General features: G+C 60.0%; 213 protein-coding genes and 6 tRNA genes (2 of these 219 only partly in view). 147 read left to right on the top strand and 72 right to left on the bottom strand.

The genetic code is table 11. The annotated features are described in order from the left end of the window. Nucleotides 1-609: the 5' portion of a hypothetical protein gene (locus V3W27_RS10790; protein WP_171061878.1), read on the bottom strand. Its footprint begins 150 nt before the window's first position; 609 of the gene's 759 nt are visible here — the first part of the coding sequence; it begins with the start codon at nt 607-609; the stop codon falls past the left edge of the window. A gap of 384 nt (nt 610-993) precedes the next feature. On the opposite strand from V3W27_RS10790, the gene V3W27_RS10785 reads away from it, so the two are divergent. From V3W27_RS10785 to V3W27_RS10760, 6 genes are all read left to right on the top strand, one after another. Next, nucleotides 994-1,069 (top strand) — tRNA-Glu (locus tag V3W27_RS10785). A gap of 2 nt (nt 1,070-1,071) precedes the next feature. Beyond that, nucleotides 1,072-1,147: transfer RNA gene (locus V3W27_RS10780), tRNA-Gly, on the top strand. A 104-nt stretch (nt 1,148-1,251) separates the two neighbouring features. Further along, nucleotides 1,252-1,327: transfer RNA gene (locus tag V3W27_RS10775), tRNA-Glu, on the top strand. A gap of 3 nt (nt 1,328-1,330) precedes the next feature. Then, a tRNA-Gly gene (locus V3W27_RS10770) sits at nt 1,331-1,406 on the top strand. 55 nt (nt 1,407-1,461) lie between these two features. Further along, nucleotides 1,462-1,537: transfer RNA gene (locus V3W27_RS10765), tRNA-Glu, on the top strand. A 2-nt stretch (nt 1,538-1,539) separates the two neighbouring features. Then, nucleotides 1,540-1,615 (top strand) — tRNA-Gly (locus V3W27_RS10760). 131 nt (nt 1,616-1,746) lie between these two features. On the opposite strand, the gene V3W27_RS10755 is transcribed toward V3W27_RS10760, so the two are convergent. From V3W27_RS10755 to V3W27_RS10740, 4 genes are all read right to left on the bottom strand, one after another. Then, on the bottom strand, nt 1,747-3,486 hold the full coding sequence (locus tag V3W27_RS10755; RefSeq protein WP_330206562.1) for a dipeptidase: 1,740 nt from the start codon (nt 3,484-3,486) through the stop codon (nt 1,747-1,749). A gap of 199 nt (nt 3,487-3,685) precedes the next feature. Further along, the gene (locus V3W27_RS10750; RefSeq protein WP_027612328.1) at nt 3,686-4,324 is read right to left on the bottom strand and encodes a LysE family translocator; all 639 of its coding nucleotides are present in this window, start codon (nt 4,322-4,324) and stop codon (nt 3,686-3,688) included. Nucleotide 4,325: 1 nt separating this feature from the next. After that, the gene (locus V3W27_RS10745) at nt 4,326-5,096 is read right to left on the bottom strand and encodes a 2OG-Fe(II) oxygenase (protein ID WP_047600411.1); all 771 of its coding nucleotides are present in this window, start codon (nt 5,094-5,096) and stop codon (nt 4,326-4,328) included. 90 nt (nt 5,097-5,186) lie between these two features. Then, complete coding sequence (locus V3W27_RS10740; protein WP_027612330.1) at nt 5,187-5,813, bottom strand: serine-tRNA(Ala) deacylase AlaX; 627 nt, start codon at nt 5,811-5,813, stop codon at nt 5,187-5,189. A gap of 90 nt (nt 5,814-5,903) precedes the next feature. Between V3W27_RS10740 and V3W27_RS10735 the strand changes: the two genes are divergently transcribed. Continuing rightward, entirely contained in the window at nt 5,904-6,902 is a 999-nt protein-coding gene (locus V3W27_RS10735) for a LysR family transcriptional regulator (protein ID WP_025112989.1), read from the top strand. Between the two features lie 64 nt (nt 6,903-6,966). Here V3W27_RS10735 and V3W27_RS10730 read toward each other — a convergent pair whose 3' ends face one another. Beyond that, nucleotides 6,967-7,374 carry a PA2817 family protein gene (locus V3W27_RS10730; RefSeq protein WP_007967565.1) on the bottom strand — a complete coding sequence of 136 codons (408 nt, stop codon included), beginning with the start codon at nt 7,372-7,374 and terminating at the stop codon, nt 6,967-6,969. 89 nt (nt 7,375-7,463) lie between these two features. Then, nucleotides 7,464-9,911 (bottom strand): acyl-CoA dehydrogenase, encoded by a 2,448-nt coding sequence (locus tag V3W27_RS10725; RefSeq protein ID WP_330206561.1) that lies wholly within the window; start codon nt 9,909-9,911, stop codon nt 7,464-7,466. Between the two features lie 248 nt (nt 9,912-10,159). Between V3W27_RS10725 and V3W27_RS10720 the strand changes: the two genes are divergently transcribed. The 4 genes from V3W27_RS10720 to V3W27_RS10705 all read left to right on the top strand — a co-directional run bounded on the left by V3W27_RS10720 (nt 10,160) and on the right by V3W27_RS10705 (nt 13,328). After that, nucleotides 10,160-10,819 (top strand): transglutaminase-like domain-containing protein, encoded by a 660-nt coding sequence (locus tag V3W27_RS10720; protein WP_330206560.1) that lies wholly within the window; start codon nt 10,160-10,162, stop codon nt 10,817-10,819. A 43-nt stretch (nt 10,820-10,862) separates the two neighbouring features. Next, nucleotides 10,863-11,486, top strand: a complete 624-nt coding sequence (locus tag V3W27_RS10715) for a glutathione S-transferase family protein (protein WP_096794868.1) — start codon at nt 10,863-10,865, stop codon at nt 11,484-11,486. Between the two features lie 133 nt (nt 11,487-11,619). Further along, the gene (locus tag V3W27_RS10710; RefSeq protein ID WP_027612335.1) at nt 11,620-12,552 is read left to right on the top strand and encodes an ABC transporter ATP-binding protein; all 933 of its coding nucleotides are present in this window, start codon (nt 11,620-11,622) and stop codon (nt 12,550-12,552) included. After that, the gene (locus V3W27_RS10705; protein WP_027612336.1) at nt 12,549-13,328 is read left to right on the top strand and encodes an ABC transporter permease; all 780 of its coding nucleotides are present in this window, start codon (nt 12,549-12,551) and stop codon (nt 13,326-13,328) included. The genes V3W27_RS10710 and V3W27_RS10705 overlap by 4 nt, the downstream gene beginning before the upstream one ends. A 139-nt stretch (nt 13,329-13,467) precedes the next feature. Here the strand turns inward: V3W27_RS10705 and V3W27_RS10700 are convergent, their stop codons facing one another. Then, nucleotides 13,468-13,986: a DUF2062 domain-containing protein gene (locus V3W27_RS10700; RefSeq protein ID WP_330206559.1), complete on the bottom strand. Its 519-nt coding sequence runs from the start codon at nt 13,984-13,986 to the stop codon at nt 13,468-13,470. A 136-nt stretch (nt 13,987-14,122) separates the two neighbouring features. Between V3W27_RS10700 and V3W27_RS10695 the strand changes: the two genes are divergently transcribed. From V3W27_RS10695 to V3W27_RS10640, 12 genes are all read left to right on the top strand, one after another. Further along, nucleotides 14,123-16,336, top strand: a complete 2,214-nt coding sequence (locus V3W27_RS10695; RefSeq protein WP_330206558.1) for a DNA internalization-related competence protein ComEC/Rec2 — start codon at nt 14,123-14,125, stop codon at nt 16,334-16,336. Between the two features lie 111 nt (nt 16,337-16,447). Next, nucleotides 16,448-17,083 (top strand): MotA/TolQ/ExbB proton channel family protein, encoded by a 636-nt coding sequence (locus tag V3W27_RS10690; RefSeq protein ID WP_003227083.1) that lies wholly within the window; start codon nt 16,448-16,450, stop codon nt 17,081-17,083. Continuing rightward, a complete protein-coding gene (locus V3W27_RS10685; RefSeq protein WP_027612340.1) occupies nt 17,080-17,508 on the top strand; it encodes an ExbD/TolR family protein in 429 nt (142 codons plus the stop codon). The genes V3W27_RS10690 and V3W27_RS10685 overlap by 4 nt, the downstream gene beginning before the upstream one ends. Then, a complete protein-coding gene (gene lpxK, locus V3W27_RS10680; RefSeq protein WP_330206557.1) occupies nt 17,508-18,518 on the top strand; it encodes a tetraacyldisaccharide 4'-kinase in 1,011 nt (336 codons plus the stop codon). The genes V3W27_RS10685 and lpxK overlap by 1 nt, the downstream gene beginning before the upstream one ends. Nucleotides 18,519-18,539: 21 nt before the next feature. Further along, nucleotides 18,540-18,725 (top strand): Trm112 family protein, encoded by a 186-nt coding sequence (locus V3W27_RS10675; RefSeq protein ID WP_003174668.1) that lies wholly within the window; start codon nt 18,540-18,542, stop codon nt 18,723-18,725. Next, on the top strand, nt 18,722-19,486 hold the full coding sequence (gene kdsB, locus V3W27_RS10670; protein WP_330206556.1) for a 3-deoxy-manno-octulosonate cytidylyltransferase: 765 nt from the start codon (nt 18,722-18,724) through the stop codon (nt 19,484-19,486). Before V3W27_RS10675 ends, kdsB begins: the two co-directional genes overlap by 4 nt. Next, the gene (locus V3W27_RS10665; protein ID WP_007967581.1) at nt 19,486-19,950 is read left to right on the top strand and encodes a low molecular weight protein-tyrosine-phosphatase; all 465 of its coding nucleotides are present in this window, start codon (nt 19,486-19,488) and stop codon (nt 19,948-19,950) included. Before kdsB ends, V3W27_RS10665 begins: the two co-directional genes overlap by 1 nt. Further along, nucleotides 19,947-20,966: a UDP-N-acetylmuramate dehydrogenase gene (gene murB / locus V3W27_RS10660; RefSeq protein WP_330206555.1), complete on the top strand. Its 1,020-nt coding sequence runs from the start codon at nt 19,947-19,949 to the stop codon at nt 20,964-20,966. Before V3W27_RS10665 ends, murB begins: the two co-directional genes overlap by 4 nt. A gap of 395 nt (nt 20,967-21,361) precedes the next feature. After that, entirely contained in the window at nt 21,362-21,832 is a 471-nt protein-coding gene (locus V3W27_RS10655; RefSeq protein ID WP_095137197.1) for a (2Fe-2S)-binding protein, read from the top strand. Continuing rightward, nucleotides 21,829-24,150 carry a xanthine dehydrogenase family protein molybdopterin-binding subunit gene (locus V3W27_RS10650; RefSeq protein ID WP_330206554.1) on the top strand — a complete coding sequence of 774 codons (2,322 nt, stop codon included), beginning with the start codon at nt 21,829-21,831 and terminating at the stop codon, nt 24,148-24,150. Before V3W27_RS10655 ends, V3W27_RS10650 begins: the two co-directional genes overlap by 4 nt. Beyond that, nucleotides 24,150-25,130, top strand: a complete 981-nt coding sequence (locus tag V3W27_RS10645; protein ID WP_330206553.1) for an XdhC family protein — start codon at nt 24,150-24,152, stop codon at nt 25,128-25,130. The genes V3W27_RS10650 and V3W27_RS10645 overlap by 1 nt, the downstream gene beginning before the upstream one ends. After that, nucleotides 25,127-25,723 (top strand): nucleotidyltransferase family protein, encoded by a 597-nt coding sequence (locus V3W27_RS10640; RefSeq protein WP_330206552.1) that lies wholly within the window; start codon nt 25,127-25,129, stop codon nt 25,721-25,723. Before V3W27_RS10645 ends, V3W27_RS10640 begins: the two co-directional genes overlap by 4 nt. Nucleotides 25,724-25,912: 189 nt before the next feature. On the opposite strand, the gene rne is transcribed toward V3W27_RS10640, so the two are convergent. Beyond that, nucleotides 25,913-29,134 (bottom strand): ribonuclease E, encoded by a 3,222-nt coding sequence (rne, locus tag V3W27_RS10635; protein ID WP_330206551.1) that lies wholly within the window; start codon nt 29,132-29,134, stop codon nt 25,913-25,915. Between the two features lie 699 nt (nt 29,135-29,833). On the opposite strand from rne, the gene rluC reads away from it, so the two are divergent. From rluC to sppA, 3 genes are read left to right on the top strand one after another with little or no spacing between them, the layout of a single operon-like run. Next, nucleotides 29,834-30,796, top strand: a complete 963-nt coding sequence (gene rluC / locus V3W27_RS10630) for a 23S rRNA pseudouridine(955/2504/2580) synthase RluC (protein ID WP_007950779.1) — start codon at nt 29,834-29,836, stop codon at nt 30,794-30,796. After that, nucleotides 30,783-31,445 (top strand): HAD-IA family hydrolase, encoded by a 663-nt coding sequence (locus tag V3W27_RS10625; protein ID WP_027612351.1) that lies wholly within the window; start codon nt 30,783-30,785, stop codon nt 31,443-31,445. The genes rluC and V3W27_RS10625 overlap by 14 nt, the downstream gene beginning before the upstream one ends. Before the next feature lie 24 nt (nt 31,446-31,469). Continuing rightward, a complete protein-coding gene (sppA, locus tag V3W27_RS10620; protein WP_027612352.1) occupies nt 31,470-32,459 on the top strand; it encodes a signal peptide peptidase SppA in 990 nt (329 codons plus the stop codon). Nucleotides 32,460-32,512: 53 nt separating this feature from the next. On the opposite strand, the gene V3W27_RS10615 is transcribed toward sppA, so the two are convergent. Continuing rightward, nucleotides 32,513-33,091 (bottom strand): Maf family protein, encoded by a 579-nt coding sequence (locus tag V3W27_RS10615; RefSeq protein WP_330206550.1) that lies wholly within the window; start codon nt 33,089-33,091, stop codon nt 32,513-32,515. Nucleotides 33,092-33,196: 105 nt separating this feature from the next. Here V3W27_RS10615 and V3W27_RS10610 point away from each other — a divergent pair, with 105 nt between their 5' ends. The 27 genes from V3W27_RS10610 to V3W27_RS10480 all read left to right on the top strand — a co-directional run bounded on the left by V3W27_RS10610 (nt 33,197) and on the right by V3W27_RS10480 (nt 58,184). Next, nucleotides 33,197-33,724 (top strand): YceD family protein, encoded by a 528-nt coding sequence (locus tag V3W27_RS10610; RefSeq protein WP_003204262.1) that lies wholly within the window; start codon nt 33,197-33,199, stop codon nt 33,722-33,724. A 13-nt stretch (nt 33,725-33,737) separates the two neighbouring features. Then, on the top strand, nt 33,738-33,920 hold the full coding sequence (rpmF, locus tag V3W27_RS10605; protein ID WP_003179396.1) for a 50S ribosomal protein L32: 183 nt from the start codon (nt 33,738-33,740) through the stop codon (nt 33,918-33,920). Between the two features lie 4 nt (nt 33,921-33,924). Next, nucleotides 33,925-34,935: a phosphate acyltransferase PlsX gene (plsX, locus tag V3W27_RS10600; RefSeq protein ID WP_330206549.1), complete on the top strand. Its 1,011-nt coding sequence runs from the start codon at nt 33,925-33,927 to the stop codon at nt 34,933-34,935. 122 nt (nt 34,936-35,057) lie between these two features. Next, nucleotides 35,058-35,996 carry an ACP S-malonyltransferase gene (gene fabD / locus V3W27_RS10595; protein ID WP_096794881.1) on the top strand — a complete coding sequence of 313 codons (939 nt, stop codon included), beginning with the start codon at nt 35,058-35,060 and terminating at the stop codon, nt 35,994-35,996. 16 nt (nt 35,997-36,012) lie between these two features. Beyond that, a complete protein-coding gene (gene fabG, locus V3W27_RS10590; protein ID WP_027612356.1) occupies nt 36,013-36,753 on the top strand; it encodes a 3-oxoacyl-ACP reductase FabG in 741 nt (246 codons plus the stop codon). Nucleotides 36,754-36,949: 196 nt separating this feature from the next. After that, complete coding sequence (gene acpP / locus V3W27_RS10585; protein ID WP_003175607.1) at nt 36,950-37,186, top strand: acyl carrier protein; 237 nt, start codon at nt 36,950-36,952, stop codon at nt 37,184-37,186. A gap of 108 nt (nt 37,187-37,294) precedes the next feature. Then, on the top strand, nt 37,295-38,539 hold the full coding sequence (gene fabF / locus V3W27_RS10580; RefSeq protein WP_027612357.1) for a beta-ketoacyl-ACP synthase II: 1,245 nt from the start codon (nt 37,295-37,297) through the stop codon (nt 38,537-38,539). Continuing rightward, nucleotides 38,539-39,354, top strand: coding sequence for an aminodeoxychorismate lyase (pabC, locus tag V3W27_RS10575; protein WP_330206548.1), 816 nt, complete (start codon nt 38,539-38,541; stop codon nt 39,352-39,354). Before fabF (V3W27_RS10580) ends, pabC begins: the two co-directional genes overlap by 1 nt. Before the next feature lie 3 nt (nt 39,355-39,357). Further along, nucleotides 39,358-40,554: an endolytic transglycosylase MltG gene (mltG, locus tag V3W27_RS10570; RefSeq protein WP_135296333.1), complete on the top strand. Its 1,197-nt coding sequence runs from the start codon at nt 39,358-39,360 to the stop codon at nt 40,552-40,554. Between the two features lie 19 nt (nt 40,555-40,573). Then, nucleotides 40,574-41,206 carry a dTMP kinase gene (gene tmk / locus V3W27_RS10565; protein ID WP_285373294.1) on the top strand — a complete coding sequence of 211 codons (633 nt, stop codon included), beginning with the start codon at nt 40,574-40,576 and terminating at the stop codon, nt 41,204-41,206. Beyond that, nucleotides 41,199-42,182, top strand: coding sequence for a DNA polymerase III subunit delta' (locus V3W27_RS10560; protein ID WP_027612361.1), 984 nt, complete (start codon nt 41,199-41,201; stop codon nt 42,180-42,182). Before tmk ends, V3W27_RS10560 begins: the two co-directional genes overlap by 8 nt. A 42-nt stretch (nt 42,183-42,224) precedes the next feature. Continuing rightward, complete coding sequence (locus V3W27_RS10555; protein WP_027612362.1) at nt 42,225-42,581, top strand: PilZ domain-containing protein; 357 nt, start codon at nt 42,225-42,227, stop codon at nt 42,579-42,581. Nucleotides 42,582-42,596: 15 nt separating this feature from the next. Continuing rightward, nucleotides 42,597-43,388, top strand: a complete 792-nt coding sequence (locus V3W27_RS10550; RefSeq protein ID WP_330206547.1) for a TatD family hydrolase — start codon at nt 42,597-42,599, stop codon at nt 43,386-43,388. A 352-nt stretch (nt 43,389-43,740) separates the two neighbouring features. After that, nucleotides 43,741-44,379, top strand: a complete 639-nt coding sequence (locus V3W27_RS10545) for a TetR/AcrR family transcriptional regulator (RefSeq protein WP_007950805.1) — start codon at nt 43,741-43,743, stop codon at nt 44,377-44,379. 137 nt (nt 44,380-44,516) lie between these two features. Continuing rightward, complete coding sequence (locus V3W27_RS10540; RefSeq protein WP_098965014.1) at nt 44,517-45,485, top strand: GTP 3',8-cyclase MoaA; 969 nt, start codon at nt 44,517-44,519, stop codon at nt 45,483-45,485. Between the two features lie 169 nt (nt 45,486-45,654). Further along, nucleotides 45,655-46,260, top strand: a complete 606-nt coding sequence (locus V3W27_RS10535; protein ID WP_330206546.1) for a DUF4823 domain-containing protein — start codon at nt 45,655-45,657, stop codon at nt 46,258-46,260. 15 nt (nt 46,261-46,275) lie between these two features. Continuing rightward, a complete protein-coding gene (locus tag V3W27_RS10530) occupies nt 46,276-46,836 on the top strand; it encodes a DUF1285 domain-containing protein (protein WP_330206545.1) in 561 nt (186 codons plus the stop codon). A 193-nt stretch (nt 46,837-47,029) separates the two neighbouring features. Then, nucleotides 47,030-47,746, top strand: coding sequence for a FadR/GntR family transcriptional regulator (locus V3W27_RS10525; RefSeq protein ID WP_047598787.1), 717 nt, complete (start codon nt 47,030-47,032; stop codon nt 47,744-47,746). 132 nt (nt 47,747-47,878) lie between these two features. Then, nucleotides 47,879-48,754, top strand: coding sequence for an SMP-30/gluconolactonase/LRE family protein (locus tag V3W27_RS10520; protein WP_330206544.1), 876 nt, complete (start codon nt 47,879-47,881; stop codon nt 48,752-48,754). A gap of 270 nt (nt 48,755-49,024) precedes the next feature. Beyond that, nucleotides 49,025-49,843 (top strand): SDR family oxidoreductase, encoded by an 819-nt coding sequence (locus V3W27_RS10515; protein WP_027612368.1) that lies wholly within the window; start codon nt 49,025-49,027, stop codon nt 49,841-49,843. Nucleotides 49,844-50,121: 278 nt separating this feature from the next. After that, nucleotides 50,122-51,126, top strand: a complete 1,005-nt coding sequence (locus V3W27_RS10510; protein ID WP_027612369.1) for a substrate-binding domain-containing protein — start codon at nt 50,122-50,124, stop codon at nt 51,124-51,126. A 33-nt stretch (nt 51,127-51,159) separates the two neighbouring features. Next, nucleotides 51,160-52,704, top strand: coding sequence for an L-arabinose ABC transporter ATP-binding protein AraG (araG, locus tag V3W27_RS10505; protein ID WP_027612370.1), 1,545 nt, complete (start codon nt 51,160-51,162; stop codon nt 52,702-52,704). Nucleotides 52,705-52,716: 12 nt separating this feature from the next. Continuing rightward, entirely contained in the window at nt 52,717-53,685 is a 969-nt protein-coding gene (gene araH / locus V3W27_RS10500) for an L-arabinose ABC transporter permease AraH (RefSeq protein WP_027612371.1), read from the top strand. A gap of 186 nt (nt 53,686-53,871) precedes the next feature. Continuing rightward, complete coding sequence (locus V3W27_RS10495) at nt 53,872-54,585, top strand: GntR family transcriptional regulator (protein WP_330206543.1); 714 nt, start codon at nt 53,872-53,874, stop codon at nt 54,583-54,585. Continuing rightward, nucleotides 54,582-55,580: an ADP-ribosylglycohydrolase family protein gene (locus V3W27_RS10490; RefSeq protein WP_247268151.1), complete on the top strand. Its 999-nt coding sequence runs from the start codon at nt 54,582-54,584 to the stop codon at nt 55,578-55,580. The genes V3W27_RS10495 and V3W27_RS10490 overlap by 4 nt, the downstream gene beginning before the upstream one ends. Before the next feature lie 215 nt (nt 55,581-55,795). After that, complete coding sequence (locus V3W27_RS10485; RefSeq protein ID WP_330206542.1) at nt 55,796-57,262, top strand: purine-cytosine permease family protein; 1,467 nt, start codon at nt 55,796-55,798, stop codon at nt 57,260-57,262. Continuing rightward, nucleotides 57,255-58,184: a PfkB family carbohydrate kinase gene (locus tag V3W27_RS10480; protein WP_330206541.1), complete on the top strand. Its 930-nt coding sequence runs from the start codon at nt 57,255-57,257 to the stop codon at nt 58,182-58,184. The genes V3W27_RS10485 and V3W27_RS10480 overlap by 8 nt, the downstream gene beginning before the upstream one ends. Before the next feature lie 116 nt (nt 58,185-58,300). Here the strand turns inward: V3W27_RS10480 and V3W27_RS10475 are convergent, their stop codons facing one another. From V3W27_RS10475 to V3W27_RS10460, 4 genes are all read right to left on the bottom strand, one after another. Beyond that, nucleotides 58,301-58,681, bottom strand: a complete 381-nt coding sequence (locus V3W27_RS10475; protein WP_027612376.1) for a Rho termination factor N-terminal domain-containing protein — start codon at nt 58,679-58,681, stop codon at nt 58,301-58,303. A gap of 63 nt (nt 58,682-58,744) precedes the next feature. Beyond that, complete coding sequence (locus V3W27_RS10470; RefSeq protein WP_096794892.1) at nt 58,745-59,002, bottom strand: hypothetical protein; 258 nt, start codon at nt 59,000-59,002, stop codon at nt 58,745-58,747. 44 nt (nt 59,003-59,046) lie between these two features. Beyond that, nucleotides 59,047-59,391 (bottom strand): hypothetical protein, encoded by a 345-nt coding sequence (locus V3W27_RS10465; RefSeq protein WP_096794893.1) that lies wholly within the window; start codon nt 59,389-59,391, stop codon nt 59,047-59,049. A gap of 97 nt (nt 59,392-59,488) precedes the next feature. Then, nucleotides 59,489-60,142, bottom strand: a complete 654-nt coding sequence (locus tag V3W27_RS10460; protein ID WP_330206540.1) for an HD domain-containing protein — start codon at nt 60,140-60,142, stop codon at nt 59,489-59,491. A 215-nt stretch (nt 60,143-60,357) separates the two neighbouring features. Between V3W27_RS10460 and V3W27_RS10455 the strand changes: the two genes are divergently transcribed. From V3W27_RS10455 to V3W27_RS10445, 3 genes are all read left to right on the top strand, one after another. Next, complete coding sequence (locus V3W27_RS10455; protein WP_007961964.1) at nt 60,358-60,837, top strand: GNAT family N-acetyltransferase; 480 nt, start codon at nt 60,358-60,360, stop codon at nt 60,835-60,837. Nucleotides 60,838-61,498: 661 nt separating this feature from the next. Then, the gene (locus V3W27_RS10450) at nt 61,499-61,789 is read left to right on the top strand and encodes a hypothetical protein (protein WP_027612380.1); all 291 of its coding nucleotides are present in this window, start codon (nt 61,499-61,501) and stop codon (nt 61,787-61,789) included. After that, a complete protein-coding gene (locus tag V3W27_RS10445) occupies nt 61,782-62,276 on the top strand; it encodes a hypothetical protein (RefSeq protein ID WP_330206539.1) in 495 nt (164 codons plus the stop codon). Before V3W27_RS10450 ends, V3W27_RS10445 begins: the two co-directional genes overlap by 8 nt. A gap of 43 nt (nt 62,277-62,319) precedes the next feature. Here V3W27_RS10445 and V3W27_RS10440 read toward each other — a convergent pair whose 3' ends face one another. Then, a complete protein-coding gene (locus V3W27_RS10440; RefSeq protein ID WP_103369245.1) occupies nt 62,320-62,766 on the bottom strand; it encodes a hypothetical protein in 447 nt (148 codons plus the stop codon). Nucleotides 62,767-62,956: 190 nt separating this feature from the next. Between V3W27_RS10440 and V3W27_RS10435 the strand changes: the two genes are divergently transcribed. From V3W27_RS10435 to V3W27_RS10415, 5 genes are all read left to right on the top strand, one after another. After that, complete coding sequence (locus V3W27_RS10435; RefSeq protein ID WP_330206538.1) at nt 62,957-63,946, top strand: 2-dehydro-3-deoxygalactonokinase; 990 nt, start codon at nt 62,957-62,959, stop codon at nt 63,944-63,946. Between the two features lie 19 nt (nt 63,947-63,965). Then, complete coding sequence (locus V3W27_RS10430; protein ID WP_041069252.1) at nt 63,966-64,586, top strand: 2-dehydro-3-deoxy-6-phosphogalactonate aldolase; 621 nt, start codon at nt 63,966-63,968, stop codon at nt 64,584-64,586. Nucleotides 64,587-64,634: 48 nt separating this feature from the next. After that, nucleotides 64,635-65,783, top strand: coding sequence for a galactonate dehydratase (gene dgoD / locus V3W27_RS10425; protein ID WP_007961968.1), 1,149 nt, complete (start codon nt 64,635-64,637; stop codon nt 65,781-65,783). A gap of 180 nt (nt 65,784-65,963) precedes the next feature. Then, nucleotides 65,964-67,268 carry an MFS transporter gene (locus tag V3W27_RS10420; protein ID WP_097088423.1) on the top strand — a complete coding sequence of 435 codons (1,305 nt, stop codon included), beginning with the start codon at nt 65,964-65,966 and terminating at the stop codon, nt 67,266-67,268. Between the two features lie 60 nt (nt 67,269-67,328). Next, nucleotides 67,329-68,132 carry an IclR family transcriptional regulator gene (locus V3W27_RS10415; RefSeq protein WP_247268160.1) on the top strand — a complete coding sequence of 268 codons (804 nt, stop codon included), beginning with the start codon at nt 67,329-67,331 and terminating at the stop codon, nt 68,130-68,132. Here V3W27_RS10415 and V3W27_RS10410 read toward each other — a convergent pair. Further along, entirely contained in the window at nt 68,129-69,181 is a 1,053-nt protein-coding gene (locus V3W27_RS10410) for an NAD(P)-dependent alcohol dehydrogenase (RefSeq protein WP_330206537.1), read from the bottom strand. The two genes, V3W27_RS10415 and V3W27_RS10410, sit on opposite strands and share 4 nt — an antisense overlap. A 190-nt stretch (nt 69,182-69,371) precedes the next feature. Here V3W27_RS10410 and V3W27_RS10405 point away from each other — a divergent pair, with 190 nt between their 5' ends. Further along, nucleotides 69,372-70,262, top strand: coding sequence for an AraC family transcriptional regulator (locus V3W27_RS10405; protein WP_007961974.1), 891 nt, complete (start codon nt 69,372-69,374; stop codon nt 70,260-70,262). A 185-nt stretch (nt 70,263-70,447) separates the two neighbouring features. Here the strand turns inward: V3W27_RS10405 and V3W27_RS10400 are convergent, their stop codons facing one another. Continuing rightward, nucleotides 70,448-72,112 carry an electron transfer flavoprotein-ubiquinone oxidoreductase gene (locus V3W27_RS10400; RefSeq protein WP_047598758.1) on the bottom strand — a complete coding sequence of 555 codons (1,665 nt, stop codon included), beginning with the start codon at nt 72,110-72,112 and terminating at the stop codon, nt 70,448-70,450. Between the two features lie 525 nt (nt 72,113-72,637). Here V3W27_RS10400 and V3W27_RS10395 point away from each other — a divergent pair. The 10 genes from V3W27_RS10395 to V3W27_RS10350 all read left to right on the top strand — a co-directional run bounded on the left by V3W27_RS10395 (nt 72,638) and on the right by V3W27_RS10350 (nt 82,080). Then, on the top strand, nt 72,638-73,387 hold the full coding sequence (locus tag V3W27_RS10395) for an electron transfer flavoprotein subunit beta/FixA family protein (RefSeq protein ID WP_003226982.1): 750 nt from the start codon (nt 72,638-72,640) through the stop codon (nt 73,385-73,387). A gap of 2 nt (nt 73,388-73,389) precedes the next feature. Further along, nucleotides 73,390-74,319: an electron transfer flavoprotein subunit alpha/FixB family protein gene (locus V3W27_RS10390; protein WP_330206536.1), complete on the top strand. Its 930-nt coding sequence runs from the start codon at nt 73,390-73,392 to the stop codon at nt 74,317-74,319. A gap of 80 nt (nt 74,320-74,399) precedes the next feature. After that, entirely contained in the window at nt 74,400-75,221 is an 822-nt protein-coding gene (locus V3W27_RS10385; RefSeq protein ID WP_330206535.1) for a substrate-binding periplasmic protein, read from the top strand. Nucleotides 75,222-75,230: 9 nt separating this feature from the next. Then, nucleotides 75,231-75,587: a DUF4398 domain-containing protein gene (locus V3W27_RS10380; protein ID WP_027612390.1), complete on the top strand. Its 357-nt coding sequence runs from the start codon at nt 75,231-75,233 to the stop codon at nt 75,585-75,587. Then, nucleotides 75,584-76,396, top strand: coding sequence for an OmpA family protein (locus tag V3W27_RS10375; RefSeq protein WP_330206534.1), 813 nt, complete (start codon nt 75,584-75,586; stop codon nt 76,394-76,396). The genes V3W27_RS10380 and V3W27_RS10375 overlap by 4 nt, the downstream gene beginning before the upstream one ends. A 201-nt stretch (nt 76,397-76,597) precedes the next feature. After that, nucleotides 76,598-78,037: an aminotransferase-like domain-containing protein gene (locus V3W27_RS10370; RefSeq protein ID WP_003226969.1), complete on the top strand. Its 1,440-nt coding sequence runs from the start codon at nt 76,598-76,600 to the stop codon at nt 78,035-78,037. 78 nt (nt 78,038-78,115) lie between these two features. Next, entirely contained in the window at nt 78,116-78,607 is a 492-nt protein-coding gene (locus V3W27_RS10365; protein WP_027612392.1) for a hypothetical protein, read from the top strand. A 165-nt stretch (nt 78,608-78,772) separates the two neighbouring features. Beyond that, a complete protein-coding gene (locus tag V3W27_RS10360; RefSeq protein WP_027612393.1) occupies nt 78,773-79,027 on the top strand; it encodes a YkgJ family cysteine cluster protein in 255 nt (84 codons plus the stop codon). A gap of 41 nt (nt 79,028-79,068) precedes the next feature. Next, entirely contained in the window at nt 79,069-79,674 is a 606-nt protein-coding gene (locus V3W27_RS10355) for an START domain-containing protein (protein WP_330206533.1), read from the top strand. A gap of 312 nt (nt 79,675-79,986) precedes the next feature. Beyond that, nucleotides 79,987-82,080, top strand: a complete 2,094-nt coding sequence (locus tag V3W27_RS10350; RefSeq protein WP_330206532.1) for an LTA synthase family protein — start codon at nt 79,987-79,989, stop codon at nt 82,078-82,080. A gap of 55 nt (nt 82,081-82,135) precedes the next feature. Here the strand turns inward: V3W27_RS10350 and V3W27_RS10345 are convergent, their stop codons facing one another. Continuing rightward, on the bottom strand, nt 82,136-82,294 hold the full coding sequence (locus V3W27_RS10345) for a DUF3309 family protein (protein WP_169432680.1): 159 nt from the start codon (nt 82,292-82,294) through the stop codon (nt 82,136-82,138). Nucleotides 82,295-82,617: 323 nt separating this feature from the next. Here V3W27_RS10345 and V3W27_RS10340 point away from each other — a divergent pair, with 323 nt between their 5' ends. The 3 genes from V3W27_RS10340 to csrA all read left to right on the top strand — a co-directional run bounded on the left by V3W27_RS10340 (nt 82,618) and on the right by csrA (nt 84,161). Continuing rightward, a complete protein-coding gene (locus tag V3W27_RS10340) occupies nt 82,618-83,433 on the top strand; it encodes an SDR family oxidoreductase (RefSeq protein WP_027612396.1) in 816 nt (271 codons plus the stop codon). 63 nt (nt 83,434-83,496) lie between these two features. Further along, nucleotides 83,497-83,829 (top strand): YnfA family protein, encoded by a 333-nt coding sequence (locus tag V3W27_RS10335; protein WP_003226957.1) that lies wholly within the window; start codon nt 83,497-83,499, stop codon nt 83,827-83,829. A gap of 146 nt (nt 83,830-83,975) precedes the next feature. Then, nucleotides 83,976-84,161, top strand: a complete 186-nt coding sequence (gene csrA, locus V3W27_RS10330) for a carbon storage regulator CsrA (protein WP_027612397.1) — start codon at nt 83,976-83,978, stop codon at nt 84,159-84,161. Here csrA and V3W27_RS10325 read toward each other — a convergent pair. The 5 genes from V3W27_RS10325 to mnmC all read right to left on the bottom strand — a co-directional run bounded on the left by V3W27_RS10325 (nt 84,158) and on the right by mnmC (nt 91,564). Further along, nucleotides 84,158-84,385 carry a YheU family protein gene (locus V3W27_RS10325; RefSeq protein WP_003192759.1) on the bottom strand — a complete coding sequence of 76 codons (228 nt, stop codon included), beginning with the start codon at nt 84,383-84,385 and terminating at the stop codon, nt 84,158-84,160. The two genes, csrA and V3W27_RS10325, sit on opposite strands and share 4 nt — an antisense overlap. A gap of 170 nt (nt 84,386-84,555) precedes the next feature. Then, nucleotides 84,556-85,746, bottom strand: a complete 1,191-nt coding sequence (locus V3W27_RS10320; RefSeq protein WP_027612398.1) for an osmoprotectant NAGGN system M42 family peptidase — start codon at nt 85,744-85,746, stop codon at nt 84,556-84,558. A gap of 164 nt (nt 85,747-85,910) precedes the next feature. Beyond that, entirely contained in the window at nt 85,911-87,659 is a 1,749-nt protein-coding gene (gene ngg / locus V3W27_RS10315; protein ID WP_330206531.1) for an N-acetylglutaminylglutamine synthetase, read from the bottom strand. A gap of 3 nt (nt 87,660-87,662) precedes the next feature. After that, a complete protein-coding gene (locus V3W27_RS10310; RefSeq protein ID WP_330206530.1) occupies nt 87,663-89,435 on the bottom strand; it encodes an N-acetylglutaminylglutamine amidotransferase in 1,773 nt (590 codons plus the stop codon). Nucleotides 89,436-89,584: 149 nt separating this feature from the next. Further along, complete coding sequence (gene mnmC / locus V3W27_RS10305) at nt 89,585-91,564, bottom strand: bifunctional tRNA (5-methylaminomethyl-2-thiouridine)(34)-methyltransferase MnmD/FAD-dependent 5-carboxymethylaminomethyl-2-thiouridine(34) oxidoreductase MnmC (protein ID WP_330206529.1); 1,980 nt, start codon at nt 91,562-91,564, stop codon at nt 89,585-89,587. Nucleotides 91,565-91,901: 337 nt separating this feature from the next. Between mnmC and pap the strand changes: the two genes are divergently transcribed. Next, nucleotides 91,902-93,416 carry a polyphosphate:AMP phosphotransferase gene (gene pap / locus V3W27_RS10300; RefSeq protein ID WP_247268167.1) on the top strand — a complete coding sequence of 505 codons (1,515 nt, stop codon included), beginning with the start codon at nt 91,902-91,904 and terminating at the stop codon, nt 93,414-93,416. Between the two features lie 103 nt (nt 93,417-93,519). After that, nucleotides 93,520-94,704, top strand: coding sequence for a thiolase family protein (locus V3W27_RS10295; protein WP_330206528.1), 1,185 nt, complete (start codon nt 93,520-93,522; stop codon nt 94,702-94,704). Nucleotides 94,705-94,836: 132 nt separating this feature from the next. Here V3W27_RS10295 and V3W27_RS10290 read toward each other — a convergent pair whose 3' ends face one another. Beyond that, nucleotides 94,837-95,025 (bottom strand): DUF6316 family protein, encoded by a 189-nt coding sequence (locus V3W27_RS10290; RefSeq protein ID WP_330206527.1) that lies wholly within the window; start codon nt 95,023-95,025, stop codon nt 94,837-94,839. Nucleotides 95,026-95,234: 209 nt separating this feature from the next. Between V3W27_RS10290 and V3W27_RS10285 the strand changes: the two genes are divergently transcribed. After that, complete coding sequence (locus tag V3W27_RS10285) at nt 95,235-96,194, top strand: DMT family transporter (protein WP_330206526.1); 960 nt, start codon at nt 95,235-95,237, stop codon at nt 96,192-96,194. A 113-nt stretch (nt 96,195-96,307) separates the two neighbouring features. On the opposite strand, the gene V3W27_RS10280 is transcribed toward V3W27_RS10285, so the two are convergent. Continuing rightward, entirely contained in the window at nt 96,308-97,702 is a 1,395-nt protein-coding gene (locus V3W27_RS10280) for a class II fumarate hydratase (RefSeq protein ID WP_096794913.1), read from the bottom strand. A 193-nt stretch (nt 97,703-97,895) separates the two neighbouring features. Between V3W27_RS10280 and V3W27_RS10275 the strand changes: the two genes are divergently transcribed. The 5 genes from V3W27_RS10275 (at nt 97,896) to V3W27_RS10255 (ending at nt 102,355) form a co-directional block, all read left to right on the top strand. After that, nucleotides 97,896-98,414, top strand: a complete 519-nt coding sequence (locus V3W27_RS10275; RefSeq protein ID WP_003226938.1) for a DUF2059 domain-containing protein — start codon at nt 97,896-97,898, stop codon at nt 98,412-98,414. 12 nt (nt 98,415-98,426) lie between these two features. Further along, the gene (locus V3W27_RS10270) at nt 98,427-98,726 is read left to right on the top strand and encodes a BolA family protein (protein WP_003226935.1); all 300 of its coding nucleotides are present in this window, start codon (nt 98,427-98,429) and stop codon (nt 98,724-98,726) included. Nucleotides 98,727-98,965: 239 nt separating this feature from the next. Further along, the gene (trhO, locus tag V3W27_RS10265; RefSeq protein WP_027612407.1) at nt 98,966-99,907 is read left to right on the top strand and encodes an oxygen-dependent tRNA uridine(34) hydroxylase TrhO; all 942 of its coding nucleotides are present in this window, start codon (nt 98,966-98,968) and stop codon (nt 99,905-99,907) included. Nucleotides 99,908-99,942: 35 nt separating this feature from the next. Next, the gene (locus tag V3W27_RS10260) at nt 99,943-100,545 is read left to right on the top strand and encodes a DsbA family protein (protein WP_171061881.1); all 603 of its coding nucleotides are present in this window, start codon (nt 99,943-99,945) and stop codon (nt 100,543-100,545) included. Further along, nucleotides 100,538-102,355: an ABC transporter ATP-binding protein gene (locus V3W27_RS10255; protein WP_330206525.1), complete on the top strand. Its 1,818-nt coding sequence runs from the start codon at nt 100,538-100,540 to the stop codon at nt 102,353-102,355. The genes V3W27_RS10260 and V3W27_RS10255 overlap by 8 nt, the downstream gene beginning before the upstream one ends. Here V3W27_RS10255 and V3W27_RS10250 read toward each other — a convergent pair whose 3' ends face one another. Next, complete coding sequence (locus V3W27_RS10250; RefSeq protein ID WP_330206524.1) at nt 102,356-106,972, bottom strand: deaminase domain-containing protein; 4,617 nt, start codon at nt 106,970-106,972, stop codon at nt 102,356-102,358. It lies immediately after the preceding gene. Nucleotides 106,973-107,144: 172 nt separating this feature from the next. Between V3W27_RS10250 and V3W27_RS10245 the strand changes: the two genes are divergently transcribed. After that, nucleotides 107,145-109,604, top strand: coding sequence for an EAL domain-containing protein (locus V3W27_RS10245; RefSeq protein ID WP_330206523.1), 2,460 nt, complete (start codon nt 107,145-107,147; stop codon nt 109,602-109,604). A 79-nt stretch (nt 109,605-109,683) separates the two neighbouring features. Continuing rightward, nucleotides 109,684-110,445 carry a TenA family transcriptional regulator gene (locus V3W27_RS10240; RefSeq protein WP_440131030.1) on the top strand — a complete coding sequence of 254 codons (762 nt, stop codon included), beginning with the start codon at nt 109,684-109,686 and terminating at the stop codon, nt 110,443-110,445. Nucleotides 110,446-110,583: 138 nt separating this feature from the next. On the opposite strand, the gene V3W27_RS10235 is transcribed toward V3W27_RS10240, so the two are convergent. The 5 genes from V3W27_RS10235 to V3W27_RS10215 form a co-directional block, all read right to left on the bottom strand. Then, nucleotides 110,584-111,510, bottom strand: coding sequence for a GGDEF domain-containing protein (locus tag V3W27_RS10235; protein WP_027612413.1), 927 nt, complete (start codon nt 111,508-111,510; stop codon nt 110,584-110,586). Between the two features lie 362 nt (nt 111,511-111,872). Continuing rightward, complete coding sequence (locus tag V3W27_RS10230) at nt 111,873-112,613, bottom strand: YciK family oxidoreductase (RefSeq protein ID WP_330206522.1); 741 nt, start codon at nt 112,611-112,613, stop codon at nt 111,873-111,875. Between the two features lie 181 nt (nt 112,614-112,794). Beyond that, a complete protein-coding gene (gene mupP / locus V3W27_RS10225; RefSeq protein WP_097088381.1) occupies nt 112,795-113,466 on the bottom strand; it encodes an N-acetylmuramic acid 6-phosphate phosphatase MupP in 672 nt (223 codons plus the stop codon). Between the two features lie 4 nt (nt 113,467-113,470). Further along, complete coding sequence (gene ubiG / locus V3W27_RS10220) at nt 113,471-114,169, bottom strand: bifunctional 2-polyprenyl-6-hydroxyphenol methylase/3-demethylubiquinol 3-O-methyltransferase UbiG (protein ID WP_330206521.1); 699 nt, start codon at nt 114,167-114,169, stop codon at nt 113,471-113,473. A gap of 58 nt (nt 114,170-114,227) precedes the next feature. After that, nucleotides 114,228-115,562, bottom strand: coding sequence for a TRZ/ATZ family hydrolase (locus tag V3W27_RS10215; RefSeq protein WP_103368359.1), 1,335 nt, complete (start codon nt 115,560-115,562; stop codon nt 114,228-114,230). 108 nt (nt 115,563-115,670) lie between these two features. Here V3W27_RS10215 and mtnA point away from each other — a divergent pair, with 108 nt between their 5' ends. The 18 genes from mtnA to V3W27_RS10125 all read left to right on the top strand — a co-directional run bounded on the left by mtnA (nt 115,671) and on the right by V3W27_RS10125 (nt 138,359). Then, on the top strand, nt 115,671-116,747 hold the full coding sequence (gene mtnA / locus V3W27_RS10210) for an S-methyl-5-thioribose-1-phosphate isomerase (protein WP_096794920.1): 1,077 nt from the start codon (nt 115,671-115,673) through the stop codon (nt 116,745-116,747). A gap of 425 nt (nt 116,748-117,172) precedes the next feature. After that, nucleotides 117,173-119,827, top strand: a complete 2,655-nt coding sequence (gene gyrA / locus V3W27_RS10205) for a DNA gyrase subunit A (RefSeq protein ID WP_027612418.1) — start codon at nt 117,173-117,175, stop codon at nt 119,825-119,827. Nucleotides 119,828-120,059: 232 nt separating this feature from the next. After that, on the top strand, nt 120,060-121,145 hold the full coding sequence (serC, locus tag V3W27_RS10200) for a 3-phosphoserine/phosphohydroxythreonine transaminase (protein WP_183785977.1): 1,086 nt from the start codon (nt 120,060-120,062) through the stop codon (nt 121,143-121,145). Beyond that, nucleotides 121,145-122,239: a prephenate dehydratase gene (gene pheA / locus V3W27_RS10195; protein ID WP_003226907.1), complete on the top strand. Its 1,095-nt coding sequence runs from the start codon at nt 121,145-121,147 to the stop codon at nt 122,237-122,239. Before serC ends, pheA begins: the two co-directional genes overlap by 1 nt. Before the next feature lie 13 nt (nt 122,240-122,252). After that, nucleotides 122,253-123,365: a histidinol-phosphate transaminase gene (gene hisC, locus V3W27_RS10190; protein WP_330206520.1), complete on the top strand. Its 1,113-nt coding sequence runs from the start codon at nt 122,253-122,255 to the stop codon at nt 123,363-123,365. Nucleotides 123,366-123,393: 28 nt separating this feature from the next. After that, the gene (locus V3W27_RS10185; RefSeq protein WP_240795657.1) at nt 123,394-125,601 is read left to right on the top strand and encodes a bifunctional prephenate dehydrogenase/3-phosphoshikimate 1-carboxyvinyltransferase; all 2,208 of its coding nucleotides are present in this window, start codon (nt 123,394-123,396) and stop codon (nt 125,599-125,601) included. After that, nucleotides 125,598-126,287, top strand: coding sequence for a (d)CMP kinase (cmk, locus tag V3W27_RS10180; protein ID WP_015093983.1), 690 nt, complete (start codon nt 125,598-125,600; stop codon nt 126,285-126,287). The genes V3W27_RS10185 and cmk overlap by 4 nt, the downstream gene beginning before the upstream one ends. A gap of 119 nt (nt 126,288-126,406) precedes the next feature. Then, entirely contained in the window at nt 126,407-128,092 is a 1,686-nt protein-coding gene (gene rpsA, locus V3W27_RS10175) for a 30S ribosomal protein S1 (protein WP_027612422.1), read from the top strand. Between the two features lie 205 nt (nt 128,093-128,297). After that, nucleotides 128,298-128,576, top strand: coding sequence for a hypothetical protein (locus tag V3W27_RS10170; protein ID WP_027612423.1), 279 nt, complete (start codon nt 128,298-128,300; stop codon nt 128,574-128,576). A gap of 152 nt (nt 128,577-128,728) precedes the next feature. After that, the gene (ihfB, locus tag V3W27_RS10165) at nt 128,729-129,025 is read left to right on the top strand and encodes an integration host factor subunit beta (RefSeq protein WP_003189779.1); all 297 of its coding nucleotides are present in this window, start codon (nt 128,729-128,731) and stop codon (nt 129,023-129,025) included. A 27-nt stretch (nt 129,026-129,052) separates the two neighbouring features. Next, complete coding sequence (locus V3W27_RS10160; RefSeq protein WP_330206519.1) at nt 129,053-129,292, top strand: LapA family protein; 240 nt, start codon at nt 129,053-129,055, stop codon at nt 129,290-129,292. 224 nt (nt 129,293-129,516) lie between these two features. Beyond that, on the top strand, nt 129,517-130,590 hold the full coding sequence (gene rfbB, locus V3W27_RS10155) for a dTDP-glucose 4,6-dehydratase (RefSeq protein WP_247268179.1): 1,074 nt from the start codon (nt 129,517-129,519) through the stop codon (nt 130,588-130,590). Further along, nucleotides 130,590-131,483, top strand: coding sequence for a dTDP-4-dehydrorhamnose reductase (gene rfbD / locus V3W27_RS10150; RefSeq protein ID WP_247268180.1), 894 nt, complete (start codon nt 130,590-130,592; stop codon nt 131,481-131,483). The genes rfbB and rfbD overlap by 1 nt, the downstream gene beginning before the upstream one ends. After that, entirely contained in the window at nt 131,480-132,370 is an 891-nt protein-coding gene (rfbA, locus tag V3W27_RS10145) for a glucose-1-phosphate thymidylyltransferase RfbA (RefSeq protein ID WP_247268181.1), read from the top strand. The genes rfbD and rfbA overlap by 4 nt, the downstream gene beginning before the upstream one ends. Nucleotides 132,371-132,692: 322 nt before the next feature. Next, on the top strand, nt 132,693-134,135 hold the full coding sequence (locus tag V3W27_RS10140; protein ID WP_247268182.1) for a mannose-1-phosphate guanylyltransferase/mannose-6-phosphate isomerase: 1,443 nt from the start codon (nt 132,693-132,695) through the stop codon (nt 134,133-134,135). Nucleotides 134,136-134,280: 145 nt separating this feature from the next. After that, the gene (locus V3W27_RS10135; protein ID WP_330206518.1) at nt 134,281-135,645 is read left to right on the top strand and encodes a phosphomannomutase; all 1,365 of its coding nucleotides are present in this window, start codon (nt 134,281-134,283) and stop codon (nt 135,643-135,645) included. Between the two features lie 102 nt (nt 135,646-135,747). After that, nucleotides 135,748-136,971, top strand: a complete 1,224-nt coding sequence (locus tag V3W27_RS10130) for a hypothetical protein (protein WP_247268184.1) — start codon at nt 135,748-135,750, stop codon at nt 136,969-136,971. Then, nucleotides 136,968-138,359, top strand: coding sequence for a glycosyltransferase family 4 protein (locus tag V3W27_RS10125; protein WP_330206517.1), 1,392 nt, complete (start codon nt 136,968-136,970; stop codon nt 138,357-138,359). The genes V3W27_RS10130 and V3W27_RS10125 overlap by 4 nt, the downstream gene beginning before the upstream one ends. A gap of 56 nt (nt 138,360-138,415) precedes the next feature. On the opposite strand, the gene V3W27_RS10120 is transcribed toward V3W27_RS10125, so the two are convergent. Genes V3W27_RS10120 through V3W27_RS10085 form a run of 8 tightly spaced genes read right to left on the bottom strand, consistent with a single transcriptional unit; the run spans nt 138,416 to nt 146,484 of the window. Continuing rightward, a complete protein-coding gene (locus V3W27_RS10120; RefSeq protein WP_330206516.1) occupies nt 138,416-139,717 on the bottom strand; it encodes a glycosyltransferase in 1,302 nt (433 codons plus the stop codon). Then, on the bottom strand, nt 139,714-140,751 hold the full coding sequence (locus V3W27_RS10115) for a glycosyltransferase family 4 protein (RefSeq protein ID WP_330206515.1): 1,038 nt from the start codon (nt 140,749-140,751) through the stop codon (nt 139,714-139,716). Before V3W27_RS10115 ends, V3W27_RS10120 begins: the two co-directional genes overlap by 4 nt. Further along, complete coding sequence (locus V3W27_RS10110) at nt 140,748-141,782, bottom strand: glycosyltransferase family 4 protein (RefSeq protein WP_330206514.1); 1,035 nt, start codon at nt 141,780-141,782, stop codon at nt 140,748-140,750. The genes V3W27_RS10115 and V3W27_RS10110 overlap by 4 nt, the downstream gene beginning before the upstream one ends. Next, complete coding sequence (locus V3W27_RS10105) at nt 141,782-142,885, bottom strand: DegT/DnrJ/EryC1/StrS family aminotransferase (protein ID WP_330206513.1); 1,104 nt, start codon at nt 142,883-142,885, stop codon at nt 141,782-141,784. The genes V3W27_RS10110 and V3W27_RS10105 overlap by 1 nt, the downstream gene beginning before the upstream one ends. A gap of 10 nt (nt 142,886-142,895) precedes the next feature. After that, entirely contained in the window at nt 142,896-143,525 is a 630-nt protein-coding gene (locus tag V3W27_RS10100) for an acetyltransferase (protein ID WP_330206512.1), read from the bottom strand. Then, nucleotides 143,522-144,898, bottom strand: a complete 1,377-nt coding sequence (locus V3W27_RS10095; RefSeq protein ID WP_330206511.1) for an FkbM family methyltransferase — start codon at nt 144,896-144,898, stop codon at nt 143,522-143,524. Before V3W27_RS10095 ends, V3W27_RS10100 begins: the two co-directional genes overlap by 4 nt. A 5-nt stretch (nt 144,899-144,903) precedes the next feature. Further along, nucleotides 144,904-145,647, bottom strand: a complete 744-nt coding sequence (locus V3W27_RS10090) for an ABC transporter ATP-binding protein (RefSeq protein ID WP_330206510.1) — start codon at nt 145,645-145,647, stop codon at nt 144,904-144,906. Between the two features lie 12 nt (nt 145,648-145,659). Further along, nucleotides 145,660-146,484: an ABC transporter permease gene (locus V3W27_RS10085; protein ID WP_330206509.1), complete on the bottom strand. Its 825-nt coding sequence runs from the start codon at nt 146,482-146,484 to the stop codon at nt 145,660-145,662. 364 nt (nt 146,485-146,848) lie between these two features. Here V3W27_RS10085 and gmd point away from each other — a divergent pair, with 364 nt between their 5' ends. Genes gmd through V3W27_RS10065 form a run of 4 tightly spaced genes read left to right on the top strand, consistent with a single transcriptional unit; the run spans nt 146,849 to nt 151,034 of the window. Further along, a complete protein-coding gene (gene gmd / locus V3W27_RS10080; protein ID WP_330206508.1) occupies nt 146,849-147,880 on the top strand; it encodes a GDP-mannose 4,6-dehydratase in 1,032 nt (343 codons plus the stop codon). Continuing rightward, nucleotides 147,880-148,776 (top strand): GDP-mannose 4,6-dehydratase, encoded by an 897-nt coding sequence (locus tag V3W27_RS10075; RefSeq protein WP_247268194.1) that lies wholly within the window; start codon nt 147,880-147,882, stop codon nt 148,774-148,776. The genes gmd and V3W27_RS10075 overlap by 1 nt, the downstream gene beginning before the upstream one ends. After that, the gene (locus tag V3W27_RS10070) at nt 148,777-149,922 is read left to right on the top strand and encodes a glycosyltransferase family 4 protein (protein WP_330206507.1); all 1,146 of its coding nucleotides are present in this window, start codon (nt 148,777-148,779) and stop codon (nt 149,920-149,922) included. Next, nucleotides 149,919-151,034: a glycosyltransferase family 4 protein gene (locus V3W27_RS10065; protein WP_330206506.1), complete on the top strand. Its 1,116-nt coding sequence runs from the start codon at nt 149,919-149,921 to the stop codon at nt 151,032-151,034. Before V3W27_RS10070 ends, V3W27_RS10065 begins: the two co-directional genes overlap by 4 nt. Before the next feature lie 89 nt (nt 151,035-151,123). Here the strand turns inward: V3W27_RS10065 and V3W27_RS10060 are convergent, their stop codons facing one another. The 6 genes from V3W27_RS10060 to V3W27_RS10035 all read right to left on the bottom strand — a co-directional run bounded on the left by V3W27_RS10060 (nt 151,124) and on the right by V3W27_RS10035 (nt 157,208). Further along, nucleotides 151,124-152,866: a sugar translocase gene (locus V3W27_RS10060; protein ID WP_330206505.1), complete on the bottom strand. Its 1,743-nt coding sequence runs from the start codon at nt 152,864-152,866 to the stop codon at nt 151,124-151,126. 424 nt (nt 152,867-153,290) lie between these two features. After that, nucleotides 153,291-153,701 (bottom strand): GtrA family protein, encoded by a 411-nt coding sequence (locus V3W27_RS10055; RefSeq protein WP_330206504.1) that lies wholly within the window; start codon nt 153,699-153,701, stop codon nt 153,291-153,293. Further along, nucleotides 153,698-154,654 (bottom strand): WxcM-like domain-containing protein, encoded by a 957-nt coding sequence (locus V3W27_RS10050; RefSeq protein ID WP_330206503.1) that lies wholly within the window; start codon nt 154,652-154,654, stop codon nt 153,698-153,700. The genes V3W27_RS10055 and V3W27_RS10050 overlap by 4 nt, the downstream gene beginning before the upstream one ends. After that, nucleotides 154,647-155,591, bottom strand: a complete 945-nt coding sequence (locus tag V3W27_RS10045) for a glycosyltransferase family 2 protein (protein WP_330206502.1) — start codon at nt 155,589-155,591, stop codon at nt 154,647-154,649. Before V3W27_RS10045 ends, V3W27_RS10050 begins: the two co-directional genes overlap by 8 nt. Further along, nucleotides 155,588-156,685 carry a DegT/DnrJ/EryC1/StrS family aminotransferase gene (locus V3W27_RS10040; RefSeq protein ID WP_330206501.1) on the bottom strand — a complete coding sequence of 366 codons (1,098 nt, stop codon included), beginning with the start codon at nt 156,683-156,685 and terminating at the stop codon, nt 155,588-155,590. Before V3W27_RS10040 ends, V3W27_RS10045 begins: the two co-directional genes overlap by 4 nt. A 346-nt stretch (nt 156,686-157,031) precedes the next feature. Next, on the bottom strand, nt 157,032-157,208 hold the full coding sequence (locus V3W27_RS10035; protein ID WP_247268258.1) for a hypothetical protein: 177 nt from the start codon (nt 157,206-157,208) through the stop codon (nt 157,032-157,034). Between the two features lie 19 nt (nt 157,209-157,227). On the opposite strand from V3W27_RS10035, the gene V3W27_RS10030 reads away from it, so the two are divergent. From V3W27_RS10030 to fabF (V3W27_RS10005), 6 genes are all read left to right on the top strand, one after another. Continuing rightward, the gene (locus V3W27_RS10030; protein ID WP_247268257.1) at nt 157,228-158,199 is read left to right on the top strand and encodes a UDP-glucose 4-epimerase family protein; all 972 of its coding nucleotides are present in this window, start codon (nt 157,228-157,230) and stop codon (nt 158,197-158,199) included. Further along, a complete protein-coding gene (locus tag V3W27_RS10025; RefSeq protein WP_330206500.1) occupies nt 158,196-159,206 on the top strand; it encodes an MraY family glycosyltransferase in 1,011 nt (336 codons plus the stop codon). Before V3W27_RS10030 ends, V3W27_RS10025 begins: the two co-directional genes overlap by 4 nt. A 260-nt stretch (nt 159,207-159,466) precedes the next feature. Further along, nucleotides 159,467-161,329: a polysaccharide biosynthesis protein gene (locus tag V3W27_RS10020; protein ID WP_431061453.1), complete on the top strand. Its 1,863-nt coding sequence runs from the start codon at nt 159,467-159,469 to the stop codon at nt 161,327-161,329. 110 nt (nt 161,330-161,439) lie between these two features. Further along, nucleotides 161,440-161,775, top strand: coding sequence for a ComEA family DNA-binding protein (locus V3W27_RS10015; protein WP_247268204.1), 336 nt, complete (start codon nt 161,440-161,442; stop codon nt 161,773-161,775). A gap of 212 nt (nt 161,776-161,987) precedes the next feature. Then, the gene (locus tag V3W27_RS10010; protein ID WP_330206499.1) at nt 161,988-162,785 is read left to right on the top strand and encodes an SDR family NAD(P)-dependent oxidoreductase; all 798 of its coding nucleotides are present in this window, start codon (nt 161,988-161,990) and stop codon (nt 162,783-162,785) included. A gap of 17 nt (nt 162,786-162,802) precedes the next feature. Further along, the gene (fabF, locus tag V3W27_RS10005) at nt 162,803-164,077 is read left to right on the top strand and encodes a beta-ketoacyl-ACP synthase II (protein WP_330206498.1); all 1,275 of its coding nucleotides are present in this window, start codon (nt 162,803-162,805) and stop codon (nt 164,075-164,077) included. Here fabF (V3W27_RS10005) and V3W27_RS10000 read toward each other — a convergent pair. The 3 genes from V3W27_RS10000 to eat all read right to left on the bottom strand — a co-directional run bounded on the left by V3W27_RS10000 (nt 164,074) and on the right by eat (nt 166,450). Continuing rightward, the gene (locus V3W27_RS10000; RefSeq protein WP_247268207.1) at nt 164,074-164,631 is read right to left on the bottom strand and encodes a TetR/AcrR family transcriptional regulator; all 558 of its coding nucleotides are present in this window, start codon (nt 164,629-164,631) and stop codon (nt 164,074-164,076) included. The two genes, fabF (V3W27_RS10005) and V3W27_RS10000, sit on opposite strands and share 4 nt — an antisense overlap. A gap of 159 nt (nt 164,632-164,790) precedes the next feature. Further along, entirely contained in the window at nt 164,791-164,958 is a 168-nt protein-coding gene (locus V3W27_RS09995; protein WP_003226857.1) for a DUF2897 family protein, read from the bottom strand. 127 nt (nt 164,959-165,085) lie between these two features. Next, nucleotides 165,086-166,450: an ethanolamine permease gene (gene eat, locus V3W27_RS09990; RefSeq protein ID WP_007963671.1), complete on the bottom strand. Its 1,365-nt coding sequence runs from the start codon at nt 166,448-166,450 to the stop codon at nt 165,086-165,088. Nucleotides 166,451-166,858: 408 nt separating this feature from the next. On the opposite strand from eat, the gene kdpF reads away from it, so the two are divergent. From kdpF to V3W27_RS09960, 6 genes are all read left to right on the top strand, one after another. Continuing rightward, nucleotides 166,859-166,948 (top strand): K(+)-transporting ATPase subunit F, encoded by a 90-nt coding sequence (kdpF, locus tag V3W27_RS09985; RefSeq protein WP_007963673.1) that lies wholly within the window; start codon nt 166,859-166,861, stop codon nt 166,946-166,948. 8 nt (nt 166,949-166,956) lie between these two features. Continuing rightward, nucleotides 166,957-168,651 (top strand): potassium-transporting ATPase subunit KdpA, encoded by a 1,695-nt coding sequence (gene kdpA, locus V3W27_RS09980; RefSeq protein ID WP_330206497.1) that lies wholly within the window; start codon nt 166,957-166,959, stop codon nt 168,649-168,651. 10 nt (nt 168,652-168,661) lie between these two features. After that, nucleotides 168,662-170,725, top strand: coding sequence for a potassium-transporting ATPase subunit KdpB (gene kdpB / locus V3W27_RS09975; RefSeq protein WP_330206496.1), 2,064 nt, complete (start codon nt 168,662-168,664; stop codon nt 170,723-170,725). A gap of 131 nt (nt 170,726-170,856) precedes the next feature. Next, nucleotides 170,857-171,402: a potassium-transporting ATPase subunit KdpC gene (kdpC, locus tag V3W27_RS09970; protein WP_330206495.1), complete on the top strand. Its 546-nt coding sequence runs from the start codon at nt 170,857-170,859 to the stop codon at nt 171,400-171,402. 130 nt (nt 171,403-171,532) lie between these two features. Continuing rightward, the gene (locus V3W27_RS09965) at nt 171,533-174,184 is read left to right on the top strand and encodes a sensor histidine kinase KdpD (protein ID WP_330206494.1); all 2,652 of its coding nucleotides are present in this window, start codon (nt 171,533-171,535) and stop codon (nt 174,182-174,184) included. A 48-nt stretch (nt 174,185-174,232) separates the two neighbouring features. Then, nucleotides 174,233-174,931 carry a response regulator gene (locus V3W27_RS09960; protein ID WP_047295501.1) on the top strand — a complete coding sequence of 233 codons (699 nt, stop codon included), beginning with the start codon at nt 174,233-174,235 and terminating at the stop codon, nt 174,929-174,931. Between the two features lie 141 nt (nt 174,932-175,072). Here the strand turns inward: V3W27_RS09960 and V3W27_RS09955 are convergent, their stop codons facing one another. Continuing rightward, nucleotides 175,073-176,110 carry a patatin-like phospholipase family protein gene (locus tag V3W27_RS09955; protein WP_047598663.1) on the bottom strand — a complete coding sequence of 346 codons (1,038 nt, stop codon included), beginning with the start codon at nt 176,108-176,110 and terminating at the stop codon, nt 175,073-175,075. 216 nt (nt 176,111-176,326) lie between these two features. Here V3W27_RS09955 and V3W27_RS09950 point away from each other — a divergent pair, with 216 nt between their 5' ends. The 3 genes from V3W27_RS09950 to V3W27_RS09940 all read left to right on the top strand — a co-directional run bounded on the left by V3W27_RS09950 (nt 176,327) and on the right by V3W27_RS09940 (nt 178,473). Next, nucleotides 176,327-176,605, top strand: a complete 279-nt coding sequence (locus V3W27_RS09950) for a hypothetical protein (RefSeq protein ID WP_007963692.1) — start codon at nt 176,327-176,329, stop codon at nt 176,603-176,605. Nucleotides 176,606-176,684: 79 nt separating this feature from the next. Beyond that, a complete protein-coding gene (locus V3W27_RS09945) occupies nt 176,685-177,452 on the top strand; it encodes a CHAD domain-containing protein (RefSeq protein ID WP_330206493.1) in 768 nt (255 codons plus the stop codon). 226 nt (nt 177,453-177,678) lie between these two features. Next, entirely contained in the window at nt 177,679-178,473 is a 795-nt protein-coding gene (locus V3W27_RS09940) for an acyl-CoA thioesterase (RefSeq protein WP_330206492.1), read from the top strand. 5 nt (nt 178,474-178,478) lie between these two features. Here the strand turns inward: V3W27_RS09940 and V3W27_RS09935 are convergent, their stop codons facing one another. The 3 genes from V3W27_RS09935 to V3W27_RS09925 all read right to left on the bottom strand — a co-directional run bounded on the left by V3W27_RS09935 (nt 178,479) and on the right by V3W27_RS09925 (nt 181,560). Continuing rightward, nucleotides 178,479-178,844, bottom strand: a complete 366-nt coding sequence (locus V3W27_RS09935; RefSeq protein WP_027612458.1) for an Mpo1-like protein — start codon at nt 178,842-178,844, stop codon at nt 178,479-178,481. 213 nt (nt 178,845-179,057) lie between these two features. Continuing rightward, the gene (locus tag V3W27_RS09930; protein ID WP_330206491.1) at nt 179,058-180,539 is read right to left on the bottom strand and encodes a methyl-accepting chemotaxis protein; all 1,482 of its coding nucleotides are present in this window, start codon (nt 180,537-180,539) and stop codon (nt 179,058-179,060) included. 214 nt (nt 180,540-180,753) lie between these two features. Continuing rightward, a complete protein-coding gene (locus V3W27_RS09925; RefSeq protein WP_330206490.1) occupies nt 180,754-181,560 on the bottom strand; it encodes a TatD family hydrolase in 807 nt (268 codons plus the stop codon). A gap of 235 nt (nt 181,561-181,795) precedes the next feature. Between V3W27_RS09925 and V3W27_RS09920 the strand changes: the two genes are divergently transcribed. The 3 genes from V3W27_RS09920 to V3W27_RS09910 all read left to right on the top strand — a co-directional run bounded on the left by V3W27_RS09920 (nt 181,796) and on the right by V3W27_RS09910 (nt 184,317). Next, nucleotides 181,796-183,217: a transglycosylase SLT domain-containing protein gene (locus V3W27_RS09920; RefSeq protein ID WP_027612461.1), complete on the top strand. Its 1,422-nt coding sequence runs from the start codon at nt 181,796-181,798 to the stop codon at nt 183,215-183,217. A gap of 108 nt (nt 183,218-183,325) precedes the next feature. Next, entirely contained in the window at nt 183,326-183,760 is a 435-nt protein-coding gene (locus tag V3W27_RS09915; RefSeq protein WP_007964771.1) for a DoxX family protein, read from the top strand. A 248-nt stretch (nt 183,761-184,008) separates the two neighbouring features. Then, nucleotides 184,009-184,317: a hypothetical protein gene (locus V3W27_RS09910; RefSeq protein ID WP_003226820.1), complete on the top strand. Its 309-nt coding sequence runs from the start codon at nt 184,009-184,011 to the stop codon at nt 184,315-184,317. A gap of 5 nt (nt 184,318-184,322) precedes the next feature. On the opposite strand, the gene greB is transcribed toward V3W27_RS09910, so the two are convergent. The 3 genes from greB to V3W27_RS09895 are packed head-to-tail and all read right to left on the bottom strand — an operon-like array spanning nt 184,323 to nt 188,042. After that, nucleotides 184,323-184,820 (bottom strand): transcription elongation factor GreB, encoded by a 498-nt coding sequence (gene greB, locus V3W27_RS09905; RefSeq protein WP_330206489.1) that lies wholly within the window; start codon nt 184,818-184,820, stop codon nt 184,323-184,325. Between the two features lie 34 nt (nt 184,821-184,854). Further along, the gene (locus V3W27_RS09900) at nt 184,855-187,359 is read right to left on the bottom strand and encodes an ABC transporter permease (protein ID WP_330206488.1); all 2,505 of its coding nucleotides are present in this window, start codon (nt 187,357-187,359) and stop codon (nt 184,855-184,857) included. Further along, complete coding sequence (locus V3W27_RS09895) at nt 187,359-188,042, bottom strand: ABC transporter ATP-binding protein (protein WP_007964778.1); 684 nt, start codon at nt 188,040-188,042, stop codon at nt 187,359-187,361. Before V3W27_RS09895 ends, V3W27_RS09900 begins: the two co-directional genes overlap by 1 nt. A 10-nt stretch (nt 188,043-188,052) precedes the next feature. Here V3W27_RS09895 and V3W27_RS09890 point away from each other — a divergent pair, with 10 nt between their 5' ends. The 3 genes from V3W27_RS09890 to V3W27_RS09880 all read left to right on the top strand — a co-directional run bounded on the left by V3W27_RS09890 (nt 188,053) and on the right by V3W27_RS09880 (nt 190,117). After that, the gene (locus tag V3W27_RS09890) at nt 188,053-188,658 is read left to right on the top strand and encodes an arylesterase (RefSeq protein WP_007964780.1); all 606 of its coding nucleotides are present in this window, start codon (nt 188,053-188,055) and stop codon (nt 188,656-188,658) included. Nucleotides 188,659-188,715: 57 nt separating this feature from the next. Next, nucleotides 188,716-189,009 carry a hypothetical protein gene (locus V3W27_RS09885; RefSeq protein WP_003226812.1) on the top strand — a complete coding sequence of 98 codons (294 nt, stop codon included), beginning with the start codon at nt 188,716-188,718 and terminating at the stop codon, nt 189,007-189,009. Between the two features lie 136 nt (nt 189,010-189,145). Next, nucleotides 189,146-190,117: a L,D-transpeptidase family protein gene (locus V3W27_RS09880; protein ID WP_027613458.1), complete on the top strand. Its 972-nt coding sequence runs from the start codon at nt 189,146-189,148 to the stop codon at nt 190,115-190,117. Nucleotides 190,118-190,239: 122 nt separating this feature from the next. On the opposite strand, the gene oprI is transcribed toward V3W27_RS09880, so the two are convergent. Continuing rightward, nucleotides 190,240-190,491: an outer membrane lipoprotei OprI gene (oprI, locus tag V3W27_RS09875; RefSeq protein WP_025113130.1), complete on the bottom strand. Its 252-nt coding sequence runs from the start codon at nt 190,489-190,491 to the stop codon at nt 190,240-190,242. Between the two features lie 635 nt (nt 190,492-191,126). On the opposite strand from oprI, the gene V3W27_RS09870 reads away from it, so the two are divergent. Continuing rightward, nucleotides 191,127-191,408: a GNAT family N-acetyltransferase gene (locus tag V3W27_RS09870; RefSeq protein WP_003226804.1), complete on the top strand. Its 282-nt coding sequence runs from the start codon at nt 191,127-191,129 to the stop codon at nt 191,406-191,408. 60 nt (nt 191,409-191,468) lie between these two features. Here the strand turns inward: V3W27_RS09870 and V3W27_RS09865 are convergent, their stop codons facing one another. Together V3W27_RS09865 and V3W27_RS09860 are read right to left on the bottom strand one after the other, a co-directional pair. Continuing rightward, on the bottom strand, nt 191,469-192,545 hold the full coding sequence (locus tag V3W27_RS09865; RefSeq protein ID WP_027613457.1) for a 3-deoxy-7-phosphoheptulonate synthase: 1,077 nt from the start codon (nt 192,543-192,545) through the stop codon (nt 191,469-191,471). A gap of 129 nt (nt 192,546-192,674) precedes the next feature. Then, nucleotides 192,675-193,118: a PilZ domain-containing protein gene (locus V3W27_RS09860; RefSeq protein WP_003226800.1), complete on the bottom strand. Its 444-nt coding sequence runs from the start codon at nt 193,116-193,118 to the stop codon at nt 192,675-192,677. Here V3W27_RS09860 and V3W27_RS09855 point away from each other — a divergent pair. The 5 genes from V3W27_RS09855 to cysB all read left to right on the top strand — a co-directional run bounded on the left by V3W27_RS09855 (nt 193,117) and on the right by cysB (nt 197,083). After that, nucleotides 193,117-193,503, top strand: coding sequence for a thioredoxin family protein (locus tag V3W27_RS09855; RefSeq protein WP_027613456.1), 387 nt, complete (start codon nt 193,117-193,119; stop codon nt 193,501-193,503). The genes V3W27_RS09860 and V3W27_RS09855 overlap by 2 nt on opposite strands. Beyond that, complete coding sequence (locus tag V3W27_RS09850; RefSeq protein WP_027613455.1) at nt 193,504-194,460, top strand: putative 2-dehydropantoate 2-reductase; 957 nt, start codon at nt 193,504-193,506, stop codon at nt 194,458-194,460. Between the two features lie 27 nt (nt 194,461-194,487). Next, on the top strand, nt 194,488-195,393 hold the full coding sequence (locus tag V3W27_RS09845) for a 5'-nucleotidase (protein ID WP_027613454.1): 906 nt from the start codon (nt 194,488-194,490) through the stop codon (nt 195,391-195,393). A 98-nt stretch (nt 195,394-195,491) separates the two neighbouring features. After that, nucleotides 195,492-195,995, top strand: coding sequence for a universal stress protein (locus V3W27_RS09840; RefSeq protein WP_123587438.1), 504 nt, complete (start codon nt 195,492-195,494; stop codon nt 195,993-195,995). Nucleotides 195,996-196,108: 113 nt separating this feature from the next. Continuing rightward, nucleotides 196,109-197,083, top strand: a complete 975-nt coding sequence (gene cysB / locus V3W27_RS09835; RefSeq protein ID WP_007908591.1) for an HTH-type transcriptional regulator CysB — start codon at nt 196,109-196,111, stop codon at nt 197,081-197,083. Nucleotides 197,084-197,092: 9 nt separating this feature from the next. On the opposite strand, the gene V3W27_RS09830 is transcribed toward cysB, so the two are convergent. Together V3W27_RS09830 and V3W27_RS09825 are read right to left on the bottom strand one after the other, a co-directional pair. Next, on the bottom strand, nt 197,093-197,575 hold the full coding sequence (locus tag V3W27_RS09830) for a GreA/GreB family elongation factor (RefSeq protein WP_003226791.1): 483 nt from the start codon (nt 197,573-197,575) through the stop codon (nt 197,093-197,095). Between the two features lie 2 nt (nt 197,576-197,577). Beyond that, complete coding sequence (locus V3W27_RS09825; protein ID WP_115984010.1) at nt 197,578-197,988, bottom strand: hypothetical protein; 411 nt, start codon at nt 197,986-197,988, stop codon at nt 197,578-197,580. Between the two features lie 125 nt (nt 197,989-198,113). On the opposite strand from V3W27_RS09825, the gene earP reads away from it, so the two are divergent. Both earP and V3W27_RS09815 read left to right on the top strand, forming a co-directional pair. Then, nucleotides 198,114-199,256, top strand: coding sequence for an elongation factor P maturation arginine rhamnosyltransferase EarP (gene earP / locus V3W27_RS09820; RefSeq protein ID WP_330206487.1), 1,143 nt, complete (start codon nt 198,114-198,116; stop codon nt 199,254-199,256). A 48-nt stretch (nt 199,257-199,304) separates the two neighbouring features. Next, complete coding sequence (locus tag V3W27_RS09815) at nt 199,305-199,874, top strand: elongation factor P (protein ID WP_003226785.1); 570 nt, start codon at nt 199,305-199,307, stop codon at nt 199,872-199,874. 190 nt (nt 199,875-200,064) lie between these two features. Here the strand turns inward: V3W27_RS09815 and V3W27_RS09810 are convergent, their stop codons facing one another. The 3 genes from V3W27_RS09810 to V3W27_RS09800 form a co-directional block, all read right to left on the bottom strand. Continuing rightward, nucleotides 200,065-200,484: an organic hydroperoxide resistance protein gene (locus V3W27_RS09810; protein ID WP_096794957.1), complete on the bottom strand. Its 420-nt coding sequence runs from the start codon at nt 200,482-200,484 to the stop codon at nt 200,065-200,067. Between the two features lie 320 nt (nt 200,485-200,804). Further along, nucleotides 200,805-201,260: a MarR family winged helix-turn-helix transcriptional regulator gene (locus V3W27_RS09805; protein WP_103368328.1), complete on the bottom strand. Its 456-nt coding sequence runs from the start codon at nt 201,258-201,260 to the stop codon at nt 200,805-200,807. Nucleotides 201,261-201,333: 73 nt separating this feature from the next. Next, entirely contained in the window at nt 201,334-202,290 is a 957-nt protein-coding gene (locus V3W27_RS09800; protein WP_330206486.1) for a LysR family transcriptional regulator, read from the bottom strand. A gap of 110 nt (nt 202,291-202,400) precedes the next feature. Between V3W27_RS09800 and V3W27_RS09795 the strand changes: the two genes are divergently transcribed. Continuing rightward, nucleotides 202,401-203,150 (top strand): sulfite exporter TauE/SafE family protein, encoded by a 750-nt coding sequence (locus V3W27_RS09795; RefSeq protein ID WP_178085247.1) that lies wholly within the window; start codon nt 202,401-202,403, stop codon nt 203,148-203,150. Here V3W27_RS09795 and V3W27_RS09790 read toward each other — a convergent pair. Further along, on the bottom strand, nt 203,140-203,994 hold the full coding sequence (locus V3W27_RS09790; RefSeq protein WP_025113145.1) for a LysR substrate-binding domain-containing protein: 855 nt from the start codon (nt 203,992-203,994) through the stop codon (nt 203,140-203,142). The two genes, V3W27_RS09795 and V3W27_RS09790, sit on opposite strands and share 11 nt — an antisense overlap. Nucleotides 203,995-204,090: 96 nt before the next feature. On the opposite strand from V3W27_RS09790, the gene V3W27_RS09785 reads away from it, so the two are divergent. Together V3W27_RS09785 and V3W27_RS09780 are read left to right on the top strand one after the other, a co-directional pair. Beyond that, nucleotides 204,091-204,312, top strand: a complete 222-nt coding sequence (locus V3W27_RS09785; protein ID WP_097088306.1) for a DUF1127 domain-containing protein — start codon at nt 204,091-204,093, stop codon at nt 204,310-204,312. Nucleotides 204,313-204,376: 64 nt separating this feature from the next. Next, entirely contained in the window at nt 204,377-205,603 is a 1,227-nt protein-coding gene (locus V3W27_RS09780) for a winged helix-turn-helix domain-containing protein (protein WP_330206485.1), read from the top strand. 117 nt (nt 205,604-205,720) lie between these two features. Here the strand turns inward: V3W27_RS09780 and V3W27_RS09775 are convergent, their stop codons facing one another. Next, nucleotides 205,721-207,067: a class II 3-deoxy-7-phosphoheptulonate synthase gene (locus tag V3W27_RS09775; RefSeq protein WP_007964815.1), complete on the bottom strand. Its 1,347-nt coding sequence runs from the start codon at nt 207,065-207,067 to the stop codon at nt 205,721-205,723. A gap of 153 nt (nt 207,068-207,220) precedes the next feature. Here V3W27_RS09775 and V3W27_RS09770 point away from each other — a divergent pair, with 153 nt between their 5' ends. Beyond that, entirely contained in the window at nt 207,221-207,976 is a 756-nt protein-coding gene (locus V3W27_RS09770) for a spermidine synthase (RefSeq protein WP_027613441.1), read from the top strand. A 108-nt stretch (nt 207,977-208,084) separates the two neighbouring features. Here V3W27_RS09770 and V3W27_RS09765 read toward each other — a convergent pair whose 3' ends face one another. Beyond that, the gene (locus V3W27_RS09765) at nt 208,085-208,876 is read right to left on the bottom strand and encodes a crotonase/enoyl-CoA hydratase family protein (protein WP_115989236.1); all 792 of its coding nucleotides are present in this window, start codon (nt 208,874-208,876) and stop codon (nt 208,085-208,087) included. A gap of 421 nt (nt 208,877-209,297) precedes the next feature. Between V3W27_RS09765 and V3W27_RS09760 the strand changes: the two genes are divergently transcribed. Next, nucleotides 209,298-210,971, top strand: coding sequence for a DEAD/DEAH box helicase (locus tag V3W27_RS09760; protein ID WP_027613439.1), 1,674 nt, complete (start codon nt 209,298-209,300; stop codon nt 210,969-210,971). 117 nt (nt 210,972-211,088) lie between these two features. Here V3W27_RS09760 and V3W27_RS09755 read toward each other — a convergent pair whose 3' ends face one another. Then, the gene (locus tag V3W27_RS09755; protein ID WP_330206484.1) at nt 211,089-211,856 is read right to left on the bottom strand and encodes a DODA-type extradiol aromatic ring-opening family dioxygenase; all 768 of its coding nucleotides are present in this window, start codon (nt 211,854-211,856) and stop codon (nt 211,089-211,091) included. A 104-nt stretch (nt 211,857-211,960) separates the two neighbouring features. On the opposite strand from V3W27_RS09755, the gene V3W27_RS09750 reads away from it, so the two are divergent. Further along, complete coding sequence (locus V3W27_RS09750; protein ID WP_247268217.1) at nt 211,961-212,617, top strand: thiopurine S-methyltransferase; 657 nt, start codon at nt 211,961-211,963, stop codon at nt 212,615-212,617. Between the two features lie 200 nt (nt 212,618-212,817). Here V3W27_RS09750 and htpX read toward each other — a convergent pair whose 3' ends face one another. Together htpX and V3W27_RS09740 are read right to left on the bottom strand one after the other, a co-directional pair. Next, nucleotides 212,818-213,705: a protease HtpX gene (htpX, locus tag V3W27_RS09745; RefSeq protein ID WP_007964827.1), complete on the bottom strand. Its 888-nt coding sequence runs from the start codon at nt 213,703-213,705 to the stop codon at nt 212,818-212,820. 303 nt (nt 213,706-214,008) lie between these two features. After that, a complete protein-coding gene (locus tag V3W27_RS09740) occupies nt 214,009-215,220 on the bottom strand; it encodes a pyridoxal phosphate-dependent aminotransferase (RefSeq protein WP_003226761.1) in 1,212 nt (403 codons plus the stop codon). 223 nt (nt 215,221-215,443) lie between these two features. On the opposite strand from V3W27_RS09740, the gene msrB reads away from it, so the two are divergent. The 3 genes from msrB (at nt 215,444) to V3W27_RS09725 (ending at nt 216,884) form a co-directional block, all read left to right on the top strand. Beyond that, nucleotides 215,444-215,839, top strand: coding sequence for a peptide-methionine (R)-S-oxide reductase MsrB (msrB, locus tag V3W27_RS09735; RefSeq protein WP_330206483.1), 396 nt, complete (start codon nt 215,444-215,446; stop codon nt 215,837-215,839). 101 nt (nt 215,840-215,940) lie between these two features. Next, nucleotides 215,941-216,426: a glutathione peroxidase gene (locus V3W27_RS09730; RefSeq protein WP_027613435.1), complete on the top strand. Its 486-nt coding sequence runs from the start codon at nt 215,941-215,943 to the stop codon at nt 216,424-216,426. Beyond that, a complete protein-coding gene (locus V3W27_RS09725; RefSeq protein ID WP_027613434.1) occupies nt 216,423-216,884 on the top strand; it encodes a MarR family winged helix-turn-helix transcriptional regulator in 462 nt (153 codons plus the stop codon). Before V3W27_RS09730 ends, V3W27_RS09725 begins: the two co-directional genes overlap by 4 nt. Here the strand turns inward: V3W27_RS09725 and V3W27_RS09720 are convergent. Beyond that, the gene (locus V3W27_RS09720) at nt 216,868-219,189 is read right to left on the bottom strand and encodes a hybrid sensor histidine kinase/response regulator (protein ID WP_330206482.1); all 2,322 of its coding nucleotides are present in this window, start codon (nt 219,187-219,189) and stop codon (nt 216,868-216,870) included. The genes V3W27_RS09725 and V3W27_RS09720 overlap by 17 nt on opposite strands. A 165-nt stretch (nt 219,190-219,354) precedes the next feature. On the opposite strand from V3W27_RS09720, the gene V3W27_RS09715 reads away from it, so the two are divergent. Then, nucleotides 219,355-220,245, top strand: coding sequence for an ATP-binding protein (locus tag V3W27_RS09715; protein ID WP_027613432.1), 891 nt, complete (start codon nt 219,355-219,357; stop codon nt 220,243-220,245). Then, nucleotides 220,242-220,724: a GAF domain-containing protein gene (locus V3W27_RS09710; protein ID WP_027613431.1), complete on the top strand. Its 483-nt coding sequence runs from the start codon at nt 220,242-220,244 to the stop codon at nt 220,722-220,724. Before V3W27_RS09715 ends, V3W27_RS09710 begins: the two co-directional genes overlap by 4 nt. Here V3W27_RS09710 and V3W27_RS09705 read toward each other — a convergent pair whose 3' ends face one another. Next, nucleotides 220,725-223,670, bottom strand: a complete 2,946-nt coding sequence (locus tag V3W27_RS09705; RefSeq protein WP_330206481.1) for an HD domain-containing phosphohydrolase — start codon at nt 223,668-223,670, stop codon at nt 220,725-220,727. A 48-nt stretch (nt 223,671-223,718) separates the two neighbouring features. Beyond that, nucleotides 223,719-227,014, bottom strand: the 3' portion of a protein-coding gene (locus V3W27_RS09700) for a transporter substrate-binding domain-containing protein (protein ID WP_330206480.1). Its footprint extends 346 nt past the window's final position; the window shows 3,296 of its 3,642 coding nt (coding positions 347-3,642); its start codon lies beyond the right edge, outside the window; the stop codon is at nt 223,719-223,721.

Genomic DNA, 227,014 nt, shown 5'->3' with positions numbered 1-227,014 from the left:
TTGTTCCGAGTACATCTGCGGGTCTTGCTGTTTGCGCAGGTATTGCACGCCGCGTTCGAAGGCGAGGCGGGCCTGGCCGGGTTGGTTTTGCTGCAGGGATTGTTGGCCGAGGTTGTTGAAGAATTCGATGTGCAGCAGGACCAGGATGTGGCGGACTTCCTTGATCCAGTGTTTGGCTTCGTTCGGTGGCAGGAAGCCGTCATGGGCGGCGCGGGTGATCTGGCCGTGCAGGGCTTCGAGCAGAAAGCGGACGTCCTTGGCTTTGGCTTCGGTCAGGATCGGTGCCGGCGGGTTGTTGACCGGGATCGATTCGCCTTGGGCCACCAGTGCGCTGAGTTCGGTGATCCGTGCCTTGGTCGTGGCGCTGGTTTTTTCCAGGTTCAGCAGGCGCTGGCAGACGTTCAGCTCCAGACGGGTCAGCAGCAGCTTGAGTGCCGGGGTCATGAACTGGCCGGGGAAGGTTTCGGTCAGCTCACCGCAGCGGCGCAGGCGGTCGTTGAGTTCGACTTTGGTGCGGGCCTTCTCCAGTTTGTTGTTTTCCACCACATGGTTCATGTAGCCAATGGCGATCAGAATTGCGATCCCGGCTATGACTAGCAGGGTGATCATGAGTGGTGTCACCGGTAAGACCTCTTTATAGGGTTCGCATGCGAGTGTAGTGGCTGGACATTCAGGCGCCCAGCGCCGCTCGACGAGTTGATTCAGCAGCTTCTGTCTATATCGGCTGCACACTGCTTATATGAATGCTGGCGCAAGGTGCGCAGATTGCCATCATTGTGTTGCGGACTATAACGCCTTGGCGAGTGGCGGAATATAGGCGTCAATCGTCGGGCGACGGAAAAGCCCGAATGCTCCCGTAAAGCAGGTCGAAGTCATTGATTTAAATAAATTTATATTCGGGGGTTGACGACCTCTCAAACCATCCATAGAATGCGCGCCACTTGCAGCGTAAAGCACACAGCGAAACGCGGCAGGGAGTGAATGTTGTAGCGTGTCCCCTTCGTCTAGTGGCCTAGGACACCGCCCTTTCACGGCGGTAACAGGGGTTCGAGTCCCCTAGGGGACGCCAATGCGGGAATAGCTCAGTTGGTAGAGCACGACCTTGCCAAGGTCGGGGTCGCGAGTTCGAGTCTCGTTTCCCGCTCCAATTTTAAACAGCACTGCTCTAGGGCGGGGCTGAGTGAAACCAGAACCAAGTCTTCGGATGCGGGTCTGGACACCGAAACACACACCATGTGTTCCGGGTAGCGTGTCCCCTTCGTCTAGTGGCCTAGGACACCGCCCTTTCACGGCGGTAACAGGGGTTCGAGTCCCCTAGGGGACGCCATTTGCGGGAATAGCTCAGTTGGTAGAGCACGACCTTGCCAAGGTCGGGGTCGCGAGTTCGAGTCTCGTTTCCCGCTCCAAATTCTAAAAGCGCCGCTCAGTGAGCGGCGTTTTTATTAGTGAAAGTTGTAGCCTGTCCCCTTCGTCTAGTGGCCTAGGACACCGCCCTTTCACGGCGGTAACAGGGGTTCGAGTCCCCTAGGGGACGCCATTGCGGGAATAGCTCAGTTGGTAGAGCACGACCTTGCCAAGGTCGGGGTCGCGAGTTCGAGTCTCGTTTCCCGCTCCAATTTCACAAAAACGCCGATCAGTGATGATCGGCGTTTTTGTTTGTGCAGCGTTTTGTACGCAACAAAAAAGGACCTTCGGGTCCTTTTTTGTTTTCACGTCAGGCCCGCTGAATCACGGGCCCATGCCTTATCAGAGCTTCGGTAACTGGCCGACACGGCCCATCATCTCAGTAACGATCTGCAGATCCAGCAGGAACTGGTCAACCGTCTTGAACTCGCCATCGGTATGCCCGGTGTATTTGACTTCAGGCCGGGCCAGGCCGAATTGCACGCCGTTCGGCAGTTCATGCACTGAGGTCGCGCCGGCAGACGTGCCGAACTCGTGCTTCATGCCAAGGTTTTCAGTGGCCACAGCCAGCAGGGCTTTGACCCATTCGCCTTCCGGATTGCGGTACATCGGCTCGGCGATCGAGTAAGTGAAGTCCACGGCAACGTGGGATTTCTTGCTCCAGGCCGCCAGTTTGTCAGCGATTTGCTTCTTCAGCACTTCTGGCGATTTACCCTTCGGCACGCGCAGGTTGACTGCCAGTTTGAAGGCTTTGTCGTCCACGCCGACGTAGGTCAGCGAGGTGGTCAGCGGACCCATGAACGAATCGGAGAAGTCCACGCCGAGTTTTTTCCCGAGGTAATCCAGGCCCCAGTTGTTGGACGCATAGCGCGCCGCGTCGGTGATCTGGTTGTGCTTGAGCGCCACCTTGCCGTCGAGGCTGTTGATGAAGTCGAGCATCCGCGCGACCGGATTGACGCCGGACTCGGGTTCGGAGGAGTGCGCGGACACACCGGTGACACTCAGCTTGACGTCTTTGCCGTCAACCTTGGCCGCGACTTCGAAGTCACCACCGTGTTTTTTCGCGTATTCGCTGCCGGCTTTCTGCAGACTCGCAGCCAGTTGCTCAGGCTTGTCGGTGACGAGTGTCGCCACCGAGACCGATGGAATCTGGTTGGTTGCCAGGCCGCCGGTCATCGAGATGATTTCTGCGCCGCTGCCTTCAGCCTTGCGCAGCGGGAAGTTGGCCATGACCGTGCCGTAGCCTTTCTCGGCGATAACCACCGGGTAGCCACCGTCCAGCGCCATGTTGTAGTTCGGTGTCGGGTTGTGTTCGAAGTAATACGGGATCGCGTCGCCGGTGGTTTCTTCAGTGGTGTCCACCAGCAGTTTGAAGTTGCGTGCCAGCGGCAGCTTTTCTTCCTTGATCACTTTCATCGCGTACATCGCGACGACGATGCCGTTCTTGTCGTCCTCGGTGCCGCGACCGTACATGCGGTCGCCGATCAGCGTGACTTTGAACGGGTCGAGTTTGGTGCCGTCCTTCAGCACCCAGTTTTCCGGGGTGACCGGCACCACGTCGGCATGCGCGTGAATGCCCACGACTTCGTCGCCGCTGCCGTCGAGGGAGATTTCATAGACGCGGTTGTCGACGTTGCGGAACTTCAGGTTGAACGATTCGGCCAGGTTCTTGATCTTTTCGGCGATCTTGATGAACTCCGGATTGTCGTGCTGGGCCACGCCTTCTTTCTGGAAGGTCGGGATTTCCACCAGTTCGCGCAGGGTTTCCAGGGCGGCTTTGCCGTACTTGGCGCGGGTGTAAATGCCCAGCAGGCGGTAGATCTCGTTCTGCTGTTCCGCGCTCGGGGTCTTGTTGTCGAGAAAGGCGTTGATCGCCGGGCCGAGGTTGTCGGTTTTACCCAGGTCGCTCTTGCCTACGGCACCCAGAAACTGGCGGAAGTCGGTGAGGCTCGCCTCATCGAAACTCTTGAGAATGGCTGCGCTCTGTTGCGGAGTGATGTTGGCCTGCGCGGGCAGGGTGAACGCAGAAAAGCTGGCCAGGATCAGGCTGGTAGCGGCCAGGCGCTTGAGAGAAAAATTCATTGCGGTGGGCATTCCTTTGCAGGCAGTTGAGAGGGAAGTGTCTGAAAGTTGAAACAAATCTTTTCCAAACTAACACCGCGAAGGTGTTGAAGGGGAGCCCCTGAAGTGGGATCCGTCGCACAGAAATGCAAAGCGGCGCACAAACGAAAAAGGCCCGAGCAGTGTGCAACTGACCGGGCCTTGTCTTTGGGTGTCGTTTTTACATCGACAGCACCAGCCTGCCGGCGAACAGAATCAGGATCACGCCCATGCTGCGCTCGAACCAATGGCCCATGCGCATGAACAGGGTGCGTACCCGGCTGCTGGAGAAAAACAGCGCGACGATCACGAACCACAGCGCATTGACGAAGCACATCCACACCCCGTACAGCGCCTGAATATTCAGCGGGGTGCTGGCGCTGATGATCGTGGTGAAGATCGCCAGGAAGAACAGCGTGGCCTTGGGGTTGGTGGCATTGGTCAGAAAACCGGTGCTGAACGCCTTGAACAGCGACTGCTCGACCAGCGGTTCGTCAGCGCTTTTTTCGCCTTCGAGCGTGGTCTTCGGTTTACTGCGGATCAGGCTGATGCCGAGGTAAAAGATGTATGCGCCACCGATCACCTTGGCCACCGTCAGCAACCACGGCGTGGTGTGCATCAGGGCGCCAACGCCGAGCAAGGTGTAGATAACGTGAACGGAAATGCCGGCGCCGATGCCCAGTGCGGTGCAGATGCCCACCAGTCGGCCGAAGCGCACGCTTTGGCGAATGGTCACGGCAAAGTCCGGGCCGGGAGCGACCACGGCCAGAAAGTGAATGGTGGCCAGCGCCAGAAACTCGCCCAGGTAGTTCGATAACATCTCAGCTCCAGAAGGTCAGGGGTGAAGCATTGCCGCGATAGCCGACAAAGAACGAAAGGCTCAGACGCGGATCCGCCACGCCCGGGGTCACCGAGTGCATGCAGCGCGAATTGAACATGATGAAATCGCCGGGCTCCGGCCGCACTTCCAGGGTCGGTGGGCCGAGCAGCGCCGGGTCGATGCCGTAACTGTCGCCACGCATCTGGTCGAACTGATCCGGGGTGATGTCGTCGTCCCACATTTGCAACGCGCCGCCCTCGGTCGGCATGTTCAGGTAGACGTTACAAGCGAATTGCGCCTCCAGGCTGCGGGCCTGAAAGCTGTCCGGGGCGTCCTTGGCGAATATGTCGTGGTGGGCAAGGAAGCACACGCCGGGTTTGACCACCCGCGACAGGCCGACATACATCTTGCGGCCATAGAGGTTTTCCAGATGCGCGCCGGCCGGCCACGACTCGTCGAGCATGCAGCGCAGGGTGTCGACCGGCGAAGAGTAGGGCGCACAGCGCTCGCGCAATTCGGCGATGTTGCGGGTGGCGCGTTCGAAGTAGTCCTCGATCAGCAGCGGCTGGTTTTCCGCCTCGTAAAACGCCATGCCGATCCGGCCGATGCTCGGCGCGTTGATGTAGCCCTCAAAGCCCGGTGCAAGAATCTTGTCGCCAATCTCGATCGCCAGCGGCTCGGGCAAGAAGCCTTTGACGCGGATGGCGAGGACTTCTTCGTTGGCCAGTTTTTTTATGCACGTCTCATCGAGACGCTCGACGTCTAGCATCATTGTTTTTAGGTCCATCTATCGATAGTCAACGGAACCGACGAGTGCGGTTCCCCCGGCGTCGGACGCTGCGCAGAGCAGCGCCCGAGAAGCTTAATCCACGCTGTAGTGGACGGATAACGTGCCTTTCTTCTGCGAAAGCGAGGCGATCGTGACTGTGCCCAAATCCTTCAGGCTGCGTACATGGGTGCCACCGCAGCCATAGGCCGGCAGCTCGCCAAAACCGATTTCCCGCGCGCCTTCGCGCAGTGAGGTCAGGCGCGGCAGATCGTGTTCGATCCACTGACGGATACCGTGTTGAACGGTTGGCGCGTCGACTTCCTGAGCGGCATCGCCCGGCTTGAATTGCACCCGGCCTTCGTCTGGCCAGTGGTGTGCCTTGATCGGCGTCCAGCCCATGGCCTGCACGAAATGCCCGATCAGGTGCCCGGCCGAATGCATGCGGGTGTTGTAGCGGCGACGTTGTTCATCCACATGAATACAGGTCATGCCGGGTTTTACCGGACGATCGACGTAATGCACTATCCGGTCAGGTTCCTGCACCACGCGCAGCACCTGGCTTTCGCCGATCATGCCGGTGTCACAAGGCTGACCACCGCCTTGCGGATGAAACAACGTGGCGCGCAGCACCACGGCAAATTCGTTCTCGTGGGGCGTGCAGTCGAGGACTTCCACATTAGCCTTGAGGTCATCACTATGGAAAAAGAGGCGAAGCGTCATATTCCATGCCCTTATTAAAGTGTCTGTTTTTATTATATGAATCGTGCAATAACGTGATAATCCGTTCAAACATCAAAGGACTTGTGCGCTGTGAGCATCAATCTTCCGCTGCCACTGCTCGGTGAAATGGCGATCTTCGTCAAGGTCGTGGAGACCGGCAGTTTCTCTGAGGCAGCCCGCCAGCTAGGCTCGTCGCCGTCGGCGATCAGTCGCAGCATTTCCCGCCTGGAAAAAGCCCTGGCCACGCGTTTGTTGCAGCGCACTACGCGCAAACTGCGCTTGAGTGACGGTGGCGAGGAAGTGTTCAAGCGCTGTCAGGAGATGGTCAGCGCCGCCAAATCGGTGATGGAGATCAGTGGGCAGTTCACCCACGAGGCGGAAGGGCTGGTGCGGGTCAGTGTGCCGAAAGCGGTCGGGCGTTTCGTGATTCATCCGCACATGCCTGAGTTTCTGCGGCGTTATCCGAAAGTCGATGTCGAGTTGCTGCTGGAAGACCGCCAGGTTGATTTGATTGACGATCATGTCGACCTGGCGATTCGTATCACTGATCGACCGCCGGCCGGGCTGGTCGGACGGCAGTTGCTGACCATCGACCATTTGCTCTGCGCCACCCCGCAATACCTGGCCGAACACGGCACGCCGACCCACCCGCATGACTTGCTCAATCACAGCTGCATCTATCTGGGGGAAACCCCGAGCGATGCACGCTGGAAATTCAAGAAGGGCAGCAAAGCGGTGACCGTCGGCGTACGTGGCCGCTATGCCGCCAACCATACCGGCGTGCGGCTCGGGGCAGTGTTGCAGCACATTGGTATTGGCAGCTTGCCGTACTTCACCGCGCGTTATGCGCTTGAGCAGAAGTTGATCGTGCAGGTGTTGCCGGAGTGGACGTTCCTCGCTTCCTACCACGGTGGTCTGTGGTTGCTGCATTCGCCCACGCGTTATCTGCCGCCGAAGCTACGGGTGTTCATCGACTATCTGGTGGAGTGCCTGGAAAAGGAGCCGACGTTGAGCAAGCCGGGCAAGGCGGGGGCGCCGAATAATCTGGCGATGGCCTACGAGCTGCCCGAAAGCGAAGGATTGTTGTAAACGCCGAACAATAAAAAGGCCCGCATGAATCACCATGCGGGCCTTTTCTCAACCGGGCAGAAAATCAGTGCTTGCTGTCCTGAGCAGACATCGCCAGCAACTGTTTTTCCTGATTCCAGTCGAACGGTTCGTCGTTCTGTTCGGCCTCGTAGCGACGTTCTTCCAGTGCCTGATACAGGTCGATTTCTTCATCGGACAGGTAGTGCAGGCAGTCGCCGGCGAAGAACCACAGCAGATCCCGTGGAATCAGGTGGGCAATTTGCGGATAACGGGTAATCACTTGGGTCAGGATGTCCTGGCCCAGGTACTGGCTTTCGATCGGATCGATCGGCAGGGACGCCAGCAGTTCGTCAAAGCGCTCCAGGAACAAGGCATGGCTTTCTTCGGGAACCTGTTCGGCCTCACCTACGGCGACCAGGATACTGCGCAGATGGTCGAGCAAAACCAGATGATCGGCAACGACGTTGGACACGAGATAAGTCCTCAAGAGCAAAACGGGCGCGGGAGTATAAAGCTCTCGTGCCCGTTTTTCACAAATAAACAGCTACACGGTCGTCGGCATCAGCGGACTTTGCCCTCAGCCTGTTTCAGTTCTTCCTTGTCGAAATCATCGACGTCGATCACCTTGCGCCGCGCCGCTTCGGCATCGCGCAGGGTCTGTGCTTCCTGCGGTTGCAACACCCCGGCCTCCAGTGCGGCGTCGATGGCGTGTTCGCCAGCCACCGGTTTGACCTGACCGCTCTTGAGCGAGGTGTGCAGTTTTTTGTGCAGCGGTTGGGCGGCATTCAGCAAATCGCTGGCGTGTTGCAGGGCACCGACGGCATCGTCGACGGACTGCGGGCGATAGCAGCCGGCGAGCAGTTCTTCGAGGGTCGGATCGCCTTTGGCACGACCGATCACCGCTGCCACTTCGGCGCCGAGCTTGTCCGACGGGCCTTTGTGGCGACGGCCGAACGGGAACACGATCATCCGCAGCAGGCAGCCAAATACTTTGTTCGGGAAGTTGCTCAGCAGCTCATCCAGCGCCCGTTCCGACTGGCCGAGGCTTTCTTCCATGGCCCAGCGGAACAGCGGCTCCATATGCGCCGGCGAATCCAGATCGTGATAACGCTTGAGCGCAGCGGAGGCCAGATACAGGTTGCTCAACACATCGCCAAGACGTGCGGACAGGCGTTCCCGGCGCTTCAGTTCGCCACCCAGCAGCATCATGCTGAAGTCGGCCAGCATGGCAAATGCCGCTGCCTGCCGATTGAGTGCGCGGAAGTAGCCCTGACTGATCCTGTCCCCGGGTGCATGTTCGAAGTGGCCGAAGCCCAGGTTCAGCACCAGGGTGCTGGCGGCGTTGCCGACGGCAAAACCGATGTGCTTGAGCAGCAGGCCATCGAATTCTTTCAGTGCCTGTTCCTTGTCCTCACGGCCGGCGAGGGCCATTTCCTTGAGCACGAACGGATGGCAACGAATGGCGCCCTGACCGAAGATCATCAGGTTGCGCGAGAGGATGTTCGCGCCTTCCACGGTGATGAAGATCGGTGCGCCGTTCCAGCTGCGCCCGAGGTAGTTGTTCGGCCCCATGATGATCGCCTTGCCGCCGTGCACGTCCATGGCGTGGGTGATGCACTCGCGGCCGCGTTCGGTCAGGTGATACTTGAGGATCGCCGACAGCACCGACGGTTTCTCGCCCAGATCCACCGCGTTGGCGGTGAGCATGCGCGCGGCGTCCATCATCCAGGCGTTGCCGCCGATGCGTGCCATGGCTTCCTGAATGCCTTCGAAGGCCGACAGCGGGACGTTGAACTGCTCACGTATCTGCGCGTATTGACCGGTCACCAGACTGGTGAATTTGGCCGCGCCAGTGCCGACTGCCGGCAGCGAAATCGAACGCCCGACCGACAGGCAGTTCATCAGCATCATCCAGCCCTTGCCGAGCATGTCCTGGCCGCCGATGAGGTAGTCCAGCGGGATGAACACGTCTTTGCCCGAGTTCGGGCCGTTCATGAACGCGGCACCCAGTGGCAGGTGACGACGGCCGATTTCCACACCCGGTGTATCGGTGGGAATCAGCGCCAGACTGATGCCGAGATCTTCCTTGTCGCCCAACAGATGCTCCGGGTCATAGGCTTTGAAGGCCAGACCGAGCAGGGTCGCGACCGGGCCGAGGGTGATGTAGCGTTTTTCCCAGTTCAGGCGCAGGCCGATGACTTCCTGGCCTTCCCATTCACCTTTGCAGATGATCCCGGTGTCCGGCATGGCGCCAGCATCGGAGCCGGCCAGCGGACCGGTGAGGGCGAAGCACGGAATGTCGTCGCCACGGGCCAGCCGCGGCAGGTAGTGATTGCGTTGTTCGTCGGTGCCGTAATGCAGCAGCAGTTCGGCCGGGCCGAGGGAGTTGGGCACCATCACGGTGGAGGCGAGGTCGCCGCTGCGGGTCGCGAGTTTCATCGCCACTTGCGAGTGGGCGTAAGCGGAAAAGCCCTTGCCGCCGAACTCCTTGGGAATGATCAGGGCGAAGAAACCGTGCTCCTTGATGTGGCTCCAGGCTTCGGGTGGCAGATCCATCGACTGGCCGATCTGCCAGTCAGTGACCATTGCGCAGAGTTCTTCGGTCGGACCGTCGATGAAGGCTTGTTCCTCTTTGCTCAGTTGCGCTTTTGGATAGGACAGCAGTTTGTCCCAGTCCGGACGCCCGCTGAACAGTTCACCGTCCCACCAGACGGTACCGGCATCGATCGCGTCGCGCTCGGTCTGCGACATCGGCGGCAGGGTTTTCTGGAACCAGTTGAACAGCGGCGCGGTGAAGTGTTTGCGGCGCAGGTCGGGCAGTAGCAAAGGCGCGGCAACCGCTGCGAGCACGACCCAGAACACCAACAGCAACCAGCCCGGGGCATGGCTGAAAATGCCCATCGCCAGCAGGTATACGGCGACGATACCCAACGCGGGCAGGGGGGCGATGCGGCGGTGGGCGAGATACGCCACACCGACGATCAGAACCAGTATCCACAACAACAGCATATGTAATCCTCCGTGAACCAAGGCAAACCGACCCTCCAGAGCTTAGACGGCATCTGTAAAACGGGGTGGTCAGAACATGGTGATTGAACTCGTGGGAAACCCCGGATGGTTTTCGTAGGTTCGGTGGGCAACACCCGTGGGAAATCGTTCGCCGCTCCCGCGTCTTTGCGTGCATGTTTGGCCGAAACGTCGTTATCTCTGTGCTTGAGCTGTCGCTAGACTCGGGGCTCACCCAGGAGAACATCGTCATGCACGAGTATCTGAGCCCCGGCAGCTTCATCGATAGTGACCACCCGGCGGTGGTGGAGTTCGCCGAACAACACCGCGGTGCCAGCCGCGACCCGCTCGCGCAGGCGATCAGTCTCTATTACGCCGTGCGTGAAGCGGTGCGCTACAACCCGTATACCTTCAGCCTCGACCCACAGACCCTGTGCGGCAGTCATGCGCTGGCGGCCGGGGAAAGCTATTGCGTGCCCAAGGCCACGTTGCTGGCCGGGTGTGCGCGACATTGCGGCATTCCCGCACGCATCGGTCTGGCCGACGTCAAGAATCACCTGTCGACCCCGCGTCTGCTGGAACTGCTGCGCAGCGATGTGTTTGCCATGCACGGCTACACCGAGCTGTTCCTCAACGAGCGCTGGGTCAAGGCCACGCCGGCCTTCAACCAGCAACTCTGCGAACTGTTCAACGTCGCACCATTGGACTTTGACGGGATCAATGACAGCGTTTTCCACCCGTACAACCGTGACGGCGCGCTGCTGATGGAATATCTGGTCGATCACGGCCAGTTCGTCGATGTGCCGGAGCGGTTCTTCTTCGAGCACTTGGAAAAGTGCTACCCGCATCTGTTCGGCGAACATCAGGCGAAGGTCTTGGGCGATATGCAGAGTGATTTGAGTCGGGTCTGATCCGGCGTATGCTGCCTGCCCACGCATTGGAAAAGAGGCGGTCATGCTGAAGATCTGGGGACGGAAAAACTCATCGAATGTCAGGAAGCCACTGTGGGCCGCCGAGGAGCTGGGCCTGGCCTACGAGGCGATTGACGCCGGTGGCGCCTTCGGTGTGGTCGACACGCCTGAATACCGGGCGATGAACCCGAACGGCCGGGTACCGGTGATCGAGGATGACGGCTTCGTGCTATGGGAATCGAATGCCATCGTGCGATACCTGCTGGCCAAGCATGCACCGAACAGCGCCTGGTACCCGGCAGACCTGCAAGCCCGGGCCATCGCGGACAAGTGGATGGATTGGACCACCTCGAGTTTTGCCGGGCCGTTCCGCACCGTATTCTGGGGCGTATTGCGTACCCCAGCGGACCAGCAGGACTGGCCGGCGATCAACGCCGCAATCAAGGAATGCACCGCGCTACTGGCCATGGCCGATCAGGCCCTCGCCAGCCAGCCATATCTGTCCGGCAGCGAAATCGGCATGGGCGATATTCCGCTGGGCAGTTTCATTTATGCCTGGTTCGAGATGCCCATCGAACGTGCCGCGCAGCCGCATCTGCAGGCTTGGTACGCACGGCTGAAGCAGCGTCCGGCCTATCAGAAAGCAGTCATGACCGCGTTGACTTGATAATAACTATCGACACTCTTGACTGTACTTGTGTGGCGGCGGCAAGCACCATTGCGCTCATGCGCCGTGGTTGTTTTGTTCGCCGCCCGGCCCAATCTTTCCTTTTCTTCCCTTCTTGGTGCGTAAATCCGATATGAGTTCCGCTCTGTCCATCCGGCAGCTAACCAAAACCTACGGCAACGGGTTCCAGGCCTTGAGTGGTATCGATCTGGACGTCGCCGAAGGTGACTTTTTCGCCTTGCTCGGCCCCAACGGCGCCGGCAAATCCACGACCATCGGCATTCTCTCGACCCTGGTCAACAAGACCAGCGGCACGGTGAATATCTTCGGTCATGACCTGGACAAAAACCCCGCCGCGCTCAAGCGCTCGATCGGTGTGGTGCCCCAGGAATTCAACTTCAACCAGTTCGAAAAGACTTTCGACATCGTCGTGACCCAGGCCGGTTACTACGGCATCCCGGCGAAGATCGCCAAGGAACGCGCCGAGCAGTACCTGACCCAGCTCGGCCTGTGGGACAAGCGCGATGTGCCGTCGCGTTCGCTGTCCGGCGGCATGAAACGCCGACTGATGATTGCCCGCGCCCTGGTGCATGAGCCGCGCCTGCTGATCCTCGATGAGCCGACCGCTGGCGTCGACATCGAACTGCGTCGCTCGATGTGGACGTTCCTCACCGAGCTGAACCAGAAAGGCATCACCATCATCCTCACCACGCACTATCTGGAAGAGGCTGAGCAGCTGTGCCGCAACATCGGCATCATCGACCACGGCACCATTGTCGAGAATACCAGCATGAAACAGCTGCTGGGCCAGCTGCACGTCGAAACCTTCCTGCTCGACCTGAAAAACGACTTGCACGCCGCGCCGCAACTGATCGGCTATCCCGCGCGGTTGCTCGACGGCCATACCCTGGAGGTCCAGGTCGACAAATCCATGGGCATCACCGCGCTGTTCACTCAATTGGCGCAGCAGAATATTGAAGTGCTGAGCCTGCGTAACAAAACCAATCGCCTCGAGGAGCTGTTCGTGTCTCTGGTAGAGAAGAATCTGTCGAAGGTGGCGGTATGAGTTCCGAGTTCCGCCCCAACCTCGTCGCCCTCCAGACCATCGTTTATCGCGAGGTCAAACGCTTCACGCGGATCTGGCCGCAGACCCTGCTGCCGCCGGCGATCACCATGGTTCTGTACTTCGTGATCTTCGGTAACCTGATCGGCAAGCAGATTGGCGGCATGGGTGGCTTCAGTTACATGGAGTACATCGTGCCGGGGCTGATCATGATGTCGGTGATCACCAACTCCTACGGCAACGTGGTCTCGAGCTTCTTCGGCAGCAAGTTCCAGCGTTCCATCGAGGAACTGATGGTCTCGCCGGTGTCGCCGCACACGATTCTGATCGGCTTCACCATTGGCGGCGTGCTGCGTGGCTTGATGGTCGGGGTGATCGTGACCATCCTGTCGTTGTTCTTCACTCATCTGCAGGTGCATCACCTGGGCGTGACCATCCTTGTGGTGGTGCTGACCGCGACGATCTTCTCGCTGCTGGGTTTCATCAACGCGGTGTTTGCGCGCAACTTCGATGACATCTCGATCATCCCGACGTTTGTGCTGACGCCGCTGACTTACCTCGGTGGCGTGTTTTACTCGATCACCTTGCTGCCGCCGTTCTGGCAGACCGTGTCGCTGGCCAACCCGGTGCTGCACATGGTCAACGCCTTCCGTTACGGCATTCTCGGGGTGTCGGATATCCGCATCGGTATCGCGATCACCTTCATGCTGGTGGCGACGGTGGTGTTGTACCTCGGTTGTGCGCGGCTGCTGGTGAGTGGGCGCGGGATGCGGACCTGATCCGAAACCGCGTCGCTGCCATCGCGAGCAGGCTCACTCCTACAGAAGGGCGCGTTCCTATGTAGGAGTGAGCCTGCTCGCGATGGGGCCTATTCAGACGCTACAAAAAACGGCCTCCACTGCGGAGGCCGTTTTGCATTCAGCGCATGCGGCTTTTCTTGCGCCGCGCCCATTGCCGCGCCACCCACCAGCGCCAATACAGCATCACCGTGAAGTAGGCGAGGATGCCAAGTATCAATCCGCACACTACCGACCCGAGCAAAAACGGCTGCCACATGGTCGACAACTCCCCGCTGATCCATTCCCAGGTCAACGAATCGGGCAGGGTGCGGGCGGGCACATTCATTAACCAGGCCCCGGTCTGGTACGTGCAGAAAAACACCGCTGGCATGGTGATCGGGTTGGTCAGCCAGACGAGGCTGACGGCAATCGGCATGTTGCCGCGCACGGTGATCGCCAGTGCCGCCGCCACCAGCATCTGCGCCGGAATCGGCAGGAACGCGGCGAACAGGCCGACGGCCATCGCCCGGGCCACCGAGTGCCGATTGAGGTGCCAGAGGTTCGGGTCATGCAGCAACTTGCCGAGAAAGCGTAAGGATTTGTGTTCCCTGATGCTCGTCGGATCGGGCATGTAACGTTTGAATAAGCGCCGGGGCATAAGGCTTCTCGGTCGGTTAAGGCGGCAAGTATGTCTGGATTCTACGAAGCGCCCATTCAGACTTTGTGACAATTGTTGACGACGAGCAGGCTTCCTACCAGCTACGCCTAATGCAGGAACTCTCAAGGACGGGCTTATGCGCACAGGGATGATGGCGCTGGCAGTCGGTCTGCTGGTTCCGGTTTTTTTGCCGGTTTTACCGCCGGTCGGGTTGATGATGTTGTTGCCGTTGGTGGGACTGATGTTGCTGCCGTTTCGCAGCTATCCCCTGGCGTTTCTGCTATTCGGTTTCACCTGGGCGTGCGTCAGTGCGCAATGGGCGTTGAATGATCGCCTGCCGGAAGCGCTTGACGGCGAAACCCGTTGGGTCGAAGGGCGGGTGGTCGGTTTGCCGCAAACCAGCGAGGGCGTGGTGCGGTTCGAGTTGGCCGATGCCCGCTCGCGACACGAAAAATTGCCGTCGTTGATGCGTCTGGCGTGGTACGCCGGGCCGCCGCTCAACAGCGGTGAGCGCTGGCGCCTGGCGGTGAAGCTCAGGCGCCCCGGTGGTTTGCTCAATCCCGACGCCTTCGATTACGAAGCCTGGCTGTTGGCGCAACGCATCGGCGCGACCGGCACGATCAAGGATGGTCAGCGCCTGGCCGAGGCAAACTGGGCATGGCGCGACAGCATTCGTCAGCGCTTGATGGCAGTCGATGCCCAAGGCCGGGGCGGTGCATTGGCGGCGCTAGTGCTCGGCGACGGCTCCGGGCTCAGTCGCGAGGATTGGCAGATCCTGCAGGACACCGGCACCGTGCATCTGCTGGTGATTTCCGGTCAACACATCGGGATGTTGGCGGCGGTCATCTATCTGTTGGTCGCCGGGCTGGCGCGCTACGGCTGGTGGCCGCTCCGCTGGCCATGGCTGCCATGGGCCTGCGGGCTGGCGTTTGCCGCGGCGCTCGGCTACGGCTTGCTCGCCGGGTTTGATGTACCGGTGCAACGGGCCTGCGTGATGGTCGGGCTGGTGTTGTTGTGGCGTTTGCGCTTTCGCCATCTCGGCGCGTGGTGGCCGCTGTTGCTGGCATTCGATGCATTGCTGTTGCTCGACCCGTTAGCCAGTTTGCGTCCGGGTTTGTGGCTGTCGTTCGCCGCGGTGGGGATTTTGATTTTCACCTTCGGCGGGCGACTCGGTGCGTGGAAATGGTGGCAGACCTGGACCCGCGCGCAATGGCTGATTGCGCTGGGTCTGTGCCCGGTGTTGCTGGCGCTGAACCTGCCGATCAGCCTCAGCGGGCCATTGGCAAATCTGCTCGCGGTGCCGTGGGTCAGTCTGCTGGTGCTGCCACCGGCGCTGCTCGGCACGCTGTTGTTGCCGGTGCCTTACGTCGGTGCAGGCTTGTTGTGGCTGGCCGGTGGTTTGATCGACTGGCTGTTTCGTGGCTTGTCGCTGATCGCCGGGGCCTGGCCGGCGTGGATCTCGCCGTCGCTGCCGTGGTGGGTTTTGCTGCTCGGCAGTCTCGGCGCCTTGCTGTTGCTGTTGCCGCGTGGGGTGCCGTTGCGACCGTTGGGCTGGCCGTTGCTGTTGATTCTGCTGGCGCCGCCGCGCGAGCGAGTGGCCGCTGGACTGGCCGATGTCTGGCAGCTCGATGTCGGTCAGGGCCTGGCGATCCTGATCCGCACCCGCCATCACACGTTGCTCTACGACGCCGGTCCACGCTTCGGCGATTTCGATCTGGGGGAGCGGGTGGTGCTGCCGGCGCTGCACAAACTGGGGGTCAAGCGCATCGACCTGATGCTGCTCAGTCATGCCGACGCCGACCACGCCGGTGGTGCGCTGGCGGTATCGCGGGGCTTGAAAGTGACGCGGGTGATCAGCGGCGATCCGCCGGGGCTGCCCGCCATCCTGCGGGCCGAGTCCTGTGAAAGTGGACGTCAATGGCAGTGGGACGGGGTCCGGTTTCAGCTGTGGCAATGGTCGGCGGCCCATGACAGCAATCAGCGCTCCTGTGTGTTGCAGATCGAGGCCAATGGCGAGCGGCTGCTGCTGACCGGCGATATCGACACGGCTGCCGAACGGGTTTTGCTGGAAAGTCCGTTGGCGCTGCCGACGCACTGGCTGCAAGCGCCGCACCATGGCAGCCGCAGTTCCTCTTCGATGGCTTTGCTGCGGGCATTACGTCCGCATTCGGTGCTGATCTCCCGGGGGCAGGGCAATTCGTTCGGTCATCCGCACCCGCTGGTGCTCGCGCGTTATCGCCAGCAAGGGCTGCGCATCTACGACAGCGCGCAGCACGGCGCCATTCAACTGCGCCTGGGCGGCTTTCAGGCGCCGTGGCTGATGCGTCAACAACGGCGTTTCTGGCGTTGAAACACCATTGATCGCGGGATCGCCGAATGTGGCATCAGGTCGTCGGGGCAGCGGGTCTTAATCGCGAACCGGTATGGTAAAGTGGCGCACTTTTTCGAGGGGACTGTCACTGTGTGGGAATTGGTCAAATCCGGCGGCTGGATGATGTTGCCGATCATTCTGAGTTCCATCGCGGCCATGGCGATTGTCGCCGAGCGCCTGTGGACCCTGCGCGCCAGCCGCGTCACCCCCGAGCATCTGCTGGGTCAGGTCTGGGTCTGGATCAAGGACAAGCAGCTCAATAAAGAAAAACTCAAGGAATTGCGCGCCAATTCGCCGCTGGGTGAAATCCTCGCCGCGGGCCTGGCCAACTCCAAGCATGGTCGCGAGATCATGAAGGAATGCATCGAAGAAGCCGCCGCGCGGGTGATTCACGAGCTTGAACGCTACGTCAACGCGCTGGGCACGATTGCCGCCATGTCACCGTTGCTGGGCCTGCTGGGCACGGTACTGGGCATGATCGACATTTTCAGCGCCTTCACCGGTTCCGGCATGACCACCAACGCCTCGGTCCTGGCCGGCGGTATTTCCAAGGCACTGATCACCACTGCGGCGGGCCTGATGGTCGGTATTCCGTCGGTGTTCTTCCACCGTTTCCTGCAACGCCGCATCGATGAGCTGGTGGTGGGCATGGAGCAGGAAGCGATCAAACTGGTCGAAGTGGTGCAGGGCGACCGTGACGTCGATCTGGCCGGGGACAAAGCGTGAAATTCCGTCGCAAACCCCGGGAAACGATCGACATCAACCTCGCGTCGCTGATCGACGTGGTGTTCATCCTGTTGCTGTTTTTCGTCGTGACCACCACCTTCACCCGCGAGACACAGTTGCGCGTCGATCTGCCGGAATCGGTCAGCGGTTCGCCCGCCGAAGACCAGCAGCTCAAGCAACTGGATGTCGCGATCAGCGCCGAAGGCGTGTTCTCGGTGAACAACAAGATTCTGCCGAAAAACGACCTGGCGACGCTGATGGAAGCCATGCAGAAAGAAGCCAACGGTGACACCAACATGCCGTTGTCGATCAGCGCCGATGGCAAGACCCAACACCAATCGGTGATCACTGCCATGGACGCGGCCGGCAAGCTCGGTTTCAGCCATCTGCGCATGACCACGGTCGAGGCGGCGCCCAAATCCTGATGAGCCTGTCCGATCGTTTGCTCGCCGCGTGGTATCAGGGGCATCCGGCCCTGACGCTGCTGCGGCCGCTGGAAATGCTCTACCGCCGCGTGGTGGTCAACAAGCGTCAGCGCTTTCTCGACGGTGAAGGCCAGATCTATCAGCCACCGGTGCCGTTAATCGTGGTCGGCAACATCACCGTCGGCGGCACCGGCAAGACACCGATGATCCTGTGGCTGATCGAGCATTGCCGACGCGCCGGTCTGCGGGTTGGCGTGGTCAGTCGCGGTTACGGCGCCAAACCGCCGCAACTGCCGTGGCGGGTCACCGCCGAGCAGAGCGCCGACATCGCCGGCGATGAACCGCTGTTGATCGTACAGCGCACCGGCGTGCCGCTGATGATCGACCCTGATCGCAGCGCAGCGGTCAAAGCCTTGCTCGCCAGTGAGCCGCTGGACCTGATCCTCTCCGACGACGGCATGCAGCACTACCGCCTGGCGCGGGATCTGGAGCTGGTGCTGATTGACGCTGCCCGTGGTTTGGGCAACAAGCGCTGCCTGCCGGCCGGTCCGTTGCGCGAGCCGATCGAGCGCCTGCAAAGCGTCGATGGCGTGCTGTTCAACGGTGCCACTGCGGATCGTGAAGACGGTTTTGCCTTTCACCTGCAACCGACCGCACTGGTCAATCTACGCAGCGGCGCGCGCAAGCCGCTGGCGCATTTTGCGCCCGGTCAATCGGTGCACGCGGTGGCCGGGATCGGCAATCCGCAACGTTTCTTCAATACCCTCGAAGCGCTAGACTGGCGAGCAGTCCCCCATGCGTTTGCCGACCACGCCGAATACAGCGTGCAGGCCTTGAATTTCACACCGTCATTGCCGTTGGTGATGACCGAAAAGGACGCGGTGAAGTGCCGTGCCTTCGCAGCAGACGACTGGTGGTATCTGGCGGTCGATGCCGTGCCGTCACCAGCCTTCGTGGCCTGGTTCGACACCCAGCTGATGCGCCTGTTGCCCGATCGTCTTTTGCCTTAACTCTTTATCCAGGGAATGTTCATGGACACCAAATTGCTCGACATCCTCGCGTGCCCGATCTGCAAAGGCCCGCTCAAGCTCAGCGCCGACAAGACCGAACTGATCAGCAAGGGCGCCGGTCTGGCCTATCCGATCCGCGACGGCATCCCGGTGATGCTCGAAAGCGAAGCGCGCACCCTGACCACTGACGAGCGTCTGGATAAATGACCACTGCTTTCACCGTTGTCATCCCGTCGCGTTACGCCTCGACCCGCCTGCCAGGCAAACCGCTGCTGGATATCGCCGGCAAGCCGATGATCCAGCATGTCTGGGAGCAGGCGAGCAAAAGCAGCGCCTGCCGTGTGGTGGTCGCGACCGACGATGCGCGCATCGTCGAGGCCTGCAAAGTGTTCGGCGCGGAAGTGGTGCTGACCCGTGAAGATCACAATTCCGGGACTGACCGCCTGGCGGAAGTCGCGGCGAAGCTGGGTCTTGCGCCGGACGCGATCGTGGTCAACGTGCAGGGTGATGAGCCGCTGATCCCGCCGAGCGTGATCGATCAGGTCGCGGCTAACCTCGCCGCCCACACCGAAGCGCGTATGGCCACCCTGGCCGAGCCGATCGAAGACGTCGAAACCCTGTTCAACCCGAACGTGGTCAAGGTCGTCAGCGACCTCAACGGTCTGGCGCTGACCTTCAGCCGCGCCACCTTGCCGTGGGCCCGCGATGCCTTCGCCAAGAGCCGCGACGTGTTGCCGGAAGGCGTGCCGTACCGTCGCCACATTGGCATTTACGCCTACCGCGCCGGGTTCCTTCAGGACTTCGTGAGCTGGGGCCCGTGCTGGCTGGAAAACACTGAATCCCTCGAACAACTGCGTGCCCTGTGGCATGGCGTGCGGATTCATGTCGCCGACGCGTTGATCGCGCCGCCAACCGGCGTCGACACCGTTGAAGACCTCGAGCGCGTTCGTCGCCTGCTGGAGGCCTGATGCGCGTTCTGTTCGTGTGCCTGGGCAACATCTGCCGTTCGCCCACCGCTGAAGGCGTGTTGCGTCACAAACTGCGCGCAGCGGGGCTGGCGGATCAGGTCGAAGTGGCCTCCGCCGGCACCGGTGACTGGCACGTCGGCAATCCGCCGGACAAGCGCAGCCAGGCTGCAGCCAAAGTGCGTGGTTATGACCTGTCGGCGCAACGCGCGCAGCAGGTCAGTCGTGCCGATTTCGCCAGTTACGACCTGATTCTGGCCATGGACAACAGCAACCTGCGCAACCTCAAGGCGCTGCAACCGTCCACCGGCAAGGCCGAGCTGGACCTGTTCCTGCGCCGTTATGCCGGTGTGGTCGATGAAGTGCCGGATCCGTACTACGACGGCGATCAGGGTTTCGAGCAGGTACTGGATCTGATTGAAGCAGCCTGTGACCAACTGTTGATCGAAGTGAAGGGCCGGTTATGAGTTTGCAGCTTCAATCACAGGTTTCGCTGAAACCGTTCAACAGTTTCGGCGTCGACGTTCGCGCGCAGTTGTTCGCCGAGGCCCACAGCGATGCCGACGTGCGCGAAGCCTTGGCCTATGCAACTGCCCATGACCTGCCGTTGCTGGTGATCGGCGGCGGCAGCAACCTGCTGCTGACTGCTGATATCCCCGCGCTGGTGCTGCGCATGGCCAGCCGTGGCATTCGGCTGATCAGCGATGACGGCAGCCGCGTGGTGATCGAGGCTGAAGCCGGTGAGCCATGGCACCCGTTCGTGCAGCACACGCTGGCGCTGGGTTTTTCCGGTCTGGAAAACCTCAGCCTGATCCCCGGCACCGTGGGCGCGGCGCCGATGCAGAACATCGGCGCCTACGGCGTCGAGATCAAGGATGTGTTCGCCGGGCTGACCGCGCTGGATCGCCAGACCGGCGAGCTGCGTGACTTCAGCCTGGAAGAATGCAACTTCGCCTACCGCGACAGCCTGTTCAAGCAGCAGCCGGGGCGTTGGTTGATCCTGCGCGTGCGCTTCAAGCTTGATCGAGCTGCCCACTTGCATCTGGAATACGGCCCGGTGCGTCAGCGACTGACCGAGCTGGGCATTGAGCAACCGACGCCTACCGACGTCAGTCGCGCGATCTGCAGTATCCGCAGCGAAAAATTGCCGGATCCGGCGGTACTCGGCAATGCCGGCAGCTTTTTCAAGAATCCGCTGGTATCAGCGGCGCTGGTCGAGCAGATCAAGGCGCAGCACCCGGATCTGGTGGCTTATGCGCAAGCGGACGGGCAGATGAAACTGGCCGCAGGCTGGCTGATCGAGCGCGCTGGCTGGAAAGGTTTCCGTGAGGCCGATGCCGGCGTGCATAAATTGCAGGCGCTGGTGCTGGTCAACTACGGCACCGCGACCGGTCTGCAATTGCTGGAGCTGGCGCAACGCATCCAGAAAGATATTGCCGAACGTTTCAATGTCGAACTGGAAATGGAGCCGAACCGCTATTGAGGCTACGCTTCAGGTCGGGATCCAAAGCCCTGCACTGAACAAAAAGTGCAGGGCTTTTTTGTTAACGGTGGGTTAACTTAGCCAGCTAACGATAACCGTCATTTGCTCCACCAAAGGCCCGGTGCAGACGTTCGCGTCGGCACAAGAGAGCCTGTGCCAATCACATATCAGTCAGCGATGATCCTGTGGCGAGGGAGCTTGCTCCCGCTGGGGCGCGTAGCGGCCCCGCTTTCAAGAAGGGCCTGCTCCGCAGTCCAGCGGGAGCAAGCACCCTCGCCACAGGCTCAGTGTTCGGCTTCACTGATGTGTATTGGCCCATTAGCCTGAGTCGATCTGCGTGAACCACCGCCAGTTCTGCTCGACCCCATAACCACCAAGAATATGCGGGCGTGCCCATGATTACCCTGAAACTAAACGGTCAAGACCATTCCCTCGATGTCACGGAAGACATGCCGCTGCTGTGGGCAATCCGTGATGTCGCCGGATACAACGGCACCAAATTCGGCTGCGGCATGGGTCTGTGCGGTGCCTGCACCATTCATATCGACGGCTTGCCGGCGCGCAGTTGCATCACGCCGATCGGCTCGGTGGTCGGGCAGAACGTCAGCACCATCGACAATCTGCACGCCGATCCGGTCGGGCAAGTGGTGCAGCAAGCCTGGCTCGACAGCGCGGTGGCGCAGTGTGGTTTCTGTCAGGGTGGGCAGATCATGTCTGCCACGGCGTTGCTTAAAACCAATCCGAACCCGAGCGACGAACAGATTGAAGAGGCCATGGTCGGCAACATTTGCCGTTGCGGCACCTACAACCGGATCAAGACCGCGATCCGTCAGGCCTCCACTCACCTGAAGGAGGCCAAGGCATGAGCCGCTTGCCGAATGATTTCGCCCTGAGCAATCTCAGCCGTCGCGGTTTTCTCAAAGGCGTTGGCGCGACTGGCGCGTTGGTACTGGCCGCGAGTTGGGGCTGGCAGGATGCACTGGCTGAAGACGCGCCGAAGAAGTTCGGTGCCGACGGCATGCCCAATGGCTGGATCGACGATCCCAAGGTCTACGTCAGCATCGCCGCGGATGGCACGGTCACCGTGGTCTGCAACCGCTCGGAAATGGGCCAGGGCGTGCGCACCAGTTTGAGCATGGTGGTCGCTGATGAACTGGACGCCGATTGGGCCAAGGTCAAAGTCCGGCAAGCGCCGGGTGACGAAGTACGTTTCGGCAACCAGGACACTGACGGTTCGCGCAGCATGCGTCACTGGTATGAACCGATGCGCCGTTGCGGCGCGGCGGCCCGCACGATGCTGGAGCAAGCCGCCGCCGCGCAGTGGCAGGTGCCGGTGGGCGAGTGCCAGGCGCAGTTGCACAAAGTCCTGCATAAACCGTCCGGTCGCGAGCTGGGTTACGGCGAACTTGCCGCTGCCGCCAGTGCGCTGACAGTGCCGGCCCGTGACAGCCTGCGCCTCAAGCAGCCGTCAGAGTTCCGCTACATCGGCAAGGAAGGCACCAAAGCCATCGACGGTGCCGATATCGTCAACGGGCGCGCGGTGTACGGCGCGGACGTGCATTTCGACGGCATGCTCTACGCCACCATCGCCCGTCCGGCGGTGTACGGCGGCAAGGTCAAGTCGCTGGATGACAGCGCTGCGCTGAAGGTTCCGGGTGTGCTGAAGGTCATGCAGATCGAGAGCCGTCCGCTGCCTTCGGAATTCCAGCCGCTGGGCGGCGTAGCGGTGATTGCCAGCAATACCTGGGCGGCGATCAAGGGCCGCGAGGCGCTGAAGATCGAATGGGACGACGGCCCCAATGCCAGTTATGACTCGATCGCTTATCGCAAGGAACTGGAAGCGGCGTCGCGCAAACCCGGCAAAGTGGTGCGCAACACTGGCGATATCGACAAAGCCTTGAGCGGCGCCGCCAGCAGCCTCGAAGCGTCCTATTATCTGCCGCATCTGGCCCAGGCACCGATGGAGCCGATGGTCGCCATCGCGCGCTACGACAAAGGTGTGTGTGAAGCGTGGGCGCCGAGTCAGGCGCCGCAGGTGACTCGCGAACGTATCGCCGAGCGCCTCGGGCTGCCGTTCGACAATGTCACCTTCAACGTCACGCTGCTGGGCGGCGGTTTCGGCCGTAAATCGAAGCCGGATTTCGTCGTCGAAGCAGCGATCCTTGCCAAGGAGTTCGCCGGTAAAGCCGTGCGGGTGCAATGGACCCGCGAGGATGACATCCACAACTCGTATTTCCACACAGTGTCCGCCGAGTACCTGAAGGCCGCTGTCGGCAAGGACGGCATGCCGTCCGGCTGGCTGCATCGCACAGTGGCGCCGAGCATTACGGCGCTGTTCGCCCCGGGCATGAACCATGAAGCGGCGTTCGAACTGGGCATGGGTTTCACCAATATGGCTTACGCGATTCCCAGCGTGCGCCTGGAAAACCCCGAAGCCACGGTGCATACCCGCGTCGGCTGGTATCGCTCGGTGTCGAACATTCCTCACGGTTTTGCGATTCAGAGTTTCGTCGACGAACTGGCGCACAAGGCTGGCGTCGATCCGCTCAAGTACCAGATCAAGTTGCTGGGCCCGGATCGGCAGATCGACCCGCGCACCCTGAGCGAGGAGTGGAATTACGGCGAATCCCCCGAGCGCTACCCGATCGACACCGGACGCATGCGCACCGTGCTGGAAACCGCGGCCAAGGCTGCCGGTTGGGGGCGCCAATTGCCCAAGGGACGAGGCCTCGGTCTGGCGGTGCATTACAGCTTCGTCACCTATGTGTCGGCGGTGATCGAAGTCGAGGTCAAGGACGACGGTACGCTGATCGTGCACAAGGCTGACATCGCTGTTGATTGCGGGCCGCAGATCAACCCTGAACGTATCCGTTCGCAGTTCGAGGGCGCGTGCGTGATGGGCCTGGGCAACGCGGTGCTGGGTGAAATCAGCTTCAAGGATGGCAAGGTCCAGCAGGACAACTTCCATATGTACGAAGTGGCGCGCATGTCGCTGGCGCCGAAGGAAATCGCGGTGCATTTGGTGACGCCGCCGGGCGACGTGCCGTTGGGTGGTGTCGGTGAACCCGGCGTGCCGCCGATTGCGCCGGCACTGTGCAATGCGATCTTCGCCGCCACCGGCCAGCGCATCCGTAACTTGCCGGTGCGTTATCAGTTGCAGGGCTGGCAGAAGGCGCAGGCGTAATGGACAGCGCCGATCTCAACGTCCTGCGCAGCGTGCTCGAATGGCGCCGCGCCGGGCAGCGGGTGGTGCTGTTCAGTGTGGTGCGGACCTGGGGCACCGCGCCCCGGGCACCCGGCGCGATGCTCGCGTTGCGCGAGGACGGCGTGGTGATCGGCTCGGTGTCGGGCGGCTGTGTCGAGGATGACCTGATCGCCCGTCTGCACGACGGGCGCATCGCCAGCGACGGGCCACCGGTGCAACTGATTACCTATGGCGTCACCCGCGAGGAGGCGGCGCGTTTCGGCTTGCCCTGTGGCGGCACGCTGCGCCTGACCGAGGAGCGGGTCGCTGATCCGGCGTGGGTCGCCGAGTTGCTGGCGCGTTGTGAAAACCATGAGATTGTCGCCCGTGAGCTGAACATCGAAACCGGTGAGGTTGTGCTGTCGGCGGCGAGCAAATCCGATGTGCTGGAATTCGATGGCAAGACCCTGCGCGCCATTTATGGTCCGCGCTGGCGTCTGTTGTTGATCGGCGCCGGGCAGCTTTCGCGGTATGTGGCCGATATGGCCCGGCTGTTGGATTTCGAAGTGCTGATCTGCGATCCGCGTACCGAGTTCGTTTATGGCTGGGAAGAGCACCACGGACGGTTCGTCCCGGGTATGCCGGATGACGCGGTGTTGAGCATTCAGACGGACGAGCGCACAGCCATCGTCGCGCTGACTCACGATCCCCGTCTGGATGATATGGCGTTGCTCACCGCGCTCGATTCGCCGGCCTTTTATGTCGGTGCACTGGGGTCGCGGGTCAACAGCCAGAAGCGCCGGGACAATCTGGCTCAGCTAGGCTTGTCAGAAGCCGCCATTGCGCGATTGCACGGGCCGATCGGTCTGCACATCGGCAGTCATTCGCCAGCGGAGATTGCTCTGTCGTTATTGGCGGAGATTGTGGCGATCAAGAACGGCGTCGAGTTGAAACAGAAGAAAGTCGTGGAGGGCGCATGAGTCGATCTATCGCAGTGATTGTGCTGGCGGCGGGCGAGGGCAGTCGCTTTCGCCAGGTTGCCGGTGCCGACAAGGACAAGTTGCTGGCCGATTGCACCGGGCGTGATGGCGCGGTGCGCTCGGTGATCGAGCAAGTGTTGCTGAATCTGCCGGCCAACCTCGACAAGCGGGTGCTGGTGACCACTGACGCGCGGCCGCAGGCGATGCGCATGGCTCAGGCTTATGGCTGTGACGTGGTCTCGATTGAATCGACCGGGATGGGTGACAGTATTGCGGCTGGCGTTGCGGTTTGTCCGGATGCAGAAGGCTGGCTGATCGTGTTGGGGGACATGCCGTTTATCCTGCCGTCGAGTATTGAGCGGGTGGTGGCGGCAATGGCCGATGACGCGGTTAGTGTGCCGGTGCAGGAGGGCGAATTTGGGCATCCGGTGGGGTTCGGACGTTCGTTCGGGCCGGGCTTGCAGGCATTGAGTGGTGATCGCGGCGCCAGGCCTTTGTTCAAGCAGGGCAGGGTGATTGAGGTAGCGGTGGATGATCCCGGGGTGTTGTGGGATATCGATGTGCCCGATTCTCTTGTATTCCCTCAATCCTGAGCCCTGCATAAATCCTCTGTAGGAGTGAGCCTGCTCGCGATAGCGTTGGGTCAGTGTCATTTGTGGTGGCTGATACACCGCTATCGCGAGCAGGCTCACTCCTACAAGGAGTCGGGGCGATGCTTGAACTGGAGGCATGAAAAAGCCCCGCCTGATTGCTCAGGCGGGGCTTTTTATTGGCTTGCGGAATCAGACGAGCGGTTTAGGCTCGTGTTCTTTTTCCTCGGCCGCTTGGTGATGCTCCACCGCGTCCTGAACGGAGCGTGGTGCTTCGGCGATCACCGATTCAACCACCGCTTCTTCAGTCACAGCAGCAACCTCGACCACTTCAGCAGCCGGAGCAGCAGCGGCAGCCAGTTCGGCTTCCTTCTGCAGACGCTCGGCTTCACGCTTGCGGCGACGCACTTCACGTGGGTCGTTTGGCGCACGGCCGTTTGGCGTCAGGGCGCTGACCGGAGCGGCTTCAACCACTGGGGTAGGGGCTTCGGCAACCACTGGCGCTTCGACCACCGGTGTTTCAACCACTGGCGCTGGAGCAGCTTCGGCGGCTTCGACCACTGGCGCGGCAGCCTTGGCTTCTTCAACCACTGGGGCTTCAACGACTGGCGCTGGAGTTTCAGCGACGGCAGGCTCGGCAACCCAGTTGAACGCGGTCTGTTCTTCACGAACTTCACGCACGGTTTCGGTCACGGTTTCAGCGACGGTTTCAGCAACCGGCTCTGCGGCCACAACTGGCGCTTCAGGTTGTGCAACGGATTCAACCTGAGGCAGTGTTTCTTGAACCGGTGCCACTTCGACTTCCGGAGCAGCAACCACTTCCACTGGGGTGGTGGCCTCAACAACCGGCGCTTCCACTGGAGCGGTTTCCTGAACAGCGGCGGTAGCGCGTTCGGCTTGCTCGTGAGCCTGTGCTTCGGCCGGAGCGCTGATCACGCTGCTGGCAACAGCGGCAGTGACGGCCAGGCCGGCAGCGCTTGGTGCTGTTTCAGCGTGTTCGCCGGACTCGGACTCTTCCGAACCTTCGATCACGTTGCCGTTGGCATCACGCTGACGCTCGCGACGGTTGCTGCGACGACGCTGACCACGGGAGCGACGACGTGGACGATCGCCTTCGGCGTTGTCCTGACCGTCTTCCGGCAGTTGCTCTTCGTTGCTGTTCACTTCTTCTTCAGCAACGGCGGCAGCAGCCTGCTCGGCACGCGGTTGACGCTCTTCACGCGGTGGGCGTGGAGCGCGCTCTTCGCGGGGCTGACGGGCCGGACGTTCTTCTGCGACCACAGCGGCAGCGGCAGCCGCTACGGGTGCAGCCGGAGCGGCGTCCAGTGGTTCGCGCAGTTCACGTACACGCTCTTCACGCTCGCCACGTGGCTTGCGGTCTTCGCGCGGCGCACGTGGTGCACGTTCTTCACGCGGAGCGCGGGGTGCGCGTTCTTCGCGAGCGGCCGGTGCTTCGCTGCGGGCTTCACGCGGCTCGCGGACTTCACGGGCTTCACGTGGCTGACGCTCTTCACGCGGCTCGCGTGGGGCGCGCTCTTCACGCGGCGCACGTTCTTCGCGCGGCTTGCGCTCTTCATCGCGGCGACCGTTACGGTTGCGGCTCTGCTGACGACCGTTGCGACGCTCTTCGTTGCGGGCTGGACGCTCGGTGGCCGGTTTTTCAACGACGACCGGAGCGGCTGGCTCTTCTTTGGTCGCGAACAGGCTGACCAGCGATTTCACCAGGCCCTTGAACAGGCTTGGCTCTGGCGCGGCAACCGGAGCCGGTGCAGCAGCGACAGGCGCGGCGACTTCGGTCGGCACCGGCGCATTGGCACGGGCCGGCGCAGTCTTGACCGCGGCTTCCTGGCGAACCAGGGTGCGGGTCGCAGCGGCTGGCTGGACTTCTTCGACTTCGGCAGCGGCAGCAGCGATTTCGTAGCTGGACTGGTTGGTCGCAGCTTCCGGGCTGTCGTCACGCAGACGCTGAACTTCGAAGTGCGGGGTTTCCAGGTGATCGTTCGGCAGAATGACGATACGGGCACGGGTGCGCAGTTCGATCTTGGTGATCGAGTTGCGTTTTTCGTTGAGCAGGAACGCGGCGACCGGGATCGGCACCTGAGCGCGCACTTCGGCAGTGCGGTCTTTCAGGGCTTCTTCTTCGATCAGGCGCAGGATCGCCAGCGACAGCGATTCGACGTCACGGATGATGCCGGTGCCGTTGCAGCGCGGGCAGACGATGCCGCTGCTTTCGCCCAGCGATGGACGCAGGCGCTGACGGGACATTTCCAGCAGGCCGAAGCGCGAGATGCGGCCGATCTGCACGCGAGCGCGGTCGGCTTCCAGGCATTCGCGGACTTTCTCTTCCACGGCGCGCTGGTTCTTGGCCGGGGTCATGTCGATGAAGTCGATGACGATCAGGCCGCCGATGTCGCGCAGGCGCAACTGACGGGCGATTTCTTCGGCGGCTTCAAGGTTGGTCTGCAGCGCGGTTTCTTCGATGTCGCTGCCTTTGGTGGCGCGCGCCGAGTTGATGTCGATGGACACCAGGGCTTCGGTCGGATCGATGACGATGGAGCCGCCGGAAGGCAGTTCGACGACACGCTGGAAAGCGGTCTCGATCTGGCTTTCGATCTGGAAACGGTTGAACAGCGGCACGCTGTCTTCGTACAGCTTGATCTTGCTGGCGTACTGCGGCATCACCTGGCGGATGAAGGTCAGGGCTTCGTCCTGGGCTTCAACGCTGTCGATCAGCACTTCGCCGATGTCCTGGCGCAGGTAATCGCGGATGGCGCGGATGATCACGTTGCTTTCCTGATAGATCAGGAATGGCGCGGAGCGATCCAGCGAGGCTTCTTTGATGGCAGTCCACAGTTGCAGCAGGTAGTCGAGGTCCCACTGCATTTCTTCGCTGCTGCGGCCCAGGCCGGCAGTGCGCACGATCAGACCCATGTCGGCTGGAGCAACCAGACCGTTCAGCGCTTCACGCAGTTCGTTGCGCTCTTCGCCTTCGATGCGACGGGAGATACCGCCGGCACGCGGGTTGTTCGGCATCAGCACGAGGTAACGACCGGCCAGGCTGATGAAGGTGGTCAGGGCGGCGCCCTTGTTGCCACGTTCTTCTTTTTCGACCTGAACGATGACTTCCTGGCCTTCGCTCAGGACGTCCTTGATGTTGACGCGGCCTTCAGGGGCTTTCTTGAAGTATTCGCGGGAGATTTCTTTGAGGGGCAGGAAGCCGTGGCGCTCGGAGCCGAAATCGACAAAGGCAGCCTCAAGGCTTGGTTCGATGCGAGTGATACGGCCTTTGTAGATGTTGGCCTTTTTCTGCTCGCGTGCACCGGATTCGATGTCCAGGTCGTAGAGGCGTTGGCCATCTACCAGTGCAACACGCAACTCTTCGGGTTGAGTTGCGTTAATCAGCATTCTTTTCATGTAGTACCGTCGGTTTCCGGGCTGCCGGAAACGGCGTTCGGCACACACGACTTCTCACGGTCGGTGTCAGGTGCGTCGGGAGTGGTTGGCCATTCCCGTGTCCAGCGATGTCAGGCCAATTGGGCCGATATCGCGACGTACGCGTCCTGCTTGCTGTGGCTACTTAAGCACTCAGTCAGGAGGAGGAATCAACCAGCGGCTGTGGACGAGATGAAGCGTCTTGATAAAGCCTATTGCTACACAGTCCGGCGGTTGTGCATCTCCACCCTACACGTATCCCTGATAATTCGGGTGCTGCCGCGCGCAGAATCCGCAGCGGGTTGGCATTTACCGTGAGCTCCGAAAGGGGAGGTCACGCATCATGGCTAATTCAGGCGATGTTTCCGAAGCCTTCGCTCGGGGTCATCTGCAGCTGACTGCACTTTGTGAACTGGCCTCGAATATTTGCCTGTCAGGCGAGTGAAAACTCTGCTCGACGGTGTAATTCAGGCCTCATGTCACCTGCGCTTGTTACAACTGCAAACTCCACCGTTACGTAGCGAAAGCCCCGTAGGACGGCCTCGCGTCCTGGTGAATTGCGTTGGTCAGGGCCGGTTTTTGACCGTGGTTCCGCTGTCCAGGCCGCTTTTGGCGGCGTTCGCGACTATAGCAGCAATGATTAAGTGCTTCAATTCCATAAAAATTGTTATCATCCGCGGCATGACAACTACTGCCCCTTCGACTCCAGGCGTTCAACTGCTTGAAGTCTCGCCGGAGTATGCCGGCCAACGAATCGACAATTTCCTCCTTGCCCGGCTCAAAGGCGTGCCCAAGACCTTGATTTACCGCATTTTGCGTAAAGGCGAAGTGCGCGTGAACAAGGGGCGGATCAAGCCCGAATACAAGCTGCAGGCCGGCGATATCGTGCGCGTGCCGCCGGTTCGTGTGCCTGAGCGCGACGAACCGGTGCCATTGGCCCAGGGTCTGTTACAGCGCCTGGAAGCCTCGATTGTCTACGAAGACAAAGCCCTGATCGTGATCAACAAGCCCGCCGGCATTGCGGTTCACGGCGGCAGTGGCTTGAATTACGGGGTGATCGAAGCCTTTCGTCAGTTGCGCCCCGATGCCAAGGAACTGGAGCTGGTTCACCGTCTCGACCGTGACACCTCCGGCCTGCTGATGATCGCCAAGAAGCGCAGCATGTTGCGGCACTTGCACGCCGCCTTGCGCGGTGACGGTGTCGACAAGCGTTACATGGCGCTGGTGCGCGGCAATTGGGCGACCTCGATCAAGCAAGTCCGTGCGGCGCTGGGCAAGAGCAATCTGCGCTCCGGCGAGCGCATGGTCGAGGTCGACGAGGAGGAGGGCAAGGAGTCGGTGACCGTGTTCAAGGTCCTGCGTCGTTTCGGCGACTTTGCCACTCTGATCGAAGCCAAGCCGATCACCGGGCGCACCCATCAGATCCGCGTCCACACCTTGCACGCCGGGCACTGCATTGCTGGCGACACCAAGTACGGGGATGACGGTTTCAGCAAGGAAATCCGTGATCTGGGCGGCAAGCGTCTGTTCCTGCACGCCTACATGCTGACCGTGCCGCTGCCCGATGGCGGCGAGCTCAAGTTGCAGGCGCCGGTGGATGAAATGTGGGCCAAGACCGTGGAGCGATTGAGTGCGCCCATCTGATTACAAGCTGCTGATTTTCGATTGGGACGGCACCCTCGCTGATTCCATTGGTCGGATTGTCGAGGCGATGCATTCTGCGTCCGCGCGTTCCGGTTTCGAGTTGCGTGATGATTTTGCCGTCAAGGGCATCATCGGTCTGGGCTTGCCCGAGGCGATCCGCACCTTGTACCCGGACATCAGCGATGCCGAGATGACCCTGTTTCGCGAGTATTACGCCGACCACTACATCGCGGCAGAAGCCGTGCCTTCGCCGTTGTTCGAAGGCGTAGTGGAGTCGATGGCGTCGTTTCGCGAGCAGGGCTACCACCTGGCGGTCGCGACCGGCAAGAATCGTCGTGGACTGGATCGGGTGCTCAAGGCCAATGGCTGGGAAGATTATTTCGATATCACCCGTGCCGCCGACGAGACCGCGAGCAAGCCGCATCCGCTGATGCTCGAGCAGATTCTCGCGCATTGTCGCGTGCGGCCCGAGCAGGCGCTGATGGTCGGGGATTCGTCCTTCGATCTGCTGATGGCACGCAATGCGGGTATGGCGTCGGTGGCGGTCAGCTACGGCGCGCAGTCGATCGAGTCGCTGCAGCAGTTCGAGCCGCGCCTGTCGATCGACCGTTTTAGTGAATTGCACGCCTGGCTGGGGCAGCAGGCTTAATACGTTTTTGCTGGGGTACAGCGCATGACCGACGAATGGAAAGCACCGGCCAAGGCAAGTGCCGACGACGGTGACGAGAAAAGCTGGAAGCTGCTGGAAAAGACTTTGCTGGCCAGTGTGCAGGAGCAGCGTCGCTCGCGGCGTTGGGGGATCTTCTTCAAGCTGCTGACGTTTGTTTATCTGTTTGTTGCGCTGATCCTGTTCACGCCGCTGATGGACATGGAAAAGAGCGCCACCCGTGGCCCGAACTACACCGCGCTGATCGACGTCACCGGCATGATCGCCGACAAGGAGCCTGCGAGCGCTGACAATATTGTCGGCAGCCTGCGTGCAGCCTTCGAGGACAAGAAGGTCAAGGGTGTGATCCTGCGGATCAACAGTCCTGGCGGCAGTCCGGTGCAGTCGGGTTATGTGTATGACGAGATCAAACGTCTGCGCGGTCTGCACCCGGATACCAAGGTGTATGCGGTGATTTCCGATCTCGGTGCGTCCGGTGCCTATTACATCGCCAGTGCTGCGGATCAGATCTATGCCGACAAGGCCAGTCTGGTCGGCTCCATTGGTGTAACGGCGGCCGGTTACGGGTTTGTCGGCACCATGGACAAGCTCGGCGTCGAGCGTCGCACTTATACCTCGGGCGAGCACAAATCGTTTCTGGATCCGTTCCAGCCGCAGAAGCCTGACGAAACCGCATTCTGGCAGACCGTGCTGGATACCACGCACAAGCAGTTCATCAATAGCGTCAAGCAGGGTCGTGGCGATCGCTTGAAGGACAAGGAGCATCCGGAGCTGTTCTCCGGGTTGGTCTGGTCCGGCGAGCAGGCGCTGCCGTTGGGCTTGATCGATGGCCTGGGCAATGCCAGTTCGGTGGCGCGCGACGTAATTGGCGAGAAAGAGCTGGTGGATTTCACTGTGCAGGAATCGCCGTTCGACCGCTTCTCGAAGAAACTTGGCGCCAGTGTGGCTGAGCAGTTGGCGATGTGGATGGGGTTCCACGGGCCTTCGTTGCGTTAAGCCTGGTGCAGTGTTGAAAAGAAACCGGCCTCAATGGCCGGTTTTTTTGTGCGTTAAGGGATTTGCACGCCCTCGGCCAGCAGCATGTCGATCAGGCGAATCAGCGGCAGGCCGATCAGGCTGGTGGCGTCAGGCCCTTTGGTGGATTGGAACAGGCTCACGCCCAAACCTTCGGCCTTGAAGCTGCCGGCGCAGTCGTAGGGCTGCTCCAGGCGCAGGTAGCGTTCAATTCGCGCCTCGTCGAGCTGACGCATGTGCACGGTAAACGGCACGCAGTCGACCTGGCAGTGGCCGGTCTGGCTGTTGAGCAGGGCCAGGCCGGTGAGGAAGGTCACGCTGGCGCCGCTGGCGGCGAGTAGTTGCTCGCGAGCCTTGTCGAAGGTGTGTGGCTTGCCGATGATCTGATCGCCGAGCACTGCGACCTGGTCCGAGCCAATAATCAGATGAGCGGGATGGCTCGCGGCGAGTGCGCGGGCTTTCTGTTCGGCGAGGCGCTTGACCAGTTCGATGGCGGATTCGCCCGGTCGGTGGCTTTCGTCGATATCCGGCGAGCTGCAGACGAACGGCAGGTGCAGGCGGGCGAGCAATTCCCGGCGATAAGTCGAGCTTGAGGCGAGTAATAAAGGCAGCATTGGCGTCTCCTGAGGCAGGTGCGAATTCTAGCGGAGGCACGCAAGTGACGGACAGGGCACAATTTCCTTTGACATGGGTGGGTGCATCCCTATAATGCTGCGCCTATGTTGAATGACCCGATTCCACCTCACGTTGACCCGCGCAAATTGGCTGACCGTGGCACCACCCTTCAAGGTGAACTGCTGCTGGCCGATTTGAAGAGACTCTGCGACCCGCTTTCCGACGATGTCGGTACGGTGCAGGCCAAATTCGTTTTTGAACGAGATGAACGTAAATCTGTGGTGATCCACAGCTTTATCGACACCGAAGTCAAAATGGTTTGCCAGCGTTGTCTTGAGCTGGTCACCCTGCCGATCCACAGCGAATGCAGTTACGCTGTAGTGAAGGAGGGTGCGAATACCCAGTCGTTACCGAAAGGTTATGACGTGCTGGAACTGGGCGAAGATCCATTGGATCTGCAGTCACTGATCGAGGAGGAGCTTCTGCTCGCCTTGCCCATTGTGCCTGCTCATCATCCGGAAGAATGCCAGCAGCCGGCGGGAGCAGATGAACCCGAACCGAGCGAGGACGAGGTAACGCGGTCCAACCCGTTCAGTGTATTGGCGCAGTTAAAGCGTGACCCAAACGTTTAGGAGTTAATCAATTATGGCTGTTCAGCAGAACAAAAAATCCCGCTCTGCCCGTGACATGCGCCGTTCGCACGACGCTCTCGAGGCTAGCACCCTGTCTGTAGAAAAAACCACTGGTGAAGTTCACCTGCGTCACCACGTATCGCCAGAAGGCGTATACCGTGGCCGTAAAGTGATCGACAAGGGCGCTGACGAGTAATCACTTGTCCGCTCAAATCATCGCGATTGACGCAATGGGCGGGGACTTCGGTCCCCGCAGCATTGTTCAGGCCAGCCTTGCTTGCCTTTCTGCTACGCCCTCGCTGCACCTGACCCTCGTCGGTCAACCCTCCCTACTTGAAGAACTGATCAACGGCCAATCGGCTGCCGATCGCGCGCGCCTGACAATTGTCCCGGCGTCTGAAGTCATCACCATGGACGAAAAGCCGACCCAGGCCTTGCGTGGCAAGCCGGACTCGTCGATGCGTGTCGCCCTTGAACTGGTGCGTGACGGCAAGGCTCAGGCCTGTGTCAGTGCTGGCAATACCGGGGCGTTGATGGCGCTGTCGCGATTTGTGCTCAAGACCTTGCCGGGGATTGATCGGCCGGCGATGGTGGCGGCGATTCCGACGCAGAAGGGGTATTGCCAGTTGCTCGACCTGGGCGCCAACGTCGATTGCAGCGCCGAGCATCTATTGCAGTTCGCGGTGATGGGCTCGGTGGCGGCGCAGACGCTGGGCATCGCCCGGCCGCGTGTCGCGTTGCTGAATATCGGCACCGAGGACATCAAGGGCAATCAGCAGGTCAAGCTGGCGGCGACCTTGTTGCAGGCGGCGCGCGGCATTAACTATATCGGTTTTGTCGAGGGCGATGGCCTGTATCGCGGCGAGGCGGATGTGGTGGTCTGTGACGGTTTTGTCGGCAATATCCTGCTCAAGTCCAGCGAAGGCCTGGCGACGATGATCGCCGCGCGCATTGAGGCCTTGTTCAGGAAAAACTTTGCTTCCCGCGTGGTAGGTGCTTTGGCCCTGCCATTGATGAAGCGCCTGCAGGCGGATCTCGCACCAGCGCGACATAACGGCGCAAGCTTCCTCGGCTTGCAGGGTATCGTGGTGAAAAGTCACGGTTCGGCCGGGGTTCAGGGCTTTCAGAGTGCGATTCAGCGCGCGCTGATCGAGATTCAGGAGAACCTGCCCGAGCGCCTCCACGGTCGTCTGGAGGATTTGTTGTCTTAGGCGTTTTCGTCGGACAATGCTTAAATGTGACCGCCCGGTTCAAAGGGCCATCCAACTGTCAGTTTCTTGCGTCCCCCAGTGGGGCGTCATTTTCGACGACAAGATCATTAGGGGCTTGTTACATGTCTGCTTCCCTCGCATTCGTCTTTCCAGGACAGGGTTCGCAGTCCCTCGGCATGCTGGCCGAGCTGGGCGCGGAATATCCGTTGATCCTCGAAACCTTCAAAGAAGCCTCCGCTGCTCTGGGCTATGACCTGTGGGCACTGACCCAGCAGGGCCCGGAAGAGCTGCTCAATCAAACCGACAAAACCCAACCGGCCATTCTGACCGCTTCGATCGCTCTGTGGCGTCTGTGGCTGGCTGAAGGTGGCGCGCGTCCGGCATTTGTTGCCGGTCACAGCCTGGGTGAATACAGCGCGCTGGTTGCTGCCGGCAGCCTGAGCCTGGCTGACGCGGTGAGGCTCGTTGAGCGCCGTGGACAGTTGATGCAGGAAGCCGTTCCGGCCGGGCAGGGCGGCATGGCTGCCATCCTCGGTCTGGAAGATGCCGACGTGCTGGCAGCCTGTGCCGAAGCGGCGCAGGGCGAAGTGGTCAGCGCGGTGAACTTCAACTCGCCGGGTCAGGTAGTGATTGCCGGCGCCAAGGCTGCGGTTGAACGTGCCATCGAGGGCTGCAAGGCCCGTGGCGCCAAGCGTGCCATGCCGTTGCCAGTGAGCGTGCCATCGCACTGCGAACTGATGCGTCCGGCTGCCGAGCGCTTTGCCGAATCCATCGCCGCCATCGACTGGCAGGCGCCGCAGATCCCGGTCGTACAGAACGTCAGCGCGCAAGTGCCGGCCGATCTGGAGACCCTCAAGCGTGATCTGCTCGAACAACTGTACAAGCCCGTTCGCTGGGTTGAATCGGTTCAGACGCTGGCTGCCAAAAGCGCTACCAGTCTGGTCGAGTGCGGCCCGGGCAAAGTGCTGGCCGGTCTGAACAAACGTTGCGCCGAAGGCGTTTCGACTTCCAATCTCAATACCCCAGACGCTTTCGCTGCCGCCCGTGCAGCGCTGGCCTGAATCAGGAGAAACTTGCATGAGTCTGCAAGGTAAAGTTGCACTGGTCACCGGTGCAAGCCGCGGTATCGGCCAGGCTATCGCACTGGAACTGGGTCGTCAGGGCGCCATCGTTGTTGGCACTGCGACCTCCGCCAAGGGTGCCGAGGCGATTGCTGCCACGCTCAAGGAGCACGGCATTCAAGGTACCGGCCTGGAGCTGAACGTCACCAGCGACGAATCCGTTGCCGCCGTGATCGCGAGCATTCAGGAGCAGTTCGGCGCGCCGGCGATTCTGGTCAATAATGCCGGCATCACCCGCGATAACCTGATGATGCGCATGAAAGACGATGAATGGTACGACGTGATCGATACCAACCTGAACAGTCTGTATCGCCTGTCCAAGGGCGTTTTGCGTGGCATGACCAAGGCGCGCTGGGGCCGAATTATCAGTATTGGCTCGGTGGTGGGTGCCATGGGCAACGCAGGCCAAGTAAACTATGCAGCCGCCAAGGCCGGTCTGGAAGGTTTCAGCCGTGCGATGGCGCGTGAAGTCGGTTCGCGTTCGATTACGGTCAACTCGGTAACCCCTGGGTTCATCGACACCGATATGACCCGCGAACTGCCGGAAGCACAGCGTGAAGCCTTGCAGACGCAGATTCCGCTGGGCCGTCTGGGACAAGCTCAAGAGATCGCCTCGGTGGTCGCTTTTCTTGCATCCGACGGTGCGGCATACGTCACTGGGGCTACAATCCCGGTGAACGGTGGGATGTACATGTAAGTAAAATGTGACGGATTGCTTCAAAAAAATGTCATACGAGCTGTCTAAAATCCGTTATAAAGCTGCAATCTATTTATAGGCAGAGGGCCGCAGGGTTTGAGGAGTGAAGCTTTCAGTTGAAAAGCTGAAAAGCCTTTCTATACACTTACCCACTGGCCAGCTGCCTGAATTTGTCCATTAGGAGTGAAAACAAGGTATGAGCACCATCGAAGAGCGCGTCAAGAAAATCGTTGCCGAGCAACTGGGCGTTAAAGAAGAAGAAGTGGTCAACACTGCTTCCTTCGTTGAAGACCTGGGTGCCGACTCCCTTGACACCGTTGAGCTGGTGATGGCTCTGGAAGAGGAATTCGAGACCGAAATCCCTGACGAAGAAGCTGAGAAGATCACTACTGTACAAGCTGCAATCGACTACGTTACTAGCCACCAGGCGTAATAGTTTGTAATCGTTGTCTGCTGTCATGGAAAAACCGCACTGCCATCATGGCGTGCGGTTTTTTCTTTAGGCCTGATGCAAAGTCGTCATTTGAAAAAGGAGAGTGCTGTGTCGCGTAGACGCGTCGTAGTCACCGGTATGGGTATGTTGTCGCCACTGGGCACGGATGTGCCGAGCAGTTGGCAGGGCATTCTGGCTGGCCGCAGTGGCATTGGTCTGATCGAACACACCGACCTTTCTGCCTATTCCACCCGTTTTGGCGGCTCGGTAAAGGGCTTCAATGTCGAGGAATACCTGTCGGTCAAGGAAGCACGCAAGCTCGACCTGTTCATTCAGTACGGTCTGGCCGCGGGTTTTCAGGCTGTTCGCAACGCCGGTCTGGAAGTCACCGACGCCAACCGTGAGCGCATTGGCGTGGCCATGGGCTCGGGCATCGGCGGTCTGACCAACATCGAAGAAACCAGCCGTACCCTGCATGAGACGGGCCCGCGTCGAATTTCGCCATTCTTCGTGCCAGGCTCGATCATCAATATGATTTCCGGTTTTCTGTCCATCCACCTGGGTGCACAGGGGCCGAACTACGCCATTTCCACTGCCTGTACCACCGGTACGCACTGCATTGGCATGGCGGCGCGCAACATCATGTACGACGAGGCCGACGTAATGATCGCCGGCGGTGCCGAGATGGCCGCGTGCGGTCTGGGCATGGGCGGCTTCGGCGCGTCCCGTGCGCTGTCGACCCGCAACGACGAGCCGACTCGCGCCAGTCGTCCATGGGACAAGGGCCGTGATGGCTTCGTGCTGTCTGACGGTGCCGGTGCGCTGGTACTCGAAGAACTCGAGCACGCCAAGGCCCGTGGCGCCACGATCTACGCCGAGCTGATCGGCTTCGGCACCAGTGGCGATGCGTTCCACATGACGTCGCCACCCGCTGATGGCGCTGGTGCAGCGCGCTGCATCACCAATGCGCTGCGCGATGCGAAGATCAACATCGACCAGGTGCAGTACATTAACGCCCACGGTACTTCGACCCCGGCCGGCGACCTTGCCGAAGCCAACGCGATCAAGACCGTGTTCGGTGAGCACGCCTACAACCTGGCGGTCAGCTCCACCAAGTCCATGACCGGTCACCTGTTGGGTGCGGCGGGCGCGGTCGAGGCGATCTTCAGCGTACTGGCGATCAACAGTCAGGTGGCACCGCCGACGATCAACCTCGATGAGCCGGATGAAGGCTGCGATCTCGATTTCGTGCCGCACACTGCGCGCAACATGGACATCGACGTCGTACTGTCCAACTCCTTCGGGTTTGGCGGCACCAACGGCACATTGGCATTCCGTCGGTTCGCCGGGTGATGGACAGCTGGGTCGACGGTCAGCCGGCTGACGCTCTGTCGCTGAAAGATCGCGGCCTGGCTTATGGCGATGGGCTGTTCGAGACCATTGCCGTGCACGGCGGCCAGCCGATATTGCTGGATCGTCACCTGACGCGTTTGGCCGAGGGCTGCTCGCGTCTGGCCATCGCCGCGGATATCGAGCGGGTTCGCAGCGAGCTACTGGCTTATGCCGCGGCAATGGGCGAGGGCGTGCTCAAGCTCATTCTCACTCGTGGTGACGGCTTGCGTGGCTACGCGCCCGATCCTGCGGCGCAGGGCCGACGCATTTTGCAAGGCAACCCGCCTGCGGCTTATCCTGCCGTGCATGGCGAGCAGGGCGTGCGTCTGTTTCCCTGCGTCACACGGTTGTCGAATCAGCCGTTGCTGGCCGGGCTCAAGCATCTGAATCGTCTGGAGCAAGTGCTCGCCCGCGCCGAATGGCACGATGGCGAACATGCCGAAGGCTTGATGCTCGATCAGGCCGGGCGCGTCATCGAAGGCGTGTTCAGCAACCTGTTTCTGGTGCGCGACGGCGTACTGATCACCCCGGATCTGAAGCGCTGTGGCGTGGCCGGTGTGATGCGTGCTGAAATATTGTTTCAGGCCGAGTCATTGGCCATCCCCATCCAAATCACCGACATCAGCCTCGAACAGCTGCAATGGGCTGATGAAGTCTTCATGTGCAACAGCGTGTATGGCGTCTGGCCGGTACGCGCCTACGCTGCACTGAGCTGGCCGGTTGGCCCGCTCACCCGTAAACTGCAAACCATTGCCCGTGCGCTACTGGATGCCTGATTCGTGAGACGTAAACTCTTGCTGCTGCTGGAAACCGGACTGGTTCTGGCAGGGCTGCTGATGGGCGCCAGCGCCTGGAAAATTCATTCGGCGCTGGAACAGCCCCTGAACATCACGCAGGAAGAACTGCTGGATGTGCCGAAAGGCTCGACGCCGACCCGTACCTTTCTTGAACTTGAAACCGATGGGGTCATCAAGGACGCCTTCTGGTTGCGCATCTACTGGCGCTTCAATCTGGCCGGCACACCGATCCATACCGGCGAATACCGCATGCAGCCGGGCATGACTGTCAACGGTCTGATCGACCTGTGGAAGCGCGGCGAAGTGGTGCAGTACAGCCTGACACTGGTCGAGGGCTGGAATTTCCACCAGGTCCGTGCCGCGCTGGCAAAAGACGAAAAGATCGAGCAGACCCTCAAGGGCTTGAGCGACAGCGAAGTGATGGAGAAAATCGGTCATCGCGGGCTGTTCCCGGAAGGGCGATTCTTCCCGGATACCTACCGCTTTGTGCGCGGTGTTTCCGACGTCGAATTGCTGAAGAAAGCCTTCGACCGCCTCGACGAGGTGTTGGCCAAGGAGTGGGAGAACCGCTCCGCTGATGCGCCGTACAGCGAGCCATATCAGGCGCTGATCATGGCCTCGCTGGTAGAGAAGGAAACCGGTGTGCCGCAGGAGCGTGGGCAGATTGCCGGCGTGTTTGTGCGCCGTATGGCGCTGGGCATGCAGTTGCAGACCGACCCGACCGTGATCTACGGCCTGGGCGATCGCTACACCGGCAAGTTGACCCGTGCTCATCTCAAGGAGCCGACGCCCTACAACACCTATGTGATTCCCGGATTACCGCCGACGCCGATTGCCATGGTCGGTCGCGAGGCGATTCATGCCGCGCTCAATCCGGTGGAAGGTAACAGTCTGTATTTTGTCGCCCGTGGCGACGGTAGCCATGTGTTCTCCGATGATCTGGATGCGCACAACAGCGCGGTGCGCGAGTTCCAGCTCAAGCGCCGCGCCGATTACCGCTCCAGCCCGGCCCCGGCAAATACGCCGACCGCTCCGGCTACTGCGACCGAGGAGGCGACTCCTGCGGCATCTCCTGATACCGCGCCTGAAGCGCTGCCACAGGTTCCCGCTCAGGAACCCGCGCCGACGCCGGCTCCTGCTGCCGAACCCGCGACGACCGCACCGCAGAACGCGCAATGACTTTGATTAAGGACTGCCTGTGACTGGCTTGTTTATTACCCTGGAAGGCCCGGAAGGCGCCGGCAAGAGCACCAACCGCGAATACCTCGCCGAGCGCCTGCGCGCCGAAGGTGTCGAAGTAGTGCTGACCCGCGAACCCGGGGGTACGCCACTCGCCGAGCGCATTCGCGATGTGCTGCTGGCCCCGGCCGATGAAGTCATGAACCCCGATACCGAGCTGTTGCTGGTGTTCGCCGCGCGCGCCCAGCATCTGGCCGAAGTGATCCGTCCGGCGCTGGCTCGCGGCGCGGTGGTGCTGTGCGATCGTTTCACTGATTCGACATACGCCTATCAGGGTGGCGGTCGCGGTTTGTCGCTGGAACGCATCGCCGCGCTGGAGACGTTCGTTCAGGGCGACCTGCGTCCGGATCTGACGCTGATTTTCGATCTGCCGGTGGAAATCGGCCTGGCCCGCGCCACTGCCCGTGGCCGTCTGGACCGATTTGAACTGGAAGGCCGGGCGTTTTTCGAAGCGGTACGCAACGCGTTTCTGCAACGCGCCGAGGCTGATCCGGCGCGTTATGTGCGCATCGATGCCGGTCAGTCATTGGTCAAGGTTCAGCAAGCGCTGGATACCTTGATTCCGAACTTGCTGGAGCTGATTCGTGGCTGAGGCCTATCCATGGCAGGACAGCCTCTGGCAGCAACTGGCCGGACGTAGCCAGCACGCCCACGCGTACTTGCTGCACGGCCCGGCCGGGATCGGCAAGCGCGCGTTGGCCGAGCGCCTGATGGCCAGCCTGCTGTGTCAGCGGCCGACGCCCGAGGCGTGCGGCGAGTGCAAGTCCTGCCTGCTGCTCAAGGCCGGCAGCCATCCGGACAATTACATCCTTGAGCCGGAAGAAGCCGACAAGGCGATCAAGGTCGATCAGGTCCGTGATCTGGTCAGTTTCGTGGTGCAGACCGCGCAACTGGGCGGGCGCAAGGTGGTGCTGATCGAGCCGGTGGAGTCGATGAACATCAACGCCGCCAACGCCTTGCTCAAGAGCCTCGAAGAGCCGTCCGGCGATACCGTGTTGTTGCTGGTCAGCCACCAGCCGAGCCGTTTGCTGCCGACAATCAAGAGCCGCTGCGTGCAGCAGGCATGTCCGCTGCCGGGCGAGGCCATGAGCCTGCAGTGGCTGGCGCAAGCGCTGCCGGAGTGTTCCGAAGAGGAACGCGTCGAATTGCTGACGCTAGCGGCTGGTTCGCCGTTGGCGGCAGTCAGCCTGCAGTCCCAGGGCGTGCGTGAACAGCGGGCGCAGGTGGTCGAAGGGGTGAAGAAGCTGCTCAAACAGCAGCAATCGCCGACGCAACTGGCCGAAGAGTGGAAAAGCATTCCGATGCTGCGCCTGTTCGACTGGTTCTGTGACTGGTCGAGCCTGATCCTGCGCTACCAACTGACCCAGGATGAAGCCGGCCTCGGTCTGAGCGACATGCGCAAAGTCGTGCAGTACCTGGCGCAAAAAAGCGCCCAAGGCAAAGTCCTCGATATTCAGGACTGGATTCTCGCCCAGCGGCAGAAAGTCCTGAGCAAAGCCAACCTCAATCCGGCACTGCTGCTGGAAGCGTTGTTGGTGCAATGGGCGGGATTGCCTGGTCAAAGATAAGAATGTGTACCTAGACTCTGAACATCAGCAGTGGAGGTCAACATGAATGAAGCCATCAGCCCGGGGCCGCGCAACGGCATCCTGTCCCTGACGATCAAGGACAAATCGGTGCTTTACGCCGCCTACATGCCGTTCATCAAGAACGGTGGCCTGTTCATCCCGACCAACAAGAGCTACAAGTTGGGCGACGAGGTGTTCATGCTGCTGAACCTGATGGACGAGGCGGAGAAGATTCCGGTGGCCGGCAAGGTCGCCTGGATCACCCCCAAAGGTGCTCAGGGCAACCGCGCAGCCGGCGTCGGCGTGCAATTCAATGAAGGCGACAACACCGCCCGCAGTCGCATCGAAACCCATCTGGCCGGAGCACTGAAATCCGACCGTCCCACTCATACGATGTAAGTAGCCGTCTTTTTTATGCTCGTAGATTCCCATTGTCACCTTGATCGCCTCGACCTCGCCGCCCATGACGGTTCGCTGGATGCTGCACTCGATGCGGCTCGCCAGCGAGGGGTAGGACACTTCCTGTGTATCGGCGTGAGTGCCGATAACGCCGCCGACGTCAAAGCCCTCGCCGAGCGCTACGACGACGTCGATTGCTCGGTTGGTGTGCACCCATTGGATGTGCAACCGGGCGCGGCGCCTGCACTTGACTGGCTGCTGCACGAACTCAATCACCCGAAAGTGGTGGCGATCGGTGAAACCGGTCTGGATTATCACTACGAACCGGAAGCCGCCGAGCTGCAGCAGGCATCCTTCCGCCTGCATCTGCAAGCCGCACAGCAGACCGGTAAGCCAGTGATCATCCACACCCGTGGCGCCCGTGCCGATACCCTCGAGCTGCTGCGTGAAGCGGCATTGCCCCAGGCCGGTGTGCTGCATTGCTTCACCGAAGACTGGGACATGGCCAAAGCCGCGCTGGACATGGGCTACTACATTTCCCTGTCGGGCATCGTCACCTTCCGCAATGCCGACGCCCTGCGTGATGTGGCGAGCAACGTGCCGGCCGATCGTCTGCTGGTGGAGACCGATTCGCCGTATCTGGCGCCGATCCCTTATCGCGGCAAGCCGAACCTGCCGCAGTACGTGCGTGAGGTGGCTGAGTTTCTGGCGATGCTGCGTGGGGAGAGCTACGAGCGGTTTGCCGAGCAGACCACCGAGAACTTCAAGCGCCTGTTTCCGCTGGCCTCTGTCAAATCTGCCATGTAGGTCATCGCCAAATCGCAGGCAAAAAAAACCCGGGTTCTGGGGGGTGAATCCGGGTTAAGACCATTAGGAGTAAAACAAAGGCACGCGGTCCCTTGGTACCTTTACCGGCACGGCACTTGGGGGAGATGCCGCCCGACAGTTCAAGTATTGATCAGTCTGGCGTTCAGTCCAGTTAGCCGGTCGGGGTTTTTAAACAAATTTGGAATACGTGCGCTTCAGTTGAGTTCTCATTGCACCCCTGGCGTTCGCAAAATGAACAAGAAACGCAGATATGGTCGGATGATCCGTGCATTTTTGTGCAAGTTAGGCATAATACGCGGCTTCGAATTTTGACCCCTACAGACCTTTTCTTATGCACAAAGAACCTCGTAAGGTCCGTGAGTTTCGTCGCCGCGAGCAAGAAATTCTCGATACCGCGCTCAAGCTGTTCCTCGAACAAGGTGAAGACAGTGTCACCGTCGAGATGATTGCTGATGCCGTGGGTATCGGCAAAGGCACGATCTACAAGCACTTCAAATCCAAGGCCGAGATCTATCTGCGGCTGATGCTCGATTACGAGCGCGATTTGAACGAGCTGCTGCATTCGGCCGATGTCGACAAGGACAAGGAAGCGCTGTCCCGTGCCTACTTCGAATTCCGTATGCGCGACCCTCAGCGCTATCGCCTGTTCGACCGTCTCGAAGAGAAGGTGGTGAAAGGCAATCAGGTGCCGGAAATGGTCGAGGAGCTGCACAAGATCCGTGCCTCGAACTTCGAACGCCTGACCTTGCTCATCAAGGGCCGGATCAGCGAAGGCAAGCTCGAAGACGTGCCGCCGTACTTCCACTACTGCGCGTCCTGGGCGCTGGTGCACGGCGCGGTGGCGCTGTATCACTCGCCGTTCTGGAGCAATGTGCTGGAAGATCAGGAAGGTTTCTTCCAGTTCCTGATGGACATCGGCGTGCGCATGGGCAACAAGCGCAAGCGCGACCCGGAAACACCGAGCAGCTGAATCATTCAGCGGCCTTATTGCGCCATGATTTCGCTACATGACGCAGTACCGCAGGAATATACTCAGGCATAGGGCTTGCTAAAACTTGATTTGTGAGTCAAGTTTTAGCGGCTCGAAATTCTATCGCCGGAGTGATCATGATCGTTGACCGACAAGGCAGGCGTTTTCGCAATTTGCGCATCAGCCTGACTTCAGCCTGCAATTACGCCTGTACCTACTGCGTGCCCAACGGCAAGCGGTTGGTGGCTGCGCAGGATGAGCTGTCGGCCGAGGCCATGGCCCGCGGCGTGGCTTATCTGATCGAAGCCGCCGGCATCGAGCGTTTGCGCATCACCGGTGGCGAGCCGCTGGTCAGCCCCAAACTTGAATCTTTCATGAGCGCCGTCGGCAAGATGGGCCTGGAAGACATCAGCCTGACCACCAATGGTCAACTCCTGGCGAAGAAGCTGCCGCTGCTGGTGGACGCCGGTCTGCGCCGGATCAACGTTTCTCTCGATACCCTGGATGCCGGGGCGTTTCGCAGCATCGCCCGTGGCGGCGATCTGGCGACCGTGCTCGATGGCATGGACCAGGCGAAAGCGGCGGGACTGAAGATCAAGGTCAACATGGTGCCGTTGCGTGGGCAGAACCTGGATCAGGTGATGCCGCTGCTCGATTACTGCCTGGAACGGGGCTATGAGTTGCGTTTCATCGAGTTGATGCGCATGGGCCACCTCGCCACCGACTCCAACGCCTTCCTGCAACAGTTCGTCAGCCTGCAGCAACTGCTGAGCCTGATCGGCGAGCGCTACGAGTACGCCCAGGCTGATGCGCCGGTGGATGCCACAGCCGTGCGCTATGCGATCCCGGGCCGCGGCCATTTCGGCGTGATCGCCAACGAAAGCGTGCCGTTCTGCCGCACCTGTTCGCGCTTGCGTCTGTCGTCGACCGGCTGGCTGCACGGCTGCCTGTCGTCGAGCAATCGTCACTATGTCGGTGATCTGCTCGACAAGCCGCGCCATCAGGCGTTGCCGGCGTTGCAGCGTCTGTTGGTCAAGGCGTTGGGCGACAAGCAGGAAGTGGCGTTCTCCGGTGGTGCGACCGTCATGAAGATTATCGGCGGCTGATCCCTCTTTTTCGCGAGCAGCCTCGCTCCCACAGGGTTTTGCGCAATCCTGTGGGAGCGAGCCTGCTCGCGAAATCGATTCATCATTCGACGAAGATCCTTAGCTGGCGCAAAAGCTGCATCCAACGGCCATTCGCCGGTTTTCCGTCACCGGCTTCTGGAGGATGAGGATGCGTAGCCTGGTTTTGCTGCTGGCCGTTTTGGCGCTTGGCGGCTGTATGACTGTCAGCGATATGGCCGAAGGCACTCGGTATCAGATGAGCGACGCGGGGCTGCTGGATCACAGCGACAGCCGTCGGGTGAACAACTTCCGCATTCAGCCGGATTCGTTCATCTACATCGCTCAGGGCGCATTTGCACCGCCGGGTGGCTTCTATCCGCGCCCGAACGTGGTGGCAGAAGAAGCGTTCAAGGGTTTTGTCGAATACTTCCCGATGGTCCGCCGCGCCCGTGCCCCTGAAGGCCTCGATCAGGCGATGGGCGAAGCCCGCGATGCCGGCGCCCACTACCTGCTGTACACCCGTTTCGCCAAGGCTGACGACCGCATCGGCAACTCCGATGAGTGGCTCGATCAGGAAGCCGTGGATCGCCTCGGCATCGATGGCGGGGTGATTCAGATCATGTTGATCGAGACCAGCACCCAGTATTTGATTGATACTGCACGGATCAAGAGTCGTGGCGGTTTACTGACGTTCCACGATAACAAGCCGGAAGACCTGATCGGCCCGCCGCTGGCGCAATACGCGCGCAGCCTGCTGGGAGTCGGCGACCAATAAACCAAGGAGTACGCCATGAGTGGACCGCAAAAAGCCAATGACCTGTTGGGACAGATCCCCAAAACCAAAGGCCTGCCGCCGGTGCACTTGTGGAACCCGGACTTCTGCGGCGACATCGATATGCGCATCGCCCGCGACGGCACTTGGTATTACCTGGGTACGCCGATCGGGCGCAAGCCGATGGTCAAGCTGTTCTCCACCATCATCCGCCGCGACGGCAATGATTACTTCCTGATTACCCCGGTCGAAAAGGTCGGGATCAAAGTCGACGATGCGCCGTTCGTGGCAATTGCCGTTGAGGTCGAAGGCGAGGGCGAGGCGCAGGTCCTGCGTTTCACCACCAACGTTGAAGAGACCGCCGAGGCCGGGCCGGAACATCCGATCCGCGTCGAGATCGACCCGACCACTCAGGAACCCGCGCCTTACGTGCACGTGCGCGCCAACCTCGAAGCGCTGATTCACCGCAATGTGTTTTACCAACTGGTGGAACTGGCGGTCAGTCGCGAAATCGACGGGCAGCGCTGGTTGGGTGTGTGGAGCGGCGGCGAGTTCTTCCGCATCGGCCTCGAACCTTAAACACAATCCCCCTGTAGGAGTGAGCCTGCTCGCGATAGCGGTGTGTCAGTCACCAGCAACATTGACTGATCCAACGCTATCGCGAGCAGGCTCACTCCTACAGGGGGATTGTGTTTCATTAGAAAATCCCGATTGACTGTTAATCATATGATCATTAGCGTGGACACCCATCGCCAACTGCTTTGAGGTCTCCATGTCCAGCAGCTTTCATGCGTCAACGGTCGATTGGCTGGGCAGCTGGATTGCCGCTGGCCAGGTCAAGCCGGGGCAGGCGATCAAGGTCGAGGCGGATCTGGGCGAGCAGTTAGGTGTCAGCCGCACGGTGATTCGCGAAGCGATCAAGACCCTGGTCGCCAAAGGCATGCTCGAAGTCGGGCCTAAGGTTGGCACTCGCGTGTTACCGGTACGGCGCTGGAACCTGTTCGATCCGCAAGTGGTTGGCTGGCTGTCGCGCAACGGCCTGCCGGAAAACTTTGTTGATGACCTGCTCGACCTGCGCCGCACCATCGAACCGATGGCCGTGCGCTGGGCCTGCGAGCGCGCCAGCCTGGAGCAGATTCACGCGGTGCAACTGGCCTACAACGCGCTGGAACGGGCGGTCGACAGCGGCATTGATTACAACCGTGCCGACCAGGCCTTCCACGAATGCATTCTGGCCGCCAGCCACAACCAGTTCATCGAGCAAATGGTCCCGGCCCTCGGCGCCTTGCTCGCCGTGTCGTTTGAAGTCTCCGCTGCCGACCCCGATGAACTGCGTCGCACCTTGCCGATCCACAAAGACATGGCCGACGCCATTGCTGCCCGTGATTCAGCACGCGGGGTCTGGGCCTGCATGACCTTGATCGACAACGCCGACCTGGCGATCAAACGCTTTTACCCGCAGGTGATGGCCGACAAAAAAGCCAGTTGAAAACACAAATCCCCGTGTAGGAGTGAGCCTGCTCGCGATGGCGGTGGGTCAGTCACAATCGTCGTCACTGACCCACCGCTATCGCGAGCAGGCTCACTCCTACAGTTAAAACAACAACATGAAGGATTCGATATGCCGTTGACCGCCGTAACCCAACACCGCGCCAGGCTCGGTGAAGGGCCATTCTGGGACGCCCCGACCCAGGCGCTGTACTGGGTCGATATCGCCGGCAAGCAGGCGCTGCGGCTGATCGGCAACAACGTGCAGATCTGGCAGATGCCCGAGCACGTTTCCGCGTTCATCCCCTGTGCCAGTGGCGACGCGTTGGTGACATTGAGCAGCGGCGTGTATCGACTGGATCTCGATTCCCCGGGCCTCGAACCACGCCTCACGCTGTTCTGCATCGCCGACCCGCAACCCGGCAATCGACCCAACGAAGCACGCTGCGACGCCCAAGGCCGACTGTGGCTCGGCACCATGCAGAACAACATCGGTGACAACGGCGAAGACCTGCCGATCGAGCGTCGTTCCGGCGGCTTGTTTCGCATTGATCCCGACCAGCGTGTCACGCCAATGCTGCTCGGTCTCGGCATTCCCAACACACTGCTGTGGAGTGATGACGGCACCACGCTGCTGTTCGGCGACAGCCTCGACGGGGCGCTCAATCGCTATTTCATTCACACCGACGGTAATCTCGGCAACGCCGAAATCTGGTACGGCCCCGACCAGAACGGTGGCCCGGATGGTTCGGCAGTCGACGCCGAAGGGTATGTGTGGAACGCGCGTTGGGACGGCAGCTGCCTGTTGCGCCTGACGCCGGACGGCAAGGTCGACCGCAAAATCGACCTGCCCGTCAGCCGGCCAACCAGTTGCGTATTCGGCGGCGAAGACCTGAAAACCCTGTACATCACCAGCGCCCAGAGTCCGCACAACCATCCGCTGGATGGCGCAGTTCTGTCGATGCGGGTCGATGTGCCGGGCAAACTTTGCACACGCTTCGCTGGATAAATCCCAAAATATGGGATGCAAAATTATATATTGAGATTATTTGGCAGTCGGGTTTATAGTCGGCTCCAGCAGTAACACGCACTCACACTTAAAAAGAACAAAACAGGTGAAGTGATGCAGCGAACCTCTATCGCACTCCTCAGCGGAGTCAGCGTCTCGCAACGGACCGGCGTCGCTCGCCGCGCCTGCCTGTTTCGTTTTCACAGTTTTCCAGACCGGACATCGGCAGATGCCCGGTTTTTTTGTGCTGACGAACAGGAGTCCTGATCCATGGCTGAACCTCTTTCCTTGCCGCCGGTGCCCGCGCCGCCGAAGGGTGAGCGTTTGAAAAACAAAGTGGTGCTGCTGACCGGTGCCGCTCAGGGCATCGGCGAAGCCATCGTTGCCACCTTCGCCTCGCAGCAGGCCAGACTGGTGATCAGCGATATTCAGGCAGAGAAGGTCGAGAAGGTTGCCGCCCAGTGGCGCGACAAGGGCTACGACGTGCAGGCGATCAAGGCTGACGTCTCGCGCCAGCAAGACCTGCATGCCATGGCCAGACGGGCGATCGAGCTGCACGGGCGCATCGACGTGCTGGTCAACTGCGCCGGAGTCAACGTGTTCCGCGACCCGCTGCAAATGACCGAAGAAGACTGGCGTCGTTGCTTCGCCATCGATCTGGACGGTGCCTGGTACGGTTGCAAAGCCGTGCTGCCGCAGATGATCGAGCAGGGTGTCGGCAGCATCATCAACATCGCCTCGACCCATTCCAGCCACATCATTCCCGGCTGTTTCCCGTATCCGGTGGCCAAGCACGGCCTGCTTGGGCTGACCCGAGCGCTGGGCATCGAATATGCGGCGAAGGGCGTTCGGGTCAACGCCATCGCCCCGGGGTACATCGAGACGCAACTCAACGTCGATTACTGGAACGGTTTTGCCGATCCGCACGCCGAGCGTCAGCGCGCATTCGATCTGCACCCGCCGAAACGCATCGGCCAGCCGCTCGAAGTGGCGATGACCGCGGTGTTTCTGGCCAGTGATGAAGCGCCGTTCATCAACGCCTCGTGCATCACCATCGATGGTGGGCGCTCGGTGATGTACCACGACTGAGAGGATCGTGTTTCAGGCGGTGAACTCCGCGTGAAATCCAATCATCATACGATATGACTATTTTCAACAGGCTTTGCAGCAGTACGTGTCACGCCACCACACCTGTGGCGAGGGAGCTTGCTCCCGCTCGGCTGCGCAGCAGTCGTAAATTCGGGCTGCGCGGTGTGTTTGATTGACCGAGGTAACCGGTTTTAGGGCCGCTTCGCAGCCCAGCGGGAGCAAGCTCCCTCGCCACAAGCTGTTTAATTTGCTCAAAAAAAATAACAAGGAGTCAGCTTATGAAACGTCGTTTCGGGATTCGTACCCTGTGCAGTGCCGCCCTGGCGGTCACCGCGTTCAGTCTGAGCAGTACGCTGCTCGCTGCCGATGCCGTGAAAATCGGTTTCCTGGTCAAGCAGGCTGAAGAGCCTTGGTTCCAGACCGAGTGGGCCTTCGCCGAGAAAGCCGCCAAGGACAAGGGCTTCGAACTGATCAAGATCGCCGTGCCGGACGGCGAGAAAACCCTCTCGGCCATCGACAGCCTCGCGGCCAACGGCGCCAAAGGCTTCGTGATCTGCCCGCCGGACGTCTCGCTCGGCCCGGCGATCATGGCCAAAGCCAAGCTCAATGACCTGAAAGTGATTGCCGTGGACGATCGTTTCGTCGACGCCAACGGCAAGTTCATGGAGGACGTGCCGTACCTCGGCATGGCCGCGTTCGAAGTCGGCCAGAAGCAGGGCAACGCGATGGTCGCCGAGGCGAAGAAACGCAACTGGGACTGGAAAGACACCTACGCGGTGGTCAACACCTACAACGAACTCGACACCGGCAAGAAGCGCACCGACGGTTCGATGAAGGCGCTCGAAGACGCCGGCCTGCCGAAAGACCACATCCTGACCGCCGCGCTGAAAACCCTCGACGTGCCGGGCAGCATGGACGCCACCAACTCGGCGCTGGTCAAGCTGCCCAGTGCGGCGAAGAACCTGATCATCGGTGGCATGAACGACAACACCGTACTCGGCGGCGTCCGCGCCACCGAAGCCGCCGGGTTCGCTGCGGCCAATGTGATTGGCATCGGCATCAACGGCACCGACGCCATCGGCGAGCTGAAAAAGCCCAACAGCGGTTTCTTCGGTTCGATGCTGCCAAGCCCGCACATCGAAGGCTACAAGACTGCCGAGATGATGTACGAGTGGGTCACCACCGGCAAAGAACCGCCGAAGTACACAGCGATGGACGACGTCACCCTGATCACCCGTGAGAACTTCAAGCAAGAGCTGGAAAAAATCGGCCTGTGGAATTGATGGCTGCTCGATCGGTGTGAAGAGGTGACTCAGATGCACGCGCAAGTACAGACACACTCAAGCAGCGCCGGCGGCAGCCTGCGCTTCAACGGGATCGGCAAGACCTTCCCCGGGGTCAAGGCGCTGGACGCCATCAGCTTCGTCGCCCATCCAGGGCAGGTGCACGCCTTGATGGGCGAGAACGGCGCCGGCAAATCGACCCTGCTGAAAATCCTCGGTGGCGCCTACATTCCGAGCAGCGGCGAGTTGCAGATCGGCGAGCAGACCATGGCATTCAAGTCGACCGCCGACAGCATCGGCAGCGGCGTCGCGGTGATTCACCAGGAGCTGCATCTGGTGCCGGAAATGAGCGTGGCCGAGAACCTGTTTCTCGGTCATCTGCCGGCCAGTTTCGGCCTGATCAATCGTGGCGTCCTGCGCCAGAATGCCTTGGCCTGCCTCAAGGGCCTGGCCGATGAAATCGATCCGCAGACCAAGGTCGGGCGCTTGTCGCTTGGCCAGCGGCAATTGGTGGAAATCGCCAAGGCGCTGTCCCGTGGCGCGCATGTGATCGCCTTCGATGAGCCGACCAGCAGTCTCTCGGCGCGCGAAATCGACCGTTTGATGGCGATCATCAGTCGCCTGCGCGATGAGGGCAAAGTGGTGCTCTACGTCTCGCATCGCATGGAAGAAGTGTTCCGCATTTGCGATGCGGTGACGGTGTTCAAGGACGGCCGTTACGTGCGCACCTTCGATGACATGAGCCAGTTGACCCACGATCAACTGGTGACCTGCATGGTCGGCCGCGACATTCAGGACATCTACGATTACCGCAGCCGTCCACGCGGCGCGGTGGCGCTGAAGGTCGACGGTTTGCTCGGCCCGGGGCTGCGTGAGCCGGTGAGTTTCGAGGCGCACAAGGGCGAGATTCTCGGGCTGTTCGGCCTGGTCGGGGCCGGGCGCACCGAGCTGTTCCGCTTGCTCAGCGGGCTTGAACGCAACACCGCCGGACGCCTCGAATTGCGCGGGCATGAATTGAAGTTGCGCTCGCCGCGTGACGCGATTGCCGCGGGGATCCTGCTGTGCCCCGAGGACCGGAAAAAAGAGGGGATCATCCCGCTGGCCAGCGTTGCCGAGAACATCAACATCAGCGCGCGCGGTGCCAATGCCAGCCTCGGCTGCCTGCTGCGCGGGCTGTGGGAGAAGGGCAACGCCGACAAGCAGATCAAGGCGCTGAAAGTCAAAACCCCGCACGCCGGTCAGCAGATCAAATTCCTGTCCGGCGGCAATCAGCAGAAGGCGATTCTCGGGCGCTGGCTGTCGATGCCGATGAAGGTGCTGCTGCTCGACGAGCCGACTCGCGGCATCGACATCGGCGCCAAGGCCGAGATCTACCAGATCATCCATAACCTGGCCGCCGACGGTATTTCGGTGATCGTGGTGTCCAGCGACCTGATGGAAGTGATGGGCATTTCCGACCGCATTCTGGTGCTCTGCGAAGGCGCGCTGCGCGGCGAAGTCAGCCGCGACCAGGCCAATGAATCCAACCTGCTGCAACTGGCTTTGCCGCGCCATCGCGCTGACGGCGTGGCGAACTGAGAGGTGACTATGATGACCATCCAAAACAAGGCGCTGCCGACTCCCCGCAAACCGCTGGACCTGCGGCGCTTCCTCGACGACTGGGTCATGCTGCTGGCGGCGATCGGTATCTTCGTCGCCTGCACGCTGCTGATCGATAACTTCCTCTCGCCATTGAACATGCGCGGGCTGGGCCTGGCGATTTCCACCACCGGCATTGCCGCGTGCACCATGCTGTATTGCCTGGCGTCAGGTCACTTCGACTTGTCGGTGGGCTCGGTGATCGCCTGCGCCGGGGTGGTGGCGGCGGTGGTGATGCGCGACACCAACAGCGTGTTCCTCGGCGTCAGCGCAGCGCTGGTGATGGGCCTGATTGTCGGGCTGATCAACGGCATCGTGATCGCCAAGTTGCGGGTCAACGCGTTGATCACCACGCTGGCGACCATGCAGATCGTTCGCGGCCTGGCGTACATTTTTGCCAACGGCAAAGCGGTGGGCGTGTCGCAGGAATCGTTCTTCGTCTTCGGCAACGGCCAGTTGTTCGGCGTGCCGGTGCCGATTCTGATCACCATCGTCTGCTTCCTGTTCTTCGGCTGGCTGCTGAACTACACCACCTACGGGCGCAACACCATGGCCATCGGCGGCAACCAGGAAGCAGCGTTGCTCGCCGGGGTGAATGTCGATCGAACCAAGATCATCATCTTCGCCGTGCACGGCGTGATCGGTGCGCTGGCCGGGGTGATTCTCGCGTCGCGCATGACCTCCGGGCAGCCAATGATTGGCCAGGGTTTCGAGCTGACGGTGATTTCGGCGTGTGTGCTCGGCGGCGTGTCGCTGAGCGGCGGGATCGGCATGATCCGCCATGTGATTGCCGGGGTGCTGATTCTGGCGATCATCGAGAACGCGATGAACCTGAAGAACATTGATACGTTTTATCAGTATGTGATTCGTGGTTCGATTCTGTTGCTGGCCGTCGTCATCGATCGCCTCAAACAACGGTAAACCGCACTCCCATGTAGGAGTGAGCCTGCTCGCGATAGCGTCCTTTCAGTCACATCGTTGCTGGATGTGCCGACGTCATCGCGAGCAGGCTCACTCCTACAGTAGATCGCGCCATTCTCCCGCCTCTCGTCACCTTCCCCAAATATTCCTTGCCCGTCCGCGCCCGTTTCGGTTATCACTTTGTACATGATTAGACAGGTACGATTTGACAAGAAACAACGGGTGGTCGACGAACTCGTCCGGCGCATTGAAAGCGGCCTCATGGAGGACGGCTTTCTATTGCCCGGCGAGCATCAATTGGCTCAGGAATTCAATGTCAGCCGTGGCACGTTGCGCGAAGCGCTGGCCGAACTGAAGCGGCGCAATTACATCGCCACGCAAAGCGGGGTCGGCTCAATCGTCACCTTCGACGGTGTGGCGCTCGATCAGCGTAGCGGCTGGGCGCAGGCCTTGGCCGACAGCGGGGCCCTGATCAACACCGAAGTGCTGCGCCTGGAAGCCGTGACGCGGCCTGATCTGCTTTCGCGCTTCGGCACCGACCAATTCATCACCCTCGACCGCCGTCGCCGCGCCAACGATGGCACGCTGGTCTCCCTCGAACGCTCTTTGATGCCGGCCACCGGCGGCCTGGAAAGCCTGCCGCGCGTCGGTCTGATCGACAACTCCCTGACCATCACCCTCGCTGCCTACGGCTACATCGGCGAGCGCGGCGATCAGTGGATCGGCGCCGAACCACTCAATGCCGAAGACGCCGAACTGCTCGGGCGCCCGGTCGGCACCGTGTTCCTCAAGGCCCTGCGTACCACCTACGACCGGCAGAACCGTTTCATGGAGCAGGTCGAAAGCCTGCTCGACCCGGTGCATTTCCGCCTGCACCTGCAATTTGGAGAATCGAAATGACCGCGCTCAACCGTGCCCTCGGTGCGTTTTATGGCCTGGCCCTCGGTGATGCGCTGGGCATGCCGACGCAATCGTTGAACCGCGAAACGATCAAGACCCGCTTCGGCCACATCACCGATCTGCAGGACGCCGGTCCTCTGCAACCGATTGCCGCCAACATGCCCAAAGGCTCGATCACCGACGACACCGAACAGGCGATTCTGGTCGGTCAGTTGCTGGTCGAAGGCAAGGGTCAGATCGAGCCGGCAGTCCTCGCCCAACGGCTCATCGAATGGGAAGCCGAGATGCAGGCCAAGGGTTCACAGGACCTGCTCGGCCCATCGACCAAACGCGCCATTGAAATGATCCTCGCCGGCCACTCGCCGGAGGAGGCCGGGCGTTACGGCACCACCAACGGCGCGGCGATGCGCATCACTCCGGTGGGCATTGCGGCAGACGTCGCTGATCCCGAGCGTTTCATCGCAGCCGTGGTGCAGGCCTGTCAGGTCACCCACAACACCACGCTGGGGATTTCCAGCGCGGCGGCGGTGGCGGCGGTGGTCTCGGCCGGGATCAACGGCATGGATCTGGGCGAGGCATTGAACCTTGGCCAGCAGATTGCGCAACAGGCCGAGGCACATGGTTACTGGGTGGCCGGCGGGCGCATCGCTTCGCGCATCAGTTGGGCGAGAACCATCAGCGTCGACAGCGACAAGGCGCTGCTGGCGGATCTGCTGTACGACGTGATCGGCACTTCGGTGGCCTCGCAGGAATCGGTCGTGGTGTCGTTCGCCCTGGCGCAGCAAGTGGCCGTTGGCGAGATGAGCGCATTCGATGCGTTGTGCATGGCCGCCAGTCTTGGCGGCGACACTGACACCATCGCGGCGATTCTTGGCGCCATGCTCGGGGCCTGCCTGGGCCTTGAGAGCTGGCCGGCGCCGATGATTGCCACGGTCAAAGCGGTCAATCATCTGGAGCTTGAACCGTTGGTGCAGGGGCTGTTGACCCTGCGTTGACTGAGCTGACGCCTTCGCGAGCAAGCCCGCTCCCACAGGGGATTTGAGCCGTTCACAAATCTCCTGTGGGAGCGGGCTTGCTCGCGAATGGCGCGCTGCGGATTACGGATTTTTCCCCCGCAATGGATCGCACAGACAGGCCGAGGATGGCCGGGATGTCTTGTCGTTTTGCGTCATTGCCACAACCACAATAAAGGCAAACAGGAGCACTGTTCATGAGTTCAACAAACGCCGGGCAAAGCGCCGGGCAACTGGAAACCCGCGGCATTGAGCCGGTGCCGGAAGCCGAGTGCAACGGTCATCCGCTGCAACTGTTCTGGGTCTGGTTCGCCGCCAACATTTCCATTCTCGGCCTGCCATTGGGCGCCACGCTGGTGGCGTTTCGCGGGCTGGCAATCTGGCAGGCGATCATCGTTGCCATCGTCGGCGCCGCCGGTTCGTTCGCCGTGGTCGGGATCATCTCGATTGCCGGCCGCCGTGGCCGCGCGCCGAGTCTGACCCTGTCGCGAGCGATCTTCGGCGTACGCGGCAATATCGGCCCGACGCTGGTCTCGCTGATGTCGCGTCTGGGCTGGGAAACGGTCAACACCACTACCGCGGCGTTCGTGCTGCTGTCGCTGTGTTCGATCCTGTTCGGCTCGCCGGTTGAAGCGAAAAGTGCGCCCGTGCTGACGCTGATCTTCATCGCCATTTTCGTCCTGCTGACTCTGTCGGTTTCCGGCCTCGGTCACGCCACCTTGCTGGTGATCCAGAAGTGGGCGACCTACGTGTTCGGCGCGCTGAACATTCTGGTCGGCGGCTTCCTCTGCGCGACCATCGACTGGAGCGCGGTGTTCAACGCCACGCCAGCGCCGCTGAGCGCGATGATCATCGGCATCGGCACCATGGCCGCCGGCACCGGGATCGGCTGTGCTAACGCCGGTGCGGACATGTCGCGCTATCAGCACCGCAGCGTCAAGGCTGTACGGCTGGTCGCCTCGGCGGCGTTCGGTGCGGGGATTCCGCTGGTGCTGCTGATCACCCTCGGCGGCCTGCTGTCGGTGGGCAACAACGATCTGGCATCGGCGACTGACCCGATCGTGGCCATCCGCGACATGCTGCCGACCTGGATGGCCGTGCCGTACCTGATCACCGCGTTCGGTGGCTTGCTGCTGTCGAACAACCTGTCGGTGTACTCCGCCGGTCTGACCACGCTGACCCTCGGTCTGAAGGTCAAACGCGTGTACGCGGTGGTGGTCGACATCGTGGCGATCTTCGCCGGCTCGATCTACTTCATGCTGATCGCCGACAGCTTCTACGGCCCGTTCATCACCTTCATTTCCCTGCTGGCGGTGCCGATCACCGCGTGGGTCGGGATCTTCGTGGTCGATCTGATTCACCGTCACTACTACAGCCCCAAAGACCTGCTCGACGTCAGCCCGAGCAGCGCCTATTGGTATCGCGGCGGCATCGAGTGGCGCGCGTTCGGCGCGTGGGCGATTGCCATCGTGCTCGGCTTCAGTTTCACCACCATCGGCACCACCGCCGAGAACGTCTGGTTCAAGGGCTTTTTGTCCGACTCGTGGCTGGGCCACAACGGTCTGGGCTGGATCGTGACCTTCGTGGTGGCCGGTGGCATTTACCTGGTTCTCGGCGGGGCGAAAGATCGTCGCGCCGCGCAAGTCGAGAATGCTCATGCCTAAGATGTTGCACACCGGCCAGGTCATCATCGACCTGGTCATGGCCGTGGACCAGTTGCCGCAAATCGGCGGCGATGTGCTGGCGCAGTCTGCCGCTTTCGAGGCTGGCGGCGGCTTCAACGTGATGGCCGCAGCCGTGCGCAACGGTTTGCCGGTGGTCTATCTCGGTCGCCACGGCACCGGGCGTTTTGGTGATCTGGCGCGTCAGGCGATGAAGGATGAAGGCATTCACATCGGCATCCAGATGCCTGCGCAACGCGATACCGGGATATGCGTGGCGCTGACCGATGCATCGGCCGAGCGCAGTTTCATTTCCTACATCGGCGCTGAAGGTGAGGTGACGCAGGACGACCTGAACAGTGTGGCCGCCGAGGCGGGCGATTATGTGTACGTCAGCGGCTACAGCTTGCTGCATACCGGCAAGGCCCAGGCCCTGCTGGACTGGACGCTGGCGCTGCCGGAGGTGATCAACGTGGTGTTCGATCCGGGGCCATTGGTCGAGTCGCCGGACTCGGCGTTGATGCAGGCGCTGCTGCCGCGCATCGACGTGTGGACCAGCAACAGCGTCGAGGCGTTGCGCTTTACCGGGGCTGCGGACATTGGCGCGGCACTGGATCGACTCGCCGAACACTTACCGCCAGATGTGCTGTTGGTGGTACGCGACGGGCCGCAGGGTTGCTGGATTCAGCAGGCCGGTGAACGTCGGCATGTGCCGGGGTTCGCCGTGAAAGCGGTCGACAGCAACGGGGCGGGTGATGCCCATGCCGGGGTGTTCGTCGCCGGGTTGGCGCAGGGTGTGTCCGCCCATGAGGCGGCGCGGCGGGCGAATGCGGCGGCGGCTTTGGCAGTGACACGATGGGGGCCGGCGACTTCGCCGGGAGTTGCTGAGGTGGATGCGTTTATCCACGAGTCCTGCGGCGACTGATCAACCGCCTTCGCGAGCAAGCCCGCTCCCACAGGGAGATTTGCGTCGTTCACAGTTCCCTTTGTGGGAGCGGGCTTGCTCGCGAAGGGGCCATACGGCTCAGCACAAAATATGGATCAGCCGGCCTTGCGCAACGCCGCAATCAACTCATCCTTGCGCATCGAAGAGCGCCCGGCGATGTTCTTCGCCCGCGCCTCCTTGCGCAGACTGTCTACGGTCTGAGTATCCCGGGAGGCCTTGCTGTCACGCGCATGTCCCTCGCGACTGGCCACTGCGCGTCGTGACGACTCCTTGCGGTCTTCGGACTTGGCACTCGCCGGTTTCTTGCGTCCGGAACCGCCAGCCTTTTCGCCGCCGCCCGACTGTTTGTTGACCGTCGCCCAGGCCCGCGCTTCGGCTGCATCCTTCGACAAGCCTTTTTTCTCATAGCTGTCTTCGATGTGTTCGGCCTTGCGCTTCTGTTCGGCGGTGTATTTGTCTTTGCTTCCACGAGGCATGGGATTTCTCCTCTTGTGTGCAGATTCGACCGCTCGCCGCACCGGCAGCGAGCGGCCTGAGGACTACTGCAAATCCAGCTTGCGCGCCGCTTCAACGCCAGCCGCACTGAGCTTGATCGGCAGATTCAACGAGTGTTCGCCGGCCTCGTTGCAGGTCACATGACCATGGTGAATCAAACCGCGATCCTGCAGGGAGGCGAGGGCGCTGGCCACCACTTTCTCGCCGCGATAATTATCCAGCACCTCTTTGCCCAGTCCGCTCGGATGGGCGTGCAGCAGGCGGGTGAGGACTTCTTTTTCCAGGTTTTTATCGACGTTCATGGTTACCTCTTCATGGATGTGAATAGGACGCTCGCGTCGGCGAACTACTGGCTGCCGCCCTCGGAGCCCGAGCCACCGGTGGTGGTTTTCGAGCCGATGCCGGGGCCGGCGTTATCGGGTGTGGCGGGGGAGTCAGGGGTGTTCATGCCACCCTGGCGGCCGGGGTCACTGCCTTGGGTGCGGGGGTCGGTGCCAGTGGCAGGTGGCTGGTTGATCAATGGAACCCCGGAGCCATCGGTGTTCATGCCTGGGGCACTGTTGATGGCAGGGGCGCGCGGTGATGGAACCGGATCGGTGGGGCCTGTGCCCGCTGCGGTGGTGGACGCGGCGAACACCGCTGGGCAGAGCAGGGCGCTGAATACGAGGGCAGTCAACCTTGACGGGATCATAGGGCTTCTCCAGTGATTGAATTCCTTACCTGTGTTTGGTCTGCCCTTGAATCGGATTGGTGCCTGATGAACGACGAACGGTCGAGACACAGGATTATCAGTCGAGGCCGATTTCTTCCTTGAACTGCTCCATGAAACCCTTCAGGCGCTGATGGCGGATCTGCGCCAGACGCTGACCGGCGCCAGTCTGGAAACCATCGGCGAGGTGCAGCAGCTTGGTCTGAAAGTGGTCGAGGCAGAAGCGGGTGTCGTCGTAGTCGCGCTCCTTGGCTTCAGGGTCGAGCGGGTCGTACAACGCACTGCCCATGCGCCCGGCGACGTAGAAGGTGCGGGCAACGCCGAGCATGCCCAGCGAGTCGAGACGGTCGGCGTCCTGGACCAGTTTCGCTTCGAGGGTCAGCGGGGTGATGTTGGCGGAGAAACTGTGGGCTTCGATGGCGTGGGTGACGCCGCTGATTTTGCTTTCGGGCCAATCCAGATCGGCCAACACGTTGGCGGCTTTTTCTGCGGCGAGACGCGAAGCCTGCGAGCGCAGCGGCGAGTTTTTTTCCACGGACACGCAATCGTGCAGCAGCACGGCAGCGAGCAACACTTCCAGGTCGCCACCTTCCTCGGCCTGCAAGGTGCGCGCGTTGTGCCAGACCCGTTGCAGGTGGGCGAGGTCGTGGGCACCGTCGTCGCCGGGTTCGAGGGCGTGGGGCAGCAGTGCTGCTGCAAGCGACTCCACGGGCATAAAAATCTCAGTGTTCATGAGCATCCTTTCAGACTGGCGAAGTTCCTGTGGGAGCGGGCTTGCTTGCGAAGGCGTCAATCCAGTCACCATCATTGTTGTCTGTCAGACCGCTTTCGCGAGCAAGCCCGCTCCCACATTGCAATATCGGCGCAGGATATTCTCTGCGCTGCCATGTGACGAGCGCCGCATCCGGCCTTAGTATGGCGCTTTCCCTTTTCCGACAAGGCCCGTTCATGACGATCGAAATCCGCCCGGCGACCCCCAGCGATGCGCCGCAAATCCTCGCCTTCATCACCGAACTGGCAGATTTCGAAAAGGCCCGCCATGAAGTCATTGCGAGTGTCACCGACATCGAGCGCAGCCTGTTCAGCGAAGGCGCGACCGCCCACGGCCTGATCTGCCTGCGTGACGGTGTGCCTATCGGTTTTGCAGTGTTCTTCTTCAGCTATTCGACGTGGCTCGGCAGCAACTGCCTGTACCTCGAAGACCTCTACATCACCCCCGAACAACGCGGCGGCGGTGCCGGCAAAACCCTGTTGCGGCATCTGGCGAAAATCGCCTGCGACAACGACTGCGGGCGCTTCGAATGGAGCGTGCTGGACTGGAACACCCCGGCCATCGAATTCTACAAATCCCTCGGCGCGCAACCGCAAGAAGAGTGGGTGCGCTATCGCATGGATGGCAAGGTGTTGCGCGAATTTGCCGAAGGCTGAGGAGATGATGGCAATCCGATGCTGAAGTGATTGCCGCCACCGGGATGGCGGTGTTGTTGCCGATCATTGAGATCAACCAGTTGGTGCAGTAGCTGATTCCGAGGTCGTCTGGTCTGGCCTCTTCGCGAGCAAGCCCGCTCCCACAGGGGACAGAGTTGTTAATGCAATATATGTCACACCGCAAGAACCTGTGGGAGCGGGCTTGCTCGCGAAGGCGCCCGTCAGAACAACAAATAATTCAGACTTTTTTACCAGGACTTCAGCATCACCCGACCCTCAAAAGCACCATCCTCGGGTTCTCCTTTCTGTCATCTGCAACCACCCCGCAACGGCTGCAGCCGTGACATCCGTTCGGTCGCGCCCTCCGCCAACTGCCTATGACGTAACAGCAGGTTTTTGCAGGCCTGTGGCATCTTTGGCAACCAAAGTGTGGCAAGCAATAACCTCGATATCAACAACCCCAGCGTTTGCAACGGCATTGGCCGTCCTCTGAACTAAAAATCTTGAAACTCAATGGCGGGCTCTTTATGGGACCGCCATTTCAAAAAGGATCTCGTAGTGACTGCGCACTGCCCGCCACCAGACACAACGCCACCGTGTGTGCCAACGGCTTGAGCAGCCAAAGCGACGGCTCGACGGTTTCACGCTTGGAGGACAGAACGTGGGTACGACGACGGGATGGGCGAGCGAGCATCAAAAAGAGCCCGCGCCTAAGGCTGAATATTGGGTGAATGTGAGAGCCGATGCCAAGGACTGGAATTTTTCCGACCTGGTGGCTGATTTCGGAGAACAGTGGGATATGAAGAGCGGTCCGAACATGAATGGCAGGGTTGACGTTAACCACGCTGATGCATGGGCCATTTATATTGCCGATCTTGGCGCCGGGCTGTCAGCCAGAGATGTTCTGATGGAATCGGTGGTGTTGCATTTTAAAGGAAGGAAATGTGCGTAAGTTAATTCTGATTTTGATGTTTTCGATGTGTGCTTCATGTGCGATCAGCCACGGAAAACCTATTGCAAAAATCGAGTATTTGGGGGTGGAGCGCTACTTGGATCGAAACATTTACCAAGTCAGTTTTTCGTCCGACGTCGATGTAGACAAACTCTTCAAGTCCAAGATAAGTCAGTCGCTGCTTTGTGCTTTGGGGGAGAGTAGAGATTTTTCGCAGTCGCGCAATCTGAATGAATATGGTGAAGGATGGATTGAGCCTCTGAAGCCTGCAGACGGATCCACTTTCAAAGCGGATCTCATGTTTTATCGTGTGAAAGACTCAACGAGTGAAACGCTGATGAGCAGCAAGGACTTAAGCACTGTATTAGCGGGGCGAAAAACAATCGCATGCAAAGTCAGAATCAACTCCTACTCCTACAAAATCTACTATTCAGAAACGATGAATATTCCTGTTGCTGAGCTGCTAAAGGAAATTGACAAGTACTGAGATCGGGCTTCTTGCCTGATCACAGGAAGCCTTGTTCTGATGCTCATTTCTCTGCGGATTCCCAATGACCGCTGAGCAACCCATCAAGTGTCTTTCGCACGGAAATCTTGAAAGCCCCGGCCTTCTCTTCATCGAAGGCCGCTTTCCAGTAGGTGTAGCCCTGACTGAAATCCGGAATCTGCGCCGTCTCTCCCACGCGACGAGTCAGGCTGCGCTGCAAAGCCTCGGCCTGGAAAGGCAGGTGGGGCATTGCGGTGAACTCGCCTCCGGTGACCGGGTTGATCATCCGGATGCCATCAACGCGGATATGCACGACGGTGCCGTAGTGCGGATAGCTTTCGATTTTGAGGATGGTCAAGGTCGAGGCTTCTTCACCCGGCCGGGTGTTGTAAGCCCAGATATCACCCTCCTTGATAGCGGGCAAGGCGCTGGCAATCGCCGCGAAGCAGAGTGCGCTGCAGAGCAGTAACGCCTTTAAAGCGGTTTTCATTTTTTCTTCCTTGAACCTGTCGGGAGCGGTCGTCGCGTGAATGGGTTCGGCATTTTAGAGATTTGGCGAAGAAACGGCTGTTACACTTGTAAATCCCATAATATGGGAATGATATTTATATATTGAGATTTTCCTGCGCCAAGGTTTATAGTCCGTCGCACTCACTGCCAAAAACAAAACAGGTGAAGCGATGCAGGCGCAATTGATCGCGCTCGACTGGGGGACGACCTCATTACGTGCTTACAAACTCGCGGCGGGAGGGGTGGTGCTGGAGCAGCGTGCGCTGTCGTCCGGGATCATGCAGTTACCGAAGACGCCGCGAGTCATCCACGGTGGTGAATGCGCCGACGGCTTTGAACTGGCCTTCGAAGAGGCGTGTGGCGACTGGCTCGAGGCGCAGCCGGATCTGCCAGTGATCGCCTGCGGCATGGTCGGCAGCGCCCAGGGCTGGCGCGAAGCGGCCTACTGCGAGACGCCGGCGAACGTCGCCAATCTCGGAAATTCCTTACAAACACTGGTCAGTCTGCGCGGCACGCGGGTACATATCGTGCCGGGGGTGATCCAGCGTTCGCGTCTGCCCAACGTGATGCGCGGCGAAGAAACTCAGGTCCTCGGCGTACTGCAGAACCTGCCGGCCGAGGCGGGCGGCGATCTGTTGATCGGTCTGCCGGGTAGCCACTCCAAGTGGGTGGAGGTGGTCGAGGGCCGCATCACTCATTTCGACACCTTCATGACCGGCGAAGTGTTCGCTGTGCTCAGTGAGCACAGCATTCTCGGGCGTACCCAGCAACAGGGTGCGGCGTTCGACGGGTTGGCGTTCGACCGTGGCGTGCAAGTGGCGCTGTCGGCGGACGGCGAACTGGGCGTGCTCTCCACATTATTCAGTGCCCGCACCCTGGGCCTGACCGGCGAACTGACGCCGACGGCGCAAGCGGATTACCTCTCTGGCCTGATGATTGGCCATGAACTGGTGGCGCTTGCCGCAGTCCAGCGGCGCCGACGCAATAGTGCGCATCTGCCGTCGATCATCCTCATCGGCAACGCGCAACTCTGCGCCCGTTATGGCCGTGCCCTCGATGCCTGCGGTTTCGCGCGCGTCACGCTGGCCGAGCAGGCCACCGAGCGTGGCCTGTGGCAACTGGCGCTGGCCGCCGGGCTGCTCGATTCTTTATCCCGTTAACCCTGACTGGAGGCCTGACATGCTCAAGCAAGCATTGGCACAAAACGGTCTGATCGCAATCCTGCGTGGCCTGCATCCGCAGGAAGCCGCTGCTGTCGGAGAAGTCCTGTATGCCGCCGGATTTCGCGTCATCGAAGTACCGCTCAATTCACCGTCGCCGTACGAAAGTATCCGCATCCTGCGTCAGACCTTGCCCGCCGATTGCCTGATCGGTGCCGGCACGGTGTTGACCCCGGAGCAGGTCGAGTTGGTGAAAGAGGCCGGCGGCCAGGTGATCGTGATGCCACACAGCGACGCCAAGGTACTGCGCGCAGCGAAAGCGGCGGGGCTGTACCTGTCGCCGGGTGTTGCGACACCGACCGAAGCGTTTGCGGCGCTGGAGGAGGGCGCGGACATTCTCAAGCTGTTCCCGGCCGAGCAGATGGGCCCGGCAGTGGTCAAGGCATGGCTCGCGGTGTTGCCTTCCGGGACGGTGCTGGCGCCGGTCGGCGGGATCACCCCGGACAACATGCAAGCGTTCATCGACGCTGGTGTGAAAGGTTTCGGCCTCGGTTCCGGCCTGTTCAAACCGGGCATGACGGTTGAGCAAGTGGCGGCCAATGCCAAGGCCTACGTGGCTGCCTGGAAGGCCCTTCGCTGAGATTTATCCGGCGCTGCGTGCGCTGCATCTAACAAGAGAGACAAACAGATGAAAATCACCAAACTCACCACCTTCATCGTCCCGCCGCGCTGGTGCTTCCTCAAGGTCGAAACCGATGAGGGCGTGACCGGTTGGGGCGAACCCGTGGTCGAAGGCCGCGCCCACACTGTCGCCGCTGCCGTTGAGGAATTGTCCGACTACCTGATCGGCAAAGACCCACGCAACATCGAGGACATCTGGACTGTGTTGTACCGCGGTGGCTTCTACCGTGGTGGCGCGATCCACATGAGTGCACTGGCCGGTATCGATCAGGCGCTGTGGGACATCAAGGGCAAAGCCCTCGGCGTGTCGGTCAGCGATCTGCTCGGCGGTCAGGTGCGCGACAAGATTCGTGTGTATTCGTGGATCGGTGGCGACCGTCCGGCCGACACCGCACGCGCTGCGAAAGAGGCGGTGAGCCGGGGTTTTACTGCGGTGAAAATGAATGGCACTGAAGAGCTGCAGTTCCTCGACTCCTTCGAGAAAGTCGATCTGGCCCTGGCCAACGTTGCCGCCGTGCGCGATGCCGTCGGGCCGAACGTCGGTATCGGCGTCGACTTCCACGGTCGGGTACACAAGCCGATGGCCAAGGTGCTGATGAAGGAGCTCGACCCGTACAAACTGATGTTCATCGAAGAGCCGGTGCTCAGTGAAAACTACGAAGCGCTGAAAGAGCTGGCACCGTTGACCAGCACGCCGATCGCCCTTGGCGAGCGGCTGTTCTCGCGCTGGGATTTCAAGCGGGTGCTGAGCGAAGGCTATGTCGACATCATCCAGCCCGATGCCTCGCATGCCGGCGGTATCACCGAAACCCGCAAGATCGCCAACATGGCCGAAGCCTACGACGTGGCGCTGGCGCTGCATTGTCCGCTGGGGCCGATTGCGCTGGCGGCGTGCCTGCAACTGGACGCGGCTTGTTACAACGCGTTTATCCAGGAGCAGAGTCTGGGTATCCATTACAACGAGAGCAACGATCTGCTCGACTACGTGAAGGATCCGCGAGTGTTCGACTACGACCAGGGCTTCGTGAAGATTCCGAACGGGCCAGGGCTGGGCATCGAGATCAACGAGGAATACGTGATCGAACGCGCGGCGGTCGGCCACCGCTGGCGCAACCCGATCTGGCGCCATGCCGATGGCAGTTTTGCCGAGTGGTGAGTCTCTTCTGACCCACCACAAATCCTTGTGGGAGGGGGCTTGCTCCCGAATGCGGCATGTCTGCTAAAGAGATGTCGACTGACACTCCGCATTCGGGAGCAAGCCCCCTCCCACAATTGATCTCCATGGATGGGAGATGGCGTCAATGACCTCAAATAATCATAAGAAGAGGCACCCCCCATGCCAACGCAAACCCTCACCGGGCAGGCGTCTTTAGTCACGCCTAGCCGCAAGCGTTTTTTCATCATGGTGCTGCTGTTCATCACCGTGGTCATCAACTACCTCGACCGCAGCAACCTGTCGATTGCCGCGCCCGCGCTGACCAGTGAACTGGGCATCGACCCGGTTCACGTCGGGCTGATTTTCTCCGCATTCGGCTGGACCTACGCCGCGATGCAGATCCCCGGCGGCTGGCTGGTGGATCGGGTGCCGCCGCGCATCCTCTATAGCGTCGCGCTACTGCTGTGGTCGCTGGCCACGGTGCTGCTCGGCTTCGCCGCGAGTTTTATTGCGCTGTTCGTGCTGCGCATGGCGGTCGGCGCGCTGGAAGCGCCGGCCTATCCGATCAACAGCCGCGTGGTGACCACCTGGTTTCCCGAGCGCGAGCGGGCCACGGCGATTGGTTTCTACACCTCCGGGCAGTTTGTCGGCCTGGCCTTTCTGACCCCGGTGCTGGCCTGGCTGCAACATGAATTTGGTTGGCACATGGTGTTTGTCGCGACCGGTGCGGCGGGCATCATCTGGGCGGCAATCTGGTACGCGGTGTATCGCGAACCGCGGGATTTCAAGGGCGCCAACGACGCGGAGATCGACCTGATCCGCGAGGGTGGCGGACTGGTGGATATTCAAGCGCAGACGGCCAAAGCCTCGTTCAGTTGGACCGACCTCGGCATTGTCCTGAGCAAACGCAAGTTGTGGGGCATCTACCTCGGCCAGTTCTGCCTGAACTCGACGCTGTGGTTCTTCCTGACGTGGTTCCCGACCTACCTGGTGAAATATCGCGGCATGGACTTCATCAAGTCCGGCCTTTTGGCATCGCTGCCGTTTCTCGCGGCCTTTGTCGGCGTGCTGTGCTCGGGGTTCTTTTCCGACCTGTTGATCCGCCGTGGCTGCAGCGTGGGCTTCGCGCGCAAGTTGCCGATCATTGGCGGGCTGCTGATTTCAACCTCGATCATCGGCGCCAATTTCGTTGAATCGACACCGCTGGTGATTGCCTTCCTGGCGTTGGCCTTTTTCGGCAACGGTCTGGCCTCGATCACCTGGTCGCTGGTCTCGACCCTCGCTCCGGCGCGGTTGCTGGGGCTGACCGGCGGGGTGTTCAACTTCATCGGCAACCTGTCGGCGATTGCCACGCCGATTGTCATCGGTTTCCTCGCCAGTGGTGATTCGTTCGCCCCGGCGATCACCTACATCGCGGTGCTGGCGCTGATCGGTGCATTGTCCTACGTGCTGCTGGTGGGCAAGGTCGAACGTATCGAGTTGTAGTCGTCTGCGTCGGGCGACCATAATGCCGCCCGTTCCCTCGCTCAACGGTAAAGGCTGGATATGCAGGAAGACGCCCCGGAAAAAACCAAGGACGCCACACCCACCGGCACCCAGACGCTACTTCGCGGACTGGGTGTGGTGCAGGCGGTGGCCAGTGGCGCCCGCGATCTGAAAGAGATCGCCCGGCTGATCGGCACCACGCGCAGCACCACCCATCGCCTGGCCAGTTGCCTGGTCGATGAGCGCTACCTGCGCGTGGTGCCGCAAATCGGCTATTTGCTGGGGCCTAAGCTGATCGAACTGGGGTTTCAGGCGCGCGAGGAGTTGCCGCTGGTGAGTCTGGCCGGGCCATATCTGGACGAGTTATCGGCGCTGACCGGCGACACCGTGCATCTGGGCATTCGTGAGGGCGACGAAGTCTTGTATCTGCTGAAGAATCCGGGGCGTAACGGCCCGGAAATGCGCTCGCGGGTCGGCCACCGGATGCCGTTGGCGCGCACCGGGATCGGCAAGGCGTTGATGCTCGATGATGCGCCGCAGGATTGGCAGCGCCTGTACGACATCAGCCTGCCGGCGGGTGGGAAAAGTCAGTTCTGGCCGCAGCATCCGCAGCAGTCGTGGGAACAGCTTGAGCAGCGTATGACCGAGTACGTGGCCGGTGGCTACGCGTTCGATCTGGAGGACAACGAACCGTCGATCCGCTGCGTGGCGGCGCCGATTCGTGATGCGAGCAAGCGCATAGTGGCGGCGATCAGTATCGCCAGCACCGTACCGTACATGCCGCTGGAAAAAATGGCCGAGCTGATTCCCCTGATCAAAGGGGTCACAGCCCGGCTCTCGGCAGAACTCGGTCTGAAGGTTTAAAGCTTCAACGTCGCCATGTCGATCACGAAGCGGTACTTCACATCACCGGCGATCATCCGCGCGTAAGCCTCGTTGATCTGGCGGATGTCGAGCATTTCGATGTCGCAGGTGATGTTGTGCTCGGCGCAGAAATCCAGCACTTCCTGGGTCTCGGCGATGCCGCCGATCAGCGAACCGGCCAGCACGCGGCGGCCCAGCACCAGGTTGGCAGCATGCACCGGCGGGTCGATCGGTTCGATCAGGCCGACCAGGATATGCACGCCATCAAAGCGCAGGGTTTGCAGGTACGGGTTGAGATCATGCTGCACCGGAATGGTGTCCAGCAGGAAATCGAAACGGCCTGCGGCGGCGGCCATCTGCTCGGCATCGGTGGAGACGATCACGTGATCGGCGCCCTGACGACGACCTTCTTCGGCCTTGCTCGCCGAACGGGTGAACAGCGTGACTTCCGCGCCCATCGCCTTGGCGAATTTGATGCCCATGTGGCCGAGGCCGCCCATGCCGAGAATCCCGACCTTGTCGCCGGCCTTGACCCCATAGTGCTTGAGCGGCGAGTAGGTGGTGATGCCGGCACAGAGGATCGGCGCGGCGCTGGCCAGGTCGAGCTTCTCCGGGATGCGCACCACAAAATGTTCGCTGACCACGATGCTGTCCGAATAGCCGCCCATGGTGTTACTGCCATCGACCCGGTCCGGGGTGGCGTAGGTCATGGTCGGGCCTTCGAGGCAGTATTGCTCGAGGTTCTGCTGGCAGGCAGCGCAGGTGCGGCACGAGTCGACCATGCAGCCGACACCGACCAGATCGCCGACTTTATGTTGAGTGACGTTCGCACCAACGGCGGTGACTTTGCCGACGATCTCATGGCCGGGCATCAACGGATAAACCGCGATGCCCCATTCGTTGCGGGCCTGGTGGATGTCGGAGTGGCAGACGCCGCAGTAGAGGATCTCGATCGCCACGTCGTCAGCGCGAGGGCTGCGGCGTTCGAATTTCATCGGGGCGAGGGGAGTGGAGGCCGATTGGGCGGCATAACCGATAGCGGTGTACATGAGAAACCTCGCAGAAGCAGTGACAGGTGAGGTGGCGCATTTTGGGCGCCGTCTGCCGCTGCGGCCATGACGATTCCTCCGGGTCTCATGCCTAATCCTCCGGCATGCAGGTCTGGGCAAGCGCATTGGCAAAAGGATCTGCGATGATGCTTGCATGCCTTTTTCCGTGACTTTTTTGAAGACCCCTCCGATGCAGTTGACCCGTCACCTTGATGCCAATGCCACACTGGTTTCGCTGATCGAACCGCTGGCGCTCTGCGATGGTTACAGCCAGACCGGGTTGCCCGGCGTGCAGGTGTTGCGCGCCAGTTGCGACGTGGCGCGTGGCCCGCACATTTATGAGCCGAGCCTGATGATCATCGCTCAGGGCAGCAAACTGGCGTTCCTCGGCCCGCGCACCATGGAGTACGGCGCCGGGCACTACCTGATTCAGGCGCTGCCGGTGCCGTTCGAGTGCGAAACCTTTGCCTTGCCGGATGCGCCGTTGCTGGGGGTGTCGGTAGCGATCGATCGGGTGCTGCTCGGTGAATTAGTGCTGGCCATGGGACTGGCGCCGGGGCGGCATATCCCGGCGCAAACGCCGGAGTCGATGACCTCGGTGGTGCTCGACGATGACATGCGCGGCTGTGTCGAACGCTTGTTACGCTGCCTGCACGATCCGCTGGAGCGGCAGATTCTCGGGCCGGCGCGGGTGCGTGAATTGCTGTTCACCGCGCTGCGCGGGCCACAGGCCGATGTGTTGCGCGCGCTGGTCGAACAGCAGGGGCAGTTCGCCCGGGTGGCGGCGTCGATCAGTCATCTGCATGCGCATTACACCGAGCCGCTGAATGTCGAGACTCTGGCCAGTTGCGCGAACATGAGCGTGTCGTCCTTCCACGAGCACTTCAAGCGCAGCACGCTGTTGTCGCCGGTGCAGTATCTGAAGCGCTTGCGCCTGCTCAAGGCGCAGACCTTGCTGGTCGCCGAAGGGCTGGGCGTGGCGCAGGTGGCGCATCGGGTGGGGTATCAGAGTACGTCGCAGTTCAGTCGTGAGTACAAGCGCTACTTCGAGCGTAGCCCTGGCGACGAACGCGTTGCCTGAGTCTGCGCAAATCCTTTGTAGGAGTGAGCCTGCTCGCGATAGCGGTGTGTCAGTCAACGATGATGCTGACTGATACACCGCTATCGCGAGCAGGCTCACTCCTACAGTGATTTTGTGGTGCAACAAGGAATCCTGGGCAACAAAAAGGCCCCCGTTTCGGGAGCCTCGTTGTTCAGCGATACGGCTTACATGTTCGGGTAAGTCGGGCCGCCAGCGCCTTCCGGCGTGACCCAGGTGATGTTCTGCGAAGGGTCCTTGATGTCACAGGTCTTGCAGTGCACGCAGTTCTGGGCGTTGATCTGGAAGCGTTTTTCGCCGTCTTCCTTGGTGATCACTTCGTAGACGCCGGCCGGGCAGTAGCGCTGCGCCGGTTCGTCGTACAGTGGCAGGTTCTTGCTGATCGGGATGCTCGGGTCGGTGAGCTTCAGGTGGCACGGCTGTTCTTCTTCATGGTTGGTACCGGAGATGAACACCGAGCTCAGTTTGTCGAAGCTGAGTTTGCCGTCCGGCTTCGGATAGTCGATCTTCTTGCAGTCGGCCGCCAGTTTCAGGCAAGCGTAGTCCGGCTTGGTGTCGTGCAGGGTGAACGGCAGTTTGCCGCCGAAGATGTTCTGGTCCAGCCAGTTGAAACCACCGCCGACGATCGCGCCGAACTTGTGGATCGCCGGGCCGAAGTTACGGCTGGCGAACAGTTCGTCGTAGAGCCAGCTCTTCTTGAACGCGTCGACGTAGGAGGTCAGCTCTTCGGTGCCATCCTTCTCGGCGAACAGTGCATCGGCCACCGATTCCGCGGCGAGCATGCCGGACTTCATCGCAGTGTGGCTGCCTTTGATCTTGGCGAAGTTCAGGGTGCCGAGGTCGCAACCGATCAGCGCGCCGCCCTTGAAGACCATTTTCGGCAGCGAGTTCAGGCCACCTTTGCAGATCGCACGGGCGCCGTAGCTGACGCGCTTGCCGCCTTCCAGGTACTGGGCCAGCACCGGGTGATGCTTGAGGCGCTGGAACTCGTCGAACGGCGACAGGTAAGTGTTGCTGTAAGACAGGTCAACGATCAGACCGACCACTACCTGGTTGTTTTCCAAGTGATAGAGGAACGAGCCGCCGGTGTTTTCGGTGCCCATGATGTCCAGCGGCCAACCGGCGGTGTGCACCACCAGGCCTGGCTGGTGTTTGGCCGGGTCGATTTCCCAGATTTCCTTCAGGCCGATGCCATAGTGCTGGGCGTCGGCATCGCTGTCGAGGTTGTAACGCTTGATCAGTTGCTTGCCGATGTGGCCACGGCAGCCCTCGGCGAACAGCGTGTACTTGCCACGCAGTTCCATGCCCGGGGTGTACAGGCCTTCTTTCGGGTTGCCTTCGCGGTCGACGCCCAGATCACCGGTGATGATCCCGCGCACGATGCCGTTTTCGTCGATCAGCGCTTCCTGAGCGGCGAAGCCCGGGTAGATTTCCACGCCGAGGTTCTCGGCCTGCTGGGCCAGCCAGCGGCACAGGTTGCCGAGGGAAATAATATAGTTGCCTTCGTTGTGCATGGTCTTGGGCACAAAGAAGTCGGGAATTTTTTGCGCACTGTCGGCGTTTTTCAGCACGAAAATGTCATCGCGGGTGACCGGGGTGTTCAGCGGGGCGCCGAGTTCTTTCCAGTCCGGGAACAGTTCGTTCAGAGCGCGTGGTTCGAACACGGCACCGGAAAGGATGTGCGCGCCGACTTCGGAGCCTTTTTCGACCACGCAGACGCTGATTTCCTTACCGGCTTCGGCGGCCTTCTGCTTCAGACGGCAGGCGGCGGACAGGCCAGCGGGGCCGGCACCGACGATGACCACGTCGAATTCCATGTATTCGCGTTCCACAGGCTATCTCCTACTCAAGGCTCAACAGTTTTTTTTCTAATTTGGAGGTTCGGTGTCGCATCCGTTATTGCCTTTACGTTAACGTCAAGGGTAATAATGGGCAAACCACCTTTCTCTCTAGGCGGCGCATTATATCTACACCACTCCGAGCGTCCAATACAAACGTTTGTTTGAATCGGCTCCAGCCCAGAGAAATCAAAGAAGCGCGGCTTATGAACGGCCATTTTGCCGTATTGACCGGAATAGGCGTTCCGGTCAAGATACGGGCGGTTTTGCGCTCGCCGTAGGCAGGCTGGCGGTTTCAAGAGCACCTCTAAAGACAGGGCACAGGCAGTACAAGGTGATGCGCAGCGCAAGTCCGGCGCGCAGTTTACACACCGTGCGATTCAATGACCCGTTGGTCACCACTGACGAACGGTCATCGCCCCCAGCCGGCGTTTTTAGAGGTGCCCTTGTGCCCGATGAGCATCAACCGCCAGGTTCGCCTAGGCGACTTTCTTTTCACCGGAGAGTAACGAGGAATCCATGAAGGTTCTTGTAGCTGTCAAACGCGTTGTGGATTACAACGTCAAGGTCCGCGTCAAGGCGGACAATTCCGGCGTAGACCTCGCCAACGTCAAGATGTCGATGAACCCTTTCTGCGAAATCGCAGTGGAAGAAGCCGTACGCCTGAAAGAGAAAGGTGTTGCGACTGAAATCGTCGTCGTCTCCATCGGCCCGTCCACCGCTCAGGAACAGCTGCGTACCGCACTGGCTCTGGGTGCCGACCGCGCCATCCTCGTCGAATCCGCTGAAGACCTGACTTCGCTGGCCGTGGCCAAGCTGCTCAAGGCTGTGGTCGACAAGGAACAGCCTCAACTGGTGATCCTGGGCAAACAGGCGATCGACAGCGACAACAACCAGACCGGCCAGATGCTCGCTGCACTGAGCGGCTACGGTCAGGGCACTTTCGCCTCGAAAGTCGAAGTCTCCGGCGACAGCGTTGCCGTGACCCGTGAAATCGACGGCGGCGCGCAGACCGTTTCCCTGAAACTGCCAGCGATCGTCACCACCGACCTGCGTTTGAACGAGCCGCGCTACGCGTCCCTGCCAAACATCATGAAAGCCAAGAAGAAGCCTCTCGAAGTGCTGACTCCGGACGCTTTGGGCGTTTCCACCGCCTCCACCAACAAGACCCTGAAAGTCGAAGCGCCGGCGGCACGCAGCGCGGGTATCAAGGTCAAGTCGGTGGCTGAACTGGTCGAGAAACTGAAAAACGAAGCGAAGGTAATCTAAAAATGACTATCTTGGTAATCGCTGAACACGACAACAAAGTGCTGGCCCCGGCCACACTGAACACCGTGGCCGCTGCTGCCAAAATCGGCGGCGACATTCACGTGCTGGTTGCCGGCCAGGGCGCTGGCGCTGTAGCTGAAGCCGCTGCGAAAATCGCTGGCGTGAGCAAAGTCCTGAACGCTGACAATGCCGCTTACGCGCATCAGTTGCCGGAAAACGTTGCTCCGCTGGTTGCAGAGCTGGGCGCTGGTTACAGCCACATCCTGGCTGCCGCCACGTCCAACGGCAAAAACATCCTGCCGCGCGTTGCCGCTGCGCTGGACGTTGACCAGATCTCCGAGATCATCTCGGTAGAAAGCGCCGACACCTTCAAGCGTCCGATCTACGCCGGTAACGCCATCGCTACCGTGCAATCGACCGCCGCGATCAAAGTGATCACCGTGCGTGCCACCGGTTTCGACCCGGTTGCCGCTGAAGGTGGTTCGGCAGTTGTTGAAGCCGTAGCGGCTGCGCACGACGCCGGCACTTCCAGCTTCGTCAGCGAAGAACTGGCCAAGTCCGATCGTCCTGAGCTGACCGCTGCCAAGATCGTCGTTTCCGGCGGCCGCGGCATGCAGAACGGTGACAACTTCAAACACCTGTACGCCCTGGCCGACAAGCTGGGCGCTGCCGTGGGTGCTTCGCGCGCCGCGGTCGACGCAGGTTTCGTCCCGAACGACATGCAGGTTGGTCAGACCGGCAAGATCGTTGCGCCACAGCTGTACATCGCCGTCGGTATCTCCGGCGCGATCCAGCACCTGGCCGGCATGAAAGACTCCAAAGTGATCGTTGCGATCAACAAGGACGAAGAAGCGCCGATCTTCCAGGTGGCCGATTACGGTCTGGTGGCGGATCTGTTCGAAGCGGTACCTGAGCTGGAGAAGCTGGTCTAATCCGGCAGCTTCACTTATAAAGAGCCCGGCCTTATGGTCGGGCTTTTTTTTGTCTCGAATTTGCGTGGGAGTGTTTTGCCATGGATCTGCGTCGCTGGCTGTTATTGGGATTGATCCTGTTGCCGGGGATGGCTGCGGCCGCCGGCAAATGCGAGCGCCTTGTCGTCACTGGCAGCCCGGATGCGCCGCCGTACCTGTGGCAGGATCCACAGAATCCCAAGCACTTGATCGGCGCCAGTGCCGACCTGTTGCAGCAAGTGGCCAAGGATCTGGGGATCAAGGTCGAGTTGCTCTACGCCGGCAAACGCGCGCAGGCCCTTGATGAAGTACGCAGCGGGCGCATGGACATGCTGGCCGACACGCCTCTGATGTTCAACGAGCTGGAAAACCTCGACTACATCTATCCGCCGTTGCTGGAAAACGACTATCTGGTGTGGACGCGCAAAGGCTCGACGCTGGTCTACAGCGAAGCCAGGGACCTGCACGGGCACACCGGCGGGCTGTCGGAAAAGTCTCGAATGACTCAGGCATTCGGCACTTTCGCCGAGCAGAATCTGACCCTGACCCGGACGGCAAACCTCACTCAGGCCTTTCAGAAACTTCTGCTGGGTGAAGTCGAATATGTGCTCGCCGGGCGCTACTCGGGCATGGCCGCCGCGCAGGCATTGGGCATGGCCAATGATCTCCTGGCGTTCGAGCAACCGATTGACCGACCGGGACTGTTCCTCGCGGTTTCGCACAACTCGGCCTGCAACGATCCGTGGTTGCGCGGACAGCTCGCTAAAAAGATGACAGAATTGCCCGCGTCCGGACTGACCGAAGCCGCGCTGCAACGCAACATCGAGCGCTGGAAGGCCCAGCAGCAACAGCCGCAGCCACCTGTCAGTGCCCCAAAACAGTAGGGATTCTTAGTGAGTATTCGACCTCTTTTCGCGGCCATGGCCGTTCTGGCCCTGGCCGGCTGCGCCAACGATCCGGCACCCAATGAGCAAATGCGCCTGACCGAGCAGGCCATCACCCAGGCCAAGGCTGTCGGTGCGACCGCCGATGAAATGCCGGAAATGAAACTGGCCGAAGACAAGTTCAACCGGGCCAAGGGCAACATGACCGACGAGTCCTTCAAGAACGCCCGCATGCGTGCCGAACAGGCCGAGCTGGATGCACGTCTGGCCGAAGCCAAAGTGCTGACACAAAAGAGCGAAGAGCAACTGAACGTGCTCAACACCCGCATCATCCGTCTGCGCAAGCAACTGGGAGATGCCCAATGAGCCTCAAGTCCAAAGCCCTCGGCGGGTTGATTCTGGCCGGTTGTGCAAGCCTCTACGGTTGCGCCGGTCAGCACAGTGAAAGCGCATTGCAACAAGCCAGCAGCGACTTCCAGAAGGTCAAGGAAGACTCCAACGTGCTGCGCATCGCTCCCAAGGACGTGATCCGTGCCGGTGAGTCCCTGGCCCGTGCCGATCGCCTGTCGACCTATTGGGGCAGTGGCTCGGACGTGGCGCATTACGCCTACCTGAGTCAGCGCTACAGCGAAATCGCCCGCGAACACACCAATCTGGTGCTCAACGAAGAGCGCGCGGCTAAGCTTGAGCTGGAGCGTCAACGCCTGCAACTGGCCCTGCGCGAGTCCAAACTGCTGAGCGTGCAGCAGCAGGGCAAGTGGCTTGAGGAGCAGATCGTTGCACTGGCCACCACGCAAACCGATCGCGGTCTGGTCATGACCTTGGGCGACGTGCTGTTCGACACCGGCGAAGCGGAGCTGAAAAACTCGGCCAACCGCGTGGTGCTGAAGATCGTGCAGTTTCTGCAGCTCAACCCGAAACGCGTGGTGCGCATCGAGGGCTACACCGACAGCACTGGCGGCAAACAGGAAAACCTCAAGCTGTCGCGTGATCGCGCGCAGGCGGTGGCCGATGTGCTGATGGACCTAGGTATCGAGGACAAGCGGATTCAGGTCGAAGGTTACGGCGACGAATACCCGGTGGACGTCAACGCTTCCGAGCGCGGGCGGGCACAGAATCGTCGGGTGGAAATTGTGTTCTCCGACGAAAAAGGCCAGCTCGGCGCCGCCCGCTGAGGGCTGCGTCTCTGGAAAGCCCGGCCTGTCATGCAGCGCCGGGCTTTTTTACGTCTGTCGAATAGCACGCAAATCCGTACAGTTGTAGCTGACACTGCACTGTACGGTCGACTATGGTGGCAACTGTCCCAGTACACTTCTAAACTGTTCCGGTATTGTTTCACACAAGAATAAAATGCCCGTGAAATCGAGTGCTGCGTCATGACCAACCTCTTGCTCTACCAACGTATTGCTCAACAGCTGGCGGAAGACATCCGGCGCGGTGTTTATCAGCCCGGAGAACGCGTGCCGTCGGTGCGCAAGATGAGTTCGCAGCTCAATGTCAGCCATGCAACGGTGTTGCAGGCTTACGCCAATCTCGAAGATCAGGGCCTGATCCGTGCACGGCCGCAGTCCGGTTACTACGTGCACCAGACCCCGGCACTGACAGCGCCGACCCCGGACATCGCCCGGGTCGAGCGGCCAGGACTGGTCACCCGCGCCAGCATCATTCAGCAAGTGTTGGTCGAATCGCGGCGCGAAGGGGTGTTCCCGTTGGGCGCTGCGGTGCCGAGTGTCGATTACCTCCCGGTGCGCGCGCTGCATCAACAACTGGCCAAGGTCACCCGATTCCATAGTCCGCGCGCGTTCAGTTACATGTTCAGCCCGGGTTTCGAACCGCTGCGCCGGCAAGTGGCGATCCGCATGCGCGATGCCGGGGTCGTCGTCGATCCGTCAGAAGTGGTGATCACCCACGGATGTGTCGATGCGCTGCAGATGTCGCTGCGGGTGCTGACTCGTCCGGGCGACCTGATCGCCGCCGAATCGCCAACCTATTACGGTCTGCTGCAACTGGCCGACCTGCTGGGCCTGAAAGTGATCGAGATCCCCAGCGATCCGGCCACCGGCATGAGCCTCGAAGCCTTGCAACTGGCGGCGAACCAATGGTCAATCAAGGCGTTGGTTCTGACCACTCGCCTGAGCAATCCACTGGGCGGCACCATGCCGGAAGAGCGGCAGAAACAACTGCTGCGCCTGGCTTCGGACTTCGATATCCAGATCGTCGAAGACGACATCTATGGCGAGTTGATGTTCGAACAGGGCCGCACCAAAGCCCTCAAGGCCTACGATCGACTGGATCGGGTGATCTACTGCTCGAGCTTTTCCAAGACCTTGTCGCCGGGTGTGCGCGTCGGCTGGATGATCGCCGGCAAGTATCAGCAGGAAATCCAGCGTCTGCAGACCTTCACCACGCATTCGGCGTGCAGCGTCACGCAAATGGCGATTGCCGCTTATCTGGAAAATGGCGGTTATGACCGGCATTTACGGTACATCCGTCAGGAATACCGAAAAAACCTCAGCGCATTTCAGCTGGCGGTGCAGCAGTACTTCCCCGAAGGCACGCAAATGACCCGGCCCACGGGCGGTTTTATCCTCTGGGTGAGTCTGCCGGGCAGGGTCAATACCCAGGAATTGCACGTCCGCGCCTTGCAGCAGGGCATCAGTATTGCGCCGGGGCTGATCTTCAGTAATACCGAGCAGTTCAACCACTGCATCCGCCTGAACTGCGGCACGCCGTGGAATCGCGAGGCGGAAAGGGCGCTGATGACCCTCGGTTTGCTGGCGACTCAACTGTGTCAGGAAACCGCAGGCGGTTTCTGAACGAGTGGCGCACCGCGCTTGTCTTGTGACGCTCAACAGGCGAGCATATGGCCCTCTGCCGTTAGTGTTGTGGGGCTCATGAAAGCGATTTTGCCTGCTGCCTGGATTTTGCTTGGTGTGTTGACGATGGGCCATGCGCCCGGTGTCATGGCAGCCGCCGTTCAGGAAAAGCCTGCGGCGTCAGCTCCGGCGAGTAAAACGGCCAGCAACAAAGCCGTTGCGGACAAGAAAGCTCAGACGAAGAAAGCCCCGCAGAAGAAAGCGGCCCCGGTGAAGAAGCGGCCCCCGATTGCCTCCAAGTCAAAACCGGCCAGTGAAGTGGCTAAAACCAGACTGCCGCCGGCCAAACTGGACCTGAGCCTGCCCAAAGACATGGTCCAGCAGCTCAAACCTGCCGGTACCGTGCCGATGCCCAAACACGACGCGATCCTGCCGCAGATGTTTGGCGAGAAGAACAGCGGCTTCCAGCTCAATGGCCGCCTGCTCAGCAATGAAATGCAGTTGCAGCTGCGCAACGAAGAGCGCCGCGAAGTCGAAGGCGCAGCGCTGGATTTCGAGTTCAAGCAATAAATTCAATCGAGCCGTGACCCGCGAACCAGACGCTTTGTCGGAGACTGGTCAGTCACATTCAGTTATCGGTAAAAACCCCCGTCCAGGGAATTTGAAACAACCGTTTTAGCGGTTACTCTGTTCGTGTCTCTTTAACACATTGCCCGTCGCGAGGACTTGCTCGTCATGAAATGCCGTGAAGGCTGTGGCGCTTGCTGCATTGCCCCGTCCATCAGCTCTGCCATTCCGGGCATGCCCAACGGCAAACCTGCCGGCGAACGTTGCGTGCAACTCTCGGTCGAAAACCTGTGCAGCATTTTCGGCCAGCCGGAGCGTCCGGCGGTCTGTTCAGGATTCGCCGCCGATGTCGAAGTCTGCGGCAGCAGCTCGGAAGAAGCGATCAGGTTGATCGGCTGGTGGGAGCAGATGACGGCGGCGTGATGTGTCAAACGAACGGAACTTCAACAATAAGGAATAAGACTATGGGTTCGCTGCATCGTATCGCTGTGTTGTGTGGTTTGACCGCTGTGCTGGCCACTTCGGTTGCTCAGGCTGAGGACTGGAAGGTCGCCAAGGAACAGGACGGGATCAAGGTCTCGCTGGCCGAAGTGCCGGGTTCTGATTACAAGTCCTATCAGGGTGTTGCCCTGATGAAGACCACCATTGCCAAACTGCGTGCCTTGCAGGAAGACGTGGCCGGAGCCTGCGCCTGGATTCACGAATGCAAAACCCAGAAACTGCTCAAGCACGAGGGCGATCAGAGCTGGACCTACACCCAGTTCAATACGCCGTGGCCAGTGACCCCACGTGATTCGGTGTTGCACATCACCACCGTTGAGGGCGCCGATGGCAGCCTGACCCGCAACCTCGAAGGCGTGCCGAAGTACCTTCCCGAAGAGAAAGGCTTTGTCCGTGTCGCTCAGGTCAAAGGGTTCTGGAAGTTCGTACCCAAAGGTGATCAAGTCGAAGTGACCTATCAGGTGCACACTGAGCCCGGCGGCAGCGTGCCGAGCATGATCGCCAACAAGTTCGTGGTCGATGCGCCGTTCAATACGCTAAAAGCCCTGAAAGAACGCGCCGAGAAGTAATTCTTCGCGCTGACAGCAAAACGCCCCGACCGAATCGGGGCGTTTTGTTTTGTCGTTATATTGTGTTTCCAGATATGCGTTGGACGAAATTTTCACAAAGTGTTCCAGACAATTCGCCCGCGCAACTCGGTTTGTCCCCCGTCCGAATGCTTGTATGAAAGAGTCGGGCAATGGGGCAGTAATCAATGGCAATGCTGCCGTTGATCGTGCAACATTTGCGCACCGCGCACGCCCCGGGGCCTGGAATGGCCAAAAGAGGGCATGGCGCCGCTGTATTTTGCAACTTCAACTTCCAATGGGTCCTAAAACGACATGGCAAACCCGGACGCCCTGAATCAGCAGCGATCTTCCACTCGCCTGCTGCAACCGACCGTCAAATCGCATCTGGCCTACACGCTGCTGTGTGCCCTGGTCATGATGGTGATGTTTTCCGTGCTGCGCCTCGCGCTGCTGGTCTACAACCGCGAGATGATCCTCGATACCCCGGCTTCGACCTTCCTCGAAGCCTTCGCCAACGGCCTGCGTTTCGACCTGCGCCTGGTGGTCTACGTCTGCGTTCCACTGGTGCTGGCACTGTTCAGTGCGCGGGCGATGGCTGCGCGTGGCTTCTTCCGTCTGTGGCTGACTGTGGCGTCGAGCATCGCGCTGTTCCTCGGCCTGATGGAAATGGACTTCTACCGCGAGTTCCACCAGCGCCTCAACGGCCTGGTGTTCCAGTACGTGAAGGAAGACCCGAAAACCGTGATGAGCATGCTCTGGTACGGTTTCCCGGTAGTGCGTTACCTGCTGGCGTGGGTCATCGGCACCGTGATCCTGACTCTGGCCTTCAAGGGCGCCGACCGTGCGACCCGTCCACGCGGCCCGTTCAGCGGCGGCAACGTCGGCACCCGTCAGGTGGCGCCGTGGTACACCCGCCTGGCGGTGTTCGTGGTCTGCCTGCTGATCTGCGTCGTAGCCGCACGTGGCACCCTGCGTCAGGGCCCGCCGCTGCGTTGGGGTGACGTGTACACCACCGAATCGAACTTCGCCAACCAGCTCGGCCTCAACGGCACGCTGTCGCTGATCGCCGCTGCCAAGGACCGCATGGGCGAGGATCGCAACAACATCTGGAAAGCCACGCTGCCGCAGGAACAGGCGCAGAAAGTGGTGCGCGAGATGCTGGTGATGCCGGACGACAAACTGGTCGACGCCGACATTGCCGCCGTGCGTCGTGACTACACGCCACCGGCCGACAAGACCCTGCCGATCAAGAACGTGGTCGTGATCCTCATGGAAAGCATGGCCGGTCATTCGGTCGGCGCCCTGGGCGCACCGGGCAACATCACGCCATACCTCGACAAACTGTCGAAGGAAGGCCTGCTGTTCGACCGCTTCTTCTCCAACGGCACCCATACCCACCAAGGCATGTTTGCGACCATGGCGTGCTTCCCGAACCTGCCAGGTTTCGAATACCTGATGCAGACCCCGGAAGGCAGCCACAAGCTGTCCGGTCTGCCGCAGTTGCTCAGCGCGCGCAAGTATGACGACGTGTATGTCTACAACGGCGACTTCGCCTGGGACAACCAGTCGGGCTTCTTCAGCAACCAGGGCATGACCAACTTTGTGGGTCGTAACGACTTCGTCAATCCGGTGTTCTCCGATCCGACCTGGGGCGTGTCCGACCAGGACATGTTCGACCGTGGTCTGCAGGAGCTGAAGGCACGGGAAAACGGCAAGCCGTTCTACGCGCTGCTGCAAACCCTGTCCAACCACACGCCGTACGCCTTGCCGACGCCATTGCCGGTCGAGCGCGTGACCGATCGTGGCAGCCTCAACGAACACCTGACTGCCATGCGTTACGCCGACTGGGCACTGGGTCAGTTCTTCGAGAAGGCGCGTAAAGAGCCGTACTTCAAGGAAACCCTGTTCGTGATCGTCGGCGACCACGGTTTCGGCAACGAACGCCAGATCACAGAAATGGACCTGGGCCGTTTCAACGTGCCGATGCTGATGATCGCCCCGGGCATTCAGGAAAAATTCGGCACCCGTGACCACACCGTGGGTACGCAGATCGACATCGTGCCGACCATCATGGGCCGTCTGGGTGGCGAAGTGCGTCATCAGTGCTGGGGGCGTGACCTGCTCAACCTGCCGGCCGGCGACACCGGTTTCGGTGTGATCAAGCCGTCGGGCAGCGAGCAGACCACCGCCATCGTCACTGCCGACCAGATCCTGGTGCTGCCGAAAGAGAAGGAAATGGCGCCGAAGATCTACCAGTACCAACTGGGCGCGAACCCTTCTGCCGAGATCATTCCGGACGCACCGCGTACCGCCGAATTGAAGCTCAAGCTGGAAGCGTTCCTGCAAACGGCGACCAAGAGCCTGATGGACAACACCGCCGGTGTGATCAACGGCAAGCCGGACTGAAAAACCGCTGCATAAAAAAGAGGCCCCTGAGGGCCTCTTTTTTTGTCTTGGGGTTTTATATCCTGCCAAGTAACAGCAAGACCAACAGCACCACCAACACCACGCCGATAATGCCCGAAGGACCATAACCCCAACTTCTGGAGTGCGGGAAGACCGGCAGACCACCGATCAGCAACAGGATCAGGATAATGATAAGAATTGTGCCCATGTCGATTTCCTTGTTTATAGCGTTCGAGAAGACTTGGTGTTCAAGGGCGACTGGAGGCTAACTAATTCCAGACGGCTTACAAATTCCGACTGGTGCGAATGAAAGAAAATTCAATGTTTTTTTAATGTATTTGGATTATTCGTTTATTTCCTTTAAAGCGCGAGATCAAAAGATCGCAGCCTTCGGCAGCTCCTACAGGGAACTGATGTAGGCGCTGCCGAAGGCTGCGATCTTTTGATCCTGTATTCAGCAATCTGATGGAGCGTGGGTGGCCAGTGTTCCTTCGCTACACTCCGCGCATCTCCTACGGAACAACAAGGCTGTCTGCTATGCAAAATCGCATGATGATCACGGGTGCGGGCTCAGGTTTGGGTCGCGAAATCGCGCTGCGCTGGGCGCGTGAAGGCTGGCAGCTGGCCTTGTCCGACGTCAGCGAACCTGGCCTGCAGGAAACCCTGAAGCGGGTGCGCGAGGCCGGTGGTGACGGTTTCACCCAACGTTGCGATGTGCGTGACTACAGCCAGCTCACCGCGTTTGCCCAGGCTTGCGAAGTGAAGCTCGGCGGTATCGATGTCATCGTCAACAACGCCGGTGTGGCGTCCGGCGGGTTCTTCAGCGAATTGTCGCTGGAGGATTGGGACTGGCAGATCGCGATCAACCTGATGGGGGTGGTCAAGGGCTGCAAGGCGTTCCTGCCGCTGCTGGAGCAGAGCAGAGGCAAGATCATCAACATCGCTTCGATGGCTGCACTGATGCAGGGCCCGGCGATGAGCAACTACAACGTGGCCAAGGCCGGTGTAGTGGCGCTGTCGGAAAGTTTGCTGATCGAACTGGCGCAGCAGGAAGTCAGCGTGCATGTGGTCTGCCCGTCGTTCTTCCAGACCAACTTGCTCGACTCGTTCCGTGGTCCGACCCCGGCCATGAAAGCCCAGGTCGGCAAGTTGCTTGAAAGTTCGCCGATTACGGCTGCCGACATTGCAGACTATATCTACCAGCAAGTGGCCGCCGGCGAATTCATGATCCTGCCGCACGAGCAGGGGCGCATGGCCTGGGCGATCAAACAGAAGAACCCGCAACTGATCTACAACGAAATGACCACCATGGCCGATAAAATGCGCGCCAAGGCCAGACAAACCAACGGCTGAACTTGCCCCGAGGATGTTGCGTCGTTAGGGTGGCCGCAATGGTCACCCTGTCGAGACGCATCAATGCTCAATTACCTGTGGTTCTTCCTCGCGGCGCTGTTTGAAATCGCCGGTTGTTTCGCCTTTTTCATGTGGCTGCGTCAGGGCAAAAGTGCCTTGTGGGTGATCCCGGCGCTGCTCAGCCTGACCCTGTTCGCGCTGTTGTTGACCCGCGTCGAAGCGGCTTATGCCGGGCGCGCCTATGCCGCCTATGGCGGGATCTACATCGTCGCGTCGATCGGCTGGCTGGCGGTGGTCGAGCGCGTTCGCCCTTTGGGTTCGGACTGGATCGGCGTGGCGCTGTGCGTGATCGGCGCGAGCGTGATTCTGTTCGGGCCGCGATTTTCCGCGGCGTGAGGCAAGGCTGTTTAGCGATTTGCAGGAAACGTCTGACGGGCGCGGCGCTTGTGGGTGTAGGGCAAGACTGAATTGCTCTGCGTGCATTGTCGAGCGCGCGCCCACCGCGCATCTTCAGGGCTGGCTAACCCTGAAGGATAAATTCCATGCTTGTACTCAGCCGTGTAGTGGGCGAGTTGATTTCCATCGGTGACGACATATCCGTGCGCGTGTTGTCAGTCAACGGCTCCAGTGTGCGCTTTGGTGTCGAGGCGCCGCAGAAGGTCAATGTGCACCGTTCTGAAGTCTATCAGCGGATCCAGCGCAAACAGGTCACCGAAAAGGTCCGCTAGTCGAACAGATGCTTGGGCACATCGTGTTTGAGCATCAACTGGCATTGTTCGCTTTCCGGGTCGAAGACGATCAGCGCCTGGCCTTTGGTCAGCGCCTGGCGCACGCGCAGCACGCGGGTTTCCAGCGGTGTGTCATCACCGTTGTCGGTGCCGTCGCGGGTGACGAAGTCCTCGATCAGGCGGGTGAGGGTGTCGACTTCAAGAGCGTCGTAGGGAATCAGCATGGGCACCTCGGCTAAATCAATGACGGGATGCTACGGCGATTGGTGGCTGGCTGCCAGTTTTGTGTGGGCAGTATCGGCCTCATCGCGAGCAGGCTCACTCCTACAGGGAAATGCATTTCAACTGTAGGAGTGAGCCTGCTCGCGATAGCCATAGTTCAGACAACAAGGATTCAACTGTCGGAACGCTGCCCCACCAGACTGTCCACTGACGGTACTCGCGTATCGCTCTCCATCTGTGTCTCATGTTCGATCTGGTGACTGAAGCGATCCAGCGAAGCATTGGCCGGCGCCGCATCGCTGGCAAATACCGGCGGACTCAAAATGTACGCCCCGAGCAAACGACTGAGCGCCGCCAGACTGTCGATGTGCGTACGTTCATAACCATGGGTCGCGTCGCAGCCAAAGGCGAGCAGGGCGGTGCGGATATCGTGCCCGGCAGTGACTGCCGAATGCGCGTCGCTGAAGTAATAGCGGAACAGGTCGCGCCGCACCGGCAGTTCGTTTTCACCGGCCAGACGCAGCAAATGCCGCGACAGGTGATAGTCGTAAGGGCCACCGGAGTCCTGCATCGCCACGCTCACCGCGTGTTCGCTGGAGTGCTGGCCCGGCGCGACCGGCGCGATGTCGATGCCGACGAACTCGCTGACATCCCACGGCAAGGCTGCCGCCGCACCGCTGCCGGTTTCCTCGGTGATGGTGAACAGCGGGTGACAGTCGATCATCAATTCCTGACCGCTCTCGACGATGGCTTTGAGCGCAGCGAGCAATGCCGCAACCCCGGCCTTGTCGTCGAGGTGACGGGCGCTGATGTGACCGCTGTCGGTGAACTCCGGCAGCGGGTCGAACGCCACCACGTCGCCGACGCTGATGCCCAGCGAGTCGCAATCGGCCTTGGTCGCGCAGTAGGCATCCAGACGCAGCTCGACGTGATCCCAGCTGATCGGCATCTCGTCTACGGCAGTGTTAAACGCGTGCCCGGAGGCCATCAGCGGCAACACGCTGCCGCGTATAACGCCATTGTCGGTGAACAGGCTGACCCTGCTGCCCTCGGCAAAGCGGCTCGACCAGCAACCGACCGGGGCCAGGGTCAGACGGCCGTTGTCTTTCACTGCACGCACGGCGGCGCCGATGGTATCCAGGTGCGCGGAGACAGCGCGGTCAGGGCTGTTTTTCTTGCCCTTGAGGGTGGCGCGAATGGTGCCGCGACGGGTCATTTCGAAAGGGATGCCAAGTTCTTCCAGACGCTCGGCGACGTAGCGCACGATGGTGTCGGTGAACCCGGTAGGGCTGGGAATGGCGAGCATTTCCAGCAGGACTTTTTGCAGGTAGTTCAGATCCGGTTCGGGGATTTGAGTGGTCATGGAAACTCCTGATGAGTTGAGGCGCATCGATGGTTTCGATGAGGGGAAGGATTTGTAGTGCCTGATCCGGCCCCTTCGCGAGCAAGCCCGCTCCCACATTTGGAATGCGTTCAACCTGTGGGAGCGGGCTTGCTCGCGAAGGCGTCAGTCCAGACGCCTCGGAATCAAGAAACAGCCGGCTGACTGTGCGGAAACAACAAATCGACAAACCGCTCCGCCGTCGGCTGCGGCTCATGGTTGGCCAGACCGGCACGTTCATTGGCCTCGATAAACACGTACTCGGGCTGATCCGCCGCCGGCACCATCAGGTCGAGGCCGACCATCGGAATGTCCAGCGCCCGCGCCGCCCGTACCGCTGCATCGACCAGCGTCGGGTGCAGAATTGCCGTGACATCCTCCAGCGTGCCACCGGTGTGCAGATTGGCCGTGCGACGGACGAACAGGTGCTCGCCCGCCGGCAGGATGCTGCTGTAGTCATACCCGGCCGCGTGCAGGGTGCGTTGGGTTTCGTGATCCAGCGGGATCTTGCTCTCGCCACTGGTAGCGGCTTGCCGACGCCGGCTCTGCGCCTCGATCAATGCACCGATCGAATGATGGCCGTCACCGACCACCTCGGCGGGACGACGAATCGCTGCCGCCACCACTTCAAAACCGATCACCAGAATCCGCAGGTCGAGGCCTTCGTGGAAGCTTTCCAGCAGTACGCGGCTGTCGAAACGCTTGGCGGCTTCGATGGCCTGCTGCACCTCTTCGATGCTCTGTAGATCCACCGCCACGCCTTGGCCTTGTTCACCGTCGAGCGGCTTGACCACCACACGCTGATGCTCGTCAAGAAACGCCAGGTTGTCGTCGGCGTTGCCCGCCAGTTGCTGCGAAGGCAGCTTCAGGCCGGCGCCTTTCAACACTTTGTGGGTCAGGCTTTTGTCCTGACACAGACTCATGCTGATCGCGCTGGTCAGGTCGCTCAGCGATTCGCGGCAACGCACCCGACGTCCGCCATGGCTGAGGGTGAACAGCCCGGCTTCGGCATCGTCCACTTGCACGTCGATGCCGCGCCGGTGCGCTTCCTCGACGATGATCCGCGCATAAGGGTTGAAGTTGGCTTCCGGCCCGGGCCCGAGGAACAGCGTCTGATTGATGCCGTTCTTGCGCTTGATGGCGAAGGTCGAGAGGTTGCGAAAACCGAGTTTGGCGTAAAGATTTTTGGCCTGACGGTTGTCATGCAGCACCGACAGATCCAGATAACTCAGACCACGACTCATGAAGTGCTCGATCAAATGCCGCACCAGCACTTCACCGACACCGGGCCGCGAGCACTGCGGATCCACCGCCAGGCACCACAGGCTGCTGCCATGTTCCGGATCGTTGAAGGCTTTCTGGTGATTGAGGCCCATGACGCTGCCGATCACCGCGCCGCTGTCTTCATCTTCGGCCAGCCAGTACACCGGACCGCCCTGATGATGCGGGGTCAGGCGCGTGGCATCGATCGGCAACATGCCGCGTGCCTGATACAGCAGATTGATCGCTTGCCAGTCCGCTTCGCTTTGCGCGCGTCGAATGCGGAAGCCGCGAAACACGCGGGTGGCCTGGCGGTAATCGCTGAACCACAGGCGCAAAGTATCGGATGGGTCGAGAAACAGTTGCGTCGGTTCCAGCCCGAGAATCTGCTGCGGTGCGGCGACATAAAGGGCGATATCGCGTTCGCCGGGCTGCTCGTTGAGCAGTTCCTGCGCCAGCGTCGCCGGGTCAGGGAAAGTGTGGCCGATCAGCAGCCGACCCCAACCGCAATGTACGGCGATGGGGTCGGCGCCGAGTTCGCTGCCGTCTTCGGCCAGACGCGCCTGCAAGCGTTCATACGACGGTGCCTGACCGCGTAACAGGCGCTGATTGATCGCTGTGGCGTGAAGTTTCATCAATCAGATTCCTTGTTCACTGAGCCACAGGTTCAGGGCCGCCAGTTGCCACAGTTTCGAGCCGCGCAACGGCGTCAGTTGGCCTTGCGGATCAGTCAGCAGTTTGTCGAGCATGGCCGGGTTGAACAGGCCGCGATCCTGGCTCGGATCCAGCAGCAGTTCACGCACCCAGTTCAGGGTGTCGCCTTGCAAGTGCTTGAGGCCCGGCACCGGGAAGTAGCCTTTCTTGCGGTCGATCACTTCACTCGGGATCACCAGGCGAGCGGCTTCTTTGAGCACCTGTTTGCCGCCATCGGGCAGCTTGAACTGGCCGGGAATCCGCGCTGACAGTTCAACCAGTCGATAGTCGAGAAACGGCGTGCGCGCTTCCAGGCCCCAGGCCATGGTCATGTTGTCGACGCGTTTGACCGGGTCATCCACCAGCATCACCGTGCTGTCTAGACGCAGGGCTTTATCGACCGCGGCATCGGCACCAGGCTGGGCAAAATGCTCTTTCACGAAGTCGCCAGCGGCGTCATTCGCGGTCAACCATTTCGGTTGCACGGTGGCGGCGTAGTCGTCGTAGCTGCGGTCGAAGAACGCCGCGCGATAGGCTGCGTATGGATCCGCCGCACCGTCGACTTGCGGGTACCAGTGATAACCGGCGAACAACTCGTCCGCACCCTGGCCGCTTTGCACCACTTTGCAGTGCTTGGCCACTTCGCGCGACAGCAGGTAGAAGGCGATGCAGTCGTGGCTGACCATCGGCTCGCTCATCGCACGGAACGCAGCGGGCAGTTGCTCGATGATCTCTTTTTCGTCGATGCGCAATTGATGATGTTGAGTGCCGTAGTGCTTGGCGATCAGATCGGAATACTGAAATTCATCGCCACGCTCGCCGCCGGCATCCTGAAAACCGATGGAAAAGGTTGACAGGTTCTCCACCCCGACTTCTCGCAGCAGGCCGACGAGCATGCTCGAATCGACACCGCCGGAAAGCAGCACGCCGACATCCACCGCTGCGCGTTGACGGATTGCCACGGCCTCGCGGGTGCTGTCGAGCACGCGGTCGCGCCAGTCTTCGAGGGTCAGGTTTTTCTCGTCGTCCTGTGGGCCGTAGGGCAGGGTCCACCAGGTTTTCTGCTCGGTGCGGCCATCGGCTTCGACGCGCATCCAGGTCGCTGGCGGCAGCTTTTGGATGCCCGCGAGCAAGGTGCGTGGAGCGGGCACCACCGCGTGGAAATTCAAATAGTGGTTGAGCGCCACCGGATCGAGGATCGGGTTGATGTCGCCGCCCTTGAGCAGCGCCGGCAGGGCCGAGGCAAAGCGCAAACGCTGGCCGGTGCGCGACAGGTACAGCGGCTTGACGCCGAGACGGTCGCGAGCGATGAACAGGCGCTGGGCATCACGCTCCCAGATGGCGAACGCGAACATGCCGTTGAGCTTGGGCAGCAGCGCTTCGCCCCAGGCGTGATAGCCCTTGAGCAGCACTTCGGTGTCGCCACCGGAATAGAAGGCGTAGCCCAGCGCTTCGAGTTCGGCGCGCAGTTCCGGGAAGTTGTAGATCGCGCCATTGAAGGCCAGGGACAAGCCCAGTTGGCTGTCGATCATCGGCTGCGCCGAGCCGTCCGACAGGTCCATGATTTTCAGGCGACGATGGCCGAGGGCAATCGGCCCTTGGGCATGGAAGCCCCACGCGTCGGGGCCGCGAGGGGCCAAGTGATGGGTGATTCGCTCTACCGCTGCAAGGTCTGCAGGTTGATGATCAAAACGTAACTCGCCAGCTAATCCGCACATAAAGTCCTTACCGGTTTTTCCGTTGGGGAGGGGTGATTCAAGTCAGGCCAAAATGGCCGGTACTCAGAAACTGACCCGCTGCAGATGTGGGAGTTTTAGAACGATGAGTTATAAGAGGGGGCGACTGACCAGCGGCCAGTCGCGATTTTTCATTTGCCGCGAATCAACGTGCGCAGTGCAAAACGATTGGGGTGGCAGGCCTCGGCGACGCTTCTGGGCAGCGGCAGCGGCTCGTTGTCCAGCCACGCCGCGAGCAGTTCGCCCGACAGCGGCGCGGTGATCAGCCCGCGTGAACCGTGGCCACTGTTGACGTACAGGCCATCGAGCCACGGGCAGGTGATGTCCGGCACTTGTCGCGCGTCCTTGCTCAACGCCGCGTAGGCCTGAGCGAAGGCTGTGCGGTCGGCGAGGGGGCCGACGATCGGCAGATAGTCGGGACTGGTGCAGCGGAACGCGGCGCGTCCCTCCAGAGTTTCCGGGGGCAGTTGATTGATGTGCAGGCGCGCCACCAGATCGCTGGAGATTTCTTCGAGCATCGCCAGATTGCCCAGGTGTTCGGCGGTGGTCGGGGTCAGGTCGTCGCTGTTGAAGTCAAAACTCGCACCCAGCGTGTGTTCACCCAGACGTGCCGGGGCGACATAACCTTCGGCGCAGACCACGGTGCGCAGTGTCTGGCTCTCGGTGGTTTGCGGCAGGCGCGTGATTTGCCCGCGAATGCGCTTGAGCGGCAACTCGGCACTTTGCGCAAAGCGTTTGATCTCCGCCGCGCCGGCCAATATCACCACCGGCGCGCTGGCGAGCACGCGCTCGCCGTCGAGGGCTTGCCACTGACCTTCGACCTTGCGCAGTTCCAGCGCATCGTGATGCTTGAGCAGTTCGATGTTCGCTTGCGCGGCTTGCGCCTGACACAGCGCGGGTGGATGCACCCAGCCCCCTTCGGGGTAGAACAGCCCGCCGTGTGCCAGCGCAATCCCGGCTTGGATTTCGGCTTGCGGCTGATCAAGCCAGTGCACCAGATCTTCCGGGAATGCCGCGGCCAGTTGCGCCTGACGCTCGGCTTCCTTGGCATTGAAAGCCAGTTGCAGCACGCCGCAATCGTCCCAGTCGGTGCCGCGTTGCAGGGTTTCCAGCAGGCGGCGGGTGTAGCCGAAGCCGCTGACGATCAGTTGCGACAACGCGGTGCCGTGGGCTGATAACTTCAGGTACAGCACGCCCTGCGGATTGCCCGACGCCTCCTGCGCCACCGCCTCGTGACGCTCCAGCAGACTGACGTGCCAACCGCGCGCGGCGAGGCTGGCAGCGGTCGCACAACCGGCCAGCCCGGCGCCGATCACCAGCGCGCGCCGCTCGCCAGTCAGCGGGGCAGAGCGGGCGAACCACGGTTTGTCCGGCAGCGGTGGCGCGACGTCCTGCGGCCAGCCGAGAAACTCGCCGCGCAGGATCTCCCACTTGTGGCCGATGCCCGGCGTGCGTTTCATCTTGAACCCGGCCGCGTTGAGCAGACGCCGCACCCAGCCGGTGCTGGTGAAGGTGCTGATGGTCGAGCCGGGCGCCGCCAGTCGAGCCAGTTCGACGAACAGTTCGGCGGTCCACATGTCGGGGTTTTTCGCCGGGGCGAAACCGTCGAGAAACCACGCGTCGATCTGCGCATCGAGTTGCGGCAGTTGCTCCAGCGCATCGCCGATCAACAGGGTCAGCGTGACCCGACCGTTGCCGAGAATGATCCGCTGAAAGCCCTGATGGATCGCCACGTACTGCGTCAGCAGTTGATCGGCCAGTGGCTTGAGCTCCGGCCACAAGGCCAGCGCCCGTTGCAGATCGGCCGGACTCAGCGGGTACTTTTCGACGCTGACAAAATGCAGCCGCGCACCGGCCACCGCATGCTGCTCGAACAACTGCCAGGCGCAGAGAAAATTCAGCCCGGTGCCGAAGCCGGTTTCGCCGATTACCAGTCGCCCATTGGCCGGCAGCGCGGCAAAACGCTCGGCCAGACGGTTCTGTTCGAGGAACACGTAACGGGTTTCATCCAGCCCCGACTGGTCGGAAAAATACACATCATCGAACACCCGCGAGCGCGGACGTCCGTGGTCATCCCAGTCGAGTTGGGCGTGGGGCAATACAGGTTTCATGGCAGGCTCGGCAACGACAAGGCGGCCATTCTAGCCGATCGGGCGGAGGGTGCTTGATCCATGGCAAGTGACCCTTGTGTCGAATGCACGATCATCACCGGCTTTTGTGGCGAGGGAGCTTGCTCCCGCCGGGGTGCGCAGCAGCCCCAAAACCTGCGACCACAATTTGTCTGGAGGATGGTGGTTGCAGATCTTGCGACTGCTGCGCAGCCGAGCGGGAGCAAGCTCCCTCGCCACAGTTTGTTCATTCATCCCACTTGCCATAGTGAGCGGAATTTCTCCGCCGCGCCCATGCCCAATCCGCTAGTCTTGCTGAATCCTGGAAGGAGCCGTCCCCATGTTTGAATCCGCCGAAATCGGCCATGCCATCGACAAAGAGACTTACGACGCGGCTGTACCTGCCTTGCGTGAAGCACTGCTGGAAGCTCAGTTCGAGTTGCAACAGCAGAAGCGTTTTCCGGTGATCATTCTGATCAACGGCATCGAGGGCGCAGGCAAGGGCGAGACCGTCAAGTTGCTCAACGAGTGGATGGATCCGCGCCTGATCGAGGTGCGCACCTTCGATCAGCAGACCGATGAAGAGCTGGCGCATCCACCGGCCTGGCGTTACTGGCGGATGCTCCCGGCCAAGGGGCGGATGGGCGTGTTCTTCGGCAACTGGTACAGCCAGATGCTTCAAGGGCGGGTCCACGGTCTGTTCAAGGATCCACGCCTGGACCAGGCGATCAACGCCGCCGAGCGTCTGGAAAAAATGCTCTGCGATGAAGGCGCGCTGATCTTCAAGTTCTGGTTTCACCTGTCCAAGAAGCAGATGAAGGCCCGCCTCAAGGCGCTGGCCGATGACCCGTTGCACAGCTGGCGCATCAGTCCGCTGGACTGGCAGCAATCGCAGACCTACGACAAGTTCGTCAAATACGGCGAGCGCGTGTTGCGCCGCACCAGCCGCGACTACGCGCCGTGGCATGTCATCGAAGGCATGGACGCCAATTACCGCAGTCTGGCGGTCGGCAAGATCCTGCTCGAAGGCCTGCAGAATGCGCTCAAGCGCCCCGAGGTGCATACCGAAGAGGTCAACGCGGCGCCGTTGGGCACGGCGGTCGATCAACTCAACCTGCTCGACAGCCTCGACCTGAACCAGCGGCTGGAAAAGAAAGACTACGAAGAACAACTGATCACCGAGCAGGCGCGGCTGTCCGGGCTGATGCGCGATAAACGCATGCGCCGCCACGCACTGGTGGCGGTGTTCGAAGGCAACGATGCGGCGGGCAAGGGCGGGGCGATTCGCCGGGTGGCGGCGGCGCTCGATCCGCGTCAGTACAGCATCGTGCCGATTGCCGCGCCCACTGAAGAGGAGCGCGCGCAGCCGTATCTGTGGCGCTTCTGGCGGCATTTGCCGGCGCGGGGCAAGTTCACCGTGTTCGACCGCTCCTGGTACGGCCGGGTGCTGGTGGAACGGGTCGAGGGCTTTTGCAGCCCGGCCGACTGGCTGCGGGCTTACAGCGAGATCAACGATTTCGAAGAGCAGATCGCCGACGCCGGGGTCATCGTCGTCAAGTTCTGGCTGGCGATCGACAAGGACACGCAGATGGAGCGTTTCCAGGCCCGCGAGCAGATTCCATTCAAGCGCTTCAAGATCACCGAGGACGACTGGCGCAACCGCGACAAGTGGGACGCCTACCGCGCGGCCGTGGGCGACATGGTCGACCGCACCAGCACCGAGATTTCGCCGTGGACGCTGGTCGAGGCCAATGACAAACGCTGGGCCCGGGTCAAGGTGCTGCGTACGATCAACCGTGCCCTCGAAGAGGCGTTCGCGAAGTCCGACAAACGCGCGAAAAAACACAAGGACTGAGCCAATGGACCCGCATACGCGAGGTGAATGATTGTCGCGGTCGGCGGCAGGGTGGACTTATGCTCGGTACACTCTCCTCCGACAACAACAATTGAGGTATGCCATGCGTGAAGTGGTGATCGTCGACAGCGTGCGGACCGGCCTGGCCAAGTCCTTTCGCGGCAAGTTCAACCAGACCCGTCCCGACGAAATGGCGGCCCATTGCGTCAACGCGCTGCTGTCGCGCAATGACATCGACCCGGCCAGCGTCGAAGACTGCATTGTCGGCGCCGGATCCAACGAGGGCGCGCAGGGTTACAACATCGGCCGCAACGTGGCGGTGCTCTCGCGGCTGGGCACCGGCGTGGCCGGCATGACCCTCAACCGTTTCTGCTCGTCGGGGTTGCAGGCGATTGCGATTGCCGCCAACCAGATTGCCTCCGGTTGCAGCGACATCATTGTTGCCGGCGGCGTCGAGTCGATCAGCCTGACCCTGAAAAGCGTCAACACCGATCACCTGATCAACCCGTTGCTCAAGCAGCAGGTGCCGGGCATCTACTACACCATGGGCCAGACCGCCGAAGTGGTTGCGCGGCGTTATGACGTGAGCCGCGAGGCCCAGGATCGTTACGCGCTGCAAAGCCAGCTGCGCACTGCCCAGGCGCAGGCGGCCGGGCTGTTCAATGATGAAATTGTGCCGATGGCGGTCAAGTACCGTGTCGAAGACAAGAACAGTGGCGAAGTGCAGATCCTCGACGGCCTTGTCGATCACGACGACTGCAACCGCCCGGACACCACTTACGAAAGTCTCGCCGGACTGAAACCGGTGTTTGCCGAGGACGGTTCGGTGACGGCCGGCAACTCGTCGCAGCTGTCCGACGGCGCGTCGATGACCCTGGTGATGAGCCTGGAAAAAGCCCTGCAACTGGGGCTCAAGCCGAAGGCGTTTTTCCGCGGTTTCACCGTCGCCGGTTGCGAGCCGGACGAGATGGGCATCGGCCCGGTGTTCTCGGTGCCGAAACTGCTCAAGGCCAAAGGCTTGCAGGTGGCGGACATTGATCTGTGGGAGCTCAACGAGGCGTTTGCTTCGCAGTGCCTGTATGCCCGCGATCGGCTGGAGATCGACAACGACAAATACAACGTCAACGGCGGCTCGATTTCCATCGGCCACCCGTTCGGCATGACCGGTTCGCGGCAGGTCGGGCATCTGGTGCGTGAGTTGCAGCGGCGTAATCTGCGTTACGGCATCGTGACCATGTGCGTGGGGGGCGGGATGGGGGCGACGGGGTTGTTTGAGGCGGTGCGCTGACGGGCCAACACAATCCTTGTGGCGAGGGAGCTTGCTCCCGCTGGGCTGCGGAGCAGACCTGAAATTTCCCGGTAAAGCCTGAAACGAGGGCCGCTGCGCGCCCCAGCGGGAGCAAGCTCCCTCGCCACAGGTTTACGCTGTCTGCGCCTGCATCCGCGCGATATACGCCTGAATTTCCTGCTCAGCCTTCTCCGGGGAATCGAACGGCCCCTCAAGGGTGTTCTCCCGCGTGCTGAAAAACAGTTCGCCATTGACCCGACACAACCGGTCGCTGCGAAAGTGCGTGGCGGGGGCGCTGTCATCGGCGCGCATTCCGTACATGATCGGGCTCCTTGATTGATCCGTTACAGGGATCCAATCAGCTTATGCCTGAAGCACTTGGCGCGCCTCGTCAGCCGATCAACGGCAAAGCGTCAATTTAATGCTGCGACCTGCACAGTTTCATTCGCGGCCTGGCCGTAACTGTCCCTGTGTTGCGTCTGTCGGCGGGCCTAGAATAACCGCTCTTGTCAGCAGGCATTGGGGTTCGCATGCACATTTCATCCGGTCGCTGGGTTTACGGTCTGTTCCTGGCGCTGCTGACGGCGTTTTTGTGGGGCATCCTGCCGATCAAACTCAAGCAGGTGCTGCAGGTGATGGACCCGATCACCGTGACCTGGTTTCGCCTGTTGGTGTCGGGCGGCTGCCTGTTCATCTACCTGGCGGCCACGCGCCGCCTGCCGAGCCGCAAGGTGCTCGGCCCCCGGGGTGGCTGGCTGGTGCTGATGGCGGTGCTCGGGCTGGTGGGCAACTACGTGCTGTACCTGATGGGTCTTAACCTGCTCAGCCCCGGCACCGCGCAACTGGTGGTGCAGATGGGCCCGATCATGTTGCTGATCGCCAGCCTGTTTGTGTTCAAGGAGCGCTTCAGCATCGGTCAGGGCATTGGCCTGGCGGTGCTGCTGATCGGCTTTGTGCTGTTCTTCAATCAGCGTCTGGCTGAACTGCTCACCTCATTGTCGGACTACACCGCCGGCGTGTTGCTGGTGCTGTTGGCCTCGACGGTCTGGACCTTCTACGCACTGGGGCAGAAGCAATTGCTCACGGTGTGGAATTCGCTGCAGGTGATGATGGTGATCTACCTGTTCTGTGCGCTGTTGCTGACGCCGTGGGTGCATCCGCTCGAAGCACTGGAACTGAGCCCGGTGCAGGGTTGGCTGTTGCTGGCGTGCTGCATGAACACGCTGATTGCCTACGGTGCCTTTGCTGAAGCACTGGCGCACTGGGAGGCCTCGCGGGTCAGTGCGACGCTGGCGATCACGCCGTTGGTGACCTTTGGCGCGGTGGCGATTGCCGCCGGGGTGTGGCCGGAATATGTGCATGCCGAGCAGATCAATGGGCTGGGTTATGGCGGGGCGGTGCTGGTGGTGCTGGGTTCGGCGCTGGTGGCGTTGGGGCCGTCGTTGATTGCCGGATTCAAGGCGCGGCGGATGCGGATTGCAGCCAGTTAGACCGCGTTATCGTTCTTCGCGAGCAAGCCCGCTCCCACATGGGTACGGCGTACACCGATCAAAATGTGGGAGCGGGCTTGCTCGCGAAGGCGGCCTGTCATGCGCTACAAATCTCAGCCCTTGGCGCCAGCCTCAATCATGTTCTCCGGCCGCACCCAGGCATCGAACTCTTCACTGGTCAGATACCCCAGTTGCAGCGCCGCCTCGCGCAAGGTCAAGCCTTCGCCGTAAGCCTTCTTGGCGATTTCCGCCGACTTGTCGTAACCGATGTGCGGGTTCAGCGCTGTCACCAGCATCAGGCCGCGTTCCAGATGCTGGGCCATGACCTGCGCGTCCGGCTCAAGGCCTGCAATGCAGTGCTGCTGGAAGTTGCTGCAGCCGTCGGCGAGAAGGCGGATCGATTGCAACACGTTGTGGATGATCACCGGTTTGTACACGTTCAGTTGCAGGTGGCCCTGACTGGCGGCGATGCCGATGGTGACGTCGTTGCCCAACACCTGGCAGGCGAGCATCGACAGCGCTTCGCACTGAGTCGGGTTGACCTTGCCGGGCATGATCGAGCTGCCCGGTTCGTTGGCCGGCAGCTTGACTTCGGCAAAGCCTGCGCGAGGGCCGGAGCCGAGCAGGCGCAGGTCGTTGGCGATTTTCATCAGCGCCACGGCGAGGGTCTTCAAGGCGCCGGACAGACTGGTCAGCGGCTCATGCCCGGCCAGCGCAGCAAACTTGTTCGGCGCAGTGACGAACGGCAGGCCGGACAGCGCGGCGAGCTCAGCGGCAATCGCTTCGCCAAAGCCGTGCGGCGAATTCAGACCGGTGCCGACCGCCGTGCCGCCCTGCGCCAGCTCACACACCGCCGGCAGCGCGGCGCGGATCGCCCGTTCGGCGTAATCCAGCTGCGCAATAAACCCCGATAGCTCCTGACCGAAGGTGATCGGCGTCGCGTCCATCATGTGCGTGCGGCCGGTCTTCACCAGTTTCATATGGCGTGCGGCCAATTCGGCCAGGCCGCCGGACAGCTCGGCGATCGCCGGCAGCAATTGCTCCTGCACGGCTTTGGCAGTGGCGATGCTCATGGCGGTAGGGAAGCAGTCGTTGGAGCTTTGCGAGCGGTTGACGTGATCGTTGGGGTGCACCGGCGTCTTGCCGCCGCGCGGGTTGCCGGCCAGTTCGTTGGCGCGACCGGCGATCACTTCGTTGACGTTCATGTTGCTCTGGGTGCCGCTGCCGGTCTGCCAGACCACCAGTGGAAACTGGTCGTCGTGCTGGCCGTCGAGGACTTCGTCGGCGGCCTGTTCGATCAGGCGGGCGATGTCGGCGGGCAGGTCGCCGTTGCGGTCGTTGACCCGGGCGGCGGCTTTCTTGATCAGGGCCAGGGCGTGCAGTACCGGCAGCGGCATGCGTTCCTGACCAATGGCGAAGTTGATCAGCGAGCGTTGCGTCTGAGCACCCCAGTAGGCGTCGTCCGGGACTTCGATCTGGCCCAGGCTGTCGGTTTCGATACGGCTCATCGTGCACACTCCTGTTGGTTCGTTTGCGCAGTTTAGGCCCGGTCAGGCCCAGGTGGTTCCCTCGAACCGATTGTTGACCGGTAAAACCCGGGCAATCAAGCGCGGCAAGGCTCGGGGGTTGAGCCACGAGGTTTTTTAGGCGCAGAATGGTCGCCCTTGGGGTTTTACCTCGCCTAGCTGAAAAGGAAACTCGATGACTCGTCTTCGTGCCATCTGCACCGCGGTTGCACTGGTTTGCGCCAGCGGCCAGGTGCTTGCCGATACCGCCAGCCACAACGCCAGTGCTGAAGCTTTCCTGACCCTGGCGCACGCTGACAAGCTGGGCACTCCGGTGTACATGCAAGTGCAGCAAATGTTCGCTCAGCGTTTTGAACAGACCAAAGCCCCGGAATCCAAGAAAGCCGTACTGGAAACCTACCAGGCCAAGGCCAACGCCGCCCTGGACCAGGCCATCGGCTGGAACAAGCTCAAGCCTGACATGGTCAAGCTCTACACCAGCAACTTCAGCGAATCGGAGCTCAAAGACCTGGTCGCGTTCTACCAGTCGCCACTGGGCAAGAAAGTCCTGGAGAAAATGCCGCAGCTGACCCAGCAATCGGCCCAGATGACTCAGGCCAAGCTGGAAAGCGCCGTGCCTGTCGTCAACAAACTGCTCGACGACATGACCAACGAGCTGGCACCGAAAGGCGCTGCGCCGGCCAAGAAGAAGTAAGCGGAGTTCGTGATGACCATGCAACAACGCATCGAATCGACGCTGGGCCTGCTGCAGCCTGAGCATCTGCAAGTGCTGGACGAAAGCCACATGCACAGTCGCGGGTTACAGACGCACTTCAAGGCGGTGGTGGTCAGCGCGCAGTTCGAAGGCCTGAACCGGGTCAAGCGCCACCAGAAAGTCTACGGCACGCTTGGCGAGCTGATGGGCGAGTTCCATGCGTTGGCGCTGCACACCTACACCCCGCAGGAATGGGCAGAAGTGGGCGCCGCCCCGGCGTCGCCGACCTGTGCCGGCGGTAGCAAACACTGAGGATTGCGAGGGCTGCTGTGGCGAGGGAGCTTGCTCCCGCTGGAGTGCGCAGCACTCCCAAGATCCGAGTTTTGCGACTGCTTCGCAGCCGAGCGGGAGCAAGCTCCCTCACCACAGTAGTTTTGACAGATCCTAAATCCACCGTGTTTTTGCTAGAATCCGCAACGCGCCGCTCACCCGGCGCGTTTTTTTTGAATCCGGTTCACCCTTTGCGAGGGTAGCCACCTGGAGAAATACCCATGACACAACCGATTGTCGTGGCGGCACTGTATAAGTTCGTCACCCTCGAAGATTACGTTGACCTGCGCGAGCCCCTGCTGCAAGCGATGGTCGACAATGGCATCAAAGGCACTCTGCTGATCGCCGAAGAAGGCATCAACGGCACCGTGTCCGGCAGTCGCGAAGGCATCGACGGCCTGCTCGCCTGGCTGAAGAACGACCCGCGCATGATCGACATCGACCACAAAGAGTCGTACTGCGACGAGCAGCCGTTCTACCGCACCAAGGTCAAGCTGAAGAAAGAGATCGTCACCCTTGGCGTCGAAGGCGTGGACCCGAACAAAAAGGTCGGCACCTACGTTGAGCCGCAGGACTGGAACGCGCTGATCAGCGACCCGGAAGTGCTGCTGATCGACACCCGCAACGACTACGAAGTGGCGATCGGCACCTTCGAAGGCGCCATCGATCCGAAAACCACCAGTTTTCGCGAATTCCCCGACTACATCAAAGAACACTTCGACCCGGCCGTGCACAAGAAAGTCGCGATGTTCTGCACCGGCGGCATTCGCTGCGAGAAAGCCTCCAGTTACATGCTGGGCGAGGGGTTCGAAGAGGTTTACCACCTCAAGGGCGGCATCCTGAAGTACCTCGAAGAGGTGCCGCAGGAAGAAACCAAGTGGCAGGGTGACTGCTTCGTGTTCGACAACCGCGTGACCGTGCGTCACGACCTCAGCGAAGGCGACTACGATCAATGTCATGCCTGCCGCACACCGGTCAGTGTTGAAGATCGCGCCTCCGAGCACTACGTGGCCGGCATCAGCTGCCCGCATTGCTGGGACAAGCTGAGCGAGAAAACCCGCCGTAGCGCCATCGATCGGCAGAAGCAGATCGAACTGGCCAAGGCGCGCAACATGCCGCACCCGATCGGCTACAACTATAAACAAGCATCCACCGAGGCCTGATCATGACTGCGCGCCTGCTCTATGTGATGGATCCGATGTGTTCCTGGTGCTGGGGGTTCGCTCCGGTTGCCAAGGCATTGGTCGAGCAGGCGCAGGCAGCCGGGGTGGAGTTGCACCTGGTGGTCGGCGGGTTGCGCACCGGTAGCGGTGCGGCGCTGGAACCGACTACGCGGCGCTACATCCTCGAGCACTGGCAAGCGGTCACTGAGGCTACCGGCCAGCCGTTCAAGTTCGACGGGGCGTTGCCCGACGGTTTTGTCTACGACACCGAGCCGGCCTGTCGGGCAATCGTCACCGCGCGCAGCCTGGCGCCGGATTGCGCGTGGACGCTGGTCGGCCTGATCCAGCAGGCGTTTTATGCTGAAGGTCGCGATGTCACCCAGGCCAGTGTGTTGGTCGAACTGGCCGAACAGGCCGGCGTGCCGCGTATCGAGTTTGCCGCGCTGTTCGATCATGCCGACCAACACAAAGCGACTCAGGCTGATTTCAGCTGGGTGCAGGATCTGGGCATCGCCGGGTTCCCGACCCTGCTCGCCGAGCGCAACGGCCAACTGGCGCTGTTGACCAACGGCTATCAACCGCTCAGCGAACTCTCGCCGCTGCTTGGTCGCTGGCTGGAGCGCGCCGCCTGTGCCTGACCTGGCCGATGACACGCCAGCCGTAAAGCGTGTCGACCGGCTGAGCTGGGCAGAAGTCCGGCGCCTGGCACTGCATCACAAAAAATCCCTGTGGATCGCCAACGGCGTGGCCGTGCTGGCGACGCTGTGCAGTGTGCCGATTCCGTTGCTGTTGCCGTTGCTGGTGGACGAGGTCTTGCTCGGGCATGGCGATGCCGCGCTGAAAGTCATGAACCACGTGTTGCCGTCGATGTGGCAACAAGCGGCGGGTTACATCGGCCTGATGCTGGTGGTCACCCTGACTCTGCGTTGCAGCGCCCTGTGTTTTGGCGTGTTGCAGGCGCGGCTGTTTGCCCGGCTGGCCAAGGACATCGTCTATCGCATTCGCGTGCGGCTGATCCAGCGCCTGAAAAGGATTTCCCTCGGCGAATACGAAAGCCTCGGCAGCGGCACCGTGACCACCCATCTGGTCACCGATCTGGACACCCTCGACAAGTTTGTCGGCGAAACCCTCAGCCGGTTTCTGGTGGCGATGCTGACGCTGGTCGGCACCGCGAGCATCCTGATGTGGATGCACTGGAAGCTGGCGCTGCTGATCCTGCTGTTCAATCCATTGGTGATCTACGCCACGGTGCAGTTGGGCAAGCGGGTCAAGCACCTGAAGAAACTGGAGAACGACAGCACCTCGCGTTTCACTCAAGCCTTGAGCGAAACCCTCGATGCGATCCAGGAAGTGCGCGCCGGCAACCGTCAGGGCTTCTTCCTCGGGCGACTCGGCTTGCGCGCGCAGGAAGTGCGTAACTATGCGGTCAACTCGCAGTGGAAGACCGATGCGTCGAACCGTGCCAGTGGTCTGCTGTTCCAGTTCGGCATCGACATCTTCCGCGCGGCGGCGATGCTCACGGTGCTGTTCTCCGACCTGTCGATCGGCCAGATGCTCGCGGTGTTCAGCTACCTGTGGTTCATGATCGGCCCGGTCGAACAACTGCTCAATCTGCAATACGCCTACTACGCGGCGGGTGGCGCACTGGCGCGGATCAACGAACTGCTGGCGCGGGCTGACGAGCCGCAATACCCGGGCGGCGTCGATCCGTTCAAGGGTCGGGAAACCGTGGGCATCGAGGTGCAGGGGCTGAGTTTCGGTTACGGCGATGAGTTGGTGGTGGATCAGATGAACCTGTCCATTGCCCCCGGTGAGAAAGTCGCGATTGTCGGTGCCAGTGGCGGCGGCAAAAGTACTCTGGTGCAGTTGCTGCTGGGGCTGTACACGCCGTCGGCCGGGACCATTCGTTTCGGCGGTTCGACCCAGCAGGAAATCGGTCTGGAGCTGATTCGTGAAAACGTCGCGGTGGTGCTGCAGCATCCGGCGCTGTTCAACGACACCGTCCGCGCCAACTTGACCATGGGCCGCACCCGCAGTGACGAAGCCTGCTGGCAGGCGCTGGAAATCGCCCAGTTGGAGACGACCATCCGGGCGTTGCCGGACGGACTCGACAGCATCGTCGGACGTTCCGGCGTGCGTCTGTCCGGTGGTCAGCGTCAGCGTCTGGCGATTGCGCGGATGATCCTCGCCGAGCCGAAAGTGGTGATTCTCGACGAAGCCACTTCAGCCCTCGACGCTGCCACCGAATACAACCTGCATCAAGCCATGGCGCGCTTCCTCAATGGCCGCACCACGCTGATCATTGCCCATCGCCTGTCGGCGGTGAAGCAGGCGGATCGGGTGCTGGTGTTCGATGGCGGGCAAGTGGCCGAGGATGGCGACCACCAGCAACTGATCGCCGATGGCGGCCTCTACGCCAAACTCTACGGCCATCTGCAGCGCCTGTAATCAGCCCCACAGCACCTGCAACGCCGCCTCGCCGCCGTCATGGCCGAACTGCTTCATCACCACCGAACAGGATTCGCACGGGCGCATCGTTGTTGCGATGTCGACCGTGCGGATTTCTGTCGGGTCGGGATATTTCTCGCGCAGCACGCTGATCAGTTTGCTTTCGCTGTCCAGCGAGGTCGGCCGGCTGGTCTGCGTCGGCTGATAGGTTTTCAGCTCCTTGATGGTCAGCGGCACGGCCAGCAGTTGCCCTTGCTCGGTGACCTCCAGCGAGGTGCGCGGGAAGTCTGGGTTGTAGTCGATGTTGATGTAAGTGGTGTCGCCGATCCGCACGTGATCGGCACCCATGTGGCGAAACAACGGCAGGCGCTGGGTGCTGCCTTGCGCGCCGGACACGCTGACGTAGATCTCCCGTTTGCCGCTGGCCGTAGTGACTTCGGCATAGGCGATGTTACGTGCGTTGAGCGGCCGCTCACGCACGGGCAGCAGGTTGTGCAGTTTCTGCATGGCACTGTCGATGCGCAGGGCCGCGTTAGTGTTGGCCGGGGTGATTGTCGGTGACAGAAACAACGTGTCGAAAATCTCTGCGGTTTTTTGCCGAAAGGCTTCCGGCGCTTCCTTGCTGCGCGCCCAGGTGGCGGCACCTTCGGGCAGGCGGGTGACGATCATCCGTGTCGAGTGATCGAACATCAGTGCTTCGCCCGGGCTGGTGTCGACCTTCAGCCATTTCATATTGTTTGCAGGAATGGCCGTGGTGCCGATGGGGATCGCGATCTGTTCCATGGTGTGCATCGCGCGCTGCACCGATTCCAGACCATGGATGCGCACAATGTTGTTGGCGTGTAGCGAGCCGGTGTAGACGGTCAGCAGTTCAGCACCGAGGGTGCCGTCGGCCAGTTCGGCGGTTGCCAGGCGCCTGAAGGTCAATTGATCGGGCGCTTTTTTACCCTTGGCGATGGTGGCCAGGTAGTACTCCTGGATGTTGATTCGGAAGAACACGTAGGAGGCCGAGTCGTCGATGGCCGGCATTAGCACCGCACCAACCTGATGTGAGTCATTGATCCCGTCATAGCTGCCGCCGGTTTTTATCCGCGCATAAATGCCTTTGCGAAACTGCAGCGTGGCTTGAATCTGCTGTCTTGGTACCAGCCTGCCTTGATGGAATCCAAGGAGTCGCAGATCACCGGTGAACAGCCTCGGGCGGTTATCGATGATTTGATAAAGCCTGGCATCGACCGCCAGGAACATTCCGTCTTGATGGGGCAGCATGGCCGGCTCCGAAACCCGCTCGCCGAACCATGGCGCGTAACCCTTTTCCTTGTCGATGGTGCCGACGGCGGGGATCGGGGCGGGTTCTGCGGTGATGTAACTGACGCGGCAGTCGCCCGCGCCCGGTGCGCGACGGATCCGGCACGGCAGCAGCGTCCAGTGCTGACTGTCATCGAGCAGATCGGCCCGGCGCAGTTCATCGCCGTCGAGTCGATAGGGCACATCATCGATCAAGACCGTGGTGCGTCCGCCAGCCTCGGGGACAAGCTCGACGCGGGTGTTCGGCGCTACTTCGATATCGATCTGATCGTCGGTTTTTTTCACGGTGCGGTAGTGCGAACGCCCCAGCGAAAAATCATGCTCGTGTGCGAGCAACTGCGGCCCATAAGGGCGGTCGGACAGCGGGTCGAGCAAGTGATGCCGCGAGCCGCCGACGTTGCGCACCAGCACATCGTCAATGCCTCTGACCACGGCCAGATGATCGGCAGGGTTCAGCGCTTTCCAGCGCCCGGCATCCAGTGCCTGGGGCAGACTGTGCAGCAGGTCATAGTCAGCGCTTCTGCCGGCCAGCCTTTTCAGACGTGCAACCGCGCGGTGTTCCAGATGCGCCACGGCCCGCACTGCGCCGATCGCACCTCGGCCGCCGAGCTTGAGCAAAGCAGGCGCAGCGTCCAGCGGATTGAGGTTTCTCAAGCTCGAAACCAGCAGGTTTTTCGACAATTGCGCCATGCGTGGCAGGGCGACGCGAATCGCCATTTTCCCGGCCACGGCCGCGAGGCGAATGCTGCCGGCGACGAATTTGCCCAAGGGAATCGCGAACGAGACGATATCGAGGAGCAGGCCGAGTACGCCCATTGCGCGTTTGCCCGGACTGTCCGACTGCAGGTCTTCGAGACTGCCCCAGAACGGGATGAAGCCCTTGAGGGCATGAGTCCAGTGCTTTTTGCGGCTGTCGCGCTCGAAACGGGTATCACCCCAGGCCTCACTGCGCAGCGCCTGCTCATCGGCATAGAACAACCGGGTCGCGATGAACGAGGCGATGTGCGCCGTGCGCGGCGAGGTGAAGGTCAGGTTCGGCGAACTGTCGTGATGGGCCGCCGGGATCATCGATACCGGGAGGGAGTCGCCCAGCGGTTCGAGGATCGCGACGCATTTGGCGTCGGGGGCAGGTGTCAAACCGTTCCAGTGGGCTTCTCGATCAAATGGCAGGCGGCGGGCGACGATGCGGGTGATGCTCTGGCCTTTGGTGCGCCCACGTTTGGGCGGTAGTGGCGGCAATAACAGACCGCCAATATGTGTGCCATCGAGATCCGGGCGTCGGCGAATGATGCCGGCGCGTGGCAGGCATTCGTAGAAGCGTGGCGGGCCCTGATACGTCGCCTGCAGCACGAAGCCCATGCGCGCCCGGTACGGCAAGATGTTTTCCAGTGTTTCCAGGTGAGATTCGAGGTGCCGTGTCGGATCCCGGAGGCTGTGAATCCTCACTTCGCCGTGCTCCAGTGCCCGGCGGTCATCCCACGGCAGCGTGACCAGCAGCGACTTGATCAGATATTCATAGGCCTTGCGGGTCTTGCTCAGATAGTCGTCGAACTGCTGGTCGAACAAGGGCTTGATCTCGGGCAAGGTGCAGTTGCTCGGGAATCGGGAGATGGGGCGGCCAGGTTGGTTGGTATTGATGAAGCCGCTTTGCAGTTTGCCTGCTGCGTTGAGGCTGATCCATTCGCTGGCACTGCGGCCATCGTTGCTGACGTACCAGCGCGTGTCGGGGCTCAGCCCGCCAGCGGCATAGACCTCCAGCAACGGCCAGGTCGCCAATGCCACATCCGGGGTGTCGATAATGCTGCGTCGGCTACGGTTGGGCGTTGAAGGATGGTGGCGTTTGAGGCGAATCGTCGTGTGATCGTACAGTTCGTTGGCCAGCGCCTTCTCCAGTTGCTGTTTTGCCAGGGCGAGTCGCCGTGGCGGCTCGATGTCCAGCTGCAGGATCGCCGCGTTCAATTTTTTCTTGTGATCTTCCAGCGCTAGCAGGGCCGGTTGATCGTCGGATGTCTCGCTCGCTGCAGCCGGCGCTCCGGTGGCCAGTGTCCAGGTCTGTGCGGCAGCCACTCGGGTCATGGCGATCAGGGTTTGCAGGTCGGTGCTGGCGTTTTCGCTTTTGTGCAGCGGCAGATCGACCAGTTGCTGAAAGCTCAGATGTTCCAGCAACTGTGGATCGAGGGCATGGGCGAGGTGCACGCCATGCACGAAATTGACCCAGACCACCGAGCTGGCGTACGGCAGGTCGTCAGGAATGTCGCGTACTTGGAAATCCAGTCCGAACTGCGCCAGGCATACCCATCCCAGCAGATGTTTTTCGGTCGGGGTCGAGGTTCGGTGAGAATCCTCCAGGTGCTTTAAAAAGTCCCGGCGAATGGCGGCGTAGCTGGCGCCGTAGTAAGCGCGTTGTTCCAGCGCAAAACCAGCCACTTCGGTCGAGCTGCCTTCGCCGGGCAGTTCGTACCACAGGCACAACGCTTCGAGCAGTAAACGCAGGCCGATATCGGGCACGGTCGGCTCATCGGGCCGCGCGCCATACCATTGCAGTTTCTGCAGCAAGCGCTGGCCCAGGTCACGCGCCTTGGGGGTGTCGAGCAGGCGATCCAGGCAGGCGGCAGGCTGCTGTTCCAGTTGCTGGCGGGTGAATGGGGGCGTTACTTCGCTGGCCAGGCTGTCGATGGCTGACAGGGTTTTGCCGGTAAGCCAGTCGCCAATCAGGTCGTGAATCGCGGCTTTGTCATCGTCGCTCATCAGTCCCTTCAGCGCCGGGTGATGTCGCAGATTCAGTCGATGGCTGGCGCGTTGTTCTTCGACCTTGCCGATCAGCCGGGCCAGTGCTGTGGCGTCCTGTACGTCGGCAAATGTGAACCCGGACTCACGCAGCAGTTGTGACAACGGCAGCAGCCTGTCGGAACGCAGGTGTGCGCCTATACTCAGCAACGCTCGCTGAAATTCTTGAATTGTGCTGGAGGCCCGGGTGACATCCTCGATGGTGAAGCGGGCGCAACTGCCATCGGGACGATTGAAGGAAAAGCTGCAGTGACCGGGCGCGGCGTCGACTTGCAGCAATGATCCTCTGGACGTTTGCAGGTACGCCGCCAATTGTGGCTCGCCGCTGTCATCGAACAGTGCTTGCAGGAGGTTTTGCGCCTGGTCGTGGGCTGCACCCAGGCGTGAATGTGTCTGGGGTGTGAGGTAGTAGGTCTGCAGTGAGGTCGATGCGCTGAGCACCGCGCGCAGGGCAGAGATCATTGCGCGGTATTCGCTCTGTTGGGCAGTATGGCGTTGCAGCGTGGCGGAAGGTGACTGCATGGAAAACGGCTCTGGAATGATTGAAAGCCGTCAGTGTCGAAGCATGGCGAACAGCGGGTGCGGTACATACGTATCGCCGGTTGAAAATGTCCTGGTTTGCTGGAAGGGGTCGCTCCCTTGTCTGGCTCTGGCGATCTCCCCTTGAAATGACAGTGTGTGCGCAAAGGACCTCATGAAGCATAAAAGGACTCTCGGAACGCCACGGTTGTTGGGCATCGTCTGGCCATTTATTGCCGTCGTGTTATTTCAGGCTTTACTGGGGGGCGTGAGTCTTTACGTCCTGTCGGCCGTTCGCGGCTATGTCGCCGGCGAGAGTCTCTGGTCCAAGGGCCAGAAGGACGCCATCTATTACCTGAACCTGTATGCCGACAGCCGCGACGAGGCGATCTTTCTCAAATACAAGCAAGCGATTGCCGTGCCTCAGGGCGGTCACCAGTTGCGTCTGGCGCTGGATCGTCAGCCGCCGGATCTGCAGGCGGCGCGCGAAGGTATTCTCAAGGGCGGCAACCACCCCGACGACGTCTCGAGCCTGATCTGGCTGTACCTCAATTTCCGTCATTTCAGTTATCTGGAAACCGCGATCGACCGCTGGACCATCGGCGACGCCTATCTGGTGCAACTGGACAATGTCGCGCGCGAGATGCATCAGGGCATCAGCGAAAACATCGCGACGCCAGCTGATATCCAGCACTGGAAAGCGCAGATTTTTGCCATCAACGACGGTGTGACGCCGGCAGCCAAGGCGTTCAGCGACGCCTTGGGCGAAGGCTCGCGGATGATCCTGCGCCTGCTGCTGTTCACCAACCTGGCCACGGCGCTGGGGTTGATCGTGCTGGCCCTGTTGCGCACCCACAAACTGCTCAAGCAGCGGCATGCCTTTGCCCAGGCGCTGCAGCTGGAGAAGGATCGGGCACACATCACCCTGCAATCGATTGGCGACGGGGTGATCACCACCGACGTCAACGGCGCGATCGATTACATGAACCCGGCGGCGGAGGCGATGACGCACTGGAAGTCCGAGCACGCGGCGGGGTTGCCATTGGCAGCGCTGTTCAATCTGCTCGATGACAATGCGCAGACCGAAGGGCTGACGCTGATCGAGCATATTCTCAGCGGGCAACTGATCGGCGGCAGTGAGCACTCCAAACTGATTCAGCGTCTGGATGGCAGTACGGTCTCGGTGACGCTGGTGGGCGCGCCGATCCGCAACGCCGAGAAGGTTATCGGTACGGTGCTGGTGCTGCATGACATGACTCAGGAACGGCAATACATCGCCAATCTGTCGTGGCAGGCGACCCACGATGCCCTGACCGGTCTGGCCAACCGCCGCGAGTTCGAATATCGCCTGGAGCAGGCCCTGCACAATCTGACGCGCCAGCCCGCTCGGCATGCGCTGATGTTCCTCGATCTGGACCAGTTCAAACTGGTCAACGACACCTGCGGTCACGCCGCCGGCGATGAGTTGCTGCGGCACATTTGCACGCTGTTGCAATCGGGCTTGCGCGAGAGCGACACCCTCGCGCGGCTGGGCGGCGACGAGTTCGGCATTCTGCTGGAGAACTGCGCCCCGGATGCCGCCGAGAAAATCGCCGAGAGCCTGCGCCAGACCGTGCAGAACCTGCATTTCGTGTGGAAGGGGCGGCCGTTTTTGACCACTGTGAGCATTGGCCTGGTGCACATCGCCCAGACCCCGACCACCCTCGAAGCGTCATTGCGCGCCGCCGACATGGCTTGCTACATGGCCAAGGAAAAGGGCCGCAACCGGGTGCAGGTCTATCATGCCGACGACTCCGAACTGTCGCTGCGCTTCGGCGAAATGGCCTGGGTGCAGCGCCTGCACATGGCGCTGGAGGAAAACCGCTTCTGTCTTTATGCCCAGGAAATTGCTCCGCTGGGCGCTACAGCCCATGGCGGGGGGCACATCGAAATACTCTTGCGTCTGCATGACGAAGCCGGACGGATGATCCTGCCGGACAGTTTCATTCCGGCGGCCGAACGTTATGGTCTGATGAGTCAACTGGATCGTTGGGTCGTCGAGAATGTTTTTAAAGTGATTGCCCAATGTATTACCGAACAACATGAAGGTCCGTTGGCAATGTGTGCGATTAATCTTTCAGGCATTACTATCGGAGATGACGCGTTCTTGCACTTTCTGCGTGAACAGTTTGTTAATTACGCTATACCCCCTGAAATGATTTGTTTTGAAATTACTGAAACCAGCGCCATTGCCAATCTCGGCAGCGCAATTAGATTTATTAATGAACTCAAAGGCTTAGGTTGTTACTTCTCACTTGATGATTTTTGTGCCGGAATGTCTTCATTCGCTTATCTGAAACATTTGCCTGTAGACTTCCTGAAGATCGACGGGAGTTTCGTAAAGGATATGCTGGACGACCCGATTAACCGTGCAATGGTCGAGGTGATCAATCACATCGGGCATGTCATGGGTAAGCAGACAATTGCCGAGTTTGTTGAAACAACCCAGATCGAGCAGGCATTGCTTGAAATTGGGGTGGATTACGCTCAGGGTTATGTCATCGAACGCCCGCAGTTGTTTACCTGCGACAGTTTGCAAAGTCGGCCCGCCAGACCGCAGCCGCTGTTGTTCAAGGCGCCTGGCACGTTCCGTTGAAATATCTTGCCGATCCTTACAATCACAAATCAAAAGGAGCCGAACAGTGATCGACACATTCAACCGAACCGGACCACTCATGGAAGCTGCAAGTTATCCTGCCTGGGCACAACAGCTCATTGCAGATTGCAGCGAGAGCAAGCGCCGGGTTGTCGAACATGAACTGTACCTGCGCATGCGCGATAACAAGCTCAGCGCCAAAACCATGCGCCAGTACTTGATCGGGGGCTGGCCAGTAGTTGAACAGTTTGCGTTGTATATGGCGCAGAACCTGACCAAAACCAAGTTTGCCCGCCATCCTGGGGAGGATATGGCGCGCCGCTGGCTGATGCGCAACATCCGCGTCGAACTCAATCATGCCGACTACTGGCTGAACTGGAGTCGCGCGCATGGCGTCAGCCTGGAGGATCTGCAGGCCCAGCAAGTACCGCCGGAACTGCATGCGCTGAGTCACTGGTGCTGGCATACGAGTTCGGCGGATTCGCTGATCGTCGCCATCGCTGCGACCAACTACGCCATCGAGGGCGCGACCGGGGAGTGGTCGGCGCTGGTCTGCTCAACTGGCGTGTACGCGGCAGCGTTCCCGGAAGAAGAGCGCAAGCGTGCAATGAAGTGGCTGAAGATGCATGCCCAGTACGACGACGCGCACCCGTGGGAGGCGCTGGAAATCATCTGCACGCTGGCGGGCATGAACCCGAGCAAGGCTCTGCAGACCGAACTGCGTCAGGCGGTGTGCAAGAGCTACGACTACATGTACCTGTTTCTGGAGCGCTGCATGCAATTGGAAACTACCGAGCGGGCGTTGCACGGGCGTGAACGCCGGGCACTTGTAGAGAGCTGATTTTCGGCAAAACGCCAAACCAAATGTGGGAGCGGGCTTGCTCGCGAAAGCGGTGTGTCAGTCAGCAATTGTTTGACTGACACACCGCTTTCGCGAGCAAGCCCGCTCCCACAGTGGTTTGTGGGTATCTGCAAGGACTCAACCCGCCATCGCCAACCGATTGCGCCCCTCGCGCTTGGCCACATACAGCGCACTGTCGGCCCGGCGCAGCAGACTGTCCGCTGACTCTCCCGGCAACAGAGTCGAGCAGCCAAGGCTCACGGTCAGGTCGATCAGTTTGCCGTCCGCGAAATATTCTGCAGTCTGCGCGGCGTGGCGCAGACGCTCGCCGACCATCGCCGCCGCTTCCCGGCCGGTGTTGCACAGCAAGATCAGAAACTCTTCCCCGCCATAGCGAAACACCATGTCGACGTTGCGTAGCTGGCCCTTGATTGACGCTGCCACCGCTTTGAGTACGTCATCCCCGGCGCTGTGGCCATGACTGTCATTGACCCGTTTGAAGTGGTCGATGTCGAGCATCAGCACCGACAACGGTTGCAGGTGCCGGCGTGACATGTCGATCTCGCGTTGCAGGGTCTGCTCCATGGCGATCCGGTTGCCGGTTCCGGTCAACGGGTCGCGCAACGCACTTTGCGTCGCGGCGCGGTACAGCAGGGCGTTGCGCATCGGGAACAACAGCGACGACAGCAGCGATTCGAGGTTGCCCTGATCCTGTTCGCTGAAGCGCTGGTTGCGGCGAAACACCAGTTCGCCCAGGTGCTCGCCTTCGTGGCTGAGACTGTAGCTGACCGAATGGTGACCGCGGGCACCGAACTCCAGGCGCAAGTCGCTGCCCGAATGCACGTAGCTCAAGGCATCCAGCGGCACAAGACGCTGAACTTCGCGGAAAAACAGACCGAGGATTCGTTGCGGCTCAAGACTGGTTTGCAGTTGCAGGCTCATTTGCTGGCGCAATTGCGCCAGGCTGGCCGGGCGTTCCAGAAGCGGAGGCAGCTGACCAAAGCCCAGGCGTTGCAATTTGGCACTGTCAAAGTCAATTGCATTGGTCTGGGAGGGTGATTTCATATGGCGTGAGCCCCTAAGCAGTAAGTCTGTCTTACAGGCTGGGTGAGAGCGGCTATGGGCTGCGCGTCATACTGATCCATCAGTCCCGTAGGACATTTGGCGTAAGTTTAGTCTGCCTGATGACGATTAGTCAGCTATCGAAATCGGCCTTGCCCCAGTGCCTTCACACGGCATGCTTTGAGGAAAATTAGAGCGAAAGTCGTGCCATTCGGTTCAGGTTTATTAAAACCTTTATGAATCAACAGGATGGCTTTTTGCTTTGAGGGCGGGTGGCGGATATTTGACTGAAGTGTGACGGTGGGAAGCGGCAATTGCGTGCCGCGACGGTAATCCGCCACGGCAACAAAAGCGACGTATGGCAGTTATTGCGCGTTGAATGCCTGGCCATTGATGCCTGCGCTGTCAGGACCCATCAGGTACAGGTACACCGGCATGATCTCTTCCGGGGTCGGATTGTTCAGCGGGTTTTCTCCCGGATAGGCCTGTGCACGCATGCTGGTACGCGTGCCGCCCGGGTTGATGCTGTTGGAGCGCACGGGTGCCACGCCATCGACTTCATCGGCCAGGGTTTGCATCAAGCCTTCGGTAGCGAACTTCGATACTCCGTAAGCGCCCCAGTAGGCCCGGCCCTTGCGCCCGACACTGCTGGAGGTGAACACCACCGAGGCATCCTGCGACAGCTTGAGCAACGGCAGCAGGGTGCTGGTCAGCATGAACATTGCATTGACGTTGACTTGCATGACACGCATGAAGTTTTCGGCCGACAGCTGCTCGATCGGCGTGCGCGGCCCGATGATCGAGGCGTTGTGCAGCAAGCCGTCGAGGTGGCCGAACTCGCTCTCGATCATCGCCGCCAGCTCATCGTATTGATGGGGCAGGGCGGTCTCGAGGTTGAACGGGATCACTGCCGGTTGTGGATGCCCTGCGGCTTCGATCTCGTCGTAGACCTGAGTCAGATTGGCTTCGGTCTTGCCCAGCAGCAGCACGGTGGCGCCGTGAGCAGCGTAGGTTTTCGCGGCAGCCGCACCGATGCCACGACCGGCACCGGTGACCAGAATGACCCGATCCTTGAGCAATTCGGGACGGGCGGTGTAATCAAACATAAAAACCTCTCCATAAGGCGAATGCTGAACTCTGTGGCGAGGGAGCTTGCTCCCGCTCGGCTGCGGAGCAGTCGTAGTGCCAGCCAGTGCGGTGTGCCTGAGAAAATGCGGACTCAGGTAAAAATGGGGCCGCTGCGCGACCCAGCGGGAGCAAGCTCCCTCGCCACAGGATGGGGGCGGGTCAGCAGCTGCACAGCGCGCTGTCGAGCACCTTGCGCAATTCCAGCGGATGATCCACCACCACGTCCGCGCCCCAGTGCCGCGGGTTGTCGTCCGGGTGGATATAGCCGTAGGTCACGGCGCAGGTCTTGGTGCCGGCATCGCGGCCCGACTCGATATCGCGCAGATCATCGCCCACAAACAAAACCGTCGACGGATCCAGATCAAGCATTTTGCACGCGAGGATCAGCGGCTCCGGATCCGGCTTGCTGTTCTTCACGTGATCCGGGCAGATCAGCAGCGCCGAGCGCTCGGCCAACCCCAGTTGCTGCATGATCGGCTCGGCAAACCGCACCGGTTTGTTGGTGACCACGCCCCAGATCAGGTTGGCCCGCTCGATGTCGACCAGCAACTCGCCCATGCCGTCGAACAGCTTGCTGTGCACAGCGCAACCGGCCAGATAACGCTCGAGGAATTCCTGACGCAGCTCCTCGAAGCCCGGCGATTCCGGATCCATCGAGAACGTCACCGCGACCATCGCTTTGGCGCCGCCGGAGATTTCGTCGCGGATGTGCTTGTCGTTCATCGGCGGCAAGCCGCGATCCGCGCGCATCGCCTGACAGATGGCGATGAAGTCCGGCGCGGTGTCGAGCAGGGTGCCGTCCATATCGAAAAGGACTGCTCTGATGGCCATCGGCTTACTCCTCGCGCAGGGTCTGGATCATGTAGTTGACGTCAACGTCGCTGGCCAGCTTGTAGTGCTTGGTCAGGGGGTTGTAGGTCAGGCCGATGATGTCCTTGACGGTCAGGCCGGCGATGCGGCTCCAGGCGCCCAGCTCGGACGGGCGGATGAATTTCTTGAAGTCGTGGGTGCCGCGCGGCAGCAGCTTCATGATGTATTCGGCGCCGATGATGGCGAACAGGTACGCCTTCGGGTTGCGGTTGATGGTCGAAAAGAACACCTGGCCGCCGGGCTTGACCATGCGGTAGCAGGCGCGGATCACCGACGACGGGTCCGGTACGTGCTCCAGCATTTCCAGGCAGGTTACGACGTCGAACTGCTCGGGCATCTCTTCAGCCAGGGCTTCGGCGGTGATCTGCCGGTATTCGACGCTGACGCCGGACTCCAACTGATGCAATTGCGCTACCGCCAGTGGCGCTTCGCCCATGTCGATGCCCGTGACAGTGGCGCCGCGCTGGGCCATGGCTTCGCTGAGGATGCCGCCGCCGCAACCGACGTCGAGAACTTTCTTGTCGGCCAGATTGACTCGCTCGTCAATCCAGTTGACGCGCAGCGGGTTGATGTCGTGCAGCGGTTTGAACTCGCTTTCACGGTCCCACCAGCGATGGGCCAGGGCTTCGAATTTGGCGATTTCGGCGTGGTCGACGTTGCTCATGATGTATTCCTCGAAAAACTTGAAAAGGGCTGTAGCCGCGGAGTCTGCTCCGCGGTGTTTACGATTCGGTGTGGCCGCTGATGCGCTGGCCCCAGGCCCGGGCGGTAACGCCCAGCTGTTGTTCATCCAGACGGGTCAGGCGCCGGTCGTCGAGTAACTGTTTACCGGCGACCCACAGGTGTTTCACGCAGTCGCGGCCGGTGGCATAAATAAGCTGCGACACCGGGTCATAGACCGGTTGCTGAGCCAGGCCGGACAGGTCGAAAGCGACAATGTCCGCAGCCTTGCCGATCTCCAGCGAACCGACCTGCGCCTCGATGCCCAAGGCCCGTGCGCCGTTGAGCGTGGCCATGCGCAGCGCACGATGGGCGTCCAGCGCGGTGGCCGAGCCGGCGACGGCTTTGGCCAGCAGCGCGGCAGTGCGGGTTTCGCCGAGCAGGTCGAGGTCGTTGTTGCTCGCCGCGCCATCGGTGCCGACGGCGACGTTCACGCCAGCCTGCCACAGGCGCTCCACCGGGCAGAACCCGCTGGCCAGCTTCAGATTCGATTCCGGGCAGTGGATCACGCTGGTGTTGCTTTCTACCAGCAATGCCAGATCGTCATCGCTGATCTGGGTCATGTGCACCGCCTGGAAGCGCGGGCCGAGCAGGCCGAGACGACCGAGGCGGGCCAGTGGCCGCTCGCCGCGATGCTCCAGCGATTGCTGGACTTCGAAGGCGGTCTCGTGGACGTGCATGTGGATCGACGCGTCCAGCTCTTCGGCGATCACGCGGATTTTTTCCAGGTTCTCGTCGCCCACGGTGTAGGGTGCATGTGGGCCGAAGGTGATCTTGATCCGTTCGTGATGCTTCAGATCGCCGAACAGCTCGACGCCCTGACGAATCGCCTCATCGGCGCTGCTGGCGCCGGGGATCGGGAAATCGAGGATCGGAATCGCGATCTGCGCGCGAATGCCGCTATTGTGCACGCGCTCACTGGCGACTTTCGGGAAGAAGTACATGTCCGAGAAACAGCTGATGCCGCCCTTGATCTGCTCGGCAATCGCCAAGTCAGTGCCATCACGGACGAACTCTTCATCGACCCATTTGGCTTCGGCCGGCCAGATGTGGTTTTCCAGCCAGGTCATCAGCGGCAGATCGTCGGCCAGGCCACGGAACAGGGTCATCGCCGCATGCCCGTGAGCGTTGATCAGGCCGGGGCTGAGCAGCACGTCCGGCAATTCGCGGACTTCAGTGGCGTTACACTTCAATGCTTCGGCGCGCGGGCCGATAAACACGATGCGACCGTCGCGAATGCCCAGGCCATGCTCCTTGAGCACAACGCCTGCAGGTTCGACGGGTACCAGCCAGGTCGGCAGCAATAATAAGTCGAGCGCAATGGCAGGTTTCGGCATCGAGGGTCGGTTCCAGTGCTTTTGTAAAGGATGGCGAAGTATACCCGAGCGTCTTCGCGGGGGGATCGCTATAATCGGCGGCTTTTGTTCATGAGTGCGGGGTGAGGGATGCGCGATCGACTGTTGGCTGCGGAGAAAGTAAAGGCCATCGATTGGCGAGATGGCGCGCTCCACCTGCTGGATCAGCGTATTTTGCCGTTCGAGGAAACGTGGATTGCCTACACCAGCGCTGCCGGTGTGGCTGAGGCGATTCGTTCGATGGTGGTGCGTGGCGCACCGGCCATCGGCATCAGCGCGGCCTATGGCATTGTGCTGGCGGCCCGCGCCCGCGTGGCTGAAGGCGGCGACTGGTACGCGGCGCTGGAAGAGGATTTCGCCCTGCTGGCGGATTCCCGCCCGACGGCGGTCAACCTGTTCTGGGCGTTGAATCGCATGCACGATCGGCTCGATCGTCTGAAGGACAATGCCGATCCGCTGGTGGCGCTGGAAGCCGAAGCCATTGCCATTCATGAAAGCGACCGCGAAGCCAACCTGACCATGGCCCAGCTCGGCGTCGATCTGATCCGCAAACATCAGGGCAATGCCCAGGCGATCCTGACCCACTGCAACACTGGTGCTCTGGCCACCGGTGGTTTCGGTACCGCGCTGGGGGTGATTCGTGCGGCGTACCTGGAAGGCATGGTCGAGCGGGTTTATGCCGATGAAACCCGACCATGGCTGCAGGGTTCACGCCTGACGGCCTGGGAGCTGGCGAACGAAGGCATCCCGGTGACGCTGAATGCCGACTCGGCGGCTGCGCACATCATGAAGACCAAAGGCGTGACCTGGGTGATCGTCGGCGCTGACCGCATCACTGCCAATGGCGACGTGGCGAACAAGATCGGCACCTATCAACTGGCGGTCAACGCCATGCACCACGGCGTGCGTTTCATGGTGGTGGCGCCGAGTTCGACCATCGACATGCATCTGGCCAGTGGCGACGACATTCCGATCGAGGAGCGTGACGGCGCCGAGTTGCTGGAGGTGGGTGGCAAGCGCGTGGGGGCCGATGTCGAGGCGTTCAACCCGGTGTTCGACGTGACGCCGGCGGATCTGATCGATGCGATCGTCACTGAAAAGGGCATCGTCGAGCGGCCGGATACGGCGAAAATGGCCCAGTTGATGTGCCGCAAGCGCCTGCATTGATTGGCTTGATGTCTGCGTTGTCCTCTTCGCGAGCAAGCTCGCTCCCACAGGTTTTGTGCATGCCGCAGAACATTGTGGGAGCGAGCTTGCTCGCGAAGGGGCCCTAAAAGTCAATAAACATCCACAAATCAGCCTCAAAATCTGCATTCAAAGAAGCTCTGAGCCTCTCTCGTCCCCTTTACGCCTGTCATCGGTCAACTAACTATGCTCCATGCGCATCTGGGGGATAGGTGCGTGGCGGCTCTTGTGATAACATCCGGCGTTTTCCGAGGCAGCTTCACGGAGCTGTCTTTACTGCGCAAATCCACGGTTCGATTTGTTGATTTGTCGTAAGTCGGCGCATGGCACTCAGCCTGCCCCGACGAGCTTCGTACATCCCATATGGATATGACGAAGTTTCACCAGAAAAAGGAATCAGGCTTCTCATGGGCGAACTGGCCAAAGAAATCCTCCCGGTCAATATCGAAGACGAGCTGAAACAGTCCTACCTCGACTACGCGATGAGCGTAATCGTCGGCCGTGCACTGCCGGATGCGCGCGATGGCCTCAAGCCCGTGCACCGTCGCGTACTGTTCGCGATGAGCGAGCTGGGCAACGACTTCAACAAGCCGTACAAGAAATCTGCCCGTGTTGTCGGTGACGTGATCGGTAAGTATCACCCGCACGGTGATACCGCGGTGTACGACACCATCGTCCGCATGGCTCAGCCTTTCTCCCTGCGCTACCTGCTGGTTGACGGTCAGGGCAACTTCGGTTCGGTGGACGGCGACAACGCCGCGGCCATGCGATACACCGAAGTGCGCATGACCAAGCTGGCGCACGAGCTGCTGGCTGACCTGCATAAAGAAACCGTGGACTGGGTGCCGAACTACGACGGCACCGAAATGATCCCGGCGGTGATGCCGACGCGCATCCCCAACCTGCTGGTCAACGGTTCCAGCGGTATCGCCGTGGGCATGGCGACCAATATTCCGCCGCACAACCTCGGTGAAGTCATCGACGGTTGCCTGGCCCTCATCGACAACCCCGAGCTGACCGTCGATGAGCTGATGCAATACATCCCCGGTCCGGACTTCCCGACGGCCGCGATCATCAACGGTCGTGCCGGCATCATCGAAGCCTACCGTACCGGTCGCGGCCGCATTTACATGCGTGCCCGTTCGATCATCGAGGACATCGACAAGGTCGGTGGCCGTCAGCAGATCGTCATCACCGAACTCCCGTATCAGCTGAACAAGGCGCGTCTGATCGAGAAGATCGCCGAGCTGGTCAAAGAGAAGAAGCTTGAAGGCATCACCGAGCTGCGCGACGAGTCCGACAAGGACGGTATGCGCGTCGTGATCGAGCTGCGTCGCGGCGAAGTGCCTGAGGTGATCCTCAACAATCTCTACGCCCAGACCCAGCTGCAATCGGTATTCGGCATCAACATCGTCGCGCTGATCGACGGCCGTCCGCGCATCCTGAACCTCAAGGATCTGCTGGAAGCCTTCGTCCGTCACCGTCGCGAAGTGGTCACCCGCCGTACCGTATTCGAACTGCGCAAGGCTCGCGAGCGTGGTCACATCCTCGAAGGCCAGGCCGTCGCCCTGTCGAACATCGACCCGGTGATCGCCCTGATCAAGGCGTCGCCGACTCCGTCGGAAGCCAAGGAAGCGCTGGTCAGCACCCCTTGGGAATCCAGCGCCGTAGTCGCGATGGTTGAACGTGCCGGCGCCGATTCGTGCCGTCCGGAAAACCTCGATCCGCAATACGGTCTGCGCGAAGGCAAGTACTTCCTGTCGCCAGAACAGGCGCAAGCCATTCTCGAACTGCGCCTGCACCGTCTGACCGGTCTGGAACACGAGAAGCTGCTGGCCGAGTATCAAGAGATCCTCAACCAGATCGGCGAGCTGATCCGCATCCTCAACAGCGCCGTGCGCCTGATGGAAGTGATCCGCGAAGAGCTGGAAGTGATCCGCGCCGAATACGGCGACGTGCGTCGCACCGAGATTCTCGATGCGCGTCTCGACCTGACCCTGGGCGACATGATCCCGGAAGAAGAGCGCGTCGTGACCATCTCCCACGGTGGCTACGCCAAGACTCAGCCGCTGGCTGCGTACCAGGCTCAGCGCCGTGGCGGCAAAGGCAAATCGGCGACCGGCGTCAAGGATGAGGACTACATCGCTCACCTGCTAGTGGCCAACAGTCACACCACGCTGCTGCTGTTCTCCAGCAAGGGCAAGGTGTACTGGCTGAAGACTTACGAAATTCCGGAAGCGTCCCGCGCCGCCCGTGGTCGTCCGCTGGTCAACCTGCTGCCGCTGGATGACGGTGAATACATCACCACCATGCTGCCGGTCGAGGAATACACCGAAGGTCACTACATCTTCATGGCGACCGCCAACGGCACCGTGAAGAAGACCCCGCTGGAATCCTTCAGCCGTCAGCGCAGCGTCGGTCTGATCGCGCTGGAGCTGGACGAAGGCGACGTGCTGATATCCGCAGCCATCACCGATGGCGAGCGCGAAGTGATGCTGTTCTCCGACGGCGGCAAGGTAACGCGCTTCAAAGAGTCTGACGTGCGTGCCATGGGCCGTACCGCCCGCGGTGTACGCGGCATGCGTCTGCCGGAAGGGCAGAAGCTGATTTCGATGCTGATCCCGGAAGAAGGCAGCCAGATCCTCACCGCTTCCGAGCGTGGTTATGGCAAGCGCACCGCGATCACCGAGTTCCCTGAGTACAAGCGTGGCGGCCAGGGCGTGATCGCCATGGTCAGCAACGAGCGTAACGGCCGACTGGTCGGTGCGGTTCAGGTGCTCGACGGCGAAGAAATCATGCTGATCTCCGATCAGGGCACTCTGGTGCGCACCCGTGTCGACGAAGTGTCGAGCCTGGGCCGTAACACCCAGGGCGTGACCCTGATCAAACTGGCCAAGGATGAAACCCTGGTTGGTCTGGAGCGGGTTCAGGAGCCGTCGGAAGTCGAAGGCGATGAGCTTGAAGGTGAAGAGGGTGCCGGGTTCGAGGGGGATGTCGTGATCGACGACGTTGCCGAGGACCAGCAACTCGACGCCGCAGCTGACGAAGAGCCGCAGGAATAAGCGGACAAGCGAGGGGGCGGATGAAAATTCGCCCCCTTGTTATTTGTCCGGTATGAAATTTCGACACCCATGAAGATCCAGTGTGGGAGCGGGCTTGCTCGCGAAGAGGGACTGACATTCAATGGCGATGTCACCAGTCCAGCCGCTTTCGCGAGCAAGCCCGCTCCCACATTCGATTTGTGTCGGCTGATGATGTAATGCGTGATACCACCAAATCAGAGCGAGATTGGATGTGAGCAAGCGAGCCTATAACTTCTGTGCCGGTCCTGCGGCGCTTCCTGAAGCTGTCCTGCAACGTGCCCAGGGTGAACTCCTTGATTGGCATGGCAAGGGTCTGTCGGTCATGGAAATGAGCCATCGCAGCGATGAGTTCGTGTCCATCGCCACCCAGGCCGAGCAGGACCTGCGTGACCTGCTGAATATCCCGTCGAACTATAAAGTGCTGTTTCTGCAGGGGGGCGCCAGCCAGCAATTCGCGCAGATCCCGCTGAACCTGTTGCCGGAAAACGGCTCTGCCGACTACATCGACACCGGTATCTGGTCGCAGAAAGCCATCGAAGAAGCCTCGCGCTACGGCCACGTCAACGTTGCCGCCACCGCCAAGCCTTACGACTATTTCGCCATTCCGGGCCAGAACGAGTGGAATCTGTCGAAAGACGCCGCTTACGTTCACTACGCGCCGAACGAAACCATCGGCGGTCTGGAATTCCAGTGGATCCCGGAAACCGGTGATGTGCCGCTGGTCGCCGATATGTCCTCGGACATCCTCTCGCGTCCAGTCGACATCTCACGTTTCGGCATGATCTACGCCGGCGCTCAGAAGAACATCGGCCCGAGCGGTATCGTCGTCAACATCATCCGCGAAGACCTGCTGGGCAAGGCGCGTTCGCTGTGCCCGACCATGCTCAACTACAAGGTCGCGGCCGATAACGGCTCGATGTACAACACCCCGCCGACCCTGGCCTGGTACCTGTCCGGCCTGGTGTTCCAGTGGCTGAAAGAGCAGGGCGGCGTTGAAGCGATCGCCAAACTGAATGACGTCAAGCAGCGCACGCTGTACGACTTCATCGACGCCAGCGGCCTCTACAGCAACCCGATCAACAAGTCGGACCGCTCGTGGATGAACGTGCCATTCCGTCTGGCTGACGATCGCCTGGACAAGCCGTTCCTCGCCGGTGCCGACGAGCGCGGCCTGCTCAACCTCAAAGGCCACCGCTCCGTGGGCGGCATGCGCGCCTCCATCTACAACGCCGTCGACATCAACGCCGTCAACGCGCTGGTGGCGTACATGGCTGAATTCGAGAAGGAACACGGCTGATGTCCGAGCAAGAACTCAAGGCACTGCGCGTTCGCATCGACGCTCTGGACAGCAAGGTTCTCGAGCTGATCAGCGAACGCGCCCGCTGCGCCCAGGAAGTTGCGCGAGTAAAGATGGCCTCGCTGGCCGAAGGCGAAGTGCCGGTGTTCTATCGTCCCGAGCGTGAAGCTCAGGTGCTCAAGCGGGTGATGGAGCGCAATCAGGGGCCGCTGGGCAACGAAGAGATGGCGCGGTTGTTCCGCGAAATCATGTCTTCGTGCCTGGCGCTCGAGCAGCCATTGAAAGTGGCTTACCTCGGCCCTGAAGGCACCTTCACCCAGGCGGCGGCCATGAAGCACTTCGGCCACGCGGTGATCAGCAAGCCGATGGCGGCAATCGACGAAGTGTTCCGTGAAGTGGCGGCGGGTGCGGTGAACTTTGGCGTGGTACCGGTGGAAAACTCCACCGAAGGCGCGGTCAACCACACCCTCGACAGCTTCCTCGAGCACGACATGGTGATCTGTGGCGAAGTCGAGCTGCGCATTCACCATCACCTGTTGGTTGGTGAAAACACCAAGACCGACAGCATCAGCCGCATCTACTCCCACGCCCAGTCGCTGGCCCAGTGCCGCAAGTGGCTGGACGCGCATTACCCGAATGTCGAGCGCGTGGCGGTGTCGAGCAACGCTGAAGCGGCGAAGCGGGTCAAGGGTGAGTGGAATTCGGCGGCGATTGCCGGTGACATGGCCGCAGGCTTGTACGGCCTGACACGTCTGGCCGAGAAGATCGAAGACCGTCCGGACAACTCGACGCGCTTCCTGATGATCGGTAACCAGGAAGTGCCGCCGACCGGCGACGACAAGACTTCGATCATCGTCTCGATGAGCAACAAGCCTGGCGCGCTTCACGAGCTGCTGGTGCCGTTCCATGACAACGGGATCGACCTGACCCGGATCGAAACCCGTCCGTCGCGCAGCGGCAAATGGACCTACGTGTTCTTCATCGACTTCGTCGGCCACCACCGTGATCCGCTGATCAAAGGTGTGCTGGAAAAGATCAGTCAGGAAGCAGTAGCACTCAAAGTGCTGGGTTCCTACCCGAAAGCAGTTCTCTAAGGGGCGGTAGCAAATGAGTGGCAACTTCCTCGCTCTGGCACAGCCGGGCGTGCAACAACTTTCGCCGTACGTTCCGGGCAAGCCTGTGGACGAACTGGCGCGCGAGCTGGATCTGGATCCGGCGAAAATCGTCAAACTGGCAAGCAACGAAAATCCGCTAGGCGCCAGTCCGAAAGCCTTGGCGGCGATCCGCGAAGAACTGGCCGAGCTGACCCGTTATCCGGACGGTAACGGCTTCGCGCTGAAATCGCTGTTGGCCGAGCAGTGCCGCGTCGAGCTGAATCAGGTGACCCTGGGCAACGGCTCCAACGACATTCTCGAGCTGGTGGCGCGCGCCTATCTGGCGCCGGGCCTGAACGCCGTGTTCAGTGAGCACGCGTTCGCTGTCTACCCGATCGCCACCCAGGCTGTCGGCGCGCAGGCCAAAGTGATTCCGGCCAAGGATTGGGGGCACGACTTGCCTGCGATGCTCGCGGCCATCGACGCCAATACCCGCGTGGTATTCATCGCCAATCCGAACAACCCGACCGGTACCTGGTTCGGCGCCGAAGCGCTGGACGAGTTCCTGCAGGACGTGCCGGAGCACGTCCTGGTGGTGCTGGACGAGGCGTACATCGAATACGCCGAAGGCAGTGATCTGCCGGATGGTCTGGATTTCCTCGCGGCGTATCCGAATCTGCTGGTATCGCGCACGTTCTCCAAGGCCTACGGTCTGGCGGCGCTGCGCGTCGGTTATGGCCTGTCCACTGCGGTAGTAGCGGACGTGCTGAACCGCGTGCGCCAGCCGTTCAACGTCAACAGCCTGGCCCTGGCCGCGGCCTGTGCGGCGCTGAAAGACGAAGAGTATCTGGCGCAAAGCCGTCAGCTCAACGAATCCGGCATGCAGCAGTTGCAGGCAGGGTTCCGTGAGTTGGGTCTGAGCTGGATCGAGTCCAAAGGCAACTTCATCTGCGTCGATCTCGGTCAGGTAGCTGCGCCGATTTTCCAGGGCTTGCTGCGCGAAGGCGTGATCGTGCGTCCGGTGGCCAATTACGGCATGCCGAACCACCTGCGGGTGACCATCGGTCTGCCGGCGGAAAACAGCCGCTTCCTCGAAGCGCTGCGTAAGGTTCTGGCTCGTGGGTGATGTCACTGCTCTGCAATCTGCTGCACCTATGATCGGTCGTCTTGTAGTGGTCGGTCTGGGCTTGATCGGTGGTTCGTTTGCCAAAGGCTTGCGTGAAAGCGGTATCTGCCGCGAGGTGGTCGGGGTCGATCTCGATCCGCAATCGCGCAAGCTGGCGGTCGAGTTGGGTGTGGTGGATCGTTGTGAAGATGATCTGATCGCTGCGTGTCAGGGCGCCGACGTGATTCAGCTGGCGGTGCCGATTCTGGCCATGGAGAAAGTCCTGGCTCGTCTGGCGAGTGTTGATCTGGGGCAGGCGATTCTGACCGATGTCGGCAGCGCCAAGGGCAATGTGGTGCGCGCGGCGACCGAGGCGTTTGGCGGTATGCCAGCGCGCTTCGTGCCGGGCCATCCGATTGCCGGCTCCGAGCAGAGCGGGGTGGAAGCCTCCAACTCTGAGCTGTTCCGTCGGCACAAGGTGATTCTGACGCCGCTCGAGCAGACCGACCCGGCCGCACTGGCGGTGGTTGATCGCTTGTGGCGCGAACTGGGTGCCGACGTCGAGCACATGCAGGTCGAGCGCCACGATGAAGTGTTGGCCGCGACCAGTCATCTGCCGCACCTGCTGGCCTTCGGTCTGGTCGACTCGTTGGCCAAACGCAATGAAAACCTTGAGATCTTCCGTTACGCTGCGGGCGGTTTCCGCGATTTCACAAGAATCGCCGGAAGCGACCCGGTGATGTGGCACGACATCTTCCTCGCCAACCGCGAGGCTGTCCTGCGCACACTCGATACATTTCGCAGCGACCTCGACGCCTTGCGCGACGCGGTCGATGCAGGGGATGGGCACCAATTGTTGGGCGTCTTCACGCGCGCCCGGGTTGCCCGCGAGCATTTCAGTAAAATCCTGGCCCGCAGGGCCTATGTGGACGCTATGAATTCCAACGATCTGATTTTCCTGGCTCAACCTGGTGGCCGCCTGTCCGGTCGGATTCGCGTACCAGGTGACAAATCGATTTCCCACCGCTCGATCATGCTCGGCTCGCTGGCCGAAGGCGTGACCGAGGTTGAAGGTTTCCTCGAGGGCGAAGATGCCCTGGCGACCTTGCAGGCATTTCGCGACATGGGCGTGGTCATCGAAGGCCCGCACCACGGTCGTGTGACCATTCACGGCGTCGGCCTGCACGGTCTGAAGCCTGCGCCGGGTCCGATCTATCTGGGCAACTCCGGCACCTCGATGCGCCTGTTGTCCGGCCTGCTGGCGGCGCAGAACTTCGACAGCACCCTGACCGGCGATGCGTCGCTGTCCAAGCGTCCGATGAATCGCGTGGCTAATCCGCTGCGTGAAATGGGCGCCGTGATCGAAACCGCCGCCGAAGGTCGTCCGCCGATGACCATTCGTGGCGGGCACAAACTCAAGGGTCTGACCTACACCATGCCGATGGCCAGTGCTCAGGTGAAGTCCTGCCTGCTGCTGGCGGGTCTTTACGCCGAAGGCAAGACCACCGTGACCGAGCCGGCGCCGACCCGTGACCACACCGAGCGCATGCTGCGCGGTTTTGGCTACCCGGTAAGCGTCGATGGCGCCACCGCGTCGGTCGAGTCCGGCGGCAAGCTGACTGCGACCCATATCGAAGTGCCGGGCGACATCTCGTCGTCGGCGTTCTTCCTGGTGGCCGCGTCGATCGCCGAAGGTTCCGAGCTGGTGCTGGAGCACGTTGGCATCAACCCGACCCGTACCGGCGTCATCGACATCCTGCGTCTGATGGGCGCAGACATCACCCTGGAAAACCAGCGTGAAGTTGGCGGCGAGCCAGTGGCTGACCTGCGCGTGCGCGCTGCTAAACTCAAGGGTATCGAGATTCCGGAAGCGTTGGTGCCACTGGCCATCGACGAATTCCCGGTGCTGTTCGTGGCGGCGGCGTGTGCCGAAGGTCGTACCGTACTGACCGGTGCCGAAGAGCTGCGCGTCAAGGAATCGGATCGCATTCAAGTCATGGCGGACGGCTTGCTGGCGCTGGGCGTCAAGTGCCAGCCGACTCCGGACGGCATCATCATTGATGGCGGCCAGATCGGTGGCGGCGAAGTGCATGGTCACGGTGATCACCGTATCGCCATGGCTTTCAGCGTCGCTTCGCTGCGCGCCACTGCACCGATCCGCATCCATGATTGCGCCAACGTCGCGACGTCGTTCCCGAACTTCCTCGCGCTGTGCGCGCAGGTCGGCATTCGCGTGGCTCAAGAGGCTCAGTCGTGAAAAACATTGCACCGGTCATCACCATCGATGGGCCAAGCGGTTCGGGCAAGGGCACGGTCGCCGGGATCCTGGCCAAGCGTCTGGGCTGGAATCTGCTGGACTCTGGTGCGCTGTATCGCCTGCTGGCGTTCGCTGCGCACAACCATGGTGTCGACCTGACCAATGAAGAGTTGCTGAAGAAACTGGCCGCTCATCTGGATGTGCAGTTCATCGCGGCGACCGACGGTCAGCTGCAGCGCATCATTCTGGAAGGCGATGAAGTCAGCGACGTCATCCGTACTGAAAGCGTCGGCTCCGGCGCTTCTCAGGTGGCCGCATTGCCGGCGGTACGCGAGGCGCTGCTGCAGCGCCAGCGTGCTTTCCAGGAAGCGCCGGGCCTGGTGGCCGACGGTCGCGACATGGGCACAGTGGTTTTTCCGGATGCGCCGCTGAAGATTTTCCTCACCGCCAGTGCCGAGGAACGGGCGCGACGCCGATATTTGCAGTTGAAGGGCAAAGTCGAGGGTGTTAGTCTGTCGAGTCTGCTAGATGAGATCCGTGCACGCGACGAGCGTGATACCCAGCGCGCAGTAGCCCCGCTCAAGCCGGCGGCTGATGCGATACAGCTGGATTCCACGGAGTTGTCCATCGATCAGGTGCTTGAACGCATCATGAGCGAGATCGCCATTCGCGATATCGCCGGGTGACCAAGAAGGCCGCAGGGGACCAGTCATAGTCCTGCAGCGCTTCTTTTAAATGAAACTAACCCACACCGTCTGGGGTGTGGAGATGGGCGTATTCTTCGCCCTCATCTACAGGAATTAAAATGAGCGAAAGCTTTGCGGAACTCTTTGAAGAAAGCCTAAAGACCCTGAACCTTCAGGCAGGCTCCATCATCACCGGTGTTATCGTTGATATTGATTACCAGGCTCGCTGGGTAACCGTTCACGCTGGCCTGAAGTCTGAAGCACTCATCCCGCTGGAACAGTTCTACAACGACGCTGGCGACCTGACTATCAATGTCGGTGACGAAGTTCACGTTGCTCTGGACTCGGTTGAAGACGGTTTCGGTGAAACCAAGCTGTCCCGTGAAAAAGCCAAGCGCGCTGAATGCTGGATCGTTCTGGAAGCAGCCTTCGCAGCTGAGGAAGTGGTCAAGGGCGTTATCAACGGTAAGGTTAAAGGCGGCTTCACTGTCGACGTTAACGGCATCCGTGCGTTCCTGCCAGGTTCCCTGGTTGACGTCCGTCCAGTGCGCGACACCACGCACCTGGAAGGCAAAGAGCTGGAATTCAAGGTCATCAAGCTGGACCAGAAGCGCAACAACGTTGTCGTTTCCCGTCGCAGCGTCCTGGAAGCCGAGAACTCCGCCGAGCGTGAAGCTCTGCTGGAATCCCTGCAGGAAGGCCAGCAAGTCAAAGGTATCGTCAAAAACCTCACCGATTACGGCGCATTCGTCGATCTGGGTGGCGTGGACGGCCTGCTGCACATCACCGACATGGCGTGGAAGCGTATCAAGCATCCTTCCGAAATCGTCAACGTTGGTGACGAAATCGACGTCAAGGTTCTGAAATACGATCGCGAACGCAACCGTGTTTCCCTGGGCCTGAAGCAACTGGGCGAAGATCCATGGGTTGCTATCAAAGCCCGTTACCCAGAAGGCACTCGCGTTACCGCTCGTGTAACCAACCTGACCGACTACGGCTGCTTCGCTGAGCTGGAAGAAGGCGTTGAAGGTCTGGTACACGTTTCGGAAATGGACTGGACCAACAAGAACATCCACCCTTCGAAAGTCGTACAAGTCGGCGACGAAGTGGAAGTCATGGTTCTGGACATCGACGAAGAGCGTCGTCGTATCTCCCTGGGCATCAAGCAGTGCAAGTCGAACCCGTGGGAAGACTTCTCTGGCCAGTTCAACAAGGGCGACAAGATCTCCGGCACCATCAAGTCGATCACCGATTTCGGTATCTTCATTGGTCTGGACGGCGGCATCGACGGTCTGGTTCACCTGTCCGACATCTCCTGGAACGAAGTGGGCGAAGAAGCCGTACGTCGTTTCAAGAAGGGCGACGAGCTGGACACCGTCATCCTGTCGGTTGACCCAGAGCGCGAGCGCATCTCTCTGGGCATCAAGCAACTGGAAAGCGATCCGTTCTCCGAGTACGTCTCGGTTAACGACAAGGGCGCTATCGTGACCGGTACCGTGAAAGAAGTTGACGCCAAAGGCGCCATCATCGTTCTGGCCGACGACATCGAAGCAACCCTGAAAGCCTCTGAAATCAGCCGTGACCGCGTTGAAGACGCGCGCAACGTTCTGAAAGAAGGCCAGGAAGTTGAAGCCAAGATCATCAGCGTTGACCGCAAGAGCCGCGTAATCCAGCTCTCGATCAAGTCGAAAGACGATGCTGAAGAGAAAGAAGCCATCCAGAGCCTGAAAGCAGCTCCGGAAGGTGAAGCAGCTGACACCACTATGGCGGCACTGCTGCGTCAAGCAATGGCCAAACAGAACTAAGTTCTGCTTGATCATGAAAAAGGGCGACTTCGGTCGCCCTTTTTTGTGCCTGCGATTTGGTGGCGGTGCGGTTGGGAGTGGAGTGTTGGTGAAACCAATCCCTTCAACGGGTTGTCTGTTTCTTTAATCGGATCAATCGCCTATTCGCGACTAAGCTGGGTATTAGTCGTGCAGTAGTCGGGCGTTGCCTGGCATAAGGAAGTGGATGAACAGATTTATTGTCTTGATTGCGGTGTTGGTACTGGCTGGCTGCACCACAAGTGCCAAAACGCATGCTGTGCGTGGCGTCAGCGGTATCGAGATCGACTGCTCTGGTCTGGGTTCGGGGTGGGAGAAATGCCAAAAGCGCGCAGCGAAGGAGTGCAAGGGCGCGGGTTACAGAGTAATCACCCGATCTGATCAGGCCAAGGATGAAGATGAATATCCGTTTGGCTTCAATCCCGCAGGCTACGTCACTCGAACCATGCTGGTCATGTGCCGTTGAGTGTGTACTGCTTCGGCTTGTGCTTGTGTGCACTGAAAACAGGCGTTTCAGCGCCAAGGAAGATATGTCAATCCCTGGGCTGTTCAAAATCTTCCGGGCGTGCTAAAACCTTTCAAGCGCTGATCTAGCTGCTTGAAAAAGAAGGGAAAAATATGACGAAGTCGGAGTTGATCGAACGAATTGTCACCCATCAAGGGCTACTCTCATCCAAGGATGTGGAGCTGGCCATCAAGACCATGCTTGAACAAATGTCCCAGTGCCTGGCCACCGGTGATCGCATCGAGATCCGTGGGTTTGGCAGCTTCTCCCTGCACTATCGTGCGCCGCGCGTAGGTCGCAATCCAAAGACCGGTCAGTCGGTTAGTCTCGACGGCAAATTCGTTCCGCATTTCAAGCCGGGCAAGGAGTTGCGTGACCGGGTGAATGAGGAAGAGGAGGAGGGAGTTTGACAGTCGCTACTTTTCAAGGAGTTACTCATGCGTAACCTCAAGCGCATGCTTCTTGGTGTTTTTATTCTGCTGCTGGTGTTGGTGATTCTGGCGTTTGTACTGGAAAATCAGCAATCCATCTCGCTGATGTTTCTTGGCTGGGCTGGTCCGCAACTTCCAGTGTCTCTGATCATGGTAATTGCTTTGCTCGTCGGGATGCTGATCGGGCCGGTACTGGGCTGGTTTTTGGGGCGTTCTTCCAGTGCCTCCCGCAAGCTATCGGGGTGAAATGCTGTGGGGTGGGGGTGTGATGAATTTGCACCGCGGCCTGTCCATATCCATTAGTAAAACGTTCATTAAGCTGTAAAATGCCGCGTTTGTTCGACAGCGGCATATTTGCTTGTCGCTGAAAATTCGCTTTTAAAGAAGCCTTGCGACTTGGGCTTTTGCATTCATGGATCAGACAGTGCTCGGTTGGCAGCCCTGTCAGCACCTCAAGGGTATGGTTTCGCGTGAAAATTCTAGTAACCGGCGGTGCCGGGTTTATTGGCTCGGCAGTTATCCGTCACATCATTTCCAATACATCCGACTCTGTAGTGAACGTCGACAAGTTGACGTATGCCGGTAACCTTGAATCGCTGGCGCAAGTCAGTCACGACCCGCGTTATGTTTTCGAGCACGTAGATATCTGTGATCGCGCAGAGATTGAACGTGTCCTGCAAGCGCATCAGCCGGATGCGATCATGCATCTGGCGGCAGAGTCGCATGTTGACCGCTCGATCTCCGGTCCCTCCGAATTTATTCAGACCAATATCATTGGTACATACACTCTTCTTGAAGCTGCCCGGCACTACTGGACGGGCCTGGAAGGTGATCGCAAATCAGCTTTTCGCTTCCATCACATCTCGACGGACGAAGTTTACGGCGACCTTGAAGGGCCGGAAGACCTTTTCACCGAAGAAACGCCTTATCAGCCGAGCTCTCCCTATTCGGCGAGCAAGGCCAGCTCCGATCATCTTGTACGCGCCTGGGCCAGAACCTATGGGCTGCCGACACTGGTGACCAATTGCTCGAATAATTACGGCCCGTGCCATTTTCCCGAAAAGCTGATTCCGCTGATCATTCTCAATGCACTGGAGGGCAAGCCGTTGCCGGTGTACGGCAAGGGTGATCAGGTCCGTGACTGGCTCTATGTCGAAGATCATGCCCGTGCACTTTATAAAGTTGTAACCGAAGGTGTGGTTGGCGAGACCTATAACATCGGTGGTCATAACGAAAAGCAAAACATCGAAGTGGTGCACACGCTGTGTGCATTGCTTGACGAGCTGCGTCCTGAGTCCGCCCATTGCCCTCATGCCAGTCTGATCACCTATGTTCAGGATCGGCCTGGCCATGACCAGCGCTACGCGATCGATGCCAGCAAGATCCAGCGTGAGCTTGGCTGGACGCCGCAAGAAACATTCGAAACCGGCATTCGCAAGACGGTGGAGTGGTATTTGAACAATGCCGACTGGGTCGCCCATGTAAAAAACGGTAGTTATCAGCAATGGATTGATCAGAACTACGCGGATCGTTCAGGCCAGTGATGAAAATTCTCTTGCTGGGGAAAAACGGTCAGGTGGGATGGGAGCTGCAGCGCTCCCTTTCTCCACTAGGAGAGCTGATCTCGCTGGATCGTCATGGCGAAGACGGGCTGTGCGGCGATTTGTCCGATCTTGTTGGCCTGCGAGCCACCCTTCGTCGCGTGCGTCCGGACATTATCGTCAATGCGGCGGCATACACAGCTGTGGACAAGGCAGAAGTCGAGATCGAACTGGCGCATTGCGTGAACGCGCAGGCCTGCCAGGTCATGGCCGAAGAAGCTGCGGCGCTGGATGCATGGTTGATTCATTATTCGACCGACTACGTATTCAATGGGCAGGGATCGACACCCTGGGTAGAGACTGATGCGGTTGCCCCGCTGAATCGCTATGGCGTCAGCAAGGCTGTCGGTGAGCAGGTGATTATCGACTCGGGTTGCAAGCACCTGATCTTCCGTACCAGTTGGTGTTATGGAGCCCGTGGCAGCAACTTCGCCAAGACCATGATGAGGCTGGCCAGGGAGCGCGACACGCTGAACGTGATCGCGGACCAGATCGGTTCACCCACGGGAGCGGACCTGATTGCCGATGTCACGGCGCTGGCTATTCGGCGTGTCTTGCTGGCTCCAGAGCTTGCCGGGGTTTACCACCTGGCGGCTGGCGGCGAAGTCTCATGGCATGGTTATGCGTCATTCGTGATCGACTTTGCCCGCCGCCAGGGTGAGGCGTTCGCGGTGACAGCGATCAATACGATTGAAACCAGTGCCTACCCAACCCCTGCACGCCGACCTTTGAACTCTCGTTTGAATACTCACAAGCTGTGCCGGGCCTTTTCTTTACACTTGCCGGATTGGCAAAGTGGTGTAACCCGAATGCTCAGGGAAATTCTCGATAAATGATCAAGACCAACCGTAAAGGCATCATTCTGGCCGGTGGTTCAGGCACACGCTTGCACCCGGTCACTCTTGGTGTATCCAAGCAATTGCTGCCGATCTATGACAAGCCGATGATTTTCTATCCGCTGTCGGTACTTATGCTGGCGGGCATGCGTGAAATTCTGATCATCTCCACGCCCGAGGATCTGCCGAACTTCCGCAAGCTGCTGGGTGACGGCAGCCTGTACGGAGTCGAGCTGAGTTATGCCGAGCAGCCTAGCCCTGACGGTCTGGCCCAGGCGTTTATCATTGGTGAAGAATTCATTGGTGATGATCCTTGCTGTCTGATCCTCGGCGACAACATTTTCTACGGGCAGTATTTTACCGAGAACCTGCGCTCGGCCAATGCCCAGACCTCAGGTGCTACAGTGTTCGGTTACCACGTTTCCGATCCGGAGCGTTTCGGGGTGGTGGAATTCGATGCAAACGGTTGTGCGTTGAGCATTGAAGAGAAGCCTCTCAAGCCGAAGTCCAACTATGCGGTTACCGGTTTGTATTTCTACGACAACCAGGTCGTGGAGATTGCAAAGAACATTCAGCCTTCGGAGCGTGGCGAGCTGGAAATCACCGACATCAACCGTGCCTATCTGGAGCAGAAGACGCTCAATGTCGAAATGTTGGGCCGAGGCTTCGCCTGGCTGGATACCGGTACCCATGATTCGTTGCTCGAAGCGGGGCACTTCGTGCATACCATCGAGCATCGCCAGGGGTTGAAAGTCGCCTGTCTCGAAGAAATTGCCTACAGCAACGGCTGGATCAGCGCTGAACACGTCGCGGCACAGGCTGATCGCCTGAAAAAAACCGGTTACGGACAGTACCTGCAGAAGCTGCTGGATCATCCTTCGAATTGAATGTGTTCTTTCCGTCGGTCCACAGGTTGGCAGGTTAATTACCGAGTTATTAATTCATGGCTGTCGCGCTAGAATGGCAGCCAGAACCTGACGGTGTATTTGAAGTTTCGCTGGTCGAATCAGTCTGTCTGCCCCCTTATGTACTTTTGAAAGGGGGGGGGGGGCGGTACCTTCGGGTGGAAAGTGTCAGTGTATCTGCTGCTTGCATGCGAACGGCAGGGGTAAAAATTTGCGCTGATCTCAGTGCAGGAACGACTAGTAACATAACTGAGCCCGCTTTCCTGATAACAATCGGCAGGAAGGGGGATTAAGGATTTAGAGCATGGAACTGATTCCCGTAATTTTGTCTGGTGGAGTTGGCAGCCGCCTGTGGCCTGTTTCTCGCGAGGCTCATCCCAAACCTTTCATGGATCTGCCGGATGGTCAGAATCTGATCCAGAAGACGTTCTTGCGTGCTTCGCGCCTTGAAGGTGTCGTTGAGGTCCTCACGGTCACCAATCGTGAACTGCTGTTCAAGACTGAAGACGAGTACGGTGTAGTCAATACGGCCAAGCACGCTCAGGGTTTCATCCTCGAGCCCTTCGGGCGCAATACTGCAGCGGCCGTAGCTGCGGCGGCGCTGCAACTTGAGGCGACCCATGGTCCTGACGCGCACATGCTGGTACTGGCAGCCGATCACCTGATCAAGGACGAAAAAGCTTTTGCGGCGGCGGTCGGCAAGGCCGTTGCGCTGGCCAGCACGGGCTGGCTGGTCACGTTCGGTATCCAGCCGACCTATCCGGAAACCGGATTTGGCTACATCGAGGCGCAGAAGGATGCTCCACTCGAGGGCGGCTTGAAGGTCGCGCGTTTTGTCGAGAAGCCCAACCTGGAGACAGCCCAGGGGTACGTGAGTGCCGGCAATTATTTCTGGAATTCCGGCATGTTCTGCTTCCGGGTGGGCACGGTACTGGAAGAACTTCGCCAGCACGCGCCTGATGTCGTCGATGCCGTTGCTAAAACAATCGAAGCCTCGCGCCTGACTTCTTCGAGCAAATATCGCTGCCTGGCGCTGGATGCTGAGCGTTTTGCCGAGGTTCCGGATATCTCCATCGACTACGCCCTGATGGAGCGCTCGACGAAAGTCGCTACCATTCCTTGCGATATTGGCTGGAGCGACATCGGTTCCTGGAATGCCGTGAGCGAGCTGACCCCGGCTGACGAAAACGGCAACCGTTTCGAAGGTGAGGTTCTGTCCCATGGCTCACGCAACAACTATGTGAACAGTGAAGGGCGCCTGACAGCCCTGGTCGGTGTGGAAGATCTGCTGGTCATCGATACGCCCGACGCGGTGATGATCGCCCACAAGGATCATGCTCAAGACGTCAAGCATATCGTCAACCAGCTCAAGGCCTGCAGCCATACCGTGCATTTGCTGCATCGCACGGTGCATCGTCCATGGGGCACGTACACTACCCTGGAAAACGGCGAGCGCTTCAAGATCAAACGCATTGTCGTCAAGCCGAAAGCCTCTCTGTCCCTGCAGATGCATCACCATCGCAGCGAACACTGGATTGTCGTCAGCGGCATGGCAAAGGTGGTCAATGATCAGCAGGAGTTGATGCTCGACACCAACGAGTCGACGTTCATCCGTGCGGGTCACCGGCACCGCCTGGAGAACCCGGGCATGATCGACTTGGTGCTCATCGAAGTGCAGAGCGGCGAGTATCTGGGTGAGGACGATATCGTTCGTTTTGAAGACATCTACGGCCGCGTTGACAAGTAACAGCGTGCTGGCAGTCATAAGCCTGACGGGTGATTGTTCAACCGGTCAGGCTTATTTGCATGTGTCCACCCTCGACTTTAATTCCTATCGATGACGCACGACCCGTTCGAAATGTGTCGTCCCCGTTTCCCGGCAAGAGACCAGAATGCATACCCCTATCAAAACCCGCTGCTTCAAGGCTTATGACATCCGTGGCCAGGTGCCCTCCGACCTCAACGAAGATGTGGCTTATCGGATTGGCCGCGCCATGGTCACCGAGCTGCAAGGCAAGAGCATCGTGCTGGGGCGGGATATGCGGCTGGAAAGCCCGATGCTGGCCGAAGCAATGACCCGCGGTCTGCGCGAGGCCGGGGCGCAGGTCATTGATATCGGCTTGTGTGGCACCGAAGAAGTCTACTTCGCCACCAGCGCATTCGGTGCCGATGGCGGTGTGATGATCACTGCAAGTCACAACCCCAAAGGGTACAACGGCATGAAGCTGGTCAAGTCGCAGTCGCGACCGATCAGTGGCGATACAGGGCTCAATGCGATTCGAGACCGCGTGGAAAGTGGCGATCTCGGTCCCCTGGCAGACGAGCCTGGTGGTGTTCGTCACGAGCTGGACAAGGGGCGCTACATCGCCCATCTGTTGACGTATATCGACGTTGCGGATCTGAAACCGCTGAAGGTACTCGCCGACCCAGGCAACGGCGCCGCCGGTCCGGTACTGCAGGAACTGATCGACAAGCTGCCCTTCGAGTGGGTGCTGATCAATGCCGAACCGGACGGTAACTTTCCCAATGGCGTGCCCAATCCACTGCTGCCGGAAAATCGCGAACTGACGCGCCAGGCGCTGTTGGACAAGGGCTGTGACGTGGGACTGGCCTGGGACGGCGACTTTGACCGCTGCTTCTTTTTCGACGAAACCGGTCGCTTCATCGAGGGCTACTATCTGGTTGGCCTGCTGGCGGAAATGCTGCTCAAACAGCACCCGGGCAGCAAGATCATTCACGACCCGCGCCTGACCTGGAACACCATCGATCAGGTTGAGCAGGCAGGCGGCGTACCGGTCCTGTGCAAAACCGGGCATGCCTTCATCAAGGAGCGCATGCGCCTTGAGGATGCGATCTACGGCGGCGAAATGAGCGCCCACCACTATTTCCGCGACTTCGCCTACTGCGACAGCGGGATGATTCCGTGGTTGTTGGTGACAGCGCTGATGTCCACCACCGGAAAGACCCTTGCGCAACTGGTTGACGAGCGTATTGCGGCATATCCGTGCACCGGCGAAATCAACTATCGGGTCGACGATGTGCCGGCGATGTTGCAGAAGGTTCTTGAGCACTATTTGCCCCAGAGTCCGGTCCTCGACAGAACGGATGGCATCAGCGTTTCCTTTGACAACTGGCGTTTTAACCTGCGTGGTTCCAACACAGAGCCACTGTTGCGGCTGAACGTCGAGTCCAGGGGCGATCAAGCGTTGATGTGGGCTCGACTGAAAGAGCTTGAAACGCTGATCAAGGGTGCATGAGACCTTTGGTCTCTTTGGTATTCAACAGCGCCCGTGCTTCGGTGAGCGAAACATCGCGGTGCGGTCGCGGGTTGTGAAATATCAATTTTATAGGTTCATATTTTGAAAACGGTTTTATTGCTAAGCACCTATCCGATCATCAGCCCCCGCCACGGCGGCCAGGTCCGGGTTGCCAACATCGCGAAAACCTTCGAGGAAAATGGCTGGAGCGTTACTCATCTGGCCGTTTATGAGCCTGAGGGTTACCCGCCGTCGACATTGGGTTCCAATGATGTCAGCTTTCCCGCTGGCAGCAGCTTTCGCAAATACAAGGGCACCTATGTGCCGTTGATCAACGATTTGCTGTCGGGGGAGTTCGCCGCCTCGGAGCAGGGCGGGTTTGCCGAAATCCTCAAAAAGCTGCCTGCAGTGATTGACGTCATTCATGTCGAGCAGCCATGGCTATGGCCGCTGGTCCTGAAGATCAAACAGCTGCCGCAATACAGTAATGCTTGCCTGATTTACGGGTCCCAGAACATCGAGGCCCCGCTGAAGCTGGAAATTCTCGACAGTTACGGGATCAAGGGTGCCGAGCCGGTCATTGCCGATATTGAAGCCCTTGAGCGCAAGGCTGCGCTGGAGGCTGATATTGCCGTAGCGGTAACGCAAGCGGATTACGACATCCTCAAGGCTTGGGGGGCGAAAATGCCGCTGTTGGCTCCTAACGGCATTGCGCCCTGGACGGCCAAGATCGAAGTGCTCGAGAGCTGGAAGGCGCGCCTGCCAGCATCACCGTGGATTCTCTATGTCGCCAGTGCTCATCCACCTAATTTCAAGGGCTTCAATGAGTGTCTGGGGAGTTCTCTGGCGTGCATTCCGCCTGACAGCAAGCTGGTGGTGGTCGGCAGTGTTTGCGAGCACCTGGAGTCGACGCTTCGGGACAGTCGCTGGGGGCAATTGAACCTGTCGCGCCTGAAACTTTTGTACATGCTGCCTGACGATGACCTGGATGCGGTGAAAACCCTCGCTCATGCGTTTCTGTTACCGATTCCCCATGGCGGCGGCTCGAACATCAAGACGGCGGAAGCCATTTATTCGGGCAAATACGTGGTCGGAACGGAGTCTGCGTTTCGCGGCTTCGAACAGCATCTGGATCTGCCGGAAATCAGTGTTGCCCGTACGCCGAACGAGTTTCACGCGGCGATCCGCAAGCGCCTGACCGGGCCGGCAACGATCGATGGCAACGGTCCGGATAGAGAGTCCCGGGAATCATTGACCTGGGCCCGGAGCCTGGAATCGATTCCGCATGCAGCAATACAAGTCATTGAAAAGAAGGCGCAAGCATGACTACCTGGTTTGACGTAACGACCATCCTTGGCTGGCGGCGGCCGGCGGTAGGCATTATTCGTACCGAGGCGGAAGCGGCCGCTCATGCGCTTGAGTTGATTGCTGCCGGTGAGAGCGTGAAGTTTTGCTTCTACAACCGTGCCACGGGCTACAGCGCCGTCGACACCGCTGAGGTGGCCGCGACGCTCAAGCGAATCTCCGGTGCGCACGCTGCTGGGCCGGGCAAGGTTGCTGCGAGTAGCGCGAACAAGAGTTCGATCGAGGCCCGACTGAAAGAGAAAGCGATAAAGGTGCTCAACCGCTTGCCGCCAAAAGTCAGTGGGCGCATTTATCAGTTCTTCCAGTTGCGCCGTGTGTCAATGGTCGAGGCCGTGATTGCTCTTCGGCACATGCGGTCGGCTATCAAGGGGTTCCTGAAGCCAGCCAACCGGACTCATGTCTTTACGCCGTCGTCCGTCAAGGCAGCGACGGCCGGTCATCCGTTCTCGAAGGGTGATAGCTACATTTCCGTGGGTCTGGACTGGGACAACAAGGATCTTCCGCATCTTTATGAGCTCAAGAAGAAGGTCGGTCTGCGCGTCATTCTCTTCTGCTACGACGTGATCCCGGTAAGGCTTCCCCATTTGTGCGTGGGTGATGTGGCGGCCAGGTTCGCCAACTATTTCACGGACGTCGCCTGGTGTGCGGACAAGATCCTTTGTATCTCGGAATGCACGCGCAAGGACCTGATCGCACTGCTCGAAGAGTTGGGTGCACCGGTCCCGCAAACGGCGGTGGTCAAGCTGGGATGCCAGCTCTCGCATGAACTGAGCGATGACATCAGTGCTGATGTGAAAGCGTTGTTGAATGAGCGTTTTGTACTGTTCGTTTCAACGATCGAGCGCCGCAAGAATCACGAGGTTCTTTACCGCGCCTATACACGTCTGATTGATAGTGGCGTTCAGGATCTGCCGAAACTGGTGTTTGTTGGAATGTCGGGCTGGGGTGTTGGTGACTTGCTGGCGGATATCCAGCTTGATCCGAGAACCAGGGACTACATTCGCATCCTGAACAATGTCTCCGATTCGGACCTCATGCACCTCTATCGTCATTGCATGATGACGGCATTTCCGTCGCTGTATGAAGGTTGGGGATTACCGGTTGCAGAGAGTCTGGCTGCCGGCAAGTACTGCCTCGCTTCCAGTGCCGCGTCGATACCGGAAGTGGGTGGTGAGCTGCTGGATTATCTGGAGCCGTGGGATGTCTCGGCATGGGTGGCGGAGCTGCAGAAGTATGCGTTCGATCCGGCAGCGCTGGCTGCAAGGGAAGAGGCGATCAAACGTGACTACAAGCCGGTGGCTTGGAAGGACACGGCGCGATATGTGTTTGATAGCGTGAAGCAGCAATAACGAAGGCAAATCTTGTTTTACGGTGGATCAGCAGGTGATCCACCGTGTAACAGGGTTCATACGATAGTGTTTGTGTTGAAGATGTTCAGTGGTTCGAGTATGTCGGGAGTGCCGAGCAACTCAGGGTTGGCTGACCATCTTTCGATAATGCTTCCAAAGTGATTGGCTGCTGAAGTGATGACTTTAGCCCGAAGAACAACGGGAATGGCCTGTTCCAGCCTCTTGGCGTAGTTTTCAGCTGTAAATGTTTCTTTTGCCCACACTTGAGCCTCGCTTCCGATGTCCGCGGACAGGGACCGATTGCCTTGCAGCGCGAGGAACACCTTCCTCAAGTCTTCGATCTCATTGTCGGCCGAGACCTTGAGCACATATTGATCAGGTAACTCCTTGTAAAAGCCGGTATCTGTGACGATCGTGGCTTTTGCGTAGAGCATCGCTTCAATCGCTGAAGCTGAGGCGGCTTCCAGGCTTGGCCAGCGCAGGCAACTGATGACATCGGCTTCTATGATGGCCTGGGACAATGTCGCGTCATCGACCTCGTTTGAAATAATCAGTTCGACGCCGCTGTTGGTTGCGAGCTCGGCGAGCCTTTTCTCAACTTCGGGAAGGATGGCACCGACTAGTCGATAGCTGATGTTTTTGCACAGTAACGGATCGCTTGCGATTGCCTGGATGCAACTCTCAACCCGTTTGTTCGGGTTGACGTGGCCAATGGTCAACACTTTCAGCTTGTTGTCACTGTTGCATTCGCTTTGTGAGTTGAGCGCGCCGGGTGCATCGTAAGCCAGTGGAGTCACGAATACCGGACCTGCGCAAGCGGCCATGACACGGCTGCAACCCCAATTACTGTGGGTAATGACGCCGGTGGCCATCGAACTAATCCACTCGGTCAGTGGTGCAGTTTCCCGTGTGCTGTTGATAAAGGTCGCACTGTCACTGACGTTGAAGTAGTCAGTGGCAACCTTCGACCCGTACCACTGGGTCAGAATGTGATTGGCTTCTTCGCGTCGTTGTTGGGCCCAGCCCCAGAATAAATGGCCCACGAAGAAGTCATGCAGGCAAACGATGCCGGGAGCCTTCTGAAGCCATGCAACGCCACCTTCATGAAACTCGTAGTTGTCACCGATCTGATAGACAAGGCAGTCAGCACCTGCGATTGCCTCGTAGACCTGCGCTTCATCCATCCAAGTCAGTAGCGTGCAGCCGAAATCGTGAGCTTCCCTGGCCAGAGCATGCGGACTCTCGGTTCGCACCACTACGATATGGTGCTTCTGGGCCAGCAGGGCTCGAACCACAAGTCGGGTCATCCGGCCAATGGCCGAGGATTGGACGCCCGGTGTAAATATGACAAGTTTCATTTGAGCAGCGCCTCGACGGTTTCAGGCCAATTAATGCCCAGGTTGTTCCACAATGCCTGTGCGCCTTCTCCGTACTGTTTGGTGCGTTTTTTGTTATCGAATGCCGCGCTCATTGCTTCTGCGAGGCCTTCTACGGTTGGTTCGGCTCTCCAGCCGGTCGATCCGGGATTGACCAGTCCAAGGATGCCACCGCTGTCTGTGGTAGTGATCAAGGCCTTGCGGGCGGTAGCTGCCTCCATAGCGACGTAGCCCAATGAGTCTTCGTCGAACGGGATATAGGCCACGGCAAGTGCGCGGTTTACGTAATCCACGTAAGTGGCTCGCGGCAAGAAGCGCAGGTCGAGCTTCACCCGATCCTGCAAGCCGAACTCTTCGACGATTGCGCGCAGTTGTTGTGCGTCGGATTCGGATTCCGGTGGACCGGCAATGATCAATTTGACTCGTTTGTCGGCTTTGGACAGTGCTTGCAGAAGAAGGAACTGGCGTTTCATGCCGTTTACCCGACCACCTGCAAATATGTAGTCGTCGAACTTTCCACCCGTGAAGGCTTCCGGGTCGTTGACCGGTGGCAGCAGTACTTGGGAGTCAAAGCCGTTGTATTTGAGCAATCGCTGCCGCGTGATTTCCGAGTTGGTGAAGATGTGTCGGCTTTCGGCAAAACTTTCGTTATCGGCGTTGATGATGGCCTTGCGAATGTCTGCGCCGCTTTCATCCGCAGGCAGATTGGTCTGGCCGACATCGAACAGATCGTAGGCTTGACGGTATTGATGAAGCAGCCACAACGACTTTCGGTGATGACGGATCAGGTAGGCCGGAAACTTCAGAGCAATGACGTGATCAGTGTTGAACAGTTCGAGTGTGCGCGCCATCAGCATCTGAGACGGTATGCGCGATGCAGGCTCCCATTGAAACGGGATTCGCATGATTTCGGCATCGTGTCCGGCGACGTTCAGATTCTTTTGCAGATTGACGGCGAGTTCTTCTGCACCACCCCATATGAAAGGGGCCATGTTGTTAACGATCAAGACTTTCATGCCAACAGGCGCTCCACCACATGCGACCAGGAAATTTTCAAGTCAACCAATCGCTGCTTGGCGTTTTTACCCATGGCTTGGGTCACGTTTCTTTCCCTGAAAAGTTTGTCCATCGCTTTTGCCAGAGACTCTGGAGTTGGCTCGGCGATGTAACCGTTATAGCCATCTTCAACCAGTTCAAGAACGCCACCAGAGTCAGTGGTAGTGAGAATCGGCTTCTCGGCGTGACTGGCTTCCAAGCTCGGGTAGCCGTATGAGTCTTCGTCCAGCGGCAAATAGGCGGCCGCAAGGCAGACGGACAGGTGTTCGACTTTTTCTTCCTCGGTGATCCAGCGGTCGTCGAGGATCACGCGTTCTGCCACGTTGTATTCATCGATTTTTTGACGAAGGGCATTGGCATAGTCGGGGCCTGCACCTGTACCCAGCAGGCGCAGGCGAACCGGAGTCGTCGTATAGCTTAACGCTTCGATCAGCAAGTGCTGACGCTTATGGTGCTCGAGGCGACAGATATACGCGATCTCGTCGTTGTATCCGGCACAGTGGAAGCGTTCAGACTCGAATACGGGAGGGTAGAGCACTTCGCTGTCGACATCGTTGTAGGTCTTGAGTCTTTTTGACACGACTTTCGAGTTTGTGAAAATCGTCTTTGCTTCACCCAGTGCCCGGGTATCCGCATCGAAGAGAGCTTCGCGGATTGCGCGGTGCTTGGTGTCATCCGCAAAATCACGATAAGGGCTCTCCCACAGGTCGTAGAACGCACGAATGTGATGGATGAACCACAGAATCTTGTGCGGATGCGGAATCAAATGCGCTTGGGGACGGAAGCAGATGACCCGGTCGGCCGCCTGCAGATCCACCCAGCGCAAGGCCATCATCTGCTGAAACAGCAGGTCCGGTGCATCGAGTTCGGGCAGGTACACGACTTCGACCTGATGACCGGCTTCGGTCAGGGTCGAGGCCAGCCAGTCGACGATGTTTCTTCCGCCGCCCCTGATAAACGGCACAAAGGTGGAGCAAAGTGCAATTTTCATCAGGCCGTCAAGACCTCATGCAGGCTCGCCGCAATTCTGATGATGTCTTCCCGGGTCAGATCCTGATGCGTCGGCAGGTTGATGCCGCGGCCGGACCACAGGTCTGCTACCGGGTAGGTGTTGTCTTCCTTGTAAGGCGGCAGGACGTGCATCGGGTAGAAAACCGGACGGGTTTCGATGCCCATTGCATCCAGTTTCTGCATGACGGCGTCACGTTTGTGCTCATCACCGTCCGCCAGGAAGATGTTGTACATCCAGAAGACCTGCTTGGCCCACGATGCCTCGGTCGGCAGGATGATCTTGCCCTTGAGGTCTGCCAGCGCTTCGTTGTACCAGCCGGCCAGGCGTTCGCGATCGGCAAGTGCAGTATCGATGTTCTCCATCTGGGCCAGGCCAATGGCCGCCTGGATGTTGGTCATACGATAGTTGTAACCGACTACCGGGAACCAGTAGCGACGATTCGGATCCATGCCCTGACCACGGAACAGGCGCAGTTTGGCGGCGAGTTCGTCGTCATCGGTGGTGATCATGCCACCTTCACCGGTGGTGATGATCTTGTTGCCGAAGAAGCTGAAGGTCGCACAAGTGCCCAGGCTGCCCACCTTGCTGCCCTTGACTTCGGCGCCGTGTGCCTCGGCGGCGTCCTCGACGACCCACAGGTTGTGCCTGCGGGCGATTTCGTTGACGACGTCCATCTGTGCCGGATGACCATAGAGGTGCACCGGGATGATGCCTTTGGTCTTGGCGGTGATCTTGCTTTCGATCGTTTGCGGGTCGATGTTCATGGTATCGGCGCATACATCCACCAGTACTGGAGTCGCGCCGCAATAGCGTACGGCGTTGGCCGTTGCGATATAGGTTACGGTGGGGATGATGACTTCGTCGCCGGGTTGCAGATCAAGTACGACCAGGGCCAGGTGCAGAGCGGTGGTGCCGTTGTTGGTGGCGATCGCATGCTTGACGCCACAGAACGCGGCAAAGCTTTCTTCGAAGGCGGTGATGTACTTGCCGTTAGAGGAGATCCAGTTTGTATCCAGGCAATCGAGCACGTAATTGCGTTCGTTTCCAGCGAGTTTTGGTTGTGCAACGGAAATACGTTTCATGTCTCTTCCTTCAAAATTTGTTCAAAACTTTGGCTGGCACACCGACAACGGTGATTGCTGGCCCGATATTCGAGATGACGACGCTGCCAGCACCCACCATGACTGATTCACCAATGTGAATCTCGGGAGTGATCTTGCTGCCCACGCCGATAAAACTGAGATTGCCCACGCGCACGTTACCCGCCAATGCGCACTGCGGAGCAATGTGTACCGCCTGTCCGATCACGCAGTCATGGTCGACGGTGGCGCCAGTGTTGATGATGCAGAGATCGGCAATACTCGCCTCTGCGTTGATCACCGCGCCCGCCATGATTGCGATTCCCCTGCCAAGAGAGGCCGAGGGTGAAACAACAGCCGCAGGACTGATCGCATTCACCAACTGAAAACCAGCTTCGATAACCTTTTTCGCGAGCTTGTTACGCACCGGGTTTGATCCGATGGCGATGAAAACCCGTTGGTACCCCTCCTTTCTCAAAGCCAAAAGATGATCATCGCTTTTCAATACCGCAATACCCAGACAGGTGTCTGGACTGTCCGTATTGCCGACGCAATAAGCGACAGTATCGCCCTGTGCCTGAAGTAGCTCGATGCAAACTTTTGCATGTCCGCCCGCACCTACAACGATGACTTCGCTTTTCATTTATCCAAGCCTCCTGCGTCCAGCGATTCCGGCGATGAAAACAACAGGTTGATCGAATCTGTGCTGGCCAGCTGTTCCAGCGACCACGTTTCAAGCTCGCCGGTCTGCTCATTGATGACGCTGTAGACAAGCCCCAGATCCGTGAAGTGCCCCAGCCAGTCCTCGAGACGAAGCGAGTTCCTCCTCAGGTGAGAAAGGCCGAGTTCGACGATCATGAGCATTTGCGGATTGGCCGCGAGCAGCTTCTGTGCGCCTTTTATGATGTCGATCTCTGCGCCTTCGGCATCAATCTTCAGCAGTTTGACTGGCTGGTTTGTTGGCAGGAAATCGTCCAGAGTGGAAGTGCTGATTTCCACCGATGTCATCGGGGCAAAGGATGGCGCGTCGTCCAGTTCATAGAGCGAATGATGACCGCTGGTGGCACCCAGATGCAGCTTGTGGCTTCCCGCTTTATTCGAAAGGGCAAAATGCGAAACTTCGCACATGTCCGAGAAACCGTTGAGCCAAAGGTTTCTTTCGAGCAGCTTGCGGGTCGGTTCAAATGGCTCGAATGCAATGATCTTGCCTTGGCCGGACATGGCTCGAGCGGCTGCAATAGAGTGGAGGCCGATATTGGCACCGACATCTACATAGACGTCACCAGGCTTGACGAGGCGTTCGATCAGGCGGCGGGTGCCTGGCTCCAGTTCGCCCGCCTCTAGCAGGCAGATCAGCAGGGCGTGGTCATTGGATGCACAAACGACATAGCCGACGGCTGTTTTGACCAGTGTTTCATCAGGGCCTGAATTGATGGCTATGCGATTGGCATCAAGTAGCGAGTATTGCTCGATTCGATCCAGTTGTGGCTTAAGTAGCGAGTATTGCTCGATTCGATCCAGTTGTGGCTTGTTGAGGTTTTCCTGTTCCAGCTGCTTGGAAAAAAGTCTTTGCACCAGTGAAGCTTGTACCTTTGCCGAGTGCGTGAGGCGCTGGAGCTCATGCAGGATGTGCTCTTGATGCTGTATCTGCTGTAGCTGCTGTATCTGCTGTAACTGCTGTAACTGCTGGATTTGCAGTTTGCTGAACTCATCCAGTATTTCCTGTCGGATGGAGGATACAAAATAGCTGCGCAGGCGAAACAGCATCGGGCGTGCAATTGGTCTGGCCAGGCGGAAGGCCCCTCTGGCCATCCGGCGAAATGCCTGTTTGATCTGATGTCGCAGGATCAATCTGGCATCTGTAGGTGGCTTGGGTGCTGCAGGCGTGGGGAGCGGTGCATCATGGCTGTTGTCAGCGCTCGCGACGGGCTCGACAATTGAAATGGCATGCGGGCGTCTGGACGCCTGCCTGAAGGCCATTTCGATATCCACGCCATTGCGCTTAATGCTGTTCATTAGCTTCAAGCTCCAAAGTAGGCTGTGGTGACCGTTGTCGGGTCTCCATCCATTTTGATCTTGCCGTGCTCCAGCCACAGCACCCGATTACAGGTGTGCATGACCAGTTCGCGGGAGTGGCTGGCAATCACCAGAATGTTGGTCGACTTCACCAACTCGTTCATGCGGATCTCGGCTTTGTGCTTGAAGCCTTCGTCACCCACCGATAGCCATTCGTCCATCAACAGGATTTCCGGTTTGATCGTGGTCGAAACGGCGAAGGCCAGGCGCAGGTGCATGCCCGAGGAATAGGTGCGGATCGGCATGTCGACAAAGTCACCCAGTTCGGAAAACTCAATGATCTCGTCGAGCTTTTCGGTGATCTGTGCCTTGGTCATGCCCAGAATGCCGCCGCGCAGGTAGATGTTCTCCCGTCCGGTGGCTTCGGGATCCGTTCCCAGGGAAATGTCGATCAGGGAGCCGATCTCTCCATTGATTCGAGCGGTGCCCGACGATGGCTCATAGACACTGCTGAGCAGGCGCAGCAGCGTACTCTTGCCAGCGCCGTTATGGCCAAGGAGCCCGACCCGGTCACCGTCACGCAAGGTGAAAGTCAGGTCTTCGAGTGCTCTGACGATGACGCGACCCTGTTGGTCCGCGCCCAATTGTCCACCGGTGGCAACCTGAATCAGGCGTTTCTTCAGGGAACGGCCGTTAGCGTTGTAGATCGGAAAATCCACACAAACATTTTTGAATTCGATCAGCGACATTAGGAGTTCTTCTTAGAGCCAGTAAGCGATGCGGCGCTTGTAACGGCCGTAGACCACGAGCGCAACGACCCAGCCGACAGCGGCCATGCCCAGGGAAACCCACCAGTTGGTGGCAGTTGGCAACTGACCGATCAGTGGCGAGCGGACGATCGATATGATGTGGTAGACCGGATTCAGGTCAAGCAGGTAAAGCCCGGCCCTTTGAGGCAGCAAGCTCGGCATCCACATGATCGGTGTGAGGTAGAACACTACTTGCAACAAACTTCCGACAATCTGAGGCAGATCACGATAGCGTGCGCACAGGATGCCCAGCAGCAAGGCGATCCACGTCAGGTTCAGTAGTGCCAGCAACAGGCCGGGAATGCTGATGAACGCTAGCCAGGTCAGAGGCTTGCTGACGGCAAGCAGTACCAACGGGAAGATCACGATGTTGTGGCCCAGGATCAGGATATTGCGCCAGATCATGCGAAGAATGTGGGCGAACAAAGGGATCGGCAATTGCTTGATGATGCCTTCGGCGGCGATGAAGCCGGTACAACCTTCGGTGATGACCGAGGACATGAAGCTCCAGAAAATCATGCCAATGGCGAGAAACGGAAGGAACTCGTGCATGGGAGAGTTGAAGATCTGGCCGAACACTATCCCGATGGTTCCGATCATCACGCCCATGCTGATCGTCAGCCAGAATGGACCCAATGCCGACCTTCTATAGCGCTGCCGGACGTCTTGCCAGCCTAGCATCCCTACCAGAGCGTATCGTTTTGTCGCGGCGACGATATCCGACAGCGCGATACTTACAGAACCATTGCGCATTAATAGCACCAGATTAGTGATCAAAAAAACACGCCATTTTAGGCCGGGGGCGGAGGAGTGTCACTCTTTCTACATTATTTCTTTATGGTTCCTGAAGCATTGGGGCCGGAAGTGTTGTGGGGGCTTCAAGCCTTGAATTTCAGAAGGGAGACGTTTCAAGGATCACTGCGTTGCAGCTGCTCCGTTTGAACTGCAACGAGCAGGAATTGCAGCCAGCCAATGCTTCCGGAATGTATACGGTTACGTGTTGAAAGCAGGTTGGGTATCGTCGTTCGGGGCTGCATTCTGTATGATCTGCAAGAATTTGCGGCTCTCCAGTGGAGCCCAATGGCGCGTTTGACACAACAGAGCCTGCTAAAGGCGCTCAAATGGAGTTTAGAGGATTCGCATGAAAGCTATCGTTACTGGCATTACTGGGCAAGACGGCGCCTACCTGGCGGAACTGCTGCTGGAAAAGGGTTATACGGTTTATGGCACCTACCGTCGGACCAGTTCTGTCAATTTCTGGCGTATCGAAGAACTCGGGATCCAAAATAATCCCAATCTGCACCTGGTCGAGTATGACCTGACCGACCTGTCGGCCAGCATTCGTCTGCTCCAGACCACCGAAGCCACCGAGGTCTACAACCTCGCGGCCCAGAGCTTCGTAGGCGTATCTTTCGATCAGCCTCTGACGACCGGCGACATCACCGGCATGGGTTGTGTGAATCTTCTGGAAGCAATCCGTATCGTCAATCCGAAGGTACGTTTCTACCAGGCTTCGACCTCCGAGATGTTCGGCAAGGTCCAGGCGATTCCTCAGATTGAGAGCACGCCGTTCTACCCACGCAGTCCTTATGGTGTTGCCAAGCTGTATGCGCACTGGATGACCATCAACTACCGCGAGTCCTACGGCATCTTCGCCACCAGCGGTATCCTGTTCAACCACGAATCGCCATTGCGCGGCCGTGAATTCGTGACCCGCAAGATCACCGACTCCGTGGCCAAGATCAAGCTGGGCCTGCTCGACAAGATGGAACTCGGCAACCTGGACGCCAAGCGCGACTGGGGTTTCGCCAAGGAATACGTCGAGGGCATGTGGCGCATGCTGCAGGCCGATGAGCCGGACACTTTCGTACTGGCGACCAACCGCACTGAAACCGTGCGTGATTTCGTCACCATGGCGTTCAAGGCTGCCGGGATCGACCTTTCCTGGAGCGGCGCTGCGGAAGACGAGCAGGGTACCGACAAGGCAACCGGCAAAGTGCTGGTCACCATCAATCCGAAGTTCTACCGCCCTACGGAAGTTGAACTGTTGATTGGTAACCCGGCCAAGGCCAAGGCGGCATTGGGTTGGGAACCGAAAACCACGCTGGAAGAGCTGTGCCGCATGATGGTCGAAGCTGACCTGCGCCGAAATGAAAAAGGGTTTTCGTTCTGATGAGTATTGCCGGTAAACGCGCGCTGATTACGGGGGTTCAAGGTTTCACTGGTCGATACATGGCTGCCGAGCTTAAGGCTGGTGGCTATGAAGTGATAGGGATGGGAACGCAACCCTCGGACGAGCCTGGCTATTTTCAGGTGGATCTGGCCGATGGTCCTGCTCTGCGCAAGTTGCTGGCAACTATTCAACCTGATGTAGTAGTGCATCTTGCGGCGCTGGCCTTTGTCGGGCACGGTGCCGCAGATGCGTTCTACCGCGTCAATCTCATCGGTACCCGCCATTTGCTGGAGGCTGTTGAAGCCTGCGGCAAGGTGCCGGATTGCGTACTGCTCGCGAGCAGCGCCAATGTCTATGGCAATGCGTCGGCGGGATTGTTGAGTGAAACCACTTCACCAGCGCCTGCCAACGATTATGCGGTCAGCAAGCTCGCCATGGAGTACATGGCCAGTCTTTGGTTCAACCGGTTACCGATCGTGATTACGCGTCCGTTCAACTATACCGGCGTGGGCCAGGCCGACAGTTTCCTGTTGCCCAAGATCGTTACGCACTTTCGTCGGCGTGCCGACAAGATCGAACTGGGCAATCTGGATGTTTCCCGGGATTTCAGTGATGTGCGGGCAGTGGTCAAGGCGTATCGTGGCTTGATCGAGGCCAGACCATTGGGGCAAACAGTAAACGTCAGTTCCGGAAAGAGTCATACCCTTCGTGAAGTGATCGACATGTGTTCTGCATATACCGGCCACCAGTTGGAGGTCGAGGTGAATCCGGCATTTGTCCGAGCCAATGAAGTAAAAATCCTCTGTGGTGATAACACTCGTCTCTGCCAGTTGGTGGCAGGCTGGGATACCCCGGGATTGGATAAGACTCTGAGTTGGATGCTTTCGGCGGAATAAATGAAGCTAGTTCTCTCTGTTGAGCCGATCCGCTTTCCGCTGACCGGTATTGGTCGCTATACCTACGAACTTGCGCTGAGGCTTCAGCAAAGTCCCGAAATTACAGATCTGCAGTTTTTTGCCGGTCGACGTTTCTTGCCCGAATTGCCCACTGCTGCGAACGAATCCGGTAGTGGCTATGGTTTGAAGCGAGCTGTACAGAAGAATTTTCTGGCTGTAGAAGCCTATCGATTGTTGATGCCGATGCTGCGAAAGGCTGCGCTCAAGGGGCACAGCGACTTTCTGTATCACAGTCCCAATTATTATCTCCCTCCCTTTGCCGGGCGCAGTGTCGCCACGTTTCATGACCTTTCGCCCTTTACCTGGGCCCACTGTCATGCGCCACAACTGGTCCGCTACCTGCAGAAAGAGCTCAAGACCACACTGGTAAGAGCCGATGCGCTGATCACCGATTCAGAGTTTACCCGCCAGGAGCTGGCCAGCTATTTTTCATGGCCAATTGAGCGGATACATACCGTGCCGCTGGCGAGCTCCCCTGAATTTTACCCAAGATCATCCGAAGAGCTGAGGATCGCCTTGGCCCGGCATGGTCTCGAGCCTGATGGCTATACGCTGTTTGTCGGAACCATTGAGCCGCGCAAGAATATCGAGACGCTTCTCGCGGCCTATAGTCGGTTGCCTGTCACAGTGCGAAAGCGTTGGCCTCTGATCCTCACGGGTTACCAAGGCTGGCGTAACGACGTGATTCATCAAAAGCTGGAAAGTGCCAGGCGCGAGGGGTGGGCTCATTACCTTGGATTTGTTCCGAGTGAAGACTTGCCGCTGCTGTTTGCTGGGGCGAGGTTGTTCGCTTTCCCATCGCTTTACGAAGGTTTCGGTTTGCCGGTTCTTGAGGCCATGAGTTCCGGCATTCCGGTGGTTTGTTCCAATAGCTCGTCGCTGCCGGAGGTCGCCGGAGACGCTGCGCTGATGTGCGAACCGATGGATGTCGACGAACTGGCCCGCCTGATTGAACGTGGACTGACCGATGACGTATGGCGCAAGAGCGCTATCGTCAATGGAATGCAGCATGCACAAGGTTTTTCCTGGGAGCGTTGCGCGCAGGAAACCTTGCAGGTCTATCAAAGGGTAATCGACGGAAAATGATCAAGGTTCTGCACTTCTTCAAAACCTACTACCCGGAAACCATGGGGGGTATCGAGCAAGTCATTTTTCAGATCGCTCAGGGAGGTATTGAACACGGATTCTCATCACAGGTCCTGTATCTGAGCGAAAGGGGAGCAGCCCGAAATGAAATGGTTGGTAATCATTTAACCCACCGTTCAAAGCTTGATCTGCACGTGGCTTCGACAGGCTTCTCCTTGTCGGCGATCAAGGATTTTGCGCAACTGGCGCAAGAGGCTGACGTTGTTCACTACCACTTCCCATGGCCTTATATGGACCTGGTGCATTTCGCTACCCGTCATGGCAAGCCGTCGGTAGTCAGTTATCACTCCGACATCGTCAAACAAAAGACTCTTCTCAAACTGTACCAACCCTTGATGAACCGTTTTTTGTCCGGCGTGGATTGTATTGTCGCATCGTCACCGAACTACGCGCAGAGCAGCCCGGTGTTGACCCGCTTTTGCGACAAAGTCGAGATTATCCCCTATGGCCTGGACCGTGAGACCTACCCCGAGGTCTCCGAAGAGCGACTGGACTACTGGCGTGGCAGGGTAGGTACTAAATTCTTCCTGTTTGTAGGCGCTCTGCGTTACTACAAAGGACTGGATTATTTGCTTGAGGCGGCCAGTATCACAGGTTTGCCGGTGGTGATCCTCGGGGGGGGGCATCAGGAGGCTGAGCTCAAAGAGCAGGCTGGACGGCTTGGGTTGGGTAATGTGCATTTTCTGGGTGGTTTGGGAGACGATGATAAGGCTGCACTGTTGACGCTGTGCCACGCCTTTGTGTTTCCCTCCCATCTACGTTCGGAATCGTTTGGCATCTCGTTGCTGGAGGCTGCCATGTATGGCAAGCCGCTGATTTCTTGTGAGATCGGCTCGGGGACGACCTATATCAATATCGCTAATGAGACCGGGTTGGTGGTGCCTCCCCGTGACTCCGTTGCGCTGGCCGAAGGGATGAGCAACCTTTGGCATAACGGTGAGAAGGCTGGCGAGATGGGAAAGAAGGCCAGGCAGCGCTATTTGGAAGTATTTTCGGCCGACCAGATGGTCAAGGCCTATGCTGCTCTGTATAGAAAACTTTGCAATAAATAATCAGTGCCAATCCGGATCTGCAGTTTTTGCGCTACGACTATTTCGTTATAGTCTTTTGGCCCTGCAGATCCTCATGGTCATGAGTTAAATTATTTTTTCAGTACGAAAAGAACTACCTCTCCATCCGCGCGCGTCAATGCGGGTGGGCCCAGCAGTTTTGTAAAATCTGCAATGAGGGTATCGGCACGGTCCGCATACCCACGACGGTCAATGTAGATGGCAGAAAAGCCGAGCTTTTTGACGGCCTCTATTTGCTCTTCAGCAGATTTCTGCTCGAGAGCCCTGTAGAAAAGATCGCCTTCCCTGCCCCTGATCCCGCCAAAGCTCCAACGCAATGTTTGGGAGTTGAAAAATGCTGATCCGAGTGTATATACGGACAGGTTATTTTTTGGAGCTGATTCTGGGAAAGCAAAATACGGTAGTTGATACACCGCTGACTGAGGAGGAAGCGTTTCCTCGATTTTTTTAATGAAATTCGAGTCGATGTCATAGATGGCCGCAGCGCCATCAATTACCGCTCTATACGAATTAGTTGTCTGATCGATGAGTCCAATTGTTGTGATGGCAGTGGCAATTGCCAGCGGAGCGTATCTGGCGCGTTCGTAAAGACGATTAAGCCTGGCGCCGTTCAGAGTAATTGCCAGCGCGAGCAGGCAACCGAAGTTGATAAAAATGGCGATGCGATCCCACCCTCGAATGACCGGGGTAATGAGCATCGCAAACACAACGCTGAAACCGCCCGTAGTTGCCGTAAGCATTACAGCAAGGACGACAATTGCTGCCAGACTGATTCGTCGATCAATGTTTTTGCCAGCCAAGGCAGCCATGATGGTCGCCAAAATTACCAATAGGCCCGCTATCCCAACTACGCCGATGTAAGAAGTGGTGTTTGATAACGGGAAGGTTCGCTGGTAGTTCTTGGTGAACTCGCTCAATTTTGAAATTCTGTGATCGGGTTGCGGAAGAAGCAGGTGAATAGTCTTCAGGCTGTAAACTTCCGTTTCTAGTGCTATGCGCTGAGCGACTTCTGGATTCTGGCCGTGAGTTGCGCGATCAATGATGTTGGGGGCGAGGTTAGCGACTACGCCAATGAAAATGGCAACAGAAAATAGAGCTCCCTGATAGATCGGTTTGCCCGAGGTCTGTTGGATGCTTCCAAAAATGGCGCAGACGATAATGACGATCACGCCAAAAAAAGCAAAATAGACCCCGAATGAGCTCAACAGCGCTGCAATCGTGATGAGGCTCAACGCTCCGCTAAAACTGCGTAGATTGAACAGCGCTTTGCCAAGAGCAAGTTTGTAGCCGTAGTAATAGAAAAGTGGTACGCAAAAATACCAAGTGTAAAGCAGGTGCCCGTACAGGTAGCGGGCAAAGTGGAAGGGGGCGAAGGTGAACAGCATCGCAAAACACATTGCGTAAGCACGTCGAACTTCGAAGTATCTGAGCACCAGGAACGTTGTTAGAAATACCGCTGGAAAACTCAGCATGAAATGCAGATTCACTGCGGGTATGACCGAGCCGGAGAGTAGCCCGAGCAATTTGTAGATCAGGAAGTTTCCAGTGTCCGAGCCGGGATAGTCTAAAAAGCTTGAGCCAAAAGGAAATCCGCTCCTGGGGTTGTCAAAAATCCACCCTTCAATCGCTCGCTGCGCCAGCCAGTCGATCGCCAAACCATCGCCAGCATAGAGAAATGGTTTGTTTATGAACGCTGGAAAAAAGTTGGGCCAGCCAAACAGAACGAGGCTAGCAAGTAAGAACGAAACGATACTGCCCGCCAGCGCAAATTTCCATTCAGTGCGAGTTACAAATAAAAGTCCTCGGTTATCCATACAATCCTCGTGGTTTTGAAAATGCTTAAGCTCTCACCCTGGGCGGGGCTCGCGGCTGCTACTTGTCTTTAAAGCCGCTGAATTGCAGCTCAGCGTGTGGAGACGTTTTTAAAGCAGATCATGAGCAGGCTGGCAGTCAGTAGGCGAAAAGGCAGTAACCTATTCGTAACGGCCACGGTGTTGGGTGTAGTGTTGCCTGTCGACCTTCTTGCAAAAAAAATAATCAGTGCCTATTCGGCTGAACAGTTCGATGACGCCCCATTCTTCAAGCAATTCAGTGAGAGAAAAGCCGAACGGCAGCCACATAAAGATGATTGTAAGTGGTGAGGGTGCCAAGTGGGCTAACCCAGTTAGCTTTTTCTCGGTGACTGATGGCGAGGGGCTAGTAATCTTCTGATCTGTGGTTGCGATCATGGGGCGCCTGTCAGTCCTTCGAGGGCTTTGTTTTGGGTGTTGCCTTTAGAACTAATTTGTTTAAAAGGTAACTTGAAGGGAGTAGCAGCAATATGACCAGTATCGGAGCGATAGCCTTGTGCAAGTGCAAATGCTCAACCAGCAGATTGAGCAGCAATGCGCCGAAGATGTATTGCACAAGATAAATGGTGGGGTAGATTGCCATTCCAAGCAGTGACTGTTCGACTTTGAATACAATTTTTGCGTTGAAGAAATATGCAAAAACTATCCCTGCTGCGTACGCAGTTGCGTACGCTATCTGATAATCGATCAGATAGCCCAGCAGGAGATAGAGGCCGTATGTAAGCCCGGTATTAAGTCCGCCACCGACCAGGAAACTGAGCCAGCGGCGAACTTGCGGGTTGTCTTTCAGGGCTATCACGGCGCGGTTGTTTTGGCAGTAATCTTGGTGAATTCCGAATAGTCTCGGATGTAGTCTTCAGCTTCGTAATAGTCGGAAGTGAATACCAGCAGCACTGCGTCTTCAGAGTATTTGTATTGAATGCCCCACGTCAGTGGTGGCAGGTAAATCCCTTTGTTTGGTGCGTCCAGCAGTACTTCTGCCCGATTGGTACCATCATCGACCACCACCGCACAGCTGCCTTTTACACAAATCAGGAACTGGTGGCATTTGTGATGGGCATGCTCACCACGAGTCTTCTGGCTTGGAACGTTGAATACCAGGAAGTAGCGTTTTGGTGTGAAGGGGATTTCCTTGTGGAACTCGCCAACCGACAAGTCGCCACGCATGTCGGCGATGTATTTGAAACGGTGGGTGGTGACATCGCCCACGCCGATTCGAACCACCGCGTCCGACTGCTCGTCGGGCTTCGCCGCGGGGCTTTTGGCGGCATCGCTGAAGGCGGAGTTTTCGACGTAGCCGGTGATCCGGGCAGGGGAGCCTGTGACGATGGCATAAGGTGGTACGGATTTGGTGACCACTGCGCCGGCGCCGACCATCGCACCCGTGCCGATGGTGATGCCTGGCAGGATGACTGCGCCGCCGCCGATGGAGGCGCCATCCTGGATCACCGTCTGTGAAAACGACTCCGGATAGACCTTCGAGCGTGGGAACTTGTCGTTGGTGAACGTGGCGTTCGGGCCGATGAATACATCGGAGCCGATCCGCAGGCCGTCCCAGACATAAACCCCGGATTTGATGGTCGTACGATCGCCGATCACTACGTCGTTTTCGATCAGCGAGTGTGAGCAGACATTGACGTCTTCACCAATCACCGCATCCTGGAAGACCACCACGTACTGCCAGATGCGCGTGTTCTTGCCGATGTTCTTGCTTTTGACATCGGCGCTGGCATGGATGAACGGCTCACTCATTTGGGATTTCCTTGTTGTCGAGTTTCATGCAGACAATGGCCAGCGGTCGCTGCTTGCTGTTTTCGTAGGCCCGCCAGGCATAAGTGCCCACGAGGCCGACCCCGAGCAGATTCAATGTCCCCAGCAGCAGCACCACCAGCATGGTTGCGGCGTAACCCGGTACCTCAATGGCTCCCGACAGTCGCGCGATGATGACCATTACGCCAATGAACAGAGAGATGAGCGAGCCCATCGCGCCCATTCGGGTCAGCAGTCTGATCGGGTAGTCGGTGAAGGCGAACACACTGTCCATCATGTATTCGAGCTTTTTCTTGAAGGTCCATGCCGATTTGCCTTCGAGGCGGGTCTGACGCTCGTACTCGATGAACTTGCGACGGAAGCCCAGCCAGAAGATCAGTGCGATGAGCGACGAGCGGGACTCGTTCAGCTGTAGCAGTTGTTCACGAAACGCCTTGTTGCAACCGAAAATATCCACGCCGCCCTTGGGCATGTCATGCACGACCAGTCGGCGATACAGACCCCAGAAGATCGAGGAGGCCATGCGGCTGGAAAGCGGATCCTGACGGGCATTGCGGGTGCCGATGGCGACGTCGCATTCGTCATTGGAAAGCGATTTGAAGAAGCTGATCAAAAGCTCTGGCGGCTCCTGAAGGTCTGCTGCCATCACGCCGAAATACTCGCCCCTGGCAGCCATCAGGCCAGTGCGAATGGCCGGAAACGAGCCGAAGTTGCGCGAATGAGCCAACAATTGCGCGGAAAAGCGCATGGTACCCAGTGAATTCTTGAGCAGGGCAAACGAATCGTCGGGACTGCCGTCCACCACAAAAACCACCTCGAGCTGATTCTCGAGGGTGTCGTTCATGTCTGTCAGGGCCTGGATCAGCCGGGGTATCGAGTCAGCGTTCTTGTAGACTGGGACGATAACGGAATATCTCATGCCACCCATCCGTTGACGGCGGTGATCACAGTGCTGACTTCTTCGTCGGTCATTTCCGGGTAGCAAGGCAGGGTCAGGATCAGCGAGGCCAGTTGTTCGGTGTTGGCCAGGCTGTAGTCGGCGAACTGCTTGCCAAAGACTGGTTGCTTGTAGTCCGGGATCGGGTAGTGAACGTCGGACGCAATCTGTGCTTCGCGCAAGTGCACTTGCAGCGCATCGCGCTTCGTCGACTTGATCACGTAGAGGTGCGCGACCGAGGCGGTGCCTTGATCTTCAGCGTGATTCACATCCGCGTGGCGGATTTCGTTTCTGTAGCGCGCGGCGATTTCGCGACGGCGTGCGTTGCTCTCGTCGAGGTGCGGTAGAAACTCGGACAGGATCGCGGCCTGCATTTCATCCAGGCGACTGTTGCGGGCGCCGTCCAGCTCGACGCAGTATTTCGAGGACCATCCGTATTGGCGCAGTTGCGCTACGCGCTGGGCAATGGCATCGGAGTTGGTCACAACGGCACCGCCGTCACCCAGCGCACCAAGGTTTTTGGTCGGGTAGAAACTGAAGCTCGCCGCGTCACCGAAAGTGCCGACACGTTGCCCGTTACGCTCGGCGCCATGGGCCTGAGCGCAATCCTCGAGCAACGGGATCTGGCGAGCACTGCAGTATTCGGCGATGGCCTTGATCTGTGGGGCTGCCAGACCATACAAGTGTGTGACGACTACGGCTTTGGCGCCGGCTTCAATCGCCTGCTTGACCCCCTCGAGGGTTACCACGTGAGTCTGCAGATCGACGTCCATGAAAATCGGTGTAGCGCCGATGGCCAGTACCGAAGTGGTGGTGTACATCCCGGCATTGGCCACGGTTGCGACCTGATCGCCTTTGCCGACGCCCAGCGCTTTGAGGGCCAGCTCGATGGCATCGGTGCCGTTGGCAACCGTGATGCAATGACCGGCATTCAAATATTGAGCAAAGCCTGTTTCAAAGCGTTTGACTTCCGGCCCCAAAATTACCCAGCCGCTGGCAATCACGCGTTGCACCGAAGAACTGATTTGCGATTGAAATTTTTCTATCTTCGCTGCAAGGTTATTGATCTGCTGCATGGGGCTCTCCATTTCGAAGCAAAAGACGTGCGATATCTGTTTTTTGGCGGGGTTCGCCGAAAGATTTATAGGGCGAGCACGCAGGTGACCAATGAGGATATGCGCTCGTACCACTTTCCGGAAGGATTCTATCCGCACCCTGAGCCCGCTCCAACCTGCGAAGCGCATTTAGACGATTTGTTTGTCTTGAGGACGTGAAAGCTCTTTCGAGGCAGGAAGTGGAGGCTCAATGATTTTCAGCTGGCGAGCTGTATTGGGTAGTGAATCGCAAAATCTCGAAATGAGTGGGCGTTTCAACTTCAAGTAACTCGATGTCGTGTGCTTCAAGTCATTGTTCAGCGTTAGTTCAGGCGGTTTTCAACAAGATCCGAAAGTGGGCATCTTCGCGAAAGTGGTCAACCGTTCTCCGATTCAATAAACTGCCGCCCAAAGCTGTTCCCCGGATGCTCTCTGTCTCTTCATCGAGGGGATGGTTGATTGCCATTTCACGAAGATTGCGCGCGTTCTCTTCGCCGTCATTCATGTTTCCTCAAGGGTCGCCCATGAGCTCCAAGACATTTCTGGTAACCGGAGGCAGCGGTTTTGTGGGGCGAGCATTGATCGAACGTTTGTCGAAATTGCCAGAGTGCGCGGTCATCGCTCCGGTGCGGGGCGCTGTGATGTCGTTTCCATCCGGGGTGTGCTCGATTCCGTGCGCGGGGCTCGAACCGCCGCAGGACTGGAGTGCGGCGCTAAAGGATGTCGATTGTGTCATTCACGCGGCAGCACGCGTTCATGTCATGAACGAGGCTGCAGCCGATCCGCTGGCAGTATTTCGCCTGGTCAACGTCGATGGCACCTTGAATCTGGCGCGTCAGGCTGCTGCTGCCGGCGTCAAACGGTTCATTTTCATCAGCTCGATCAAGGTCAACGGTGAGGTCACGGCGCCGGGTCATCCGTTCACGGCAGACGATAAGCCCGCCCCGGTCGATCCCTATGGCGTCTCCAAGCTTGAAGCCGAACAGGCCTTGCGGGCATTGGCTGCAACCACAGGTATGGAACTGGTAATCATCCGGCCGGTGCTGGTGTACGGCCCGGGAGTGAAAGCCAATTTTCTCAGCATGATGCGCTGGTTGTATCGCGGCGTGCCGTTACCGTTCGGTGCTCTGGATAATCGGCGTAGCCTGGTCGCGATTGACAATCTGGTCGACTTGATCGTGACATGCGCCGAGCACCCTGGCGCGGCCAACCAGACTTTTCTGGCCAGTGATGGTGAAGATCTATCGACGACTCAACTGTTGCGCAAGCTGGCCGCTGCCTTGGGGTGTCCAGCGCGGCTGCTGCCGGTACCGGTTGGCTTGATGGATGGCGTAGCCACGCTGATGGGGCGTCGGGCACTGGCGCAGCGGATTTTTGCTTCCCTGCAGGTTGATATCAGCAAAAACCGGCAGCTGTTGAACTGGACCCCACCGGTTGCCTTTGACAGCGCCCTCAGTCTGACGGCGCAGCACTTCCTGGATACTCGTCAATCATGAATTTCGGATGGATCATACCGGTCATTGCGCTGCTGTCCTTTGGCTTCACGTGGCTTCTGCGACATTACGCGTTGTCGCGCAGCCTGCTGGATATTCCCAACGCCCGCAGTTCACACTCGGTCCCGACCCCGCGCGGAGGTGGAGTCGCGATTGTTCTGACCTTTATGCTTGCGCTGGCTTTCCTGCTATGGCGGGACCTCATTGTTCCGACTCAGTTCTGGGCAATTGCCGTGGCGGGCGGCCTGGTCGCGTTTATCGGTTTCATGGATGACCATGGGCATATCGCTGCCCGCTGGCGTCTGCTGGGTCATTTTACGGCCGCCACCTGGTTGCTTTGCTGGATGGGAGGCTTGCCATCGATCACGATTTTCGGATGGCAGGCCGATCTCGGTGTGCCGGGGCATCTGCTTGCCGTGGTTTATCTGGTGTGGCTGTTGAACCTCTACAACTTCATGGACGGCATCGACGGTATCGCCAGTGTCGAAGCCATCAGTGTCTGTCTCGGCGCATGTCTGCTCGCTTGGCTCGAAGGTTCGTTGCAGTTGATCTGGGCGCCCCTGCTATTGGCCGTATGTGTCGCCGGCTTTCTATTCTGGAACTTCCCGCCCGCGAAAGTTTTCATGGGCGATGCTGGCAGCGGATTCCTGGGGATTGTCCTGGGAGGCCTTTCGTTGCAGGCCGCAGCGGTTTCGGCCGATTTTTTATGGGGGTGGCTGATTCTGTTTGGTGTATTCATTGTCGATGCGACGTACACCTTGCTACGCCGGCTGCTGCGTGGTGACAAAGTGTATGAAGCCCATCGCAGTCATGCCTATCAGTTTGCCTCTCGTCGGTTCGGCCGTCATTTGCCGGTAACTATTGCCGTTGCGGCAATCAATATGTTCTGGCTGTTGCCAATTGCTGTTGCGGTGGCGCGTTTTGGATTGGACGGCTGCCTGGGCCTGATTGTGGCCTATGCTCCTCTGCTGGTGCTGGCAATCGGGTTTGGAGCCGGTAAGCGCGAATAGAGGGTTGATGAAAATCCCGGTAACGGCTTTGACATTGTCATTTGGGTTTAAACTAGACGAGATGTGCTACTGGCCTGCCTGGGCGATGCGTCAGTTGAAAGGAGGGGGCTGAGGTGTTTGAAGAGTCATTGAACAAAGTCAGAGAGCGGTTGCTGGGATTGCCCCGGCGGCGCAAGCGTCTGATACAAGTGATAACAGACGTTGTTCTGGTCTGGGCCGCGCTCTGGTTGGCATTCATTGTCCGGCTGGGGATAGACGACATGTACAATCCCTTCAAAGTGCATCTCTGGTTGTTTGCCTTCGCTCCTATTGTTGCCATTCCTCTGTTTATCCGCTTCGGCATGTACCGGGCGGTCATGCGCTACTTCGGTAATGACGCGTTGGTCGCGATCATCAAGGCTGTCAGTCTTTCTTCGTTGATTCTGGCTGTTGTCGTCTACTGGTACAGCAATCACGAGGTCGTTGTTCCACGTTCGATCATTTTCAACTACTGGTGGCTGAGTCTGGTCATCATCGGCGGATTGCGACTGTGCATGCGTCAGTACTTCATGGGCGACTGGTTTACTGCGTCTCTGCACGTACCTTTCACGAGCCGTGACAACGGCTTGACAAAAGTCGCCATCTACGGCGCCGGCGTTGCCGGCAATCAATTGGTGGCAGCACTTCGCATGGGCAAGGTCATGCGCCCCGTGGCGTTCGTCGACGATGATCCGAGCATTGCCGACCGCTCGATTTCCGGCCTGCATGTCTACAAGCCCAAGCACATTCAGGAGATGATCGATGTCACGGGAGCTCAGGAAATCCTCCTCGCGCTTCCGTCGTCTACCCGGGCGCGCCGCCGAGAGATCCTCAACCTGCTGGAAGGGTTTCCGCTTCACGTAAGAAGCGTGCCGAACTTCACCGATCTGGCGAGCGGCCGGGTCAAGGTCGAGGATATCCAGGAGGTTGATATTGCCGACCTGCTAGGGCGTGATTCGGTACCTGCGCAGCCGGATCTGCTCGAACGCTGTATCAAGGGCAAGACGGTGATGGTGACGGGGGCTGGAGGTTCGATCGGTTCGGAGTTGTGTCGCCAGATCTTCGCATTGGGGCCGACCACGCTACTGCTGTTCGACCACAGTGAGTTCAATCTGTACAGCATTCTCTCAGAGCTGGAACGACGCGGCTGCCGGGAGTCCGTATCCGTGCACTTGCTGCCAATTCTCGGTTCGATCCGCCACCCACACAAACTGCTCGATGTCATGAGGACCTGGCGGGTCGAAACCGTCTATCATGCCGCCGCCTACAAACATGTGCCGATGGTCGAGCACAACATCGCCGAAGGTGTGCTGAACAATGTGATCGGCACGCTCAATACGGCTCAGGCTGCGTTGCAGTCCGGGGTGTCCGACTTCGTGTTGATTTCGACTGACAAGGCTGTGCGTCCAACCAACATCATGGGTAGCACCAAGCGCCTTGCCGAGTTGACGCTTCAGGCCTTGAGTCGCGAGATAGCTCCGGTGTTGTTTGGCGACAAGTCCAATGTCTCCCGGGTCAACAAGACCCGTTTCACCATGGTTCGTTTCGGCAATGTGCTGGGGTCTTCCGGCTCTGTCATTCCACTGTTTCACAGCCAGATCAAGTCGGGTGGCCCACTGACGGTCACCCACCCGAAAATCACCCGCTACTTCATGACGATCCCGGAAGCCGCTCAACTGGTGATTCAGGCGGGGTCCATGGGGCAGGGCGGCGACGTGTTTGTGCTGGATATGGGCGAGCCGGTGAAAATCGTTGAACTTGCCGAGAAAATGATTCATCTGTCCGGTTTGAGCATTCGTTCCGAACGCAACCCTCAGGGCGATATCTCCATCGAGTTCACGGGGTTGCGTCCCGGTGAAAAGCTCTATGAGGAGCTGTTGATTGGCGACAACGTTGCCGCGACACCGCATCCGATGATCATGACCGCCAGTGAAGATCATTTGCCTTGGGATGTCTTGAAAGCACGCTTGAGCGAACTGCTCGCCGCTGTGGACGCGGATGATTACTCTCGAGTCCGCCAGCTTCTGCGTGAAACCGTTAGCGGTTACACCCCCGACGGCGAAATCGTCGACTGGATCCATCAGCAACGCCGTCTCGAACCCTGATTGTTTCACATCCTGTAACGGACGCGTTTTTGACAGGCTCCCATCATAGCCTAAGTTTGGAGAGCAGCTTCGGAAAAGCTGCTTTCTCAATTGATGATGGAGCGTCACTTATGCGTACCGGATATTTCCACTCCCTGATTTTTGCCTTGCTCACCAGCGCCTCGATTGCCGCCATTGCTGCGCCTCTCGCTTCTTCCGAAGTGAACAAGCCGCCCGTGGTGATGGACGCGTCAACGACTTCTGAAAATCAAAAGGTCGATCTGAACGGCGCCGATGCCGTGACGCTGCAAAAGCAATTGTCCGGAGTCGGCGAGGCGAAAGCCAAAGCGATTGTTGCGTATCGTGATGCTAATGGGCCATTCGCCTCGGTGGATGAACTGCTTGAAGTGAAGGGCATCGGCAAGGCGATCCTGGATCGCAACCGCGACAAGCTGGAAGTGAACTAAGCTGATTATTCAACGCCAAGGGGCCGGTCATTGACCGGCCTTTCTGCTTTCTGGTGGCAGCGATGCGACAGAGGGAGCGGCGTCGCGTTTGTCGGTGAGCTGAAAATTATGGGTATCATATTGTCTTTGGATTATGCCTATAATAATTTCCGTCACCTCCAGGCCAGTGAGCGTTGGAGGCCTATCTCCCAATATGTTTCAGGAGCGCTCTCATGAGTCCAGTCCAGTCTCAAGGTACCGCTGTCGTCACTGGCGCATCGTCCGGTATCGGTGCCATCTACGCGCAGCGGCTGGCAGCGCGAGGTTTTGATTTGCTGTTGGTGGCCCGTGATCAACAGCGTCTGGAAAGCGCTGCGAACCAGTTGCGAGAGGCCCACGGTGTAAAGGTCGAAGTGCTCAAAGCCGACCTGACGCAAAAGAACGATGTCCTCAAACTCCAGCAACGCCTGCGCAGTGATTCGAGCATCAGCCTGTTGGTGAATAACGCAGGGGTCGCAGCCGATGGTTTGCTGGCCAATTCCGACGCCGAGCAACTGGAGCGTCTGATCCAGTTGAACGTCACCGCCGTGACGTTGCTGGCCTCGGCAGCCGCCGCCAGTTTCGCCAAGGCTGGACGCGGCACGATCATCAATATCGCCTCGGTGGTGGCGCTGTTTCCAGAACGCTTCAATGCAACCTACAGTGCGAGTAAAGCCTACGTGTTGAGCCTGACTCAGTCGCTCAACGCCGAGCTCGAAGGCACTGGCGTGAAGGTGCAAGCGGTGTTGCCTGGCGTTACCCGCACTGAGATCTGGGAGCGTTCCGGCATCGATGCCAGCGGCATTCCGGCGGAGATGGTGATGGAGGCCGGCGAGATGGTCGATGCGGCGCTCGCCGGTCTGGATCAGGGCGAGTTGATTACCATCCCGTCGCTGCCCGACGAGAGTGAATGGCAGGCCTTTGTGCGTGCACGGCATGTCATGGCACCGAATCTGTCGCGCAGCTCCGCGGCCCAACGCTACAAAAATTGATCAGAGGTAACTGCGGTATGAGTCAGCGTCGAATTGTTGTCACCGGAATGGGCCTGGTTTCGCCTTTGGGCAGTGATCTCGAGATTGTCTGGCAGCGTTTGCTCGCCGGGCGCTCGGGCTTGCGCAATTTGCCGGAGGCGGTGAGCGCAGATCTGCCGACCCGGGTCGCCGGGATGGTGCCAACGGCGGCGGAGGACGTCGAGGCCGGTTTCGATCCGGATCTTGCCACGCCGCCCAAGGAACAGAAAAAGATGGATCGCTTCATCCTGTTTGCAATGGAAGCAGCACGGCAGGCGTTGGCGCAAGCCGGATGGCAGCCGTCCGAGGCCAAGGATCAGGAGCGCACCGCGACCATCATCGGCTCCGGTGTTGGCGGGTTCGGTGCAATAGCCGACGCCGTACGCACCACCGACAGTCGTGGCCCGCGTCGTCTGTCGCCGTTCACCATCCCATCGTTTCTGGTCAATCTGGCGGCCGGACATGTGTCGATCCAGCACGCTTTGAAGGGCCCGCTCGGCGCACCGGTGACTGCTTGTGCTGCCGGGGTCCAGGCAATCGGCGATGCTGCGCGGATGATTCGTGCCGGTGAAGCGGATATCGCGGTTTGCGGCGGCGCGGAAGCCTGCATCGATCGGGTCAGCCTGGCCGGTTTTGCCGCGGCGCGAGCGTTGTCCAGCGGTTACAACGACACCCCCGAACGTGCCTCACGACCCTTTGATAGTGGTCGCGATGGTTTCGTAATGGGTGAGGGCGCCGGTCTGCTGGTGATCGAATCGCTGGAGCATGCACTGGTCCGTGGCGCGCAGCCTTTGGCTGAGCTGGTCGGTTACGGCACCACTGCCGATGCCTATCACCTCACCGCCGGGCCGGAGGACGGCAGCGGTGCACGACGCGCGATGCAGTTGGCGCTGGCTCAGGCGGGTGTTGCGCCAGATCAGGTGCAGCATCTCAATGCGCATGCGACCTCGACGCCGGTGGGCGATCTTGGTGAGTTGGCAGCGATCAAGGCGCTGTTCGGTACGGAGAATAAAATCGCCGTGACGTCGACCAAATCCGCCACCGGGCATTTGCTCGGCGCTGCCGGCGGGTTGGAAGCGATCTTCACCTTGTTGGCCATCCGCGATCAGGTCGTCCCGCCGACGCTCAACTTCGATAATCCGGATCCTGCGAGTGCGGGTGTAGACATCGTTCATGGTCAGGCACGGTCGATGCCGATCGAGTATGCCCTGTCCAACGGTTTCGGTTTTGGCGGGGTGAATGCCAGTGTGCTGTTCAAGCGCTGGCAGGCTTAGTCCTGCGATTGCTTGAGGTGATCACGCGTGACGTCGAGGATGCGTTGGGCAAACTCGACGTCAGCGACACTGCGTGACAGCAAGAGCGCGCCGACCAGCGTCGACATGATGACAATGGCCCGATCGGCGCCATTGTCGCCCTCAAGGGTGCCTTCGATTTGACTCAGCCGGGCATTGAGTACTGCATCACTGGTCGGGCTCGGCTGGCCGCGCAGACCCAGCTCTGAGGAAATGGTCAGCAGCGGGCAGCCTTCGTGCGGGGAGGTCTGATGCCATTCGGACAGGTAGGTGTCGATAAACGCTTGCAGCGGCTGTTCCTTGGCAAAGATCTCGGCGCACAGGCCATCGACTTGATTGCTTGCCTCCTGCAAGGCTTTCTCGACCAGTTCGTCCTTGGATTTGAAGTGCGAGTAAAAGCCGCCGTGGGTCAGCCCTAGCGCTTTCATCAGCGGTTGCAGGCCGGTGGCACCGATGCCGTCTCTGCGAAATCGCGCCGAGGCTTCCTTGATGATCCGTTGATGGGTTTGAGCTTTATGATCTTGCGAGTAACGCATGTGGAACTCTCCGCAACAAGACCACCATCTTAACCAAGGTAAATGACATGGTGACTGTACTTCTACTTCTTAAAAGCGCGCCGCTGAGTCCAATACGATCCTTGGAGTTAATACTCCGCACAAAAAACAAACCCCGCCGATTCAGGCGGGGTTCTTCGTTCAGCGATCCTGCGCGTCTTTGATGTCCGCTTCGGCGTTGCGCTGTGCAACGCGTTTGCGTTCTTCATCGGTCAGTTCAACCTTGTTGGCGGTGTCGCGCAGCATCATCAATCCGCCAACGATCGAGCCGATTGCAACGACCAGAATCAACCAGGCATACCAGGGCATAACGGCTCTCCTTAATGGCAGCTCGGCGGGCGAGGGTTTCGCCAGCGACGCTGCATACCACTTTGAGCGAAGTGAGTTCGCAGTGGTTCCATTCTAGGCCGGTTAAGCCCGGTGTACCCGAAATCCCTCAGCGGCCGGTCAGCATCGCATCGGCCGGAGCGTCAGCGCGCAGTTGCCCGGTGAGCAGGAAGTAGCCGAAACCGACCGCCATGAAGCCAAGGAAAATCAGCCCGATCAGTGCATTGAACCAGGCCATGGCGATCAGACACACCACCGCCAGCACCAGTGCGATCAGCGGAATCAGCGGATAACAAGGCGCACGGAAAGTCCGCTCGAGATTGGGTTCGGATTTACGCAATTTGAACAGGCTGAGCATGCTCATGATGTACATCACGATCGCGCCGAACACGGCCATGGTGATCATCGCGGCGGTGAGTGTCATGCCGCCGAGGTTGATCAGGCCGTCGCTGTAGATCGCGGCGATGCCGATGATGCCGCCGGCGATGATCGCGCGGTGCGGGGTCTGGAAGCGCGAGAGTTTCGCCAGCGACGCCGGCAGGTAACCGGCGCGGGCGAGGGCGAAGAACTGCCGCGAGTAGCCGAGGATGATCCCGTGGAAGCTCGCCACCAGACCGAACAGGCCGATCCACACCAGCATGTGCAGCCAGCCGGAATTGTCGCCGACCACGGTCTTCATCGCTTGCGGCAGAGGGTCGTTGATGTTCGCCAGGGTGCGCCAGTCACCGACGCCGCCCGCGAAGAACATCACGCCCATCGCCAGTAACACCAGGGTCAGGATCCCGCTGATGTAGGCCTTGGGGATCGTACGTTTGGGATCCTTGGCTTCTTCGGCGGCCATCGCCGCGCCTTCGATGGCCAGAAAAAACCAGATAGCGAAAGGAATTGCGGCGAACATCCCGGCAATCGCTGGCGGCCCGAACACATCGGAGCCGGCCCAGCCGTTCAACGCAAAACTGCTGAAGCTGAACGCCGGTGCGACCACACCCATGAACACCAGCAATTCGATCACCGCCAGCACGCAGACGATCAGTTCGAACGTCGCGGCCAGTTTCACCCCGAGGATGTTCAAGGTCATGAACACGATATAGGCGCCGACTGCCGCGTGTTTCGGGTCGAGCGCTGGAAATTGCACATTCAGGTAGGCGCCGATCGCCAGCGCAATCGCCGGAGGTGCGAAAACGAATTCGATCAGCGTGGCCAGCCCGGCGATCAGCCCGCCTTTCTCACCGAACGCACGACGGCTGTAAGCGAACGGCCCGCCGGCATGCGGAATCGCCGTGGTCAGTTCAGTGAAGCTGAAGATGAAACAGGTGTACATCGTGGCGACCATGAACGAGGTCACTAGAAAACCCAGCGTGCCAGCCACGCCCCAGCCGTAACTCCAGCCGAAGTACTCGCCGGAAATCACCAGCCCGACGGCGATGCCCCACAGGTGCAAGGTGCCCAGCGTGGGTTTGAGTTGTGTGTTCATGCGCTTGCTCCCGGAACGGTTTGGAAAGCTCGGGGGAGGGCGTGTGCAGCGGGCGTGCCATTGCTGGGAGTCAGGTCGTAATGCGCTGAAAGCTGTCGTATCGGGGATGTTCGCGGCTGGATGAGTGTTTTTTGTGCGCCAGTTGGGTGCGATGTTGTCGGTTATGCCGTCTTCGCGAGCAAGCCCGCTCCCACATTGGATCTGTGGCGTTCACAAATCCCCTGTGGGAGCGGGCTTGCTCGCGAAGGGGCCCGCCAACACGACGCAAACCCCACCTGTAACGAACACATAAACCCACTCTTTACGCTTTCTTTATGCCCAGCCAACTCCCTCGGTCTCGTTCCTTTACAGCCTCCTTTCCGACAATGCCTCCACACGCGGCAATACGCCGTAAAACGGAGATCTTCCATGAGCGTTCTGGACGGGGTGTCCCTGCTGTTGGCAGCCGGGCTGTTCATTTATCTGTTGGTTGCGCTGTTGCGCGCGGATCGGAACTAGGAGCGGCTATGCACAGTTATGACTATTGGCTGATCCTCGCGTTTTTTGCGGTGGTCTTGCTGCCGGCGCCGTTCCTCGGGCGCTTTTACTACAAGGTGATGGAAGGTCAGCGCACCTGGCTGACGCCGATTCTCGGCCCGGTCGAGCGCGGTTGCTATCGAATTGCCGGGGTGGATCCGCAGGCTGAGCAGAGCTGGCAGAAGTACACGCTGGCCTTGCTCGCGTTCAACCTCGCCGGTTTTCTGCTGCTGTTCGCGATCTTGTTGTTTCAGGATCACCTGCCGCTGAACCCGCAAAACCTGCCGGGCCAGGAATGGACCCAGGCGTTCAACACCGCGGTCAGCTTCATGACCAACACCAACTGGCAGTCCTACAGCGGTGAAGCGACCCTCAGCTACCTGAGTCAGATGGTCGGTCTCACCGTGCAGAACTTCGTCAGTGCCGCCACCGGCCTGGCGGTGCTGGTTGCGCTGTGCCGTGGCATCGGGCGCAAGTCGACCAAGACTCTGGGCAACTTCTGGGTCGACATGACCCGCGCCACCCTCTACGGCCTGCTGCCGCTGTGCCTGCTGCTGGCGCTGTACCTCGTCTGGCAGGGCGTGCCGCAGACCTTCGCGCAATACGTCAATGCCGTCACCATGCAGGGCGTCGATCAAGTGATCCCGCTCGGCCCGGCGGCCAGCCAGATTGCGATCAAGCAACTGGGTACCAACGGCGGTGGCTTCTTCGGTGTGAACTCGGCGCATCCGTTTGAGAACCCGACCGCGTGGAGCAACCTGTTCGAACTCGCGTCGATCATCCAGATTCCGGTAGCGCTGGTGTTCACCTTCGGTCATTACGTGAAAGACCAGCGTCAGAGCCGCGCGATCATCGCCTGCATGCTCGCACTGTTCCTGATCGGCGGCGCGACTTCGCTGTGGGCCGAATATCAGCCTAACCCGGCGCTGAACAATGTCGCGGTCGAACAGACCGCGCCACTGGAAGGCAAGGAAGCACGCTTCGGTACCACCGCCACCGTGCTGTGGTCGGTGACCACCACCGCAGCGTCGAACGGTTCGGTCAACGGCATGCACGACAGCCTCAACCCGCTTAGCGGCATGGTCGCGCTGGTCAACATGATGGTCGGCGAAGTGATCTTCGGCGGCGTCGGTGCCGGGCTCTACGGCATGTTGCTCAACGTGCTGATCGCAGTGTTCCTCGCCGGCCTGATGATTGGCCGCACACCGGAATACCTGGGCAAGAAACTGCAGGCGCGGGAAGTGCAATTGCTGGTGGTGACCTTGCTGGTGATGCCGGTGGGCGTGCTGGTACTCGGCGCCATCGCGGCTGCTCTGCCTGGCCCGGCGGCGACCATCAGCAACCCTGGCCCGCACGGTTTCAGCCAGTTGCTCTATGCCTACACCTCGGCCAGCGCGAACAACGGTTCGGCATTCGGTGGCCTGAGTGCCAACACGCCGTTCCACAACCTGATGCTCGGTCTGGGCATGTTGATCGGTCGCTTCGGTTACATCCTGCCGGTACTGGCCCTGGCCGGCAGCCTGGCGATGAAGAAAACCGCACCGATCGGCCAGAACAGCTTCCCGACCCACGGCCCGCTGTTCGTGACCCTGTTGACCGTGACCATTTTGCTGGTGGGCGGCCTGACCTTCCTGCCGACTCTGGCGCTCGGTCCGATTGCTGAACACTTGAGCATGGGCTTCTAAGGAATCGATCATGAATATGCATGTTCCTGCAAAACCTGCGGTGCCGACGAAGTCGGCAGAAGCACCGAAAACCGCGATCTCGGCCCTGTGGCGTCCGGCGCTGGTGCAAGCCTTCGTCAAGCTCGACCCGCGCCAACTGGTGCGTTCGCCGGTGATGCTGGTGGTCGAACTGACGGCGATTTTCACCACCGTGCTGTGCTTCATCCCGGACAACGTCGTGCCGACTTTCGTCGCCGCGCAGATTGCCCTGTGGCTGTGGTTCACCGTGCTGTTCGCCAACTTCGCCGAAGCCTTGGCCGAAGGTCGCGGCAAGGCTCGCGCCGACAGCCTCAAGGCTGGCAGCGAAGGCCTCAGCGCGCGGCGCAAACTGGCCAATGGCAGCTTCCAGGTGGTGCCCGCCGCCAGCCTGCGCAAGGGTGATGTGGTGCGCGTCGAGGCGGGGGAGATGATCCCCGGTGACGGCGAAGTTATCGAAGGCATTGCGGCGGTCAACGAAGCGGCGATCACCGGTGAGTCGGCGCCGGTGATTCGCGAGTCCGGCGGCGATCGCTCGGCGGTCACCGGCAACACGCGCCTGGTGTCCGACTGGTTGTTGGTGAAGATCACCGCCAACCCCGGTGAGTCGACCCTCGATCGCATGATCGCCCTGGTCGAAGGCGCCAAGCGCCAGAAGACCCCGAACGAAGTCGCGCTGGATATCCTGCTGATCGGCCTGACCCTGATCTTCCTGCTGGTGGTCGTGACCCTGCAGCCGTTCGCCCACTTCGCCAACGGCAGCCTGCCGCTGGTGTTCCTGGTGGCGCTGCTGGTCACGCTGATTCCGACCACCATCGGTGGCCTGTTGTCCGCCATCGGTATTGCCGGGATGGATCGACTGGTACGCCTGAACGTGATCGCCAAATCCGGGCGCGCCGTGGAAGCGGCCGGTGACGTGCATGTGTTGCTGCTGGACAAGACCGGCACCATCACTTTCGGTAACCGCCGTTGCAGCGCGGTGTATGCGGCGCCGGGTGTGAATGGTCGCGAACTGGCAGAAGGCGCGTTGTTCGCTTCGCTGGCGGACGAAACCGCCGAAGGCAAATCCATCGTCGAGTACCTGCGCGGTCTGCATCCGCAAACCGAGCCGGCACTGGATACGTTGACTGCCGTGCCGTTCAGTGCGGAAACCCGCTTGTCCGGTGTCGACTATCAGGGCCGCGTTTACCGCAAGGGCGCAGTCGATTCGCTGCTGTCGTTCCTCGGCCAACAACGCTCCGATCTGGCCCCGGCGCTGTCGCGGGAAATCGACAAGATCGCGCAGAGCGGCGGCACGCCGTTGCTGGTCTGCGCCGACGGCAAGCTGCTGGGTGCGATCCATCTCAAGGACGTGGTCAAGCCAGGCATTCGCGAGCGTTTTGCCGAGCTGCGCAAACTGGGGATTCGCACGGTGATGGTCACCGGCGACAACCCGTTGACCGCTGCGGCCATCGCGGCAGAAGCGGGCGTCGATGACGTGCTCGCCGAAGCCACCCCGGAGAAAAAACTGGCGCGCATCCGCCTTGAGCAGAACGACGGTCGTCTGGTCGCCATGTGCGGCGACGGTGCCAACGATGCCCCGGCGCTGGCCCAGGCTGACGTCGGCATGGCGATGAACGACGGCACGCAAGCCGCACGCGAAGCCGCAAACATGGTCGACCTCGACAGCGACCCGACCAAGCTGCTGGACGTGGTGCAGATCGGCAAGGAATTGCTGGTGACCCGTGGTGCGCTGACGACGTTTTCCATCGCCAACGACGTGGCCAAATACTTCGCGATTCTGCCGGCGCTGTTCGCCGCGATCTATCCGCAACTGGGCGTGCTGAACATCATGCACTTGACCAGTCCGCAGAGCGCGATCCTCTCGGCGATCGTCTTCAATGCCTTGATCATCGTGGTGCTGATTCCACTGGCACTGCGTGGCGTGCGCGTGCAGGCAGCGAGTGCCGCGGCACTGCTGCGGCGCAACCTGCTGATCTACGGACTGGGCGGGATTCTGGTGCCGTTCGTGGGGATCAAGGCGATCGACATGCTGCTCACGGCTTTGCATTTGGTGTGATCCATTCGCGAGCAGGCTCGCTCCCACATTTGCAATGCGGCCTCCTGTGGGAGCCAGCCTGCTGGCGATGAAGTCGACTCGGTCCACCTGAATTAACGCGGTATCCGCTTTCTGAATTCGAGGATTTTGCAATGTCCACAATGATACGTCCGGCCCTGAGCCTGCTGGTGCTGATGACCCTGATCACCGGCGTGGCCTATCCACTGGTGGTGACCGGTGTTGCGCAGGTCGCTTTCCCTGAACAGGCCAACGGCAGCCTGGTGCACGACGCCGATGGCAAGGTGCGCGGCTCGTCGTTGATCGCCCAGGATTTCGTCGGTGATGCGTGGTTTCATCCGCGTTCTTCGGCGGGCGCCTTCGCGACCGTTTCCAGCAGCGCCAGCAACCTCGCGCCGAGCAATCCGGCGCTGGCAACTCGGGTAATCGACGACGCCAACAAGTTGCAGGTGCCAGGCCAGGGGCCGGTGCCCTTGGCGCTGCTGACCACCTCCGGCAGCGGACTCGATCCGCACTTGCCACCGGCGGCAATTGCCTATCAACTGGCGCGTGTCGCGCAAGCGCGCAACTTGCCGGTGGCGACCTTGCAGCAACTGCTCGATGCGCACATCGAACAGCCGCTGGTGGGGCCGCCGGTGGTGAATGTGCTGGAGCTGAACATGGCGCTGGAAAAACTCTGAACCGGCGGCGCGGCCATTCGCGAGCAGGCTCGCTCCCACAGGAATACGTGTTCCAAATGTGGGAGCGAGCCTGCTCGCGAAGAGGACCGAAAGAACACCGCATAACTATCTGGAAGAGAGAACATCAAGCATGAGCGACTCCGGCCGCGCCGACGCGCTGTTAGCAGACCTGCCCCGCGACGGCCGTGGCCGGCTGAAGATTTTCCTCGGCGCCGCCCCCGGGGTCGGCAAGACCTACGCGATGCTCCAGGCCGCGCACACGCAATTGCGCCAGGGCGTGAAAATCATCGCCGGCGTCGTCGAAACCCATGGTCGTGCGGAAACCGAAGCGCTGCTCGGCGGGTTGCCGCAGCAGCCGCTGGTGCGCTCGGAATACCGTGGCGTGATGCTCGAAGAAATGGACCTCGACGGCCTGCTCGCAGCCAAACCCAAGCTGGTACTGGTGGACGAACTGGCGCACACCAACGCCCCCGGCAGTCGTCACGCCAAGCGCTGGCAGGATATTCAGGAACTGCTCGCCGCCGGCATCGACGTCTACACCACGGTCAACGTCCAGCACCTGGAAAGTCTCAACGATCAGGTGCGCGGGATCACCGGTGTGCAGGTGCGCGAAACCCTGCCGGACTGGGTGCTGCAGGAAGCCTACGAACTGCTGCTGATCGACCTGCCACCGCGCGAGCTGCTGGAGCGTCTGCGCGAAGGCAAGGTCTACGTGCCGGAACAGGCGCGGGCGGCGATCGATGCGTTTTTCACCCAGACCAACCTCACCGCGCTGCGCGAACTGGCGATGCAAACGGCGGCCGCGCAGGTCGATAACGATCTCGCTCAAGGCTACCGCCAACTTGGTCAGGCAGCTCCAGCGGTGCGCGGACGTTTGCTGGTCGGCGTCGATGGCGATGCGCATGCCGAACGCCTGGTGCGTCACGCCAGCCGCGTGGCCCAGCGCCGGCATTTGCCGTGGAGTCTGGTGCATGTCGACAACGGCACAGTGCGCGACGAGCAATCGCGCCTGCGCCTGCAAAATGCCCAGCAACTGGCCGAACGCCTCGGCGGCGAAGTGGTGTTGTTACGCGCCGGCGAAGTGGCGAAAACCCTGATTCAGCATGCTGCCGAACGCCGGGCGAGTCTGCTGCTGGTCGGGCAGTCGCGGCCGAGTCTGCGCCGTCGCCTGTTCGGTGGCGGGCTCGCCGCGCGTTTGCTGCGCCAGGCCCACGGCCTGGAAATTAACGTCCTCGACAACGACCATGAACACCCGCAACCGCGTCTGCGGGCGACGCCGACGCTGGTCTGGTTCGACTATCTGTTGGCGCTGGTTGCCACGCTGTTGGCCAGTGCCCTGGCGTGGGCGGTATCGAGTATTTTGCCGCTGCCAAACATCTCGCTGGTGTTCCTCGCGGCGGTGCTGCTGGTGGCGGTGCGCAGCAGTCTGGGCCCGGCGCTGGCCTGCGCGGCGTTGTCGTTTCTGACTTACGACTTCCTGTTCATTCCGCCGAATTTTTCCTTCGCCATTCAGCGCGAAGAAGACGTTTTGACCTTGCTGTTCTTCCTGCTGATGGCGGCGCTCACCGGCAATCTTGCGGCGCGTCAGCGGCGGCAGTTGCAGGCGTTGCGCGACACGCAGGAAGAGACCACAGAGCTGCTCGATCTGTCGCGCAAACTGACTGCGGCGACGGATCGTCAGGCAGTGATCAGCGCTGCTGCGCAGCACCTCAACGGCTGGAGCGATCTGCAATTGTGCCTGCTCAACCGCGACGGCCAGGGCGGCTGGAAAGTCGAGACCGGCGGGCCACTGGAATTCAGCGAATCCGAACGCGCCGCCGCCGACTGGGCCTGGCAACACGATCAACCGGCCGGCATGGGCACCGGTACGCTGCCGTTCGGTCGCTGGTGGTGGTGGCCGCTGTCGGTGGAGGACGGGCCGCTGGCGCTGCTCGGGGTCTGCGCCAAAGAAGGCCAGACTTTGAGCGGCCAGCGTCGACGCCTGCTCACTGCGTTGAGTCAGCCACTGGCTCAGGCACTGGCGCGGGCGCAACTGGCGGACGATCTGGAAGCCGCGCGCTTGCACGGTGAAACCGAGCAGTTGCGCAGTGCGCTGCTGGCCTCGGTATCGCATGATTTGCGCACACCGCTGACCGCCATGCGCGGCAGCATCGACAGCCTGCTGGCCCTCGGCGAAGCCATTCCGCTGGAGGATCGCCGCGAGTTGCTCGAAGGCACCCGCGACGAAGCCGAACGCCTCGATCGCTACATTCAGAACCTGCTGGACATGACCCGCCTCGGCCACGGTGCATTGAAGCTCGCGCGCGACTGGGTGGCGCCGGCGGACATCGTCGGCAGTTCGCTCAATCGCCTGCGTGCGGTGCTCGCGCCGTTGCAGGTCAGCACCGATGTGCCGTCCGAGTTGCCGCTACTGTTCGTGCATGCGGCGCTGATCGAGCAGGCGCTGGTCAATGTGCTGGAAAACGCCGCACGCTTCTCGCCGCCACACGGGCGTTTGCAATTGAGTGCTGGTGCCAATAACGAAGAGATCTTCTTCACGGTCAGCGACGAAGGCCCGGGGATTCCCGAGGACGAGCGAGCGAAAATTTTCGACATGTTCTACACCGCCGCACGCGGTGATCGCGGTGGGCAGGGCACCGGTCTGGGCCTGGCGATCTGTCAGGGCATGGTCGGCGCGCATGGCGGCCGCATCAGCGTCGCCGACGGCATCGACGGGCACGGCACCAGCATCACCCTGCACCTGCCATTGCAGACGCAACCGGGGATGGACAATGAAGCCTGATCGCGACTGCGCTACTCTCTTGCCAATCTTTTGTGTTGATGTGAATTCATGAGCCAGACCGCGACCATTTTGGTCATCGATGACGAACCGCAGATCCGTAAATTCCTGCGCATCAGCCTCGCCTCACAAGGCTACAAAGTGCTGGAGGCCGGCACCGGTGCCGAGGGCCTGGCGCAGGCGGCGTTGAACAAACCCGACCTGCTGGTGCTAGACCTCGGCCTGCCGGACATGGACGGCCAGCAGGTGCTGCGCGAGTTTCGCGAATGGGCCACCGCGCCGGTGCTGGTGCTTTCGGTGCGGGCCAGCGAAGGGCAGAAAGTCCAGGCGCTGGATGGCGGCGCCAACGACTACGTGACCAAGCCGTTCGGCATTCAGGAATTCCTCGCCCGGGTCCGTGCGCTGTTGCGTCAGGCACCGGCCGGCGAGGCGCAACAGGCGGCGCTGACGTTCGGCCCGTTGACCGTGGACCTGGCCTATCGGCGCGTGCTGCTCGACGGTGCCGAAGTGGCGCTGACTCGCAAGGAATACGCAGTGTTGGCGCAACTGGCACGGCATCCGGGCCGGGTGATCACCCAGCAGCAATTGCTCAAGGACATCTGGGGGCCGACGCATACCGAGGACAGTCACTACTTGCGGATTGTGGTCGGGCATTTGCGTCAGAAGCTGGCGGATGATCCGACGCGGCCGCGGTTTATTGTGACGGAGGCGGGGGTTGGGTATCGGCTGTTGAGTGACAACAGCCTGTAGGTTTTGGGTTGGCTGAGCTGACGCCTTCGCGAGCAAGCCCGCTCCCACAGGATTCTCCGGTGTGATTGAAATTTGTGTTTCACACCGGCCACTGTGGGAGCGGGCTTGCTCGCGAAGAGGCCCTGACAGCCAGCCGTGATTTCAGCCCTGCTCACTCTCATACCGATCCAGCGTATCCCGCGCAATCTCCCGCCCCAGCGCGATCAGTTCCGGCGCCTTGTAGAACTCGAAAAACCGGCACACGCGCTTCGGCACGTTGATCAGGATGTCCGGCGGATAACCGGCGATCTTGTATTGCGCCAGCGAGGTCTGCATCACCTCGAAACTCTGGTTGATCAGGTCCAGCAGTGACGCCGGCCCGACGTTGTCGATGATGAACGAACCGGTGGCGGATTTCGGTGCGCCTTCGCGTTCGGGAGCCGCTGCCGGTTGCTGACTTTCCGGTTCGCTGCCTTCCAGCCACGGGTTGATGTCGGCGGCTTCGGCGCGCAGCGCTTCCTGTTCCAGCAACAGCAATTGCTCGGCCTGTTTGCGGCGGAACGGCATCTTCGAACCCAGCGAACTGAGCAAACTGTCGAAGCGCGAACGAAACGCGGGCGGGCGCTGAATCACCGGCAATTTGTAGTGGCGCTGGTTGGTCGCGTTGAGGTTGACCGCGATGATCAGGTCGCAGTGGCTGGAGACCACCGGCACGATCGGCAACGGGTTGAGAATGCCGCCGTCCACCAGCATCCGGTTGCCTTGCATCACCGGGGTGAACAGGCTGGGAATTGCCGCCGAGGCGCGCATCGCCTGATGCAGGCAGCCTTCCTGAAACCAGATTTCCTGCTGGTTGGTCAGGTCGGCGGCGACCGCAGTGTAGGGGATGCGCAGGTCTTCGATGTTGATCTCGCCGACGATCTTGCGGATCTGTCCGAATACTTTTTCGCCGCGAATTGCACCGAGGCGAAAACTCACGTCTACCAGCCGCAGCACATCCAGATAGTCGAGGGTTTCGATCCAGGTGCGGTACTCGTCAAGTTTGCCCGCCGCATAGATCCCGCCGACCACCGCGCCCATCGAACAACCGGCAATGCAGGCAATGTCATAACCGCGTCTTTCGATTTCCTCAATGACCCCGATATGGGCATAGCCCCGGGCGCCTCCGGAGCCCAGCACCAGTGCGACACGCTTTTTCATCAAACTTCCTCCCGACAAGGCTCCACAATGCACCCTTCGGGGGGCGGGCGACAATCGGCAGGGTCGCTGGAGACGGCAGGGGCGTCGTTTTTTCGATACTCCGTGACCGCTCGGCGCTATGCTCTGGTCACCGCAGATTCATGGGGCGCCAAGGCACTTTTCCCGCGCCGCAACGTCTTACCTGCACGACTGTTGACCTATTTTGAGGTGTGAGTGATGAAAGCCTGGATCTGTGTGCCGTTGATTGCGCTGGCATTGGCCGGTTGCGCGGGCAAGACTGCTTATCGGGACAGCTGTGGCAGTCAGCTGGATGCGGCGTGGCATGAACTGGACTTGGCCAAGGCCGAAGGTTTCGCCGGCACGGTCAGCTACTCCAAGGCGCTGTCGTTGCTGACCGCGGCCAAGACTCAACAGCAATTCGAAGGCTTTGAAGGCTGCAGCAACAAGGCCGAGAAAGCCCGTTTCTATATTCGCGAATCCCGCGCCGGACGCTAAGCTGCTGACCTGACGCAAGGATGCGTCTGCCTTGCAGCGGCAGACTGGTCTTTCAAGCCATTTGAATCAGGAGCAAGCGATGTCTGGGTTGGTTGACCGGTTGGTGGCTCATGTCCTGAGCCTGGAAGTGCGGCTGCTGGCCTGTCAGGCGCGCCTGACTGCGCGTACCGACCCTGAGGCGCTGCACGACTTGCGCACCACGGTGCGGCGCTTGCGCAGCCTGTTGCGACCCTTGCGTGGTTTGCCCGGAGTCGAGCAACTGGAGGGCGCGGCGTCGGCAGTTGGTCAATTGACCACACCGTGGCGTGATCGCGAGGTGTTGGCGGCGTATCTGCTCAAGCATGATCAACCGCAAGCGGCGCAGCGGCGCATGGCGCAAATGGACGAAGCCTATCCAGCATTGGCAGCGAGCGCCGAAGTCGCTTCGCTGCTGATCATCCTCGATGCCTTCCCGCGTTTCCTGCGTGCTTCCGAGCGTCAGGGGCTGCTCAAGGGTCTGGGCAAGCGCATCGAAAAACGCCTGCACAAACAATGGAAAAAACTCGACGAGGCCCTGCACGATCCGGCCCACGACCGCCATCGTCTGCGCTTGCTGATCAAGCGCGTGCGGTATGGCATCGAAGCCTATCCGGAACTCGATCGCCTGCCTGAGCCGGCGCTGCCGCGGTTGAAGTCGGCGCAGGGCGCGTTGGGTGACTGGCACGATTGCTGGCAGTGGCTGGCGCGGGCCGAACTGGAAAGCGATCTGCAACCCTGCGTCGCGACGTGGCAGGCAGGCCTGATCAAGGCTGAAGCCAAGGCGGATCGGGTGCTGGATAAACTCAGTTCAAGCTGCTTCAAATCCTGAATCCACTCAGATCCCCTGTGGGAGCGGGCTTGCTCGCGAAAGCGGTGTGTCAGTCACAGATGTGTCTACTGATACACCGCTTTCGCGAGCAAGCCCGCTCCCACATTCGAATATCTTCCTGACCTTAAGGCCTTTCTGTCAGTCCATTTGACCGGAATAGACGCTGCGGCGCTCTGCCATGCTGGTTAAGATCGCTGCATCCCTTTTTTCGCTTGCCGAGGTTGTCATGCGCTTTTCCGATCTGATCGAGGCGGTCCGTCGCCAGCCAGAAGTGACCATTCCCGCCGAGTGGGGTCAGGGGCGAGCCAGTTTTGGTGGCCTGGTCGCGGCGCTGCAATACGAAACCATGCGCGCGGAAGTGCCGGCGGAGCGCCCGGTGCGTTCGTTGGCGATCACCTTTGTCGGCCCGGTCGAACCGGAAGTCCCGGTGAGCTTCGAAGTCGATGTGTTGCGCGAAGGCAAAGCGGTCAGCCAAGTGCTGGGCCGGGCTGTGCAGAACGGTCAGGTAGTGACGATCGTGCAGGGCAGCTTTGGTGCTTCGCGACCTTCGGAAGTCGCAGTCGAGGCCTATCCGGCAGTTGAAATGAAACACTGGGACGAATGCCAGGAGTTGCCCTACATCAAGGGCGTGACCCCGGAATTCATGCGGCATCTGGCGATGCGCTGGAGTGTCGGCGGCATGCCGTTCACCGGCAACACATCGCGGCAGATGGGCGGCTGGGTACGTTTGCGTGGGGACGTCAAGGAAGAACCGGTCAATGAGGCGCATCTGCTGGCGCTGGTGGATGCCTGGCCACCGGCCTTGTTGCCGTACCTGAAGAAACCGGCACCGGGCAGCACGCTGACCTGGACCATCGAATTCGTGCAACCGCTACGCGACCTGAGCACGCTGGACTGGTGCAAATACCTGGCAGACATCGAATACGCCGCCGACGGCTACGGCCATGTCGCCGCCAAGCTGTGGAGCGCGGAGGGGGAGTTGATCGCCATGAGTCGGCAGACTGTGACGATTTTTGCCTGAATCATTCAATGCCGACGGTGGCGCTCCCGCCAGGCGCGCCACCAGCCGCCGCTGAGGAAAAACCGCGGAAAGGTCAGGAACTGCTCGACCAGCAAGCGTGACACGGCATCTTTACGATCACTGAACGGCTCGGAGGCTTGCGCCTCCAGGCTGTGGCCGTGGCGCTGCAGACCCAGCGCCGCGACGATACCGATCACACCGATGGCAATACTGGCCAGACTCAAGCTGAACACGCCGGACACGATCAACAGAAATGCAACGATGAACAGCGGCACGGCAATCAGGTGCAACACCAGATTGGTCGGGTGCTGGTGATTGTTCGGGTACGCGCGCCATTGCCACGCGGGAAGATTGGGGTGACGTTTGCCCATGTTGACTACTCCTCGATCCATGTTGAACACATGCTTGAAGAATAGGCCGGGGCGAGTGGGGCGGCGAATCAAGGTTGGCTATGGTGGTGATAGGTGCAATGGCTGGATTCGATGGTGTTGCAATTGACGCCATCGCGAGCAGGCTCACTCCTACAAAGGATCTGCTGCGCACACAAATCCCCTGTAGGAGTGAGCCTGCTCGCGATGAGTCCCTTAAAGTTTGAGTTGACCGATGGCCTTGCTCAATTCCCCGGCCAACGTCGCCAACTCATTACTGGTGGTCGCCGAATCCACGGTCTGTTGCACGGTGTTTTCGGTCACATCACGAATGCTCACCACCGCCCGATTCATCTCTTCCGCCACTTGGCTTTGTTGCTCCGCCGCCACCGCAATCTGCGTGTTGCTCTCGCGCATCTGCGCCACGGCGCCAGTGATTTCCGCCAGCGCCTCGCCCGCCTCCTGCGCCTGCTGCACGCAGTCATCGGCCTTGTACGAACTCTCCTGCATGAAGTCCACCGCATCGCGGGTGCCGGCCTGCAGCGCTGAGACCATGGTGGTGATTTCATCGGTCGAGGTCTGCACGCGCTTGGCGAGATTGCGCACCTCGTCGGCGACCACCGCAAAACCGCGGCCCATCTCGCCGGCACGGGCCGCTTCGATGGCGGCGTTCAGCGCCAGCAGATTGGTCTGTTCGGCGATGCTGTGGATCACACTGACTACGCCGTTGATCTTCTGGCTGTCTTCGGCCAGGCGCTGGATCATTTCGGCAGTCTGCTGCACACCGCTGGAGAGTCCGGCAATCGACTGTTGCACGCGGCTGACCACTTGCTGGCCACTGCCGGCCAGACCATCGGCGGTCTGCGACAGGTCGCGGGTGGCACCGGCGTGCTGGGCGATGTGATAAACCGTGGCGGTCATTTCATTGATCGCAGTGGCGGCCTGATCGGTTTCGCTCTGTTGACCGAGCATGCCGTGGCGCACTTCGTTCATGCTCGCCGCCAGACGCGCAGCGCCGACGTCGAGTTGCCGCGCGGTGTTGGCAACGGTGGTGACCACGCGTTGATAACCGGCCTGCATCGCGTTGAACGCATTGGCCATCTGCCCGACTTCGTCCTTGCAGGCCAGCGGCACGCGGGCCGAAAGGTCACCACTTTTCTCGACGTGCAGCATCACGTCTTTCAAGGTGTTGAGCTGACTGAGCAGGAAGCGGATCAGCAACTGCGAAGCGCCGAGCATGGCCAGCATCAGGATGAACACCGCCACCGCGTAGTTGGCAAAGCGTTCACTGAACACTTGCGCCAGGCTCGGGCCATAGGCGATGACCGCGACTTGCTCGCCGTCGCCACGACTGAACACTTCGGCGCCCAGCAGCGGGTTGTTGCCGAACAGCGGCAGATGGTTGATCTCGTTCCAGCCGTTGCTGTCGCTGATCTCCAGCACCGGTTGATCGTTGAGGCGCGGCGCTTCACCGCGTTTGAAGGTCAGCACCTGATCGGCCTTGGGCAGCGCCTGCCCGGCCGGCCAGGCCTTGAGCAATTGTGCCTGGGCCTGAGCGGAAGCCTGTGAGGCGTGGCTGCATGCCTGCTGCTCAAGCTGCACGGCATACAGCACCAGCAGCAGGGTGGTGACGAAAGCGACCGCATTGACCGCCCAGAATTTGTATTTCAGCGAGATATTGCTAAGCCAGGCACCCATGGAGGTCTTCTCTGATAGCGGAAACAGTTTCGGCAAGGTGCCAGCATTGTGCCGCTATGCAGATCTGAAGATCTTGATACAGGTCAACAGGTTCTACGCTGAGCCCCTTTGTGGGAGCGGGCTTGCTCGCGAAGGCGGTGGTTCAGTTAATTAACAATGACTGACACACCGCCTTCGCGAGCAAGCCCGCTCCCACAATGGGATTTGAGGTGTATCAGGGCAGGGCGGGGAGGTTGAAGAACGCGCGGGCACACGCCGTTGTGTGCGCAGCCAGATCTTCCTCGGTCTCGCCCCGATGCAGCGCCACTTCGCGCAGCACCTCGGTCAGATACGCCGGTTCATTGCGGCCGTTCTTCGGCTTTGGGCGCAAGGTGCGAGATAGCAGGTACGGCGCGTCGCTTTCTAGCATCAGTCGTCCGCGCTTGATCTCCTTGACCAGCGGGTGCAGATGCGTGCCACGGCGCTCGTCGCAGATCCAACCGGTGATGCCGATGTGCAGGTCCAGATCGAGGTAACTGAACAGGGCTTTTTGCTCGCCGGTAAAGCAGTGCACCACGGCGGCGGGCAGTTGATCGCGGAAGTCCCTGAGGATTTCCAGCAGACGCTGACTGGCATCGCGTTCGTGGAGGAACACCGGCAACTGCAGTTCTACCGCCAGCGCCAGATGTTCTTCGAGGACTTTTTCCTGTTGCGGGCGTGGCGAGAAATCACGGTTGAAATCCAGTCCGCATTCACCCACGGCGACCACGTTTGGCTCGTGCAGCAGGCTGCGCAAACGACGCGCGCTGTCAGCGTTCCAGTCACTGGCCGAATGCGGGTGAATGCCAGCGGTGGCAAACAGCCGCTGGCCGCTTTGATCCAGTTGCCGGCACAGCTCCAGCGCCTGTTCGCTACCCTCGACGCTGGTGCCGGTCAGCACCAGTTGGCAGACCCCGGCAGCATAGGCGCGGTCGAGCACGGCCTGATGTTTTTCGGCGAAACTGGGGTTGGTCAGGTTGACGCCGATATCGATGAGTTGCATGGTTCTACCTCGGGCCGAAGGCCGGAAAGCATACCAGAGCTGTAGATTTATAAGAAAAGCCAAGAACTACAACGAGTTATAGCTGTCTTTTGATGCCGCGACGTAGCCCGGGTTGGCAGAAAAGCCATCACTGTGCCAGTCTCTCGCACTTTGCCAGCGCTCCAGGCGCTCTGTTTTCGTCGGTGATTTCGACCGTTCAGCGGTGAAATCACCCCGTATTCTTTCCGGAGAGTGGATGCATCGTCCCTCGGTTTTGCTCCTGTTGTGCGCGTCGCTGCTGCTGCCGATAACGGCGGTTGCGCGCCTGCCCGGGCCACAGCAAGCCGTGCCGGCCGCCAAGGTTCGTGACCTGTCGGAGATCCGCAGCAGTCGAGTGTTGCGCGTGCTGGTCAATCAGAGCCGCAACAGTTCCGGTGAAGTCCAGGGTCAGGCCATCGGCGTCGAATACCATCGCCTGCGCGCCTTCGAGCAATACCTCAATGGCCACGCCCGCGATGGTCAGGAAATTACCCTCAAGATCATTCCCAAAGCCAAGGATCAACTGCTCGGTGCCTTGCAGCGTGGTGAAGGAGATCTGGTCGCGCCCGGCGAGCTGCTTGATCTGCAACCCGGCCACGCGGTTGCCAGCAGTGAGCCGATCGCCAGCAACGTGCCGCTGGTGCTGGTCGGCATCAAGGGCGAGCGCCGTTACACCAAGGTCGAGCAGCTTTCCGGCAAAACCCTGGCGTTGCCCACCGGCAGTGCGGCGGGGGAGGCGGTCAGCCAGCTCAATCAGAAACTGGCGTTGCACAAACTGGCGCCGATCAAGATCGAATGGGTCGATCCGACGCTGGCGGTCGAGGACGTGCTGGAGATGGTGCAGGGGGGAATCTTTCACCTGACCGTCGTCGAGCAACCGATCGCCGAGCGTTGGGGCAAGATCCTGCCCAAGCTGCGTTTCGACCGGCAATTGATGATCAGCGAACCGGGTGAGGAATACTGGTTCGTGCGCCGTGATGCCTCGATGCTGCGGGCGAGCATCGATCGTTTCCTGGTCGGCTACAGGAAGCCGGCGAACGAGGATGCAGAGTTTCTGCGGATTTATCGACGGCTCTATCAAGTGCATTATCCGTTGGCCAAGGCTGACCGCCAGCGTCTGGAGAAACTGCGCCCGACCCTGCAAAAACACGCCGACGCGCAAAGCATGGACTGGCTGAATCTGGCGGCGCTGGCCTTCAAGGAGTCAGCCCTGCAACCCAGCGCCCGCAGCGGCAGTGGCCCGACCGGGTTGATGCAGATTACCCCGTCCGCAGCGCAGCGGGTCGGTGTGAGCAACATCCAGAATCTCGATGCGAATGTGCAGGCCGGGGCCAAGTACCTGGCGATGATTCGCCGCAAGTTTTTCAACAGTCCGAAACTCAATGAGCGCGAGCGCATGGCGTTCACCCTGGCGGCCTACAACATCGGCCCGGAGCGGGTGCAGGGCATGCGCGCCGAGGCACGCCGGCGCGGGCTGAATCCGAACCAGTGGTTCTTTCAGGTCGAGCGCATCGCCATGGAGCAGGTGGGCATGGGCCCCGTCAGCTATGTTAATAGCGTGAACAAGTATTACCTGGCGTTCGACCGGGAGCGGGAGTCGCTGGAGCCCCGGGGACAGAAAGTCGCTTCACGGAAATGATCTAATAATTTGATTGTAATAGCGGAATAATTGCGCTTTTAACATGAATTTAACTGATTAATATAGCGGCCAATCCCAACACACTTCTCGCAAAACAAGGAATGCCCCATGAGCTCTCTGATCAACAAGGTTCTGTTCACTCGCGCCGGTTACGGCCTGACCATTCTGCGTATCGCGGTCGGCGTGATCTTCGCCGCCCACGGTTCGCAAAAACTGTTTGGTCTGTTCGGTGGTTACGGTCTGGCGGGCACCGCGCAATACATGGACAGCATCGGTCTGCACCCGGGTTACCTGATGGCCACGCTGGCCGGCGGTACCGAGTTCTTCGCCGGTCTGGCGCTGATCATCGGCCTGCTGGTGCGCCCGGCGGCGCTGGGTCTGACCTTCCTGTCGCTGGTGGCGATCTTCACCGTACACATCAGCAACGGTCTGTTCATGGCCAACAACGGTTACGAGTTCGCCCTGGCGCTGCTCGGTGGCAGCCTCGCGGTGATGATCGAAGGCGCCGGCAAGCTGTCGGTGGATCGCGCCATCGCCGGTTGAGCGCTCTGGCTCAAGCAAAAGGCCCGCATTGTGCGGGCCTTTTTTGTTGCGGCCGATTCTTGACACTCATCGGTCACGTTATCTAGGATGTTGCTCATGCGCCGATTTAAACAGCTACTTGCGGGGCGCCAGGTGACTCAGACAGTTGCCGTCAGAAGCCGGAACAAGGCTTCGAAATACCGCTAAAGCGCTGGTTCGGTGTTGCCTCTCACCTGCCATGCAGACTTTTGAGGCAGAGACACGACACGATGAATGCACTACGCCCTCCAGCACGTCCCGCGCCGATCACGGCACATATCACCCAGCGCAACCCGAAAATCCTGCTTGGCGGTAAACATCAGCCGACGCTGTTGCGTTATCTCGATGGCTGGCCACGTCGCAGCGGCGGTCCTGCCGCGTTCCTGATCCAGTTCGTTGAAGATGGCGAGTCGCTGGCGCGGTTTGCCAGTGACAGTTTTGACCTGGCGGTGATTCAGGCACCGAGCGCTGAAGACGCGCCGGAAATGATCAAGCAACTGACCCGCGTTGCGCGGCAGGGTTTGATCACTCGCCGCTGAAACGCTCAGGGATATTCGATCGCCACGATATAGACAAACTGCTCACCGGTTGGCGTCTGTACCCGGACTTCGGCGTCCAGCGCCTTGCCGATCAAGGCGCGGGCCAGTGGTGAGTCGATGCTGATCAGACCCAGTTTCAGATCCAGTTCATCCGGACCGACGATGCGGTAGCGCGACTGCTTGCCGTCTTCGTCCTCGATGGTGACCCTGGCGCCGAAGTAGACCTTGTTCGGATCGCTGGGTTTTTCGCTGACGACCTTCAGTGCTTCGAGACGCTTGGTGAGAAATCGCACGCGGCTGTCGATCTCGCGCAGCATTTTCTTGCCGTAGGTGTACTCGGCGTTTTCCGAACGATCACCCTGCGCCGCTGCTTCGCTGACCGCTTGCGTTACCTGCGGGCGGCGCACATGCCACAGCTCATGGAATTCGGCGCGCATCCGCGCTTCACCTTCAGGGGTGATCAGCGCGGTGCCGGCGGTGCGGGGAGGGCGATAACGGCTCATGGCAACTTCTTGTGGTGACGAAGGCTGGAGTCTATCAACCCTCGCGCAAGACTGTCAGCGGACTCGCATTCAATGCCCGACGCGTGCCGAACACCCCGGCACCGCCAATCAGCGCGGCGCCAATCAACGGCAGCATCAGCAACCATGGATGCGGATGCCATGGCAGATCGAACGCATAGCGATACAACACCAGACTCACCACTTCCGAACCGATGGCCGCGAGCAGGCCGCTGACCGCACCGAGCAAGCCGAACTCGATGCGCCGCGCCTTGATCAGCAACTGCCGTTGCGCGCCCAGCGCACGCAGCAGCGCACCTTGGCGAATGCGTTCATCCAAGGTTGCCTGCAAGCCGGAGAACAGCACCGCCATCCCCGCCGCCAACACAAACAACAACACGTATTCCACCGCCAGGGTGACCTGGGCGAGGATGCTGCGCAGCTGTTCGAGCAGGGCTTCGACCTGAAGGATGGTCACCGCCGGGAATGCCCGTGACAGCTCGACGATCTGCTGATCGTGACCAGGTGCCAGATAGAAACTGGTCAGGTAAGTCGCCGGCAGATCCTTCAGGGTGCCGGGCTGGAAGATCATGAAGAAGTTCGGCTGGAAGTTATCCCAGTTGATCTCGCGCAGGCTGGTGACTTTCGCTTCACGATTGACCCCGCCGACGCTGAACACCATGTGATCGCCGAGTTTGAGCTTGAGGCTTTCGGCGACTTTACCTTCAACCGACACGCCCGGTACGTCGTCCGAGGGTTGCCCGGTCCACCACGTACCGGCGGTGAGCTTGTTGCCGGCCGGCAGGTCGGCGGCCCAGGTCAGGCTCAAGTCACGTTGCACGGCACGGTCGCCGGCCGAATCCTTGCTGACGATCTGCTGCACCGGTTCGCCGTTGATGCTGATCAGCCGTCCCGGCACCACCGGGTACAGCGGCGCCGCCTGCGCGGACACCTTGATCAAGTGATCGGTGAAGGCCTGTTTGTCCGCCGGCAGGATGTTCAGGGCGAAGTAGTTGGGGGCGTTTTTCGGTAACTGGTTTTGCCAGGTGTCGAGCAGCTCGCCACGCAGCAGGGCGATCAGCGCCATCGACAGCAGGATCAAACCGAACGCCAGCGCTTGCCCGGCCGCCGCCAGCGGATGACGCAACAACTGGCCCAGACCGAGACGCCACGGCAGCGGCGCGCGGGCGAGCATTCGGCGCAGGCTGTTGAGCAACAACAGCAGCAAGCCACCCAGCACCAGCGCAGCGACCACGCCACCGCCAAGCAGGGCGAAGGTCAGCAGCAGATCCAGACTCAGGCGCCACATGATCAGGCCTAGTGCACCCAGCGCCGCGCCATAGACCATCCAGGTGCTCGACGGAATCGGCAGCATGTCGCGGCGCAGTACCCGCAGCGGTGGCACCCGACCCAGCGCGGCAAGTGGCGGCAGGGCAAAGCCGGCGAGCGCCACCAGTCCTGTGCCGATCCCGGCGAGCGCCGGAAACAGGCCACCGGGCGGGACGTCCGCTGGCAGCAGATCATGCAGCAGGGCAAACAGGCCCAGTTGCGCCAGCCAGCCGAGCACTGCGCCGCTGAGGGCAGCGAACAGGCCGAGTATGGTCAGTTGAATGCTGAACAACAGCATGGTTTCCCGACGCGACAAACCGAGGCAGCGCAGCAAGGCACTGGCATCGAAACGGCGACTGGCGAAGCGGTTGGCCGACAGCGCCACGGCCACACCGGCCAACAGCACCGCGACCAGACTGGCCATGTTCAGGTAGCGCTCGGCCTTGCCCAGCGCGCCGCCGATCTGCCGGTTGCCGTCGCGCGCATCCTGTATGCGCTGATTGGCGGCCAGACCGGGTTTGAGCAGTTGTCGATAGGTTTCCAGTGCCTGCGGTTCACCACGCCACAGCTCGCGATAACTCACGCGGCTGCCGGGTTGCACTACGCCAGTGGCAGCGAGGTCATCGAGATTGATCATCACCCGAGGCGTGAGGCTGTAGAAGTTGCCGGCGCGATCCGGCTCGTAAGTCAGCACGCGGGTCAGCTTCAAGGTTTTCATGCCGACGTCGATGCTGTCGCCGATCTTCAGATCCAGCGCAGTCAGCAGACGAGCTTCAACCCAGGCTTCACCGGGTTGCGGCTCGCCGCCCGAGGTTTCAGCGGCAAACGGGGCCGGGGCACTTTTCAGCTCGCCGCGCAGCGGGTAGGCGCGGTCGACGGCTTTGATGCTCGATAACTGAATGCCGTTGTCGGTGGCAATGACGCTGGAAAACTCCACCACCTGCGCATGATTCAAGCGCAGCTCGGTGCCGCTGCGGATCTGTTCGTCGCGGGCCGGCGAGCTGCCCTCAAGCACCAGGTCGGCGCCAAGGAACTCGGTGGCGCGCAGCATCATCGCACCGTTGAGGCGGGCGCCGAAATAGCCGATGGCAGTACTCGCCGCGACCGCCACGACCAAGGCAAAAAACAACACGCGCAATTCGCCGGCGCGGGCATCGCGCATGAGTTGACGTAGGGCGAGACTGAACAGACGCAACAGCGGCAGACGTGCCATCAAGGCTCCAGAGGGGCAACCAGCAGCCCGGCTTCAAGTCGGATCAGGCGCCGGCAGCGATGGGCCAGGCGTTCGTCGTGGGTCACCAGCACGAGGGTGGTGCCGCGTTCCTTGTTCAGTTCGAACAGCAAGTCGCTGATGCGCTCGCCAGTGTGGCTGTCGAGGTTGCCGGTGGGTTCGTCGGCGAACAGCACGTCCGGCTCGGCAGCGAAGGCCCGGGCAATCGCCACGCGTTGTTGTTCGCCGCCGGAGAGCTGGCGCGGCGAGTGCGTCAGGCGCTGGCCGAGACCGACCCGTTGCAGCAGTTCGGTGGCGCGTTCGCGGGCGTCTTTGCGGCCATCGAGTTCCAGCGGCAGCATGACGTTTTCCAGGGCGTTGAGGCTGTCGAGCAACTGGAAGGACTGAAAGACGAAACCCACGTGTTCGGCACGGATTCGCGCGCGCTGGTCTTCGTCGAGATTGCTCAGGCCTTGCCCCGCGAGGATGACTTCACCGCTGCTTGGCAGGTCGAGGCCGGCGAGCAGGCCGAGCAGGGTGGATTTGCCGGAACCGGACGCGCCGACGATGGCCAGGCTGTCGCCCTGGTTCAGTTCCAGGCTGAGTTCGTGCAGGATAGTCAGTTCACCTTCCGCGCTGGGAACCACTTTGCTGAGGTTCTTCGCGGTGAGAATGCTTGCGCCCATGGAGAATCCGATGCGTGTGTGGTTTTTGAGTGCTGGCCTGGCCTTGATGTGCATGGCCCAGAACGCAGCGGCGGGTACTGTCCTGATCGTTGGCGATAGTATCAGCGCCGGTTTCGGACTGGATACCCGCCTGGGGTGGGTATCGCTGCTCGAGCAACGGCTCAAGCAGGAGGGTTTTGACGACAAAGTGGTCAATGCCTCGATCAGCGGCGACACCAGTGCCGGAGGCCAGGCGCGCCTGCCGGCGCTGCTTGCAGAGCACAAGCCGGAACTGGTGATCCTCGAGCTTGGGGGCAATGACGGCCTGCGCGGAATGCCGCCAACGCAATTGCAACAAAACCTTGCGGCGATGATCGACAGCTCGCGTCAGAGCGGCGCCAAGGTGCTGCTGCTGGGCATGCAATTGCCGCCCAACTACGGCAAGCGTTACACCGATGCCTTCGCCGAGGTCTACGGCAAACTCGCCGACGATAAAAAGATCCCGCTGGTGCCGTTTTTCCTCGACGGCGTAGGCGGGCATCCCGAACTGATGCAGGCCGATGGTCTGCACCCGGCTGCCGGGGCTCAGGGCAAGTTGCTGGAAAATGTCTGGCCGACGCTAAAACCGCTGTTATGAGGCTTTTCTAGCGGCAGGCTTTCGGCTAATGTGGCGCCCCCTTATTTGGAGCCCCCGATGCCGCGTCCTGCCTGGTCCCTGTTTGCCTACCAACTGATCGAGCCTGACGAACAGCTGGATCTGTTCGCCTGCCAGGAAGTGCGGGTGCATCTGGTGACCCGTCAGCTCGAACTCGGTGGCTCGGCAGACCGCACGTTGTGTGGCAGCCTGCTGCCGGCACAACCGCGCTGGTCGAGTGTGGATCGTCGGGTATTCCAGGATCAGCGTCTGTGTTCGTTGTGCCGGGCGATTCTCGAGTCGCAGAAGCGCGGCACCTCGCCGATCTGGCCTGAGTTGCGTTTCGAACTCTAGGATCAACAGATCGCAGCCTGCGACAGCTCCTACATGAAGACTTCTGGCTGGCCATCGGCGCATCTCCCCGAATTCCCGAGGTGCGGTGTACAATCGCGCTCTTATACCCTTGTTGATCATGCGAAGGATTTTCCGGATGTTGCCGCGCTTTCCTGCCGTCACCCGCTGCCTGTCACTTGCCGCCCTGTGTGTGGCCGGTCCCGTTGCTGCATTGGAGTTTCCCCTGCCACCACCCGGTGAGGACATCATCGGCCAGGTGCAGGTGATCAAGGCCAAATACGAAGACACCTTCGCTGACTTGGGCACCAAGTACGACCTGGGTTATTCGGAAATGGTCGCGGCCAACCCGGGCGTCGATGCCTGGCTGCCGGGCGCCGGTACCGAAATCGTCCTGCCGACCCGGTTCATTCTGCCGCCGGGTCCACGCGAAGGCATCGTGATCAACCTCGCCGAGTACCGCCTCTACTACTACCCGAAAGGCCGGAACGTGGTGTACACCTTCCCGCTGGGGATTGGGCGTGAAGGTTGGGGCTCGCCAATCGCACACACCTCGATCACTGCCAAGACGCCGAACCCGACCTGGACCCCTCCGGCGTCGATCAAGGCCGAGCACGCCGCCGACGGTGATCCGCTGCCGAACGTGGTACCGGCCGGCCCGGACAACCCGCTGGGGCCGTTCAAGTTCACCCTGGGCACTCCCGGCTACCTGATCCACGGTTCGAACAAGAAGTTCGGCATCGGCATGCGCACCAGCCACGGCTGCTTCCGCATGTTCAACAACAACGTGCTGGAAATGGCAGCCATGGTGCCGGTCGGCACTTCGGTGCGCATTCTCAACGATGCGTACAAGTTCGGCAGCAGTGGCGGCAAGGTCTATCTGGAAGCGCACACACCCATCGATGACAAGGGGAACCCGTCAGTGGTCGACAAGCACACTGCAGTGATCAATGCGATGCTCAAGCGCGAAGATGTCACCAACAACCTGCGCGTGAACTGGGATGTCGTGCGTGATGTGGTAGCGGCCGAAGATGGCCTGCCAACTGAAATCGGCACACCGAATACCTCGGCGCCGATGGTCTCGAACACCCCGATCGACCTGCAGCAGTAAGTCGATCAAAACCCGCAGGCGCGTGCAGCGTCGGCGGGTTTTTTATTGCCCGGGGGAAAGTACCGGCAATAAAAAAGCCGACCCAAAAAATGGGTCGGCTTGATAACAATCCCGAGGGATTATTACTTGCGGCTAGCTTTGTCCAGCATACGCAGAGCACGCTCGTTAGCTTCGTCAGCAGTCTGTTGTGCTTTTTGAGCAGCAGCCAGAGCTTCATCAGCTTTACGGTATGCTTCGTCTGCACGAGCTTGAGCGCGAGCAGCTGCGTCTTCAGTAGCGGTCAGACGTGCTTCGGTTTCTTTCGATGCGCTGCTGCAACCGGTAGCCAGAACTGCGGCCAGAGCCAGAGCAGAGAATTTCAGAACGTTGTTCATCGTGTTCCCCTTCAAGGACTTTCAATTAAGTGGCTTTCTCCTCCGATTGAGGAAATAGCCGGCGTACATACTACCCATTACTTGTAGTAAGTAAACTGACGGAGCGCAAGAAGCAAAAAAAATTGTAGGCGTTGATTCTTTTTCGAGCAACTTTTAACCGGGCTGTATAAAAAATATCCAGCTGCAGGCCCCGGCCTGAGCGTGTTAATGAGAAAAAGTTCCCGTTGTCCGGTGCTGTTTCTGCGTCTTGCACCAAGTCTGCCTAGATGAATTCGTCTACACTTTTGTTCCGATTTTGCATGACGCCTCACATATCTTTGTCGCTCTTGAGGTGACTTTAAAGAAGAGGCTGCGTCTTAAGTCTCGACATCCGGCAATGTTCAGGCGAGTGCCTGGGGAATATCGTCCCCGCGCCTGCCACTACGCCCATCGGAGTCACCCGTTCAACGAGCATGATGACGAGCGCACCTTGAGCATTTTCGCCAATGGTGCCTACTATTTATGACGTGCTCGATTGCGCGAGACCGGTGTGGTTTTTCTCGGTGTCCATCAGGCACGGGGTGGCGTAGATGTTCCTTCGCCGGAAAAACATCGGTAAGGTAGGGGTCAGAATTCGAGACCCGCGAGGAGTAGTGATGAGCGAGGCGTTGTCCATCCACCATGACCAGGCTGGTCATCAGTTCGAGACCAATGTGGACGGTCATCGTGCCTACCTGACCTATATGGATCTGGGGAAACAGACCCTGGATATCTATCGCACCTTCGTGCCCAACGCCTTGCGCGGCCGTGGCATTGCCGCCGCGCTGACCGAAAGCGCGCTGCAGTACGCCGAAGAAATGGGCTACACGGTGATCCCGTCGTGCTCCTACGTCGAGCGCTACATGGAACGTCATCAGCGCCGCGCCGCCAAGATCTGAATCGCACACACGAAAACGCCGGGCAATGCCCGGCGTTTTTTTATGCCCGTGAAACGCTGATCAGCTGCGCTGACGTTTCGGCAGAACATCCTTGAGCTTGGCGTGCATGCCGCGCAGGGTGTTCTCGGTGGCGGACCAGTCGATGCAGGCATCGGTGATCGACACGCCGTATTGCAGGTCGGCGAGGTCTTTCGGGATGGCCTGGCAGCCCCAGTTCAGATGACTCTCGACCATCAGGCCGATGATCGACTGGTTGCCTTCGAGGATCTGGTTGGCGACGTTCTCCATCACCAGCGGTTGCAGAGCCGGGTCCTTGTTGGAGTTGGCGTGGCTGCAATCAACCATGATGTTCGGTTTGATCTTCGCCTTGTTCAGCGCCTGCTCGCACAGGGCGACGCTGACCGAATCGTAGTTCGGCTTGCCGTTGCCGCCACGCAGCACCACGTGACCGTAGGCGTTGCCCTTGGTGGTGACGATCGACACGCCACCTTCCTGGTTGATCCCCAGGAAACGGTGCGGGCTGGACACCGACTGCAGGGCGTTGATCGCCACGGTCAGGCCGCCGTCGGTACCGTTCTTGAAGCCGACAGCCGAGGACAGACCGGAAGCCATTTCACGGTGGGTCTGGGATTCGGTAGTGCGTGCGCCGATGGCCGACCAGCTGATCAGGTCCTGCAGATACTGCGGGGAGATCGGGTCGAGGGCTTCGGTGGCGGTCGGCAGGCCTTTCTCGGCCAGGTCCAGCAGCAACTGGCGACCGATATGCAGACCGTCTTGAATCTTGAACGAGTCATCCAGGTACGGATCGTTGATCAGGCCTTTCCAGCCAACGGTGGTTCGTGGCTTCTCGAAATACACGCGCATGACCAGATACAGGGTGTCGGAGACTTCCTCCGCCAGCACCTTGAGGCGATCGGCGTATTCGTGGGCAGCCTTGATATCGTGGATCGAGCACGGGCCGATCACTACGAACAGACGGTGGTCGGTGCCATCAAGAATGTTGCGAATGACTTCGCGGCCCTTGGTGACGGTGCGCAGCGCAGCATCGCTCAGAGGGATATCACGCTTGAGCTGATCGGGAGTGATCAGGGTCTCGTTAGAGGCGACGTTTAGGTCGTTGATCGGTAAATCAGCCATCGTTTACTCGTCAGGTCACGGGTGCCGGCCGCCAGCGATCCCCGCGCGGCGGAGCACAGCAGATTTAAGCGCGTCGGGGAGCCGAACCTTAGCGCGTCAGACGCGGCTCGACAATGGGCAAACGCCGCTTTAATCCAGCACTGGCTGGGCAAAAGCCTTGCGCACGCTGTCGTGGGAGAACTCGTCGGCGTGTTGTTCGACCCATTGCAGGGCCAGCGCCTGAATATCCTGCAGATCGTCGTGGGCCTCGTTCATGCGGCAATAACGTTCGATCTGGCACACCTGTTCGCCCATCCGGGCACTGAACAGCGTCTGCTCATCGGTGAATGCGATCCCCACCAGATAGCCCTTTTTGCGCCGCAGACACCACGCGACATAGCCCGGATAACAGATCTCGGCGTTGAGTGTCGGCATGCGCACTTGCAGCGCCGTGCCGTGGCGCCACGCGCGGTGATAATTGCAAGCGATCCCGCCGAGGCTGATAGTGTGCAGCTGTTGCCTGGAAATACACTCGGGCTTGAGCAAGGTTAATTCAACCGGCACTTCGTCCGGATGAGGAATGAAACGTCCCATGAGCACAGACTCCCTGTGTCGGCCATTTGACATTGTTTCACCCAGTATAGTGGTCGAATCCGAGCTGACCGATTTCGACGCCGACCAGCGGCTGCTGGCGATGAGCGGCGTTTCGCTGGTGATTTTCACCAGCGTCGGCTGTTCCAGCTGCCGCTATGCCAGAGAGGTGTTGCCCGGGTTCGAGCTGGCGGTGGATCGCCTGTGCTGGATCGATGCCGGCAACAACGGCGGGTTGGTGGAGCGCTATCAGGTCTTTCATTTGCCGGCGCTGTTTGTGGTACGCGACGGCGAGTTCTTTGGGGCATTGCACACGCGTCTGACCGCCGTTGCGCTGAACGCGGCAGTGGCGCAGGCGCTGGGTCGAATTGCAGAGGAGTTGCCATAGATGGTGGGAGCAGACAGCAAACCGGTGATCGGGATTATCGGCACCGGGGCCATTGGCGGGTTTTACGGTCTGATGCTGGCGCGGGCCGGTTTCGATGTGCACTTTTTATTGCGCAGTGAATTCTCGGCGGTGGCCGAACGTGGTTTGCAGGTGGACAGTGCCGTGCATGGCACCCTGACGCTGAACCCGGTGCAGGCCTATGCGAAGGCCGAGGACATGCCGGCTTGCGACTGGTTGCTGGTCGGCGCCAAGACCACCAGCAGCGCGGGTCTGGCCCCGGCGATCATTGCTGCGGCCAGGCCCGGCGCGAAAGTGCTGGTGCTGCAGAACGGTCTGGACGTCGAAGACAGCTTGCGCGAGTTGCTGCCCGATTCCCTGCATCTGCTCGGTGGTCTGTGCCTGATCTGCGTGCATCGCGAAGGGCCGGGACACATCACCCATCAGGCCTTGGGTGCGGTGAATGTCGGCTATCACAGTGGCCCGGCGGCGGATGAAGCGGCGCGCATGGCGCTGGTCGAGGAGGGTGCCGGTCTGTTCCGCGCCGCTGGCATCGATTCGCAGGCGATGCCCAATCTGCAACAGGCGCGCTGGCAGAAACTGGTGTGGAATATTCCCTACAACGGTCTCTCGGTGTTGCTCGGCGCCGGCACCACGCCGCTGATGGCCGACGCGGACAGTCGCGCGCTGATCCAGGCGTTGATGGCCGAAGTGGTGCAGGGAGCCAGGGCCTGCGGTCACGACGTTCCTCCCGGTTACGCCGAGTACCTGTTCATGATGACCGAGAAAATGCCCGACTATTGGCCGAGCATGTACCACGATTTTCTGCATAAACGGCCGCTGGAACTGGAGGCGATTTATGCCCGGCCACTGGCTGCGGCCAAAGCGGCAGGCTGTGAGTTGCCACGGATCGAAGCGCTGTATCGCACATTGAGTTTTATCGACCGACGCAACACTTGAGTCGGTTTTCGGGGGAGTGGGGAAGGCATGGCCAAGAACATCGATGACAAACTGGTGCTGGCGATTTCGTCTCGCGCCTTGTTCGACCTGAGCGAGAGTCATAAGGTCTATCTGGCGAGCGGCGTCGAAGCCTATCGGCAATACCAGATTGAACACGAAGACGAAATTCTCGCGCCCGGCGATGCGTTCCCGCTGGTAGAAAAACTCCTGAGCCTCAACAGTCGCCTCGATCGCGCCCGGGTCGAGGTGATTCTGGTTTCGCGCAACAGTGCCGACACCGGCCTGCGCGCGTTCAACTCGATCGATCATTATGGGCTGGACATCTCGCGGGCGGCCTTCGTCGGCGGGCGCAGTCCGTATCCCTATCTCAAAGCGTTTGGCTGTGACTTGTTTCTGTCCACCCACGCCGAGGATGTGCGCGCCGCGCTGGACGCCGGGTTTGCCGCGGCGACGATTCTCTCCGGCGGCGCCAGTCGCGCGGCCAGTGATGAGTTGCGCATCGCCTTCGACGGCGACGCGGTGTTGTTCTCCGACGAATCCGAGCGCGTTTATCAGGCCGGCGGGCTGCTGGCGTTTCAGGCCAAGGAACGCGAGTCGGCGCGCGAGCCCTTGCGCGGTGGGCCTTTCAAGGGCTTTCTGGCGGCACTCAATGCGCTGCAACGCGAGTTCCCCGAAGACGACTGCCCGATCCGCACGGCGCTGGTTACCGCGCGTTCGGCACCGGCCCATGAGCGGGTGATCCGCACCTTGCGCGAGTGGGACATCCGCCTCGACGAGTCGCTGTTTCTCGGCGGGCTGACCAAATCGGCGTTTCTCGAAGCCTTCGCTGCCGATGTGTTCTTCGACGATCAGACCGGCCACTGCGAGGCGGCCCGCGAAGTGGTCGCCACCGGACACGTACCGCATGGCATCAGTAACGAACCGTCGATCTAAAGCCCCAGTGCTTCAAGACGTTGCGTCGCACGTCGTACTCGCCAAGGCACTGCTAAGCTGAATCAAATCTCCGCCATGTTGGCACGCGAGGAGGTCATATGATTCGTTCGATGCTGTATGCCACTGACCTCGGTCTGTACGCACCTTTAGTGATGCAGCATGCCCTGGCGCTGGCGCGGACATTCAATGCCGACTTGTATGTGGTGCATGCAGTGGAACCCATGGGGCTGTTTGCCGAGTCGGTGTTGCAGAGTTATCTCGACGAGCAGGCATTGAACGAATTTCACAGTCAGGGTCTGAAAACTGTCATCGCCAATATCGAGCAACGGGTACTGGACAGTTTTCGCGAAGAGCTGGGCGACGAGGGCGAGCAGGATCTGCAGCGGATTTGCGCGGTTCGGGTGGTGCAGGGGGATCCGGCGCAGGTGATTCTCGACCAGGTGCAGAAACTCTCTGTGGATTTGCTGATCGTAGGCACTCACAGCCATGGCGTAGGGGCGGAAACGCCTTTGGGGCGCACGGCGACCCGGGTCCTGCAATTGGCCAAGGTGCCGGTTTATCTGGTGCCGTTGGTGGAGCGCCGGCGCCGGGAGGATCGCTGAAGCGGGAATAATGGCCTTTTGATAAAAAAGTTCTAGATTTATTCTTCAAACCATTAATATAGTTATATACCGTCGCTGATGCCCGTGGCGTCTACCTGCTTTGAGGGATACATATGAAGCTTCAACAATTGCGCTACATCTGGGAAGTGGCGCACCACGACCTCAACGTTTCCGCTACCGCCCAAAGCCTTTACACCTCGCAACCGGGTATCAGTAAACAGATCCGCCTGCTGGAAGACGAACTTGGCGTTGAAGTGTTTGCCCGCAGTGGCAAGCACCTGACCCGCGTCACCCCGGCCGGCGAGCGCATCATCACCACCGCAGGCGAAATCCTGCGCAAGGTCGAAAGCATCAAGCAGATTGCCCAGGAATTCTCCAACGAGAAAAAAGGCACCCTGTCGATCGCCACCACCCACACCCAGGCGCGTTATGCATTGCCGCCGGTGATCAGCAATTTCATCAAACAATACCCGGACGTGGCGCTGCACATGCACCAGGGTTCGCCAATGCAGATCGCCGAGATGGCCGCTGACGGCACCGTCGATTTCGCCATCGCCACCGAAGCGCTGGAGCTGTTCGGTGATCTGGTGATGATGCCGTGCTATCGCTGGAACCGTTGCGTGGTCGTGCCCCAGGGCCACCCCCTGACCAAGCTGCCGAAGCTGACCCTCGAAGCGCTGGCCGAATACCCGATCGTGACTTACGTGTTCGGTTTCACCGGCCGTTCGAAACTCGACGAAGCCTTCAGTCATCGTGGCCTGACGCCGAAAGTGGTTTTCACCGCGGCCGACGCCGACGTGATCAAAACCTACGTGCGTCTGGGCCTGGGTGTGGGCATCGTCGCCAAGATGGCGGTCGACACCAAGCTCGATAACGACCTGGTGGTGCTGGATGCCAGCGAACTGTTCGAGTCGAGCATCACCAAGATCGGTTTCCGTCGCGGTACTTTCCTGCGGGGCTTCATGTGCGACTTCATCGAGAAGTTCGCTCCACACCTGACCCGCGAAGTGATGGCCAAAGCCATCCAGTGCCACAACAAGCAGGAACTGGAAGAGCTGTTCGACGGCGTCGAACTGCCGGTCCACTAAGACCCTGCCTCAAAGCACCTCGGTGACAGCAAACTGTTGCCGGGTGCCCGCCACCAGAATCTCCACTTCATCGCCCTCGAACTTGCCCAGCAGGCTTTTGCCCAGCGGCGAGCGCGGGGTGATGACGGTAATCGGCTGACCCACCACATCGACTTTCAGGCCTGCCGCATCCGGGGCCAGAAACAGCCATTGCTCGCGACCCTTTTCGTCCTCCAGACCGAGCAGGGCCCCAATCTCGATGCCGCGATTTTCGTCATAGGCACGCAGCGTCAGGTTCTGGCACAGCGCCAGTGACTGGCGGATTTCCTCGACCCGTTTCGCCTGACCAGCCGCCAGATAGGAAGCCTCAAGCCCGAGCGTGTCGTATTTGTTCTCGGCGATGTTCTCTTCGTGGGTCGCGGTTTCGTAAGCGGTCTGCGCGGCGCGTTCGGCGATGTCGAGGTCGACGCGCAGTTTGTCGAGGATCAGTTGGTGGACGGTGTGTTTGTTCATGATCAATCGCAGAATTGCAGAACGTTGGCGCGGCTCTTTTCGCTCGGCGCGGTCTGGTCCTGTTGCAGCCAGAACTGGCACTTGGGATTCGACTGGTTGCGACTGCTGCCGCGAGCCTGATCCAGACGTGCCTGCTGCTCGTTCTTGCGCAGGTTTTCTTCGTACTGCTCGAACAGCGGGCTCTGTGGCGGAATGTCCGGTTGTACCTGGACGGCCGCTGGCGGCTTGGCCAGTTGCTGCACCGCCTGAGCGACAGGCGCCAGTTGTTCGGTGAACACCAGGCGCGAGAGCAGCCAGCAGGTCAGGGCGATGGCCAGAAAGCCCAGCCACATGCCCAGGGCAATGCTGCCGGTCAGTTGCAGCGCGCTAAGCTGAACAGGCAACGGACGACGCGGGTTGGGACGATAGGGCATGGCTGCCTCCTGGCGGATGATTGCGGGCAAGTGGCGATTGTCGCACGAAGATTAATCGCCGTCGGCTCTTCTGCGCGAGGTCATTTATGCGGACAATCAGCGCTTTTGCCAACGGGAGTCTTTGCATGCCGGTATCGAAAACCCGCTGGGATATTTTTTGCACCGTGGTCGACAATTATGGCGACATCGGCGTGACCTGGCGTCTGGCCCGGCAACTGGTGGCCGAACATGGACTGGCGGTGCGCTTGTGGGTCGATGACCTGCGTGCCTTCGAACGTATCTGCCCCGAGATCGACATCCACCTGGCGCAGCAATCGCAGCAGGGCGTCGAGGTGCGGCACTGGCCGAGCGACTGGCCGCAGACAGAAGCGGCGGACGTGGTGATCGCCGCGTTCGCTTGTCAGTTGCCAACCGCTTATATGGACGCCATGGCCGAGCGGCAACAGCCACCGCTGTGGATGAACCTCGATTACCTCAGCGCCGAAGACTGGGTCACCGGTTGTCACGGTTTGCCATCGGTGAAGTACAAGTCGGTGCAGAAATTCTTTTTCTTTCCCGGATTTCAGCCGGGGACGGGCGGCTTGCTGCGTGAAAGCGGTCTGCTTGAGCGGCGTCAGCAATTTCAGCAGGACGCGGCTGCGCAGCGACAATTCCTGCAAGGCCTGGGCGTAGATCGCGCAGCTGACGCACAGCTGATCTCGTTGTTTGCCTACGAAAATGCCGGGCTGGCCAGTTGGCTGGATGCGTTGGCGGCCGATAGCACGCCGACCCATCTGCTGGTGCCGGAAGGGCGGATTCTCGGTGACGTTGCGCGCTGGCTCGGGGTCGACGCGTTGGCTGTCGGCGATCTGGACGTGCGTCAGGCGCTGACGGTGCAGGTGCTGCCGTTCGTCCGTCAGGATCAATACGATCAGTTGCTGTGGTGCTGCGACTTCAACGCGGTGCGCGGTGAAGACTCGTTCGTCCGTGCACAGTGGGCCGGGCGACCGATGCTCTGGCACATCTATCAGCAGGACGAAGACATTCACCTGGACAAGCTCGATGCCTTTCTCGCGCTCTACACCAAAGGGCTTTCCCCGGCCGCTGCCGAGGCGATGAGCGGTCTGTGGCGGGCCTGGAGTGCCGGGAAACCGATCGGCGAGCACTGGCTCCAGGTCCGTAAACACTGGCCAGAACTGCAGGAAAACGCCGAGCAATGGTGTCTGGAACAAGGCTTGCAGGCGGATCTTGCCACGGCGCTGGTACAGTTTTACCGAAATTGGATATGATACGCGGCCTAGATTTTTGTAAATCCCATCCAAATTCGGATATTCGCAATGAAAACTGGTAAAGAACTCAAACCCGGTACCGTGATCCGTATCGACAACGATCCTTGGCTGGTTCAGAAAGCTGAATTCACCAAGTCGGGCCGTAACAGCGCGATCATGAAGACCAAGCTGAAGAACCTGCTGACCGGTTACAAGACCGAAACCGTTTACGGTGCGGACGACAAGCTGGACGACGTGATCCTCGACCGCAAAGAAGCGACCCTGTCCTTCATCAGCGGCGACACCTACACGTTCATGGACACCACTGACTACACCATGTACGAACTGAACGCCGAAGACATCGAAAGCGTTCTGCCTTTCGTTGAAGAAGGCATGACCGACGTTTGCGAAGCCGTGTTCTTCGAAGAGCGTCTGGTTTCCGTAGAACTGCCGACCACCATCGTGCGTCAGGTTGACTACACCGAAGGTTCCGCTCGCGGTGACACTTCCGGCAAGGTGATGAAGCCTGCCAAACTGAAGAACGGTACCGAGCTGTCGGTTGCTGACTTCATCGAAATCGGCGACATGATCGAGATCGATACCCGCGAAGGCGGTTCCTACAAAGGCCGTGCCAAATAAGCACTGCTTTTTACGGAAAGAAAAAGCCCGACCATTGAGTCGGGCTTTTTTGTGCCTGCGATTCCACTTCTACCACCGAACCCTGTGGGAGCGAGCTTGCTCGCGAATAGGCCAGGTCAGACAACCTGTGTGTTGAATGACACAAAGCATTCGCGAGCAAGCCCGCTCCCACAGTGGATTGGTGTTGTTCTCAAACGCTGGTGTGCAGGCGTACGTCAACGTTGCCACGGGTGGCGTTGGAGTACGGGCAGACCTGATGCGCCGCTTCAACCAGGCTCTGTGCATCCGCCTGTTCCAGGCCCGGCAGGCTGATGTGCAGGTCGATGTCCAGACCGAAACCACCAGGAATCTGGCCGATACCGACATGAGCAGTGATCGAGGCATCGTCGGGGATTTTGCGTTTGGTCTGGCTGGCGACGAATTTCAGTGCGCCGATGAAGCAGGCCGAGTAACCGGCAGCGAACAGTTGCTCAGGGTTGGTCGCTGCGCCGCCGGCACCGCCGAGTTCTTTCGGGGTAGCGAGTTTGACGTCGAGGATGTTGTCGCTGGAGATCGCACGACCATCACGGCCGCCAGTGGAGGTTGCGATTGCAGTGTAGAGAGTTTGCATGGTGTGGGCCTCGTTGGGTGTCTGTTTTTGCGCTAATTGTTTGCGCGCTAAGTAAGTGCGATAGGAATGTAGCTCGCTAATGTTTAGTGCGCAAGATAATTTTCTGAAAAATATGCGCTTCGACGAAGGACTGGTTCGTTTGGTTAGCCTGGAAGGCGCGGTTTAGAGAGGATGGCGGGAAGGTCAGGCGTGGAAAAATATTTTTCAGACAACGAGATTACCTGTAGGAGTGAGCCTGCTCGCGATAGCGATGCAGCAGTCAACACGATGGCGGCGCGTTCACCGCTATCGCGAGCGGGCTCACTCCTACAGTGGCGGGCTCAGGCCAAACTGTTTTGCAGATGGTTGCGCAGGGCTTGCAACTCAGATTGAAGCTTCTGCAGGCGTTCGAGGGTGAAACCACTGGCGCCGAGGATGCATTGTGGAATGGTTTGCGCCTTGTCGCGCAGTGCTCGACCTTGCTCGGTCAACTCGACAATCACCACACGCTCATCTTCACGACTGCGCGTGCGGCTGAGCAAGCCTTCACCTTCCAGCCGTTTGAGCAGGGGGGTCAGCGAGCCTGGATCGGTCAGCAACCGCGTGCTGATTTCGCCCACGGTCAAACCATCCTTTTCCCACAGCACCATCATCGCCAGATACTGCGGGTAGGTCAGGCCCAGCGCTTGCAGCAGCGGCTTGTAGACCTTGGTCATCATCAGTGAAGTGGAATGCAGGGCGAAGCACGCCTGATTGTCGAGCAGCAGGTCGTCGCAGGTGTCGCGTTCGGTGGTCATGGCAAAGCCTTGTTCGGTGATGGGCTTGAATCTAGCGCCCGAATGTTTAATGCGCCAGATAATTATCCAGGATCTAGTGTCGGCCCAGCTCGCGTTGCAGCGCCAGATCCCACGGTGGCACCGGGCTGAAGCGGGTCTTGAGGTATTCCAAAAGCAGACGGCTGCGCGAGTGGGTCTGCTGTTCCATGCGCAGCGCATAGATGCCGGTGCTTTCCGGTTGCGGCAGGCCGTTCTCGCAGAACAGCGGCAGCAGTTCGCCGCGCAGCAGGTATTCGCTGGCCAGCCAGGTCGGCAAATGCGCGATGCCCAGCCCGGCCAGAGCACCGCACACCAGCGCTTCGGCATTGTTGGCGCTCATGCGGATGCGCGCGGGGCGATGCAGTTGCATTTGCCCGTCCAGTTCGAAGCGCCAGGCGAAGGGCGGGGCGAGACCTTCCCAATCCAGCCCGTCATGTTCACTCAACTGCGCGGGATGGCTCGGTGCGCCACGGCGTTTCAGGTAGTCGGGGCTGGCACAGGCAATGCGCACCATGCTCGCCAGCGGCGTGGCGACTAAGCGCGTATCGGCCATTTGCCCGGCACGCAGCACCAGATCGACTTTGCCCAGGTTCGAGCCGTGCATATCGATGAAGCTGTCGATCAGGTGCAACTGCACGTCGAGGCCCGGGTACAGCACCAGAAAGTCAGCGATGACCGGCGCGAGATGGCGGCGACCAAAAGCGGCCGGGGCATCGATGCGGATCAAGCCTTCCGGCGCACTGCTCAACGACACCGCCTCGGCGCGGGCCAGTTGCAGTTCGCTGACGATGCGTCGTGCTCGCTCGGCAAACGCTAGACCTGCCGGGGTCGCCCGCACGGCGTGGGTGCTGCGAATGAACAACTGGCTGCCAACCGCGCTTTCCAGGCTGTCGATGCGCCGCGCCACGGCGGAAGGCGTCAGCGGATGACGACGGGAAGCTGCAGAAAAACTGCCGCTTTCCAGCACATCGAGAAACAGCCCGAGCTGTTCGGTCAACTGATTGGGATTCATGAGTGTTTCGGTGCTTGTGCGAAATTGGCATAGCCATTGTGCGTTGCTGTGCGTTTCCCCGCCAGCCTCTACTGCGTAGGATGAATCGCCTGACGGATGAGGACATCGCTGTGATCGAGTTTTTGTTGTACCTGCTGTTTGGCGCCGCCCTGGGGACACTGGGCGGGATCTTCGGCATCGGCGGTGGTTTGATCGCCATCCCGCTGCTGGGCGTGTGGTTTGGCCTCGATCAGCAGATCGCCCAAGGCACGGCGCTGGTGATGGTAGTGCCCAACGTGATGCTGGCGCTGTGGCGCTATCATCAGCGCAATCGCATCGAATTGCGTCATGCGCTGCCGCTGGCGGTCATGGGTTTTTGCTTTGCGTGGATCGGTTCGATCTGGGCGGTCGGCATTGATGCGCAAACCATGCGCATCGGTTTTGTCGCGTTCCTCGTGGTGCTCTCGGCGTACAACCTGCTGAAGATGTTCGGCAAAAAAACCGTCGTGACCTCCGAGATGCGTTACTCATGGCCATGGCTCGGTGTTCTCGGCGCAGCGTCCGGGACCATGGGCGGTTTGTTCGGTGTCGGCGGGGCCGTGGTGGCGACGCCCGTGCTGACCAGTCTGTTCGGCACCAGCCAAGTGGTTGCCCAGGGCCTGTCGCTGGCGTTGGCATTGCCGAGCACCGGCGTGACCTTGGTGACGTACGCGGTGCATCACGAAGTGGACTGGATGATCGGCTTGCCGCTGGCCATCGGCGGTCTGGCCAGCATCAGTTGGGGGGTGAAAGTCGCCCACGCCATGCCGGAAAGGCTCCTGCGCGGGCTGTTCTGCGGTTTTCTGGTGCTGTGCGCGGTGATGCTCGCGTTTAAAGTTTGAAGCCTTCGACGATGTGTTCGGCCAGGCATTCGGTGATCGGCGACGGATTGTTCAGGTTGCGGATCAGCATGATGCTGGCCTCGGGCAACAGCGGCAGATCCTCGGCGGCGCCGAGAATGCGCATGTCCGGGGTGATCAGGCTTTCCAGTTGCGCGGTGATCGCCAGACCCGCGCTCACCACCGCCATCAGCGCCGACAGACTGGTGCTGTTGTAGGCGATGCGGTAGTCGCGGCCCATCGCGTCCAGCGCATTGCACGCCCACAAACGGCAGAAACAATCACTGTTGAACATGGCCAGCGGCAACGGCGTCTGCTCGTGGGCGCTGAAATTCTGCGCCTCGGCCCAGACGAAACGCTCCTTGCGCAGCAACTGACCGATCTCGTTGCCCGGCTCGCGGGTGACAATCGACAAGTCCAGATCGGTGCGCTGCAACAGCTGTTTGCTGGACTCGCAATGCACTTCGATCTGGATCAGCGGGTAGAACTGAGCGAACCGCGAGAGGATCCCCGGCAGAAACCGCATCACGTAATCGTCCGGCGTACCGATGCGCACGGTGCCGACCATGTGCGGCTCGCGCAGCGTGTTGAACACTTCGCTGTGCAATTTCAGGATGCGCCGCGCATAACCCAACAGCACCTGGCCTTCGGCGGTCAGACGTACCTGGCGGCCGTCGCGCTCGAAGAGCTGGCGTTGCAGCACATCTTCTTCGAGGCGCTTCATCTGCATGCTCACCGCCGATTGCGTGCGGTTGACCATCTCGCCGGCGCGGGTAAAACCGCCCTGATCGGCAATCGCAACGAAAGTGCGCAGGACATCGGTATCGATACTGGGGTAGGCCGACAATTGATGAATCTCCGTGATGAATGTCATCAGAAACATTCGTTGGATTGATCTTAGCGCCAGCGCGAGACTTGAGCCATCCACAAGGAGGGCAACACGATGAAAGGTCAAAGAGAGTATGTAGACGACGCAAAATTTTCCGGCCACGGGCATATCGTTTCCGACCTGCTGCACAAGTTTAGCCGCTGGTACGAACTGCACCGTGAGCGTGAGTTGCTTGCCAGCCTGAGCGACGAAGCGCTGAAGGACATCGGGGTCAGCCGTGCCGACGTCGAGCACGAGGCCATCCGGCCGTTCTGGGACGATCCGATGCATAAATGATCAGGGCCTTACTACACAAACCACTTTCAGGTGAGGTAGGTTGCGAGCAGACAAGGAGATGCTCATGCCCGCGACTCTGGCCTTTTCCCTCAAACAGGCGCGACGTCTGGCGCTGGCTGCCCAAGGGTTCAACGGGCGCCAGCCGCCGACCGTCAAGGCGCCGCAACTCAACCGGCTGATCGAACGGCTGGGGCTGTTGCAGATCGACTCCGTCAACGCCGTGGTGCGCTCGCACTATCTGCCGCTGTTTTCCCGTCTGGGTTCCTATTCTTCCGATCTGCTCGACCAGGCTGCCTGGAGTTCGGGCCGTCGGCGCACGCTGTTCGAATACTGGGGCCATGAAGCTTCATTGCTGCCGCTGGCGATGTATCCGTTGATGGGGTGGCGGATGCAGCGGGCCAGAACTGGCAGAGACATCTATCAGCAACTGGCGAAGTTTGGTCTTGAGCAGCAGGACGTCGTGCGCCGGGTTTTAAGCGCGGTTGAGGCGCGCGGTGCATTGGGCGCCGGCAGTCTGTCGACCCGCGAGGACAAGGCCGGGCAATGGTGGGACTGGAGCGCGGAAAAGCATGCGCTGGAATGGTTGTTCGCCGCCGGTGAAGTGACCGTCGCCGGCCGCCGCGGTTTTGAGCGTTTGTATGATTTGCCGGAGCGGGTGATCCCGACAACGATTCTGCAGCAGCCGTTGCCGGATGAAGCCGAAGCACAACGTGGTCTGCTGCTGCACGCGGCCCAGGCATTGGGCGTCGGCACGGAAAAGGATCTGCGCGATTATTTCCGCTTGAACCCTGGCGATGCGCGACCGCGTCTGGCGGAGCTGGTCGAGGACGGGCAATTGCAGACCTGCGAAGTCGCTGGCTGGCGACATATCGCCTACTGCCTGCCAGAGCCGAAAGTCCCGCGAAAAGTCGTCGCCAGTGCGCTGTTGTCACCGTTTGATTCACTGATCTGGGAGCGCAGTCGCACCGAGCGCTTGTTTGACTTCCGCTATCGGCTGGAGATTTACACGCCGCAGGACAAGCGGGTCTACGGCTATTACGTGTTGCCGTTTCTGCACAACGAGCGGATTGCCGCGCGGGTCGATCTGCGCGCCGAGCGGGCGTCGGGACGATTGGCGGTGCATGCAGTGCACGAGGAAGAGCCGGGGCTGGACGAAGAGGGGATGCTGGCGCTGGCGTTGAATTTGCGGCAGATGGCCGATTGGCTGGGGCTTGCGCGAGTGCAGCTTAATTGTCAGCGCGAGAGTGCGGGGCGGTTGCGGGTGGCATTGGCTGAAGTCTGTAGTGACTGAGCTGGCCTCTTCGCGAGCAGGCTCGCTCCCACATGGGTTTTGTGTACGACACAGATCCAGTGTGGGAGCGGGCTTGCTCGCGAAGGCGGCCTGCCAGACGCTAAAAATCTGACTGATTCAGCGGCGAACCTGTTTCAGGGTTTCAGCAATCAGAAACGCCAGTTCCAGCGACTGATCGGCATTCATCCGCGGGTCACAGTGGGTGTGATAACGATCCGACAACCCGTCTTCAGTGATCGGCCGCGCACCACCGATGCACTCGGTGACATTCTGCCCGGTCATCTCGATATGAATCCCGCCGGCATAAGTGCCTTCGGCTTCATGCACCTGGAAGAATTGCTTCACCTCACCCAGGATCTGCGCGAAGTCGCGGGTCTTGTAGCCGCTGCTGGCCTTGATGGTGTTGCCATGCATCGGGTCGGAGCTCCACAGCACCTGTTTGCCCTCACGCTGCACCGCGCGGATCAGCGCCGGCAGGTGATCGCCGACCTTGTTCGCGCCCATCCGCGCAATCAGGTTCAGGCGCCCCGGATCGTTGTCCGGGTTGAGCACGTCGATCAGGCGAATCAGATCATCCGGGTTCATGCTCGGGCCGACTTTCACCCCGATCGGGTTGTTCACCCCGCGCAGGAATTCGACGTGAGCGCCGTCGAGCTGACGGGTGCGGTCGCCGATCCACAGCATGTGCGCCGAGCAATCGTAGTAATCGTTGGTCAGGCTGTCGCGACGCACGAAGGCTTCTTCGTAGTTCAGCAGCAGCGCTTCGTGGGCGGTGAAGAAACTGGTTTCGCGCAGTTGGGGTGAACTGTCCATGCCACAGGCGCGCATGAACGCCAGGGTTTCATCGATGCGGTCGGCGAGGTGGCTGTACTTCTCGGCCAGTGCCGAGTTGGCGATGAAGTCCAGGTTCCACTTGTGCACTTGATGCAAATCGGCAAAACCGCCCTGGGCGAAGGCGCGCAACAGGTTCAGGGTGGCGGTGGACTGGTGGTACGACTGCAGCAGGCGCTCCGGATCCGGCACGCGGCTTTTTTCATCGAAACCGATGCCGTTGACGATGTCGCCCCGGTAGGCCGGCAGGGTCACGCCGTCGATGGTTTCATCGTTGGCCGAGCGCGGTTTGGCGAACTGGCCGGCCATGCGCCCGACCTTGACCACCGGGCAACCGGCGGCGAAGGTCATGACGATCGCCATTTGCAGCAATACTTTGAACGTGTCGCGAATCTTCGCCGCCGAGAACTCGGCAAAGCTTTCCGCGCAATCGCCGCCCTGCAGCAGGAACGCCCGGCCCTGAGTCACTTCGGCAAACTGACGGCGCAGCTCGCGCGCTTCGCCGGCAAACACCAGCGGCGGATAACTGGCCAGGGTCTGCTCGACCTGGCGCAGATGCGCCGCGTCAGGGTATTGGGGTTGTTGCTGGATCGGCAGGGCGCGCCAGCTGTCAGGGCTCCACGGTTGGCTCATCACGGTCTCTAATTGGTTCTACGCACGGGAAGCCCATGGTAGCAGCAATTAGTGCGTGACCTGCTCCCGCCCCATCACCGACAATCGCCGCTTTGCCACGGCGCCGCAGCGGTGCCATCGCGTCACCGCGCCCGGTGACCATCAGGAGACGAAATGACTGAGGAGCGCGTCGAGCTGTTGCTCGCCGAGGTACAGGATGAGTTCGGCGTGATTCGCGTGCTGGAAGTGGCCGATTACCGCTTTCTGGAATTTGGCGATGCCATCGAGCAGAGCTGCGTGTTCACCGCCGATCCGAGCTGGCTGGAATATGACTACACCCGGGCGATGCTGATTGGCGCGTTGTGCCATGAGCAACCGGAGAGCGCGCTGTTTCTCGGCCTCGGTGCCGGCACGCTGACCCAGGCCTGCCTCAAGTTCCTGCCGCTGGAAGACGTCGAAGCTATCGAACTGCGTCCGGACGTGCCGCGCCTGGCGATCGAATACCTGGGGCTGGATGACGATCCGCGCTTGTACATTCGGGTCGGCGATGCGCTGGAGTTGCTGCCGACGGCCGAGCCTGCGGATCTGATCTTTGTCGATCTGTACACCGATGTCGGCCCGGGTGTCGGGCACCTGGCCTGGAGTTTTCTCGGCGACTGTCAGAAGCGTCTGAACCCGGGCGGCTGGCTGGTGATCAACCAGTGGGCTACCGATGACGGCAAACCGTTGGGCGCGGCGTTGTTGCGCGGGCTCTATCACCGGCATTACTGGGAGCTGCCGGTGAAGGAGGGCAATGTGATTCTGATTGTGCCGGCGGATCTGGATCAGGAACTCGACATGCAGGCGCTGACCGCCCGCGCCGAAGTGCTGGCGCCACGGCTGGGTTATTCGCTGCAGTCGTTGATCAAGGCGATTCGCCCGGCGACATGAGTGGTCAGTAATGGCCCTTCGCGAGCAAGCCCGCTCCCACATTTGAAATGCATTCCAAATGTGGGAGCGGGCTTGCTCGCGAAGAGGGCCTGAAGAGCACCCGTTTTCTCAGATCCCTTTGAAGATGCCCGGGCGCCGCTCCACCAGCGACCGCACCCCCTCCTTGGCATCCTCACTCCCCAGCAACTTTTTCACCAGCGCCGGCAATCCCTGCGCCGCCGCCGTCTCGCCTTCATACCGCGCCTGGCGCGCCGACATCAGCGTTGCCTGCACCCCCAACGGTGCCTGCCGGGCAATCCGTTCGGCCAGTTCGATCGCCCGCGGCAACAGATCCTCACTGGCCATCACTTCCTGCACCAAACCCAGATGCAACGCATCGTGGGCATCAAACTCATCGCCGGTCAGCAACCAGCGCATCGCGTTGCCCCAACCGGCCACTTGGTGAAAGCGCAATGTCGCGCCCCCAAACGGAAAAATCCCCCGCTGCACTTCCATTTGCGCGAAGCGGGTATTGCTCGCGCACAGGTTGATATCCGCGGCCAGCATCAACTCGATACCGATGGTCAGGCAGTAGCCCTGCGCGGCGACAATGACCGGTTTGCTGACCCGTGGACCAACGAAAACACCCCATGGGTCGCAACCACCGGTCGGAACCTGCCAGCCTTCGGCGAGGGCGGCGCTGGCGTTGAGCAGATCCAGACCGGCGGTAAAGTGTTCGCCATGCCCGAACACCACCGCCACCCGCGCCTCGCTGTCGGCCTCGAACTCGCCGTAGGCCAGGCTCAAGTCATTGAGCAGATCGAGGTCGAAGGCGTTGCGTTTGGCGGCCCGGTCGAGGCCGATCAAGTGGATATGACCTCGACGTTCACGGCTGACGCGGCCGGGGCAGGGCTGATTCATGGAGAAATCCTCGGGCGGGAAGGGCGGGTGCAGCGACGGTATGCCGCACATCGATGAATCGTTTAAGCGTCATCACCCGCAGGGCCGGGCCTTTGCAAAATAGACCTTTGCACGATTATCCGCAAAACCCCGTTACACAGCGGTGACACACCGATTCAGGCGATAAAAAAAGCTCCCTTTTTGGGCAAATTCCGGTATAGTGCGCGCCGGCCTTTAACCGGGCCGCGTTTAGGTAGCGCAATTCCCCGAAGTCAGCTTCGGCTGCATGTCCGCACTGCGGGCTCTTCCTTGACGATTCTTTTTCATTCATACGTTTTCGCAAATCCCCGCCGACAAAGCTGCCAGGGCGACTCTTGAGTCTCAACACGGCATGTGCAGCTTTGGAGCATGGGTCTTTGCGGATGCACTTAGAGGCAGACCCATGACCCAGGAAATCGGCGGCTTCGCCGCTCTTGAACTTCATCCCAATATTGTCGCTGCAGTAGTCGCTACCGGCTATGAAGAGCCTTCGGCCATTCAGCAGCAGTCGATCCCGATCATCCTCGCCGGTCACGATATGATTGGTCAGGCGCAAACCGGTACCGGTAAAACCGCTGCCTTTGCCCTGCCTATCCTGCACCGCATTGATCCGTCCAAGCGCGAGCCGCAAGCTCTGATCCTGGCCCCAACTCGTGAGTTGGCGCTACAAGTTGCAACCGCTTTCGAAACTTACGCCAAGCAAATGCCGGGCGTAACTGTTGTGGCTGTCTACGGCGGCGCGCCGATGGGCCCACAATTGAAAGCAATCCGTAATGGCGCACAGATCGTTGTCGCCACTCCGGGCCGTCTGTGCGACCACCTGCGTCGCGACGAAAAAGTCCTCGCTACCGTGAACCACCTGGTTCTGGACGAAGCAGACGAAATGCTCAAACTCGGTTTCATGGACGACCTGGAAGTGATCTTCAAGGCCATGCCGGAAACCCGTCAGACCGTATTGTTCTCGGCAACCCTGCCGCAGTCGATCCGTGCCATCGCCGAGCGCCACCTGCGCGATCCGAAGCACGTGAAGATCCAGAGCAAGACCCAGACCGTTACCGCGATCGAACAGGCTCACCTGTTGGTTCACGCTGACCAGAAGACCTCCGCCGTTCTCAGCTTGCTGGAAGTGGAAGACTTCGACGCGCTGATCATGTTCGTGCGCACCAAGCAAGCGACCCTGGATCTGGCCAGTGCCCTCGACGCCAAAGGCTACAAGGCCGCTGCGCTGAACGGTGACATCGCCCAGAACCAGCGTGAACGCGTCATCGACTCGCTGAAAGATGGCCGCCTGGACATCGTTGTCGCGACCGACGTGGCTGCCCGTGGTCTGGACGTTCCGCGCATCACCCACGTATTCAACGTGGACATGCCGTACGACCCGGAATCCTACGTGCACCGTATCGGCCGTACCGGCCGTGCCGGTCGCGAAGGTCGCGCACTGCTGCTGGTGACTCCACGTGAGCGCCGCATGCTGCAAGTGATCGAGCGTGTCACCGGTCAGAAGGTTGCCGAAGTGCGTCTGCCGGACGCTCAGGCCGTTCTCGATGCACGCATCAAGAAACTGACCAACAGCCTGTCGCCGCTGGTCGCTGATGCTGAGTCGACTCACGGCGAACTGCTGGATCGCCTGACCGCTGACATCGGTTGCACCCCGCGTGCCCTGGCTGCAGCTCTGCTGCGCAAGGCTACCAACGGTCAAGCGCTGAACCTGGCGGCGATCGAGAAGGAACGCCCACTGGTGCCAAACAATGCACCGCGCGGCGACCGTCCTGAGCGTTCCGGTGATCGTCCTGAGCGTGGTGACCGCGAGCGTCGCGCGCCAATGCCTCTGGGCGAAGGTCGTGCCCGTTGCCGTACCGCGCTGGGTGCGCGTGACGGTATCGCCGCCAAAAACCTGCTGGGCGCCATCCTCAACGAAGGTGGTCTGGCCCGCGAAGCGATCGGTCGCATCCAGGTGCGTGACAGCTTCAGCCTCGTCGAGCTGCCGGAAGATGGTCTGGACAAACTCCTGACCAAGCTGAAGGACACTCGCGTCGCTGGCAAGCAGCTGAAACTGCGTCGCTACCGCGAAGATTGATCCGCCCTTGGGCTGATTGATCGAACATGAAAAATCCCCGACCGGTTCGGGGATTTTTTTTGCCTGCTTTTTACCTCGCCCCACAACCCTGTGGGAGCTGGCTTGCCAGCGATGACGTCAGCCGAAACGATAGATATCCATACCCAGTGCACCCATCGTGAAGCCTTTATGCGCTACGCGGAACTCACCTCCCGCACCACGGGCAAAATACAGCGGCAGCAAATGCTCCTCGCTCGGATGGCTGCGCACCGCATTGGGCGCCTGCTGACGATAATCGTGCAGTGCCGCCTCATCGTCGGTCGCCAGCTTGTCGATCATCCAGTCACGGAAGTCCCGTGCCCACGGCTCGACGCTTTCCGGGCCGGCGTGCCAGTCCAGTTCGCGCAGGTTGTGGGTGATGCTGCCGGAGCCGATCAGCAGAATGCCCTGCTCGCGCAGACTCGCCAGCGCTTGTCCGACACGGGTTTGCAATACCGGGCCGCCGCGACTCGGCAGCGACACCTGCACCACCGGAATATCCGCCTGCGGGTACATCAGCGACAGCGGCACCCAGACGCCGTGATCGAACGGTCGTTGCGGATCGAGGCGTGCCGGCAGATGCGCGGCGTCAAGCAATTCAGCCACTTCGGCTGCCAGTTGCGGATTGCCCGGTGCCGGGTACTGCACTTCGAAAAGGGCACGCGGGAAGCCGCCGAAGTCATGCCAGGTTTCCGGACGAGGATTGCTGCTGACCAGCAGTTCCTGGCTTTCCCAGTGGGCAGAGACGATCACGATGGCTTTCGGCCGCGGCAATTCGGCCGCCAGACGCGCCAGCGCCGGACCACTGGCACCGGGCTCCAGCGCCAGCATCGGTGAGCCGTGGGAGATAAACAGGCTGGGAAACATGGAAAGGTTCCTGAGCGGTAAGATGGCCTCATCTTCAGTCAGATCATTGATCTAAATCTAATATAAGTTTTAACGCCTTTTGATCGAATTTTTTGGGGTGATGCATGCAGCCTGAGTTTTGGCACAAGAAGTGGGAATCCAATCAGATCGGCTTTCATTTGCCTGAGGTGAACCCGTATTTGCAGCGGCACTGGCCGCAACTGGCGATCCCGGCCCAGACCCGGGTGCTGGTGCCGCTGTGCGGGAAAAGCCTGGATCTGCTGTGGCTGGCCGGGCGCGGGCATCTGGTGCTCGGAGTCGAGCTGTCGCTGAAGGCCGTCGAGGATTTTTTCAGTGAGCATCAGGTAACGCCGCAGGTCAGTGCCAAGGGGCCGTTCAAAGTCTATCGCGCCGATTCCATCGAGTTGTGGTGCGGTGATTTCTTTGCGCTGACAGCCGACGATGTAGCGGATTGCGTGGCGTTGTACGACCGGGCAGCGCTGATTGCCTTGCCGGCTCAGATGCGTGAGCGCTATGCGGCGCATTTGCAGCAGATCCTGCCGCAAAGTGTGCAAGGGTTGTTGATCACCCTGGATTACGATCAGGCGCAGATGTCCGGGCCACCGTTTGCGGTGGGGGATGATGAGGTGCAGCGGTTGCTGGGCGAAGTCTGGCAGGTGCAGGTGCTTGAGGAGCAGGATGTGCTGGCGGAGAGTGTCAGGTTCCTGCAGGCGGGCGTGACGCGGTTGGAGGAGCGGGCTTATCGGGTTTCTGACCAATAGTTTTGTATCGGCATTAACGGTCTCTTCGCGAGCAAGCCCGCTCCCACAGTGATCCGTGTTGAATCAGAAATCCAGAGAACACCACAGAACCCTGTGGGAGGGGGCTTGCTCCCGAAGAGGCCAGAACAGGCAACCCATAATCCCGCGCACAAAAAAAGGCCCGCATCGCTGCGGGCCTTTTCGTTACTGCGCCAAACCGATCAACCGCGACGACGCAGCGCGTCGATACGCTCTTCCAGCGGCGGGTGGCTCATGAACATGCGGGCAAAGCCCTGTTTGATGCCGCCGTTGATGCCGAAGGCGTTCAGGGTGTCCGGCATATGCACCGGCAGGCCCTGTTCGGCGCGCAGGCGTTGCAGGGCACCGATCATCGCGTTGGTGCCGGCAAGACGTGCGCCGGCTTCGTCGGCACGGAATTCGCGTTTGCGCGAGAACCACATGACGATGGCGCTGGCGAGAATGCCCAGTACCAGTTCGGCGAAGATCGTCGCCACGTAGTAGGCGATGCCCTGGCCTTCTTCGTTCTTGAAGATCACCTTGTCGACGAAGTTGCCGATGATCCGCGCGAAGAACATCACAAAGGTGTTCACCACGCCCTGTATCAGCGCCAGGGTGACCATGTCACCGTTGGCCACGTGACCGATTTCGTGGGCCAGAACGGCTTTCACTTCATCTGGCGAAAAACGTTCGAGCAGGCCCTGACTGACCGCGACCAGCGCGTCGTTCTTGTTCCAGCCGGTGGCGAAGGCGTTTGCTTCGTAGGCCGGAAAAATACCGACTTCGGGCATCTTGATCCCGGCTTCGCGGGACAGTTGCTCGACGGTTTGCAGCAGCCATTGCTCATGCCGGGTACGTGGCTGGCTGATGATCTGGGTGCTGGTGCTCATCTTCGCCATCCACTTGGAGATGAACAGCGAGAACAGCGAACCGGCGAAACCAAAGACCGCACAGAAAACCAGCAGCTGACTGAGGTTGAGATCAACCCCGTTGGCCGCCATGAACCCGTTGAAGCCGAACAGGCTCAGGGTGATGCTGGCTATCAGCACGACCGCCAGGTTAGTGGCCAAAAACAGCAGGATGCGCATCATGGTTATAGAAATCTCCTCAAGCTAAAGATGTAGCGTACTGCGGGGTATATAAGGTGCGGCACGGGGTGATTCAACTGAGTGACTATTTCAAACTGTGTCCTACAGCGGATTCCGGGGCTGCAGGCCATTGCCCACGACCGAAACCGAAAGGGATGACAGCCAGCCGCCACCCGCCACCACTGCGCCAGAGACGTGTGGACTATACGAATCGCAAGTGTAGAAGGCCCTGCGAGGCGGGGAGGGCAGAAGTGTTGCTGAATCAGACAGTGCGCAACGTTCGGGCCGTTGCGCACTGTCGACCGGTTACTGGCGGTAGGACTTGAGGAAGTTGCCGATACGTCCGATGGCCATCTCGAGGTCGTCGACGCGGGGCAGGGTCACCACGCGGAAGTGATCCGGCCACGGCCAGTTGAAGGCCGTGCCTTGCACCACCAGCAGCTTCTCGGAGAGCAGCAGGTCGAGGACGAATTTTTCGTCGTTGTGGATCGGGCAGACTTTCGGGTCGATCCGCGGGAACGCATACAGCGCACCCATCGGCTTGACGCAGCTGACACCCGGAATGTCGTTGAGCAGCTCCCAGGTACGGTTGCGCTGCTCCAGCAGGCGGCCCTGCGGCAGTACCAGGTCATTGATGCTCTGATAACCGCCGAGGGCGGTCTGAATCGCATGCTGACTCGGGACGTTGGCACACAGGCGCATATTGGCCAGCATGTCGATGCCTTCGATGTAGCTCTGGGCATTGTGTTTCGGCCCGGAGATGGCGATCCAGCCGGAGCGGAAACCCGCCACGCGGTAGGATTTCGACAGACCGTTGAAGGTCAGGCACAGCAGGTCCGGCGCCAGCGAAGCGGTGCAGATGTGCACGGCGTCGTCGTAGAGGATCTTGTCGTAGATCTCGTCGGAGAACACCACCAGGTTGTGCGCGCGGGCGATTTCCAGCATGCCCAGCAGCACTTCCTTGGAATACACCGCGCCGGTCGGGTTGTTCGGGTTGATGATCACCATGGCTTTGGTGTTCGGGGTGATTTTGGCCTTGATGTCGGCCAGATCAGGGAACCAGTCGGCACCCTCGTCGCACAGGTAGTGCACGGCGTTACCGCCGGCCAGGCTCACGGCGGCGGTCCACAGCGGGTAGTCCGGTGCCGGCACCAGCACTTCGTCGCCATTGTTGAGCAGCGCCTGCAACGACATCACGATCAGCTCGGACACCCCATTGCCCAGGTAAATGTCTTCGATGCCGACGCCTTCGACATTTTTTTGCTGGTAGTACTGCATCACCGCCTTACGGGCGCTGAACAGGCCTTTTGAGTCGCTGTAGCCTTGGGCGGTCGGCAGGTTGCGGATCACATCCTGAAGAATTTCGTCCGGCGCTTCGAAACCAAACGGCGCCGGGTTGCCGATGTTCAGCTTGAGGATGCGCTGGCCTTCCTCCTCCAGACGTTTGGCGTGCTTGAGCACCGGGCCGCGAATGTCGTAGCAGACGTTGGCGAGCTTGTTCGATTTGCTGAACTGCATGGCGATGTGATCCCGAAAATGAACGATCCAGACGGCGGATGGCCAACCGTACTGGGATTCCTGCGTCTTCGCACAGGCGGAGTCTTGCGCCATGGCGCCGAGAATCCGTTTGAATGCGCCCGGTCTGGCTGCCAGACTGGCGTGTGACGAGGCGCAATCATACGTGCCACCCGATCCGTGGAAAAGGTACAGATCGGGCTTTTTCAGCCGCTGAGGTGTGATGATGGAAAAGTTGGAAAAAACCCTGGAAGAATGGCGGGCGATGCTCGACCCCGAGCAGTACAACGTGTGCCGTCTCAGTGCGACCGAACGGCCGTTTTCCGGCAAATACAACGACACCAAAACCGACGGTGTCTATCACTGCGTCTGCTGCAATGAGCCGCTGTTCGACTCCAAGACCAAATTCGATTCCGGCTGTGGCTGGCCAAGCTTCTACGCGCCGATCGGCGAAAGCGCCATGACCGAGATTCGCGATACCAGCCACGGCATGGTCCGCACCGAGGTCAAATGTGCTCGCTGTGATGCGCATCTGGGCCACGTGTTCCCCGATGGCCCGCCACCGACCGGCCTGCGTTATTGCATCAACTCGGTGTGCCTGAATCTCGAGCCGCGCGAGTAAGCGGACAGGCGACCTGCGGGTCGCCTTTCGGATAATTAAATTGCACACAATTTAATTGCTCGCTATGTTTGGCCTTTCCCGATAACCCGCGGAGCTGACCCATGAGCGATAACCTGCTGAATATCCCTGTCACTACCATCAAGGGTGAGCAAAAGACCCTGGCCGATTTCGCCGGCAAAGCCGTTCTGGTGGTCAACACCGCCAGCAAATGCGGCTTCACCCCGCAATACAAAGGCCTGGAAGAGCTGTGGCAGACCTACAAGGATCAGGGCCTGGTGGTATTGGGATTCCCGTGCAATCAGTTCGGCAAGCAGGAGCCGGGTAACGAGGGGGCGATCAGCGAGTTCTGTGAGTTGAATTACGGCGTGAGTTTCCCGCTGTTCAAGAAGATCGACGTCAACGGGTCTGATGCGCATCCGCTGTTCGTGCAGTTGAAAAAGCGCGCTCCGGGTTTGCTCGGCTCCGAGGGTATCAAGTGGAACTTCACCAAGTTCCTGATCGGCAAGGATGGGCAACTGGTCAAGCGTTTCGCCCCGACCACCAAGCCGCAGGACATCAGCGGCGAGATCGAAGCCCTGCTCAAATGAACAGCCTGCCCGACGATTCGCTGAAGCTCGACAGTCAGTTGTGCTTCAAGTTGTACGCCGCGTCCCGGGCGGTGATTCGCGCTTACAAGCCGATGCTCGATCAACTCGGCCTGACCTACCCGCAGTACCTGGCGATGCTGGTGCTGTGGGAATGGCAGGACAGCGCACCGGAGCAACCGACGGTCAAGGCGTTGGGCGAGCGCCTGGCGCTGGACTCCGGCACCCTGACGCCGTTGCTCAAGCGTCTTGAACAATTGCAGTGGGTGCAGCGCCAGCGTTCGGCGCGCGACGAGCGTGAAGTGCATCTGAGCCTGACCGCGCAAGGCCAAGCGCTGCGCGAGCAGGTCGGGCCGCTCAAGGCGCGGTTGTTGTGCGACAGCGGGGTGGATCTTGATCGGCTCAACGATTTGCGCAATGGCCTCGATCATCTGCTGGGGCAGATCAAAGCGCTGACGTAGCCGGCATCCACTGGTCGAGCAGGGCCGCCAGCTCTTCGCGGCGGAACGGCTTGGCCAGGTAATCGCTCATGCCGGCCGCACGGCAGCGCTCGCGTTCCTCGGACATGGCGTTGGCGGTCAGTGCGACGATCGGCAAATGCGGCCAGCGCCCGCTCTGGCGGATCTGCCGGCTCGCTTCGTAGCCGTCCATCACTGGCATGTTGCAGTCCATCAGCACCAGATCGAACTCATCGTGCTCCAGTTGATCCAGCGCCTCGGCACCGTGGGCGGCGACCACCACGTCGCAACCGAGCTTGCCGAGCATGCCTTTGGCCACCAGTTGATTGACCGGATTGTCCTCCACCAGCAGCACCTTTCCGCGCCGCCGGACCGGCTGGCTCTCGAGGCGCGCATCGTTGCTCGTGGTGACATCGGCCAGCAGAATGCGCCGCAGGATCTGGTACAGCGCGTTGCGTGCCAGCGGTCGGGCTTGTTGCTGCAATGGCGCCAGCGCGGCGGCTTCTTCGCCGGGCATGAAACTGCCATAAGCGGTTACGACGAGGATCGGTGCGCTGATGGTCGGGCGCAGACTGAACAGGCATTCCGGGCAATCGGTGATCAGCAGATCGGGTGCCAGGCCCAGCAACGGGTCATCCATGGTGCGCTGCTCATAGGTCACGCCCCACACCGGCAGCAATGTCTTGAGCAGTTCCGCCAGCCCGCTGCTGGCGGCCGTGATCGCCAGCACCTTGCCGTGCAGTGGCGGCGGCATGACCGCCCGGGTGTGACACAGCAGTGGCAGGTCGGCACAGAACTGACTGCCGAAACCGGCCTCGGAACTGATGGTCAATCGGCCTTGCATGGCCTCGCACAGGTTGTAGGTCAACGCCAGACCGAGACCGGTGCCGCCGTACTGCCGGGTGATGCCGGCACCGGCCTGGGTGAACGGCTGGAAGATTTTCACCTGGGCATCCTGAGCGATGCCGATGCCGGTGTCGCAGACTTCGATGCGCACCCCGTCCTTGTGGGCGGACAGGCGCACATCGACCCGGCCGAAGCGGGTGAACTTCAGGGCATTGGACAGCAGGTTGCTGACGATTTGCCGTACCCGGGTCGGATCCCCCAGCACCAGCGCGGGGAAGTGCGGGTCGATCAGGCAAGTCAGCTCGACGCTCGGCGCGGCGTTCTGCGACAGCAGGTTGGCGGTGTCCTCGATCAGCGAGCCGAGGTCGAACGGGATGTGTTCGAGCTCCAGTTGCCCGGCATCGAACTTGGACAGGTCGAGAATATCGTTGAGCAGCTCGACCAGCACCTTGCCCGAGTCATGGGCAATCGACAGTTGCTGTTGCTGCTCGGCATTCAGCGGCCCATCGAGGGACAAGGCGATCATCCCCAGCAGGCCGTTGAGCGGGGTGCGGATCTCGTGGCTCATGTTGGCGAGGAATGCCGAGCGCGCTTCGGCCATGTCCAGTGCGGTGCTGCGAGCGACTTCCAGTTCTTCGTTGGACTGGCTGAGCCGGGTGTTGATGGCCTTGAGCTCGGCAGTGCGGGCCGAGACGATGTGCTCCAGTTGCCCGAGGTAATCGGTGAGGCGGTTTTCAGCGTTGCGCCGTTGCTGGATTTCCGTGGCGATATTGTCGAACTGCTGGTTGGCGACTTTGACCAGTACGCCGATCTCGTCATTGGCGTGGCCGGCCGGACATTCGAGGGTGGTTGGCTCTGCGCTGCGTGCGTCACGCGCGCTGAGTTCCCGGATCAGGCGCACCAGTGGCTTGGTCAGCATCACGTAGAACAGCGCCAACAGGATCCCGGTGAGAATCAGGCTGCGGGCAAAGCCGTTGAGCAGGGTGACTTCGGCGCGGCGCAGAAACCGGCTGCCGAACGCGTAGGTATCGACCTCCAGGCTCAGCGTGCCCAGTGATTCCTCGGGCAGGTGGTCGAGGTACAGGCGGTCTTCGAACTGGCGCTTGGCACCGAACAGGAAGTCGCTGATCACCCGGTAACCGCTTTGCAGCTCCGGGCGCTTGACGTTGGCCAGGACGTTGCCGTTGTTGTCGGTCAGTTGCGCCGAGATGATCGCCGGCGAACGCAACAGGCCAAGGGTCAGTTCCTGCGCCAGTTCCGCATCGATGTTGTAGGCGATTCGTGACGCCGGATTGTGGCTGATTTCCAGCAAAGACAGGATTTCACGGTTGATGGAGGCGTCTTCGCTGGCATAATCGATGCCGATTTGCAGCAGGCTGAGCAGCGTGCCCAGAACGAACCCGACCAGCACCGTGAATCTGGCTTGCTTGTATGACAGCCGGTGGGTGAATTTGATATCCATGGGGTGTTGAACCACTTCCGTTTCCCTTCGCTGCTCAAGCATAGTCGATCATGTATGGATACCGAGGTTCCCGAAGCGCCTTGTAACAAGGCTTGAACGGGGATTGAGATCTGTCTGTCGTCGCTGGATCGACATCATCACTGTGAACGTGCCCGAGGAGAAGACGTGGATTCCCGATTGAATGCTTTTCTTGAACGCGCCGAGTCGGTTCTGGCGCGGATCGAACCCTTGCTGCCGGCGCCGCGTCCGCTGATCGACTGGGAAACCTGCCTGGCGGCGCGCTGGCAGCGTGACGGGCGCAGCGGCTATTTGCTGCCGCTGGAAGTCAGCCTCGACATGCGCCTGTCCGACCTGATCGGTGTCGACCGTCAGTTAGAACAACTGGGCCGCAACACTCAGCAGTTTCTCGACGGCATGCCGGCCAACCATGCGCTGCTCTGGGGCTCGCGTGGCACCGGTAAATCGTCGCTGGTGCGCGCGCTGCTGGCCGAACACGCCAAGGCCGGCCTGCGTTTGATCGAAATCGAGCGCGACCATCTGGCCGACCTGCCGCGGGTGGTCGAGCAGATCGGCAAACTGCCGCAACGCTTCGTGCTGTTCTGCGATGACCTGTCGTTCGAATCCGGCGAAGGCGATTATCGCGTGCTGAAAAGCGTGCTCGACGGCTCGCTCGAACAGGCCCCGGACAACGTTCTGCTGTACGCCACTTCCAACCGCCGCCATCTGGTGCCGGAAAAGGAAAGCGACAACGAAAACTGGAAACGCGTCGACGGCGAGCTGCATCCGAGTGAGGCGGTGGAAGACAAGATCGCCTTGTCCGACCGTTTCGGCCTGTGGTTGTCGTTTTATCCGTTTACCCAGGAACACTTCCTCAACGTCGTCGAGCACTGGATCGGCCAGTTGGCCGCCAAGGCCGGCTTGAGCTGGCAGCGCGACGAAGAGCTCGACATCCTCGCCGTGCGCTGGGCAACCGGGCGCGGCAATCGCAACGGACGTTGCGCGTACCAATTCGCCCGTTACTGGGTGGGACTGAAATTGCTGGAGCACAAGGCATGATTGATTTGCAACAAAGCGGCCAGGGCCTCGAAGGCTATGGCATGTTGGCCGCACAACTGGAATCGCTGCTGGCGGACGAGCGCGATTTCATCGCTAACGCCGCGCAGTTTTCGGCGTTCCTGTTCAATCAACTCGACGATTTGAACTGGGCCGGTTTCTACCTCAATCGCAACGAAGAACTGGTGCTTGGCCCGTTTCAGGGGCAGATCGCCTGCGTGCGCATTCCCTTCGGTCGCGGTGTGTGTGGCGCGGCAGCGGCCAGTCGACAGACCCAGCGCGTTGAAGACGTGCATGCGTTCCCCGGTCATATCGCTTGCGACAGCGCCTCCAACAGCGAGCTGGTGGTGCCACTGGTCAAGGACGGTCGGTTGATCGGCGTACTTGATCTCGACAGCCCGAAACTCGCACGTTTCGGCACCGCCGATCAGTCCGGAATCGAGCAACTGGCGGCGATTTTCCTGCGTCTGACCGACTGCTGATCAGGCACTCAGGCCAGCCTTGCGCAGCAGGCTGGCCGGATCCACCGCATCGATCTGGCGCGGATCGAGAAACCGCGCGGCGTACTGCATGTACACCCCATCGTTGATGAACAGCGCAAACAGCTCGGGGTCGATGTGCGCCTCGCGGGACATGGTGGCCATGATTCCCAGCGCCTCGTTCAAGGATTTGGCCTTCTTGTACGGTCGATCCGCCGCTGTCAGTGCCTCGAAAATATCGGCAATCGCCATCATCCGTGCCGGCAGGCTCATGTCCTCGCGCTTCAGGCGTTTGGGATAACCGCTGCCGTCCATCTTTTCGTGATGCCCACCGGCGATTTCCGCAACGCTGTCCAGGTGCCCGGGGAAGGGCAGGTGGCTGAGCATCAGGATCGTCTGCACCATGTGGTGATTGATGATGTAGCGCTCTTCGCGGGTCAGCGTGCCCCGGGCAATGCTCAGGTTGTACAGTTCGCCGCGATTGTATTTGTAACGCGGCACATCCAGTTTGAACCCCCACGGATTGTCTTCCGGAATCAGTTCGCTGTCGGCGCGTTCGATCAGGTGTTCGGGCTTGTCCGCCAGCAGTGGCTCGCTGACTGGCAGATTCGCCGCCGGCATTTGCGCCTGACGGCGGTTTTCCTCCCATGACACCCCCAGGCGATCATCGAGGGTGCGCATCCAGCGGCGCTCGGCAATGCGTTCAAGGCGCTGCAGATCGGCGGGTGCCATGGCCTCACCGCCCAGATTGCAACGGGCAACGAAGGCAAAGTCATCGTCCAGTTGCGTCAACGTGGCGTCACGCAGTTCGCTCAGTTGCGCCGCGTTGCCGCCCAGTGCGATCGCCTGCCAGTAACTGATCCAGGCATCGCGCTTGAGCACTTCGAAACGGGTGCGGATTTCGTGGATGCGATCGTTGAGGGTTTCCAGTTTGGTCGCCTTGTCGACGACATACTCCGGCGTCGTGACTTTGCCGCAATCGTGCAGCCAGGCCGCAATGTGCAGGGCTTCCCATTCGTCTTCAGTGGGCTGATAGCTCTGGAACGCCGGCGCCTGGCTGGCGGCCGCAGCCTGCGCGAGCATCAGGGTCAGTTCCGGCACGCGCTGGCAGTGGCCGCCGGTGTAGGGGCTCTTGGCGTCGATGGCGCCGGCCAGTAACTGGATGAACGCATCGAGCAACTGTTTCTGCTTCGCTTGCAGGCGCTGACTTTCGATACTCACCGCCGCCGCACCAGACACGGCTTGCAGGAAGGCGATGCGGTCCGGGCGCAGTTTTTCCAGGTCCTGAGCGCTGCCGCTGTCGTTGATCAGCAGAAGCAACAGGCCGATGGTTTCGTTGTGCCGATTACGCAGGCGGATGCCGATCAGGTGGATGCGCGGCGACTGCATGGCCAACAGGACTTTCTGCAAGTCCCCGGCCTGCTCGAAGCCAAGGCTGCTGACCACGTTGTCAGCGTTGATCAGTTGCTGGAACCACGCCGGCCCTTGATCTGCCAGCAGATCCTGGCCGAGCACGTTGAATTCACTCGGCTCCTGCGAAGCGCCGTCAATAACCAGTCCGTCAGGCTCCATCCGGTTGCCATCGCTTTCGCGCAGATAGATCAACCCCGCCTGCGCCTGGGCGATCTGCACCGTTTCGAACAGCACCCGTTGCAGCAACGGGGCGAAGCGGGTTTCGGCGCAGAGGCTGTCGGTGATGCGGAAGAAACTGGCGAGCGTGTCCTTCATGCGCGCCATCGACAGGCTTAATTGGTCAACCTCCAGCACCGGCGAGCGGCGGGTGACCGGAAAGTTGAAATCGAAACTGCGGATCGCGTCGGCTTCCTTGACCAGCGCGTGCAACGGTTTGACCAGAATCCGCGAGATCAGCCAGCCCAGCGGCAGGCACAGCAGCAAGATCGCCAAGGTGATCAGCGCGCCTTGCCAGCGCATGCGGTAGGCATCGGCAAGCAGTTCGTCCTCGGGCACCAGCAGGGCCATCTGCAAACCTTTCGGCCCGCCTTCCTGCAGGGTGCGGCGGGCGACGATCCAGTGGCGGCCATTGACGTCGAGCCGTTTGCCCGGATGGGCGGTGGACAGCAACGCGTGCAGATTCGGACTAAGGTCGGCCGCTTTGGCCAGGCGTGCGTTGCTGCCGTCGACGATCAGCCGGCTGCTGTCCGGATAGGCCACGGCATTGCCATCGACATCGAACAGCACGATTTCGGTCGAGGGAGTGACCACATGCTTGGTCAAGGTGGCCGAGAGTGCCTCCAAAGTCAGATCGGCACCGATCACACTGGTTGCGCTGCTGCGTCGGGCCAGGGTGGTGCCCACATTGTGCGTGGAGAAAAATACATAGGGTTCGGTGGTGATCTGATCGCCCTGTTGCAGGGCGTTGTTGTACCAGTTGCGGGTACGCGGGTCGTAGCGGTCGTCGGGATTGGTGTCGCGTCCGACAGGCGTCAGCGTCTGGTCGAAGAACAGTGACTGCGACAATACGGTGCCGCTGGCGTCGTGCTCGATGCTCCAGACCTGATAGGCCGCTGTTGGTGGTGCCTTGAGCAGGGTTTTCAGCGCGCTGGTGCGCAAGGGCCGGACCATGAAGAAATCGCCGTTGCCGTACCCCAGATACAGCGAGGCGAGATCGGTGTTGTCCTTGAGCGACTGACTGAACGGCTTGAGCAGCGCCAGACGCTGTTGCAGGCTCGGCGCCTCGGCTGCCTGATTGTCGGCCAGCAGGCTCAGCAGGTGCCGGATCGGTTCGTAGGTTGAATGCAGGTCCAGGCGCACGTCCTGTTCGATGCGATTGAACAGGTTTTCACTGCTCGACAGGATGATCCGGGTGGTCTGGCGATAATTGAACAGCCCCAGCACCACGCCTGTGAGCAACAGCAGAAAGGTGAACATGACGCTGATGTGCACGTGCAACGGGAACCGGCGTTGATCCGGGCGCAGTGGGCTGGGCATTGCTGACTCTCCATTGAAGTAAACACACTGCTCAGCGTCCAAGCATAGTTAAGGCTCGGTCATTGTGCTTTCTTCGAACGGTTCCAGTTGTTGCCGCAACGCCTGCTCCAGTTCGAGCATGGCTGCGTCGGTGGCCTCGACGCAGCGCACGATGGTCGGTGCGGGCGTTGTCTGCATGCAGGCCTGTTCCAGCGCATCGCAACAGGCGATCAGACGCGAGGCCTGGGCGATCCGGGCGGCGCCTTTGATCTTGTGGGCGACCAGCGCCACTGCCTGACGATCATTGCAGGGGGCCAGGGCTAATAATTCCTCGCGATCGAGACGGCTGCTCTTGAGCAATTGCGTGAGCAGACGCCGGACTTGCAGCGGGTTGCCGCCAGTCAACTGACTCAACCCGTCAAGATTGAACGCCGGTTCAAGCGTCGCGGGCTGCAGACCATTGATCCAGTGGCTCAGTGCGCTAAGGCTCAACGGCTTGAACAGACAGTCATTCATGCCGGCCTGTTTGCAGCGCTGTACTTCTTCAGGCTGCGCGTTGGCCGTGAAACCCAGCACGGTACACGGAGGGCGGCCAGTGCGTTGTTCCTGCTGGCGGATCGCCTCGGTCAGTTCGTAGCCGTTCATCAACGGCATGTTGCAGTCAGCGATAACCAGGTCGAATGCACCGGTCTGCCATTTCTCGAATCCACTCCGACCCTCTTCGGCGAGGGTGAATCGGTGCCCGAGGAACTCCAGTTGCTGGCACATCAGCAGGCGATTGGCCGGATGATCGTCGACCACCAGAATGTTCAGTGGTGCAGAGGTTTGCAGCACAGGCTCGGTTTTTGCCGTGGTCACCTGGCACGGTAGCGTTTGCAGCGGCAGTGACAGGCAGACCTGGGTGCCGATCCCCGGCTGGCTGCTCAACTGCAGCTGCCCACCCATCATTTCACACAGGTTGCGACAGATCACCAGGCCCAGGCCTGCGCCGCTGCGAGCTTGCTGCCGGCCACTCTCGGTCTGGGCGAACGGTTCGAACAGGCGTTGTTGATCTTCGATGCTGATGCCGACCCCGGTGTCCTGGATCGTCAACTGAACGAGCGAGCATTGGCCCGGCCCGTTGGGCAGCACATCCAGATTGATCCGCACCTGCCCGGACTCAGTGAATTTGATGGCATTGCTGATCAGGTTCGACAGGATCTGCTTGAAGCGCAACGGATCCAGTTCCACGTCGACCTGCAGCCCGGGCGGATTGATGATCAGCGGCAGGAGAAGGTTTTTCTGGCGGGCGAGGCCGTCGAAGATCCTGACCACCGACGCCACTGTTTCGACCAGATTGACCCGTTCGGGGCTCAGGCTCAGGTGCCCGGATTCGATCCGCGCGATATCGAGAATGTCGCCGATCAGGCCCAGCAGATCCTTGGCCGAGCAGTAGGCGGTTTCGATGGAGGAGCGATCCGGAGCCTGATCGTTCATGCGTTCGAGCGTCAGTTCGAGCATGCCGATAATGGCATTCATGGGGGTGCGGATTTCGTGGCTCATGGTGGCCAGAAAGGTACTTTTGGCGCGGTTGGCGTTGTCCGCCTGTTCCTTGGCCCGGCGCAGTTCATCGAACAATTGGCGACGTTCACTGATGTCGATCCAGCCGCCGATGATCCCCTGCACATCGCCACTGGAGTCGCGGTACGGCAGGATCCAGTGGTAGATCGTCAAACGCCGGCCACCGATGTGCAGCGGTCGATCGAGCAGCAGAGGCGTGCCTTCGGCCACCACCCGCTGGTAATCCGCCTGGTATGCCTGGGCTTCGAAGGCGTTGCTCAGGGTGCCCTGCATGACACTTTTGCCGATCACGTCTTCGCGTTTGGCGTTGAAGGCTTCGAGGTAGCTGTCGTTGCAGCTTTGCAGCAGACCCTGGCGGTCGCGCACGTAGATCGGGTGAGGGGTGCCGTTGACCAGTGAACGCATGAATTCGAACTGATCGTTGAGTGCCCGTTCGGCGGCCTGGCGTTGCTTGATCTGGCGACGCATGTAGGCGTTCCACAACAGCGACAGTAACAGCAGCAGGCAGGCCGCGCCGATCAATTGGTAAAACAGGCGCTTGTAGTGATGCCAGTTGCTTTGAGCCGCATTGGAGAAACCGCGCCAGCGACTGTTGATGACCCCCAGTTCCTCCGGTGTGATGCTCAGCAGCGCCTTGTCGAGGATCGAGCCCAGTTCGGCATTGTCACGGGCGCTGGCCAGCGAGAAGGCCGCCTGACGTGTGCCCAGGGTGGTGGTGATCTGTAATTGATGTTCGAAGATCCGCGATGAAATCAGATAATTGGCAATCACCAGCGAGGCGACGGCGCCATCGGCCTTGCCTTCGGCGAGCAAGGTTGCGGCACCGAAAGTGTCGGAGGTTTCGATCAGGTGGATGTTGGGGAATTCGCGGCGCAGGTAATCAGCCATGGGACTGCCTTGGGCAATCGCCAGGTATCGGTTCTTGAGCTGGGTGGGATGTGTCGGGCTGTCAGCGGATTTGCGCGTCAGCAGGACGAAGGAGTTTTCCAGATAGGGACGGCTGAATTGCAGGGTCTTTTCCCGTTGGGGGCTGGGTAGCAACGCGGCGATCAGATCCGCCCGATGCTGATTGATCTGCTCGATCATTTCACCATCACTGCGGCTGCGGACCAGTTCGAAGCGCAGGCCGGTGCGCAGGCGCAGCAGTTCGAGCAGGTCGGCGGTGATGCCCCGCAGGTTGCCGTCGCTGTCGAAGAATGTCAGCGGCGCGAACGCCTCGTTGACGACGACGCGCAGCACCGGGTGCTGTTTGAGCCACTGTTCTTCGTGGTGGGTCAATTGCAGCTTCTGGTCGGTCAGCAGAATGTCGCTGCCGGCGCTCCAGCGCTTGGCGATGTTGTCCCGTTCGCTGGCCGGTATGGCTTGCAGCACGGTGTTGATGATCGCCAGCAGTTGCGGGTTGTCGGCGTGAACGGCAAAGCTGAAACCATGGGCTTCCTGTTTGCCGAAATTGGCCATGCGAATGTTGTTCAGATAACCCTTGTTGATCATGTAGTGGGTGGAAATGGTGTCACCCAGAAACACGTCAGCCTGATCGAAAGCCACCGCGTTGATTGCGTTTTGATAGGAGGGATAGGACGTCAGGATGGCTTTGGGATACTGCGCCTTGACCTCATCCTGGGGCAGATAGTGATAGACCATGCTCAGCCGCAAACCGGCCAGGCCTTCAGTCAGCGAGCGGGTCTCGCCTTCGCGGGTAACCAGAACCGGCTGATCGATGGCGTAGGGCGTTGAAAGCAGGATATTTACGTTACTGGCCTCGAAACCGTTGGCCGTACCGAGCATGTCGACCTGACCTGCAATCA

Source organism: Pseudomonas sp. AM14(2022) (assembly GCF_036346455.1).
In the GTDB taxonomy this organism is placed as follows: domain Bacteria; phylum Pseudomonadota; class Gammaproteobacteria; order Pseudomonadales; family Pseudomonadaceae; genus Aquipseudomonas; species Aquipseudomonas putida_A.
This window is presented reverse-complemented; position numbering and strand designations above follow the sequence as displayed.

Bases quoted from the DNA above. Each gene is read 5' to 3' on its own strand.
- V3W27_RS10385 (WP_330206535.1), top strand. From the start codon at position 74,400: ATGGATCTGCGTCGCTGGCTGTTATTGGGATTGATCCTGTTGCCGGGG.
- V3W27_RS09965 (WP_330206494.1), top strand. From the start codon at position 171,533: ATGAGCGACTCCGGCCGCGCCGACGCGCTGTTAGCAGACCTGCCCCGC.
- V3W27_RS10745 (WP_047600411.1), bottom strand. From the start codon at position 5,096: ATGATGCTAGACGTCGAGCGTCTCGATGAGACGTGCATAAAAAAACTG.
- gyrA (WP_027612418.1), top strand. From the start codon at position 117,173: ATGGGCGAACTGGCCAAAGAAATCCTCCCGGTCAATATCGAAGACGAG.
- V3W27_RS09995 (WP_003226857.1), bottom strand. From the start codon at position 164,958: ATGCCCTGGTATGCCTGGTTGATTCTGGTCGTTGCAATCGGCTCGATC.
- V3W27_RS10335 (WP_003226957.1), top strand. From the start codon at position 83,497: ATGCTCAATTACCTGTGGTTCTTCCTCGCGGCGCTGTTTGAAATCGCC.
- V3W27_RS10360 (WP_027612393.1), top strand. From the start codon at position 78,773: ATGAAATGCCGTGAAGGCTGTGGCGCTTGCTGCATTGCCCCGTCCATC.
- gmd (WP_330206508.1), top strand. From the start codon at position 146,849: ATGAAAGCTATCGTTACTGGCATTACTGGGCAAGACGGCGCCTACCTG.
- mnmC (WP_330206529.1), bottom strand. From the start codon at position 91,564: ATGAAACCTGTATTGCCCCACGCCCAACTCGACTGGGATGACCACGGA.
- V3W27_RS09895 (WP_007964778.1), bottom strand. From the start codon at position 188,042: ATGGGCGCAAGCATTCTCACCGCGAAGAACCTCAGCAAAGTGGTTCCC.
- V3W27_RS09740 (WP_003226761.1), bottom strand. From the start codon at position 215,220: ATGCAGTTCAGCAAATCGAACAAGCTCGCCAACGTCTGCTACGACATT.
- V3W27_RS09865 (WP_027613457.1), bottom strand. From the start codon at position 192,545: ATGGCTGATTTACCGATCAACGACCTAAACGTCGCCTCTAACGAGACC.
- V3W27_RS10105 (WP_330206513.1), bottom strand. From the start codon at position 142,885: ATGAAACGTATTTCCGTTGCACAACCAAAACTCGCTGGAAACGAACGC.
- V3W27_RS10645 (WP_330206553.1), top strand. From the start codon at position 24,150: ATGGACAGCGCCGATCTCAACGTCCTGCGCAGCGTGCTCGAATGGCGC.
- V3W27_RS09780 (WP_330206485.1), top strand. From the start codon at position 204,377: ATGCCCGCGACTCTGGCCTTTTCCCTCAAACAGGCGCGACGTCTGGCG.
- araH (WP_027612371.1), top strand. From the start codon at position 52,717: ATGACCATCCAAAACAAGGCGCTGCCGACTCCCCGCAAACCGCTGGAC.
- V3W27_RS10460 (WP_330206540.1), bottom strand. From the start codon at position 60,142: ATGAACACTGAGATTTTTATGCCCGTGGAGTCGCTTGCAGCAGCACTG.
- V3W27_RS10285 (WP_330206526.1), top strand. From the start codon at position 95,235: ATGCACATTTCATCCGGTCGCTGGGTTTACGGTCTGTTCCTGGCGCTG.
- V3W27_RS09840 (WP_123587438.1), top strand. From the start codon at position 195,492: ATGATTCGTTCGATGCTGTATGCCACTGACCTCGGTCTGTACGCACCT.
- rfbA (WP_247268181.1), top strand. From the start codon at position 131,480: ATGATCAAGACCAACCGTAAAGGCATCATTCTGGCCGGTGGTTCAGGC.
- msrB (WP_330206483.1), top strand. From the start codon at position 215,444: ATGGAAAAGTTGGAAAAAACCCTGGAAGAATGGCGGGCGATGCTCGAC.
- V3W27_RS10610 (WP_003204262.1), top strand. From the start codon at position 33,197: ATGTTGAATGACCCGATTCCACCTCACGTTGACCCGCGCAAATTGGCT.
- V3W27_RS10035 (WP_247268258.1), bottom strand. From the start codon at position 157,208: ATGAATGACGGCGAAGAGAACGCGCGCAATCTTCGTGAAATGGCAATC.
- lpxK (WP_330206557.1), top strand. From the start codon at position 17,508: ATGAGCCTGTCCGATCGTTTGCTCGCCGCGTGGTATCAGGGGCATCCG.
- V3W27_RS10390 (WP_330206536.1), top strand. From the start codon at position 73,390: ATGACTATCTTGGTAATCGCTGAACACGACAACAAAGTGCTGGCCCCG.
- hisC (WP_330206520.1), top strand. From the start codon at position 122,253: ATGAGTGGCAACTTCCTCGCTCTGGCACAGCCGGGCGTGCAACAACTT.
- V3W27_RS10170 (WP_027612423.1), top strand. From the start codon at position 128,298: ATGAACAGATTTATTGTCTTGATTGCGGTGTTGGTACTGGCTGGCTGC.
- V3W27_RS09705 (WP_330206481.1), bottom strand. From the start codon at position 223,670: ATGCCCAGCCCACTGCGCCCGGATCAACGCCGGTTCCCGTTGCACGTG.
- V3W27_RS10135 (WP_330206518.1), top strand. From the start codon at position 134,281: ATGCATACCCCTATCAAAACCCGCTGCTTCAAGGCTTATGACATCCGT.
- V3W27_RS10710 (WP_027612335.1), top strand. From the start codon at position 11,620: ATGAGTTCCGCTCTGTCCATCCGGCAGCTAACCAAAACCTACGGCAAC.
- V3W27_RS10340 (WP_027612396.1), top strand. From the start codon at position 82,618: ATGCAAAATCGCATGATGATCACGGGTGCGGGCTCAGGTTTGGGTCGC.
- V3W27_RS10030 (WP_247268257.1), top strand. From the start codon at position 157,228: ATGAGCTCCAAGACATTTCTGGTAACCGGAGGCAGCGGTTTTGTGGGG.
- V3W27_RS09770 (WP_027613441.1), top strand. From the start codon at position 207,221: ATGACTGAGGAGCGCGTCGAGCTGTTGCTCGCCGAGGTACAGGATGAG.
- V3W27_RS10060 (WP_330206505.1), bottom strand. From the start codon at position 152,866: ATGGATAACCGAGGACTTTTATTTGTAACTCGCACTGAATGGAAATTT.
- V3W27_RS10370 (WP_003226969.1), top strand. From the start codon at position 76,598: ATGACCAACCTCTTGCTCTACCAACGTATTGCTCAACAGCTGGCGGAA.
- V3W27_RS09755 (WP_330206484.1), bottom strand. From the start codon at position 211,856: ATGTTTCCCAGCCTGTTTATCTCCCACGGCTCACCGATGCTGGCGCTG.
- V3W27_RS10420 (WP_097088423.1), top strand. From the start codon at position 65,964: ATGCCAACGCAAACCCTCACCGGGCAGGCGTCTTTAGTCACGCCTAGC.
- V3W27_RS10230 (WP_330206522.1), bottom strand. From the start codon at position 112,613: ATGTTTGATTACACCGCCCGTCCCGAATTGCTCAAGGATCGGGTCATT.
- V3W27_RS10015 (WP_247268204.1), top strand. From the start codon at position 161,440: ATGCGTACCGGATATTTCCACTCCCTGATTTTTGCCTTGCTCACCAGC.
- V3W27_RS10545 (WP_007950805.1), top strand. From the start codon at position 43,741: ATGCACAAAGAACCTCGTAAGGTCCGTGAGTTTCGTCGCCGCGAGCAA.
- V3W27_RS10325 (WP_003192759.1), bottom strand. From the start codon at position 84,385: ATGCTGATTCCCTACGACGCTCTTGAAGTCGACACCCTCACCCGCCTG.
- V3W27_RS09890 (WP_007964780.1), top strand. From the start codon at position 188,053: ATGCGTGTGTGGTTTTTGAGTGCTGGCCTGGCCTTGATGTGCATGGCC.
- V3W27_RS10295 (WP_330206528.1), top strand. From the start codon at position 93,520: ATGCGTGAAGTGGTGATCGTCGACAGCGTGCGGACCGGCCTGGCCAAG.
- mupP (WP_097088381.1), bottom strand. From the start codon at position 113,466: ATGGCCATCAGAGCAGTCCTTTTCGATATGGACGGCACCCTGCTCGAC.
- V3W27_RS09855 (WP_027613456.1), top strand. From the start codon at position 193,117: ATGAGCACAGACTCCCTGTGTCGGCCATTTGACATTGTTTCACCCAGT.
- sppA (WP_027612352.1), top strand. From the start codon at position 31,470: ATGACCGACGAATGGAAAGCACCGGCCAAGGCAAGTGCCGACGACGGT.
- V3W27_RS10675 (WP_003174668.1), top strand. From the start codon at position 18,540: ATGGACACCAAATTGCTCGACATCCTCGCGTGCCCGATCTGCAAAGGC.
- V3W27_RS09925 (WP_330206490.1), bottom strand. From the start codon at position 181,560: ATGCAACTCATCGATATCGGCGTCAACCTGACCAACCCCAGTTTCGCC.
- V3W27_RS10290 (WP_330206527.1), bottom strand. From the start codon at position 95,025: ATGTACGGAATGCGCGCCGATGACAGCGCCCCCGCCACGCACTTTCGC.
- V3W27_RS09730 (WP_027613435.1), top strand. From the start codon at position 215,941: ATGAGCGATAACCTGCTGAATATCCCTGTCACTACCATCAAGGGTGAG.
- V3W27_RS10715 (WP_096794868.1), top strand. From the start codon at position 10,863: ATGCTGAAGATCTGGGGACGGAAAAACTCATCGAATGTCAGGAAGCCA.
- V3W27_RS09940 (WP_330206492.1), top strand. From the start codon at position 177,679: ATGCGCTTTTCCGATCTGATCGAGGCGGTCCGTCGCCAGCCAGAAGTG.
- kdpF (WP_007963673.1), top strand. From the start codon at position 166,859: ATGAGCGTTCTGGACGGGGTGTCCCTGCTGTTGGCAGCCGGGCTGTTC.
- V3W27_RS10140 (WP_247268182.1), top strand. From the start codon at position 132,693: ATGGAACTGATTCCCGTAATTTTGTCTGGTGGAGTTGGCAGCCGCCTG.
- V3W27_RS10160 (WP_330206519.1), top strand. From the start codon at position 129,053: ATGCGTAACCTCAAGCGCATGCTTCTTGGTGTTTTTATTCTGCTGCTG.
- V3W27_RS09825 (WP_115984010.1), bottom strand. From the start codon at position 197,988: ATGCCCTATCGTCCCAACCCGCGTCGTCCGTTGCCTGTTCAGCTTAGC.
- greB (WP_330206489.1), bottom strand. From the start codon at position 184,820: ATGAGCCGTTATCGCCCTCCCCGCACCGCCGGCACCGCGCTGATCACC.
- V3W27_RS10010 (WP_330206499.1), top strand. From the start codon at position 161,988: ATGAGTCCAGTCCAGTCTCAAGGTACCGCTGTCGTCACTGGCGCATCG.
- V3W27_RS10520 (WP_330206544.1), top strand. From the start codon at position 47,879: ATGCCGTTGACCGCCGTAACCCAACACCGCGCCAGGCTCGGTGAAGGG.
- pabC (WP_330206548.1), top strand. From the start codon at position 38,539: ATGGACAGCTGGGTCGACGGTCAGCCGGCTGACGCTCTGTCGCTGAAA.
- kdpA (WP_330206497.1), top strand. From the start codon at position 166,957: ATGCACAGTTATGACTATTGGCTGATCCTCGCGTTTTTTGCGGTGGTC.
- V3W27_RS10650 (WP_330206554.1), top strand. From the start codon at position 21,829: ATGAGCCGCTTGCCGAATGATTTCGCCCTGAGCAATCTCAGCCGTCGC.
- V3W27_RS10525 (WP_047598787.1), top strand. From the start codon at position 47,030: ATGTCCAGCAGCTTTCATGCGTCAACGGTCGATTGGCTGGGCAGCTGG.
- V3W27_RS09725 (WP_027613434.1), top strand. From the start codon at position 216,423: ATGAACAGCCTGCCCGACGATTCGCTGAAGCTCGACAGTCAGTTGTGC.
- rne (WP_330206551.1), bottom strand. From the start codon at position 29,134: ATGAAAAGAATGCTGATTAACGCAACTCAACCCGAAGAGTTGCGTGTT.
- V3W27_RS10320 (WP_027612398.1), bottom strand. From the start codon at position 85,746: ATGACCACTCAAATCCCCGAACCGGATCTGAACTACCTGCAAAAAGTC.
- V3W27_RS10435 (WP_330206538.1), top strand. From the start codon at position 62,957: ATGCAGGCGCAATTGATCGCGCTCGACTGGGGGACGACCTCATTACGT.
- V3W27_RS10365 (WP_027612392.1), top strand. From the start codon at position 78,116: ATGAAAGCGATTTTGCCTGCTGCCTGGATTTTGCTTGGTGTGTTGACG.
- V3W27_RS10025 (WP_330206500.1), top strand. From the start codon at position 158,196: ATGAATTTCGGATGGATCATACCGGTCATTGCGCTGCTGTCCTTTGGC.
- V3W27_RS10310 (WP_330206530.1), bottom strand. From the start codon at position 89,435: ATGTGCGGATTAGCTGGCGAGTTACGTTTTGATCATCAACCTGCAGAC.
- V3W27_RS10275 (WP_003226938.1), top strand. From the start codon at position 97,896: ATGACTCGTCTTCGTGCCATCTGCACCGCGGTTGCACTGGTTTGCGCC.
- V3W27_RS09785 (WP_097088306.1), top strand. From the start codon at position 204,091: ATGAAAGGTCAAAGAGAGTATGTAGACGACGCAAAATTTTCCGGCCAC.
- V3W27_RS10050 (WP_330206503.1), bottom strand. From the start codon at position 154,654: ATGAGTGAGCCGTTCATCCATGCCAGCGCCGATGTCAAAAGCAAGAAC.
- V3W27_RS10515 (WP_027612368.1), top strand. From the start codon at position 49,025: ATGGCTGAACCTCTTTCCTTGCCGCCGGTGCCCGCGCCGCCGAAGGGT.
- V3W27_RS10740 (WP_027612330.1), bottom strand. From the start codon at position 5,813: ATGACGCTTCGCCTCTTTTTCCATAGTGATGACCTCAAGGCTAATGTG.
- V3W27_RS10495 (WP_330206543.1), top strand. From the start codon at position 53,872: ATGATTAGACAGGTACGATTTGACAAGAAACAACGGGTGGTCGACGAA.
- V3W27_RS10750 (WP_027612328.1), bottom strand. From the start codon at position 4,324: ATGTTATCGAACTACCTGGGCGAGTTTCTGGCGCTGGCCACCATTCAC.
- V3W27_RS10045 (WP_330206502.1), bottom strand. From the start codon at position 155,591: ATGAGATATTCCGTTATCGTCCCAGTCTACAAGAACGCTGACTCGATA.
- V3W27_RS10540 (WP_098965014.1), top strand. From the start codon at position 44,517: ATGATCGTTGACCGACAAGGCAGGCGTTTTCGCAATTTGCGCATCAGC.
- htpX (WP_007964827.1), bottom strand. From the start codon at position 213,705: ATGATGCGCATCCTGCTGTTTTTGGCCACTAACCTGGCGGTCGTGCTG.
- V3W27_RS10245 (WP_330206523.1), top strand. From the start codon at position 107,145: ATGAAGCATAAAAGGACTCTCGGAACGCCACGGTTGTTGGGCATCGTC.
- V3W27_RS10280 (WP_096794913.1), bottom strand. From the start codon at position 97,702: ATGAGCCGTATCGAAACCGACAGCCTGGGCCAGATCGAAGTCCCGGAC.
- V3W27_RS10185 (WP_240795657.1), top strand. From the start codon at position 123,394: ATGATCGGTCGTCTTGTAGTGGTCGGTCTGGGCTTGATCGGTGGTTCG.
- V3W27_RS10485 (WP_330206542.1), top strand. From the start codon at position 55,796: ATGAGTTCAACAAACGCCGGGCAAAGCGCCGGGCAACTGGAAACCCGC.
- V3W27_RS10440 (WP_103369245.1), bottom strand. From the start codon at position 62,766: ATGAAAACCGCTTTAAAGGCGTTACTGCTCTGCAGCGCACTCTGCTTC.
- V3W27_RS09920 (WP_027612461.1), top strand. From the start codon at position 181,796: ATGCATCGTCCCTCGGTTTTGCTCCTGTTGTGCGCGTCGCTGCTGCTG.
- V3W27_RS10725 (WP_330206561.1), bottom strand. From the start codon at position 9,911: ATGCTGTTGTTGTGGATACTGGTTCTGATCGTCGGTGTGGCGTATCTC.
- V3W27_RS10640 (WP_330206552.1), top strand. From the start codon at position 25,127: ATGAGTCGATCTATCGCAGTGATTGTGCTGGCGGCGGGCGAGGGCAGT.
- V3W27_RS09945 (WP_330206493.1), top strand. From the start codon at position 176,685: ATGTCTGGGTTGGTTGACCGGTTGGTGGCTCATGTCCTGAGCCTGGAA.
- V3W27_RS09800 (WP_330206486.1), bottom strand. From the start codon at position 202,290: ATGAATCCCAATCAGTTGACCGAACAGCTCGGGCTGTTTCTCGATGTG.
- dgoD (WP_007961968.1), top strand. From the start codon at position 64,635: ATGAAAATCACCAAACTCACCACCTTCATCGTCCCGCCGCGCTGGTGC.
- V3W27_RS10615 (WP_330206550.1), bottom strand. From the start codon at position 33,091: ATGCTGCCTTTATTACTCGCCTCAAGCTCGACTTATCGCCGGGAATTG.
- V3W27_RS10550 (WP_330206547.1), top strand. From the start codon at position 42,597: ATGCTCGTAGATTCCCATTGTCACCTTGATCGCCTCGACCTCGCCGCC.
- V3W27_RS09810 (WP_096794957.1), bottom strand. From the start codon at position 200,484: ATGCAAACTCTCTACACTGCAATCGCAACCTCCACTGGCGGCCGTGAT.
- oprI (WP_025113130.1), bottom strand. From the start codon at position 190,491: ATGAACAACGTTCTGAAATTCTCTGCTCTGGCTCTGGCCGCAGTTCTG.
- rluC (WP_007950779.1), top strand. From the start codon at position 29,834: ATGACAACTACTGCCCCTTCGACTCCAGGCGTTCAACTGCTTGAAGTC.
- V3W27_RS10065 (WP_330206506.1), top strand. From the start codon at position 149,919: ATGATCAAGGTTCTGCACTTCTTCAAAACCTACTACCCGGAAACCATG.
- eat (WP_007963671.1), bottom strand. From the start codon at position 166,450: ATGAACACACAACTCAAACCCACGCTGGGCACCTTGCACCTGTGGGGC.
- V3W27_RS10075 (WP_247268194.1), top strand. From the start codon at position 147,880: ATGAGTATTGCCGGTAAACGCGCGCTGATTACGGGGGTTCAAGGTTTC.
- V3W27_RS09870 (WP_003226804.1), top strand. From the start codon at position 191,127: ATGAGCGAGGCGTTGTCCATCCACCATGACCAGGCTGGTCATCAGTTC.
- V3W27_RS10375 (WP_330206534.1), top strand. From the start codon at position 75,584: ATGAGCCTCAAGTCCAAAGCCCTCGGCGGGTTGATTCTGGCCGGTTGT.
- fabG (WP_027612356.1), top strand. From the start codon at position 36,013: ATGAGTCTGCAAGGTAAAGTTGCACTGGTCACCGGTGCAAGCCGCGGT.
- kdsB (WP_330206556.1), top strand. From the start codon at position 18,722: ATGACCACTGCTTTCACCGTTGTCATCCCGTCGCGTTACGCCTCGACC.
- V3W27_RS10695 (WP_330206558.1), top strand. From the start codon at position 14,123: ATGCGCACAGGGATGATGGCGCTGGCAGTCGGTCTGCTGGTTCCGGTT.
- ngg (WP_330206531.1), bottom strand. From the start codon at position 87,659: ATGAAACTTCACGCCACAGCGATCAATCAGCGCCTGTTACGCGGTCAG.
- trhO (WP_027612407.1), top strand. From the start codon at position 98,966: ATGACACAACCGATTGTCGTGGCGGCACTGTATAAGTTCGTCACCCTC.
- rpsA (WP_027612422.1), top strand. From the start codon at position 126,407: ATGAGCGAAAGCTTTGCGGAACTCTTTGAAGAAAGCCTAAAGACCCTG.
- V3W27_RS09720 (WP_330206482.1), bottom strand. From the start codon at position 219,189: ATGGATATCAAATTCACCCACCGGCTGTCATACAAGCAAGCCAGATTC.
- V3W27_RS09915 (WP_007964771.1), top strand. From the start codon at position 183,326: ATGAGCTCTCTGATCAACAAGGTTCTGTTCACTCGCGCCGGTTACGGC.
- V3W27_RS09760 (WP_027613439.1), top strand. From the start codon at position 209,298: ATGACCCAGGAAATCGGCGGCTTCGCCGCTCTTGAACTTCATCCCAAT.
- murB (WP_330206555.1), top strand. From the start codon at position 19,947: ATGAGTTTGCAGCTTCAATCACAGGTTTCGCTGAAACCGTTCAACAGT.
- V3W27_RS10000 (WP_247268207.1), bottom strand. From the start codon at position 164,631: ATGCGTTACTCGCAAGATCATAAAGCTCAAACCCATCAACGGATCATC.
- V3W27_RS10530 (WP_330206545.1), top strand. From the start codon at position 46,276: ATGAGTGGACCGCAAAAAGCCAATGACCTGTTGGGACAGATCCCCAAA.
- kdpC (WP_330206495.1), top strand. From the start codon at position 170,857: ATGTCCACAATGATACGTCCGGCCCTGAGCCTGCTGGTGCTGATGACC.
- V3W27_RS10470 (WP_096794892.1), bottom strand. From the start codon at position 59,002: ATGAACGTCGATAAAAACCTGGAAAAAGAAGTCCTCACCCGCCTGCTG.
- V3W27_RS10350 (WP_330206532.1), top strand. From the start codon at position 79,987: ATGGCAAACCCGGACGCCCTGAATCAGCAGCGATCTTCCACTCGCCTG.
- V3W27_RS10465 (WP_096794893.1), bottom strand. From the start codon at position 59,391: ATGATCCCGTCAAGGTTGACTGCCCTCGTATTCAGCGCCCTGCTCTGC.
- ubiG (WP_330206521.1), bottom strand. From the start codon at position 114,169: ATGAGCAACGTCGACCACGCCGAAATCGCCAAATTCGAAGCCCTGGCC.
- V3W27_RS09935 (WP_027612458.1), bottom strand. From the start codon at position 178,844: ATGGGCAAACGTCACCCCAATCTTCCCGCGTGGCAATGGCGCGCGTAC.
- V3W27_RS10125 (WP_330206517.1), top strand. From the start codon at position 136,968: ATGACTACCTGGTTTGACGTAACGACCATCCTTGGCTGGCGGCGGCCG.
- V3W27_RS10240 (WP_440131030.1), top strand. From the start codon at position 109,684: ATGGAAGCTGCAAGTTATCCTGCCTGGGCACAACAGCTCATTGCAGAT.
- kdpB (WP_330206496.1), top strand. From the start codon at position 168,662: ATGAATATGCATGTTCCTGCAAAACCTGCGGTGCCGACGAAGTCGGCA.
- pheA (WP_003226907.1), top strand. From the start codon at position 121,145: ATGTCCGAGCAAGAACTCAAGGCACTGCGCGTTCGCATCGACGCTCTG.
- V3W27_RS09710 (WP_027613431.1), top strand. From the start codon at position 220,242: ATGATTGATTTGCAACAAAGCGGCCAGGGCCTCGAAGGCTATGGCATG.
- V3W27_RS10405 (WP_007961974.1), top strand. From the start codon at position 69,372: ATGCAGTTGACCCGTCACCTTGATGCCAATGCCACACTGGTTTCGCTG.
- mtnA (WP_096794920.1), top strand. From the start codon at position 115,671: ATGCGCGATCGACTGTTGGCTGCGGAGAAAGTAAAGGCCATCGATTGG.
- ihfB (WP_003189779.1), top strand. From the start codon at position 128,729: ATGACGAAGTCGGAGTTGATCGAACGAATTGTCACCCATCAAGGGCTA.
- V3W27_RS09765 (WP_115989236.1), bottom strand. From the start codon at position 208,876: ATGAATCAGCCCTGCCCCGGCCGCGTCAGCCGTGAACGTCGAGGTCAT.
- V3W27_RS10755 (WP_330206562.1), bottom strand. From the start codon at position 3,486: ATGAATTTTTCTCTCAAGCGCCTGGCCGCTACCAGCCTGATCCTGGCC.
- cysB (WP_007908591.1), top strand. From the start codon at position 196,109: ATGAAGCTTCAACAATTGCGCTACATCTGGGAAGTGGCGCACCACGAC.
- V3W27_RS09775 (WP_007964815.1), bottom strand. From the start codon at position 207,067: ATGAGCCAACCGTGGAGCCCTGACAGCTGGCGCGCCCTGCCGATCCAG.
- V3W27_RS10510 (WP_027612369.1), top strand. From the start codon at position 50,122: ATGAAACGTCGTTTCGGGATTCGTACCCTGTGCAGTGCCGCCCTGGCG.
- rpmF (WP_003179396.1), top strand. From the start codon at position 33,738: ATGGCTGTTCAGCAGAACAAAAAATCCCGCTCTGCCCGTGACATGCGC.
- V3W27_RS10700 (WP_330206559.1), bottom strand. From the start codon at position 13,986: ATGCCCCGGCGCTTATTCAAACGTTACATGCCCGATCCGACGAGCATC.
- V3W27_RS09860 (WP_003226800.1), bottom strand. From the start codon at position 193,118: ATGGGACGTTTCATTCCTCATCCGGACGAAGTGCCGGTTGAATTAACC.
- V3W27_RS10040 (WP_330206501.1), bottom strand. From the start codon at position 156,685: ATGCAGCAGATCAATAACCTTGCAGCGAAGATAGAAAAATTTCAATCG.
- V3W27_RS10480 (WP_330206541.1), top strand. From the start codon at position 57,255: ATGCCTAAGATGTTGCACACCGGCCAGGTCATCATCGACCTGGTCATG.
- V3W27_RS10110 (WP_330206514.1), bottom strand. From the start codon at position 141,782: ATGAAAATTGCACTTTGCTCCACCTTTGTGCCGTTTATCAGGGGCGGC.
- V3W27_RS10455 (WP_007961964.1), top strand. From the start codon at position 60,358: ATGACGATCGAAATCCGCCCGGCGACCCCCAGCGATGCGCCGCAAATC.
- V3W27_RS10535 (WP_330206546.1), top strand. From the start codon at position 45,655: ATGCGTAGCCTGGTTTTGCTGCTGGCCGTTTTGGCGCTTGGCGGCTGT.
- V3W27_RS09850 (WP_027613455.1), top strand. From the start codon at position 193,504: ATGGTGGGAGCAGACAGCAAACCGGTGATCGGGATTATCGGCACCGGG.
- V3W27_RS10475 (WP_027612376.1), bottom strand. From the start codon at position 58,681: ATGCCTCGTGGAAGCAAAGACAAATACACCGCCGAACAGAAGCGCAAG.
- V3W27_RS10705 (WP_027612336.1), top strand. From the start codon at position 12,549: ATGAGTTCCGAGTTCCGCCCCAACCTCGTCGCCCTCCAGACCATCGTT.
- csrA (WP_027612397.1), top strand. From the start codon at position 83,976: ATGCTTGTACTCAGCCGTGTAGTGGGCGAGTTGATTTCCATCGGTGAC.
- V3W27_RS10260 (WP_171061881.1), top strand. From the start codon at position 99,943: ATGTGTTCCTGGTGCTGGGGGTTCGCTCCGGTTGCCAAGGCATTGGTC.
- V3W27_RS10250 (WP_330206524.1), bottom strand. From the start codon at position 106,972: ATGCAGTCACCTTCCGCCACGCTGCAACGCCATACTGCCCAACAGAGC.
- V3W27_RS09930 (WP_330206491.1), bottom strand. From the start codon at position 180,539: ATGGGTGCCTGGCTTAGCAATATCTCGCTGAAATACAAATTCTGGGCG.
- pap (WP_247268167.1), top strand. From the start codon at position 91,902: ATGTTTGAATCCGCCGAAATCGGCCATGCCATCGACAAAGAGACTTAC.
- V3W27_RS09815 (WP_003226785.1), top strand. From the start codon at position 199,305: ATGAAAACTGGTAAAGAACTCAAACCCGGTACCGTGATCCGTATCGAC.
- V3W27_RS10355 (WP_330206533.1), top strand. From the start codon at position 79,069: ATGGGTTCGCTGCATCGTATCGCTGTGTTGTGTGGTTTGACCGCTGTG.
- earP (WP_330206487.1), top strand. From the start codon at position 198,114: ATGCCGGTATCGAAAACCCGCTGGGATATTTTTTGCACCGTGGTCGAC.
- V3W27_RS10395 (WP_003226982.1), top strand. From the start codon at position 72,638: ATGAAGGTTCTTGTAGCTGTCAAACGCGTTGTGGATTACAACGTCAAG.
- V3W27_RS10235 (WP_027612413.1), bottom strand. From the start codon at position 111,510: ATGAAATCACCCTCCCAGACCAATGCAATTGACTTTGACAGTGCCAAA.
- V3W27_RS10115 (WP_330206515.1), bottom strand. From the start codon at position 140,751: ATGAAAGTCTTGATCGTTAACAACATGGCCCCTTTCATATGGGGTGGT.
- V3W27_RS10215 (WP_103368359.1), bottom strand. From the start codon at position 115,562: ATGCCGAAACCTGCCATTGCGCTCGACTTATTATTGCTGCCGACCTGG.
- V3W27_RS10490 (WP_247268151.1), top strand. From the start codon at position 54,582: ATGACCGCGCTCAACCGTGCCCTCGGTGCGTTTTATGGCCTGGCCCTC.
- V3W27_RS09910 (WP_003226820.1), top strand. From the start codon at position 184,009: ATGAATGCACTACGCCCTCCAGCACGTCCCGCGCCGATCACGGCACAT.
- fabD (WP_096794881.1), top strand. From the start codon at position 35,058: ATGTCTGCTTCCCTCGCATTCGTCTTTCCAGGACAGGGTTCGCAGTCC.
- acpP (WP_003175607.1), top strand. From the start codon at position 36,950: ATGAGCACCATCGAAGAGCGCGTCAAGAAAATCGTTGCCGAGCAACTG.
- V3W27_RS09950 (WP_007963692.1), top strand. From the start codon at position 176,327: ATGAAAGCCTGGATCTGTGTGCCGTTGATTGCGCTGGCATTGGCCGGT.
- V3W27_RS10120 (WP_330206516.1), bottom strand. From the start codon at position 139,717: ATGAAACTTGTCATATTTACACCGGGCGTCCAATCCTCGGCCATTGGC.
- V3W27_RS10655 (WP_095137197.1), top strand. From the start codon at position 21,362: ATGATTACCCTGAAACTAAACGGTCAAGACCATTCCCTCGATGTCACG.
- V3W27_RS10720 (WP_330206560.1), top strand. From the start codon at position 10,160: ATGCACGAGTATCTGAGCCCCGGCAGCTTCATCGATAGTGACCACCCG.
- fabF (WP_330206498.1), top strand. From the start codon at position 162,803: ATGAGTCAGCGTCGAATTGTTGTCACCGGAATGGGCCTGGTTTCGCCT.
- V3W27_RS10020 (WP_431061453.1), top strand. From the start codon at position 159,467: ATGTACAATCCCTTCAAAGTGCATCTCTGGTTGTTTGCCTTCGCTCCT.
- V3W27_RS09955 (WP_047598663.1), bottom strand. From the start codon at position 176,110: ATGAAAAAGCGTGTCGCACTGGTGCTGGGCTCCGGAGGCGCCCGGGGC.
- V3W27_RS10430 (WP_041069252.1), top strand. From the start codon at position 63,966: ATGCTCAAGCAAGCATTGGCACAAAACGGTCTGATCGCAATCCTGCGT.
- V3W27_RS10415 (WP_247268160.1), top strand. From the start codon at position 67,329: ATGCAGGAAGACGCCCCGGAAAAAACCAAGGACGCCACACCCACCGGC.
- V3W27_RS10270 (WP_003226935.1), top strand. From the start codon at position 98,427: ATGACCATGCAACAACGCATCGAATCGACGCTGGGCCTGCTGCAGCCT.
- V3W27_RS09830 (WP_003226791.1), bottom strand. From the start codon at position 197,575: ATGAACAAACACACCGTCCACCAACTGATCCTCGACAAACTGCGCGTC.
- V3W27_RS09805 (WP_103368328.1), bottom strand. From the start codon at position 201,260: ATGACCACCGAACGCGACACCTGCGACGACCTGCTGCTCGACAATCAG.
- V3W27_RS10665 (WP_007967581.1), top strand. From the start codon at position 19,486: ATGCGCGTTCTGTTCGTGTGCCTGGGCAACATCTGCCGTTCGCCCACC.
- V3W27_RS10090 (WP_330206510.1), bottom strand. From the start codon at position 145,647: ATGTCGCTGATCGAATTCAAAAATGTTTGTGTGGATTTTCCGATCTAC.
- V3W27_RS10410 (WP_330206537.1), bottom strand. From the start codon at position 69,181: ATGTACACCGCTATCGGTTATGCCGCCCAATCGGCCTCCACTCCCCTC.
- V3W27_RS10555 (WP_027612362.1), top strand. From the start codon at position 42,225: ATGAATGAAGCCATCAGCCCGGGGCCGCGCAACGGCATCCTGTCCCTG.
- rfbD (WP_247268180.1), top strand. From the start codon at position 130,590: ATGAAAATTCTCTTGCTGGGGAAAAACGGTCAGGTGGGATGGGAGCTG.
- V3W27_RS09960 (WP_047295501.1), top strand. From the start codon at position 174,233: ATGAGCCAGACCGCGACCATTTTGGTCATCGATGACGAACCGCAGATC.
- V3W27_RS10070 (WP_330206507.1), top strand. From the start codon at position 148,777: ATGAAGCTAGTTCTCTCTGTTGAGCCGATCCGCTTTCCGCTGACCGGT.
- V3W27_RS10095 (WP_330206511.1), bottom strand. From the start codon at position 144,898: ATGAACAGCATTAAGCGCAATGGCGTGGATATCGAAATGGCCTTCAGG.
- V3W27_RS10100 (WP_330206512.1), bottom strand. From the start codon at position 143,525: ATGAAAAGCGAAGTCATCGTTGTAGGTGCGGGCGGACATGCAAAAGTT.
- V3W27_RS09845 (WP_027613454.1), top strand. From the start codon at position 194,488: ATGGCCAAGAACATCGATGACAAACTGGTGCTGGCGATTTCGTCTCGC.
- V3W27_RS09900 (WP_330206488.1), bottom strand. From the start codon at position 187,359: ATGGCACGTCTGCCGCTGTTGCGTCTGTTCAGTCTCGCCCTACGTCAA.
- V3W27_RS09880 (WP_027613458.1), top strand. From the start codon at position 189,146: ATGTTGCCGCGCTTTCCTGCCGTCACCCGCTGCCTGTCACTTGCCGCC.
- V3W27_RS09750 (WP_247268217.1), top strand. From the start codon at position 211,961: ATGCAGCCTGAGTTTTGGCACAAGAAGTGGGAATCCAATCAGATCGGC.
- V3W27_RS09885 (WP_003226812.1), top strand. From the start codon at position 188,716: ATGCCGCGTCCTGCCTGGTCCCTGTTTGCCTACCAACTGATCGAGCCT.
- araG (WP_027612370.1), top strand. From the start codon at position 51,160: ATGCACGCGCAAGTACAGACACACTCAAGCAGCGCCGGCGGCAGCCTG.